Here is a 230,221-nt window from a genome sequence, read left to right as displayed (position 1 = left end):
TTTGCCGGCGCCGACGAAGACGACCTGCTCGTGCAGGCCGCGCTCGGCGAACATCGCGTACACCCGGGCGAAGCCGACCTGGAACGGCAGCGAGACCGTGTCGGTGAAGATCAGCGGCGCCGCGCCGGTGCCGCCCTCGCCGCCGTCGATCGTCACGAAGTCGACGCCGCGCCCGGTCGTGGCCATCAGCGAGGTCAGCTCGTCCCAGAAGTCGAGGTCGCCGACCGCGGACTTGATGCCGACCGGCAGGCCGGTCTCCGCGGCGAGCATCTCCACCCAGTCGAGCAGGCTGTCGGTGTCGGAGAACTCGGCGTGCCGAGACGGGCTCACGCAGTCGACGCCCTGCGGGATACCGCGGGTGGTGGCGATCTCCGCGGACACCTTCGCGCCCGGAAGCAGGCCCCCGAGGCTGGGCTTGGCGCCCTGGCTGAGTTTGATCTCCAGCGCCCGCACCGGGGCGCCGGCCACCAGGTCCTTGAGCCGCTGCAGGTCGAACCGGCCGCGCTCGTCACGGCAGCCGAAGTACGCGGTGCCGATCTGGAAGACCAGGTCGCCGCCCTGCCGGTGGTACGGCGACAGCCCGCCCTCCCCGGTGTTCTGCAGGCAGCCGGTCAGCGCCGCGCCACGGTTCAGCGCCTCGATCGCGTTGCCGGACAGGGAGCCGTAGCTCATGCCGGAGATGTTGACGACCGACTCCGGCCGGAACGCCCGCGCCCGGCCGCGCGCCGACCCAAGAACCTTCGCGCACGGTACGGAGGCCTCATACCCGGCAGCCGGCGTGGACCGGGGCACCGCCCGCCCGAACGTACGGTGCTTGATGATCGGATAGCCGGCCGTGTACTCGATGTCGTTGTCGGTGCCGAAGCCGAAGTAGTTGTTCTCCTTCTTCGCCGACGCGTACACCCAGCGCCGCTGGTCCCGGGTGAACGGCCGCTCCTCGTTGTTGCCGGCCACCACGTACTGCCGCAACTCGGGGCCGATCGCCTCGATGAGGTACCGGCCGTGGCCGATGACCGGGAAGTTCCGCAGCAGCGCGTGGTCACGCTGTAGGAGATCACGGACGGCGACCGCCACCAACGCCGACACTGCGGCTGCCGCGGCCGCGCCGATACCCCGCTTCATGCCAGATCATGTTGCCGCCGGGCCGGGCTGCTAAACAGCCGCAGGACTGGACTCTCACGCCGGAAATACGTCAGATGTCGGTCCTGGGTCGCGGGCATGCTCAGCGCGCCGAGCAGAAGGCGCTCAGGGCTGCCTCGTCAGCCGGGTCCATCCATTCGTACGTGCCACGCAACTGGTCGGCCCGCTGGTCGACGGTCGTGACCGTTGCCGCCATGTCGCCCCACGGCATGCTGATGTGCAGCAAGGTGCGCACGATGCCGGGCGGCAGGTGGACGCTGTCGGCGGGCGCGGCGCGCAGCAGCAGGCCGCTGGTCGACACGTCCTCGACCTGACCGGACACCGCCACCAGCCGGCGGCCCGGCTCGGAGTCGAGCTGGGCGGTGCCCGTCGCGGCGTACGTGCCGGGGCGCCGGGCGGCACCGCGCCGCTGGACCACGTCGGTGGGTGGGTCGCCGGTGAGGGCCAGGATGCCGTCGCGCAGTTCCGCCTCGACCCAGGTGACACCGGCGCTGCTGACCAGCTCGAGGATGCCGAAGCGGCGGGTGCCCGGGCCGTCCGGGCCGAGTACCGAGATCGGCGGCAGCTCGGCCACGAACGCCGCACTGACCTCGGCCAGCACGATCAGCGCGAGCGGCTGCTCACCCGGGCACCGCAGCAGGAGCGTGCTGCCCGCCGGGACCGTGACCATCGGATCTCCCCGCTCGTAGGGTCGGCTTCCCCGAACGGTCTCACGCCGGCTTCCGCCCGGTGGCCGATCGCTGCGGACCGTCACGCTTCCGGCGTACACGTCAGCGACCGTGACGCCGGCCGATCCTGCACCACGTGCACGGCGCACGAATCGACCGGTGCGCAGCCGTGCCGGCTAGGGAACTGGCCCAGAAAGCGGGCATCCGTGTCGAGATCCCCCCTTTGCTGCGGCGGTTCGAACACGGCGCCGGGTCGCCGCATGGGCCGGCGGTGGACGACAGGCCGGTCACGCCTGCGGTGTCCGTGGTGGCCGGGCGGGCTGCCGGCTTTCCCGGCCCGGTTGGCCAGCAGGGGCTTGCAGTGTGGTGGCCTCGACCAGGGCGTGGACCGCTGCGGTGTCGCCTGCGACGGCGACGGCTGCCCCGCTCGTGATCGGAGCCCCGCCGATGACGACGGCCTTCCAGGCGAGGGTCGTCGCCCGGACTCGCGCGTCGACGTCGTGGGGGATCGGCTGCTTCGCGACCGTGGTGCCGTTCGGACTGATGGTGGCGAGGTACTCGACCGGCTCGTGTCCGTCGGTGCGGGAGTCCGACAGTCCTAACCCGACGGTCCGGGTCGGCTCTCCTGCCGGTGCGGGGCGGGCATGTGCGCGCATGGCGAGAACGAGCGTGTCGGGGCTCATGTCCGCCTCGATCGGCAGCCGAGCGGAGCGCACGGCCCACCGGGACAGCGCCGCGTTGATGTCTTCCAGTTCGCGCCCCCATTCGGTGAGGTCGTAGACGGTGACGTCTGCGGGGCGGGGCAGGGTGCGCCGTACGACGATGCCGGACTCTTCGAGCTCCTGCAGCCGGCGCGAGAGCACCCCTGGGCCGATTCCCAGGACGTCGCGCTGGAGGTCGCCGAAGCGTTTGGGACCCAGTATCAGTTCGCGCACGACGACGAGGGCCCAACGCTCCCCGATGAGGTCCAGCGCGTGGGCGGAGGCGCAGCCGTCGTTGTACGAGCCGTACGTCCTTCGGGTTGCCACCGGATCAGCCTACTACTTGCGCGGTAGCGGCTACTACTGATTCAGTAGTGCTATGCCTGGACGACACGCCGCGACCTGGGCCGCGGTTCACCACGAGCGCGAGGCTCTTGTCCGTCAGCTCCACACTTTGGCGCCCGAGCAGTGGGGTGCCCCTACCGCCTGTGCCGGATGGGACGTCCACGACGTGGTGGCGCACGTGGTCGACTCCGCGAAGACGACGAGGGCCAGCTTCCTCCGAGACATGATCGCCGCGCGCTTCGACTTCGACCGTCAGAACGCGCTCGGAGTCGCGCGTGAACGGTGCGACGACCCGAGCGAGACCCTTGCCGCACTGCAGTGCGTCGTGAGGCGTACCAGCACTCCGCCGGCGGCGATCGCGACCCGCCTCGTCGAGGCCTATGTCCATGGGGAGGACATCCGACGGGCGGTCGGGCTCCGGGGGGACTATCCGACCGATCGCGTGGCGGAGGCGTTGGAGTACCAACTCCGTACGACGGTGAAGATGGGCGGCGGCAAGGAACGCGCGCGCGGCCTGCGACTCGCCGCCTCCGACGCGCAGGTCGACAGCGGCTCTGGGCCAGAGGTGCGCGGGCCGGCTCTCGCTCTCCTGCTCGCGGTATCCGGTCGCCCACTGAGGCCCGGCGAGCTCGCCGGGTCCGGAGCCGAAACCCTCGCCGAGCGGGCCACCTCCTGACGTCTGCCGGCGGTCCCCGAACAGTGCGCCGCGTCGCCCCCGAGGACCCATCCGAGGATCCGCCCAGCTCGACGGGGCGCTGGAACCACGTGCCGCCCACCCAGATCCACATCCCCGGTCCTCGACATGTCCATGGTCGACGACGTCGGAGGTGGGGAAGCTGAGCCGGGGGTGGCTGGGCCGCCTCCACCGTGACAACGGCCGGACGGGCGTCACCACACCGCCATCCAGCGAATGGCAGGGCCGCGACCAACCGGCCTGACAACATCGGCCGGCATGCTCGGCGAGGCCGGTGGGGACGTGGTCATCCAGCACCGGAACGGCCTTCGCTTCGTTGATCTCGACGGCCTTCGACCCGACGACCATGCACGTCACCCGGCGTATCCCCGTAAACCTCTGCCAGGGGTACGAGTACCACCGCCCGGCCGCGGCGACAGCCGGTCAGGCCAATGGCCACAGACGGCAATCCCGTCCAAGATCACCTATATGCTACTTCCTCCCTCGTTGCCCGGATTCCAGATACGGCTACGGCTCCCGGCGGGACGCGGCTCGAGGCGAGATCCGGGTACCATCCACCGTTTGGCCGAGGACGCATCGAGGACGTGGTCTTTACAGTTCTCTCGACGAAATCGACTTACACGAGCAATTCCATCGGATCGGTGTTTCAGCACGAGGAGCATGACGATGCGCAAGACCCGAGCCACCGCGGCGGTTGGGGCGCTGGCCTTGGCGCTGGCCGCGGCCGCGTGCGGCGGGGACGACAGCGGTCCCACCGACGAGAGAAAGAGCTTCGCGGCCGGCTCGACCATGCAGAAGCTCAACGAGGCGCAGAAGCTGCGCGTCGGCACGAAGTTCGACCAGCCGGGCTTCGGGCTCAAGAAGGCCGGCGGCGTGCCGAAGGGCTTCGATGTCGAGATCGCGAAGATCATCGCGACTCACCTCGACATCCCGGAGGACAAGATCGAGTACGTCGAGACGCCGTCGTCCATCCGCGAGCAGGTGCTCCAGCAGGACAAGGTCGACATCGTCGTGGCGACGTACACGATCACCGACAAGCGCAAGCAGGTCATCGACTTCGCCGGGCCGTACTACATCGCCGGCCAGACGCTGATGGTGACGGTCGACAACACCGACATCACCGGGCCGGACTCCTTCAAGGACGGCACGAAGAAGGTCTGCTCCGTGACCAATTCCACGCCGGCGGTCAACATCGAGAAATACCTGAAGGACAAGGCGAAGCAGCTCGTGCTCTTCGACAACTACCAGAAGTGCGTGAGCGCGCTGAAGGACGACAAGGTCGACGCCGTCACCACCGACAACGTCATCCTGATGGGCTTCATCGCGACCAATGAGAACGAGCTCGCGTTCGCCGGCACCGCCTTCACCGAGGAGCCGTACGGCATCGGCGTGAAGAAGGGCGACAAGGACTTCCGGAACTTCATCAACGACACCCTCGAGGCGTCGTTCAAGGATGGCTCGTACCGATGGGCGTGGAAGTACACGGCCGGCAAGTACGACCCGGGCATCCCGGAGATCCCCACGGTCGACCGATACTGACCCGGACGCCCACGTCATTGACCGGGACCGGGGGATGCGCCCTGGCGCTACAGTGCGATCGATGATCAAGCAGACCGCGGTGGATCAATCATCGTCGGTGGCAGCGCTCGTGCGTGGGCTGGCGAGGAACCCGTCGGCACCACCCGACGTCCTGCTGCGCCTGCTGCAGGTAGCGCCGGTGCCGGCCTGCCGGGGATGGCAAGACCGCCGTGACCTACCGGGCCCGGTGCAGGACGCGATGGCGCACCACAGGTCATTCGCGGTCCGGGGCACGCTGGCCCAGCATCCTCAGGTCAACCCCGAGATTCGCAGCCGGCTGCTGGCCGACCCCGACTGGCGGGTGACGGTACGCGCATTCGGCAGTCCCGGGCAGCGGCCACTCTCCGATGATCTGCTGAACTCGCTGCTGACAAGGATCGAAGAGGGTGCCCCGGAAGCAGCGTTCACCGGTGCGGAGCTGTTCAGTGAGCTATGGATGGCCATGCGCTACGACCAGCGCCTCTACCGCCTGGCCGCCGCGCACCCTGACCCACGGGTGCGCCGGCACGCCGCCGCAGCCCCGCAGATGCTCGAGGAATCCTCGCGCGAGGCACTGATGACCGACCCGGTCCCGGAGATCCGGGCGACCGTCACGGCTGCCCTCGCAGAGGACCTGCGGGTCATGCGCCCGGCCGACCTGCCCGATCATCACTGCCATGGATTCTGGGCCGTGCTCCAGCGACCGCTGTCCCGGGCACTGGTGGACCAGGTCGTCGCCGGCGGCGATGAGGCGGCGCTGTACCTCGTGGCTCCGAACCCGAGCACCCCACCGGACGTGGTGCAGGCGCTGCTGCGCCACCCCGCCACCGAGGTACGCCGCCGGCTCGCTGGTCGCACCGATCTGAGCCGCGAGCAACTGCGCGAGCTCGCCGCCGATCCTGCCGTCGAGGTTCGCACCGCGGTCTCGGTCCATCCGGGCCTCACCGAGCAGCAGCGGGCCGGCATCGACATCGACGTCAGCACCGTCCCCGGTAACGGCCACTACCACTCCCGGGAGCGACGACCCTCGCTCGCCGACGCGTTGCGGTGGGCTCGTTCGGTCAATCCGCTGCTACGCCGTCGCGCGGCCCGCCATCCCGAGTTGCCCGCGGAATGGGTGACCGTTCTGGCCGACGATCTCGACCTCGGCGTGCGGGTACTGCTCGCCCGACACCATCCGGACGCCCCACCGGCCCTGCTCTTGCGCTGCTACCTGGAGTACCACGGTCACGGCCGCGACCAGTTCACCGAACTCCCCCAGTTTCCGACCGCGGGCCTGGCCGCATTCGCCGACCACACCGACCCGGTCGTACGGCGGCTGGTCGCCCGAGACCCGCACGCCGCCCCGGAACTCGTCGAGCGGCTGTGCACCGATCCGGACATCACCGTGCGGCAGACGATGGCCGCCTGCCCGCGCCTACCGGAGACCCGGATCATCGCGCTGCTCGACGATCCGGACCTGGCTGAACACGCGGCGGCCAACCCCGCTCTTCCCCTCGACCGGGTCCATCACATCCTGCAGGACGCCTCCACATCTCCGACTTGATCGAGTGCTCACTGGAGTGCGGCCGCGCCGAAGGAGACGGCGAAGCGGGCGCACCAGATGGTGACGCTGCGGTAGTCCTTCGGGTCGACGTCGTCCGGCAGACGGTAGACCTGGTCGCCGCGGTTGCCTTTCAGGCGGCCCAGTTCGACGTGGCGGCCGTCGTCGAATACGCGCCAGGCGGCGACGCCGGTGCCGACCTTCTGGTCGGTCAGCCAGACGCGCAAGTCGGGGCCGTCCGAGGTGTCGAGGCCGGCGAGCTCGAGCTGGTGACCGCCGTCCTCCTTGCGGACGAGGCGCGCCGCGCCGGTCGTTTCGTGCTCGTGGGTGACGAAGGCGCCCTTCCGGATGATCACCGGACCGGTGGCGGGCGCGACGGGAGGGGGAGGCGCCGTGGCGGATGCCGCGGCGGGAGGGGGAGGCGCCGTGGGGGATGCCGCGGCGGAGAGCTGGTCCATGACCGTCGTGGTCGTCCACAGCCGCCAGGGCTGGAACCAGTACAGACCGGCCGCGCCACCGACGGCGATCAGGGCGATGGCCAGCCAGGTCACGGGCTTGGTGAGGAGTCGTCGGATCACGAGTCGAGTCAACCCGGCGGGTGGCGCCGGGGGAAGGGCCGGACTGCTTACCAACTTCTTACGGTTTGGCGCAAGGCCCTCAGGCCCAGGCCCAGCAGCCTCGGCCGGAGCGCTTGGCCTGGTACATCGCCGAGTCCGCGGCGCGCAGCAGCGTCGCCGGGCGCCAGCCCGTGGCCGGGTCGTCCGGCATGCCGCCGGCGATGCCGATGCTGACCCCGACCGAGTACGCCGCCCCGTCGTGCTCGACGGGCAGGGCGACGTCGCGCAGCAGGCGTTCGGCGACCGCGACGGCACCCGCGTCGCCGAGGCCGTGGAGCACCACCGCGAACTCGTCGCCGCCGAGCCGGGCCACGGAGTCGCAGTCGCGGACGGCGGCCCGCAGCCGGGCGGACACCGCGCACAGAATGGCGTCGCCGGCCGCGTGCCCGGCCCGGTCGTTGACCGCCTTGAACCCGTCGAGGTCCAGGAAGAGCAGCGTGCTGCCGGGCGGCGACGCCTCGAGGCGCTCGCCGAGCGCGGCCCGGTTGAGCAGGCCGGTCAGCGGATCGTGGGCGGCCTGGAAGCTGAGCTGGCGTTCGACGCGCTCGAGCGAGCGCAGGGCGGCGGTGAAGCGGACCAGGACGAACATCGTCGTCACGATCGTCGCCGCGAACAGCACGCTGCGCTCCACGGGCGCGTAGTTGGCGCGCAGGAACAGGATGGCGGGGGCGGTCAGCAGACCCACGCCGAGGAACCACGGGCGCGCCGGGTGGACCGTCGGCGCCCGGTACGCCGGCGCGGTCAGCTCGCCGCTGTTCGGGTGCAGCGCGGCGCTCACCAGGACGGCGTTGCTGAGCAGGATCACGCCGGTGGCCACCATGGTGGCGAGGCCCTCCGACGGGATGAAGGAGATGCCCAGGTCGGAGGCGATCCGCAGGACCGCCGAGACGACCAGCAGGCCGGTGGCGCCGCCGCGGGTGCCGGGGGAGAAGACGACGAGCAGGACGCCGCCGAGGATGACGATGTCGCCGAAGGGACCCATGACGGTCAGGTAGGCGTACAGCGGGTCCGCGGCCGCGTCCTGCAGGAACGGCGAGACCCAGACCACCCAGACGATGATCGACGCGGCCGTGACGAGGGTGAGCATGTCCAGCACCGCCGGGCGCAGCCAGCGCCCGGCCCGCCGCCGCGCCATGGTGGTCAGCGCCATGCCGTACGCGAGGTATCCCGCGGTCCACAGCACCGCCTCGGCGCTGCCGTCGCCCGGCCGCCCCACCAGCATGCCGACGGGGTAGACGGCGTCTCCGGCCAGCCAGAGGAACTGCCCGCCGGCGACCCACAGCCACGGCACGCGGTCGCGGGCCCGCTGCCGGCGCGCGGCCAGGACCACGGCCAGCACGCAGACCATCAGGTACGCGCCGAAGTACCACAGATCGCCCGTGGGCGTCGTCGCCGTGACCGCGGACACCGTGGCCGCGAGCACGGCGGCGATCAGGTAGAGCCACAGCGGCCGGCGCGTCATGTCCAAGCCATCGGCCGCGGGCGCGGTCTTCGCTGGGCCCGGGGGCGGCTGCCACCGGACGGCAACCGACAAACTTCCGTCCGCCAACCGACCGGGCCTCGCAATGGGCAGAACTAGGTATGTCCGCAAGCGACAGTGGGCGCAACACTGCGGTGGTCCCGTCACCCGCTCGAAGGAGTGCCCATGAGCTCCCGTTCACCGTCAGCCTGGGTGCGGCGCCTGGCCGGCGCCGTGACCGTGGTCGCCGTCGCCGCCGCGGCCGTGCTGACGCCCTCCGCCGCCCAGGCCGCCGGCCCGTACGGGGCCGCGTTCGTCTGGCTCGACACGCCGGACGCGGCGATGTGCATCGTGCCGGGTGAGCGCCAGTGGAACTCGTCGGCGCCCTTCCAGTTCAGGAATGAGGTCTGCGGCCTGGACGTCGGGCTCTACTCGGTCGACCTGCCGGGCCAGGCCGCCCGGGCGGGCACGGTCCAGGTGACCGCGTACGGCTCCGACACGGCCTACTGCAAGGTGCAGAGCTGGGCGCCCAGCGGGGACAACCAGCGGGTGCTGGTGCGGTGCCTGGACCGCCGCGGCACGCCCACCGACAGCCGGTTCGTCCTCACCTACAACAACCGGTCGGGTTCGGGCGGCAAGCCGCTGGCGTACGTCTTTGCCAACCAGCCCACCAACGCCTCGTACACGCCGCCGGCGAACTACCAGTACAACTCGTCGGGCGCCCTCAACACGATCACCCGGTCGCCGGGCGAGCCCGGGGTCTACACCGTCAACGCCCCCGGGATCGGCACGACGGGCGGGCACGTCCAGGTGACCGCGTACGGCACCGGCGGGGAGTGGTGCACGGCCTGGAACTGGACCGCCTCCGGGACCGCCGAGCGCATCCAGGTCCGGTGCTACAACGCCGCCGGAGCCCCGGCGGACTCCCGCTTCACCATGAGCTTCGTCAAGGACGGCAACATCTTCGGGTACGGCGTCTGTTGCAGCGCCGACGGGCACCCGACGTCGTATCTGTACGCCAACAAGCCGACCGTGGCCTCCTACGAGCCCGCCGCGGCATACCGATTCCTCTCCGGCACCAGCGGCATCACCCGTCTCGGTGCCGGCCGGTACGAGGTGAACTACGGCTGGGCCTCGGTCGGCGGCGCGGTGAACGTGACGTCGGTGGGCGGCAACGGGGCGCGCTGCAAGGTGGAGTCGTTCGAGTCCGACGAGGTCGCCGTCGTGGTGTGCCACAACACCGCCGGGACGCTGGCCGACGCGCCGTTCCTGCTGCACCACGTGGGCCCGTTCGTGATCGGCTGAGCCACGGAGATGATCGGCTGAGCGGCGGGTTCAGCCGCCGGCGTCCGGCAGCAGGCCGAGCGCCCGGGCCCGCAGCACGGTCGCCAGGCGGTCGCCGGTGCCGAGCTTGCGGTACAGCGCGGAGAGATGTTTGTGGACCGTGCCGGCGCTGATGCCGAGCCGCCGGCCGATGGCGGCGGCGGTCAGCGACTCGGCGAGCAGTGCCAGCACGTCCAGCTCTCGGGGGGTGAGCCGGCGGGTCCCCGGATCCGCCGGCTCCGCCGGGTCCCCGGCATCGAGGGGGATGCCGGTGATCCGGGCCAGCCAGTGCGGCCGGGCGCCGCACCGGGCGAACTCGGCCTGGGCGGCCGCGATCTCCCGGCCGGCGCGGGCCGGGCCGGCCGTGTCCCGGTGCGCCGCGCCGAGGTAGAGCCGGGCCCGGGCCACACCGAGCCGGTCTCCGGCCTGGGCGAACAGCTCCGCCGCGCGGGCCGCGTGGCCGGCCGCGGCGCGCGGTTCGGTGTGCAGGTCGGCGTGCATCCGGGCCATCGCGATCATCCCGGCGTGCCTGGGCAGGACGGGCCCGGCGGTCAGCTCGGCCGCCCCGGCGGCCAGCTCGGCCGCGAGGCGGCGGTTGCCGGTGGCGGCGGCCGCGGCGGTGAGCACCTCGAACCACCGAGGCCGCCATTGGGGCCGTACGGCGCGCAGATCCGCACCCTGCCCGGCGGTCAGCATGAGCTGCAGGCAGCCCTCGGCGTCGCCGGCGGCGTACCGGGCCCAGCCGAGCATCCCGTCCGCTGAGGCGGACTGCCAGTCGCGGTGGCCGCCGGCGAGGGTCTCCGCCTCGGTGCCTGCGGCCAGCGCCTGCGCGACGTCGCCGGTCCAGACCAGGACCCAGCACCGGTATCCCTGTACCCGGGCCCGCCCGTCCCGGGCGCCGGTCAGCGTCTCGGACTCCAGCGCGTCGTCGAGGAGCGGCAGACCCTCGCGCAGATCGCCGGTGCAGCAGAGCACGACGCCCTCGAGGGTCTGCAAGGAGCCGATCAGGTGGCTCTGGCCGGTGGCCCGGGCGACCCGCTGGGCCCGGCGCAGATGCCGTTGCGCCGAGCCGTAGCGTTCGAGATAGAGCTCGCCCCAGCCGAGGAACAGCGCGGCGTCGAGGCGCTCGGCCAGTTCGTGGTCGGGCATGGCGTCGACCATGGCGGTCGCCTCGTCCAGCCGGGCGGCGCTCTCCTGGCCGCTCCCGGAGGCCTGGCTGACCGCCACGCCGACCCCGAGCGAGGCGGCGAGCAGGGGCCGGCTGCCGGTGTGCCGGGCGGTCTCGATGGCCTCCGCGACCGCGGCGTCCCCGGCCGACCCGGTCATCAGGGTGGTCAGGGCCAGCGCGACCCGCAGCGTGCCGGCGGCCATGCCGCGGGGCTCCGGCAGGCCCTCCAGCTCGCGGAGCACGAGGGCGTGCGCCTCCTTGTGATCGCCGAGTAGGTGAAGCAACGAGCACAGGAAGCTGATCACCCGGGACCGCGGCTCGCTCCCGGGCGGCAGCATGCCGAGGAGCTCGTTCAGAAGGGCCCGGCCCTCGGTGAGGCGGCCGGTGATGCCGAGGGCCTCGGCGCGCAGGTGCAGAAGCTCGATGCGGGTGGCGACGGTCGCGTCCTGGCGGGGGAGCAGGGACAGCGCCGCGTGCAGCCAGTGGGCGGCGGCCGCCGGAGTGACCCGCAGGGCCTGCTCCGCCGCCGTGCGCAGCAGCCGCACCGCATCCAGGTCACCGACGGCGGCGGACGCGTGCACGTGCACCGCCTGATCCGCGACGGGCGCCTCCCGGCGGCGCAGCTCGGCCGCGGCGCGGGCGTGCGCCGCGACCCGCCAGCCCGGGCCGGCGTGGTGGTAGGCGGCGCTGCGCAGCAACGGGTGGCGGAAGCGTACGGCACCGCCGAAGCCGGCCGGGCGCACCAGGTCCCTAGCGGTGAGGTCGTCGAGCGCCGCGAGGACGGCGCCCAAGGGCAGCTCCGCCACGGCGGCCAGCAGGCCGGGATCGGCGTCGTCCCCGGTCACGGCGGCCGCGTGCAGCACTCGGCGGCGTTCGGCGTCGAGCGCCGCGAACTCGCCGGCCATGGCCGAGGCGACGTCGGGCGGCGGCGCGGTGCCGTCGAGGTCGGCGCCCCGGGCCAGCAGTTCGAGATGGAACGGGTTGCCGGCGCTCGCGTCGTACAACTGCCGGCGCCGGCGCGGGCCCGCCCCCGCCGGCAGCAGCGGCGCCGCCTCGGCGAACGACAACGGCCCGACGGTGACGACGGTGGCCAGCCCGCGCCGCACCGCCGCCGCCATCGCGTGACCGAGCCGGGCCGGAGCCTGCCGCGGCCGGTACGCGAGCGCGAGCAGCACGCCGCCGCGGGGTGGGTGGCGCAGCAGGTGGTCGAGCAGCTCCACCGAGCCCGCGTCGCTCCAGTGCAGATCGTCGAGAACGAGCACCAGCCCGCGCTCGGCCGCGATGCCCTCCAGCAGGGCGCGCACCGCCCGGTGCACGCGATACCGCTCGGTGGCCAGCAGCGCGGGCTCGGCGGCCTCCGGTTCGGCGGTCAGGGCCGGGAACACCGTGCGCAGAAGCCGCAGGTCGGCGGCGCCGGGAGCGGCCGACCGGGTGTCGACGTGGTCGGCCAGTGCGTTCCTGATCGTGCCGAAGGGCACTTCGCGTTCGAACTCGGCCGCGCGCCCGGCCAGGACCGGGCAGCCCCGGCGGCGGGCCTCGGCGGCGAGCTCGCCGAGCAGCCGCGTCTTGCCGATGCCGGGATCGCCGCAGATGCCGACCACCACCGCCTCGCCGGACCGCCGGTCCAGCGCGTCGCGCAGCACCGCCAGCTCCGAGGCCCGCCCGGCCAACGAGTCCCGCACCGTCCCCCCTCGCCGGGCCGACCGCCGCCCTCCGCGCCCGCGATCGTATCCATCGACGGACGCCGGTATGCCGGCGGTGGGGTGTGACCGGGCGCACCAGAATTCCGCCGGAGTCGAACGGCGCACGGCCGGTGGTCGGCGACCGGGTGACCGAGATCCGCAACTCCTGGAACAACGCCGGGGGAGCTGAGTGCCGGGGGCGGGTGCGGCGGGTCAGGGGCCCCGCCGCACCCGCCGTCACGGCTGACGGACGATGCTCTGTCCGGGGTCGACGACCACGGTCGCGACGGTCGCGCCGTCGCGGCGGAAGGTCACCGTCCGTCGCGCTGCCGTCGGGTTGACGGCGAGCAGGCGCGGCTGCTGGGCGGTGCCGAAGGCCAGTCCGTACGGGCCGTCGGCCACCACGGCGGGTTGCGGGGGACCGTACGTCGCCAGCATCTCCACCCAGTACCGCACCATGGCGCGGCTCGTGCTCTCCTCCCTCGGCAGCTTCGCCGTGAGCCGGCGTCGGGCCGCCGCCGGATCCGCGACCGCGAGGTCGGCCGCGAACAGGTCTCCCCACACGCGGGGATCGCCGCCCACGTCGCGGGAGAGCTCCCGCTGGCGGGCCGCGGCCGGTCCCGGGTCGCCGCGGTACAGCGAACCGAAGGTGAGCGGCAGAAGCTGGATGCCCAGCACCGACTCCGGCCGGGGATCGAACCAGGTGGCATAGTCGATCTTGGCGTCCCAGACGATGCCGGCGACGGTGTGCGCGTAGCCGGCCGGACGTTCCCCGACCTCGCCGAGCCAGTAGCGCCGGGCGGTCGCGGCCTCGAGCGCGTAATGCGTGACACCGTACGTGGTGAGCTGCTCGTCGCCGGACACGATGCCCCAGCGGGTGACCGCCTCCCAGGCGGCGACCGCCTCGCTGGACGACTCCTGGTTGTTGCCGTCGGCGAAGGGGGCGAATCCGGATGCGGCGGAGTGTCCGAGGTAGGCGTTGAAGGCGCGGAACGCCGGGAAGCCGTTGGCGCCGGTGCCGGACAGGGTGCCGCTGTAGTCGCGGGCGACGAGCGCTACGGCGCCGCCGTAGTCCCGCAGGAACGCCGGATCCGCCTCGGCCAGCACCGCCGCCGCGCGGACGAGGTAGCCGTACTGGAAGTGGTGGTCGTTGTAGTCGCCGCTGCCGAACTCCGCGGGCACGGCGATGAGCCCGCCCCACATCCGGTCGTAGGCGAAGTACCGCACGTCGCCGGGGCCGCGGTACGTGAGCCAGTCCACCAGCGAGGCCCGCAGCCGGCGCAGGGCCGCCTCCTGCGGGGCCCGGGCGCCGATGCCCTTGGCCACCTCCGCGATCACGGCCAGGCGGCCCAGCTCCTTCAGTCCGAAGTAGCTGCCGCCCTTCGCGGTGGCCGGATCGCGGGCGAGGTCCGCGGTCAGGTCGGCGAGCACGGCGGCGCGGGCCGGCCGCGTCAACGGGATTGCTGGTGCCTCGGTGACCAGGCCCGGCATGGGCACCCGGACGCGGACGGTGGTGGCCCGCGCCACCGACAGCGGTCCGCGCGCGTCGGGGTAGCCGCCCGCGATCGGTTCCAGGTCGCCGCCGGGCACCAGCCCGGCCTGGTGGTGCGGCAGCAGTGCCCACACACCCGGCCGGCCGGTCCGTCGTTCCGCGCGCAGCGACTGCGTGACGGTGCCGGCGGTGGCGTCGTACGCCATCGAGGCGGTCGTCCGGATCACCGGATCGCCGGCGGCGCCCGCCAGCGCCCGCGCCCACCGGTCGCCGTCCACCCGGTCGGGCACCCGGGCCACCGCGATGGCGGTCCGGCCGGGCCGGTCCACGGTGAGCCGCTGGCCGTCCTGGCGCCAGCCGGCGCCGTCCTCGGCCTGGACGTCCCAGCGCTGACCGGCGACGGTGAGCTGGGCCAGCGGTCCGGCACCGCCGACCCGGGACACCGGCCCGCTCGCCGTCAGCGACGGCGTCGCTCCCTCGAAATCGAGGTACAGCACGGGGCTGCCCTGCACCAGGGTGATCTGTATGGCGCCGCCGTCGCGGAGCTCGGCCCGCAGCACCACGTGGAAGGCGCCGTACCCGGTGACCGTCACCGCGGAGATGGCGCCGCCCGCGTGCAGGGCCGGCTGGAACGGTGTCACCACCGCGTTCGCGGACGCGGTCGGGGCGGCGGAGCTGATTCCCAGGCCGGTGTCGGTGCTGCCGATCGCCAGTGGACGACCCCAGAGCGGGCGCTCCAGGCGGCCGGTCAGGGCCGAGGTCCACCACTGGTTGGTGGGCAGCGCCTGCCCGGCCAGCGGTTGCCCGGCCCGTACCGGTCCGGTCTTCGGCGCCGCGCCGGTCACCGCGGCGTCGGCCAGCACGGCCTTGCCGCCCGGGTCCGGGCGTCCCAGCGGGGTCGTGGCGGCGCCCTCGGTGAGCGCCCCGTAAGCGGGCGGCGCAGGCTCGGGATGCACACGATCAGCGCCGTCCCGGGTCCAGCAACCCGCGGTGAGCGACACCGCCGTGGCGACACATGCGGCGGTCATGATCCGCCGGAGGCGGGCGCTCATCCGGCACCGTTGACCGCGGGCGTCCTGCCGACCGCGGTGTCGGTGTCGATGTCGGCCGTGAAGCGCAGCCCCGGTACGAGCGTGCCGACCCGGTCGACGGCGTCCGTGCGCGGGACCAGCACGACGGTGAGCTGGTCGTGCGCCTCTCGCTGCTCCTCGGAGAGCGGGGCGTCGGAGAGCGGGTCGGGACCCACCCGGGCCTCGACGTGATCGACGACGGCCGGCACCGGGTGGGCCAGGCCGGGGCCGCTGATCTGCGCCGTCATCCCCAGGCGCAGCTCGCGGAGCTGCTCCACGGTGGCCCTGGCGTGGAAGCTCAGCCGGGTGTGGTCGTACAGGGTGACCACGGGCTCCCCGGCGCCCACCACGCCGCCGGCGGCGACCTCGATGTCGGAGACGGTCCCGGGCGACGGCGCCCGCAGCACCTCGACCGGCGGGACGGTGGGCGACCGGTCCGCGGCGCGCCGCACGCGGGCGAGCTCCTGGCCCGCGGCAACCCGGGTCTGCTCGGTCACCAGGATCTCGGTCACCACGCCCGAGCCGGTGGCGCCGACCGGGAGCGCGTCCGCGGTCAGGGCGGCTTCGTCGAGGGTGACGACGGCGCCGGCGGCCAGGCGGTGGTTGGCCACATAGGTGCCGCCGACGGCCGCGCCGGCCAGCATCAGGACGGTGACGGCGAAGGTCCGGACGGCCGGCATCCGGGATGGGGAGGTGTCTCGGGCGCTGTCCGGCGCCTGTCCGGGCGGTCCGGTCCGGTCCGGTCCGGCCCCGCCAGAGGAGTCGGGGAGACGGTCGTGCTCGACCACAGTGGTCATGACGGTGATCCCTTTGAACGAGTGGAACAGGTCGATGGGCGGTGGTTCAGTGGGCCGACGCGACGTCCTTCACCGCCGCGGGCTCGGAGCCGGGGACGGCGTCCGGTCCGGCGGGGCGGGCGTCCGGTTCGTCGCCTCCGCGACCGGCGACCGACTCGATGACGATCCGCCCGAGGATCAGCACGATCATCGTGGCCCAGGCGATGGAGAGCCAGGTGGGCGCCGGGTCGGCCATGACGACGAGGCCGACGACGATGCCGGCGACGTTGAGCACCACGAGGGCGAGCTGCGGCATCACGACCCAGAGCGATCGGGCGCCGGCGCCGGCCTGGTTGGTGGCCTTCCAGGTGGCCCGCGTCCGCCGCAGCGTCGCCCAGAACGCCCGGGCGTGCACCGGCGCGGCCCCGATGCTGGTGACGATGGCGGAGCCCTTGAACCCGCCGGACTGCAGCCAGGTGACGACCAGGACCATCACCTGGAACGGCAGGTAGTGCGTGGCCCACGTGACCCCGTCGGCCCGGATCGGGCTCAGCGCGAACAGCAGGTACAGCGCCGGGAACAGCATGAAGGTGAGCATCGCCAGCGACAGCAGGTAGTGCGTGCCCACGAAGAGATACTGCAGCCGCTGGTCGACGGTCAGCCCGGCGCCGCGTCGCAGCAGCCCGCCGCGCAGGACGACCTCGAAGCCGCCGCAGGCCCAGCGCATCTGCTGTTTCAGGTACGACGTCACGTCCGCCGGCGCCAGCCCCCGGGCCAGCACCTGCGGGACGTAGATGGACTTCCAGCCGCGCCGGTGCAGTTCCAGCGACGTCCAGATGTCCTCGGAGTTGCTGCCGGTGGCGATGCCGCCGATCTCGTCCAGGGCGGCGCGCCGGAACATGACGTTGGTGCCGACGCAGAACGCGGCGTTGAAGTGGTTCTTTCCCGGGCACACCAGCTCGTAGAAGATCCGCTGAGCCTCCGCCGCTCCGGTCGAGACCAGATTCGTGCGGTTGGTGTACGACTGCGGCGACTGCACGAACGCCACGTCGGGATCCTCGAAGTGCGGCAGGATCTGGAGCAGGAAGGCCGGCTCCGGGACATGGTCGGCGTCGAGGATCACCACGTACTCCCCGGTGGTGCGCGCGAGCGCGGCGTTGACGTTGCCGGCCTTCGCGTGCAGGCCGCCGTCGCGGCGCAGATAACCGACCCCCTCCTCGGCGCAGATGTCGCGCAGGACGTCACTGTCGCCGTCGTCGAGCACCCACGTCGCGTGCGCGAGCGTCATGTCGCGGGCGGCCCGCAGGGTCGTGCGGACCAGCTCGGGCGCCTCCCCGTACGCGGTGATGAAGACGTCGATGCCGGGCACCTCGGCGCCGGCGCGCAGCCGGTTGCGGCGCACCGTGACGCCGGCGGGTTCGTCGCGGTTGTCGTGGGCCAGGATGGTCCACCACGTGCCGATGGCGTGCACGGCCGTCAGGCCCTCGGCCAGCAGCATCGCGGTCCACAGCCAGACGGGCCCGCGATACTGCGGGTCCAGCAGGAAGGTCTGGTAGAAGAGGGTCGCGAGCAGCGCCCCGAGGATGGCGACCCGGGTGGACCGCTGCAGCGGCCGCCAGGCTCGTCGGGTGGCGGCGCGCGATTGCGGTTCGGCGATCGGCATGGTGCTCCCTTGCAGGGATTTCCGACAGTTTTGTTTCGCTGTCATAACAATGGCGATCACGGGCGTCCGTCGTCGTTGTCGGACCGCTGCCGGTCCTGTCGCGCCAAGGGCGTCAGGGCGGCACCGGAAAAACGCTAGGGGTAGACGCCAGTCATTGGCAAACGGAACGTCCAGAATGCGGATACTGCCTTCGACCAGCCCTCGAAACGAGGCTGTATCCGCACGTAAACCCGTCGTTCATCGCATTCTTTACCCGGTGGGACGGCGCCCTCGCAGGTCAGGCGGAAGAAGCTCGGTTATCGGTGACCCGAGCCCGCGTGACGACCCTCACAAGCGTTTCTTATTGGCTGGCACTGGTCATGTGCGCCAACTGAAATTCCGCTCGGCTCATTGGCCGTCGGAGGTGTCTTCCTGATAGCGGGCACCGCTATCCGACTCGTGGCTCAGCGGACGGGCGCCGCCCTCCGGCGGGCCGGCGGCCGACTGCTTCCCGGCGGCGAGCTCGGGGTACTTGGCGTCGAACGCCGGGCGCTCCGAGCGGATCCGCGGCATGCGGTCGAAGTTGCGCAGCGGCGGCGGGCAGGACGTCGCCCACTCCAGGGAGTTTCCGTGACCCCAGGGATCGTCCACCGTGACGAGCTGGCCGGCCTTGTACGACTTCCAGACGTTGTAGAGGAACGGCAACGTCGAGGCGCCCAGCACGAACGAGCCCACCGTGGAGACCATGTTCAGCGTCGTGAAGCCGTCGCCGGTCTGGTAGTCGGCGTAGCGGCGGGGGAAGCCCTCGGCGCCGAGCCAGTGCTGCACCAGGAACGTGACGTGGAAGCCGACGAAGGTCAGCCAGAAGTGGATCCTGCCCAGGCGGTCGTCGAGCATTCGGCCGAACATCTTGGGGAACCAGAAGTACACGCCGGCGAACACCGCGAACACGATCGTGCCGAACAGGACGTAGTGGAAGTGCGCGACCACGAAGTAGCTGTCGGTGACGTGGAAGTCGACCGGCGGCGAGGCCAGCAGCACACCGGTGAGCCCGCCGAGCAGGAACGTGACCATGAAGCCGAGGGCGAAGAGCATCGGTGACTCGAAGCTGATCTGGCCGCGCCACATCGTGCCGATCCAGACGAAGAACTTCATGCCGGTCGGCACCGCGATCAGGAAGCTCAGGAAGCTGAAGAACGGCAGCAGCACCTGGCCGGTGGCGAACATGTGGTGCGCCCACACGCTGAACGACAGCATGGCGATCAGCAGCGTCGCGCCGACGAGTCCCTTGTAGCCGAACAGCGGCTTGCGGCTGAAGACCGGGATGACCTCGGTGATGATGCCGAAGAACGGCAGCGCCACCACGTAGACCTCGGGGTGGCCGAAGAACCAGAAGAGGTGCTGCCACAGCACCGGGCCGTTGGTCTCGGGCGCGAAGACCTGCGCGTCCAGGATGCGGTCGGCGGCGAGGGCGAACAGCGTCGCGGCCAGGAACGGGAAGATGGCGATCACCAGGACGCTGGTGACCAGGATGTTCCACGTCATGATCGGCATCCGGAACATGGTCATGCCGGGCGCCCGCAGGGTGAGGATCGTCGTGATCATGTTGACGCCGCCGAGAATGGTGCCGAGCCCGGACAGGGCCAGGCCGACGACCCACATGTTCCCGCCCAGCCCTGGTGAGTGGGTGTCGTCGCTCAGCGGCGTGTAGCCGGTCCAGCCGAAGTCGGCCGCCCCGGTCGGCGTGAGGAAGGCGGCGACGGCGATGATCCCGCCGAACAGGTACAGCCAGTAGGCGAACGCGTTGAGCCGCGGGAACGCCACGTCGGGCGCGCCGATCTGGATCGGCACGACGAAGTTCGCGAAGGCGAACACGATCGGCGTCGCGAAGAACAGCAGCATGATCGTGCCGTGCATCGTGAACATCTGGTTGTACTGCTCCGGCGACATCAGTTGCATGCCGGGGCGGGCCAGCTCCGCGCGCATGAGCAGGGCCATCAGGCCGCCGACCATGAAGAAGGCGAAGGACGTGACCATGTACATGATCCCGATCTGCTTCGCGTCCGTGGTCCGCAGCGTACGGGCCAGCGCGGAACCCCGGACCGGGCGGCGCACTGGCCAGGGCTGGACGACGACGGGTTTCGGCTCGACGGCGGTCATGGCGTCCTCCGGGGGCGGCGGAAAGCTCTGCGGCCGTCCCTGACGCTACGCCGATGCCTCCGGGGGCGCATCAGCCATCATCGACGGTCGTGATCACCGTCCGGTCCGGACCGGGGAGTCCGGCACGGGTGGTTCCACGATCGGCGATGATGAGCGGTGGGAGGTCCGGCCGGTGTGGCCGGCCGGATGCGGCGGGGTCATGCGACAGGCGGTGCTCGACGTCGGTTCCAACACGGTCAACCTGCTGGTGACCGAGGCAGACGGCGGGCTGCCGCTGCCGGCGCACACCTGGAAGCTGCGGACCCGCCTGGCCGAGCGGCTCGCCCCGGACGGCACCGTCGCGGGCTCCGGCTGCCGCCGTCTGGTCGACGCCGTGGCGCGGGCCGCCGAGGAGATGCGGCGGGCGCGGGTGGAGTGTTACTTCGCGTACGCGACAGCCTCCGTGCGGGACGCACCCAACCGCGAGCGGGTCCTGGACGAGGTGGAACGGCACACCGGGATCCGGCTGGGCACCCTCACCGGGCTGGAGGAGGCGCAGCTCACCTTCCTTGCGGCGCGCCGCTGGCTGGGATGGAGCGCCGGGCCGATGCTGCTGCTCGACATCGGCGGCGGCACCCTCGAGGTGGCCTTCGGGCGGGACCGGCTGCCGGACTCCGCGCTGTCGCTGCCGCTGGGTGCCGGCCGGCTGACCCGGGAGTTCCTGCGCGACGGCGACCCGCCGTCCGCGCGCTCGGTCCACCACCTGCGCCGGCACGTCCGCGAGCGGGTACGCGAGATCGCGGCCCGCGGCTCGTGGGAGTCGCCGCGCACCGCCGTCGCCGCCTCCAAGACGTTCCAGCAGTTGGCGCGCCTCACCGGGTCGCCGCCGCTGCGGCGCGGGCCGTTCGTCGCCCGGGAGCTGCGGCGCCAGGCGCTGCGGCCGTGGATCGACCGCCTCGCCGCCATCGCCGCCGCGGACCGGCAGCGGCTGCCCGGGGTGTCGGCGCACCGGGCCGGACAGATCCTCGCCGGTGCCGTCGTCGGGTACGAGGTGATGCGCGGGCTCGACGTCCCGGCGGTCCGCATCTGCCCCTGGGGGCTGCGCGAGGGCATCCTGCTGCGCCGCCTCGAGTCCAGCCCGCCGGAGCCGGCCGGAGTGACCTGGCGGAGGTGGCCGATGCCGCCTGCGGCGGAGGCCGGCGCAAGGCACTGACCGTGATCTGACACCACCGTACGGGGGTGTGCCGCATTCGCTGTCCGACTACTCGATCTTTATCCGGTGCATACTGGCGGCCGGTCGTCACGTCCATCCCCGAGGACGCGGCGAAGGGGCAAAGGGGACATATACGGTGACTGAGTACACAACCGTGCGGCAGCGTCAGGTGCCGGGCGGTGTCGTTGCCGACCCCGATCTGCGCGGGCTGCTGGCCGGGCTGACCGCCGTCCGCGACGGCGACTTCCGTACCCGGTTGCCGCAGGACGGCGACGGACTGCTCGCGGAGATCGCGACGGTGTTCAACGGCATGGTCGACCAGTTGTCCCTGTTCACCTCCGAGGTGACCCGCGTGGCCCGGGAGGTCGGCACCGAGGGGCAGCTCGGCGGCCAGGCGGAGGTTCCCGGCGTATCGGGCACCTGGAAGGACCTGACCGACTCCGTCAACGCCATGGCCGGCAACCTGACCGACCAGGTCCGCGACATCGCGCAGGTCGCCACGGCGGTGGCCACCGGCGACCTCTCGCAGAAGATCACCGTCGACGTGCGCGGCGAGATCCTCGAGCTGAAGAACACGATCAACACGATGGTGGATCAGTTGTCGTCGTTCGCCGACGAGGTGACCCGGGTGGCGCGCGAGGTGGGCAGCGAGGGCCGCCTCGGCGGGCAGGCGCAGGTCAGCGGGGTGGCGGGCACCTGGCGGGACCTGACCGACTCGGTGAACTTCATGGCCGGCAACCTCACCAACCAGGTGCGCAACATCGCCCAGGTGACGACGGCGGTGGCGCGCGGCGACCTGTCGCAGAAGATCACCGTCGACGCCCGCGGCGAGATCCTCGAGCTCAAGAGCACCATCAACACGATGGTGGACCAGTTGTCGTCGTTCGCCGACGAGGTGACCCGCGTGGCCCGCGAGGTCGGCACGGACGGGCGGCTCGGCGGGCAGGCGCAGGTCAGCGGGGTGGCGGGCACCTGGCGCGACCTGACCGACTCGGTCAACTCCATGGCCGGCAACCTGACCGGCCAGGTGCGCAGCATCGCGCAGGTCGCCACGGCGGTGGCGCGCGGCGACCTGTCGCAGAAGATCACCGTCGACGCCCGCGGCGAGATCCTCGAGCTGAAGAACACGATCAACACGATGGTGGACCAGTTGTCGTCGTTCGCCGACGAGGTGACCCGGGTGGCGCGCGAGGTCGGCACCGAGGGCCAGCTCGGCGGCCAGGCCCGGGTGCCCAACGTGGCCGGCACCTGGAAGGACCTGACGGACAACGTCAACTCCATGGCCAACAACCTCACCGGGCAGGTCCGCAACATCGCCCAGGTGACGACCGCGGTGGCGCAGGGCGACCTCACCCGCAAGATCGACGTCGACGCGCGCGGCGAGATCCTCGAGCTCAAGACGACCATCAACACGATGGTCGACCAGCTCTCCAGCTTCGCCGCTGAGGTCACCCGGGTGGCGCGCGAGGTGGGCAGCGAGGGCCGCCTCGGCGGCCAGGCCGAGGTCGAGGGCGTCTCCGGCACGTGGAAGCGGCTGACCGAGAACGTCAACGAGCTGGCCGGCAACCTCACCCGCCAGGTACGCGCCATCGCCGAGGTGACCAGCGCCGTGGCCACCGGCGACCTGACCCGTTCGATCACCGTGGACGCCTCGGGGGAGGTGGCCGAGCTCAAGGACAACATCAACTTCATGGTGCAGTCGCTGCGCGAGACCACCCGGGCCAACCAGGAGCAGGACTGGCTCAAGACGAACCTGGCCCGCATCTCCAGCCTGATGCAGGGCCACCGCGACCTCGAGGTCGTGGCCACCCTGGTGATGAACGAGCTCGCCCCGCTGGTCAATGCGCAGCTCGGCACCTTCCTGCTGGTGGACGAGAGCACCGGCGGCGCGGAGCTGCGGGTGATCGGCAGCTACGGGCACCAGAGCGCGGGCGGACGCTTCGCGCTCGGCGAGTCGCTGGTCGGGCAGGCCGCGGTCGCCAAGCGGCCCATCGTCGTCAACGACGTGCCCGCCGGGTACTTCACGGTCTCGTCCAGCCTCGGCTCGGCCGTACCGCTGCAACTGGTGGTCCTGCCCATCGTCGTCGAGGACCAGGTGCTCGGCGTCATCGAGCTGGCCTCCATGGCCGCCTTCACCGACGTGCACCGTGACTTCCTCGACCAGCTCATGGAGGCCATCGGCGTCAACGTCAACACGATCGTGGCGAACGCGCGTACCGATGTGCTGCTCACCGAGTCGCAGCGGCTCGCCGCCGAGCTGCGGGCCCGCTCGGAGGAGCTGCAGGCCCGCTCGGAGGAGCTGCAGCGCTCCAACGCCGAGCTGGAGGACAAGGCGACGCTGCTGGCCCGGCAGAACCACGACATCGAGACCAAGAACTCCGAGATCGAGCAGGCGCGCCAGGAGCTCGAGGCCCGGGCCCAGCAGCTCGCGCTCGCCTCGAAGTACAAGTCGGAGTTCCTGGCGAACATGAGCCACGAGCTGCGGACCCCGCTCAACTCCCTGCTGATCCTGGCCCAACTGCTGGCCCAGAACCCGACCCGCAACCTCACCGCCAAGCAGGTGGAGTACGCCGGCGTCATCCACTCCGCCGGCACCGACCTGCTCCAGCTCATCAACGACATCCTCGACCTGTCCAAGGTGGAGGCCGGCAAGATGGACATCACCCCGGAGGCGTTCAACCTGCAGGTCCTGGTGGACTACGTGGAGGCGACGTTCCGCCCGCTGACCACCGCGCGCGGTCTCGCCTTCGAGGTCTCCACCGGCGGCGACGTGCCCACCGGCCTGTTCACCGACGAGCAGCGGCTGCGCCAGATCCTGCGCAACCTGCTCTCCAACGCGGTGAAGTTCACCGAGCAGGGCAGCGTCCGGCTGAGCATCGACCTGGCCCCGGCCGACGAGCTGTCGCCGCAGCTCGCCGCGTACGGCTCGGTGCTCGCGTTCCGGGTCGTCGACACCGGCATCGGCATCGCCGAGCAGCAGCTCAGCGCCATCTTCGACGCGTTCCAGCAGGCCGACGGCACGACCAGCCGGCGCTACGGCGGCACCGGCCTCGGCCTGTCGATCAGCCGGGAGATCGCCCATCTGCTCGGCGGCGAGATCAGCGCCCACAGCGTCCTGGGCCAGGGCAGCACCTTCACGCTCTACCTCCCGGCGACCCACGTGGGCCCCGTGGTGGCCGCCACCGCCGACGAGACGCCGGCAGCCGACGTCTTCATCCGCCCGCGCCCGCACGGCGGGGAGCACACCCGCCGGCTGCTGGTCGTGGAGAGCCACGCGAACGGGCTGCTGACCCTGCTGGCGGAGGGCGCGGCGGCCGCCGTGGCGCGCACCCACGGCCCGGTCCAGGTGTCCACCGCGGTGGATCCGGAGAGCGCGATCGCCGACCTGCGGGCCGAACCCTGCCACGCCGTGGTGCTCGACCTCGCCATGCCGGCCGACACCGGCTCCGCGTTCCTGCGGGCACTGCACGAGGACTCCGCCCTGCGGCACGTCCCGGTGCTGGCGTACCAGGGGCACAGGCTGGCCTCCGGCCAGGAGACGCTGCTGCAGGCGCTGTCGCACACCCGGCCGCTGGAACTGCTGCCGAGCCTCGACGAGCTGCGCGAGCGCATCACCCTGCATCTGTCGGTGGACGTCGCCGGGCCCATCATGCCGCGCCCGGAGGCGGAGCCCGAGGTCGTCGTCGCGGAGGAGATCCCCGCCAAGCTGGACGGCCGCAAGGTGCTGGTGGTGGACGACGACGCCCGCAACGTCTTCGCCCTCACCAACATCCTCGAGCTGCACGGCATGGAGGTCCTCTACGCGGAGAACGGCCGCAAGGGCATCGAGATCCTGGCCCAGCAGAACGACGTCGACCTCATCCTGATGGACGTCATGATGCCGGAGATGGACGGGTACACCGCGACCGCCGCGATCCGGGCCATGCCCGAGTACGCCGACCTGCCCATCATCGCGGTCACCGCCAAGGCCATGCAGGGTGACCGGGAGAAGAGCCTCAGCTCCGGAGCCAGCGACTACGTGACCAAGCCGGTCGACGCCGAGGACCTGCTCGCCTGCATCGACCGGTGGCTCGCGGACCCGCAATGACGGGCTTCCCTGGGCCTGGCCGGTTCCTCAGCCCTGGTCGGAGGAGTGGCCGGGGAAGAGATGCGCCGATGGGTCGATGACCACCGCGGCGTTGTTGACCGCGGTGGCCGCCTCGCCGAAGCCGACCGCGATCAGCCGTACCTTGCCTGGGTATTCGCTGATGTCGCCGGCGGCGAAGACGCGCGGCAGGTTGGTCGCCATGGTGGAATCGACCACGACGTGCCGGTGGTCGAGCCGCAGCCCCCAGTGGGCGAGGGCGCCGAGGTCGGCGGTGAAGCCGAGCGCCGCGACCACGGTGTCCGCCGGCAGGGACCGCGTCTCGCCACCCGCCGCCACCTGGACGCCGGTGACCCGGCCGTCGCCCAGGATGTGCCGCACCTCGGCGTTGACGATGATCTCCGTGCCCTGCGCGCGGACCTGCGCGACGCTGCCCGCGTGCGCCCGGAACCGGTCGCGGCGGTGCACCAGCGTCACCGACCGGGCGATGGGGTGCAACGCCGCCGCCCAGTCGAACGCCGAGTCGCCGCCGCCGACGATGACCACGTCGTGCCCGGCGAGGTCGGCGAGGCGCGGCACGAAGTAGCGCACCCCGTCACCGGTGAAGTCCTGTGCCGCCGGTAGGGGGCGCGGGGAGAAGCTGCCCATGCCTGCGGTGATCAGCAGCGCGCCGCATTCCACCCGCTCGCCGTCGGAGAGGCTGACGATCGGCTGCCCGTTCTCGTACTCCAGTCCCAGGGCGCGCACGCCGAGGCGGTATTCCGGATGGAACTGGGCGGCCTGCGTGACCAGGCCCGCCACCAGATCCCGGCCGCGGATGGCCGGGAAGCCGGCGACATCGAAGATCATCTTCTCCGGGTAGAGGGCGGACACCTGCCCTCCCGCCTCGGGCAACGCATCGATGAGCGTGACCGACAGGCCGCGGAAACCCGCATAATACGCCCCGAACAACCCCGTCGGGCCGGCACCGACGATCGCCACGTCCACCCGCTGCATGCCCCGACCGTACGGCCGCGGCGCGGGACGGAAAAGGCCCCGGGCGGCTGCCCTCGCACTCAGCCGCAATATCGGCGCGCCGAAGGGGGAAGTGTGCGAAGGCGACTATTCGATATGTCTGTGGGCGCCCGTCTCGGTGGCGCCTTCCTCATCGTCTGTGCCCTGCTCGTCGCCGTGGCCGGAGCCGGAGCCTGGGGTGCCCACCGTCAGCGCCAGCTCCAGAAGGACCTGACGAGGCTGCGGGGGCTGGCCGAACAGGTCCACGAGCTGCGCTACTTCAACGCGGACATCAGCGGGTGGCAGGGCTACATATTCTCCGACGCTGTACTCAACGGTGGCGCCCAGGCGGTCAAACCGGACAACTACAACCGCGCCGGACTGCTGGAGTCCAAGAATGGCGTCTACGAGCTGCTGCCGAAGGTCGACCGGGACTCCATGACCGCCGCCGAACGGGCCGAGTTCGACCGGCAGAAGGGGCTCTGGGACACGTACTTCAAGCACGACGACGAGATGACCGCCTTCCTCACCGAGGACACCCCGGCGTCGCTGAAAAAGGCGGACCAGGTCCTCAACGAGCCGCTCGACACGGCGTGGAGCGACCTCGAGGATTCGACCGGCAAGCTGATCGGCTCGGTCGCCGTGCGCGTGAAGGCGCTGACCGCCGAGGTCGACCGGATCGGCCGCATGGTGATCATCGCCGTGATCATCGCGGGTGCGCTGGCCGTGGCCCTGGCGCTGGTCCTCAGCCGCCTGGTGACCCGCTCGGTGGTGCGGCCGCTGCGGCGCAGCATCCGCGTGCTGGGCAAGGTCGGCGCCGGGGACCTGACCGTCACGACCGGGCTCACGAGCCGGGACGAGACCGGCCAGCTCGGGCAGGCGGTGGACGCCATGATCGCGGATTTGCGCGGCACCGTGCGCACCATGGCCGAGAACGCGGTCACGATGGCCGAGGCGTCGGAGCAGCTCTCCGCCACCAGTGCCCGTCTCGCCACCGGTGCGGCGGACACGGCCGCGGAGGCCGCCCGGGCCTCCGGCGCGGTGGCTCAGGTCTCCGACCACGTCAGCGGCGTCGCCAGCGGTGCGGTGGAGATGGACGCGGCGATCGCCGAGATCGCCCGCAGCGCGTCGGCCGCGGCCGAGTTCGGGGTCGAGGCGGTCAAGGCGGTGGAGGCCAGCTCGGCCACCGTCGCGGAGCTCGGCGTCTCCTCCGCCGAGATCGGCGACGTGGTGAAGGTGATCACCGCGATCGCCGAGCAGACCAATCTGCTCGCCCTCAACGCCACCATCGAGGCGGCCCGGGCGGGCGAGCTCGGCAAGGGCTTCGCGGTCGTAGCCGGCGAGGTCAAGGACCTCGCCCAGGAGACCGCCCGCGCGACCCAGGACATCATCGCCCGCGTGCAGGCCATCCAGGGTACGAGCGGGGCGGCGGTCCAGGCGATCAGCCGGATCCGCGAGGTGGTGACCGAGATCGACTCGTACCAGCAGACGATCTCGGCGGCGGTGGAGGAGCAGAGCGCCACCAGCCGCGAGATGAGCCGCGGCGTGACCGAGACGGTCAGCGGCGCCACCGAGATCGCGGCGGCCGTCCGCGGGGTGGCGGACGCCGCGCAGATCACGGACGCCGGCGTCGACCAGGCCCGTGCCGCCGCGTCGGAGCTGGCCGCCATGTCCGGCGGACTGCGCGACCTGGTGGGGCGGTTCCGGTACTGACGCTTGACCTATCCATGAAGCTCGATTAAACCGTGGTGTGACGGTCAGCCGAGCCATGGAGGACAAAGTGGTCCAGGAAAGTCCGCGTCGCAGTGTTTCGCTGGGCCGAGTGCTCGCGACGATGGTCGTACTCGGCTCCGGCCTGGCCGGCGCAGCACCAGCCGCCGCAAGCGGCGCATCCGGTACTGCGCCGGTCATGGCCGCAAGTGCGGATCCGACGGATCCGACCGACGGGCCCTGTGCGTACACGCCGACGCCCGGGGAACCCGCCGCCCGGCCGGTGCCGTTGCCGCCCGATCCCCGGCGCACGCCGAGTCGCGGCACGGTCGAGGTGATGCTGCGGACCAACCTGGGGCCGATCCCGCTGGTGCTCGACCGCGTCGAGGCGCCGTGCACGGTGCAGAGCTTCCTGCATCTCGTCCGGCACCGGTTCTACCACCAGACCATCTGTCACCGGCTGACCGCGTACCCGACGCTCAAGGTGCTGCAGTGTGGCGACCCGAGCGGGACGGGTTCGGGTGGTCCCGGCTACCGCTACGCCGACGAGCTGCCGACCGACCTGCCGCCCGCGCCGACCGATCCGACCGGCGAGCGCCGCGTCTACGCCCGCGGCGTCCTGGCCATGGCCAACGCCGGCCCGGACACCAACGGCAGCCAGTTCTTCCTGGTCTACGCGGACTCCGCGCTGCGGCCGAACTACTCGATCTTCGGCACGGTGGCACAGTCCGGGCTGGAGACGCTCGACGAGGTGGCGGCCGGGGGAGTGGCTCCGACCCCTGAGGATCCCGCGCCGGTGGACGGTGCCCCGGCCCTGACCACGACGATCAAGACGACCCACATCCGCCGCTGACCGCGCCCGAGGGGTCCTCCGCGAACGTCGCGGAGGACCCCTCGCGCATGCCCGGAGCCCGTGTCGAGCCACGGAAACCGTCAACCGGCCCCATGTCGACTGCCGCATCATGCATTGTGATCCGACCGGGAACCGAAGAGCCGCGGTATCTCCGTCGTCTCCCTCGTGGCGTCTTGCTTCGTCAGGCCTCGTCTGGCTGCCGTGCCGTCGGGTGCCAAATGCGGCCGTCGCATCGCCGAACCGTCGAATTCGTTGGCCTCGCCACCAGATGGCTGAACAATCGTTAATGGTTTAACAGCTTCTTCTCCACTTGGTGCGAGCTTCCTTGCATCGGGTGCAGCAATCGCCCCGTAACGTCATTTCCCTCGCCCGGGAGAAACCCTCCCGCGGTCCATATAATCGCGCTGCGGGAGAACCCCGTGGTCATTTTCGTAAGGATGTCGAGAAATGCGAAGCGCCGTTCTGGTCGCGACCGCCGCCGCCCTGCTTGCACCCAGCGCCGCCCAGGCCGCGCCGTGCGAGACCACCGCTCTGCTGGGCACGTACAAGTTCGGTCGTGCCGATGTCATCGCCGCTGGTGGCCTGGCGGCGGGCGTGTGGAATGCCGCGCGGGTCCGCTCCGGCTTCGCCGGCGACGATCTGATCATCACCTTTGTCCCGCGGACCGAGCGCTATGCGAGCGAGAGGCAGGTCTACACCGCCATCTACAGCGAGGTTTCCGACCCGTTGGCCGAGTGCCAGCAGGTGGGGGCCGACGGGGTCGCCCGTCAGGTGTGGATGTCGTTCCGCTGCCGCACCGGCGTGGCGCCCAACTACACCCTTCTCGTGCGGTGACCATTCCGGGTTCGAACCATTTTCAGGAGAAGACGGTGCCGACTGTCGCCATCCGCGCTCTCGCTGTCTGCGTGGCCGCAGGAATCGCCTGGACCGCAGGCGTGACGCCCGCCGCGGCTGCCGATGGCACACCCGCGGCCGCCGGCGGCACGGCCGTCGCCCATGACACCGAGTTCCGGTTGAGCGTCGGACGGGCCGCCGCCACCGGCTTCTACGACCTCGCGATGAGCATTCCGGAGCGGCCGGTGCCGCCCGTGGTGGTGGGTGGCACGCTCGCGAACCACGCCCGCTCGGGATGTGGCGTCGTCCAGCTCGCCGCCAACGGGCCCGCGGACGAGATCGTCTGGCCCACGCTGGCCTACGTGTGCGGCCCGGGGCAGACCGCTTTCCAGGCCCGGTCGTCCTACCTGTTCGGCGGCGCGAAGCCGCCGCTGCGACTCTGCGTCGGTCCGACCGTGGCCCAGGCCGAGAGCGGCCGTCACTGCGACGTCTACACGCCGCCGCCCGACCTCTGACCTTGCTGGGGGACAGCCCGGTTCCCGCTGCCGATTTCCGGTGGCGGGAACCGGGTTTTTCGTCCCACGGCGACAGGCACACGCCGGCGGGCCGGGTGGCGGCCGCTGCCGGCGTACCGTCGCGGCGAAGTGGCCGTTATGGCTCTCCTGTGCGTTTCCTCCCACTTAAAGTGGGAGGATGGCGACGGTACTGGTTGCTGAGGACGACCAGGATCATCAGCGGCTGATCGCCGGGGTGGTCCGCCGGCTCGGCCACGACGTCACCGTCGCCGACGACGGCCGGGCCGCGCTGGTGGCGGCCGCACACCGGCGTCCCGATCTCGTGGTCGCGGACGTGGACATGCCCGAGATGGACGGTCTGCAGTTGTGCCGCGCGTTGCAGGGGGATCCCGTCTTCGCGGGCGTGCCGGTCGTCCTGGTGACCGCGCTGTCGATGATCGACGACCGGCGGTTGCGGGACAGCGGTGCGCGGGAGGTCATCCGCAAGCCCTTCACGCTGCAGGAGTTGTCGACGGCGCTGACCCGTCATCTGGTCGACGCCTCGGCCGGGCCGGACGGCGACCGACCCCCGCTGTTGCAGGATCGCGCGATGGATGCGGTGTTCGTGGAGGCGTTGCTGCAGAGCGCCGACACGGGAATGGTCGCCTGCGACAGCTCGGGCCGGATGATCATGATGAACTCCGTCGTACGCGGCTTCTTCGGTGGGGACAGCGCCGGTATTCCGCTGAAGGAGTGGGCTCAGCACTTCTCGTTGCGCCACCACGATGGTTCCCCGCTGGCCGCGGACGATCTGCCGATGAGCCGGGCGCTCGGCGGCGAGGTGGTCGAGCATGCCGGCCTGCTGGCCAACGACCGCCAGGGCCGCCCCCGTTGGCTGACCATCAACGCCCGGCCGGTGCGCGACGCCGGCGGTGCGGTGGTGGGTGCGGTCGCCGCGATCCACGACATCACCGTGGAGTACAAGTCACGCCTCTACCAGATGTGTACGACAGAGGTGCTCAAGGCCCTTGCGGAGAGCCGGAGCGCCGCGGAGGCCCACCAGGAGGTCGTGCGTACGGTCGGCGGCACCCTGGGCTGGCGATACGTACGGCTCTGGCTGGTCGACCCCGTGACCGGGCGGCTGCGGATCGAGGCCACGTACACCGGCCCCGGCGAACGGCCGTTGCCCGCACCCGCCAGCATCGCCCGCGGTCAGGGCCTGGCCGGACTGTGTTGGCAGCGCGGCGAGCTGGTGTGGGTGCCGGACATCCACGCCGAGGGCGCGCCGATCCTGCCGGAGGTCGTCGCGGGTACCCGGTTCCGGGCCGCGGGAGCGGTGCCCGTCCGCAGCGGCGAGCACGTCACCGGGGTCCTCTCCTTCTTCTCCTACGACCCGCAGGAGCCGGAACCCGCCCTGGCGGTGCTGCTGACCGGCATCGCCGGCAGCGTGGGCGCGCACCTGCAACAGCACCGGGCCGATGACCTGGAGCATCATCTGGCCGCGGCCACGGACGAGTACATCGCGCTGGTCGGCCACGAGCTGCGGACGCCGCTGACGTCGATCGGCGCCTACATCGAGCTGATCGCCGAGGCGCCGGAGCTCGGGCCGGACCTGCGCGGCCTGGCCGAGGTCGTCGACCGCAACAGCCGCCTGCTGCGGGAGCTCGTCGATCAGTTGCTGGACCTGGCCGCCCTCGACGGCGGTCACCTCTCCCTGCTGAGCGGCCGGGTCGACCTGACGGAGCTGGTCGGCGACGCCGCCGACGCGGCGCGCAAGCCGGCGGCCGAGCGCCGGATCACCATCGATACGAACCTCGCACCGGAGTCGGTCGTCATCGGGGACCTGCGCCGGCTGCGCCAGGTCGTGGACAACCTGCTCGACAATGCCGTCAAGTTCAGCCACGACGACTCCGTCGTCACCGTGCAGCTCACCGGGGACGACGAGGCGGTCGTCCTGAGGGTCACCGACACGGGCATCGGCCTGCCCAGCGAGGACCGCCCGACGCTGTTCCGCCGGCTCTACCGCGGCGACAACGTGCGGCACAGCGGCATCCCGGGCAACGGGCTCGGCCTCGCCCTGTGCCGGGCGGTGGTCGAACACCACCAGGGCACCATCACCCTCAGCCCCGAGTACCCGAGCGGCACGGCGGTCACCGTGCGGCTGCCGAGCACGCCCGGATGAACCGCGCCCGTCGGCCGGCGGCCCGGCGGGCCGCCGGCCGTGAGGCCGGGATCAGCGGCCGCCGGGGCCGTGGCCGCCGCCGAAACCACCCGGACCGCCAGGGCCGCCCCGGCCGCCACCCGGCAGGACGCCGCTCTCGGCCGCCTTGAGGATCGCGGCGGCCTCGTCGGCGGTGAGCTTGCCCTCGGAGACGGCGGCGTCGAGGCGGGTCTTGAGCTCGGCCGTGCGCTCGGCCTTCGCCTCCGCCTGCCGGGCCGTCTGCACCTTCTCCAGCGCGGCGGCGACCTTGGCCTTGTCGATGCCCAGCTCGGTGGCGAGCGCCGCGGCGAGCTCGTCCTGGCGCTGCGCCCGCTCGGCCTCACGGTCGGTGGCACCGCCGGGCGGCGCCGAGGCCGAGGCCGACGGGGAGGCCGACGGGCCGGTCTCCGCCAGCGCGGGCCCGGCGAGGGTGATGCCGAGGATGCCGGCGGTGCCGGCCACGGCCACGCCGGCCGCGACGGACGTCAGTTTGATGGATCGCTTCACGTCAACCTCCGAGTCACATTGGGTCGACACCTACCGTGAGCGGCTGACCTGTCAGGAGCCTGTGGCGATCCCCAGGAGGAGCTGGCAATCGCCTCAGCCGGCGCGTCGGCGCATCACCAGGAACACGACGGCGCCGGCCACGACCAGGACGGCGGCGACGATTCCGGCCACCGCTCCACCCGACATCGTCGACTCCGCCGCCGCCTTCTCGAGCGGAGAGCCGGTGGCCGGAGCGCTCGGGACGGGCGCGGCGCTGGAGGTGGCCACCGCGCTGGCGGAGGCCGCCGACGGCAGGGTGGCGGGCGACGACGGGGAGGAGGCGGAAGGATCCATGACGGTGAAGTCGTACGAACCCTGCACCGTGTGGCCGTCGAGGGAGACCACCCGGTACGCGACCGTGTACTTGCCGTTGACCAGCGGCTCCGGCAGCGTGACGGTCGCCGTGGCGCCGTCGACCTTCGGCTCGGACGCCGGTAGCCGCTTCTTGCCGGCGTCCGAGAGGTTGACGGTGGTGAAGTCGGGGTTGAGCTTCTGCAGGAACCGCAGCTTGACCGTCTCCGGCGCCTTCTTCAGCACCGCGTTCTTGGCGGGTACGGCCTCGGCCAGCGCGTTGTGCGCCCACGCCGGACCGCCGGGCAGCAGCACGGTCAGCGCGGCGGTGGTGACGGCCAGCAGCAGGGCGGTCAGCCGAGCAGCCGGTCGCCGATCCAGCCGTCCGCGGCGCAGCCGGGCGGTACAGCGAAGACTGCGGATCCGATCGGAGTGATCCATTGGTTCAACAGGTCCTTCTCGGCTAGGCGACGCTGGATGGGCAGGAACTGGCGGGTGATGTCGGCCTGGTACGAAGCGAAGATCAGGCCGCTGTCGGGATGCCCCGCCGCGTTCGGCGGATCATCGTAGTTGTACGGCCGGCGCAGGATCTTCAGCCGGGGATCGGTGACCCGGGCCCGGGTGACGTGCGCGAAGTCGGGCATGACCGGCAGCCCGGCCGGGTCCAGGGCGGCGAAGTCCGGCTCGTCGTGCTCCTGCTGCCCGGTCAGCGGTGCCCCGGTGGTCAGCCGCCGGCCCACCGCGGCCTCCTTGTCGACGGTGCTGAGAAGGTCCCACGTCTCGATCTCGGCGCGGATGCGGCGTACGACGAGGGTGGTGCCGCCCTCCGGCGTCCACACTGCGGTGTCCATCTCGGCGCCGCGGGGGTTGGCCGTACCGTCCAACTGGCCCAGCACGTTGCGCTGGGTGAAGGCGGCCGGCTGCACCCCGGGCGTGTTGCGGAAGCCGCGCTGCACCCAGCGGACGGTGGCGAACGGCCGGGCGTCCTTGATGAGCATCCGCTGGGTGTGGGTGACGGTCATCGGGTCGTCGGCGCAGATCTGCACCAGCAGGTCGCCGCCGCTCCAGCGCCGCTCCAGCCGGTCGATGCGGAAGACGGGCAGGTCGGCCACCGAGGGCGGGCGCCGGTCCTCGAGGCCGGCCGCGCGGTAGAGGCCGGGTCCGAAGCCGAACGTGACGGTGAGCCGTGCGGGCAGCGCCGCCAGCGTCGCGTCGGTGTCGCCCAGCGCGGGCTCGCCGCGGGTGAGCCGGGCCGCGTCGTCGGACAGCAGCCGCATCATCCGGCCCAGTGCCCGCCGGTCGGTGCCGGCGGCGAGGGTGAAGGCGACGAAGGCGGCGTGCGCGGGCGGCTCGGTGGTCACGCCGGCCTGGCGGGGGCCGTGGAAGGCGACGGTGTCCGTACCGAAGCCGGCCGCCGTCGGCGCCGCCACGACCTCGGGCGATCTCCCGGTCGCGGCGGCGCCGACGGCGGCGCCCGCCGCCGCGCTGAGACCGGCGACGGAGCCGCCGGTCAGCAGGTTGCGTCGGCTGATGGTCACGGGTGGGCGCCCGCCGAGGGCATCATCGTGCCGGGGTCGTAGCTCTCGCCCGCGCCGGCGAACGGCTTGGCGATCGCGGTGAACGTCAGCGGCTTGCCGGTGGAGAGATCGAGCGTCAACGACACCTCGTCGCCGGGCTTGATCGCCGCTGACGGCTTCATCAGCATCAGGTGGTCGCCGCCCGGGACGAGCTGGTGGCTGCTGCGGGCCTTGATGACGAAGCCGCCCTGCTTGGGCTGCATGACCATCTTGCCGTCCTTCATCGCCATGGTGTGCAGCTCGACCGGCGAGGCGGGCGAGGTGGCGCCCCGTACGGTGATGTCGGCGTCGCTGTCGTTGACCAGGATGCCGAACGCCGCGGTCATGCCCTTGTCGGCGGCCTTGACCCACGGGTCGCGCACGACCAGCCCGGTCACGGCCGTGGCGGAGCTCGCCGGGGCGGCCGCGACGGGTGCGGCGGTCGTGGCGGCGTCCTTGCCGCCACAGCCGGCGAGGCCGGCGAGGCCGGCGAGGGCGGTGGTGGTCAGGAGCGCGGAGAGGGCCATGCCGGCACCGGTACGGGCACGGCGGGTGAGCGTCGTCAGCATCGTCTTCCTCGGGGTTGGTGACACGGTCATTGGTCGCTGAGGACCGCGCCGTGGTTCCCGGCTCTTTTCAGGCCCCGTCGAGGTCCGCGGCCAGTTCCTGCGGGGCGCGCATCCGCCACGCGTCAGTCACCAACTCCTGCAGCCGCTCCACACCGACCCGCGGCAGGCGCAGCATCACCAGCGGCAGGCCGTCGTAGCCCGGCGTGGTGAAGAACAAGTCGGGCTCGCCGAGCAGCAGTGCCTGCTTCTCGGCCTCGTCGCCGACGAACAGCACCGCGATGTCGGTACGCAGGACCCGCGGCTTGCCCGGCCGGCGCTCGGGATACGACCACACGAACCCTTTGTTCCCCACCCGGAAGTCGAAGCCGTCACTGTCGATCTCGACCGTGTGCGGCAGCGCCAGCGCGAGGCGGCGCACGTCGTCGGCGTCGGCCATCGGAGCCCCCTTCAGGCGGACGGTGCGGGCCTGGTCAGGGTCTCCAGCATGCCGGTGAGCTCGAGCACCCGGCGTACCGGGGGCTGCGGGTGGGTGATGCGGAAGACGGTCCCGCGGCGCATGCCCTCCGCGTACGCCCGGTCCAGCGCCGCGACGCCCGAGGAGTCGCAGAACGTGACGGCGCTGAGGTCGGCGACGACCTCGGTGACCCCGGCGTGGGAGATCGCCTCGCGCAGCGCACGGGCGAGCCCGTCCACGGTGGCCATGTCGATCTCACCGGTGACGGTCAGGCACACGGTGGTCGCTTCCCCGCGTGTCTCGATCGTGACGTTCACCGCACCCGTTCCTCGTCCCCGCCGGTGCGCAGGGTTGAGAGCAGTCAACCACACGGGACGGGGCAGACAAGGAGGGGCCGGAGCTCATCAGAGCCCCGGCCCGTCCCCGCAGTGCGGTGGTCAGCTCCGCATGTCCAGTACGAACGCCCAGTAGATCAGCGTCGAGGCCTCCGAGGAGCTCAGCACGGCCTTCCTACCGGCCGACATGACGACGACCTTGGCCATGTAGAGCATGAAGTGACGCTTGGTCAGGGCCGCGTCCACGTTCCGCAGGTTCGCGGGGGTGGCGTTGTCGCCGAGGTACTGGCGGGTGAGGGCCATGAGCCAGGCGACGGTCGGCTCGACCATGTACCTGACGGTGACCGCCGGGGCCTCGTTGCCGGCCTTGTCGACGCCGCCCGCACAGACCACCGTGCGCATACCGATGTCGGAGCCGGTCTTGGTGATCTCTGCCTGGGTGGCGACTCCGGAGCCCTCGTCGGTCGTGCGGCACGACACCACCGGGACGGCGTCGGCGCCGTACACCTTGCCGTTGGCCACGCCGAGCACCGAGACCACCGGGGCGGTCTTGTCGACGTTGAGGCTCAGCGTGTTGGTGGTGGTGTTGCCCGCCTTGTCGGAGGCCGTACCGGGCACGCTGATCGCGGCGCCCTCGGTGGTGACCGTCGCGGGAGCGGGGCAGGACGCCACCGCCGAGCCCGTGTCGGCGCAGGTGTAGCGCACGGTCGGCGCGGTGCGGTACCAGCCGGCGTCGTTCTTGACGCCGTCCACCGTGGCGGCCACCTCGGGGGAGACGAGGTCGACGTTGACGGTCAGCTCGGCGCTGGTGGCGTTGCCGGCCTTGTCGGTCGCCGTGCCGCTGACCTTCTGGCCGGCGCCGTTGGTGGTCACCGTCACGTCGGCCGGGCACTCGCTCAGGCCGGAGCCCTCGTCGGTGCAGGTGAAGTGCACGGTCGGGGCGCTGTTGAACCAGCCGTCCGCGCTCGGCGCCTCGACCAGGGAAGCCGTGATGGCGGGGGCGCTGCGGTCGACGCTCACCGTGACCGAGGTGGTCGTGGTGTTGCCGGCCTGGTCGGTCGCCGTACCCATCACGATCTTGCCCAGGCCGTCGGCGTCCACCGCGATGTCCTCGGGGCAGACGGCGATGCCGGAGGCCTTGTCGGCGCAGGTGAAGTGGACGACCGGGGCCGTGCGGTACCAGCCGTCGGCGTTGGCCTCGCCGAGGACCTCGGCGGTGATCTCCGGGGCGGTCAGGTCGACGTTGACCGTGACCCTGGCGGTGGCGCTGTTGCCCGCGCGGTCCACCGCGGTGCCGATCACGGTCTGCTCGCCGCCGTCCGTGCTCATCACCTGGTCCTCGGGGCAGGCGGCGATGCCGGCGCCCGCGTCCGAGCAGGTGAAGTGGATGGTCGGGGCGGTGCGGAACCAGCCGTTGGCGTTGCGCTCGCCGAGCACCGTGGCGGTGATGGCGGGGGCGACGCGGTCCACGTTGAGCGAGACGACCGCGGTGGCGGTGTTGCCGGCCTTGTCGGTCGCGGTGCCGGTGACCTTCTGGTCGATGCCGTCCTCGCGCAACGTGACGTCGGCGGGGCACTCGGTGACACCGGCGCTGGCGTCGGTGCAGGTGAAGTGCACGGTCGGCATGGTGGTGTACCAGCCCGCCTCGTTGACCTCGCCGGCCACCGTGGCGGTGATCGTCGGGGCGGTGACGTCGACGTTGAGCTTCACCGTGGCGGTGGCGACGTTGCCGGCCTTGTCGACGACCTTGCCGGTGATCTCCTGGCCGACGCCGTCCTCGGTGACCTTGCGGTCCGCGGGGCAGTCGGCGACGCCGGAGAGCGCGTCGGAGCAGGTGTAGTGGATCGTCGGGGCGGTGGTGTACCAGCCGTCGGCGTTCACGTCACCCACGACGGAGGCGGTGATCGCCGGGGCGACCTGGTCGAGGCCGATGGTCACCGTGTCCGAGCTGGTGTTGCCGGCCTTGTCGATCGCCGTGCCGGTGACCTTCTGCTCGGCACCGTCGACGGTGATCGTGGTGTCCGTCGGGCAGATGTTCATGGTGTTGATGCCCGAGAGGGTGTCGGTGCAGGTGTAGAGGACCGACGGCGGAGCGTTGTACCACCCCGCGGCGTTCTTGGTGCCCTTGACGGTGGAGGTGACCACCGGCGGGGTCTTGTCGATGCGCAGTGTCAGCGTGATCGTGGCCGAGTTGCCCGCGGCGTCCACGGCGGTGCCGGAGACGCGCTGGGCGACGCCGTCGGCGCTCGCGGTCACGTCGGCCGGGCAGCTCGCGATCGCCCCCGCCGCGTCGGCACAGGCGAAGCGGACCGTCACCGGCGTGTTGAAGTAGCCGTTCTTCGGCGCCGTGGACAGCGTCGTGCTGATCGTCGGCGGGACCCGGTCCGAGCCGGAGTCCACCGTCGTCGTGGTCGTCGTGGACTCGACGTCCGAGGTGGTCACCGGGGCGCTCGGCGGCGCTGTGGCGCCGGTGGCCTCCGGTGCGGCGGTGCTCTCCGTGGCGACCGGCGCCGGCTCGCTGGACGCGGTGGGCGCCGGGACCGGCGCCGTGGCCAGCGGCTCGAAGACCGGCACGGAGCCGGTGACGGCACCACTGCCGCCGTTGGCGTTGTACGCCTTGACCTCCACCACCCAGGTCTTGGCGGTGTCCAGCGGCAGCGTGGCGGAGGTGGCGGGCACGTCGACCCGCAGGATCTTCGCGACCTTGGTCTCGCCGTAACCCACCTGGTAGTAGGTGGGCGCGGGGCCGGACGCCGGAGCCTTCCAGACCACCTTGACGGTGCCGGGCGCGTCGGCCAGGCGCTGGACGACGAGGTCGGTCGGGTCGGCCGGGCGGTACCGGTCGATCATCGACTTGGCCGTCGCGCAGGCGCCGAACTCGTTCTGCGGGGTCACCGTCAGGTTGTACGACCGCGCCGGGTCGGCTTCGGGGTAGCGGAACGACAGATCCATGCTGGTCTGGTCGTGCAGCACCACTCCGTCGGCGATGCGGGTCAGCACCACGCGGTAGCCGGTGATCGGGGTGTAGCCCGGGGACGACGGGGTGCGCCAGGACGCGGTGAGGACGGTGCCGTCCTCCTCCCGCCCGGTCGCCAGGCCGGCCACGTAGCCCGGTGCCAGGCTCTTCAGGGTCCAGTACGACGTGTTCGTCACCATGTCGGCGGCGTCGACCGTGCCCACCCGGACCTTGTACGGGCTGCACACGTCGGGAGCGTCCACCGTGTAGCTCACAGTCGCGCCCGGCACGCTGGCCACGGTCTGTACGTTGCCCGCGACGCTGTCGACGAGGTACTGGTGGGCGCCCGGGACGAGCTTCCACGAGACGTTGATCTTGCGTACATCGCTCGGTGAACGTTCCACCTTGAACCCGCTCGGCGCCGGCAGGGCGGCACTGGCGGCGGTCGGCACACCGACGACGGTCACCGCCGCTCCCACCAGTCCCGCGCTCACCGCGGTGAGCAGTCGTCTGACGTCCATCTGGCCTCTTCTCGGGTCGAGCTCTGCGGGTGTCAGATCGGCGGCCAACCTCAAGCCGATCTCAAGGGCACCTCTGGGGAACCTCAAGTTCGCGGCGGGAACCGCGGACGAGAGGCCGGGGGATCAGCGGACGGCGTCGGCCGCCACCGGCACCTGCTCGACGCCGGCCTCGGTGCCGGCCGCGGGCAGGGTGAACCAGATCCGCGCGCCGCCGCGGAACTGCGGGTCGGCGCCGATGGCGCCGCCGAGCCGCTGCACGATGCGGCGGCAGATGGTCAGGCCGAGACCCGTGCCCGGGTACGCGTCCGGGTGGGCCCGATGCAGCTCCCCGAAGATCGCCTCGTGCTGCCCGTCCGGGATGCCGACGCCCTGGTCGGTCACCTCGATGTAGACGAACCCGTCCGGGCCGGTACGCGCCGAGATGTGCACCTGCGCGGGCTCGCCGGGCCGCACGTACTTGAGCGCGTTGCCCAGCAGGTTCTCCAGCACCCGGCGCAGCATCCCGTGGTCGCCGCGGACCGCGGGCAGCCGCTCCCAGGTGATCTGCGGTTCCGGCCGCGGCGCCGCGCCGGGGCGGGGCAGCTCCACGGCCCGGTCCGCGACCACGTCGTCGATCAGGGCGTTCAGGTCGATCGTCGTCAGGTGCAGGCGCGCGCCGCGCGCGGTCGAGTACGCCAGCACGTCGTCGATCAGCCGGCGCATCCGGTCGGTGCCCCGGTTGATCTCCGCGACGAAGTCGTCGTAGTCCACCGGGCGGGGATAGCCGACGTCGAGGTGGGTGAGTAGCTGGGCGTACCCGCAGATGCCGGCCAGCGGCGCCTTGAGGTCGTGGCTGATCTCCCGGGAGAAGGCCTCGAGATCCTGCACCGAACGGCTCAGCTCGCGGACGCGGCGCTCCAGCTCCGCGTTGCGGCGGCGTTCGCGTTCCAGCTCGGCGTAGACCTCGCGCCGGCACGGGGTCGCGCTGACGACGTACCACCGGTCGGACCGGCCGATCCGGCGCCGGCGCAGCGACCAGCGCCGGGCTCGGGTGGACACGAGTCGCATGGGTGCACCATCCTGGGTCGCGTCGATCGGGGAGAGGTTCGGCAGCTCAGCGTTGTCCGGCACTGTCGGCCCTCTCGTCGGCGGCGAGGTAGCCGGACATCACTCGGACCGCGCCGGCGACCGCGCTCTCCACCTCGGCGACCAGCGCGGTCAGGTCCTTCTCGCTGGTGCCGGCGATGGCCCGGCGCTCGACCTCGGCGCAGGCCTCGGCGAGCGGATCGGCGCCGAGCAGCGCGCTGGACGACTTGAGCGTGTGCGCGGTCGCCCGCAGCGCGTCGTGGTCCTTCTTGCGCAGCGCCTCGGCCAGCGCCGAGCGGCGCCCGTCGAGCTGCGACAGGAACGTGTTGACGGTGGTCACCACCAGCGCCCGGTCCTCGAGCTGTTCCTCCAGGTCGCGCAGCTTGCTCAGGTCCGCCGCGTCCACCTCGACGGCGGGCTCGGCGGGCTTCTCCGGCTCCTCCGGCGTGGCGGACAGGTACGGCTCCAGCGCCGCGCGCAGCTCGGGCAGCGTGATCGGCTTGCTCAGGTGACCGTCCATCCCGGCCTCCAGGCAGCGTTCCTTGTCGCCGTGCAGGGCGGTCGCGGTCAGCGCCAGGATCGGCGTGGTGTTGCCCTCGGCGCGGACCCGCCGGGTCGCCTCGAGCCCGTCGACGCGGGGCATCTGCAGGTCCATGAGCACCACGTCGTAGGACGTCTCGCCGAGGAGCGCCTCGACCGCGGCGCCGCCGTCGGCCACCGCGTCGCACTCGACGCCCAGCAGCTCGATCATGCGGCGGAACACTGTGCGGTTGACGTCGTTGTCCTCGGCCAGCAGCACCCGGCCGCCGGCCAGCGGCGGCACCGTGACCGGCGCGCCGCGCACGCCCGTGCGCTCCAGGTTGAGCGCCGCGACCAGGCGGCCGAGCACCAGCGGCGCGGTCAGCACACCGGGCTTGCGCACGATGCCGGTCCGCGGGTCGGTGGTGCTGATCATCAGCGCCCGGCCCTTGGGCCCGAGCGCCTCGATGACGGCGTCGGCGCGGCGCACGGCCTCGGGGTCGTGCGAGTCGTCGCACCACAGCAGCGTGTCCACATCGGGGATCCGCTTGGTCAGGTCCTCGAAGCGGGTCGACACCGGCTCCGCGCCTGCGCTGGTCAGCAGCCAGGACAGGGCGAGCAGCGAGCGCGGTGACGGCGCGACGACCGCGACCCGGCGCCGGGTCAGCGGCAGCGGCAGGTGCATGGCCGGCTGGTCGGTAGCGGCCTTGAGCGGCAGCCGGATCAGGAAGTGCGAGCCCTCGCCCGGCTCGGACTGCACGTCGATCGTGCCGCCCATGCACTGCACGAGGCGGGCGGCCAGCGCGAGGCCCAGGCCGGCGCCCTCGTGGCGGCGCGCCGCCGAGGAGTCGGCCTGGACGAACGGGGCGAAGATCCGCTGCTTGTCCCGCTCACCGATGCCGGGACCGGTGTCGGAGACGGTGATCAGGTACGCGTCGTCGCCGTCGCGCTCCGCGGTCACGATGACCTCGCCGGTCTCGGTGAACTTCACCGCGTTCCCGACCACACAGGTCAGCACCTGGCGCAGCCGCTGGATGTCGCCGAGCACCGCCGCCGGCAGGTCCGGCGCGGGGGCGGCCAGCAGCAGGATGCCCTTGCGGCGGGCCTGCTGCTGTAGCGGCTCCACGATGCCCTCCAGCACCGGCCGCAGCGCGACCGGCTGCCGCTCCACCCGCAGGCTGCCGGTCTCCAGCCGGGCCAGGTCCAGCAGGTCGTCGGTCAGCGCCTTGAGAGAGTGCACCGAGCGGTGCACGCTGTCGACCACTTCGCGCACGCCCTGCTGCAACGGCTGGGCGCGCAGCAGGTCCACCGTGGCGACCACGGCGGTGACCGGCGTACGGATCTCGTGGCCCAGCAGGGCGAGGAACTGCGACTTGGCCTGCGCCACCGCGTCGATGTCCGCGTCCGCGTCACCGCCCAGCGGGGCGGCGATGCGCTCTACGGTGATCAGCCGCCGGTGCGCGCCGCAGTCGCTCTCCAGGTGCGTGACGCGGACGGTGTTCTCCACCTTGTCGCATCGGCACGGGAGCACGGCCGGCGCCGCCTGGGGCGTCATCCGCTGCACGACCGCCGGCAACTGGTGGTGGGCCGGGCAGCCGGTCTCCGGGGTCAGCGTCGCACCCTCCAGGGGGTACGCGCCGCCGCCGTCCGGCCGCGACCAGCGCCCGTTGGCGACCAGGACACGGCCGTCGGAATCCACGATCGCGGCCGGGCCGGGAACAGCCTCGACCAGCGTGCGCGCCGCAAATCCCATGCGCTGACCTTTCGCAGAGCGGGACCCGGGGAGTCGAGTCCGTTCACCCAGGCTGGACATGCCTGGGGGCTACGAGGTCTGCGTTCGGGAGCAGTCGGGTTTCAGCGTTGCGGGGCGGGGCCCGGGCAGGCTCAGGCGATGGCGGCGTGCCGCGAGCGGTATCCGGCCGGGGCGGACGTGCGGGCGGCCGGGCGGCGCTGCGACCGGCGGCGGTGCAGGCCGGCGAGCGCGAGGCCGGCGAGCGCGAGGCCGGCGACCGACCAGGGCAGGACGTCTGCCGGGCCGCGCACCGCCGCGCGCGGCGGCACCGCGGAGATCAGCACCCGCGCGGCGCCGGAGACCGACCGGCCCGCCACGATGATGCTCGCGCCGGGCTTCCCGGCGACGATCAGTTCCTCCGGCACGGTGAGCCGCACCCGGCCGTTCTCGTCGCTGCGGGCCTGCTGCAGCGGGCTGTCGCCGAGCCGCACGTCCACCACGGCCTTCGGCCGGTAGGCGATGCCCTCCACCTGGAGCTGCCGGCCGTCCTCGATCCACGTCAGCACGAGCTGGTCCATGCCGCTGGTGCCGGCGGCACTGGCCGCGGTGGCCGGTGCGAGCACGACGGTCCCGAGGCCGAGCACCGCCAGGACGACGACGAGGACGCTGCGAACAGACGTGGGAAGGTTCCGCATGTCCCCCAGCGTGCGGCACGCCAGGCCGGTAGGGGAACGGACCCGAGCCAACCTTGCCCTTCGCCTGAGCGAACCTTGAGCCGGCGCGCCGGCGAGGTGCCGGACTCAGCTCGGTGGGCCGCGCGCCGATGGGGTGGACAACGGACCCGGGTGCGGGCTGCGGCGCGGGAAAGACCTCAGGTCGGCGGGACCAGGACCGATGGCAGGGGCGCCGGAGCATGCTCCGGTCCCGTTCACGCGCCCGCCAGGAGGGATCGTCATGTCGCTCGATCTCGCCGAGAGGCCCGTCGCCGAGCGGCCCGCGTACGCCGCTGAGAAGCCCGCGTACGCCGTCGAGCGGCCTGCGTACGCCGTCGTGCCGCTGCGCGTGGACTCCGACCCGCCGTCGCGTCCTCCCGCCCGCCACCGGCAGCGCTGGTCTCTGCGGGACCTGCCCGGCCTCGCGGACCGGTTGTGGCGCCCCCCGCTGGGCGTAGCCGTCGCGATCTTCGCGTCGTGCGGCCCGACGCACTCGCTGGGGTACACCGACTACGTCTTCAACGCCGTACTCGTCGGCCTGGGGTTGAGCGGGCTCGCCCTCCCTCTCGGAGTCATCGGGCTGCGGTACAGCGTCCCGCACGAGCAGACCGAGACCGGCACCACCCCCTTCCCCCCGGCAGGAACCCGCGAATGACAGCCACCATCGGAGCCCGGCACCGGGCCGCCGCACCGGCCCGGACCGGCACCCACCGGGCGCTCAACGCGCTGCGCACCGTGGCGGCCGTGCTCGTGGTCGTCTACCACCTGCGCTCCCTGCTCTTCGTCGACGCCGCCGAGGCGGGCGACGACGCCCTGACCCGGGTCCTCTACGCGCTGACCGGGCTGGGCCCGGCGGCCGTGCTGGTGTTCTTCGTGCTCAGCGGCTACTGGGTGGGTGGCAGCGTGCTCGCCGCGTTCCGGCAGGACCGGTTCCGCTGGGCGGGGTACGCCACCGCGCGCCTGAGCCGGCTGTGGATCGTGCTCGTTCCGGCCGTGGCGCTCACGGCGGTCCTGGACCACCTCGGCCTCTCGCTGCTCGGGCACACCTCGATCTACCTCGGCGATCCGGCCTACCACCACATCGTGCCGGCCGAGGACCTGGCCGGGCGGCTGGACCCGCTGACCGCCCTGGGCAACATCGGCTTCGTGCAGACGATCGCGGTGCCGACGTACGGCACGAACGCCTCGCTGTGGTCCCTGGCCTACGAGGCGGCGTTCTACGCGATCTTCCCGCTGGCGCTGTACGCGTGGAAGGGCGGTGGCGGCGTGCGGGCGCGGATCCTCAACGCGGTCCTGCTGCTCGTCGTGTGCGCCGTGGTGGGCACGGCCGTCCTGATGTACCTGCCGGTGTGGCTGATGGGCGCCGGTGTCGCGTTATTCCGCCGGCCGATCGCCGAGCGGCTGGTCATGCTGCGCCCGCTCGCCCTGACGCTGGCCCGTGCGGCGGCATCGGTCGCGCTGGCGGCCGCGATGTGGGCCGCCCAGGCCAGCTACTCCAGCCGCAACGTGCTGCTGCTCGCGGGCGCCACCACGGTCCTGCTCGTCCTGCTCGTGGAGGACCTGCACTGGACCGGCCTGCCCGGCCGCGTCCTCGACGCCCTCTCCGGCTACGCCGAGTCGTCGTACTCGCTCTACGCGGTCCACCTTCCGATCGCCGCGATGATCGCGGCGCTGCTGACGCCGCAGGTCACGCACCGCTGGGCGCCCTCGCCCGCACACTGGCTGGCCCTGGCGGCGCTCAGCGCCGTGCTGGTCGGGGCCGGCTGGCTGTTCGCCTGGGTCACCGAGCGGCACACGCCCCACCTGCGGGCCCTGCTCGACGGCGCGATCCGGTCCGCCGCACGGCGCACCGGCGCCTGACCACCGTTGCGACGACCCCACGACCGATCTCGTGGGGTGCTCCCCGCTTCCCGCCTACCGCCGGCACACTCCCGGCGGCGGGCAACGAATGGAGAAGGAATTTGAGCAGGAACTCCCCCGGAAGGGCGGCGCTGCTCGGCGTCAGCCTGCTGACCACCGTGGCCGCCCAGCTGGCTTTCGTCTCGCCGGCACCGGCCGACGTGCCGGACGCGCCCGCGTACAGCCTGGCTCCGACCGTCGGCGACCCTGCGCTGACCGCGCAGGAGTGCGCGGCCGACCCCGGCTGTGCGGTCGCGGGCGCACCGCGCGGCGCCGGCCTGGACGACTGGGCGGCCCTCAACGGCGCGATCGCCGCGGCGGCCGCCCGGAGCTCGTCCGCCGCACCGGCGACCGTGTTCCTGCCGGCCGGCGTCTACACGGTGACCAAGCCGCTGAGCCTGCCGCCGAACGTCAACCTGCGCGGTAGCGGCATGACCGCCACCACACTGGTCATCGCGCCGGGCAGCCACGCGAGCTTCAACTACTCGTTCCTCGTGCGTCCCGACAACACCGCAGACCCCGTCGAGGGCAGCACCAACCTGGTCTCGGACCTCGCGGTCAACGGCAACTGCAAGGCCGGCGCCGGGCTGACGGACGAGGCCGTCCTGCCGGGCACGGCCTGCGACCACGGTGCCGGCAACAACGCCGGTGGCGGGATCTCGGCCGGCGACCGGTGGACCGTCCAGCACGTGCGGTTCACCAACATCGAGTACTTCAAGCTGTGGATCCGGGCCACGACCGGCGTGCGGGCCGTCGACAACCGCTTCGACAACCGTGGCGGCGCCGCCTCCGGCGACGAGGACAACATCGGCGGCGGCGGTAACGCCACCGACACGGTGGTGTCCGACAACCAGTTCGACGGCACCCAGCTCGGCAACGCCCTGGACGTGGTCAATGCCAAGGGCCTGGTGGTGCGCCGCAACACGGTCTTCACCGACCCGGCGATGCTGACCCGCTTCAAGCGGCCGACCAACGGCTCGCTCTACCTGGAGGCGGTCACCGACTCCGAGGTGAGCGACAACCTGTTCCACGGCGCGAACCTCGTCCTGAAGTCGAACGCCGGCTACACGCCGACCGGCACCAACAAAGACGTCACCAACCCGGCCCGCATCGTCGTGCGCGGCAACCGGTTCGTGGGTGCCTACGACGCCGGTATCACCGTGGCCTACAGCGACTACAAGGACTCGGACGGCACGTACGGCCGCGTCGACGCGCCGGTGGATCCGGGTGACACCGTCAACCACACCCTGTGGTCGGGCGGTGCCAACGTGATCACGGACAACGTGATCGAGAACTCGGCCGAGGGCGGCATCGTCGTGCTCGGCTGCCTCCAGGCCGCCAAGAGCATGCCGGACACGATCGCCGGAAACCACGTGACCAACCCGGGCGGGCGTGACTCCAGCTTCAGCACGGGATGCGCCACGTTCGACTCGGTCGGCATCGGCGTGGGCGTCGGGCGCGGTGACCGCATCTACGGCAACGTGGTCTCCGGCCCGGCGACCACCTGGTACGGCATCCAGATCGGCTCCCGCACCGCGCCGACCACGGTGACCGACACGGTGCTCACCGACCCCAGCGGCACCTACCCGGACAACTCCTTCGGCCCGCTCGTCGTCGGCCCCTACCGGTACGGCAGGAACACCCCGGAGTCGCCGGTGGCGCAGCCCGCCGTCAGTACCCCGGACGGGACCACGCTGACCTGGAAGGAGGTCTACGCGCTGCCCAACGTCTTCGTCGGCGGCTACCGGATCTACCGCGGCGGCGCCCTCGTGGCCGACCTGCCCGTGGGCGGGGAGATCCCCGGCAACCTGCTGCCGGCCGACGCGGCCACGCTGGAGAACGGGCTCGGCGGCTGGACCGCCGCCAGCCGTACGTCCGTCAGCCGGGTGACCGGTGCGGCCGCTCCGGGCGTGGGAGCCGCCTCGCTGGCGCTCACCACCACCGGCGCCGGCCTGATCGGCGCGACCGGCCCGCTGACCCCGGTCACGGCGGGTCAGACGTACACCGCGGTCGCGTCGTACCAGGCTCAGACCACGGGCCGCAAGGCGCGTACCGGCGTGCAATGGCTGGACGCCTCCGGCGTGGCCATCGGCACGAAGATGTACAGCAGCAACCAGTACACCGTCGACGGCACGGACCGCTGGATCACCAGCTCGTACACCGCCCAGGCTCCGGCCGGTGCGGCCTATGCCCGGGTGCTGTCGGCCATCGACAACGCCGTGGTGGGCGAGGTCCACCTGATGGACCGGATCGGGCTGGTCGTCGGCACCGCCACCGAGGCCTGGACCGACACCGAGGGCACGGGCCCGTACGACGTCGTCGCCTACCAGGCCGGCGGCGCGGCGGGCAGCGAGTTCTCGATCCCCACCAGGATCACCGCCCCGTAACGCCCCAGGCGGCGCCGCCCGACTCAGGGCGGCGCCGTCGCGGCCGATCAACCTGGGGAAGCGCGCGACCGCCGGTCGCCGCGACCGGGTCGGGAGGGGTCGCTGTGCCGGAAGGGGCTGGGGTGGTGAGGCGCGTGTTCAGCCATGCCGGCTGGCTCGCCGCCCGGCCGTACCTGATCGTCTTCGCCATCTCCTCGCTGATCGTCAGCCGCTGGTTCCGCACCGGCACCTTCATCGCCGGCGGCGACATGGGTGCCTTCATCCGGCAGGGCTGGGCGCCCGAGGCGTTGTGGGCCTGGAACCACCAGACCACGGGCGCCGGCTCCGCCGGTTACACCATGGCCCGCGGGTTCGAGTTCGTGGTGATCTGGGTCTGCAAGGCGGTCGGGCTCACCGAGTACTCCGCCCAGTGGCTCTTCTACACGCTCATCTACGGGCTGGTCGGGTTCGGGATCGCCTACCTGGCGGGCGCCTTCGTCCGCAGCGAGGCCGGCATCGTGGCGGCCGGCGCGTTCGGGGTGCTCAACGGCTTCTTCCTGACCCGGCTGCCGAACCCCCTCAACATCATCTCCGTCGGCTCGGTGGCGTTGATCACCGGAATCGCGATGCGGGTGGCCATGGGACGGCGGGTGCCCGCCCCGATCGCCGGCTTGGCGCTCATGCCGACGTCGTTCCTGTCGTTCAACCCGCCCATGCTGGTCGTCGCCTACGCGTGGGCGGTCGCCGGCACGCCGCTGCTGGCCCTGCTCGTGCTCGGCCGCCAGCCGGCCGTACGCCTGTTGAAGTGGTTCGTGGCCGCCACACCCTGGGCCATCGTGCTCAACGTGTACTGGCTGATACCGCTCGCCATGAGCTTCGTGGGCGGCGGTGGCGCGGCCGCGAACGCCACCTTCCAAGACCCCACCAACTGGTCCTGGTCGCAGGTCAACAACACCCCGCCGAACATCCTCACCATGGTGGCCAACTGGGCGTGGTTCCGGCCGCAGTACCTGCCGTACGCCGCGGACCTGGACCGGCCCGCGTGGATCTGGATCCGCTACATGCTGCCCGTGGTGGTGTTCGCCGCCCCGCTGCTCGCCCCGCGGCGGCTGCGCCGGCTGGCGTTCGGGCTGCTCCTGCTGATCCTGGTCTTCGTCTTCCTGGCCAAGGGCCTGCGCCCGCCCCTGAACCAGTTCAACATGTTCCTGTACCTGCACGCGCCCGGCTTCTGGCTGTTCCGCGAGCCGATGAGCAAGCTCGGGCAGCTGCTGGTCTCCTTCTTCGGCATCATGATGGCGATCGCCGTGGAAGGCATGCTCGCCCGGCTGCGCGCCTCGGGGCGCTTCCGGCCGGGCTGGCCGCGGCGGCTGATCACTGCGGCCGCGGCGACGCCGGTCCTGCTGGTGCTGGCCTACCCGTATCCGATCTACACCGGCGAGGTGATGCCGGACGAGCGGCCCACCCAGCCCTCCGCCCACGTGCGGGTGTTGCAGGACTGGTGGGACGTGGCCGACAAGATCAACGCCGACACCCGTCCCGGCAAGGTCCTGGTGCTGCCGCTCGACGACTACTACCAGATGCCCACGACCTGGGGATTCTTCGGCGCCGACAGTATCGCGAACCTCCTGATCAAGCATCCGATCGTGGCGCCCAAGCCGGGCGGCTACTTCGGCGAGACCCCCGGGTTCAACGCCAGCGTGCACGGCATCGAGAACGCGTTGCTGGCCGGCGACCTGGCCCCGGTGCCGAAGCTGCTGGAGGCCATCGGCGCCAGCAGGGTGATCATCCGGCACGACCTGGTGCGCGGGCTGCCGAACCGGTACTTCGCCGACGACCGGGTGCTGTCGGCGGCCATGGCGAAGGTGCCGGGAGCGGAGCTGGTCTCCGACGGGACGCTGCAGCTGTGGCAGTTCAAGGGCGGCACCAGCCCGACCGTGCGGACCTTCGACCGGGTGCTGGACGCGCCCGCCCGGGCGGACGCCGGCGCCGCGGTGCTGGGCACGGTGGACGGCCGGACGGGCATCGCGGCCCGCGTCGACACCACGTTGGTGAGCTTCAACCCGCAGGTGGACGACACGGCGGTGGTGACGCCGGACGTGGTGCACTGGCCGGTGCCGCCGGTCGACTCCGGCTCGCCCACCACGACCGTCGACGTCGCCGCGGGCACCTACACGCTGGCCCAGCGCGCGCGGGCCGCCGCGGTGCTCGTGCCCCGGATCGACGCGGCCCGCAACCGGCTCCTGCTGGAGGACCCGGCCGTGGTCAAGATCGACGGCAAGGCGGTGTCGCGGCGTCCCGTGCTGTCCCTCCCGCTGCCCCGGGGCCGGAAGGTAGTCGCGCTGAAGGTCGGCAACCGTACGGTGTCGCTCGACGGCCGCACCGCCTCGACCGTGCCGGTCGGCTCCGCCACCACGCTCACTCTGCTGGCCGCCGCGCCGAAGCCCGCGGACACCTCCGCGTACTCCCCGGTGTTCGACTGCAACAACTACGAGCCGCGCCCGTGGAGCGAGCTGAAGCTGTCCGCGACCGTCACCGGCGGCACCGTACGGCTGAGCGCCGCCGACCACGCCGCGTGCACCAAGGTGGTGGCCCGCAACACCGTCGCGGGCCAGCTCTACCGGGTCCGGCTGCAGTACCGGCACGTCACCGGAGCCCGGCCGCAGATCTGCCTGTGGCAGGCCGGCGTGTCCGGCTGCGAGCTGGCCGCCCGGCCGGTGCTGGACGACGACTGGACCTCGTACGAACGCGTCGTGACGATGGACAGCCTCTCCGACGAGCTGCAGGTCATCCTGCGCGCGGACGTGGGGGAGCGGCTCAAGCCCAAGACCGTCGCCGAATACCGGAGACTGCGGATCGACGCGCTCGAGGCGGTCGCGACGCACACCGTCTTCCCGCCCGCGATCCCGGAGGTCTCGGTCAAGCTCACCGCCGGCAAGCACGAGCTGCGGGTCGACGGTGGCCCCTCCGGCTCGATCCTCTCGCCGTTCGAACCGCTGGACGACTGCTTCCGCTACGACGACGAGACCGTGGAGGAGGCCGGGCTGGAGGCCGACACGCAGGTGGGCGCGGACGGCGAGACCACGTACACCCTCAAGGCCGTGCGGCACCTGGCCTGCATCGGCTCGCTCGCCGAGGACATGGGCGCGGCCTCGCTGTACGAGTACTCCATGGAGGCGCGCAGCGTCGCGCTGCGCAACCCGAAGTTCTGCCTGTACCTGCGCGGTCCCGACCTGTGCCGCACGATGCCCGGCGTGGCGGTCTGGAACGGCTGGACCTCGTACGAGACGTTGGTCCCGCCGGACCCGAACGCCGTCGAGGCCCGCATCTACCTGTACGGCCTGCGCGATCCCAAGGGCAAGGAGCAGTCGCAGGTGGAGTACCGCGGCGTGCGGATGCGCCCGGTCAACCCGTCGGAGATCGTGATGGTGCGCCAGGAGGCGCCGGCCGTGACCTCGTCGGTGGTCTACCGGAAGGAGAACCCCACGCTGTTCACCGGCACGGTCACGACGTCGGGCCCGACCGCGGTCGCGCTCGCCGAGAACGCCGCGCCCGGCTGGGTGCTCACCGGCGCCCCGGGTGCCCGCAAGGTGACCCTGCAGGGCTGGATGAACGGCTGGCTGCTGCCGCAGAGCGGTGCGGTGACGGTGCGCTACACGCCCGCGCGGATCGCCCGGATCGCGCTCTACCTGCTGCCCACCGGGGTCGTCGCCTCACTGATCTTCATGTACGCGGTCCGGCTCCCCGAGGGCCGGCCCGGCGTGTGGACGATGCGGCACCGCCGGCGGCGGCGCGTCGAGCTGCTCTGGGCGCGCCGGCCGCGCCTGCGCCATCTGCTCCGGAGGCGGCACACATGAGCGTTCACCTCGCCCGTACGGTGGCCGCGGTCGTCGGCACCTCCCGGCGCCGCCGCGTCCTGTCCGCCACGATCGCGATGCTCGTGGTACTGGCGCTCGTCCTCGTCTGGCTGCTCGGCCGCTGCTCGACCGCGCCGGACACGGTCCGCCTGGCCGCCGTGGGCGACATGGCCTGCGACCCGGACGACCCGGACTTCGTCACCGGCGCCGGCGACCACTGCAAGCACAAGGAGGCGTCCGACCTGGCGGTCGGGCTGAACCCGGCGGTCTTCCTCGGGCTCGGCGACTACCAGTACGAGCTGCCGGCCACCGAGGCGTTCCGCACGGTGTACGGGCCGACGTACGGCCGGCTGCTCAGCCGTACCGTGCCGGTCATCGGCAACCAGGAGTACAAGGTGCAGGACGCGAACACGTTCACCGCGTACTTCGGCGACCGGTTCAGGGACGCGAAGGGCTACTGGTCGCAGGACATCGGCCGCTGGCACCTCGTGGTGCTCAACTCCAACTGCTCCGCGGTGGCCGGCGGCTGCGGCAAGGGCTCGCCGCAGCAGGCGTGGCTCGAGAGCGACCTGGCCGCCAACGATCGCGCCTGCGTCATCGCCGCCTGGCACCACCCGCGCTGGTCGACCGGCATCGCCGGCCCCGACGCCCGCACGGCCGAGCTGTTCAGGACCCTCTACGATCACCAGGTGGAACTCGTGCTCTCCGGCCACGAGGCCGACTACGAGCGGTTCGGACCGCTCAACCCGGATGGCAAGTCCGACCCGCTGGGCGTGCGCCAGTACGTCGTCGGCACCGGTGGGCAGGCCCACTACCGGCCGGCGTCGGCGGACGGCGCGGGCGACGAGAAGGGCGAGCCGAAGCTCCGCGCCGGCATCCCGGGCAGCGAGTTCGCCGATTTCGACCACCACGGGGTGCTGGAGCTGGAGCTGAGGCCCGACTCGTGGCGCTGGGCGTTCCACCGGGTGGGTGCGCCGGTCACCGACCGGGGCGAGGCGTCCTGCCACTGAGCACGGAGGCGTACGCCTCGGCGGTGGTCTCCGCGACCCGCTCCCAGCCCATCCGCTGCGTGGCCGACTCGAGCCCCGCTTTCGCGTACCGCTGCCACGTCTGTTCGTCGCGCAGCAGGGTGACCAGCGCGTCCGCCAGGGCCGGGGCGTCGTCCGGGGGCACCGACAGGCCGTTCACGCCGTGGTCGAGGACCGCGCGGACGCAGGCGACGTCGGTGCCCACGACGGGCAGCCCCACGGCCATCGCCTCGACCAGGGCCATCGCCGGCGGCGAGGTGGTGTAGTCGAACTTGAACGGCCAGGTGCCCACCTGCGCGGCGGACAGCTCGGCCAGCAGGTCCGGCACCGGCTCGGTGACCACCTCGATGGCCTCGCCGGCGGCGCCGGCCCGGGCCAGGATCCGCGGCAGCTCCGGTCGCGGGATCAGCAGCAGCCGCAGCCGTACGCCGGGCACCTGCGCCCGGACCCGGCCGAACGCGGCCAGCAAGGTGTCCAGGCCGCGGACCGTCTCCGAGCGACCGGCGAAGACGATGGTGGGCCGCTCCCGGTCGAACCGAGCCCGGCGAGGATCGGCCGGCGCGCCCGAGGTGAACCGGATGACGTTCAGGCCGCGCCGGCGGCCGAGCCGGTCGGCGACCCGGGGGTCGGGGGTGAGCACGGTGGTCATCCCGGCCCGGCGCAGCGCGGCGGCGGCGAGCGGGACCGGCAGGACCGTGCTCACCAGGACCCGGACTCGCAGCACGTTGGAGGCGCGCATCTCGGCCACGGTGGCCCGCCGCCACGCGCCCGGGCTCGGCAGGGTCGGCCAGGCGTACGCGGTGAGCAGCTTGCGGTACGGGCGCAGCACGGGAAGCAAGGCCAGGAACGGCCCGAGCGCGCCGGCGTGGAGATGCACCAGGTCCGGCCGGATCTTCTCGAGCGCGTCCCGCAATGTGTCGGAGCGGCCGAGCGGGAACGTCTCCAGCGCGCCGCCGAGCTCGTGCACGCCGGCGAACGCGTCCTGACCGTCGAGCGCGTGGGTGGTGACGAGGTGGTGCTCGCCGGCGACCCGGTGCGCCATCTCGGTGACCGTACGTCCCATCGCCTCCTTGGCGGAGAACTCGGAGATCAGGTGCGCGACCCTGGTCATGCCGTACCTCCCCGGACACCGCGGCCGGGCGTTCGGGTGGCCATCCGTTTCCGCAGATGGCCGAGCGCGCCGAAGCCGAACTCGCCGATCTTCATCGTCCACAGGCCGCCGTAGAGCAGCGGGTGCGAGAAGGCGTACGGGAAGTTCCTCAGATAGAGGCCGAAGCGGTTGAAGATGTTGGTCTGCCACCGGAACGCCTCGGGGTGCTCGGTGGCGAAGAGGTCGGCGGTGGCGGAGTAGCCCAGCTTCTTGCGCATGGTCCGGTACAACCGCAGGTCGCCCTCGTTGTGGTAGAGGAAGCTGCGGGTCCGGCCGATCTTGTACCCGGCCTTGCGGACCCGCAGGTCGAAGTCCTTGTCCTCGGAGAAGACCATGCGCTCGTCATGGCCACCCAGCTTGTCGTAGATGTCGCGCGGCACGCAGCGCAGCGACTCGATCTGCTCCACGCCGTCGTAGATCTTCTTCTCCAGCCACTTGCACCGGGCCCAGAACGTGGTGCCGAACGACTCCTCCGGGATGACCAGGGCGTCGTACCCCTCGGAGATCAGGTCGGCGCACTCGCCGATGAGGGTCGGGGTGACCTTCATGTCGGAGTCGAGGTGCAGCAGGATCGACCCGCGCGCCTCGGCCGCACCGCGCTTGCGGCCCTGGGCCAGCGAGCGGTTCTCCCGCAGGTACGTGACGTCCAGGCCGTCGGCCCGGAACCGCTCGACCAGCGCCTCGGTGCCGTCCGTGGAGCGCAGGTCGTCGTTGATGATCACCTCGAAGTCGCGGTACCGCGAGGTCTGGCAGGAGGCCAGGAAGTCGCGCAGCAGCGGCTCGCTGTTGTAGGCGGGAACGATCACCGACACCACGGGGCGGCTAGTCATTTCCTCATATTATGAGCGGCTTCGTCGGCCTCGCCCGGAAATGCACCGAGCCGGACCCGTGAGGGGTCCGGCTCGGTGTGGGTGATCGAGCTTGTCAGCCCAGCAGGCGGGCCCAGTAGACCAGCTCGTCGATCTGCGCGGCGGTCAGGCCGGGCTTCTTGTCCTTCTGCTCCTTCTGCACCTTGCTGATGTAGAGGGCGTACTGTCCGTGCTGCAGCTTGTTGACCAGGTCCTTGCCGAGGCCCACGGTGGCGTTGTTGGCCGCGAGGTAGCGCTGCGTCAGGGCGATCAGGCCCGGCACGGTCGCCGTGACCGTGTAGGTGGCGGACGCGGGCGCCGCGACGTTGCCCGCCACGTCGGTGCCGTTGCCGCAGACGGCCGTGTACTGGGCCTTGCTGTCCCGGCTGACGCTGAGGCCGGCCTGCTTCGCCACGCCGGAGACGGCGTCGCTGGTGTCGCAGCCCAGGATCGGCATCGCACCCAGCGTGTAGGTGCTGCGGCTGAGGCCCTTGACCTGCACGGCGGGAGCGGTGGTGTCGACGTTCAGGCCGGTGACCGCGGCGGCCGTCGTGTTGCCGGCCTTGTCGGTCACGGTGCCGGTGGCACCCTGGCCGGCGCCGTCGGTGCCGACGAGGACAGAGGCGGGGCAGGTCTCGACGCCCGAGGCGGCGTCGGCGCAGGTGAAGTTCACCGTCGGCGCGGTCCGGAACCAACCGGCGGCGTTCTTCGTGCCCTCCACCGTGGCGGAGTAGGTCGGCGCCGTGCGGTCCATGCTGACCTTCACGCTGGTGGTGGTGACGTTGCCGGCGTTGTCGGTCGCGGTGCCGGTGACGACCTGGTCGCCACCGTCGGCGGTCAGGGTGACCGGCGAGGAGCAGCCGCCCACGCCGGACTGGGCGTCGGTGCAGGTGAAGATGACCGAGACCGGGCCGTTGTGCCAGCCGTTGCGGTCCGCCGCGCGGGTGAGCGCCGCGCTGATGGCCGGCGGGGTCTTCTCGGGCGCCGGCGGGGCCGGCGGGGTCACCACCGGGGGCGTGACGACGGGAGCGGTCGGGTCGGTCACCGCGAGCAGCGTGGAGCCGCTGCCGTTCGCGTTGTACGGTCGCACGTCGACGACCCAGTTCTTGCCCAGGGCGAGGTTGATGACGCCCGAGTTCGCGGGGGCCTTGACCTTCAGCGAGCCCTGGTTGGGCTTGTCGACGCCCCAGTTGACCAGGACGAAGTCCGGCTTGGGGCCGGTCGTCGGCGCGTCCCACGAGACGTCCACCAGCGTCGAGTTCGCGCGGCGGGTGGCGACCACGCCGGTCAGGTCGGCCGGCTTGTACTTGTCGATCAGCGACTTGCCCATCACGGCCGAGCAGCTGCCGAACTGGTTCTGCGGGGAGACCTGCACCATGTAGGTGCGGGTCGGGTCCAGGTTCGGGAACTCGTGGCTGGTCGCGGTGACGACCTGGTCGGACAGGACGGCGTTGTCGGAGTAGCGGATGAGCTGCATGCGGTAGCCGGTCAGCGGCGCCTCGCCCGTCCACTCCGGAACGCTCCAGCTGATGGTGCCGGTGCTGCCGGTCGCGCCGGTGCGGCCGGGCACCGCGCCCATGATGCCGCTGGGGGCCAGCGTCCGGGCGGTCACGAAGTCGGTGTACTCGCCGGCGCCGTCCGTGTTCTCGGAGGCCACCCGCACCTTGTACGACACGCAGGGGTTGCCGGTGGTGTTGATCGTGTAGGTGGTGGTGTCACCCGGCACGAACGTGACCGTCTCGGTGGTCCCCTGGATGAAGTCGATGCGGTAGAAGCTCGCTCCGGCGACCGGCTGCCACGACACCACGATCTTGGCGGCGTCCTCGGCGGCACGCGCCACGGTCAGTCCCTGCGGCGCGGGCAGTGCGGTGGTCATGTCCGACGCGAGCGCCGGGGTCCCCGTCAAGGCCAGCGACGCGGCCACGGCAGCGGCGCCGGTCCCAGCCAGCAGTCGTACGCCCATGTTTCCTCGTCTCCTCATCGGCTGCCCCGTCGGCGCCGCTGATATGTGGATCGGCCGCGTACCTCAAGCTGGCCGCAAGGCGGCGTCAAAGAAACCTGAAGTTCTCCGGGCCCCGTCAGGCGGCAGGGGGCAGCTCGGTCGCGGCGGGCGGCAGCGGCGTACGGGCCAGCGCGGTGCCGGGCACGCGGGCGTGCTCGCACACCGCCTCGAGCAGCGTGGTGGCGACGTGGTCCCAGGAGTGGGCGCCGCCGTACGGCAGCGGCGCGGCGGCGGCCGTCGTCAGGCCGGGAAGCAGCTCGACCAGCCGGCGGGCCAGCGCCTCGGGCTGCGGCGGCGTCACGACCCCGCCCGCCGCCCGGGTCGAGTCGCGCAGGCCGGGCACGTCGTACGCGATGGTCGAGGTCCCCAGGGCCGCGGCCTCGGTGACCACCAGGCCCCAGCCCTCGCGCACGCTGGTCGCCAGGTGGACGTGGGCGCGGGCCATCCGGTCGTGCTTGTCCTGCTCGGACACCCGGCCGAGGAACTCGACGCCCTCGGGCGCCGCGGCGCGCAGCTTGTCCAGCAGGGGACCGCCGCCGATCATCCACAGCCGCAGGTCCGGGATCTCGCGGCGGGCCAGGCCGACCGCGCGGATGACCTCCCAGGGCCGCTTGTAGCTGACCATCCGGCCGCAGAACACCGCCGTGGGCGTGTCCTCCTTGTCGACCTGGGGCAGGGTGGCGGGCGGCTCGTAGCCCTCGGGCACGACGGTGACGTCACGGGCGCCGAAGCGGATCAGCGCGTCGCGGGTCGAGTCGGAGACCGCGAGGATGGGCGAGCCCGACAGCCGGCGCAGCCAGCCCGGCTCCAGCAGATGCCGGCCGAGATGGGCGACCACCGGCGGGGCGTTGTGGTGCCAGATCTCCTCGCAGGTCTGGTGCACCAGGGCGATCGTGCGGGCGCCGTCGTCGACCCACTCGTGGGCGAAGAAGGGCACCGTGTTGGTCTCGTCGACCACCACGTCGAAGCGGCCCCGGCCGTAGCGGTTCCACCAGCGCCGCGCCTCGCGGTACACCGTGAACCGGTTGCCGGCGCGGACGACGCGGTACCCGTCCACGATCTCCGCGGCGGGGCGCCCGGCGACGGCCGCGGCGAACAGCGTCACCTCGTGGCCGGCGGCCACCCAGCGGCGCAGCACCTGCTCGGTGTAGACCTCCGCGCCGCCGGCGGCGGGGTGGGTCAGATCACGCCAGTTCAGCACCAGGATGCGCACGTCGGGTCCTCCGCAATTCAGGCCGCGGTAGCGGCGGTACGGGAAGGATCGGCATCGGCGGGTGCCACTTGAACGTTCGCGCGAGGGGCGCGCGCCCAGCGGCGGCCCTCCAGCACGACCATCGCCAGCAGCGTCGGTGCCAGGGCGGCGGCCGAGCACGCCGCGATCTGCGAGCCCGAGCCGTGCCACGTCTCGATGAGCGCGATCTCCAGCACCGCACCGATCCACGGGACGGCGATGAGGCGTGAGCGGCGGGCGAGCGCGGCGTTGGTCAGGACGGTGACGAACGAGGTCAGGGCGGCCACCCCGGCCAGGGCCTGGACGAGCCCGGTGGCGTCGGCGAACCCGTCGCCGTAGAGGATCGCCAGCACCAGCGACGGCAGGGCGACGACCGCGGCCGCGCCCAGCACGGCGGGGCCGGTCACCGCCGCGCCGCCGGTGATCAGGGCGCGGGTGCGCCCCGGCGTCGGCCACGCGGCGAGCAGCCGGGGGAACACCGCGGCCATGACGCCCGCGGGCAGCGCCAGCACCGTCTTGGCCACGGTCGCGGCGGCCACGTACGAGCCCGACTCGGCATCGCCCAGGTGGTGGCGTGCGAGCAGCAGGTCGGCGGTGGAGAACAGGAACAGGCCGGTCACCGCGATCCCGGCGTGCGCGACGGCGCCCAGTCGCAGGCCGGTCGCGCCGGTGCGCCCGGCCGGTCCGCGCAACCGCGGGACGGCGACCAGCAGGGCCGCCAGCTCCGAGACGACGGTGCCGGCCAGGGCGCCGGAGACGCCGAACGGCACGACCAGGGCGAGCCCGAGCCCGAGCCGGACCACGGTGGAGAAGACGTAGGTGGCGGCGACCGTGCCCACCTGCCGGTCACCGAGCAGCAGGCCGCGCGCGGCGGCCACCACGGCGGCGGCGATCAGGTACGGCGCCAACTGCACCGTTTCGGCCAGCGACGCCAGGTGGAAGTAGTCGCGCAGCAACGGCGCGCAGAGCAGCACGACCAGGGCGGGCGGCAGTGACCACAACGCCACCGCGCGCAGCGTACGCCGGGCCGTCTCCCGGGTGAGGCCGTGCTCGGCCACCAGCGCGGATGCGGCGGTCTGGAGTGCGCCCAGCGGGACAGCCAGCATCACCATGGCGCTGAGCACGGCGCCCAGGGCTCCGTACGCGCCCGGGTCCAGCATCCGTCCGACCACCGAGTGGAAGGCGAGGTTACCGGCGCTCTGCACGGCGACCGCCACGGCGATCGGCGCGGCGCCCCGGGCGGCGAGACTCGCGATACGGCGGGCAAGAGAGGTCACAGGGTCTCTATCGGCCGTCCGACGCGGGACCTGTCTGTTATTTGGCGGGGCTGCGTCACGCAAGTGGACACGCATGATGCGTCCGCCGGTCCATAATCGGGGTGAAATGACCAATTCCTGGCAAACAGGCGCGGAACAGCGACCGACGCGGGACGTCGCGGCGGGCGCCGACGACTCGCGCTCCGGGCCACCGAGCCGCGCCGACCTGCTCGAGGCGGTCGTGGCCGCCCTCGACGCCACGGGTCAGCGCTGGGCCTGGCAGGGCGACGCCGGCGCGAGCGAGCGCTGGGCGGCCGACACCGGCCCCAAGGACCTCGACATCTGGTACGCCGCGCCACCGGCGCCCGGCGACCCGATCGACGTGCTCGCCCGGACGTACGCCGGTGCCCGGGTGGCCGAGGCGCACGATCCCCGGCGGTTGCGCCACGTGAGCCTCTCCGTCGAGACGACCACCGGCCCGGCCGTGGTCGACGTCACCCACGGTGACCTGTGCGTCGGACCGGTGCTTCTGGTGCCGGCGGGACAGGCGACCATCGACACCGGCACTCACCGGCTCACCGGCGCGGCGGCGACGGCCGACCTGTTGGTACGCCCGGTGCTGCGCGGCCGCCTCCCCGAGCCGGAACGCCTCGCCGAGGCCCGCGCTGCCTGGGACGCCGCCGACCCCCGGCACCGCCAGGAGTTCGTCTGGCGGCTCACCAAGCAGCTCGGTGCCCGGGTCGCCGCGGATCTCGTCGCCGTCGCCGGCGGTGCGGAGCCCGACCCGCGGCTGCCGCTGCGGGCGCGGGTGCGCCTCGCCGCCCGCAGCCTCGCGCCGTCGGTCGTGGGCTCGACCTGGGCGCAACGCCGGAGCGTGCTGCCCGCCGCCGGCGCCGCCGGCCCGCTCGGACTGCGGGTGCGCGGCGTGGTGGTCGCGCTGGTCGGCACGGACGGCTCGGGTAAGTCGACGGTCGCCGACGGCCTGCACGAGCGGCTGCACCGCTACGGGCTGCCCACCAGCGCCGCGTACTTCGGCATGGCACGGGGCAACCTGCCCGGCGTTGCCCTTGCCCGCCGGCTGCTCGGCGTCGGCTCCACCGCCCCGGCAGCCCCGGCAGCCTCGGCGGCCGCGCCGGCTCCGACCGGCACGCCCGCGTCCCCGGGTGAGGGCGCCCCCGCCGACCACCGCGCCCTGCGCCGCGCCGCCGCCTGGTTCTACGCCGGGGAATACCTCTGGCGCTATCTGCGCAGCGTCGCGCCGGCCGTGGCCCGCCGCCGCGTCGTGATCGCCGACCGCTGGGTCTACGACCTGCGCGAGTCGCCATGGCCGGGCTCCCGCGCCGCGCGCGTAGCCGAGTTCGTGGTGCCCGCGCCCGACATCCTGGTGCTGCCGGACGCCCCGGACGAGCTCATCCACCGCCGCAAGCCGGAGCGGTCCCGGGCCGAGCAGGCCGGGCAGCAGCAGCGGTTCCGTGAGCTGCTCACCGAGCACCCCGCCCGGTGCGCCGAGATCGTCGTGGACACGTCCGGCGACACCGCGGACCCGCTGGCGCCGCTGGTGGCAGCGGTGGTGCAGGCCGCACACGGTCCACGGCGCCGCCGGCGGTGACCCTCGTCGCCCGTCGCCGGGGCGGTCGGCACCACCGTGCCGCACCGGCCGAGGCGCCGGCCTACGTGCCCCGGCACCGGCGGCTGCCGGGCGTCGACCCGCGCGCGGCCCGGCTGGCCGCCGAATCCGGGCTGCTGGGCCTGATCGCCGGGTTGGCCGTGGTCGCACCCTGGACCCGGGAGGGCTACCTGCTGCTGCTCGACTGGGTGTCGGGCCCGAACCAGGCCATCACACCGGGGCTCTACGGCCTCGACCCGGCGGCGCTGGACGCGCTGCCGTACCGGCTGCTGACCGACGCGGTGCGCTCGGTCGTCGGGCCGGGCGCGACTAGCTGGCTGGTCGTCCTCTGCTACTTCCCGATCGCCGCCTCCGGCGTCTCCGCACTCGCCGCCGGCGGGCGGTGGCGCCGCCACAGCGCCGCGCTCTTCGCCTGCTGCAACCCGTTCGTCGTCGAGCGCGTCCAGGCCGGGCACGTCGCCTTCCTGCTCTCCGTCGGCCTGCTGAGCTGGCTGCTCGCCTCGGCCGTGCGGGCACGCCGGCGCGGCACCTGGTTCGCCGCCCGGCCGGCCGGCTGGTACGCGATGGCCATGGCGGTCGGCCCGCACGCCGCCTGGCTCGGCGGCGCCGGCCTGCTGGCTGTCGCGCTGCTCCCGCGCCCGACGCGCAAGGACCTGGCCCGCACGGCGGTGGTGATCGCCTGCGCCGCGTGCATCTACGCGTACGCCGTCACCGTACTGCTCAGCGCGATCCTCACCGTCCGCGTCGGCGGCCAGGACCTCGAGGTGTACGCCCCGCACGCGGGCTCCGGCGGCATGCTGGCCACCCTGGTCTCGCTGCGCGGTTTCTGGCGCGGCGCCGCCGACAGCAGCCCGCAGATCGGCCTCGGCCTCGTTCCGGCGGCGGTGATGCTGGCGGCGGCGGCCGCGGGACTGGCCCGGCTCTGCCGCCGAGGCCCGCTCGCCGGGGCGCCGCTGGCCCTGCTCGCCGCCGTCGGGCTGCTGCTCGGCGCGGGCATCGAGGGCCCGCTCGCCCCGGTCTACCGATGGGCCTTCGACGCCGTGCCACTCTTCGCGGCCATGCGCGAGCAGCAGAAGTGGGTCGCGCTGACGATGCTGGCGTACGCCGTCGGCATCGGGGTCACCGTGGAGGCGCTGGTCGGCGCTTGCCGCAAGGCGCGGCCGTCCCTGGTCCGCGTGACCGCGACGGCCGCCCTGGTGATGATCGCGGGCGTCTACGCGGTCGTCGCCCCCTCGCTGGCGTGGGGCCTCGGCGGCAGCGTCCGCGTCACCCAGTACCCGCAGTCGTGGCACACCGCCGACCAGATCATGGGCGACGGCGACGAGGCCGTGCTGTTCCTGCCGTGGCATCTCTACCAGCCGTTCGCCTTCTCCGGATCACGGACCGTGGCGACACCCGCAGCGGCGTTCTTCCGCCGCCCGGTCCTCAGCAGCGACGCCGTCGAGCTGGGCCCGGTGCGGACGAACTCGGTCTCGCGCCGGATGGCGTACGTGCAGCGCCTGGTCGCCGCCGGCGGCGCGGGAGCCTTCGGCCGCCTCGTGGCCCCGCTCGGCGTGCGCTACGTGGTGCTGGCCCGCGACCGCGAGGCCGACCTCTACGTCTGGCTCGAAGAGCAGCCCGACCTGCGCCGCGTCCTGCGCACCCCGGAACTCGACGTCTACCGCGTCGAGGCCGACGGCACCGGCCGGGTGGCCGGCGCCCGGCCCGGCGGCTACGACGAGGCGGTCGCCCTGGCCGCCCGCAGGGCGCTGGGCACCGAGGCGATCCTGGAGACCGGCCCGGCGCGGGAACCCCTGCCCTCGGCCGCCTCGGGCGACCTGCGCCGGACCAGCTCGACGAGCTGGGACGTCGCGCCGGGAACTCCGGGCTGGGTGGTGATCCCCGAGGAATGGTCACCGGGCTGGTCGGCGGGCGGCCTCCCCAGCGCTCCGACGGCGGCCGGCACGGTCGCCGTCGAAGCCGGCGCGGAAGGGGTCACGGTCCACTACGAACCGTGGCGGTGGCTGCGCCTCGGCCTGATCGCCTCGGTGGTCTCGCTGCTGGTCCTGCTGGCGGTGGGCGTCCTGGAACACCGCCGAGACCTGGTCCGCTGGTGGGCGGTGCCGTACCCCGAAGGCCCGTCACCACCGCAGGCACCGCCCACCGGCCGGCCACCGCGGTCCGGACCGGTGCCCAGCCGGCACTCCGCCGCACGAGCCGGACCCCGGTAGCTGGAGCAAGGCAGCTTTCCGGATCGCACCGCTCAGGAGAAGGTCCAGTTGTGGTAGGTGCGCCGGCACCCTCACGGTCGGCGCCGGAATCTCCGCCGTCGAGTGACCGGCCCTCAGATGTCGAGGACCAGTGCGCGGTGGTCCGATACTTCCGGCTCGGCCAGGATCTCGAAGCGCTCGACGGCGGACACGTCCGAGACCAGCATGTAGCTGGCGTGCCGGATCGGCTTGGCGTATCGGGACGTCCGGGTGTCGGCCGTGCCGACCAGATCGGTGAGACCGAGCCCGGCCAGGACCTCGAACGTCTCGCTGCCGGGCAGCAGGTTGAAGTCGCCGCAGACCACGACCAGGTCGTGGGGGCCGCGGATGCGGCGGACCAGCTCGGCGAGCCGGTCGGCCTGGCGGCGCCGTGCCGGGGTGTCGGCCTTGCCGGCCGCGTCGCGCAGCCCGTGCATCTGCACGACCCACACCGATCGGCCCGCGGCGCGGTCGACGGTACGCACGGCAAGGGCGGCACGAGGGCGGTCGGTGGCCGGCCACCGCACATGGTCGGCGAACTCTCCGTGCACGAACGCGGAGTCGGCGCCGACGACCGGCAGGTGCTCACCGACGAAGGTGGCCACACCGAAATCCTGCCGATGGCGGGATCCCGTGTCGTCCTGGACGGGCCCGGAGTCGCTGGTCACGAAGATCGCCTGGTGGCGGGGCAGCGCGGCGCGGACGTCGTGAAGGAGATCGGCGCGCTGGGGGAGGCTGCGGTCGCCGTCCTCGAATCGCGTCCATCCGCTCAGGCCGGGGGTTCGGGTCACTTCCTGCAGGCAGACGATGTCGGCGCCGCTGGTCGGAAGCCACTGCAGCAGTTCCTCAGACATCGCCCCGCCCCAGGCGTTCACGCTTGCGATCCGCACGACGACGCACCTTAGTCGCCCGGGCGGGAGCCCTTCGGAGGGGGCTCAGGCGGCGTCGGCGAGCTGGCCGGTCGTCGTCCAGGCGGTGGGGGCCGGGCGGAGCACGATCGGGGCGGAGGCCGCGCGGCGGTACTGGCTGGTCAGGTGGAGGCGGGCCCAGATGACGAAGGTGTCGCGGATGGTGCGCAGGATCGCCGCGGAGCCCACCGTCGAGCCGGCGACCCGCTCCTCGAGCCGCACCGGTGCGCCGACGAAGCCGCGGATGCCGGCCGCCTTGGCGGCGACGAAGAACTCCAGGTCGAAGGCGAAGCGGCGCTCGAGCAGCCGGGGCAGGAGCTCGGCGAGCACGTCGCGGCGCAGGACCTTGCAGCCGGTCTGGGTGTCGCGCATGCCGAGCACGAAGAGCAGCGTCACCAGGGTCGAGTAGACCATCGACACCAGCTTGCGGAACGGCGAGGAGGCGCTGCCGGACGCGGTGTGCCGCTTGTCGGCGTAGACGCCGGCGTGGTCGCCCGCGCGGGCGATCCGCAGGTACTCGGCCAGGTGTCGCGGGTCGATGTCGCCGTCGGCGTCGACGAAGCCGATCCAGGCGCCCCGCGCGGCGGCGAAGCCGAGGTGCAGGGCGCCGCCCTTGCCCTGGTTGACCGGGCTGACGACGACCCGCACGCCCGGCAGGCCGGCGAGGGTGCGCTCGGAGCCGTCGGTCGAACCGTCCGAGACCGCGATGACCTCGTAGGAGACGCGCTCCTCGGCGAGGCAGGCGACCAGCTTCTCGACCGTGGGCCGCAGCGCCGCGCCGGGGTTGTAGAACGGCACCACGACGGTCAGCTCCACGGCCGGGTCGGCCGGGGCCCACAGGCGCGCCGCGTTGTAGAGCGGGGCGGCGGCGGTCGTCGGTGCGGTGGCGGCGGTGAGCAGCGTTGCGGTCATGCCCGTGTAGTTCGGAGCGCAAGCTCAATCCAGCCTCTAGCCGGCTTCAAGGCAATGGCAAGGTTGCGAAGCGGTTTGCGGGCTGGACATTCCGCACTTTTGCCGTGGCACTATTGATCCGTGACCGGTATTCGTTCTCGCAGCTCAGGCCCGCTCCTGCTGGCCTCGGCGATGCTCGGTGCCGTGCTCGCGCCCGGTGCCGCCCTCGCCGACGGGCCCGGGTACGGCGGCACCGCCGACGCCCTCACCGTGCAGTGGCAGGCGCAGTCCAGCGCCACCGCCGAATCACTGGCCGTCTACGCGGTCGGCTTCAAGGGCGGATCCCCGGTCAACCTGAGAGTGGGAGCCGACCCGGAGCGTTCCGTGGTCGCCGACGCCTCCGGCGCCCTGCGCGTGCTGGTGCTGAGCGCCGCCGTGACCCCCACGCCCGCCTCGACCCCGGACACCACGGTGCTTCCGGCCTCGGGCGGGCCGGCCGGGCGGCTCTCGCCCGGCACCAGCGTGCTCGCCGTGGGGGAGACCCCGGCCGGTGTGCTGCGGACGCTCGTCGGCTCGGTGCCGCCGCCGGAGGCGGGACGGGGCGTGCAGGACCTGGCGCCCTGGGCGGGTGCCGCGGCGCTGATCGGCGCCGCCGTGGTCTGGACCCGGCGTCGCGGCGCCGCCCCGGCCGGTGGGGCGCACCGCTTCCGGCGCCCGCCGGCGCGGCACCGCATGGCCTGACCGCCGCCCCGAGGGCGACGAACCGGGCGCCGGACGGCCTGTTCCGGCGCCCGCCGGCGCGGCACCGCACGGCCTGACCGCCCGCTCCGAGGGCGACGAACCGGGGAAACGACGAGACCCACGTGCCGGACGGCACGTGGGTCTCGGAGGAACGGATCTAGCGGGTGGCGCCCGGATCAGGCTCGAAGCGGTAGCCGACACCGCGCAGCGTGCGGATGTGACGCGGAGACGAGGCCGACTCGCCCAGCTTCTTGCGCAGGTTGCCGACGTGCACGTCGATGATGTGGTCGTCGCCGTACCAGTTGTCGCCCCAGACGTCCTCGAGCAACTGGCCGCGGGTGAACGTGCGGCGCGGCGCGGAGGAGAGCAGGTCCAGGATGCCGAACTCGATCTTGGTCAGCTCGAGCACCTGCCCGTCGAGGGTCACCTCGCGGACCTCGGGGTCGATACGCAGCTTGCCGTACTCGCGGATCGCCGTGCTCTGCCCGGCCGCGGAGTTGCGGGGGCGGCGGCGCATCGCCTGAATGCGGGCGGCGAGTTCCCGCGGCGAGAACGGCTTGGTGACGTAGTCGTCGGCGCCGACCGACAGGCCCACGACCTTGTCCAGCTCGTCCGTGCGGCCGGTGACCATGACGATGTAGGCGTCGGTGAACTGCCGGATCTGGCGGCACACCTCGATCCCGTCGACGTCCGGCAGGCCGAGGTCGAGGATGGCGATGTCGGGCCGCTCCTTCTGAGCCTGCTCGACCGCGCCCCGGCCGTCGGTGGCCACGACGACGTCGAAGCCCTCCTTCTCCAGCAGATGCTGGCAGAGGAGCATGAATTCGGGTGAGTCCTCGACGACGAGCGCGCGCGGCCTGGCCACGGGACCTCCACTTCTGCGGGACGGGCGGAACGACGGGGTGCTGTCGAGTCCTATCGGTCGCGCCGCGTCGAAACGAAGGTTTCGCCGGGCGCGAGCCGGTCAGGCGCCGCCGATCAGAATCCCGTCGGCGGTGATCTCGGCACGGGCGGGCAATGGCCCCGGACGGGCCATGAAGTAGCCCTGTCCCAGCTTGACACCCAGCGCCCGCAGTTTCTCGTGCTCGGCCACAGTCTCGATGCCCTCGGCGATCAGCATGGCGCCGATGTCCTCGGCGAAACCGACCAGCGAGCGCGCCAGCGCCATCCGTACCGGGTCCGTGTCGATGCCCCGGGTGAGGGTGATGTCGAGCTTGATGATGTCGGGGCGGAGCTGCAGGATGTGGCTGAGGCTGGCGAAGCCGGCCCCGGCGTCGTCCACGGCGAGCAGGATGCCCGCCGAGCGCAGTCGCTCGGTCACCTTGACCAGCGCCGGGTAGTCGTGCACCTGGGTGTGCTCGGTGAGCTCGACGGCGATGCCGCGCGCCGCGTGTGCCATGAGGGTCTCGCTGACGCGCGGGTCCAGCAGTGCCTCCACCGACAGGTTCGCGCTCAGCCACGCACCGGCGGGCATCTCGTCGAGGTAGGTGAAGGCCCGCTCCAGCGCGAGCAGCTCCAGGTCGACGCCCACGCCGGCCTCCATGGCCGCGGCGAACGCGTCCGCCGGACTCGGGAAGTGCGCCTTGTCGAATCGCGCCAGCGCTTCGTACGCCTTGACGACGCCGTCCTCGAGGCGCACGACAGGCTGGAAGGTGGGCTGGATCGCCTGGGAGTGGATAACTTCCCGGAGATTGCGCATGGCGGGCACAACAGGCGCGGTGAAGGTCATGCCGTCTAGTTCGGCGGCATCCCTCAAGGCAGTCTCAGACCGGTTTCAAGAGCTCGGCAAGCTCGCTCTGCACTCCTGGAAGAACACGGCAAGCCCGGGCCGGACACGACAAAACCCCGGCACGCCGTGCGGGCCGGGGTCCTGCGGATGAAGCGGGCGTCAGACGAGCACGTTCTCGCGCTCGCGGGCGCGGTGCAGGCACTCGATGAGCTCGTACGGGTCGACCTCGACGTCCGCGTCGACGTCGACGACACCGACCCAGGTCCCGCCGGCCGCGGCCAGACCGGTCTGCAGTGCCGCGCCCTTGTCCTGCAGCTCCCGGTCGGCGATGACCTGGATCCAGGGCAGGCCCTCGAGGCCGCGCTCGGAGCCGTCGGTCGAACCGCCGGTGACGGCGACCATGTCGAAGGAGATGTTCTGCGCGTACAGCGTCTCGGCGAGGCGCTCGACGGTGCGGCGCAGCGTCGCGCCGGGGTTGTGGAACGGGATGACCACGGTGAACTCGACGGCGGCCTGGCCCGACGAGGATCCCCGCTGAACGGATCCGGCGACGACGAAGGGAGGGACGGCGATGAGGTGAGCGACAGTCATGCCCGAAGCTTCGACCCGCAACCTCAATGCCGTCTCATCCGCTTCTCAAGCCGCACGCAAACCTGGCCGACCGGCGTCAACGCCGCGGCGACGGCACCCCGCAGGGATACCGCCGCCGTCGCCGGAGTGCCGTGCTCAGGCGGGCATCGCCTCCCGGCGCGCCAGCCGCCGGGGGAGCTGAGGCAGTTGGCGCACCAGCGCCGCCGTCCGCGGGTCGGAGCCGTACGCCAGCAGGGTCAGGAAGACCCCGTAGACCGGCAGGTGGCCGAGCAGCTCCGTGCCGCCGAACAACAGCAGGGTGGCGTTGAACGGGATGCCCGCCACCAGCACCGCGACCTGAGGCAGGGCGCCGGAGATCACCAGGAGCCCGAAGAGCAGCTCGGTGGCGCCGGCCACGACGACGAAGACGTCGGCCGGCACGTGGATGCCCACCAGGGCGAAGACGTCGAGCTGGGGAAACATCCGCAGGGTCTCCCGCGCCAGCGCCGGGTTCGCCAGCTTCTCCGCGAAGGCGAGCGTGATCAGCGCACCGCCGGCGCCGAGCCGCAACGCCAGCAGCGCCCGGCCCAGCATGACGGCGTCGGGCTCGACCCGGCCGAAGGTGGCGTCCGACGGCGGCACGAACGCCAGGAACACCGCGACGCCCAGCAGGTCCATCGCCGACAGCAGACCGACCGGGCCGGTCACCAGCAATGCCAGCGGGCCGGCCAGGGCCAGCAGGACGGCGGCCGGGCGCAGCCGGATCCCGGTGACGAACCAGACGCCGAGGGCGCCCTCGATCAGCAGCATGGCGTCGCCGACGGCCAGACCCTCGACCTGCAGGTCATGGGTGAGGAAGTGCCCCGAGACCCCGGCGGCGAGCAGCGACACACCCAGGTGGATGGCGAGCAGCCGGGGCACGTACGGCACCAGCCGGGCGAGGAAGGACAGCCCCGGCAGCTCCGGCGACGGCAGCCGCCGCACCGCCAGGTAGCGCCATCCGACCGTCACCAGGGCGACGCCGAGGATGGCAGCCAGCGTGAGGGGGCGCAGGACGAAGGACCAGTCGTCCGCGTAGCCCTCCGGGTTCGGCACGAACCACTTCTCGTGCGCCGACGCGGGACTCGGCACCGCCAGCACCGCGGCCGCCAGTCCGGTCGTGGCGCCGAGGCGCCCCACGCTGACCTTCATCGTTCTCACTCCGCTCGTCGCACGATCACCGTCACCATTCCTACGGCTCACGGCGGGCGATCATCGAGCGTTCCGGCGCAGGTCGGGACCAAAGTCCCGGCCCTTCGGGACCTCCTGCGTCCCGGCGGTCAGGCGTCGTCGGGGCCGGCGTCGGGCCGGGCCGGGCCGCCGGTGCTCTCGCGGCGGATCCGGTCCATGCGCTCGGCACCGCGCTGGACCGCGTCGCGGGAGCGGTGCAACAGCTCGTTGCTGCGGCTCGTCCTGGCCGAGGTGCGTTCGAGGGATCCGCGAAAGCGGGCGATCGGGTCGGTCGTGCGGTCGTCCTGCCGGTCGGCGTCGGCGTCGAGGAGGCGTTCCCGCTCGTTGGCGGCGGCCTCGCGGGCGTCGGCCTCGCGTTCGCGCTGGTCGGCGAGGTGATCGCGGGCGTCGGCCTCGCGTTCGCGCTGGTCGGCGAGGTGATCGCGGGCGTCGGCCTCGCGTTCGCGCTGGTCGGCGAGGCGCTCCCGGGCCTCGGCCTGTGCCTCTCGGAGGTCTGCGGCGCGCTCGCGCGCGATCAACCGCCGTTCCCGCTCGTCCAGCTCGCCCTCCGTGGCCTCGCGTTCGTGGCCGGGGACGGCGGACCCGCCCACACGCTCCAGAATACCGAACTCGGCCGTCGCAGTAGCATCGTGGCGTGCCGCGAGACCCTCGGATCCGGCCGGGTGCGGGACTCGTCGCCGCGCTGGCCGCGGGTGCCCTGCTGCTGGCCGTGCCGCCGGCCGCGCAGGGCCGCCGGACCGCGCCCTCGCCCGCCGCCCTGGCGTGGCCGGGCGCCGAGCGCGCCACCATCGCGGCCACGCTGGGCGACGGGACCGCGTACGAGCCGGGTGTCTTCCTCGACGCGCGCACCTCGGTCGGCACCGCACCCAGCCCCGACGGCAGATCGCTACGGCTGCTGGTGCGTTCCGGGGACGGCACGGTCCGCGAGATGCGGGCGCTGCCCTCGGCGCGCAACCCGTCGTTCCAGGGCCTCACCGTCGCCGGTGATCTGCTCGCCTGGTTCGAGCGCACCAAGGACGGGCTGGAGCTGTGGGCGGCGGGGCTGGGAGCGGACGGGGCGGCGCGCCGGGTGACCGCCGACACCGGCGACGCCCGGTTCTACCGGTCGGAGACCGACCTCGTCGTCGCCGACGGGCGGCTGCGCTGGGTCGCCGCCGGCCCCGCGGGCGTCACCGAGGTACGCGCGGTCGCGGCCGGCGGCGGCCCGGTCGAGGTACGCCCGGTGGCGGGCACCTGGCGGCTGCTGGCCTGGCCGTGGATGACCGACGGGGTCGCCGACTCGGCCGGCGCCCGTACGCTGCGGAATCTGGTCTCCGGCACGGACCTGGCGGTGGCCCGGCCGCGGGACGGCGCGATCGGCTGCAGCGCCGCATGGTGCCGGATCGTGTCGCTGGACGCCGACGGCTACACCCGCATCGAGCTGATGCGTCCCGGCGGCGGTGACCGGCACGAGGTCGCCGGCGGCACGGCGGCGACCGGGATCGTGGACGTGGCCCCGCTCGACCGCTTCGAGGTGTTCGTCCGGATCGGCCCGAACTCGGAGCTGACCGGCAACGCGCAGTTGCTGGTGCACGAGACGAAGACGCGCAGCACCGTGGAGATCAGCCCGGACGCAGGCGCGGTGGTGCTGCGCAACGGGGTGCTCTGCTGGTCGACGGGCAGTCAGGAAACCTTCGTCCGGCACACCCTCGACCTGCGTACGGTGTCCTAGAAAAGCGACAACTGCCCCGGGGTGGGGTCGCGGCGACCGGTCATGCCGCGGCGGATGACCCAGGGCCGCAACTGCGGGATCGGGTCCTCGTCGCGGGGCTCGCGCTGCGGCGGGATGCCGCCGGTCAGCGCCCACAGCGACGGCCCGAGGTTGATGCCGCGCCCGCGCAGCGCCCGCCGGAGGACGGGCAGGCTCAGCGGCAGGCGCACCTCGTCGAGTCCGGGCACGGCCAGGTCGGTGCGCATCCGCATGAGTCGGCGGTTGCGTTCCACCACCTCCCGGACGCCGGGTGCGGCGAACTGCTCGGCGGCCCGCTCACCGACGGCCTCGCGGACGAGGTGGGCCTCGCCCGCCTCGAGGGCCGCCCACGCCCCGTCGACCGTGCCGAAGGCCGCCAGAAGCCTGGCGGCGGTGGCCGCGCCGAAGCCACGGACGCCGGGCAGGTTGTCGGAGGGGTCGCCGCGCAGCGCCGCGAAGTCGCGGTACTGCCAGGGCTCGACGCCGCAGAGCTCGCTCAGGCCGGCGGCGTCGACCAGGACGGCCTCGCCGAAGCCGCCGTTGCGCACGCGCAGCACCGTGGTGGTCTCGTCGATGAGGGCGAAGGCGTCGCGGTCGCTGGTCATCAGCACCGAGCGCCAGCCGTGCCGGCGGGCGTGCGCCGCCGCGCTGGCGAGCACGTCGTCGGCTTCCCAGGCGGGCGGCACCAGGGTGCGCACCCCGGCGGCGGTGAGCAGCCCGGGCGCGCCGGCGATCTGTTCGACGAGATCGGGGGACTTCTCCGGCCGGTGCGCCTTGTAGCCGGCATGGTCGGCGCGGCGTGCGGATTCGTCGGGACAGTCGAAGCCGACGATCAGCGCGTCGGGCCGCAGGTACGCGGCCGCGCGCGCGATGTACCCCACGAGTCCGCGCAGCGCCCACACCGGCCGCCCGGCCGCGTCGAGCAGCCCGTCCACCGCACCGGCGTGGTACGCGCGGTGCACCAGGCTGTTCCCGTCGAGGACGAGCAGCAGCGGAGCCGGGGGCGACACCCGCCGAGTCTACGCACGGCGGGTGTCACCGGCGTCAGCCGGTCGTGAAGCCGCCACCGGCCGCGTTGATCGACGCCGCGGTCAGCGCGCCGCTGCTGAGACCCCACCGTTCGAGCAGCTCGGCGTAGGCGCCGGAGCGGATCAGCCGGTCCAGGGCGTCGCGCAGGGTGTCGCGCAGCGGGCCGTGGCCCTTGGGCACGGCGATGCCGTACAGGCCCGGCTCGTACTGGACCGTCGAGGCAAGCTGGTAGAAGCCGCGGGTGCGCTGGTCGGTGGTGAGGTACACGGCCGGCGGGAAGTCGTTGAGGACCGCCACGGAGCGGCCGGTGCGCAACTGCAGCAGCGCGTCGGCGTTGGTCTTGTACGTCTTCACGGTGATCGGCTTGTTGCCGCAGCCCTGCTGCGAGCGTTCCAGCAGGTCGACCTGGACCGTGCCCTTCTCGACCGCGACGACCTTGCCGCAGAGGTCCTTGAGGTCGGTGACACCGCTCGGGTTGCCGCGCTGCACCACGATCGAGGTCCCGGCGGCGAAGTAGTTGATGAAGTCGGCCTTCTTCTCCCGCTCGGCAGTGTCGGTCATGGAGGACAGCACCCCGTCGTACGTGCCCTTGACGGCCTCGTCGAGGAAGATGCCGAAGTCCTCGCCGCCGATCATCTCGACCTTGACACCGAGCACGGTACCGAGCGCGGCGGCGAGGTCGGGCTCGAAGCCGATGATGGTACGCCCGTCGGGGCCGTACGACTCCATCGGCGCGTAGGTGGGGTCGGTGACAAGACGGATGGTGCCGCGCTCGCGGATCCCCTGAGGCAGCGCGTCGTGCAGAGCTTGGTCCCGCTCGATGGTGCTGGAAGCGGCGCCGCCGTCCTCGGCCTCCTGGTTGCCGCCGCCACATCCGGCCAGGGCCAGCAGGACACCGGTCACAGCGAGGCCGGTCTTCGTCAGCTTTCTCATCGCCAGTGTGCTCCCGTCATGAGCCGGCCGGGGCGGGGATCTCCCGCCGGGTACGGCCGGCTGCGGTGGTCTCGATCAGGTCGTTCCAGGTCAGTGGGGTGCCGAGCAGCGTGCCCTGTGCGGCGTCGCAGCCGGCGTCGGAGAGCCAGCGCCGGACCTCCTCGTTCTCCACCCCCTCGGCGGTCACCCAGCAGCCCAGGCCGTGCGCCAGCTCGATCACCGAGCGCACGATCGCCTCGCTCTGCGGGTTGCGGGACAGGCCGTCGACGAAGAGGCGGTCGATCTTGATCTCGGAGACGGGGATGGCCCGCAACTGCGACAGGCTGGTGTAGCCGACGCCGAAGTCGTCGACGGCGACGCCGATGCCGCGCTCGACGATGTCCACGACCGCGCGGATGGCGGCGGGTGCGTCCCCGGCCAGCGCCGTCTCGGTGACCTCGAGCATCAGCATGTCCGCCGGGGTGCCGGTCCGGGTCACCAGGGCGGCGACGGAGGCGGCGAAGCCCGGCTGGTCGAGGTTGCGCGCGGAGACGTTGACCGACACCGGCCACGACCGGCCGGCGGTGAGCCAGTCCCGCTGGTCGGCCAGCGCGCGGCGCAGCACCCAGTCGGTGAGCGGCTCGATCAGCCCGGACTGCTCGGCGGCGGGCAGGAACTCGGCCGGTGCGAGCAGCCCGCGCGTCGGGTGCTGCCAGCGGACCAGCGCCTCCACGCCGCAGATCTCCCCGTCCGAGAGACGGATCTTGGGCTGGTAGTGCAGCACCAGCTCGTCGCGTTCGAAGGCGTGCCGCAGCTCGGCCTGCACCACGAGCCACTGGGTGGAGTGCGCGACCTCGCCGCCGGCGTAGACGACGATGCCGTTGGTGCCCCGTTTGCCCTGGTACATGGCCGCGTCGGCGCACTGCAGCAGCTCCTCGACCTCGGCGCCGTGCTCGGGGTAGAGCGCCACCCCGAAGCTGGCCTCGATGGTCAGCGGGATGCCGTCGAGCACGATCTCCTCGGTGAGACGGCTGCGAGCGCCGGAGAGCAGGGCCACCACCTCGGCGCGGTCGACGCCGGGCAGGATCAGGCCGAACTCGTCGCCGCCGAGGCGGGTGACGGTGTCCTCGGGGCGCAGCGCCTCCACGAGCCGCGCGGCGACCACCTTCAGCAGCTCGTCGCCGGCGTGGTGGCCGAGGGTGTCGTTGACCTCCTTGAAGTGGTTGAGGTCGACGAGCACGAACGCGCCGCGCCGCGGCGCGTTCTCCAGGGCGGCCCTGGCCCGCAGCCGGAAGGCCGCCCGGTTGGGCAGCCCGGTGAGGGCGTCGTGCAGGGCTTCGCGTTCCTGCTGGGCCGCGTACCGGCGCAGCGAACGGGTGGTGGACCAGGAGATCAGCGCCAGCACCAGGTAGAGCCCGACGAGGCCGGCGGCGAGACGCCAGTACGTCACCCGCATCTGCTGTTGCAGTTGCGCGGCGATGCTCTCGTACGGCAGGTACAGCTCCAGCACGCCGATGGCCCGCCCGGAGGTGCTGGCGACCACCGGTTCCAGCACCCGGATCACCTGGCCGGGGCTGCGCTCGAGGTCGGGCACGACGGCGACGTCGGTCTGCCCCACCGCGGCGGTCCGGAAGGCGGGGTCGGCGACCGGGATGCCTCCGGCGGTGGAGCCGTCGTCGGAGAAGACGACCTGCCCGCTGAAGCTGCGCAGCCGCAGGCGCACGACCGAGCCGTGGAAGATCGCGAAGTCGGTGGCGGCGTGCAGCCGGTCCCGCTGGGTCTCGGTGAGTCCCGCGGTCAGGTCGGCTTCCTCGAGCGCGGGGGCGACCGCCATCTCGGCGATGACCACGGCCTGGGCGCGGCCCTGTTCCTCGGCCTGCCGGGCGGCGTCCTCGCGGTAGCCGGTGACCAGCACCGCCCCGAGCACGCCGACGGGAACGAGGCTGGCGGCGGCGTACGCCACGAATAGCCGTGACCCGCCCTTCGCGCCGAATTTGCCTCGCAGCCCCACGCTGGAACTATCGGCTGTCCGGCGGGGGTGATGAAGGAAACCGCCGCTTATGGGAAAAGCCGGTCCAATTGGTCGTCGAGGGCCGCGAGAGCCTGTTCGGCGGTGTAGTGCCCGCCGAGCAGGTAGACGCCGAGGCCCTCCATCAGCGCCAGGAGCCCGGCCGCGGCCGGCTCGGGGTCGGCGACGCTGAGGAGCCCGGCGATGAACGCGGTCATCCCGGCGGTGTCCTCGCGCAGCGCGGAGGCCGCCGCCGGGCGTACGGCCGTGTAGGCGAGGAAGGCCAGCGCCACGCGCCCCACGTCGCGGGCCTCCTCGTCCAACGGAAGGATCGCGGTGATCACGGTGCGGAGCAGCAGCCGGGGCGCCGGCTCGGCGCCGAGCCGCGCGATCGCCTCGGTGACCCGGGCCTGGGTGCGGTCACGGACGACCGACATCGCGAAGCCCATCATCTCGTCCTTGGTGCGGAAGTAGTGTTGCACCATCCCCGCCGAGACGCCGGCCTCGGCGGCGACGTGGCGCAGGCTGACGGCCTCCAGCCCCTGCTCCGCCGCGACCCGCATCAGCGCGTCGGCGATCCGGGTGCGCCGCTGGTGGGTGTCGACCTTCCTGGGCATGGCCTCGATGGTTTCACAGCGTCGCCGCATCGACGGTGACGGTTCCCGCCGCCCCGTCCACGGTCACGATCTGGCCGGTGGAGATCTTCCGGGTCGCACCGGGGACGCTGATCACGGCGGGGATGCCGTACTCGCGTGCGACGGTGGGGCCGTGGGCCATGATCGCGCCGGTCTCGGTGACGAGCCCGCCGGCGGTGAGGAACAGCGGCGTCCAGCCCGGGTCGGTGGTGGCGGCGACGAGGATCTCGCCGGGCTCCACGTGGGCGGTCGCCGGATCGTGCACCACCCGGGCCGCCCCGGTGACCCGGCCCGCCGCGGCGCCGACGCCGGTGAGCGCGCCGCCGGTGGCCGGCGCCGGGGGCAGGACGGCCTCGATGTCCGTGCCGTCGGACAGCAGCCCGACCGGTACGGCCCGGCGCCGCGACTCCACCCGGTGCACCGCCTTGCGGGAGGCGGCCGTGTCGTGGCAGTCGGCGCCCTCGTGCACGGCGGCGCGCACCTCGTCGAGGGTCAGGAACATGATGTCGCCGGGCCGGTCGAGCAGGCCGGCGGCGGTGAGGTCGGCGCCGATGAGCAGCAACTGCCGCCGTACCGCCCGCAGCCGGTAGAGGCCGGCGAACTTGCCGGCCTCCCGCAGGCCCGCCAGCATCCGGGCCCGCCGCAGCAGGAAGACGGCGAGCCGGCCGCGCACCGGCCGCCGGCGGGCCCGGGCGGCGAGATCGTGCAGGGCCGCCTCGGCCGTGACGGCGGCGTGGGCGAAGCGGCGGTCGGGCGCCTGCTCCGGGTCGGTGACCCGGAGGTAGTTCGCGATCATGGCGAAGACCGGGGTGGGGTCCTCGTCCCAGCGGGGTACGCCCAGGTCGACCTCGGCGATGCCGCGGTGGCCGTACGCCTGCAGGAACGCGTCCAGCCCGACATCCGGCAGGGCCCCGCGGGCGTACCGCGCGGCCAGCTCGCCCGGTGCCGTGCCGAGCAGCAGCTCCCGGTGTTCGCCCGCCCCCTCGGCGAGCCGCCAGAGCGCAAGGTCCATCTCGATGGTGACGTTGTGGGGCATTCCGCCCAGCACGGTGTGGATCTCTCCGGGCGCCGCGACGCCGTCCAGCAGCTTGGCCGGGAGGGCGGCGGCGAGCATCCCGGCGACGATGGGCCAGACGATGTCGTCGGGGCTCTCCGTCGCGTCCTGGGCCTCGACGTAGCTCAGCCGCTCGGCGGTGGTCATCGGCGCGCCGGGGTCGGTGGAGGCCAGCCGGATGCGCTCGACGGCCTCGGACAGCCGCAGCCGCGCCGCCCCGGGGCGGGCCAGGGCGCGCAGGATGCCGGCGAGTGCGCGGAACGCCGTGCGCAGCGCCGCCGCGTCCGCGCCCGGGCGTGCGGAGCCGCCGGGCTGCGGGGCGAACCGGGGATCGGCGAGCACGTGCGCCATGACGGCCTGGGCGCGCGGACCGAAGTCGACCGCCATGAGCTTGACGAGCCGCTTGCGGGCGGTCCGGTGGCGGGCGAGGTCGCTGAGGTCGCCGTAGAGGCGCCCGCCGATGTCGACGATGTCCGCCTTGACGCCCAGGGCGGCGAGCATCCCGACGATCTGCGCCCGCAGGGTGGCCATCCCCATCGGTGTCACCGGCCGCAGCATGCCCTGCACGTTCCCGAACTCCACGTACACGCGCGGCAGCGGCTTGCTCGTCGGCGGCGGCAGCGGGAACAGGGTGGTGATCGGCCGCGACTGCAGGAGCCACAGGACGCCGTCGTGGTCGAAGGCCCATTCCACGTCCTGCGGGCCGCCGAGGTGCTCCTGGAGCCGAGCGCCCGCCGCCTGCAGCTCGTCCAGCCGCGCCGGGGTCAGGCAGCCCGCGGCGTCCCGCGTCGTGTCGTCGAGGACATAGTGGTCCACGGGCCCGGTGCCGTCGACCACGGCGGTGCCGAGCCCCGGCGCGGCGTCGACCAGCATCTCGGTGCGGCGGCCCGTCACCGGGTTGGCGGTGAAGAGCACGCCGGCGACCTCGGGCCGCACCATGCGCTGCACCAGCACCGCCATCGCCGGCGCGGCGCCGTCGATGTCGCGGGCCTCGCGGTAGGCGGCGGCGCGCGCGCCGTGCAGCGACTCCCAGCACTTCGCGACGGCGGCGATCAGCTCCTCGGGGCCCTCGACGTCGAGGAAGGTGTCCTGCTGGCCGGCGAAGCTCGCATCCGGCAGATCCTCGGCGGTCGCGCTCGAGCGCACCGCCACCGGGCCTGCGCCCAGCCGCTCGTACGCCTCGGCGATCTCGGCCTCGGGGATCACTCCGGTCCGGTAGGCCTCGGTGGTCACGCAGAAGCCCGGCGGCACCCGCTCTCCGTGCCGGATCAGCCGGCCGAGCCCCGCCGCCTTGCCACCGACCAGCTCACCGTGATCGGCGCACGCCTCGGACAACACCATCACGCCCATCGTGACCTCCGGTTCCAATACAACTGCATTGGATTAGACCGTACGCCGTTGGCAATACAACTGCAATGTGATGGTGTCGGCGGTCAGTCGATCGGTCGGATGCGGTAAAGGACGAGCGTGGCTTCGGAGCGGCGCCAGATGTCGGCGCGCTCGTAGCGCTCGCGCAGCAGACCCTGCAGCGCGGGCTGGCCGGTGGCGGGGTCGGCGGGATGGCCGCCGACGACCAGCCACACCCGGCTCGCGGACGCCACGTGCGCCGCGGCGTCGGGGTACTCCTCGGCCCGCAGCCGGCCCACCTCGGCGGCCGGGCGGCTTTCCAGCACGTCAGGCGGGCGGGACGGATAGCGGCGCAGGTAGTACTCCATCCCCGCCCGCATGGCCCGCGACTCCGCCTCGTACACGATGACGTCGCCGGGGTCCTGGTGGCGGACGACGAAAGCGGCGATGCCGCGGTAGTCGGGGCCCTTCTTCGCCGTGGTGGCGCGGACCCGGCCGTGCGCGGGATACGCGGTGACCGCCAGCAGCGCCACGATGCCCACCACCCGGAGGATCGCTCCTCGCCGGCCGTGCCGCAGAGCCTGCCCGGCCGTGCCCACCACCGCCACCGCGGCCAGGATCGCCGCCGGCGCCAGGACGACCAGCAGATAGCGCGCCACCCAGAGCGGAACCCACACCAGCGAGGCGACGGCGACCGCGAGCGGCGGGGCCAGCGCGAAGACGGCGACCTGGCGCACCCGCTCCACCGGCCGCCAGCGGGCCAGCACGGCCAGCCCGATCAGCAGCCATGCGGTGTTGGCCGCGCCGACGATCTCGCCGGGCGCCTGAAGGAAGGTGTCCGGTGCCAGCGGATCCACCCACGCCAGTTGCTCACCGCGCTGCCGCGTGCCCAGCCACGCCACCGGCAGCAGCACCACGACGCTGACGCCGAGCGTCACCACCCAGGCCCGCGGCGAGCGCCCCTGACGGCGGTGGGCCGCCACCACGGCGGCGTGGGCGGCCAGCGTGGCCAGCGCGATCAGGTGGCTCGCCCCCAGCAGGACCACGGCGACGCCGTAGCCGATCCACCGCCACCGGCGCGGGCGCTCCAGCGCCCGCAGGAGCAGCAGCAGGGCGAGCACGGAGAGCAGGCAGGTGAACGCGTACGGGCGGGCCTCGGCCGCATACCGCGAGCTGTTCGGGACGATGCAGAGCAGCAGACCCGACAGCAGGCCGATCAGCGGGGTGAACAGGCGGCGGCCGAGCTCGCCCGCGAGCCCCACCGCCGCGGCCATGGCGACGATCGAGGGCAGCCGCAGGTCGGTCTCCGACGCGCCGGCCAGCCGGGTCCAGGCGTGCACGAGGAAGTAGTAGGGACCGAAGACCGCGTCGACGTGGTGGAGCAGATCCCAGATCTGTTCCGGCGACCGTCGCGCGATGTCGGCGGTGCTGGCCTCGTCCCAGCTCAGCGTCGGCCGCCCGGCGCCGACCAGGCCGAGGCCGAGCATCAGCACCGCGGGCACCACCCCCGGAGCCAGGCGTGGCAGCCACGCCGGCAGAGGGCGGCGGGTGGACGCTGGCGCGGTCCGTAACCCCCCGTCCACGGCTTCCGCGTGATCGTCCGGCATGCCGGGAAGGTTAGCCACGGTCGGCGGTGTCCGGCCAATGGCGCCGCCGTCTCATCCCGGCGAACGCCGTGTCCTTGCCGAAGAGGGGGCACCGCGGAACAATCGCGGCGTGACGGACAACCGGACGTGGCAGGCGGTCGCCCGGGCGACCGCCTCCCACGGCACCACCCTGGGCGCCCTGTCGATCACCGGCGTGCCGGCGCTCAAGCAGCCGTACGAGCCCCTGATGCCGAGCACATCCGCGGCGACGGCTGTTTCTTCGGCATCGAACTCGTCAAGGACCAGACCGGCTCCGGCGGCGGCCCCGTCGACGAAGGCGACCCGGGCGACGTTCGAGGCCGCCGAGTCGGAGCGGCTGCTGCGCGGCTTCCTGTCCCGGGCCCTGTTCGACGCCGGGCCCTATCGCCGCGCCGACGACCCGCGGCGACCCGGTCGTGCAGCTCGCGCCCCCGCTGATCTGTGACGTGCCCCACTTCGCGGAGATGGAACACGTGTTGCGCACGGTCCTGACCACGGCCGCGGACCGCGTCTGAACTGCCCGGCCGCCCGCTAACCCTCACCTTGCCGACGCCGGCGCCGATGGGATGTCCGGACCGAGGAGGGGGCGCGAGCGGGTGATGCCTAGCGTGGTGGCTCCTCGTGGCGTACCCGAGGGGCGGTTGCGGCAGACGCGCGGCGGCGCGATCCGGTCGCTGCTGACCCTGACGCCGTTGCCTCCCTACCTCGCCGCCACCTGGCCTGCCGAGCACCGCCCCGTCATGGCCGCGATCGTCGGCTTTCTCGCGCTGTGCGCCGTCGGCATGTGGGTGGCCGCCCCCGTCGGCCGGTCCCGGTACTGGATGCAGCTTCACCTGGGCACCCTGGTGGTCAACACCGCCGGGTACGCCGCCCTCGGGGTGCTGGACGGCGGCGTGGCCAGCCCGCTCGGCCCGCTGCTGCCGTTCGCCGTCATGGTGTACGCCGTCACCATGCCGCCGCGGTCGTTCCTGCCCGCCGCGGCGCTGTCGGCGGTCGCCTACTGGATCGTCGCCATCGCGGGCGGCCCGGCACCGCCCGGCTACGCGGTCGTCTACACCGTCGCCTTCGGCGGTATCTCGCTCCTCTGCCTGCGCTACTCGGGAGCCATGGCGTCGCTGCGGCGGCGCCTCGACGCGTTGTCGCGCTCCGATCCGCTGACCGGTGGCCTCAACCGGCGCGGCTTCGACGAGCGCCTCGCCGCGGCGCTCGCCGAGGCGGACCGCACCGGCGAGCCGGTCGCGCTGCTCGTGCTGGACCTGGACCGGTTCAAGGAGGTCAACGACACCTATGGCCACCAGGCGGGCGACGAGCTGCTGACCTGGACCGCGCGCACCCTGGCCTCGCAGTTGCGCTCGCGCGATGCCGTCGGCCGCCTCGGCGGCGACGAGTTCGCGGCGGTCCTGAGCGGCGTCGGCGCCGAGGAGGCCGCCGACGTGGCCGAACGCCTGCGCGCCGCCCTGGACGGCGTCGTGACCGGCAGCATCGGTTTCGCCTGCTACCCCGCCGAGGCCGCCGATGTCGAGGAACTGCGCCGGCACGCCGACGAGCGGGCCTACCGCGACAAGACCTCCCGGGTACGGCAGCTCCCGCCGCCCGCGGCCGTCGCCCGGGCCCGCGCCGCCGCCGCGCCGGCCGAGGCGCCCCGGGTCTCCCGGCACGAGCGGCGCCGGCGGGCGATCGCCGACTCCGGCCGGCTCGGGCTGTTCGACCCCGGCGTCGGCCTGCTCTACGTGGTCCTCTTCGCCGCCGGCCATCCGCACCGGCTCGGGATGGGCCTGCTGCTGACGCTGGCGGGGCTGATCGGCCTCGGCACGCTCCGGCTGGCCGGGCCGCTGAGCCGGTACCGGCACAGCGGCCCGGTCATGTTCGCCGTCGGTGTCGCCCAGTTCGGCATCGCCGCCGCGGTGGTCTGCCTCGACGGCGGCGCCGCCGCCACCCTGGCGCTCGGGCTGTTCGCGCCGCTTCCGCTCATCGCGTTGACCACGCCCAACGTGGGCCGCCCGCTGATGGCCGTCATCGTCGCCGGATACCTGGCCATCGCGACGTTCGTCGGCGATCCGAACCCGTGGTGCGTCGTGATGCACATGACCGGCGCCCTCTCGGTGTCGGTGATCTGCGCGCACAAGGGCCGCATCGCCGCACGGCAGCGGCGGCAGCTCAGCAGGCTGTCGCGCCTCGACGCGCTGACCGGCTGCCTGAACCGCCGCGGCTTCACCGAGCGCTTCGAGGCCGAGCGGTCCCACGCCCGCGAACACCACCACCCGACGGCCTTGCTGATCTTCGACCTGGACGGCTTCAAGCAGGTGAACGACGTGCACGGCCACGCGGCCGGCGACGAGCTGCTGGTCTGGGTGGCCGCGACGCTGCGCGCACACGGGCGCCCTCGCGACCTCGTCGGCCGTCTCGGTGGGGACGAGTTCGTCATGCTGCTCGGCCTGGAGGGCGGTGAAACACCGGCGGTGCGCGCCGAGGCCCTGCGGGCGGCCCTCGCCGAACGCACCGCGTGCAGCGTCGGTGCCGCCCGCGTGGGCGACGACGGCGAGGACTTCGCCGCCCTCTACGCGCACGCCGACGCGGAGCTCTACGCCCGCAAGCTGGCCCACGGCGGCGGCCGCAGCCGCCGCCCCTCACCCCCGGCGGCGGCCCCGCTCGAGGAGTCGAAGACCTAGGCGACCGGGCGGTGGACGCCGCTGTGGCCCTGCCGGATTCAGCCACTACCGACGACGCGGCTACCCACTCGTCGACGGCCGTTGCAGCTCCTAGGTCTGGCGACCGACGGAGCCGGGCGGTGTCCGGCCCTGCCAGGGCTCGGCCTCCTCGAGCCGCGCGGCGACCCGGATCAGCAGATCCTCGCGGCCGTAGCCCGCCACGAGCTGGACCCCGACGGGCAGCCCCTCGGCGCTGTGCCCGAGCGGCAGGCTCACGGCCGGCTGACCGCTGACGTTGAATACGGACGTGAACGGCCCGTACGCGAGCAGCGAGTCGAGCCAGCTCGCGACCGTGTGCCCGGGGTCGTCGTAGCGCAGGGTGCCGTGCGGCGCGGGAAGCTGCGCCAGCGTGGGCGTCACCAGCAGGTCGTGGTCGGTGAAGAACGCGCCGACCGTCCTGCTCACCCTGTTCTGTGCGTCCAGCCGGGCCAGCAGGTCCAGCGCGCCGAGGCCCCGGGTCTCCGCGAGGGCCTGCCGCGAGACCGCCTCCAGCAGCTCGGGATCCGGCGGGCGTGGTCCCCTGAGGAACATCGCGGCGATGGCGGTCAGCTCCGCCCGCAGGGCCAGCACCCCGGCGTCCCAGTCCACCGCCGGGCTCGCCTCGATCACCTCGTGCCCCATCCGCTCCAGCAGCCGGGCGGTCCGTTCGGTCTCCGCCGCCACCCGGGGGTCCACCGGTACGCCCGACCAGGCCCGCGTGGTCACCGCGACCCGCAGCCGTCCCGGGTCGGCGCCCAGTTCGTCGGCGTAGGGCCGGCGCGGCGGCGGCGCGGTGTACTTGTCGCCGACGCCCGGGCCCTGTACCGCGTCGAGAAGGTGTGCGGTGTCGCGGACGCTGCGGGTGAGCGCGAACTCGTACGCCATCCCGAACATCGGCTCGCCGAGGTCGGGACCGCACGGGACCCGGCCGCGGCTCGGCTTGAGGCCGACCAGAGCGCAGCAGGAGGCGGGCACCCGGATGGAACCGGCGCCGTCGTTGGCGTGCGCCATGGGCACCGCCCCCGCCGCCACGAGGGCCGCCGCGCCGCCGCTGGAGCCGCCGGCGCCCCGGTCCGGCGCCCACGGGTTGCGGGTCGTTCCGTACCGGACCGACTCGGTGGCGAAGCTGATCAGCATCTCGGGGACCGTGGTCAGCCCGAGGGTGACCAGGCCGGCGGCCCGGAACCGGCGCATCAGGTCGCTGTCGTGGCGGGCCGCCGCGTGCCGGATGCTGCGGCTGCCCAGCGCGAACGGGATTCCGGCCGCCATCGGGCCGCTGTCCTTGAGCAGAAACGGCACGCCGGTGAACGGCCCGTCCGCGGCGTGGCCGAGCGCGGGCGAGAACAGCGGCAGCGCCAGGCCGTTCACCTCGGCGTTGGCGGCTTCCAGGGCCCGCCGGGCGGTGTCCTCGACCTCGGCCGGCTTCACCTCCCCGGTGGACATGAGACCGCGCAGACCGATCGCGTCGTACCGGGCGTACTCGTGAAATTCCATGCCTCGAAGTGTGGGGTGAGGCCCGCCGCGGAAAAATCCCGGGATCTGGGGATGGTCCGGGCGGCAGACTCGGCGCATGCACACCCTCGAGTCCGTCGCCCGAGCGATGTCGGCGCTGCCGCCGGCGACGCCCGCCGAGTTCGGCGCCGAGCTATCCCGCCAGGTCGCCCGCCTGATCCCGCACGACGGCTATCAGCTCCGCGGGCTGGATCCCGGCACCGGGGTCGGTTGCCTCGTCGTCAGCGAGGGCGGCTACCGCGCCGCCGCCGCCCGGCGGCTCGAGATCAACGAGTGCGGCGGCCGGGACCTGCACTCGCTGGCCGCCCTGACCGGCGGCGACCGTCGCGCCGGGATCCTGGGCACCGGCGCGATCGAGGAGCGCCACAGCGTTCGCCTGCACGACATCATGGCCGCGGAGGGCTTCGGCAGCGAGCTGCGTGTCGCCCTGATCCACGCCGGCGTCACCCGGGGCACCCTCACCCTGCTCCGGGGGCGGGGGAGCCGGCCGTTCTCCGCCGCCGAGGCCGGCCACGCCGAGCGGCTGTCCGCGCCGCTGGCGGTGGGATTGAAGCGGTTCGTCGCCGGTCGGCGACCGCGCCCGCCCGGCGGTGGCCTCGCCCCGGGTGTGGTCGTCGTGGAGGCCGACGACACCGTCCGGGCCTCGGCCGGCGGGCGTGCCTGGCTGAGCCGGTTGCTGCCGCCGCCGCCCGCGGAGGCCGGCGACGACGCTCTCTTCGCCAACCTGTGGAGCCTCGTCTACGCCGCGCGGCGTGCCGGCGGCGAGGCCCTGACCCGCATCCCCGCCGGCGGGGGATGGCTCGCCATGCAGGCCCAGCCCTTCGAGGCCGCGGGCCCCGGCGCCGTGGTGATCACGATCCAGCCCGCCTCCGCGGACCTGCTGCTGCCGGCCTTCGCGTCCTGGCACGACATCACCCCGGCCGAACGCGCGGTGCTCGACCAGGTCCGCCGGGGACTGCCCGCCAAGCAGATCGCCACCCGCCTGCTGCTGTCGCCGCACACGGTCAACGACCACCTGAAGTCGATCTACCGCAAGACCGGCGTCACCGGCCGGGACGAGCTGCTCGCCGCCTGGGCGTAGAAACCGTCTCTCGGATCATGGTTTGGTCCAGAACAGGATCCCGGCGAGAGTGGGTGCGGCCTGGTGGTGCACCGCCAGTTTGTCGGTGTGCCTGCTGGTCCGATGGCTGCGGGATCGTCGCGCGGACACCGCGGCGGCGCAGCTACTCGCGGATCGCCCGCGACGAGTACGCCTCGTCGGCCAGGACCCGCTGCGGACGTTGCCGTGGGCGGCCGGGCCCTCGACGAGGCACCGCTCAGGCGGCGAGATGCTTCTCGAGGTCGTCGAGGATCTTGCCGGCGGCGGTGACGCCGATGCCCGTCATCCAGGTCTCGTCCGGAACGACGTGTGCCTTGCCGGCCTTGACGGCGCCGAGGTTCTTCCAGAGCGGCCCGGCGGTCACGGCGGTCTGCTGTTCGGCGGCCTTGGGTCCGTAGGCCGCGACGAAGATGACGGTGCCGTCGACTTCGGAGACCCGTTCCGGGCTCACCTTGTCGAAGCGGCGGTCCTGCTTGCCGGTCAGCAGCTGTCGCTCGGGGCGGCCCAGCCCGGTGTCGCCAACGACGATGCCGGCGAACGACTCCGGGCCGTAGATGCGGATCTCGGTGGGCATGAACCGCACGATCGAGACCTTCGCCGTGCCCGGGTTGCCGATCTTCGCGCCGACGGCCTTGGCCCGCGCCTCGTACGCGGCCAGCTTCTCCTTGGCCAGCTCTTCCTTGCCCAGCGCCTTGCCGTCGAGCAGGAAGTTCTCCTTCCACGGCTTGCCCACGTTCTCGGTGAACACCGTCGGGGCGATTTTCGCCAGTTCGTCGTAGTACTTCTCCTGGCGGAACTTGGAGCCCAGGATGAGATCGGGTCGCAGTGCCTGGATGGCCTCCAGGTTGGGCTCCTGCAGCGTGCCGAGCTCCTTGATGTCCTTGGTGGCGTCGGCGCCGATGTAGGTGGGCCAGCCGGTCAGCTCGCCGGCGCGGGCCGCGCCGACCGGGGTGACGCCGAGCGTCAGCGCGGTGTCGATCTTGTCGGTGTCGAGCACGACCACCCGGGTGGGTGCCACGGGCACCTTGGTGGTGCCCATGGCGTGGACAATCTCGCGGGTCTGCCCGCCGGCTGCAGGGTCATCGCCGGAGGATGACGCGCCGCAGCCGGCCAGGCCGAGGCCGGCCAGAACGGTGGCGGTGAGCGCCAGTCCAAGTCGGTTACGCATTTCCATTCACCTTTTCTCGGTTGCGGGTTTGCCGGGAATGACCAGGGGGGCGCCGGTGACCGGGCAGGGCACGACCACGCAGTCGAGGCCGAAGACGTCGCGCACCAGCTCGGCGGTGATGACGTCGGCGGGTCGGCCGGCGGCGACGATCGCGCCGGCGCGCATGGCGATGACGTGGTCGGCGTACCGGGCGGCCTGGTTCAGGTCGTGCAGCACCGCCACCACGGTGCGCCCGTCGGCCCGGTTGAGCCGGCGCAGCAGGTCCAGCACCTCGACCTGGTGCGCCAGGTCCAGGAAGGTGGTGGGCTCGTCGAGCAGCAGCAGGTCGGTCTGCTGGGCCAGCGCCATCGCGATCCAGACCCGTTGGCGCTGCCCGCCGGACAGCGCCTCGACCGGTCGGTCGGCGAGTTCGGCGATGTCGGCGTCGCGAAGGGCGGCGGCCACCGCGTCGGCGTCCCCGGTCGACCACTGCCGCCACCACCGCTGGTGCGGTGAGCGGCCGCGCGCGACCAGATCGGCGACGGTGACGCCCTCGGGGACCAGCGGGCTCTGCGGCAGGACGCCCAACCGGCGGGCCAGCTCCCGCGGAGGCACGGTGTGCAGCGCGACGCCGTCGATGAGCACCGCGCCGGCGCGGGGTCGCAGCAACCGGGCCAGGGTACGCAGCAGGGTGGACTTGCCGCACGCGTTGGGTCCGATGATCACGGTGAAGTCGGCCGGCGGGATCTGCACCGACAGCCCGGCCAGGACGGTGCGCTCGGCGTACCCGACCGTGACGTTCTGAGCGGTCAGCGTGACGTGCGGTCTCATACGCTCCCCCGGCGGCGGCCTCGAACGAGCAGGAACACGAGGTACGGTCCGCCGATGGCGGCGGTCAGCACGCCGGCCGGCAGCTGTGTCGGAGCGAGCAGGCGGCGACCGACGAGGTCGGCGAGCACCACCAGCACGGCCCCGACGAGGGCGGCGCCGAGCAGCGGCGGGCGGTCGGTGCCGGCGAGCCGGCGGGCCACCTGCGGGGCGACGAGCGCGACGAAGTCGACCGCGCCGACCTGCGCGGTGGCGGCTGCAGCGAGGAGCACGCCGGTGACGCCGAGGCCGAGGCGCCGGGCGACCGGTCGGGCACCGAGCCCGCGGGCGGTGTCATCGTCGAGCGCGGTGGTGTGCAGCGCGCGGGCGGCCCACAGCAGGGCCGGGCCGGTCAGCAGCAGCGTGCCGGCGACGGCGGCGGCCTCGGTCCAGCCGCGCCCGTTGAGGGAACCGATCAGCCAGATCTGCGCCCGTTGCCCGTCGATCGGGTCGGCGGAGACGATGATGATCTCGATCAGAGCGCGCAGTGCGAAGGCGACCGCGACACCGGAGAGTACGAAGCGATGCGCGGCCAGGCCGTGCCTGGCCCCGATCGCGAACACCAGTGCGGCGGCGGCCAGCCCACCGGCCAGCGCGGCCGGGGCCACGGCGGCCGCCGCTACGCCGGTGGTGAGGGCGTAGGTGGCGGCCAGCCCGGCGCCCTGGGTGACTCCGATGACGTCCGGGCTGGCCAGCGGGTTGCGGCTGACGCTCTGGATGAGCGCGCCACCCAGCCCGAACGCTGCGCCGGCCGCCGCCGCCAGCGCGGTGCGCGGCAGGCGCAGCTCGTTGACCAGGAGATCCTCGGGTGTGCCGCCGAGGAACACCGCACGCAGCACCTGCACCGGGCCGACGGTCACCTCGCCGAGGCTGAGGCTGGCCACGACCGCGGCGGCGAGAACGGCGGCCAGCGCCACCGTCACCGCGACGCCGCGTCGGTGCACCAGGGCCGAGGCCTCGCCGATCCGCAGCGCCGGCCGCCCGGGCAGCCCGGCGCGCAGGTCCCGGCCGGCCTCCCGGCAAGCCGATCCGCCGGGCGCGGTCACGCGCTCACCGCCCGGGCGCGGTGAACCAGGACAACCAGCAGCGGCGCGCCGACCAGCGCGGTGACCACGCCGGTAGGCACCTCGCCGGGCGGTGTGATCACCCGGCCCACCACGTCGGCGGCGAGCACCAGCGCCGGGCCGAGCAGCACACTCACCGCGACCACCCAGCGGTGATCGGCGCCGACCAGGCCGCGGGCCAGGTGCGGCACGGCCAGGCCGACGAACGCGATCGGCCCGGCCACCGCGACCGCGGCGCCGGTCAGGAGCACCGCGGCGCCGGCGGCGGCCAGGCGCACCCGGCCGACCCGAAAGCCCAGGCCGCGGGCGACGTCATCGCCCAGGGCGAGGGCGTCCAGGCCCCGCGCGGCGACGACGGCCAGCAGCAGGCCGGCCATGACGAACGGCAGCACCTGGGCCGCCATGTCCGGGGTGCGGCCGGCGAGAGCCCCGACCGCCCAGAACCGGTACTCATCGAACGTGCGGGCGTCGACGGCGAGCAGGCCGTAGATCAGCGCACCGAGGGAGGCGTCGACGGCTGCGCCGGCCAGCGCCACGTTGACCGGGCTGACCCCCGCGCGGCCGGTGACCGCGTACACCAGGACGCCGGCCACGGCCGCACCGACGAGGCCGAACCAGACATACCCGGTCAAGGTGGTGATCCCGAAGACGGCGATCGCCGTCACCACGCCGGCCGCCGCGCCCGCGCTCACCCCCAGGATCCGCGGGTCGGCGAGCGGATTGCGGGTCAGCGCCTGCATGGCGACCCCGGCCAGAGCCAGCGCCGCCCCGACCTCCAGGCCGACGAGGGTACGCGGGACCCGCATGCCGCGGACGATCGTCGCGTGCTCGCCGCCGTCGCCGTCCCGCAGCGCGCTCAGCACGTCGCCCACCGGGATGGGCTTACTGCCCAGCGCGAGGCTGGCGAGCACGGCGAGAGCCAGCAGCGCCAGCGCGACGAGGATCACGCTCATCCGGCGTGCCCGGCTGCCCATGGTCCTCCCTGCTCCGATCCGACGATGACGGAGCCCGGAGCTTAGGTTAGCCGTGCCTTAGTCGTCGAATCGGCCGAACACCACCGTGCGGCGCCGCGTCCGCACGCGGTGACCATGCGCTGCTGGACTCGTGCCGATTCATCCCGGAAGGGGAAGAAGCGTACGGATGGACTCGCCGCCCACTGCCAGGCCGCGCTCACTCTCGCCGGGATCCCGCTCTGGACCAAACCATGATCCGAGAGACGGTCGCTAGCGCCGGCGGGGCCGGGCGCGGATGGCGGTGCTCACCGCGAGCAGGACACCGGTCAGGTAGAGCAGCGTGCCCATGACGTTCACCTGCGGCGGCAGGCCGGCCCGCGTGGCGCCCCAGATCCACAGGGGGAACGTGGTGGTGGTGCCCGCGGTGAAGCCGGCGACCACGAAGTCGTCGAGGCTCAGCGCGAAGGCCAGCAGCATGCCGGACGAGACCGCCGGCGCGAGGAGCGGGAGGGTGATTCGCCGGAAGGTCGTCCACCGGCCCGCGCCCAGGTCCGCGGCGGCCTCCTCGAGCGAGCGGTCCAGGGTCAGCACCCGCGCCCGGACGACCACCGCGACGAACGAGATCGCGAACATGACGTGCGCGCACGCGATCGTCACGGCGCCCAGGCCGGCGCCCAGCGAGACGAAGAGGGTGAGCAGCGAGGCGCCCATGACCAGATCGGGGCAGGCGACGGCGGCGAACATGACCAGGTCGAGCACGCCGGAGCCGCGGAACCGGTAGCGGCCCAGGGCGTAGCCGATCCCGGTGCCCAGGGCGCCCGCGACCAGCATCGTCGCGAGCGCGATGAGCAGCGAGGTGACCAGCGCCCGGGTCAGCTCGTCGCGCTCGAAGATCCGGCCGTACCAGGCGAGGGTGAAGCCGTTCCAGCTCTGGTTGTAGCGGCCCCGGGTGTCGTTGACGCTGAACAGCACCATGACCAGCACCGGCAGGGTGAGCCAGGCGATGACCAGCAAGCTGTACGCCCGCAGCACCCGTCCGCCCCCGCGCCCCGTCATCGCGCCGCCACCGTCAGCACGTCCGCGGTGCCCAGCGCCCGCGCGTACGCGAACAACCCGCCCAGCAGCACCGCCATCAGCGTGGCGGACAGCGCGGACGCGGCCGGATAGTTGGAGCTGGAAAGGTACTGGGCCTGGATGACCTGGCCGATCATCGTCGTGGACGGGCCGCCCAGCACCGCCGAGGTCACGTAGTCCGAGCTGGCCGGCACGAACGTCATGAGCACCCCCGCGAAGACGCCGGGCAGCGCCAGCGGGAGGACCACCCTGCGGAAGGCGGCGGCCGGGCCGGCGTACAGGTCGCGGGCCGCCTCGACGACGCGCGGGTCGATGCGCTCCAGCGCCACGTACACGGGCAGGACCATGAACGGCAGGAAGGTGTAGACCAGCCCGCCGATCACCGCGACCGGGGTGCCGAGGACGTGGAACTGGGCGCTGAGCAGCCCGGCGCTCTTCAGCGGGCCGAGCAGGACGCCCTCGTCGGTGAGAAGCTGCCGCCACGAGATCGTCCGCAGCACGAACGACACGAAGTAGGGCGACAGCAGCAGGAGCAGGTACGCGGGTTTGCGCCGCCCACCGTGCACGGCGATCCAGTACGCGACCGGGAACGCCACCCCGACCAGCACGAGCGTGGTGATCGCGCCGTAGGTCAGGGACCGGAGGAACTGGGTGCGGTAGGTGACGATCGCGTCGGCGTACGTCTGCCAGTGCCCGGTGAAGACGTAGCCGTTCACGACGTCGCCCTCCTGCAGCGACAGCGACAGCATCGTCGCGGCCGGCACGACGAAGAACAGCAGGAGCCAGAGCCCGCCGGGCAGGACCAGCAGGTACGGCGTCAGCGCGCGGCGCACGTCAGCCGAGTACGATCGGTTCGAAGATGCGCTGGTACTCCTGCTGTTCCGCGGCGGTGGCGAAGTCGCGGAAGTAGTGCAGCTTGGCATAGTCGCCCGCGGACGGGAACACCAGCGGGCTCTGCGCCACCGACCGCAGCTCCGCGCGCTTGTCGCCGCTCGCCGCCGCCGCGTCCTTCTCGATCCGCTCCCGCGCGGCCGGCACGGGGCACACGTAGGCGATGTACCGGGCCAGCGAGGCGGCGATGTCCACCCGGTAGAAGAAGTCCATCAGGGTGAGTGCGTCGACCGGGTTGCGCGCGGTGACCGGGATGGCGAGGTTGTCCGTCCAGAGCGTGCCGCCCTCCTTCGGGACCACGAACTTGAGATCCGTACCGTCGGAGAGGTTCTTCTGGAAGATGTCGCCGGACCACGCCTGGGTGATCCACACCTCGCCCTTGCCGAGCGCGTCGATGTAGCTCTGGTCGTAGTAGTTGCGCACGATGCCGGCGCTCTTCTGCTCCTGGAGCCGGGCGGCGGCGCGGCGCCAGTCGTCCGGCGTGGACCGTACCGGGTCGACGCCCAACGCGAGCATGCCGGCGTTGCCCAGTTCCTGGGGGTCGGCGAGCATCCCGACGCGGCCGCGGAACGCCGGGTCCCACAGGTCGGCGAGCGAGGTGATGGGGCGGGTGACCTTCTTCGGGTCGTACGCGATGCCGGTCATGCCGGAGGTCCACGGGATGGTGTAGACGTTGCCGCGGTCGAACGCCTCCTCCCGGTAGGCCGGTGCGGCGTTCGCGGCGAAGTTCGGCAGCCTGGCGTGGTCGAGCGGGGCCAGGAAGCCGGAGTCCACGAACTGCCGGAACTGGATGCCGTTGGAGATGACCATCAGGTCGAAGCCGATGTCCTGCCCGGCCGCGAGCTGCGGCTGCACCCGGGCGAACCAGGGTGCCATCTCCGCGATGACCTCCTGGTAGTCCACCCGGATGCCGGTCTCGGCCGTGAACGCCTTGAGCTCCGGGTGGGCCGGGTCCATGTAGAGCGGCCAGTTGGCGAAGCGCACCGTGCCCGTGCCGGTGCGTCCGGCCCAGAAGCCGGCCACCGCGCTGGGTGCAGGCGCGCCGCGCGTGCCCCGGCCCTTCACCCCGCAGGCGGACAGGGCCGTTCCCAGCGCCGCGAGGCCGGACATCGTCAGGGCGTCGCGGCGGCCGAACCGCCGCCGCGTCAGGCCGCGGAGGGCGGGGTCGCTGAGGTGCTGCGGGCTCATCGGACTCCGATCGGGTAGGAGTTCTGCGGGCTCCAGGTGAGGAAGACGCGGTCGCCGGGGCCGGCCAGCTCCTCGGCGGAGTGCGCGTTCTGGCGGAAGACCACCAGGTCGGTGCCGGCGGCCGTGGTCACGGTGTAGCTGGTCGAGGTGCCGCGGTAGACGACGTCGGTGACGAGGCCGCTCAGGACGCTGCCCGCGGCCGTGGTGGGTTCCTCGCGGCTGAGGTCGATCTTCTCGGGACGTACGGAGACCTCCAGCTTGTCGCCCTCCCGTACGCCGGCCGGCACCGGCACGAGGACCCGGTCGCCGGGGCCGTAGGTCAGCACCGCGGTCCCGTCGGCGACGCCGGCGGCGTGGCCGTCGAGCAGGTTGGTGGTCCCGATGAACCCGGCGACGAACCGGGTCGCCGGGCGTTCGTAGATCTCCCGGGGCGTGCCGAGCTGTTCCAGGCGCCCGGAGCGCATGACCGCGATGCGGTCGGACATGGTCAGGGCCTCGCCCTGGTCGTGGGTGACGTAGACGAAGGTGATGCCGACCTCGCGCTGGATGCGTTTGAGCTCGAGCTGCATCTGCTGGCGGAGCTGGAGGTCGAGGGCGCCCAGCGGCTCGTCGAGCAGCAGCGCCCGCGGCCGGTTGACCAGGGCCCGGGCCAGGGCGACCCGCTGCTGCTGGCCTCCGGAGAGCTCTCGCGGGGAGCGCTTCTCCAGGCCGGTCAGCGAGACGATCTCCAGCATCTCGCCGACCCGGCGGCGGATCTCGTCCCGGCCGGTCCTGCGCTGCTCCAGCCCGAAGGCCACGTTCCGGTACGTGTCCAGGTGCGGGAAGAGCGCGTACGACTGGAACACCATGTTGACGTCGCGCCGGTGCGGCGGCACCCCGGTGACGTCGTGGCCGTCGAGGTACACCGTGCCGCCGGTGGGCTGCTCGAACCCGGCGATCATCCGCATCGTGGTGGTCTTGCCGCAGCCCGAGGGTCCGAGCAGCGAGAAGAACTCGCCGCGGCCGACGGTGAGGTCGGTGGGGCGCACCGCCCGCACTGTCTCGCCGTGCGATGGGAAGTCCTTGTGTACGCCGGCGAGCTCGATCGCGGCCTTGTCGTCCATCGCCGTACCTTTTCCACCGAGATGTTTCCCCACGTGCCCGGACCTCCCGGTCGGTGCCCGCCGCACGTTACCGTCCGCCGATACCGGCATCACCCGGGGGGACCACACCTCACATGAGGGTCACGAACGCTTCGATTCCGGCTCCGGCGGCCGATCGGAGAGCCCGTGAGTGTGCGGACGCCCCCGGCCGTCGCGGAACCCACCGGTGCCGCGGCGAGACTGGCGTCCGAGCTGGATGATCTTGAGAATCACCAGGGTCACGACATCGACTCCATCCTCGTGCGCGCGGCCGAGGCCGCCTGGGCGGCGCAGGCGCTCGGCAACGACCTGCTGCTGCGCCGGGCCCAGCTCGTGCAGGCGGACATGCGCCAGCGCAGCGGCAGCCCCGGCGACGCCGCCCGGGTCTTCCTGACGATCCACGCCTGGGCGGAACGCTACGACTCCCGGCCGCTGCGCGCCCGCAGCCACTTCCACCTGGCCCTGACGCACCACTACCTCGGCGACCACTCCGCCAGCCTCGAGCACGCGCTCGCCTCGGTCGAGCTGCTGGAGGAGACGGCGCCGGCCGGGCTGCGGATCATCTATCTGGTCCGGCTGGCCAATTCGCTGGTCGAGTGCGGATCGCTGGACGCGGCCCGGGAGCGGTACGCCCAGGCGGAGCGTCTCGCGATCGACTCCGGCGACCTCACGCGCCAGCTCCTGGTGCTCAACAACCTCGCGTACACCGAGATCGAGGTCGGCAACGACGCCGTCGCCGGGAAGATCGTCGAACGCATGCACGCCGCCGTCCGCGCCCTCGGCCGCGACTACCTGGTCATGGAGTGCGACACCATCGCCAACGTCCAGATCAGCGCCGGGGACTACGCCGGCGCCGAGCGGACGCTGGCGGGCATCGCCGACGCGCCGCGCTGGTTCGAGGCGCACGACGTCGCCGACGCGCGGCTCACCCTGGCGACCGCGCAGCGCCGGCTGGGCGCGCTGGAGCGCGCCCAGGCCACCCTCGACCGCTGCAAGGCCGGGTGCACCACCGACGACCTGCGGGCCGTCCTGGTCCGCGCGATGGCCGAGCAGGCCGAGCTGTACGCGGCCGCCGGCCGGTACGCCGACGCCTTCGCCGAGTACAAGCGGTTCCACGCGGCCGCCGAGGACCTCCGCTCCCGGCAGCAGGAGGCGCGGGCGCGCACCCGCCAGGCGATGTTCGAGACCGCCGAGGCGCGGCGCGAGGCCGAGCGCTACCGCGAGCAGGCCCGCCGCGACCCGCTGACCGGCCTCTACAACCGGCGCTTCGTCGACGAGCGCCTGCCGCACATCGTCACGCACGCGATCCGCGCGGGCGCCCCGCTCACCGTCGCGCTGGTCGACCTCGACCACTTCAAGCGCATCAACGACACGCTCTCGCACGACGTGGGCGACCGCGTGCTGGTCACCATCGCCGACCTGCTCGCGGCCTCGATGGACGGGCAGGACAAGGACGCCTTCGTCGCCCGCATGGGCGGCGAGGAGTTCCTCGTCGTCGTGCCCGGCCTCGCCGAGGGCGCCGGCAGATCGTGGCTGAACAACCTGCGGCGCACCGTACGCGACCACCCGTGGGCGCCGATCACCGGCGAGCTCCCGGTGACGGTGAGCATCGGCGCGGTGGCCGGCCCGGCGGCGCCCGGCGACGACCAGGCCGCGCTGCTCGCCGAGGCCGACCGCAACCTCTACGTCGCCAAGCGCAGCGGCCGAGACCGCGTCGTCTGCTGACGCGTCGGTCAGCGGTGGTCGGTGGACGCCGCCGATGCGGGTGGTCTCCCGGCCGCCAGGTCGGCGACGAGGGCGGTGGGCTTGCCGACCACCGCGGTCGCCGCGAGCCGGTCGGTCAGCGGTAGCCGGGCGAGCGTGAGGGCGGCGCGGCGCAGCCGTAGCTCGGTGCGGGTCGCCGGCAGGAACCAGCGCACACCGCGGCGAGCCGCCTCCTGACGGTCGAGGACGATCGGGCGCAGGGCGCCCTCGTACGCCGCCAGCGCCGCTTCCACGGACGCGGACCGGGCCAGATGCTCGCCGAGCAGGTACGCGCCGGCGACCGCCAGCGAGGCGCCCTGCCCGGCCAGCAGGGAGACGGCGTACGCCGCGTCGCCCAGCAGCGCCACCCGGCCCCGGCTCCAGGCCGGTACGACGGCCTGGGCGACCTGGTCGTAGTACACCTCGGTGGACGGTGGGCAGGCGGCCAGCGCGCGGGGTGCAAGCCAGCCGAGCGTGCCGTACTCGCGGCGCAGTGCGGCCCCGGCGTCGTCCGGCAGGACCGGATCGCCGGTGCGGTGCACGGTGAACACCGCGACCCGGCCGTCGCGCAGCCCGTAGAAGCCCATGGCGCGCTGCGGCGTGTCCGTCATGCAGAACCTCCCGGCGACGGCGGCGTGCACGGCCGGGTCGTCGAACGAGAAGGCGGCGGTGTGCAGGCCCAGATACCGCAGGTACCGCTCTTCCGGGCCGAAGACCAGCGCCCGGACGACCGAATGGATGCCGTCACAGCCGACGAGCAGATCGGCGGCGAGGGTGGTGCCGTCGTGCAACGTCACCCGCACGCCGTCGGTGCGGTCGTCCACCTGCGTGACGGTGCTGGCGAAGCGGACGTCGACGCGGGCGCTGAGCTGCTCTCGCAGCGCCTGCTCCAGGTCTGGACGCATCACGCTGACCAGTCGCCCGCCCGCGGCCCGCGCGAACCGCCCGAGCCGCAGCCCGGCGCGGCGGTTCCCCGAGGTGTCGCAGTAGGCGACCTCGTCGATGCGGTAACCCCGCTCGAGGATGCGGGGCAGCACCCCGGTCGCCTCGGCGGCGTCGTACCCCGGGCCGAAGAAGTCGATCATGTAGCCACCCGTCCGTGGGGCGGGCGCCTTCTCCACGACGATGACCTCGGCGCCGGAGGCGTCCAGCCGCTGGGCGAGGGACAGCCCCGCGATGCCGGCGCCACAGATGATCACCTTCACGACGTGGCCTCCGATCCCGCCGTCAGCAGCCTGCGCAGCACGGTGGCCACGGTGGAGCCGTCCGGGCCCGGCAGCAGCGTCCGGTGCAGTATCACCCCGTCGACCGCGGCGGCCAGCACCGCCGCCGTGGCGGCCGGATCGGGCACCGCGTGGGCGGCGAGGCGGTCGGCGAGCTGCCGGCGGAACTCGGCGATCACCTCGCCGAGCGCGCTCTGCAGCGCTTCGTCCCGGGCCGCCGCCAGGTATGTCTCGACGAACAGCACCGACACCGCGTCGGTGCCGCCGGAACCGTCCAGCATGGCCAGCAGCACGGTGAGGGCCTCGTCGGCGCTGCGGGCGCCGGCCAGCACCGGGCCCGCCTGCGCGGTCAGGGACCGCGCCGCCTGCAGCGCCGCCTCGCTCAGCAGCGCCTGCACCGAAGTGAAGTGGTAGTGCACCACGCCGGGTGCCACTCCGGCCCGCTCCGCCAGCATCCGGGTGCTGATCGCCGACCACCCCCGTTCGGCGATCAGCTCCGTCGCCGCCTGGAGCAGGCGCTGCCGGGCCTGCCGGCCGCGTTCCGCCGTCGTCACCATGCCGGACCTCCTTGGTCGTTCGCCCAAGTCGACCGTACAGGGCGATCGCCCAATCCGCCAAGGACGGAGATGGCCGCGCCTTCCGGCGCGGCCATCTCCGTCGTCCGTGCTCGCCCGGTCGTCAGTTCTTCCAGGCTCCGTTGGTGCCGTGCTGCCAGGCCGCGCCGGACCAGGCCCGTCCCGACCAGGGCACCCCGTCCACCAGGTTGTTCGACCACGCCCGACCGTTCCAGGTCGCCCCGGCCCAGGCGAGGTCCGACCACGACCGGCCGGCCCAGTTCGTGCCCGACCAGGAGCGGCCGGCCCAGTTGGCCTGTCCGTACTGGGTGCCCTCCCAGTGGGTGCCGGTCATCGGCCGTCCCATCCAGGACCCGCCCCGCCACGCCCGTCCCGTCTTGCTCGCCACCGCCCAGGTGGACGACTTCAGCGGGCCGAAGATGTCACGCTCACCGGTCAGCGGCACTCCGTTCAGGCTGACGATCGACGTGCCCCGGGCGGCCTGAATGCTGCCCGTACCCGTCGAGCGCGGTCCCACCGCCCGGCACAGGGTCGGCAGGCTCGCCGTCGCCCGGTCCAGGTCGATCATCTTGCCGCCGCTCGTCCCCACGGACGGGCCGGACTGGCGCAGGGAGCACTTCAGCGAGTCCGGCGTCAGCGCCGGGTAACGGTCGAGCAGCACCGCGGCCGCCCCCGTCGCGACCGCCGCGGCCTGGGAGGTGCCGCTGCCGACGAAGTATCGCTCGCCGACGCGCGCCGAGGGGTTCGTGGCGTCGACCATGGAACCCGGCACCCGCAGCGACACCACGGACCGCCCGGGCACGAGCAGGTCCGGCACGCGCGGCGCCGTACCCATGCTGGTGAACGAGGCCACCTGGTCGTCCGCGGGGGACGTGGTGCCGAGGGGGTCGGTCGCGCCCACCGTGATCACGTACGGGTCGTAGGCCGGGTTGGTGATGGCGCCGCCGGTGTTCCCGGAGGCCACCACGACCGCGATGCCGGCCCGGTAGGCGTTCTGCACGGCGTGCGACAGCGGGTTCTTCTGCCAGCTCAGCACGCCGTCGGTGCCGTACGAGAGGTTCAGCACGCGGATCGGGTTGCGGGGATCGTCGTTGCGGTGCTCCACCACCCAGTCGATGGCGGCGATCACCTGGGTCACGTCCACCGCGCCGTTGGCCGCGCCGACCTTGAGGGAGAGCAGCTTCGCGTCGGGGGCCATGCCGGTGAAGCCGCCACGCGCGGAGTCGCGGCCGGCGATGATGCCCGCAAGATGGGTGCCGTGGCCGTACGAGTCGCGCCACCGCAGGTTCGCGACCTGGCTCTCGAACGACAGGTCCGGCCCGTTCGCCACGTTGCCGGAGGTCAGGCCCTCCACGGGCGCCACGCCGGTGTCGATGAGGGCGATGCCGATGCCCTGGCCGGTGTAGCCGCGCTGCGCGGCCACGTCCGTCCGGGTGATCCGGCGGACGTCGGTCAGGGTCGCCCCTGCGGCGTTGAAGCTGTAGTCGGCCACCGAAGCGGCCCGTGCGGGCGAGGCGGCCTGTGCGGGCGTCAGCCCGGTCAGGGCCGTCGCCACCGTCGCCGCAGCCGTCACCGCGACCGCAACCGCGTTCCGCCGCCCTCGTGCTCGTCTGACCGTCATGGCCGAGGAGATCGGCCCGCAGGGAGAGGACTTGAGGACTTCCCGATCGGGACTTGAGGATTTTCCTCGTTGCTTTCGCGGGGCGATCGGGGGTCAGATCAGCACCACGCGCGGCGGGGCGAACCCGTTGAACCGGGACGCGTACACGCTCGTGTACGCCCCCGCCGACCCGATCAGCAGTTCGTCGCCCTCGTGCAGGTCCGCCGAGAGCAGCACGTCGCGCGCGAACGTGTCCTGGCTGTCGCAGGTGGGCCCGGTCAGGTGGTAGCAGCGCCGCAGCCGCGTGCCGCGGGTGTCGTGGATCGGGTAGCGCAGCTCGCCGCCGGACTCGAGGACCTCCATGAGGCCGTGGAACACCCCCAGGTCGGTGTGCGCCCACCACCCGGACGGGCGCTCGGCGACGCCGATCACCCGGCAGCGGAACGTCCCGGCCTCGGCGACGAGGCAGCGGCCCGGCTCGGCGAAGACCTCCACCGGGTACGGCAGCGCGGCGATCTCGGCGGCGGCGGCGCGCCCGAAGTCGGCCAGCGGGGGGACGGGCTCGTCGTACGCCGCCGGGAAACCGCCGCCGATGTCGACCATCTCGAGCCGTACCCCGGCTCGTCGCAGCCGGTCCATCGCGTGGGCCACGTCCTGCAGCGGCCGCCGCAGTGCCGAGGGCGCCAGCGACTGCGACCCCATGTGGAAGGTGATCCCGTACGGCACCAGCCCCCGCTCGCGCGCCTCCAGCAGCAACCGGACCGCCCCGGTGACGTCGACGCCGAACTTGCCCTCGCTGGGGACGACGCTGTCCTGGCCGAAGGTGGCGAGGCGCGCGTACACCCGGGCGCCGGGGGCTTCCACGGACAGCCGGTGCAGCTCTTCCACGGAGTCCACGCTGAACCGGTCGACGCCGGCGGCCGCCGCGCGGGCCGTCTGTTCCCGCGCCCGGACCGGGTTGCTGAAGATCACCTCGGGTCCGGGGACGCCGATGCCGGCCAGGATCTCGACCTCCTGCGTGGAGGCGACCTCGAAGTCGCACCCGGCCTCGCGCAGCGTCCGCAGTACGCCGGCATGGGTGTTGCACTTGGTGGCGTAGTACGGCCGCACCCCGGGGAACGCGTCCCGGAACGTCTGCAGCGCGGCGACGATGCGCTCGGCCCGCATCTCGAGCACGGGCCCCGGGCGTGGCTGGGTGATCGGCGCGACCGTCATGAGGTGTGGCGATGACTGGCGCAACGGGAGTCCCCTTACGCTAGGTATTTGGTCCAATGCGGAGCGTGCGTTACTCAGTATGCATCGCCGCCGGGAAAACGTCGATGAGCTGCGCTCATGGAGATCAATGCAGGAGATGACCTCGTGGGTGCGGAGAACGCGGTTCGGGGCGCTTCCGAAGAAGCGCCCCGAACCCATGGTGGACGAGCCTGATCAGGACCCTTTCACCATCTTGAATTAGATCTTGAACCCTCGGGAAGTTGACTTTGAGTATCCACTTCCCATCCGTGAGTACAGATCGGTAATCTCTCAGCGGTTGATATCGAACTCGCCGTTCTGCACCGAGTTGACGAACTCGTTCCAGCGGGCCGGTTCGAAGACGAGAGCGGGACCGGAAGGGTTCTTGCTGTCGCGTACGGCGACGGCTGTGTCGAGGACTGCGACCTCGACACAGTTGTTGCCGCCGTTTCCGTTGCTGCGACTGCTCTTTTTCCAAACGGCAGCGTTGAGATGGTGCGCTGGCATGCCATGCACCCCCCTTCGATATGCGATTGTGCGTGCCCGCCTCCTACGCGCGCAGGAGGCTTTCGATCATTTTGAGGGTCAGGCGCGGATCAAGGGCCCGTGCACTCAACGCCTCGAACTCCGCACGGTAACGCGCGACCTCTGAATGTTGCTCTTCGTAGAGGTCTCCCGCAAGACCCTCTAGGTAAACTACATCCAAATGAGTGGTCTCGCGGAACTCCAAAAGCGCTGCTGAACCCCCGAGGAAGGGATGCTCGCCGGCGTCGAACGGCAAGATCTGCAGCGTCACGTTCGGTAATTTAGCGGCATCGATGAGATGGCGGAGCTGTCCGTCCATGACGTCGGGCCCGCCCACCGAGCGCCGCACCACCGACTCGTCGATGATCGCGAGCAGTTCGAGCGGGTTCGCGCCGGTCAGCCGCCCTTGCCGCTTGAGGCGCAACGAGACCCGACGATCGATGTGCTGCGGCGAGTCCGTGGCCCGGCCGGTGCGCATCAGGGCACGGATGTAGGCCTCGGTCTGCAGGAGGCCGGGCACGATGATCGGCCCCCAGTCGCGCAGGGACGACGCCTCGGCCTCGAGGCCGATGAAGTTGCCGGGCCGCATGATGTCGCGGTAGTCCGTCCACCAGGTCTTCTGGCGCGACGAGCGGGCCAGTTCGAGCAGGGCGTCGCGATACTGCTCGTCCTCGACGCCGTAGAGCAGCAGCAGGTCCCGGACGTCGCGGGGGGTGACGGCGACCCGCGCGGTCTCGATCCGGGTGACCTTGGCGGCGTGCCATTCAAAATGGCGCGAAACGTTTTCCTGGGTCAGTCCGGCCCGCTCGCGGCACCGTTTCAATTCGGTGCCCAGGCGACGTCGGCGCAGCGTAGGTCCCTCGTCCATGGACACCGTGACTCCCTCGATCTCGGGTCGTCGCCACCGTCGTCCCATCGTCTCATGATCCAATTTGGACGAGCGGGACTGCCGCGAGTCTAGTACTTCTTGCATTGACCTCGAAGCGAGGTACATGATGCTTCGGACAGCGAGATATTGCCTTCCCCACGGGTGTTTGCCCGCCGAGGTGTCTCAGGTTTTTTGTCTAAGGAGTGGCGGCGTGCTGGCTGACCAGTTCTTCCTGATCGCACACGAGGACCGGACCGGCCGGTCACGTCTGCACCCCCGGGCAACCGGCCTGGGGCTCGCCGCGGCAATGCTCGGCGAATTGATGCTCGAGGGACGCCTGCGGATCTTCGACGGCGATCTCTACATCGAGAGCCGCCAGCCGCCGCGGGACTCGCTGTCCCATTCCGTGCTGGAATTGCTCATCGCCCAGCCGCAGCACCGCGAAGTGCGCACCTGGCTGGCATATCTGTCACAGGACGCGGCCGACCGGGTGGGGGAGCGGCTGATGCGCGTCGGCGCGGTGGAATCCGTGACCCGACGCCGGATGCTGAGTACCCAGACCTTCTATATGCCCAACAACGAGGCGCAGCGCAACGCGGCGGCGTGGGCACCGATGCGGCTCGCCAACATCATGGTCCGCGGCCTGCAGATGTCGGTGAGCGACCGGCTGCTCGCCGGTCTGGTCGTCGCGACCGGCCTGACCCGCCACGTCCTGTGGGACTTCGAGGTGCACCGTCACGCCCTGACCCAGCTCCCCACCGCCATCGGCACCCTGCCGGAGGACTTCCGTCAGTTGATCGAGCAGACCGAGGCGTCCGTCGGCTCGGTGCTCGCCGTCGGGCGCAGGTGAGTGCCGTCGGCCGTCACCACCGCCGGCGGGACAACATCGATCAATGGGCTGGGAGGCTCTTGATGGCGCGCGACATGTCTGAGCCCGACATTGTCTCCACCGCCCTCGCACGAAACCGGCTCGGCGTTCCCTCGGTGGTCTTCTTCGGGGTGGCGGGCGCCGCCCCGCTCACCGTGGTCATCGGGGCCATCACGACGATCTACGCGGTCGTCGGCAACACCGCCGTGCCCGTGGTCTACCTGGTCGTCGCGGGGATCCTGTCGATCTTCACGGTCGGCTTCGTCGCGATGAGCCGGCACATCGTCAACAGCGGGGCGTTCTACTCGTATATCAGCCACGGGCTGGGCCGCATACCCGGCGTCGGCGCGGCGTTCGTGGCGCTGCCGGCCTACGCGCTGATGCAGATCGGCCTCTTCGGCCTCTTCGGCGTCGTCGCGTCCGGGGTGCTCGACGGGCTGGGCTTCCAGGTCGGCTGGTTCACCTGCGCCATCGTCGCCTGGGTGCTGGTCGCCGTGCTCGGCCTGCTCTGGGTCGACCTCAGCGGCAAGGTGCTCGCCGTCCTGCTGATCGCCGAGATCGTCATCGTGCTCGTCTACGACATCGTGATGGTGGCCAACCCGGCCGGCGGATCGGTGTCGTTCGCGACGCTGTCGCCGGCGCAGGTCTTCACCCCCGAGGTGGCGGCCATGATGGTGCTCGCCATCGGCGGTTTCGTCGGCTTCGAGGCGACGGTCGTGCTCTCGGAGGAGGCGAAGGACCCCCGCCGCACGATCGCCCGGGCGACCCACTGGGCCGTCATCCTCGCCGGGCTGCTCTGCGGACTGTCCGCCTGGGCCATGTCCGTGGGCGCGGGGCCGGGCAACATCGTGGCGGCGGCCCGGGCGGAGGAGACCGACCTGGTCTTCGCGCTGGTCGGCCCGCACCTGCCCGAGGCGCTGATCAACCTCGGCTACGTCCTCTTCATGACCAGCATCTTCGCCGCGCTGTTGGCCTTCCACGCCGCGGTGGCGCGCTACCAGTTCGCGCTCGGCCGCGAGGGCGTGCTGCCGCACACGTGGGGATACACCCATCCGCGCACCGGCGCGCCGATCGTCGGATCGCTGTCGCAGAGCCTGCTCGCGCTCGGCGTGCTCATCGTCTACCGGATCACCGGTGCCGACCCGCTGGTCTATCTCTTCGCATGGCTCACCGTCGTGGGCGGCCTGGGCGTACTCATCCTCATGTGGAGCGCCTCGGCCGCGGTGATCGCGTTCTTCCTGCGGCACCGCCACCAGGAGAACGTCTGGCGCGGCCAGGTGTCGCCGATCGTCGCCTTCCTGCTGTTGAGCGTCATCCTGTTCGCGACCGTCTACGGCCTCGGCGACCTGCTGCAGGTGGAAGCCGGCTCGATCTTCCACTGGCTCTTCCCGACCGGCTACGCCGTCTTCGCCGTCGTCGGCTTCATCTGGGCGGTCGTCATGCGCGCGGCCCGCCCCGAGGTGTACGCCGCGATCGGCCGGGGCGCGGACAGCGGGTTCATCGCCGACGCACCCCGCCTCAAGGGCTCGCACACCGAGCCGATCAGCGCCCGCGCGATGCTCGCCGCCGGTGCCCTGCCGCACGAGGCCCCGCCCGAGCCGCCGTGGGACGCCCCCACCGAGGTGTCCCCGCCGTGGTCGGTTCCGTCCCAGCCCTCGGCGCCGTGGGACGACGAGCCCTCCCCGACGCGGCAGGGCCCCGGGGAACCACCGACCTGGACGCCTTCGCCCGAGCAGCCCCCGCCATGGCGGACCCCGCCGGGCCCGTCGGCGTCCTGGCACACCCCTCCCGGGCAGGGACCCTGGGAGACCCCGCCCGAACAGCCGTGGGAGACCCCACCCGAGCCGTCCCGCTGGAAGTAGCCCACCCCACAGAACGCGCCGAACCGCCCGTCGATCCCGGACAGGAAGGAGGTCACCGTGCCGGCCGGACCGTCAGCCCCCCAAGAGCGCGATCCGGTGCGAAGCGGCGGGCGGTGACGGCGTGCTCAGGCCGCCTGCGGGAAGCGGTAGAGCCAGAACTGCTGCGCGTCCATCATCTCGGCCTCGCAGTTGCCGGAGAAGCGTTGCAGCATCAGCCGGATGACCCGGCTCATCTTGCGCTTCTCGTCGTTGTGCTGGCAGAAGTCGAGCCCGATGATGCCGTTCTGCGCGGCGGCGATCAGGTACATCGCCTCGACCAGGTCGGAGAACGAGGAGCTGGCTCGCCCGCCGGGCAGCACCGCGACGAAGCCGCAATACCAGATCTTGCGCTGGGCGTAGAGCTCCGGCCAGCGCCGCTCGAAATACTGCGGCGAGATCAACGGCATGGCGTCCAGGTCATTGGTGTACGTGGACAGCCCGCACAGCGTGCCCTCGTCGTCGAGGCTCAGGTACTTCTGCACCCGGCCGTCGCGCATCACGTCCTCGAACTCGTGACGGAACATGAGATGACGCTGGACCGCCAGGGCGTTCAGGCCGCGGAACGACTCCTCGTACATCTTCCACGCGGTCTCGATGAGCTCGTCGTCGTTGATCTGCTCGACAACCTTGATAACCATGCGACGCTCCCCGGAGTCATGGCGCTCAAGCCGATCGATGGCCTTTCCTGACCACAGCGTACGGAGCGTATTCGGCGGATTACAAGGCGTGATTCATGCCAAGGTCAACGTGTCCTGAAATGACAATTTCCGGTGCTCAGTCGCGCCAGTGCAGCGTTGTTACCGTTGGTCGAGGCGGGGCAAGCGATCGAGGGCTCACGCCGCATATCCGGCGCCGGCCCGCACGGAGGCGGGGTTCACGACTCCGAGTTCAGGACTCGTGACCGCTTCCGATCAGTCCCTTCCGGAGCCTGTCCGCGGCATATCGACATTGGACGATAAGGTGTGGCTCCGAGTCCGAGCCGGAGGCCAGTCGACGATGCGAACTTTCCGGGGTGGGGCGCGGCTGCTGGCCGCCGCCTGCGCCGTCATCACCGTTCTCTCCCCGGCGGCGGTCGCCACCGCCGCGCAGCCGTCCGCCGGGCCCCGCGGCACCGAGCCCGTCTACGACTACAGCCAGGCCATCCGCGAGCGGGTGTGGGTGCAGGTGCCGGTCGACAGCGACGCCGACGGCCGGCCCGACCGCGTCGCGGTGCGCATCATCCGGCCCCGCGAGACCGGCGACACCCGCAAGATCCCCGTGATCTTCCAGCCCAGCCCCTACTACGCCGGGCTCAACGACGTACCCAATCACGACGACATCGACCGCGACGGCGCCGCCGCCCGCCGCAGCGCGGCCGCCGGTAGGGACCGGGCGGCCGAGACCATCGTCTTCTCCGGCTACCTCGACAACTACTTCGTGCCCCGCGGCTACGCGGTCGCCTACGCCGACAGCCTCGGCACCGGCGGCTCGACCGGCTGCCCGACCTCCGGCGGACGCAACGAGACGCTCGGCATGAAGGCCGTGATCGACTGGCTCAACGGGCGCGCCCCGGGCTTCGACGAGTCCGGCGCCCCGGCCCTCGCCTCGTGGTCCACCGGCCGCACCGGGATGATCGGCGTGTCGTACAACGGCACCCTGCCCAACGCGGTGGCCGCGACCGGCGTGCGCGGGCTCGAGACGATCGTCCCGATCGCCGCCATCTCCCGCTGGTACGACTACTACCGCGCCAACGGCGGCGTCGTGGCGCCCGGCGGCTTCCAGGGCGAGGACACCGACGTCCTGGCCAAGGCGGTGCTCACCCGCGAGAACCCCGAGACCTGTGCGGGCGTGATGGCCGGCCTGGAGCGCGAGCAGGACCGCGAGACCGGCGACCACAGCCGCTTCTGGGCCGAGCGGGACTACCTTCGCGACGCCGCCAAGGTGCGCGCCAGCGTGCTGCTGGTGCACGGCCTGCACGACGACAACGTCCGCACGCAGCAGGCCGGCCAGTGGTGGGACGCCCTCGCCCGCCGCGGTGTGCCCCGCAAGATCTGGTGGCACCAGGCCGGCCACACCGACCCGTTCCACGTCCGGCGCGATGCGTGGCTCGCCACCCTGCACCGCTGGTTCGACCAGTGGCTCTACCGCATCGACACCGGCATCATGCGCGAGCCGATGGCGGACGTCGAGGTGGCACCCGGCCAGTGGCGCACGGCCACGACCTGGCCGGTGTCCGGCACGGCGTCGTCGGCCCTCGCCCTCGGCGGCCCCGCGGCGGACGGACGGGTGGGCACCCTGCAGCCGTGGCCGGCCCCGGCCGGTGCCAGGCAGACCTTCGTGGACGAGCCGTCGCGCACCGCCGAGGATCTGGTCGCGCAGGAGCTCGGCGCGGACCCGAACCGGCTGTCCTATCTCTCCGCGCCGCTGGAGAAGGAGGCCCGCCTCTCCGGCACTCCCGAGATCACGATCCGCGCCGACCTCGCCGGCAAGTCGCCGTACCTGACGGCGCTGCTGGTCGACTACGGCACGGCCGACCGCTTCGCGGGCATCCGGACGGTGCCCGGCCAACAGGACTGCATCGGCCCGGGCATCCCCGAGGACCCGGGCTGCTTCAACCGCCGTGAGTACGTGACCGAGCAGACCCCGTTCGAGATCGTCAGCCGCGGCTGGCTCGACGTCCGCAACCGGCTGTCACCGTCGCACAGCAGGCCGATCGAGGCGGGCAAGGCGTACACATTCCGCTGGAACCTGCAGACGCAGGACCACGTGTTCGCCTCCGGCCACCGCATCGGGCTCGTGCTGATCTCGACGGATCGCGACCACACCCTGCGCTACCCGGCCGGCACCGAGGTCGGCGTCCGCCTGGGCGTCTCCAAGGTGCTGCTGCCCCTGGCCGGCTGACCGGGCCCCGCTGCGCCACCCTCCGGGGTGTTGGAAAGGAATGTGTCACCAGACATCCGATGTCGTTACGGCGTCAAGCCGGCGCTTTTCGATGGAGATCCACCGCGCCGTCGGTCACGATGACGGGGTGAGTGCCGAGATGCTGCCCGTGGTTCTGATCGACGATCTCCGTTCGTTCGTTGACGGCCGGGCGGCGCATGTGGCGCGTAGCAGCGCGGCGGGGATTGACTTACTGCAGCGTTACCGCGCCCAGCGGTTGGCCGAGTTGTGGCTGGACCACGACCTGGGTGGGGACGACACGATCTGGCCGGTCGTCGAGCTGCTCGAGCAGGCAGCGTTCGAAGGGAGTCCCTTCGACATCGGAACCGTCTACATCCATTCGGCGAACCCACCGGGCGCCGCCAGGATCATGCAGGTCCTGCAGCGCTGGGGTTACGTGGTCCGCCTGTCGTCTGGTTCACCGCATGTGGGCTACCGAGTCGAGGCGCAGTAGCGGCTGGTGCGCCGCGATGTCAGCTGGATGCGGCCGGTAGTACGAAGGCGGAGGACTCCTGGTAGTTCGTTGCGCTGCGTGGGCAGTGGTGCAGGCAGCCGAGGAGCCGGTTGAACAGGTGGCGTAGCGCGGCGATGTGGGTGTCGCCGACGGCGCGGCGTCGGTCGTAGTGGGCGCGGACGCCGGGTGCGGCGCGTAAGGCGGCGAAGGCCCAGACGTAGCCGGCAGCGGCGAGGCGTTGGTTCTTCACGCGGCGGGCCATGACCCGGTGTGATCTTCCGCTGGCACGGGTGACGGGTGCGGCGCCGGCGTAGGCCTTGACGGCTCGGGCGTCGGAGAAGCGGGTGGGGTCGTCGCCGAGTTCGGCGAGCAGTCGGGCGCCGACCAGCGGTCCGAGGCCGGGGAAGCTGGTGATGACGTCGGAGCTGGGATGCTTGGCGAAGACCTCCTCGACGGCGGCGGCGAGGTCCTGTTCTGCCACGCCTGACAGCGGCCAGGATCTGTGTCCGGGTCAGCCTTGCTGCTCGGGCAGGAGTCGGCGCGATCGTCAGCAGCGCTGGGGGGTCGGGACGGCCGAGGCCCCCGTTCGGCAGATGGGCGAACGCGGTGAGAGCCGCGGGGTAGTAGTCGTGCAGCAGGGAGCGCACGCGCTGGACAAGTTGCAGGCGGTCCCAGACCGCGTCCTGCTGGGCGCGGGCCAGCACGGCGATCGCCTGGGCGAGATGGCTGTCGTCGGGGATGCGCCGGTGGGCGTCCATGTCGGTGCGCAGGATGTGCGCCAGGGTCATGGCATCACCGTGGTCGGACATCTTGCCGGACGCGCCGTGGCGCGCGATAACGCGACACCGCGAATGGGTTGATCGCGAACACCGGCCGGCCCGTGGCGCGTAGACACGAAACCAGTAGGCCTCGGGGCCGCTCGACGGCCACCGGGATCGGCGCCGCGGCGCTGTCTCCGGCAGCGGCGAGCAGGTCCAGGAGCTGACGTAATCCGTGGGCTGTTGGTGGGGGGGTTCGCTGTGGGCGTGTCTGCGGGCCGGCTGTCGGTGCCGGCGTTGACGCAGGCTGCGACGATGGCCGCGGCCAGGACGAGGATGCCGGCGGCCCGGTTCCGCCAGGGATCTTGAACAGGAAAGCCGAGTTATGTAGAGTTTCGCCGTGCCAAGAATCCCTCACACCTCACCTCAGACTCTGTGCCTGTTCGAGGCGCTGCTCGCCGACCCGGCCCAGTGGCGCTACGGCTACGACCTGAGCAAGCAGACGTCGCTGGCCTCGGGCACCTTGTATCCGATCCTGATGCGGCTGGCCGACCAAGGGCTCCTGGAAACCGGCTGGGAGCCGTCCGGTGAACCCGGCCGCCCGCCCCGGCACATGTACCGACTGAGCAGTGACGGGCTGGTGTTGGCGAGGCAGCGGCTCGCCGATCGCTCCAGCGCCGCCGCCGCTGCGGCCGTCGTCCGACGCCGCCCGGGCCCGATCGCGCAGGCGCGCACCGCGGGTGGTGCGGCATGAGCACATCCATCGTGACCCGCCGGCAACGGCAGGACGAGACATTCCTGCGGCGGCTGGCGTACGTCGTGCTGGCCGCGGCGGTACGGGGGCGCCGCGGCCGGCCCGGCGGGATCTGGGGCGAGGCGGTCCTCGCCGAATTCGGCGAGACGCGCGGCGGCTGGGAGGCTGTGCGCTGGGCCGCGGGTGGGCTGCGCGCGGTCTGGCAGGAACGCCGGGCCCGGGTCCGGCAGCTTCCCCGGTACACCCGGATCAGCCGCCGGATCGTCATGGTGGCGGTGATCGGCGCCGTCGCCGGATTCCTGACGAATCAGTACGCGCTGACAGTGCGCTTCGTGCCGAGCGGAGGCATGTCACCGACCATGCTGATCGGCGAACGGTTCCTGATCGACAAGCTCGGTCACCGGCTCGCCGGCATCGACCACGGCGACATCGTCCTGGTGTCGATGCCGGCCGAGGCCGGATCGCCGTCCTGGACCACCGTCAAGCGGGTCGTCGGGCTGCCCGGCGACACCATCGAGTGCCGCGACGGCAAGGTGTTCCGCAACGGCCGGCCGGTGGATGAGCCCTATCTGCCCGCGGATCCGCGGGCCGCGCGGACCGACTGCCGCACCACCACCGTGCCCGACGGCTTCCTCTACCTTCTCGGTGACCACCGGGAGGTGTCCCGCGATTCCCGCGACGACGTCGCCTACCGTCAGGACACCGTGGAAGGTCGGGTGCTCGTGCAGTTGTGGCCGTCCACCGAATGAGTCAGTGCGGCTTTTCCCAGACCGAGACGTGCCGAGCGCTGTCGCCGGTGAAGGGGGCACGGTCCCAGCCGGCCCAGCGGTGCCTCAGCCGCAGGCCCGCGAGGCGGGCCATGAGATCGAGCTCCGCGGGCCATACGTAGCGGAAGGGGATGCTGCGCTGTTCGGCCCGTCCGCCGGAGAGGAACAGATAGTTCGAGGTCAGTGCCTGGGTGGCGAGGTCGTAGTCGTCGTACGCCCACCGCGACGCGGTGGCGGGATACGGGCGGACCGTTGGTGACGTCGATCCGGTCGCCGCCAGGCTTGGCGCGCATCCGCGCCACCATGGCGCGGGACAAATCGATGCCGTGCACGGGCACTCCGCGCCGCGCCAGCGGGAGTGCCACGCGGCCCGTGCCGATGCCCAGCTCCAGCGCCGGACCGGTGCCCGCGAGCTGCGCCAGCACCTCCGCAGTGGTGTGAACGAGCTCCGGCTGGAACATCTCCGACGAGGGGTCGTCGTACCGCGCCGCCACCTGCTCACCGAAATACCCGTCCGGATTCTCCACGGCCAGGACGGTAACCGGCCATGCGTGCTGACGCTTCTCTATTTCCGGACGGGGGTGACCGCGGCGGCCGCGGCGGCGCAGGCGGGCGTCATCCGCCGGCCGGTGCGGGGGAGTCGAGGCGGAGCGTCAGGTATGTGCTGTTCGGGTCGCGCGTGTAGTCCGCGAAGGGCGGGCACGGGACGAATCCGTGCCGGCCGTAGAGCCGCCGGGCCGGTGCGAAGAAGTCCTGGGTACCCGTCTCCAGGCTGACGCTGTGGTAGCCCCTGGTGCGCGCCTCGTCGATCAGGAACGCGAGCAGGTGGGCGGCGACGCCGCGACCGCGCGCCTCCGGGCGGGTACGCATCGCCTTGATCTCACCCGCCGACGGGTCCAGCTCCTTCAACGCGCCGCAGCCGAGCAGCTCTGCGCCGTCCCACACGGTCCAGAACGACACCCCGTCCGCGCGGAGCCCCCCGTGGTCCAGCGCATGCACACTCTCGGCGGGCGAGGTCGCGTGCATGTCGGCGAGATGCTCGGCGATGAGCTGCCGAACCTGCTCGCGGGCAAGGTCGTCCCGCTCGATCCTGAGACCTGTCGATTCCCCCAGCGTGATCATGCCACGAGTATCGGGCAGCCCGTCCCCGGCCGCGGAACCGACCCTCCCTGCCCCTGTTGACGGCGGTCGTTGTGGTCGTCGCCGGACGGCCGGGCCTCTCCGGGGCCGGAACAGGGATTCCGGCCTTCACGGGCAATGCTCCGGCCTGTCCGCCGGAAGAGCGCCGAGAGGCGACCGAACAGAAGGTAACGATTCGACGCCTGGAGGCCCGAAGGAGCCTCTGCGGCGTACGCGCGGCCAGCGCAACGACTCCAGCACCTCGCCGTCGATCTCGGCCGACGGCCGATACGTCGCCTTCGAGTCGTACGCCTCGAACCTCGTGCCCGGCGACACCAACGGCGCCATCGACGTGTTCGTCCGCGACCTCGGCAACTGATCCCGGCGCCGGCGTCCGCGCCCGTCCGCAAGAGCGGCGCGGACGCCGGCGGTCCGGCCTACGAGCGCGCGTAGTAGTCGACCAGAGTGGCGTTCGGCCGCCTGGGGCGGCCCGTCAGGCCGAGCAGCTCCGCGTCCGCGCCGCGCAGCCTGCTCGCCGCGGTGTCGCGGGAGGACCGGTAGTCGCCTCTGGCGAACGGATGACCTGTCGACGTGACGCGCGATCGGTTGCTCCGGGCGGTCAGCCGTGACCGGAGCCGCCTCAGAACGTCCTGACCCGTGTGATTCATGTGCCCTCCCCCGAATGGCGTGTGGCCGTGCCGGACGTCCGTCCGGCGGCCACGAATACCGTCCGTCGCGCCGCGAGCAGCGCAACGGCGTCGATGTCCATCGTTGGAGTTTCACCGGCGCCGCGCTGACCTTTTCGCCACAGTGGAAGGTCGTTCTCGCGCTGTACAGCGGGGATGACCTGCAGCGTCACCGGCTTGTGTGACGCGGGAGACGTCACCGACAATCTCCCACGATGTGAGATCGCCGGTGACGCCCCTCTCAGTGCACTCCGGGCCTGCGGTGCTCGTGTCCGGCGGGTCGTTGCCGCTTGATGAGGGCCACCACCGCGGCCGCGGCGGCGAGGAGCAGGATGCTGCCGGCCGTCGTGGCGAGGGCGAGTCCGTCGGTGAAGGCGGTCCGGGCCGCGTCCAGGAGCGCCGTGGCCGGCTCCGGAGGCAGTGTGACGGCGGCCTGTACCGCCCCGGCCAGGGAGTCGCGGGCCGCGGCGAGCTCCGGCGGGAGGTCGGCCGGCAGATCGAGGCCGCGGTAGGCGCCGGTGACGACCGTGCCGAGGGTGGCGATGCCGAGGGCCATGCCGAGTTCGTAGGCGGTCTCGGAGACCGCGGACGCCGCACCGGCCTGCTCCGGGGGCACCACGGTCAGAATGACGTCGCTGGCCACGGTGAAGGCGAGTCCCATGCCCGCACCCATGAGGAACAGGGCCGTGCCGAGCAGCAGGTACGGAGTAGACGCGTCGATCGTGATCAGGGTGGCCATGGCGAGGCCGCTGAGCGCCGTCCCCCCGCCGAGGACCGCGCGGACGGAGGTGCGGCGGACTGCGGCGCCGGCCAGGACGCCGAGCACCATGGAGCCGATCGCGGCGGGCAGCTCGGCCAGGCCGGCCTCGAGGGGGCTGAAACCCTCGACGAGCTGGAAGTACTGCGACAGGAAGTAGACCAGTCCGGAGAGCCCGAGGACCGAGAGCATGCCGGCCGCGATCACGCCGGTGAACGTGCGGTTGCGGAACAGTCGGACGTCGATGAGCGGGTACGGCAGCCTGAGCTGACGCCGGGCGAAGGCGATGAGCGCGGCCGCGCCGGCGACGGCGGCGCTCACGTTTCCGGCGGCCGGCCCGTGCGCGGCGATCTCCTTGATGGCGAAGACCGCTCCGAACAAGCCGACCATGGAGAGCGCGACGCTGGGCAGGTCCCACGGCCCCGGCTCGGCGTTCTTCGACTCGGGCAGGAGTTTGACGCCGGCCACCAGCAGCACCGCCATGACGGGCACGTTGATGAGGAAGGCGGCGCCCCACCAGAAGTGCTCCAGGAGGAATCCGCCGAGGACGGGGCCGAGCGCCGCGCCCGCGGACATGGCGGCGCCCCAGATGCCGATCGCCGTGCTGCGTTCCCTGCTGTCGGGGAAGAGCGTGCGGATGAGTGCGAGCGTGGCAGGCATCAGCGTCGCGCCGGCGACGCCCAGCAGGACGCGGCCCGCGATCAGCCACTGCGCGCTGGGGGCGTAGGCGATCATCGCGGAGACGAGCCCGAAGCCGGCGGCCCCGTACAGCAGCAGTCTGCGGCGGCCGATCCGGTCGCCCAGGGTGCCCATGGTGACCAGCAGGCCGGCGAGGACGAACGAGTAGACGTCGCCGATCCACAGCATCTGCGTGCCGGTCGCGGCGAGGTCCCGGCTGATGGACGGCATGGCCAGGGCCAGGACGGTGCCGTCGACCGAGACGAGCAGTACCGCGAGGATCAGGGCGCCGAAGCCCAGCCAGCGGGTCGGCGCGCCCGGTGCGGTGCCCGAGCCGGAGGCGGGGCCGGAGCCGGTGGTGATGGCGGCCATGGCGTCACTCCCTACTCGGGTCGCTCGCCGCGGCGCATCGCGCCGTGCAGCAGGAGCGTGGTGATCATGTGGGAGAAGTCCCGGGCGGCGGCCCGGCCGGTCTGCACGGACCACGCCGCGCCCGCCGCCAGGCTGTAGAAGGCGTCGGCCAGCCAGGCCGGGCCGAGGTCGAGCCGGAACTCGCCGGCCTCCTGCCCGCGCCGGAAGAGCGCGGCGATCTGCTCGTCGATCTCGGCCCAGGCCTCGTGCGGGTGCTCGGGGTCGTATTCCTGGCTCTGGCTGTACATCAGCGCCAGGTAGGCGGACGCGGCCTGACTGGCGGCCACGAGGCGGCCCAGGGCGTCGGCGGCCGGGCCCTCCGCGAGCCGGGCCGTGTGCAGCGCCTGCCGCATCTGCTCCACGGCGAGCTGCTCGAGGGCCGCGAACAGCGCGGCCCGCCCGGCGAAGTGCCGGTGCAGGGTCGCCCGGCTCACCCCGGCGGCCTTGGCGATCTCGTCCTGGGTCGCGTTCGGGCGGCGGCCCAGGAACTCGGCCGCCGCCCGCAGGATGTCGTCTCGTTCCTTCATGAGACGAATGTAGCTCAGATGAGACAGAACCGTCTCACTTGAGTGCTTACTGTCACGTGACCTTGCCCTGGCGTGCGCCTGCCCAGAGGTCCACCGAGGAGAGGTCGGCGTCGAGGATCTTGTCGATCAGGGCCAGCTCGTCGTCGGTGAAGGCGAGGTTGCCGAGCGCCGCCACGTTCTGCTCGAGCTGCCGCACGCTGCTGGCGCCGATCACCAGCGAGGTGACGCGCGGATCGCGCAGCGCCCAGGCCAGCGCGAGTTGGGCCAGGTTCTGCCCGCGGGCCTGGGCGACCTCGTCGAGCGCGCGCAGCCGCGAGAGCAGCGCCTCGTCGATCGAACCCGGGTCCAGCGACTTGCCCTGGGTGGCGCGCGAACCCTCCGGGATGCCGTGCAGATATCTGCCGGTGAGGAGTCCCTGGGCCAGCGCGGTGAAGCCGATGACCCCGGCGCCCACCTCGGCGGCCGCGTCGAGCAGGCCCTCGGTCTCGATCCAGCGGTTCAACATCGAGTACGACGGCTGGTGGATCAGCAGCGGCGTGCCGAGCTCGCGCAGCAATGCCGCCATCCGGCGGGTGTGCTCGGCGTCGTAGGAGGAGATGCCCACGTAGAGGGCCTTGCCCGCGCGGACGGCGGCGTCCAGCGCCGAGGCGGTCTCCTCCAGCGGGGTCGTGGGGTCGTAGCGGTGCGAGTAGAAGATGTCGACGTAGTCGAGGCCCATCCGGCTCAGCGACTGGTCGAGGCTGGCGAGCACGTACTTGCGCCCGCCGCCGCCCCGGCCGTACGGGCCCGGCCACATGTCCCAGCCGGCCTTCGTCGAGACCACGATCTCGTCCCGGTACGGCCGCAGGTCCTCGCGCATCAACTGGCCGAAGCTCACCTCGGCGGCGCCGTACGGCGGCCCGTAGTTGTTGGCGAGGTCGAAGTGCGTGACGCCGAGGTCGAAGGCGCGCCGGGTGATGGCCCGCTTCTGCTCGAACGGCTTGTCGTCGCCGAAGTTGTGCCAGAAACCGAGCGAGAGCACGGGCAGGTCGAGCCCGGAGCTCCCGGTGCGGCGGTACTGCATTCCACTGGTGTATCGGTCCGATGCGGCGGCGTAGATCATGACGCCACTATCGCCGCCGCGATCATGGGCGTCCAACGGACACTCGCGGTGTCCGCCGTCGGTGTGCCCCCGGGTGGCGCAGGCTCAGCCCCGGCGGCCGTCCCGTACGGCCGCCGCGACGGTGTCCACGTCACGCTTGGTGCTGGCCACGGCGGCGGTCGGCGCGGGCGGCACCGCCTGCTCGACCTGCTTCTTGCCGACCAGGGCGGCGACGGCCGCCCCCGTGAACACCACGGCCATGACCGTGAGGGCGGCCAGCCAGGCCGGCCAGGCCAGCGCCAGCAGGGCGCCGATGGTCAGCAGCAGGGTGGAGACACCGTACAGAGCGAGGACGCCGGCCCCGCCGAGCAGTCCGGCGCCGGTCCCGGCCCGTTTGCCCTTCTCCACCGTCTCCGTACGCGCGAGCGCCAGCTCCTCGCGCACGAGGGCGGACACCTGCTCGGTCATCTGCTGGACGAGGGTCCCGGTGGACGCCTCGGCGGGCCCGTCCAGCCGCATCCGTGTGTCGCTCATGGCCACCCTTTACCCCAGCTCAGTGAGGATATGCGGCCGGAAGTCTCAGGTCGGGTGCCCGGCTGCCGATGGCTGCGATCACGGCAGGGTTGATCAAGGTGGGGATCCCGGCCCGGGCAACTGGCGTCGCCCGGGCCGGTGCCACCGGGTCATCCCGGCCAGGTCACTCGTAGGTGTACCAGGCGGTGTGGGTCAGCATGTCGGCCGGCCGCACGGTGCCCCAGGGGGTCATGGTGTCGTTCAGGTCCACGACGTTGGTGGTGTTTCCGGTCGGCAGGTAACCGGAGGTCGGGTGCGCCCTCTGCCAGTCCGACCACAGCTTGTCGATGTGGCAGTGGTGCAGCCAGAACACCGGGTCGTTGGGGGACGTGCCGGTCTGCATGTCGCCGCCCACCCAGACGTGCACGCTGTTGTGCATGCCCGGTCCGCGCCAGCCCTCGAGCTGGTTGCGGAAGCCGGTGGCGGAGGTGCTGTTCCACGGCGCGACGTCGTACACCGTCTGGGCGAGCACCGTCTGAAGCTGGGTGGCGGTCGGCAGGGAGCGCCCGCCGGCGCCCAGCGCCCGGCGCAGGTAGTTGCGGCTGTCACTGCGGACGTTGATCGTCCAGTTGCCGGTGTTGAACGCGAACGGGCCGGTGGTGACCTGGCCGTCCGAGCTGCGGCCGTTGCCGCCCATGAAGTCCGCGGCCCAGATCGACGAGGTGGCGGTGCGGTCGACGGTCCAGTTCCAGTACGGCAGGTTCACGGCCGGATCGATGGCCTGCAGCGCCCGCTCGAAGTCGAGCAGGAACTGCCGGTGCCACGGAAGGAACGACGGCGAACGGTGCCCGACGCGGTTGCCGTTGTCGGAGTCGCTGACGATGAACTGGTTGTGGGTACGGACGAAGGCGTCGTACCGGCCGCTGCGCTTGAGCTGCAGCACGGCGTCGACGAACGCCTTCTTCTCCGTGGCGGACAGGTTGCGCTGGTCCTTGCGTACGCCCATGTGGGGTGCAGTCGCCTTTCGAGTAGGAGGGGTCAGCCGTGCTGCAGCGGCAGCAGGCGGGCACCGTCGAGCTCGTCGACGGCGGCGCGGGCGACCTCGCGCAGGGACTTGAAGCTCTCGTAGTGGTTCGACACGCTGGTGTAGGTGCCGTCGGCGTTCTGCATCACGTGCAGCGGGACGCCGTCGATGCGGATCCCGAGGTCGGCCGCGCCACCGGTGGCGGTCAGGTGGTGGGCCTGGGCCTGCTTCTGCGCCGGCGACGCGGGACCGATCTCGATCCGGCGGCCGCGGTAGGTCTCGGTGATCTGATTCGGACGCTCGGCGGCGGCCGGCGCATCGACGGCGGCCTGCGAGCCTCCGGCGGTGGTGACCTGCACGATGAGTGCTCCAGTGCCGGCGGCCACGGTGGCGGCGCCGGCGAACTTGAGCAGGTCGCGACGTTTGGTGTTCGACATTTCCTCCCCCTTCTCCGGACGCCGGGCAGCAAAAATTCACGCACGAATGCGAAGTGAGTGAAAAAATTGCTGCGCTGCTCGGAATTTCCTGAGTTTTTCCGGCGCCGGAAGCGGGGCGAAGGTAACAGCGGCTCTCGGCGGGAAGCAAACCGCTCGATGCGGGCAGTCGCCGTGCAGATTCGCTGAGAGTGACTCTGCACTGCCGGTGCAGACGTGGTCGTACGGAGATCGGGCTCGATAGGATCAATAAGTGATCGTCAACGGTCGATGACGGGGGTGCGCGCTGCGTCATCACCGGTCGGGCGGGGTGAGCTGGTTCATAGCCGAACGGCCAGGTCAGGTGTCTATTCTCCCGGGGTCGAAGCCGGACCTGTTCCGGCGCGGAACGACCGGGAAAAGGCTCGAGTGCACCTGCCACGACGGAGCCTGCCGCGGCTCGGGCAGCGCGATGACCCGCTCCAGGGCGCGGAGCATGTCCTGCAGCACCGTCTGCATGCGAGGGTCGGTGACCACACCGCCGTCGACGGCCCGCGGGCCGAGCGGGAGCCGGATGCACGCCGGCTTCAGCAACCGGGCCCGGGCGTGCGCCAGCACCGTCTCCAGCGTCGCCAGGGCCGCCTGGTCCTGCGTCGGTGGGCACAGCGAGAGCCAGGCCGCCGGCTTGCCCTGAAGCTCACCGCTGTCGACGAGCCAGTCGAACAGGTTCTTGAGGCTGCCCGGCAGCGAACCGGCGTATTCCGGGGTGCTGACCAGCACGGCGTCCGCCGCTCCGGCACGGTGGCGCAGCAGGGCCACGGCGGCCGGCGGGACCGGCTCCCCGGGGACGAACGCAGGCAGGGTGCGCAGGCCGTCGTAGAGGCTGACGGCGATGCTCGCGGGCGCGTACCGCACGGCGGTCCGCAGCGCGGCGGTGTGCAGGGAGCCCTCCCGTGTGTCACCCGAGATCAACAGGATGCGCGTCATGACAAGACGATAGGGCCGGGCAGTCTGAGATCATCGCGGGCATGCGCCTGCTGCGAGCCCTGCACGACCCCGCGGACGATGAGCGGGCCGTCGCTACACCCGGAACGACACTGTCCCGACACGACCTGCTCGGCCGGGCCGCCGCCCTCGCCGCCGAGCTGCGGGGTGTGCCCATGGCCGCGGTGCACGCGGTCCCCGGGGCGCCGACCGTGGTGGCCGTGACCGCCGGGCTGCTGGCCGGGGTGCCGATCGTTCCCGTGCCGCCGGACGCCGGCGACGTCGAACGGGCGCACATCCTGCGGGACTCCGGCGCGGCCGTGATGCTCTCCGACGATCCGGAGGCCGCCGGGCAGAGCGGCCTGCCCGTCGTGCCCGTCTCCGGGCCCGGCCGCGGGACCGTCCCCGCCGAGCCGGACGCCGGCGCACCGGCCCTCGTGCTCTACACCAGCGGGACGACCGGAGCGCCGAAGGGCGTCGTGCTGTCGCGCCGGGCGATCGCCGCCGGGCTGGACGCCCTGGCCGAGGCCTGGCAGTGGACGGCCGGCGACACCCTCGTCCACGGGCTGCCGCTCTACCACGTCCACGGGCTGGTGCTCGGTGTGCTCGGCGCGCTGCGGACCGGATCGCGGCTCGTGCACACCGGACGGCCCACCCCGCAGGCGTACGCCCAGGCCGGGGGCAGCCTCTACTTCGGAGTGCCGACCGTCTGGTCGCGGGTGTGCGCCGCATCCCAGGAGGCGCGCGCGTTGCGGGGAGCGCGGTTGCTGGTGTCGGGCAGCGCGCCGTTGCCGGTGCCGGTCTTCGACGACCTGGCCGCCCTGACCGGGCACGCGCCGGTGGAGCGGTACGGCATGACCGAGACCCTCATCACGGTCAGCGCCCGCGCGGACGGCGAGCGGCGTGCGGGCCACGTCGGCCTGCCCGTCGCCGGCGTCGAGACCCGCCTGGCCGGCGACTCGGGCGAGCCGCTGACGGCCGACGGCGCCACCATCGGCCAGCTCGAGGTCCGCGGTGCGACGCTCTTCGACGGGTATCTGCGGCCGGACGGCACCGCCGCCGCCCCGCTCACCGCCGACGGCTGGTTCCGCACCGGCGACGTCGCCACCATCGGGGCCGACGGCTGGCACCGGATCGTCGGCCGGGCCTCCACCGATCTCATCAAGACCGGCGGATACCGGGTCGGCGCCGGCGAGGTGGAGGACGCGTTGCTGGCGCATCCCGCCGTGCGCGAAGCCGCGGTGATCGGGACCCCGCACCCGGACCTGGGCGAACAGGTGACCGCCTTCGTGGTCGCCGACGGCCGCCCCGATCCGGGCGAGCTCGCGGCGTTCGTCGCCGCCCGGCTGGCCGCGCACAAGCGGCCCCGGGTGGTGCGCCTCGTCGCGGAGCTGCCCCGCAACGCCATGGGTAAGGTCCAGAAGGCGCGGCTGAAGGCGTGACCCGCACGAAGATCCGGGCCTGGACGCGCCACGGGAGTCGCCGCCGTGCCCGGTGGGCGCACGGGTCCCACAGGTCGAGATCGGCGTGGTAGTCTCCGGCGGCGCCATCGATGTGGCCCGATTAGATAATCTGCTTCCTCGCTGACCGGAGCGCTACTAGTGTCGGGTAGCCGCCGGGAAGCTGGTCAATCGCCGCGATCTTCAGCACTGTGGACGACCGACAGGGAAGCTTCGGGGGCTGGGGGGCCACCATGACCACGACTGTCGCTTTCGACCGCGGTGACGTGCAGAGCAGCGCCAAGCTGTTGCGTGAGGAACGCCTGCGGATCGCACCGGACGAACCGGGCCTGGTGCCCGGCGGTCGCGGCTGGGCGCCCGCCGCCGAGCAGATGGCCGAGCTGTGCGCCGACTGCCCGGACACCATCGGCGACGTGCTGCGGATGCTGACCCGGGCGCAGCAGATCATGAATGAGCTGCCGCCGCCCGCGGCCAACCGGGTCGCCGCCTTCAACTCTCTCTACTTCACGATCACCGACCGGGTCGAGACGGCGCTGCGGGGCTCGACGGTGCGCGACGCCGACTTCCTGGAGCTGCTCGACGTCGAGTTCGCCAAGCGCTACTTCGAGGCGCTACGCCTCTGGGGCGAGGAGGACCTGACCACGCCGGATGCCTGGGAGATCCTCTTCCGCCGTGCCCAGGACCACCGGCTCAGCAAGCTCGCCGCCGCGATGCTGGGCGTGAACGCCCACATCAACCACGACCTGGCGCTGGCCCTGACCGCCACGTGGGAACGCCTCGGCCCGCCGCGCGACGAGCTGGTCCATCCGGACTATCTGCTGGTCAACGACATCTTCTACGCGGAGATCCCGGGGCTGCGCCGGCGCTACTCGACCCGCTGGCAGCTCCGCATCGACGGCCTGGTCGGCGACCTCGACGACTGGAGCCAGCGGGTCCTCGTGGCCGCGACCCGCGCCCGCGCCTGGGAGCAGGCCGAGCGGCTCTGGGCGCTGCGCGACGACGAGGAGGATCTGGCGCGCGCCATGCTGGTGATGGACCGCGCCTCGGCGTACGTGGGAGAGCTGTTGATCACCGGGGACGGTGTGGTGAACCGGGTCGGCGCGGCACTTCGCGTGGGCCGCGATTCCGTGCGGACCGGTGTCGGGCGGCTGCTGGGCCGCCGGGGCGCCGCGGTCCGGTGAGCCGAAGGGGGCTCCGGGGCCCCGCGGTCCGGCGAGCCGAAGGGGGGCGCCGCGGTCCGGTGAGCCCGAAGGGGGCTCGCCGGGCGCGGAAGTGGAGGATTCCACGCCCGGCGAGGCCACCCGTGCATGCCCCGGAGGGGCGCACCGCCCGGCTCCGGGGACGCCGGGTCACGACGAAACGGCCGGCCTCTCCTGGGCGCTGCCCTCGACCACCGGGCCACCCTCGCTCTGGAGCGCCGGTGCGGCGGTCGGGGTGGCGATGTCGATGCGGCGCGGCTTGGCGGCCTGCGCGATCGGGATGGTCAGCGTCAGCACGCCGTCCTGCCAGGTCGCCGCGATGCGGTCGAGGTCGAGACCGTCGCCGAGGGTCAGGCGGCGCTCGAAGGTGCCGGTGACCCGTTCGCGGCGCAGCCACTGGACGTCGGAGTCGGTGCGCGGCGAGCGCTCGGCGCGGATGGTCAGGATGCGGTTGTCGACGTCGACCTGGACCGAGCCGGGATCGACACCGGCCAGGTCGCAGTGCAGGACGAAGTGGTCACCGGAGCGGTAGAGATCCATCGGCATCGCGGCGGTCGCGGCCCCGCCGGACCCCGGAGCGGCGCCGAGAACCTGGCCCGCCAGGCGGTCGAGCTCGCGGAAAGGATCAAAGGTCAGCACCACAATCCACCTCCTCGTGCGGCCCGCCGGCCGGTCCGGCGGGCGCGTGGCGCTCGGCGATCTGATCTTCTCTGCCGAGGTCGCTCAGCCGGTTCCGAGGTGGTCATCACCGCGGTTGAGCTGCAGCGACAGTTAATTTTTTAGCACTGTCCCCTGGCGAGTGCCAAGAGGTCCGGCAAGATTTTTTCTGCGAGGATGGCGGCATGTTTCTCGTCGACCGCTCCGGCCGCCGCTACCCCCTGGACGAGCCGCGGTGGCGCGGCGACGACGGTTCGCCGCTCATGGTGGCGCCGCTGCCCGGCATCACCCGCGCCGACGTCGACACCTCCGTACGCTCGGCCTGGCGCTATGCCGCCGCCCTGCCGGTGCCGATCGCGCACCCGGTGACGCTCGGCGAGGGGTGGACGCCGATGCTGCCCCTCGACCTCGACGGCGTCGTGCTGCGGGTCAAGCCGGAGTGGCTGAACCCGACGGGCAGCTTCAAGGACCGCGGCACCACCGTCATGGTCTCCGCCCTGCGCCGGCAGGGCGTCACCGAGATGCTGGAGGACAGCAGCGGCAACGGAGGCTCCTCGGTCGCCGCGTACGCGGCCGCCGCCGGGATCCGCGCCACGGTCCTCGCCCCCGAGGCGACCTCCGCCGCCAAGATCCAGCAGAGCCGGGTGCACGGCGCCACGGTGGAGCTGGTGCCGGGCAGCCGCCAGGACACCGCCGACGCGGCCGTGCGGCGGTCCGCCTCGGTGTTCTACGCCAGCCACAACTGGCATCCGTTCTTCCTGCAGGGTACGAAGCTGCTGGCGTACGAAATCTGGGAGGACCTGGGCTTCGCCGCGCCGGACGCGGTGGTCCTGCCCTGCGGTGCCGGCAGCCTGGTGCTGGGTCTGCACCTCGGCTTCGGCGAACTGCTGTCCTCCGGCGCGATCACCCGCCGCCCACGCCTGCTGGTCGCCCAGCCGGGCCACTGCGCCCCGCTCGTGGCCGCGTTCGCCGGCGGCGCCGGCGAGACGGCGCCGGGGGAGTGGGCACCGACGGTCGCCGAGGGTACGGCCATCGCCCGGCCCGTCCGCGACCGTGAGGTGCTCGAGGCGATCCGGGTCTCCGGCGGCGACATGGCGGCGGTGGCCGAGCACGACATCGGCCCGGCGACCTTCGAGCTGGCCGGGCGGGGCCTCTACGCCGAGCCGACCAGCGCGATCGTCGTCCCGGCCGTGCGGGAGTTCCTGCGCCGGGGATCGCTGCGCCGCGACGAGGCCACGGTGATGATCCTGACCGGCTCCGCGTGCAAAGCCGCGGACGCGGTCGGCCGCCTGCTCGCGGCCCGGAATCCGTCCTGAGACCTGTCCCGCGCGGCGCGCGGCTCCGGCTATTCGACGGGCGGGAGGGTCGGCAGGATCGTGCGGCTGCGGCCCGGCCGCGGATAGGCCTGCGCCGCGGCGGCGAGCCGGGCCGCGTGGCCGCGCTGCTTCTGCCAGTGCCCATAGAGAGCGCCGCGCCGGGAGAGCCGGTCCACCTCGCTGATCGTTGCGGGGTCGACGTCGCCCGGCGGAGCGTCACGCCAGGGCGTGCCCGGCAGCGGCATGAAGGTGTGGGCGTGGATGCGGGCGCCGAGATCGGCCAGCTCGCCGGCGAGCGCCAGCGACTCCGCGACCTCCGTCGCGCCCTCCCCGGGCATGCCGAAGATCATGTCGACGTTGATCCGGAAACCCTCCTCCACCCCGAGGCACACCGCCCGCTTGACGTCGTCGACGCCGTGCCCCCGCTTGGCGGCGTCGAGAACGCGGTCGGACCCGGACTGCGCCCCGACGATGATGTTGTTGTTGGCGCAGTACCTCTTCACCAGGCGCAGCGCCTCGCGGCTGACATGCTCGGGCCGGATCTCGCTGGGAAAGGACCCGAAGAAGACCCGGCCCTCCGGCCCGATGCCCTCCTTGCAGGTGGCGAGCAGCTCCTCGACCGCCGCGAGGTTCGGCTCGTCCGTCTGACTGCCGTAGGACAGCGCCGTCGGCGTGATGAACCGGACGTCGCGCAGCCCCCGCTCCCGCATCCGGTCGACGTGCCACCGCACATTGCCGGCGCTACGATGCCGGAACCGCGCGGAGAACATGAACGGCGTCTGGCAGAACCGGCACGAGAAGACGCAGCCGCGGGTGATCTCCAGCGCGTTGAACCGGTCCCATCGCAGGCTGAAGCCGCGGAAGTCGTCGAGGGGCCGGCGTTGCGGGCGGCCCGTCCGGACCAGCGCGCCCTGCGCGTCGCGATAGACCAGGCCGGTGACACCGGCCGGATCCCCGGCGGCGTCGACGAGCCGCAGCAGCGTCGTCTCTCCCTCGCCGACGGCGGCGACGTCCCAGCCCGCGTCCAGCGTCTGCACCGGCTCGGCGGTGGCGTGCACACCACCCGCCACGTGCCGGACCCGGGGATCGTCGACCACGCTCCGGATCTGTGCGAGCTCGGCGGCGAGCGAGGCCGCGTCGGGCGAGTAGAACGACCAGAGGACCAGCACCCGGGCACCCGCGGCGAGGGCACTGTGGATGTGCTCGGCGGTGGCCTCCGGCGTGTCACCGAACCGGACCTCGTAGCGGGTGGCGGTCTCGTGCTGCTCCAGGGCGCCCAGCAGCACGTGGAAGCCGTACGTCACGGCCTTGCGATAGCGCAGCACCAAGACCAGTTCTGGACCGTTCACGCCGCGATTGTGCCAGGAGCGCCGCCGCTCGGTGAGGACCGAGTGACCGCCGGCGGTTCAGGTCCAGCTTCGTCCGGTCCAGGAGCGTCCGCACCAGCTCCCGGCGGTCCAGGAGCGTCCGGTCCAGGCGCCCGCGGTCCACGACCGGCCCACGACTGCCCGGACCACGCGCTTCGACCCGGCATTGCCATGTGCGCTTCTCGATGAGCGGCTCCGCAGTGGGGTCTCACTCCGGCGGCCCCGCTCGCGCCATCGGACCGCACCCGGCATCGCGCACCGAACAGAGGGGTTCTTGAGGTGATCAAAAGACTCCGTTGACATCCGGGAAACATGCGGGATCTCGGCCCGTAACGCCCGGTGGCGAGCATCTGTCGGGTGAGAGCCGAGCAGAACGACGGTGCGGGCCCGCTCGCCGGGTTCACCGTGGCCGTCACCGCCGAGCGGCGGCGTGACGAGCTCGCCGCCCTGCTGGAGCGGCGTGGGGCGCGCGTCGTCGTCGCACCCGTGATCACCATCGTGCCGTTGCGCGACGACCGGGCCTTGCAGGCCGCGACCGAGGTGTGCGTCGGGCTCGCCCCGGACATCGTCGTCGCCACCACCGGCATCGGCTTCCGGGGCTGGCTGGAGGCGGCCGAGGGCTGGGGGATGGGCGACACCCTGCGGGCCGCGCTGGGCCGGGCCCGGATGATCGCCCGGGGCGCCAAGCCGTGCGGGGCGATCCGGGCCGCCGGCCTCACCGAGGACTGGTCCGCCGCGACCGAGTCGTCGGAGGAGATCCTGCAGTGGCTGCTGGCGCAGGGCGTCTCCGGCCGGCGGATCGCCGTGCAGCTTCACGGCGGCCCGCAGGCCGAGTTCACCGGCGCTCTGCGCTCGGCCGGGGCCACCGTCGTGGAAATCCCGGTCTACCGATGGACGCTGCCGCCGGACGTGGCGCCGGTGCACCGCCTCGTAGCCCGGCTCACCGCGGGGCAGCTCGACGCCGTGACGTTCACCAGTGCCCCGGCCGTGCAGGCCCTGCTGGAGACCGCCGGCGACGCCGCCGCCGAGGTCCTGGACCGGTTCCGCGGCGCCACGATGGCGGCCTGCGTCGGTCCCGTCACCGCCGCCTCGCTCGTCGATCAAGGCGTGCCGGTGGTCACCCCGCACCGGTCGCGGCTCGGCGCGCTGGTCAAGGTCGTCACCGACGAGCTGCCGCGCCGGGCGCCGCGGCTGCGGGTGGCCGGGGACGAGCTGGAGATCCGTGGGCACGCGGTGCTCGTCGGCGGACAGTTGCGGACCCTGGCTCCGGCCGCGATGGCCATTCTCGGCGCACTCGCGACCCGCCCCGGCGTCGTCGTCGCCCGGGAACGGCTGGCCGAGGCCCTGCCCCGGGGCACCGACGCGCACGCGGTGGACGTCGCGATCGCGCGGTTGCGTACCGCCCTCGGCGGGGGCGGGCACATCGAGACCGTGGTCAAGCGCGGCTACCGGCTGCGGGTCGACGACGTGCCCGCCTGACAAACGGATCTCACATCGACCGCGCAACAGTTGTAAGGAATTGCGAACCTCGAGGCAATCGGCACGCGCGGTGAATCGAAACGACGGCCCGCCACCATCGATCATGTGACGGCCACCGAGACGCATTGCCCGTACTGCGCGTTGCAGTGCGGCATCCGGCTGACGCCCGTGATCCCACGGGTGCAGCTGGAACCCGCCGATTTCCCGGTGAACCGCGGCGGCCTCTGCGCCAAGGGCTGGACCGCCGCGGAGCTGCTCGACCACCGGGACCGCCTGCTGACCCCGCTGGTGCGCGAGGATCCCGCGGACCGCCGCAGCCCGCTGCGCCCGGCGACCTGGGACGAGGCCCTGGACCGGATCGTCACCGCGATCCGCGACAGCCAGCGCCGGTACGGCCCGGACAGCGTCGGCGCGTTCGGCGGCGGCGGGCTCACCAACGAGAAGGCGTACGCGCTCGGCAAGTTCGTCCGGGTGGCCCTGCGCTCGGCCTCCATCGACTACAACGGCCGCTTCTGCATGTCGTCGGCCGCCACCGCCGCCAACCGGGCGTTCGGCATCGACCGCGGGCTGCCCTTCCCGCTCGAGGACGTCGCCCGGGCGCGCACGGTGCTGCTGGTCGGCGCCAACCCGGCCGACGCGATGCCGCCCTCGATGCAATACCTCGACGCGGGGCGGGCCGAGGGCGCCCGGCACATCGTCGTGGACCCGCGGCTGACGGCGACGGCGAAGGGCGCGTACCGGCATCTGCAGCCCCTGCCCGGCACGGACCTGGCGCTGGCCAACGGCCTGCTGCACCTCGCGATCCGCGAGGGTCTGATCGACGAGGACTACATCCGGGACCGGACGAGCGGCTTCGAGGCGGTCCGCGCCGCGGTCAACGCCTACTGGCCGGCCCGGGTCGAGCGGATGACCGGCGTGCCGGAGGCGCACCTGCGCGAGACGGTCCGGCTCCTCGCCACCGAGGGCCCGGCGATGATCCTCACCGCCCGGGGTGCGGAACAGCACAGCAACGGTACGGACACCGCGCAGGCCTACCTCAACCTCGCCCTCGCCCTGGGCCTGGTCGGGCGCCCGTACTCGGGCTACGGCACGATCACCGGCCAGGGCAACGGGCAGGGCGGGCGCGAACACGGGCAGAAGGCCGATCAGCTTCCCGGCTACCGGCGCCTCGACGACCCCGCCGCCCGCGAACACGTGGCGAAGGTGTGGGGGATCGACCCCGCCGAGCTGCCGATGCCAGGCAAGTCCGCGTACGAGATGCTCGACCGGCTCGGCACCGACGGCGGCGTCCGGGTGCTGCTCGTGCTGGCCAGCAACATCGCCGTCTCGGCGCCGCACGCCACCCACGTCATCGACCGGCTGCGCGCGCTCGACCTGCTCGTGGTCTCCGACATCTTCCTCTCCGAGACCGCCGCGCTCGCCGACGTGGTCCTGCCGACGGCGCAGTGGGCCGAGGAGGAGGGCACGATGACCAATCTGGAGGGTCGGGTCATCCGGCGGCGCCGGGCGCTGCCCCCGCCGCCGGAGGTCCGCACCGACCTGCGCTTCATGGCCGACCTCGCCGGGCTGCTCGGCCGCGGCGAGTTCTTCAGCGCCGAGCCGCGTGAGGTGTTCGAGGAGCTGCGCCGGGCCAGCGCCGGCGGGATCGCCGACTACGCCGGCATCACCTACGAGCGGCTCGACGCCGAGCAGGGCGTGTTCTGGCCGTGCCCGTCCGAGGACCATCCGGGCACGCCGCGGCTGTTCGCCGAGGACTTCCCGACGCCCGGCGGCCGGGCACGGTTCGTGCGGGTCGAGCACCGCGACCCGCACGAGCTTCCGGACCGGCAGTTCCCGTACGTCCTGACGACCGGCCGCACGATGCAGCAGTACCAGAGCGGCAACCAGACCCGACGCGTCGCCGCGCTCACCATGGCGACGCCCGAGCCCCGCGTCGAGCTGCACCCCGACCTGGCCCGGCGGCACGGCATCGCCGACAGCGACCTGGTCGAGCTGCGCAGCCGCCGCGGCCGCGCGTTCTTCCGGGCACGCCTCGACCCCGGCATCCGCCCGGACACCGTCTTCGCGCCGTTCCACTGGGGCGGCGACAACGCCGTCAACGCCCTCACCGATCCCGCGCTCGACCGGCATTCCCGGATGCCGGCCTTCAAGGTGTGCGCGGTCGCGATCTCGCGAACCGAGGAAGAAGGGAACCGCTGAAGTGCAGCAACCGCGTCTGGTGGTCATCGGCAACGGCATGGCCGGCGCCCGCACGCTCGAGGAGATCCTCGCCCGTGACGGCGACTTCGCCGTCACGGTCTTCGGCGACGAGCCGTACGGCAACTACAACCGCATCATGCTCTCGAACGTCCTCGCGGGGGTGGAGGACGAGGCGGGCATCTTCCTCAACGACCTGTCCTGGTACGCCGACAACGGCATCACCCTGCACACCGGCACCCGCATCGCGCGCATCGACCCGCGCGCTCGGCAGGTGTACGCCGAGGACGGCACCGCGACGCCGTACGACAAGCTGATCATCGCCACCGGCAGCACCCCGTGGGTGCCGCCGATCAAGGGAATCCACAGCCCCGGTCGCGGATACCACCAGGGCGTCTTCGCCTTCCGGACGCTCGACGACACCCGGGCGATGATCCGCTACGCCCGCGACCACGAGCGCGCGGTCGTCATCGGCGGCGGCCTGCTCGGCCTGGAGGCGGCCCGCGGCCTGCAGAACCACGTGAGCCACGTGACGCTCCTGCACGCCATGGGGCACCTCATGAACACCCAGCTCGATGCGCAGGGCGGGGCGACCCTGCAGCGCAGCGTGGAGCAGCTCGGCATCGAGGTGATCACCGACGCGATGACCACGGAGATCCTCGGCAAGCACGCGGTCACCGGGGTGAAGCTGGCAGACGGCCGCACGATTGCCTGCGACGTCGTGGTGATCGCGGCCGGCATCCGCCCCAACGCCGCCGTGGCGCAGGCGAGCGGCATCGAGGTCGACCGCGGCATCGTCGTCGACGACCAGATGCGCGTGCGCGGCGAGCCCGACATCTACGCCGTCGGCGAGTGCGTCCAGCACCGCGGCGAGGTCTACGGACTGGTGGCGCCGCTCTGGGAGCAGGCGAAGGTGCTCGCCGACCACCTCACCGGGCGCGACCCGGAGGCGGCGTACCACGGCTCCCGGGTCGCCACCAAGCTGAAGGTCGCCGGGGTGGACGTCGCCGCGATGGGCATCCAGGAGGCCGAGCGCGAGGACGACGAGACCGTGGTCTTCAGCGAGCCGCGCAAGGGCGTCTACAAGAGCCTCGTCATCCGCGACGGGCGCCTGATCGGCGCCACCCTGGTCGGCGACGTCCGCAAGGTCGCCTTCCTCATGCAGGCGTTCGACCGCGGACTGGCCCTGCCGGAGGACCGCGCCGAGCTGATGTTCGACCTCGGCGGCCCGCCCGCCGAGGTCAGCGCCGCGGACATGCCCGACGACACCCAGGTCTGCAACTGCAACGGCGTCAGCAAGGCCGCGCTGGTGAAGACGGTGCAGGGCGGCTGCAAGACCGTCACCGGCGTCATGGACGCCACCCGGGCCGGCAAGGGCTGCGGCACCTGCAAGAGCGTCGTCCAGCGGATCGTCGAGTGGGCCGCCGGGGGAGAGGTCGAGGAGGATCCCCGCGCTTCCTGGTACGTCCCCGGCGTGCCGATGCCGAAGCCGGAGCTGATGCGGGCGATCCGCACCCACGGGTTGAAGTCGGTGTCCTCGGTCTTCGCCACCCTGGTGCCGGGCGGCGAGGAGGACGCCAAGAGCAAGATGGGCCTGGCCTCACTGCTGAAGATGATGTGGGGTGATGAGTACGAGGACGAGCGCGACGCCCGCTTCATCAACGACCGGGTGCACGCCAACATCCAGCGCGACGGCACCTTCTCCGTGGTGCCGCAGATGAAGGGTGGCGTCACCACGCCGGCCCAGCTCATGCGGATCGCCGAGGTGGCCGAGCGGCACAGCGTGCCGATGGTGAAGCTGACCGGCGGGCAGCGCATCGACCTGCTCGGCGTGCCGAAGGAGAAGCTGCCGCAGATCTGGTCCGAGCTCGACATGCCCTCCGGGTACGCCTACGCCAAGAGCTTCCGCACCGTGAAGACCTGCGTCGGTCAGGACTTCTGCCGCTTCGGCGTCGGCGACTCCACCGCGCTCGGCATCGCACTCGAGGAGCGCTACCAGGGCATCGAGGGGCCGGGCAAGATGAAGCTCGCCGTCACCGGCTGCCCGCGCAACTGTGCCGAGGCGTACGTGAAGGACCTGGGCGTCGTCGCCGTCGACGGCGGCCGCTGGGAGATCTACGTGGGCGGGGCGGCCGGGGCACACGTGCGCAAGGGCGACCTGCTCACGACGGTGTCCACCGCCGACGAGGTCGTCACGCTGACCGGGCGGTTCCTGCAGTATTACCGGGAGAACGCCAACTGGCTCGAGCGCACGTACGCGTTCGTGCCCCGGATCGGGATCGAGCGCATCCGCGAGATCGTCGTCGACGACGCCGACGGGATCGCCGCGGACCTGGACGCCGCGATGGCCGCATCCGTGGCCGCCTATGCCGATCCCTGGAAGGAACGGGACGCACCGGTCACACCCGGGCAGTTCCGGACCTCGCTGCCGCTGGTGGTCCTGCCCCAGGTGCCGGTCCGATGAGCACGCGGCTCGGCCCGGCAGCCGAGATCCCGCCCGGCGAGGGTCGTACGTACACTGTGGACGGCGCCATGGTGGCCGTCTTCCGGTTGCGCGACGGTTCCCTGCGTGCCACGACCGCCGTCTGCCCGCACCGCGGCGGCCCGCTCGCCGACGGGCAGATCGACGGTTCGGTCGTGCTCTGCCCGCTGCACCTCAACGCCTTCGACCTGTCCACCGGCTGCTCGCTGACCGGGTTGCCCTCCCTGACCGTCTACCCCGTCGGCGTCGACGACGACGGCCACATCGTCATCCACACGGAGGTTCCCGCGGCATGAGCATGACCATTTTGGACCGTCCGGCCCAGAGCCGCAGGGGACGCTGGATCGACGACTGGCGGCCCGAGGACCCGGCCTTCTGGGCGAACGGGGGCGCCGTGGTCGCCCGCCGCAACCTGATCGTCTCGATCTTCTCCGAGCACATCGGCTTCTCCGTGTGGACGATGTGGTCGGTCCTCGTGCTCTTCCTCGGGCCCGCGTACGGGATCGACCCGGCCGGCAAGTTCCTGCTCACCGCGGTGCCGGCCCTGGTCGGGTCGGTGCTGCGGATCCCGTACACCTTCGCGGTGGCCCGATTCGGCGGCCGCAACTGGACCGTGGTGAGCGCATCTCTGCTGCTGATCCCCTCGGTGCTCGCCGCGTTCCTCATCGAGCCCGGCGTCTCGTACACCACCCTGCTGGTGCTCGCCGCCGTGGCGGGCGTGGGCGGCGGCAACTTCGCGTCCTCGATGGCCAACATCAATGCCTTCTACCCCGACCGGCTCAAGGGCTGGGCACTGGGCATCAACGCCGGCGGCGGCAACCTCGGCGTGGCGGCGGTGCAACTCGTCGGCCTCGGCGTCCTGGCCGTCTTCGGCGCGGGCCACCCCGGCCTCGTGGCCGGCATCTACATCCCGCTGATCGTCGTGGCCGCCGCCGCGTCCGCCTTCACCATGGACAACCTCACCCAGGCGCGCAACGAGAAGCGGGGAATGCGCGACGCCGTCCGGGAGCCGCACACCTGGATCATGTCGCTGCTCTACATCGGCACGTTCGGCTCGTTCATCGGCTTCGGCTTCGCCTTCGGCCAGGTGCTGCAGGTGCAGTTCCGCGACGTGTTCTCCACCCCGGCCGAGGCCGCGTACCTGACCTTCCTCGGCCCGCTGCTGGGCTCGCTGGTCCGCCCGATCGGCGGGGCGCTGGCGGACCGGCTGGGCGGCGCCCGGGTCACGGCGTGGACCTTCGTCGCCATGGCATTGGGCGCCGGCGTCGTCCTGGTGGCCGCACAGCAGCACTCCCTGCCGCTCTACGTCGCCGGCTTCGTCGCGCTCTTCGTGGTCAGCGGGATCGGCAACGGCTCGACCTACAAGATGATCCCGCGGATCTTCGCGTTGAAGCACCCGGGCGACGTCCACGAGGCCCGCCGCCTGTCCGGTGCGGTGATCGGCATCGCCGGGGCGATCGGCGCCTTCGGCGGCGTCCTCGTCAACCTCGCCTTCCGGCAGTCGTTCCTGTCGTACGGCTCGGCGGACGCGGCCTATCTCGCGTTCATCGCCTTCTATGTGGTGGGCGTCCTGGTGACCTGGGCGGTCTACCTGCGCCGCCCGCCGGAGCTCGTTCCCTAGCGCCGATCCCGCGGCGGGAATGCGCCGGACGGCCGTTTCCCGCCTGTGAGGCCGATCCACCGCGTAGCGTACAAGGCGATGAAGAGGTCGACGGCTGCGACGCGCGCGGTGGAGGTCACGGTCCGCCGTAACCCCGTCGTCGGGTGGCTGGCCGACCGCAGTGTGAACGTCAAGGGCCTGCTCGCGGCGGGGATCACCGCGCTCGTGGCGCTCGGCGTCGGCGCACTGTCGGTCGGCCGGATGTCGGACCTGAGTGACGACCTCGCGATCACGAAGACCGTGCACGTCGAGAGCCTGAAGCATCTGGGCGACCTGCGGGGCGGCCTGTCGGACATGTACGCCGGCCTGCTGCTGCACAGCCACGGCGATCGTGACCCGGCGCTGCGGACCCAGGGCCGCAAGGACGTCGCGACCGCCGACGCCGCGGTCGACGCGGCGCTGGCCAAGTACCAGGAGCTCGTGGCGACCGGCCCGCAGGGCGGTCACGCACACACCGGCGGCGTCGCAGAGCGCCGGGCGGCGATGGAGGCGTGTGCCAAGGCCATCGCCGACTACCGTCTGTTGCGCGACACGGTGGACTTCGGCGAGGAACCGCCGGCCGGCTTCACCCCGCCGCCCGTCGAGGGAATCTCCGCGGCATTCGCCGAGGTCATGCCGCGGCTGTTCGGCTCGCTCGCCGAGCTGCGCAGCGCCGAGGACGCGGCCGCGACCGCGATGGCCGACGCGGCGGCCGAGAAGTACCGGGAGGCACGGGCGGTCACGATCGCCGCACTGCTGCTCGGCCTGACCATTGCGGCCGCGGTCGGGTTCGCGGTGTCCCGGATGATGGCGCGGCAGCTGCGTGGCACCTCCGCCGCCCTGGACGCGGTCGCCACCGGCGATCTGACCCATCCGGCCGAGGTCCGGTCCTCCGACGAGCTGGGCCGGATGGCCGCGGCGGTCAACGAGGCCAGAGACGGCATCCGGCGCACCGTCGAGACGCTTGCCGCCGGTTCCCGCACCCTGGGTGACAGCTCCCAGCGGCTCACCGGTGTCACCGGGCGGATCGCCACCAGTGCCCAGGGAGCTGCGGATCAGGCCAACGTGGTCGCGACGGCGGCGGGCGACGTGTCGAACAACGTGCAGAGCGTCGCCGCCGGGTCCGAGCAGATGCGGTCGTCCATCCGCGAGATCGCGCAGAACGCACAGGACGCCGCCCGGGTCGCCGCGGACGCGGTGGGCGCCGCCGAGGTCACCAACAAGACCGTCGCCAAGCTCGGCGAGTCGTCGGCCGAGATCGACAACGTGGTCAAGGCCATCACGTCGATCGCCGAGCAGACCAACCTGCTGGCGCTCAACGCGACCATCGAGGCGGCCCGCGCCGGGGAGTCGGGCAAGGGCTTCGCGGTGGTGGCCAGCGAGGTCAAGGATCTCGCCCAGGAGACCGCCCGGGCCACCGAGGACATCTCGCGGCGGGTGGAGGCGATCCAGTCCGACACCGTCAAGGCGGTCGACACCATCGGTGAGATCGGCCGGATCATCGCCCGGATCAACGACTATCAGCTCACCATCGCGGCGGCGGTCGAGGAGCAGACGACGACGGCCGGCGAGATGTCCCGCAGCGTCACCGAGGCGGCCGGCGGCGCGTCCGACATCGCCGCGAACATCCGCGGCGTCGCGGCGTCCGCCGAGACGACCACGACGGAGCTGACCGAGGCGGAGCGCACCGCCGCCGAACTGGCGCGGCTGGCCACCGACCTGCAGAGTGCCGTGGGACGCTTCCGCGTCTGATTCCCGGGTGTTCGACCCGGAGACAGCGGGGAGGGGATGACGTTTTCCGGCGCTTGGGTTGCGGGTAGCCAGTGTCGTGGCGGAGGCTGGCCTGAGCGGGCATAAGTGACGATTGGTCGATACGTCGGGTGTGATGTCGGTGGAGCGTCAGTCCGAGGTGGTGGCCGGCTGCGAGGTGGTGTGGTCGGCCGGTGAGCTCGCCGTGTCCGGTGAGATCGATGTCGCCAACGCGGCGGTGATCGGCCAGCGGATCTATGCGCTGGTGGGCGCGCCGGTCATGACAGTGGACTGCACCGCGGTGACGTTCTTGGATGTCGCCGGGTTGCGGATGCTCCTGCGGCTGGGTGCGGCGGCGGCCGCCAAGGGCACGATCCTGCTCCTGCACTGCTCACCTGCGGTGTGGGATACGTTCGGCCTCTGCCAGGTGTGGGACGCTCCCGGCCTGGTGATCGAACCCGGCACGGTGCTGGACCGGCCCGACCCCGACCGGCCGGGGAGCCCGGAGTGACCGGCATGGTGAATCATCGCGGCCTGGAGCGGTTCCTTCACGGCGTGCTCGTCGTCGACGCCGAGGACACGATCGAGCGGCGGCTCGTGCCTCTGCTACGCCGGGAGATCACCGCTGGGCAGGCGGTGCTGATGGTGGTCGGCTCCCCGACCGCGCAGATCGTCCGGGACCGGCTCGGCCGTGACGCCGATGCCCTGCGGTGGGCGGCCATGGACGGCTTCTACCAGCGGCTCGGGTTCACCTACAGCGGCTTCGACCGCTACCTGCGCGAGCAGCACGCGAGGCGGGAGGCGGTCCACGTCGTCGCCGAACCCGACGTGGTCAGCGACCCGGTGGCGCCGGTCGACCGCACCGCCGCATACCTGAAGTACGAGGCGATGACCAACGAGGCGTACGCCGGATACGGCTGCCCGATCACCTGCATCTGGCACCGCCGGCACCACTCCGCATCGATCATCGACGACGTCCGCCGGGTTCACCCCCGGGAACTGACGGGTCGAGGCGACCGCGACAACCCCGCCTACGTACCACCGGCCGCCTACCTGAAGGCCCGCACGCAGGCGCCGATGACACCCGCCCCGCCGGTCACCGACGTCGACCTCACCGTGTGGGACTTCGCCGAGGTGGGCGCCTGCCGCGCCGCCGTCGCCCGGTTCGCGGCCCAGCGGCACTTCGCCCCCGCCGCCGTCCGGCACGTCGTCGCCGCGACCAGTGAAGTGGTCGCCAACGGCCTGCGCCATGGCCGGCCGCCGGTGCAGGTGTTCGCCTGGACCCAGGACGACACCCTGATCGTGCACGTCCAGGACCACGGCGGGAAGGCCGTCCCCAGCGACGCGGGCTATCGGCAACCGGCGATACTCACCGGGCCTGCGGGCCTGTGGATAGCCCGGCAGGTCGCGGACGTCCTGCTCACCCGTACCGCGGGCGGGCGCACCACCGTACGCATGTACTTCCCCTATGCGGTGACCCACCGCAGCCTTCCGATCTAGGCGAGGTGGCGGTCCACCGCGGTCGCCAGCATCGGCCACAGCGGAACGCGCGGGCCGAGCGTCGCCTGGAAAGCGTGGTACAGGTCCGCCTTGCCCGGCCACACCGTCGCGGTCGGCGCGTTCTCCGGGTCGAGCTGGTGGAACCACGACCCGTGTTCGTGGTCGATCAGAAACTCGTCGATGTAGTCCCACCAGGTCCGGTACCACTGTGCGTACGCCGCCTCTCCGGTGTGGGCGTGCAGCGCCGCCGCGGCGTGGACGGCCTCGGCCGCCACCCAGTGCATGCGGTCGCGCACGACCGGGCGGCCCGTCCAGTCCGTCGTGTAGACGAAGCCCGGCCGGCCGTCGACCGCCCAGCCGTCGGTCACCGCCCGGGCGAACAGCTCCCGGGCCGCGGTGGTCAGCCACGCCGGCGCGCCGGCCGTCGGAGCGGATGCGGCGTGCAGCAGCAGGCGCGCCCACTCGAGGCCATGGCCGATGGTGGCGCCGTACGGCTTGAAGGGGTGCTCCGGCTCCTCGCGGTGATACTCCGGCAGCGGCTGCCACGCGGCGTCGTAGTGCTCGGGGATGCGCCACCGGTGTGCCTCGGCGACGGTCACGACGAACCGGCAGATGCGCAGCGCGCGGGCGACCCAGGCGTGGTCGCCGGTCACGCTCGCCGCCGACAGCATCGCCTCGACCGCGTGCATGTTGGCGTTGATGCCGCGGTAGTCGTCGAGCGCCGTGAATCCGGTGTCCCAGGTGTCGGCGCACAGGCCGATCTCCTCGTCCCAGAAGCGGCTCAGCAGCACCTCGGCGGCCTCGCTCAGCAGCCGGTCGGCGCCGTCCAGTCCGGCCTGGACCGCCGTGGAGGCCGCGAGCAGCACGAAGGCGTGGTCGTAGCAGGACTTGCCGGGCTCGGGCGTGCCGTCGGCGGCCACGGCCGGGAACCAGCCGCCGCGGGGGTCGCGCAGCCGCCCGGTGAGCCCGGCCATCGCCCGCGCCGCGATCCGGCCCGCGCCGGGGACGCCGAGCAGGGCCCCGATGCCGTAGACGTGGGTCATCCGGCTGCTGATCAGCACCGACACCGGCCGCCCGGGCATCGGCTCGCCGCGCTCGCCCAGCCAGCGGGCGCCGCCGCCCGGGTCGGCGGTGCGGCGGCCGAAGGCCAGCAGCTCGCGGCTGTGCTGGTCGAGCCAGCGGTGGTGGGCGGAACTGCTCGGCCAGACGGACATGTGGATCACTCTAGGCGGGCGTGCCGCGGTTGCGGTCCCCGAGCCGATCCGCGACTTCCTCGACGGCCTCCGCCGCTGGATCCGGACGCTGACGAGGCCGCAGCCACCGGCGTTCCCGGCCACGACCTCGAGCTGGTCGTGATGGCCGCCGACCCGCTGCCGCCCGGCGCCGGGCGGGGTGGACCCTAGGCGCGGATGTCCGAGCGGGCCGTCAGGAACAGCTCGGCGAGGTCGGCGAACTCGTCGGGGCGTTCGATCTGGGGCATGTGCCCGGTGTCGGGGAACATGTGCGAGCGGGCGTCCGGGAACGCCACCCGGGCCGCTGCGAGGTGCGTGCACGGCAGGATCAGGTCGCGGTCGCCCCACACCAGCAGCGTGGGCCGGGGGTGCCTGGCCACCTCCGCCAGCAGCGTCTGCCGCCAGAGTGCCTTGATGCCGCGCAGCCCACCGAGCGCCTGGGCGGTCTCCAGGAACACCATCGCGTACTCCGGACGGGCGGCCACCTGCAGCGCGAAGTCGACGCGTTCCTGGGTGGCGTGGATCCGGTCGTGGAAGATGGCGCGCTCGATCCGCCGGGCCATCCGCGCGTCGATGCGGCGCATGAGCGGCCTGCCGAGGCCGGGAATGGCGAGGGCGCGCAGGAAGAACGCCACCTCCTTGCCGAAGCCGGCGCTGTTGACCAGCGTCAGCGTGGACACCCGGTCGGGCGCCGCGGTCAGGAGCTGCATCGCCACCGCGCCGCCCAGCGAGTTGCCCATGACATGCAGCGGGCGCCGCTCGCCCAGCGTGTCCACCGTGGCGAGCACCCCCTCGGCGAGCCAGGCGAGGCTGATCGGCCCCGGCATCCGGTCGGACAGGCCGAAGCCGGGCAGGTCCACGCTGATCACCCGCCACCGGCCGGAGAGCCGGTCGTGCTGCGGCAGCCAGTCCTCCAGGCTGCGGCCGATGCCGTGCAGCAGCAGGATCGGCGGCTGGTCCGGGTCGCCGGTGTCGTGCACGCGGATGGTGGCGCCGCCTACGGTCAACTTCTGGATCATTTGTTGACCTCGACCTTGGCCGCACCCCGCCGGGCGATCGTCTCGGTGAGCTTGGCGAGGAGCCGCATGTGCGATTCCGGCAGCAGCCGGGCGAGCAGGTCGGGGAGCTTCGCGGTGGGGGCGATGAGGAGCCGGCCGCGGCGGTGCCGCACGCCGTCGAGGATGTCGGCGGCCGCCCTCTCCGGTGGATACGTCAGCAGCGCGGCGAACATCCGCTGGTGCTCCTCGACCTCGTCGGCCGGAATGCCACCGGCGATGCGCGCGCTCTCGGCGATCCGGGTACGCACGCCGCCCGGATGCACCGTGGTCACCCCGACGCCGTTCTCGAGCAACTCGCCGCGCAGCACCTCGCTCAGGCCGCGGATGGCGAACTTGCTGGCGCTGTAGGCGGACTGCCCGGGCGGGGCGATGAGCCCGTACAGGCTGGAGATGTTGACGAGATGGGAACCCGGCTCGGCGGTCAGGCTGGGCAAGAGATGGTGCATGAGCAGCATCGGCGCGGTGAAGTTCACCGCCATCACCCATTCGAACTCCTCGACCGTCACCTGGTCGAAGCGGCCGCCCAGGGCGACGCCCGCGTTGTTGATCAGCAGGCCCAGCCGCGGGTGCCGCCCGCGGACGCCCTGCGCGAAGGCGATCACCGCGTCGCGGTCGGCGAGGTCGACGACCGCGGCCTCGATCGCCCGGCCGGGATAGGCGGCCCGCAGCGACTCGGCCACCTCGTCGAGGCGCAGCGCGTCGCGGTCGGCGAGCACCAGATCGCTGCCGCGCGCGGCGAGGCCGTGGGCGAGCTGCTCGCCGATGCCGCCCGCGGCGCCGGTGACGACGGCGGTACGCCCGGCGAAACGGTACGGGGTCAGTCCGGTCATCGGATCTCCTCGAGCACGGGGGCGGGCTGACGACCGAACGTCATGTCCCGGCGGACGTCGGCGCGGGGGGTGAAGAGGACGTCGCGCAGATAGTTCTGCCGTACGGTCCACGGGTCGCGGTCGCCCTGGCTCGGGAAGCGGTCCAGCGACCGCTGCACGTAGCCGGACGTCAGGTCGAGCAGCGGCCGGCGCGGGCCCGGCCGTTCCTGCGGTGTCGCGGTCGTGTAGCCGTTGCGGGCCATGTAGGACAGCAGCCGCAGGACATAGCGGTGCGACAGGTCGGCGCGCAGGGTCCACGAGGCGTTGGTGTAGCCGATGCAGTACGCGAAGTTCGGCACGCCGCTGAGCATCACGCCGCGGTAGGCGACGGTCCTGCCGGGCTCCACGGCCTCGCCGTCGACGGTGAGCTCCACGCCGCCGAGCGGGAGCAGCGACAGCCCGGTGGCCGAGACGACGACGTCCGCCTCCAGCACCCGGCCGTCGGTGAGCCGGATGCCCTCGGGCACGAACCGGTCGATGTGGGCGGTCACCACCGAGGCCGTGCCCGCCTTGATGGCGGTGAACAGGTCGCCGTCGGGCACCACGCACAGGCGCTGGTCCCAGGGCTGGTAGGTCGGGGTGAAGTGCTCGTCCAGCATCGCCCGGTCGCCGAGCTGGGCCAGGGTGAAGCGGCGCAGCAGGGCCTTGACCCGCTCGGGCCGGCGCCGGGAGAGCTGATAGAAGCCCTGCGTCAGCAGGACGTTCTTGGCGCGCACGAGGGTGTGCGCGACCCGGGGTGGCAGCCCCCGGCGCAGCAGGTCGGCGATCACGTCGCGCTCCGGCAGCACCGTCATGTACGTGGGGGAGCGCTGCAGCATCGTCACGTGCGCGGCGGTCCCGGCCATCGCCGGCACCACGGTCACGGCCGTGGCGCCGCTGCCGATGACGACCACCCGCTTGCCCGAGTAGTCGAGATCCTCGGGCCAGAACTGCGGGTGCACGAGGGTGCCGCGGAAGTCGTCCAGGCCCGCGAAGTCCGGCTGATAGCCCTGCGCGTAGTCGTAGTAGCCCGCGCACGCGTACAGAAAGGTGCAGGTGAAGGTGCCCTGGTCGGTGGTGACGGTCCAGCGGGAGTCCGCCCAGCTCGCGGAGAGCACCTTGGTGCCGAAGCGGATGTGCGGCATGATCCCGCCGTCCTCGGCGGTCGCGCGGATGTACGCCCGGATCGACTCCCCGGACGCGATCGCCTGGGCGCCGCGCCACGGCCGGAACGGGTAGCTCAGGGTGAACATGTCGGAGTCCGAGCGGACGCCGGGATAACGGAACAGGTCCCAGGTGCCGCCGATCGCGGTGCGGGCCTCGAGGATCGCGTACGTCGTGCCGGGCCGTTCCCGGCGCAGCCGCCATGCCGCGCCGATCCCGGATAGACCGGCGCCGATGATGAGGACGTCGAAGTGTTCGGCCATGAACCCAGTCTTTCGCTCGTACCGGTCGTGAAACTTGCCTTTGCGCGACAGGGATTTATCCTTGCCCGCCATGGAACCGATGGTGCGCGCCGCCAGCCTGCGGGGGCTGCCCGCGCTCGTGGACAGCCTCGGCGGCGACGGCGCCGCGCTGCTCGCGCGCTTCGGCGTGACCTGCGCGGCGGTGGAGTCCGACGACGCGGTGATCCCGGCGCTGGCCGCCGGGGAGCTGCTGGAGACGGCCGCCGCCGAGCTCTGCTGCCCGGACCTGGGGCTGCGCCTGGCCGGAACGCAGAACGCGTCGGTGCTCGGCCCGCTCGCCCTGGCCATCGAGAACTCCCCGACCTTCGGCGAGGCCCTCACCACCACGCGGCGGTTCCTGTTCGTGCACAGCCCCGCCCTGACCGTCTCGCAGATCCCCGACCCGTCGGGCCGCCCGGGCGTGGTCGGCCTGCTGTACCGCAGTACGGAGGTCGAGCCGTTGCCGCCGCAGGCCGCCGGGCTGGGCCTGGGCCTGTTCCACCGGATCATCATGCTGCTGCGCGGCGGCCCGTACGGGCTGCGCTCCGTGCACCTGCCGCACCCGGCGCTGGCGCCGGTCGAGGCGTACACCCGGTTCTTCGGGGCGGAGGTGCGTTTCGACCGGCCCGACGCGGTGCTGCGGGTGCCCGGCGGCCTCGCCAGCACCGCGGTCCCGGGCGGCAACCAGGTGCTGCACGATCTCGCCGTCGACTACATCGCCAGCCATTTCCCGGCGCCCGGGCAGCGCATTGCGGAGCGGGTGCGCCTGCTGCTGACCCAGGCGCTGGGATCCTCGCCCGTCGAGATCACCGCGGTCGCCAAGGTGCTGCGGACCCACCCGCGGACGTTGCAGCGCCGGCTGGCGGACGAGGGCACCACGTTCGAGACCATTCTGGACGAGGTCCGCTCGCTCGCCGCGCACCGGCTCATCACCCAGACGGACCTGCCGTTGACCCAGGTCACCGCCATGGTCGGCCTGGCCGAGCAGTCCGCGCTGAGCCGCGCGGTGCGGCGCTGGTACGGCCTCACGCCCCGGCAACTGCGCTCCACGGCGCCCGGCCCACTCCGCTAAGGCGCACGCCGCCCCACGGGTCCGGCTCGCCCAGCCGGGCCGCCGCCTCGCGCTCGCCGATGCGGACGGTCACGTCCCGCGTCCCGGACCGCAACTGGGCGCTGAGGGTGGCGTCCGGAGCCGCCCGACCGGCCCAGCGGTAGCGGCCCTCGACCGGTTCGAACTGCACCGACAGTCGTACGGTGACGGTCACCGCCGTCTCCCCGGCCCGGATCTCGGCCTCGCCCCGGTACTCCTCGTCCGCATCGCTCACAGTTTCGCCGCCAATCCTCCTGGTGTGTCCGCGGCGGATCGGACCCCTTCCATCCCGCCCCAGAGCAACGTGGTCAGGTACTCCGCGAGGGCCTCGCGGCTGATCGGCTGCTGATGGCGCAGCCACCAGTCGCCGACGGTCTGGACGTAGCCGACGATCCCGTACGCCCACGGCAGCGCGCCTCCCGAATCGAGCCCGAGGGCCCGCAGCCGGTCGCCGAGGATGCGGGCCAGCACGCTGGCGACGGTGTCGATCGCGTCGGCGACGACGTCGCGCTCCCGGGCGATGCCGCGCTGGTGCACCACGAACCGGTAGAGGTGGGGATCGTTCTCGATGAAGGCCAGGTAGGCGTCGACCGCCGCGGTGACTACCTCGCGGTCCTCGCCGACGGCGGCGACCGCGGGCGCCACCGCCTCGACCACCGCGGCCGCCGCCCGCCGGGCGACGGCCTCCCACACGCCGGACTTGTCGGTGAAGTAGCGGTAGAGCACCGGCTTGCTGACGCCGGCGTGCGCGGCCACCGCGTCGATGCCGGGCTCGGGACCGAGCTCGCGGATCGCCGCGATGACGGCGTCGATGAGCTCTTCGCGGCGCCGCTCGCGGTGGTGCGCCCACCGCTTGCTGCGCCCATCGGCACTGTTGACTGTCTCGTCGTCGGCGCTCATAGTACGAGAAGTAGCTGTTACTTCCGGTAACGTCAACCCCCGTGGAGGTCAGACGTGGTTCTCTCCGACCGTTCCCAGACAGCGACCCGGCTGCTGCGCTCCTCGGCGGCACACTCCTACGACCCGGGAGTCGAGATCGACTGGGAGGCACCCCTGCTCCGGGACGCCTGGTTCGTGCCGGAGCACCGGTCGTCGCTCTACGGCACCGACCTGTGGCGCCGGCTCACCCCCGAGCAGCGGATCACCCTCACCCGGCACGAGGTCGCCAGCATCGCCGGCCTCGGCGTGTGGTTCGAGACCATCCTCATGCAGTTGCTGCTGCGCGAGTACTACAAACAGGACCCCACCGACCCCCACGCCCAGTACGCCCTCACCGAGGTGGCGGACGAGTGCCGCCACTCGGTGATGTTCGGCCGCATGATCGAGAAGCTGGAGTGCCCGGTCTACCGCGTCGGCGCCTTCGACTCCGGCCTGGGCAAACTGATCGCGCTGACGGCGACCGGCCCCCGCATGTACGCGGCCATCCTCATCAGCGAGGAGATCCTCGACTCCCTCCAGCGTGAGGCCGCGGCCGACGAGACCGTGCAGCCGCTGGTCCGCATGGTGTCGCGCATCCACGTCATCGAGGAGGCCCGCCACGTCCGCTTCGCCCGCGAGGAACTCGCCCGCCAGGTTCGAGCGGCGGGCAGGGCGAGGCTGGCGCACGACCGGCTGATCATCGCGCGCGCCGCGTATCTGAGTGGCCGGCGCCTCGTCGCGCCCGAGGCCTACCGGTCGGTGGGCATCGACCCGCGGGTCGGCGTCCGCGCGGCGTGGGCCAATCCCCACCACCGCGAGACGATGCGGTGGGCGGCCGAGAAGGTGGTCGCCTACCTGCGGGAACTGGACCTGATCGGCGGCCCGGGCATGGCACTGTGGCGCCGTTCGGGCCTGCTCTGACACCGGTCTTCCCGCTTCGCCCCGCCTCTCCTCTCTTGTGTTCGCGTCCGTGATGGACGACCGTTGCCGGGCACGGCCGCGATGCGGGACCGTGGGCTGGGCGGACGGGAAGGAACGATCATGGCAAGGGCGGCCTTGGCCCTCGCCGCGGCCGGCGTGCTGGCCGCCGGCGTCGCGGCGTGCGACGGTGACGGTGGCGACGACGATCGCACGGTGGGCAGGGTCGGCGTCATCCTGCCCGACACGAAGAGTTCGGCGCGGTGGGCGACCGCCGATCCCCGCTTTCTGCGGGAGGCGTTCGCCCGGGCCGGTGTGACCGCTGACATCCAGAACGCGCAGGGCGACAAGAGCCAGTTCCAGACGATCGCCGACGGGATGATCTCCAGCGGGGTCCGGGTGCTGATGATCGTGAACCTGGACTCCGGCACCGGCAAGGCGGTCCTGGACAAGGCGAAGAGGGCCGGGATCGCGACGATCGACTACGACCGGCTTACGCTCAGTGGCGGCGCCGACTACTACGTCAGTTTCGACAATGTGGCGGTCGGCAGGTTGCAGGGGGAGGGTCTGGTGAAGTGCCTGACCGACAGGAAGCGCATCAGGCCGGTGGTGGCCGAGCTCAACGGCTCGCCCACGGACAACAATTCCACGCTGTTCAAGCAGGGGTACGACTCGGTGTTGCAGCCGAAGTTCGACTCGGGTGAGTACGTGAAGGGTCCGGACCAGTCGGTGTCGGACTGGGACAACGCGCAGGCCGGCACGATGTTCGAGCAGATGCTGACGCAGCGTAGGGACATCAAGGGCGTCCTCGCGGCCAACGACGGCATCGCCAACGCGGCCATCGGGGTGCTGCGCAAGTACCGGCTGCACGGTGACGTCCTGGTCACCGGCCAGGACGCCACCGTGCAGGGCCTGCGCAACATCCTCGCCGGCGACCAGTGCATGACCGTCTACAAGGACATCCAGAAGGAGGCCGCCGAGGCGACCGCGGTGGCGGTCGCCCTGGCCCGCGGCCAGCGCCCCACCACGGCCACCGACGTGGTCACCGATCCGGAGACGGGCAGGAACGTCCCGTCCATCCTGCTCACCCCGAAGGCCGTCACCCGGGACACCATCCCCGCCGTCATCGCCGAGGGCTTCGTGACCCGGCAGGAGCTCTGCACTGCCGAGTACGCGGCCGCGTGTGCGGCCGCGGGCATCGGCTGAGGCGCTCAGGCGGTGAACTTGATGTACATCCAGGAGCCGGTCGCGGCGGCGTTCATCGCGTCACCCGCGAAGCCGGCGCGGATGCGGAACATCAGACCCTTGCGGCGCGGGCCGCCGATGTAGCCGCCGGCGGCGCTGTCCTCGTTCAGCGTCTGGCACTTGACCGTCTGCAAGGCCCGCCACTTGCCGGAGGCGTAGACCTGGAGCTGGATGCTGAGGCACCCGCCCGGGCGAGCCGGCGTCACCCGGGCGGCGAACCCCGGGTTCACGGAGGTGCGGTAGAGCTTGTACTTGCCCGAGGTCCCGTGGTGGCCGACCAGCACCTGCTGCATCCGGGCGCGGGCGGTCACCGACTTCGTGGCCGTGGCCGGCAGGTACCACTGGTCGCCCGTGAAGACGGCGCTGAAGGTGGTGCGGCGGGTGGTCCGGTACGTGGCGGTGACCGTACCCGTGCCGCACTTGACCTTGGTCTTGGTGCCGCCGCGCGGGGTGGCGTAGACGCAGAGCGCGCGCGAGTCGTGGGTCGTCCCCAGCTTCGCGGTGACGGTGGCGACGCCGTTGTAACCGTACGTGGTCGCGTTGGTGCTGATGGTCACGTTGGTGGCGCGGCGCGAGACCGTGACGCTCGCCTGGGCGCTCGCGGCGGCGGCGACGTCGTTGCCGGCCCAGCTCACCGTGTAGGTGTTGGTCCCGCCCACGGCGGGCTTGTCCAGCACGGTGAACGCGCCGGACGCGTCCGCGATCACGTCGGGCAGGGCGTGGGTGCCGGAGAGGTCCTTACGGCTGACGGTGAGCGTGCCGGCCCCGGCGCCGAGGGATCCGCTCAGGGTCAGCGAGCCGAGGCGGGCGACCGTCGGCGGTGCCGCGAGGGTCAGCGTGGTGGGCTCGGCCGTGGCGGACACCGGCGCCGCACCGCCGTCCGCCAGCGCCGCTACCGGTACGGCCAGCGCCGTGGCACCGCCGGCGACCACCGCCGCGACCCAGGCCCATCCTCTGTTCGACACTCGTGACCTCCACCTCCGCGCGGGGACGATCCCGCGGCGATCCGAGCCGATTCGTCGGCCGGCCGAGGCTGTTTGTGAGGGTTATCCGTTTCATGTATCCGATCCCACTCGATTCGCCGGGGTCCGCTAGCGTCGTCGCGTCGGGAAGCGAACCCAGCGCACGAGGAGGGGCTGTGGCGAAGGCGGGGGGAGTGTTCTGCGTCGAGGGCCAGTGGGAGGACGACCTCACCGAGCGAGGATCCGTGCTCCCCACCCTCGAGCTGCTCGAACGCCTCGGCAGCATCCGCTTCATCCACCGCGACACGGCGACCACCGAGGAGCTGCACTACTACCTCGACACCTGGCTCTCCCGCAAATACCAGGACTACAAGGTCGGCTTCTTCGCCCTGCACGGGCAGCCGTCGCAACTGTGCCTCACCGCCAAGACCACGGTCGAGCTCGACGAGATCGGCGCCTGGATGTCGGGCCGCTGCGCCGGGCGCAGCCTGTACTTCGGTAGCTGCTCGGTGCTGCGCGCCTCGGACCGCGTCCTCAAGGAGTTTCTGCACGAGACGAAGGCCGCCATGCTCTGCGGCTTCACCAAGGCGATCGACTGGGTCGAATCGGCGGCCTTCGAGACGGTCGTCCTCAACGCCATGGTCAACGGCGGCCGCATCGACAGCGTGGAACGCCTCATGCGCTCCAGCCGCTGGGGGGCGCTCGCCGACCACCTCGGCTTCCGCGTCGTCTACGCCAACGGCCGCACCGGCTGACAGCCGGTCCCGGCGGCGGGCCGCGAGGTGCGAATTGGCCCGCGCTGCGAGCGAGGGCGTCCGATTACCGTACGGCCATGGCAGACGGCGAGATCGTGGGATTTCTCGGGCTCGGGGTCATGGGCGAGCCGATGGCCCGGCGCCTGGCCCGGGCCGGTACCCCGCTGGTGGTCTGGAGCCGGCGGCCCGAGCGCTGCGACGCCGTCCGCGCGCTCGGCGCAACCGTCGCGGCGAGCCCGGCCGGCGTGCTCGAGCGCGCGGACGTCGTGCTGATGATGCTGGCGAACGGCACGGCGATCGACGCGGTCCTCGGACGGGGAACGCCCGCCTTCCGTGCCGTCGGTGGGCGGCTGGTGGTGCACATGGGCACCACGTCTCCGGAGTACTCGCGGGCGCTGGCGGACGAGGTGGCCGCTGCCGGTGGGCGCTATGCCGAGGCGCCGGTGTCGGGGTCGCGGCGGCCCGCCGAGGAGGGGCAGCTCGTGGCGATGCTCGCCGGAGATCCGGCGGACGTGGCCGTGGTGCGCAAGCTCATCGCGCCGATGGTCCGCGACGCGACGGTGTGCGGTGCCGTGCCCCAGGCGCTGCTGATGAAGCTCGCCGTCAATCTGTACCTCATCAGCATGGTCACCGGGCTGGCCGAGGCGTACCACTTCGCGGCCCGGTCCGGGGTGGACCTCGCGCGGTTCGCCGCGGTGCTGGACGCCGGGCCGATGGCCAGCGACGTGTCCCGGATCAAGAGCGCCAAGCTGCTCGCGCGGAACTTCGCGGTGCAGGCCTCGCTGCGGGACGTGCTCATGAACAACGAGCTGGTCGCCGCGGCCGCCCGCCGCGCCGGGATCGCCTCGCCGGTGCTCGACGCCTGTCACGCCCTGTACGCGGAAGCGGTCGCGCTCGGGCACGGCGACGAGGACATGGCCGCCGTGGTACGGGCGCTGGAAACCCGATGACGGTCGATGCCGTGCCCCCTAGGATCGTCGGGGTGACGACCTTCGACGCCCCCGACGGCACCCGCCTCGCCTGTCACCACGTCGGTGCGCAGGGCGAGCCGCTGGTCGTGCTGCCCGGCGGCCCGATGCACGCCGCCGCGTACCTCGGCGACCTCGGCGGCCTGTCCGCGTACCATCCGCTCGCCCTGCCGGATCCGCGCGGCACCGGCGACTCGGCCGTGCCGGCGGATCCGGCGACCTACCGGTGCGACCGTCAGGTAGGCGACGTCGAGGCGCTGCGGATCCACCTCGGGCTCGAGCGGATGAACCTGGCCGCGCACTCGGCCGGCGCGACGCTCGCGCTGCTCTACGCGGCCCGGCATCCCGAACGCGTCGGCCGTCTCGTGCTGATCGCGCCCAGCCCGCGGCCGGTCGGCCTGGAGATCACCGACGCGGACCGGAGGGAGGTCGCCGAGCTGCGCCGCGACGAGCCGTGGTTCCCGGAGGCCTTCGCCGCCTTCGAGCGGATCTGGGCCGGTGGGGCGACGCCGGAGGACTGGGCGGCGATCGCGCCGTTCACCTACGGCCGGGACGCCGCGGCCCGGGCACGGCGGGCCCGGGAGGTGAACCGCCACCACCCGCAAGCGGCGGCGGGCTACTACGCCGACGGCGCGTTCGCGCCGGAGGCGGTGCGCTCGGCGCTCGGCCGGCTGCGGGTACCGGTGCTGCTCATCGCCGGCGAGTTCGACGTCGGCCTGCCTCCGGCGCGCGCCGGAGGCTACGCGGAGCTGTTCCCGCAAGCCGAGTTCGCCGTGCAGCGGGGCGGCGGGCATTTCCCCTGGCTCGATGATCCCGCCTGGCTTTCGCAGCGGATCGCCGCGTTCCTCCGCTGATTTCTGTGCCGCTCGGGCAACCTCCGGGCCGCCGGCGGCCACTGACAGGCATGACCCCCTTCCTCGAGATCTCGGCCGGGGCTCCGGAGCTGAGCGCCGACCTGCTGGACGACGCGTACGCCCTGCTCCGCAGCTTCGACGCGGTGGTCGGCCCGACCAGCGACGGCGGCTGGTACGCCTTCGGCCTGCGCGAGCCGTCCCGCGCGCCGGACCTGCGCACGCTGACCGCCTCGCCCGCCCTGACCCTCGCAGCGCTCCGGCTGGGCCTGCGCGTCGCCATGCTTCCCACGCTCCCCGCGAAGAATCTCGGACCGGCGAGCAACCTTTCCGGCGCAGGGAGGCACTGAAGGGGTGTCCGACCGCGGGGAGGCCGTTCCCGGACCTCACGGCCTCCCCGCGGGCGACGGACCGTACCCCCGGCGTGCAGGCCGGCACGGAGGTCCTCACCGAAAGAGGGCGGCTCGACACCGCCGCCTACCCGGTGCGGATCGGCTAGGACCCCGGCTGCCCCGGTCCCCACGGCCGGGGCGGCCGGCCTCACTCCCGACCGTCGACCGCCAGCATCGACACCGCCGGTACCGCGACGTCCGGATCGAGGTCGTCGAGGATCGCATCCGGCTCGTGCGCGGACAGCTCCTCCCGGGTGGCTCGATGCGCGACGACGACCGCCCGGAATCCGGCGTGCCGTGCGCAGGCGATGTCATTGGGAGCATCCCCCACGATGACGGTCCGGTGCGGCACGAGCCGGTGTCCGTACGCCTTCTCGTAGCGCCGGGCGATGACCTCGGGCAGCCGGAACCGGTCGCGTTCGTCCGAGCCGAATGCGCCGATCTCCCGATCGATCTCGTCGCGCAGACCGAGCGTCGCCAGCTTGATCTCGGCCGCTGCCCGCAGATTTCCGGTGAGCACCGTCTGCACGAATCCGCGCTCGTGCAGGCGCGTGATGGTTTCCCTCGCGCCTGGATACGGCGGCTGCACCCGGGCGAGTTCCTCCCGGCCCGCGCTCATGACCTCGGCGAGCACATCGTGGAACCGGGCGATTCCCGCCTCGGCCTCGCCGGCAGGGATGCCGGACGCTATCGCGGTGTCGACGACGATGGACTCGTCCGTGTATCCGTGCACCTTCGTGGCCGGAAAGGTGATCGACGCCTCCGCGATCTCGAAGGTCCGCGCGATCGAGCGGCGTAGCCAGCGGAGATCGGCGGGTATCAGCGTGCCGTCCACGTCCCAGACCACGACGCCACGGTTTCGGGCCTCCACCGGGCCATCGTCTCATGGGCGCCGGCCGCGCCCCTGACCTCTGCCGGTCTATCGCGCAGGTGGCGCGGTGCTGGCCCGGACCACGAGGTCGGGAGGGACGACGAGGTGCGCCGGTGGGGCGGAGTCTTCCTCGTCGGTCATGTGCTCCAGCAGGAGAGCGAGGCTGCGGCGGCCGATCTCGGCGAAGTCCTGGTGAACGGTGGTCAGCGGGGGCAGGAAGTAGCCCGAATCCGGCATGTCGTCGAAGCCGACCACGCTCACCTCCTCCGGGACCTTGCGGCCGGCCTCGTGCAGGGCGCGCAGCACGCCCAGCGCGATGCGGTCGTTGGCGCAGAAGACCGCCGTCACCTGCGGATCGCGGGCCAGCTCCCGGCCGCGGCGGTGGCCCCATGCGGCGTTCCAGGAGTCGAATTCCACCGCCGGGACCGGCGCGCCCGCCTCGTTCAGCGTGTCGCGCCAGCCGGTGGCGCGTTCCTGGGCCTCGGGCCAGTCGTGCGGGCCGCCGACGTGGTGCACCGTCCGGTGGCCGAGGTCGAGCAGGTGCCGGGTGGCGAGCCGGGCGCCGGCGGCATTGTCGACGCGGACGGTCGGGACCGCGTCCGTGTCGCCCGCCCCGCCCACCGCGACGCAGTAGAGGCCCGGCGGCGCCTGGAGCAGGCCGGTGGTGACCGAGGGCTTGGGCGCGATCGCGATGATGCCGTCGACCGCGTGCTGGGAGAGCCGGTCCACCGCCTCCAGCACCTCGCGGCGTTCGAGGGTGCGGATGGTGGCGATGCTGACCAGGTATCCGGCCGTGCGCGCCGCGTCCTCGATGCCGTACAGCAGGGAGGCCGGGCCGAACAGCGTGGTCTCGAAGCCGATCAGGCCGAGCGTGTGCGAGCGCCGGGTGACCAGCGTGCGGGCCGCCAGGTTGCGGCGGTAGTTCAGCGACTCCATCGCCTCCAGGACCCGCGTACGCGTCTCCTCCCTGACGTTGGGGTGGTCGTTGAGCACCCGGGACACGGTCTGGTGGGAGACGCCGGCGAGCTTGGCGACGTCGCGCATGACCGTGACCCGCTTCTTCGATGGCACGCGGCCCCCTGTCGATCCGACGCTGTGATGTGAACGGTAACACGCCGTGCTCAGGCGGTGGTGCCGCCGGCGATCAGGCGGATCGTCCACCCTTCGTCGTCGCGCGCGGAGGCCACGTGATCGCACGTCTGGTGGGCGATCCACAGCCCCCTGCCACCGGTCGCGGTGTCGGTGGCGGGCAGCAGGCCCGCGAACGGGTCCTTCGGCCCCGGCCCGGCGTCCGTCACGGTCACCACGATGCGATCGGCGCCGCCCCAGACCCGCAGGCGCACCGGCGCCCGGCCGTACCGCAGCGCATTGGTGACCGTCTCGCTCACCGCGACCACCAGGTCGTCCACGTCCGCGGCGGGCACGCCGCCGCGGTCCGCGGCGCGCACGGCCGCGCGCGCCTGGCCCGGCGTCGGCGCCGCCAGCGTCACCGTCGGCGGGCCTTCCTGCAACGGATCCGGTACGGGCGGCCGATGCTCGCTCAGATACGCCCGGGGATCGATGTACGTGCCGCTGTCCTCGTGCCGCCCGCCCGCGACCGCGAACCGAGGATGGGTGCGCCCCACGTCCGCCAGCACCGCCGTCGGCGTGACCCGGACGTCGTACGCGCACATGCTCCACAGCGGGAAGTCGTCGTACGCGTGGTTGATCGCCGACTCGTAGCGCGCCCACCAGTCCCAGGTGTTGCCGAACGCGGCGGCCGGAATCTCTCCGATGATCCGGATCTGGGCCGCGCCGGCCTCGACGTGCCGGGCCAGCAGGGCGCGGTAGCTGCGGATGGCGGCGGCCGGGCGGGCGTACATGGCGCCGCCGGACAGGAACTCCACCGGCGCGCCGGCGGGCAGCGCGGCCCGGACCAGCTCCGCGGTGCGCTCGCCGAACGTCACGATCGTCGGTTCGCCGGCCGCCAGCCCGCCGAGCAGGAACGGCATGGTGACCGCGAGCAACTCCTCGTCCGACGCGTACTGCACCGCCGCGTGGAAGTACCCGAGGTGTTCCGCGGCGGCGCCTGTTCTCATCCGGCGCTCTCCACCCGCAGGGCGGTGAGGTCCATCAGGGTGGCCAGGAGGGCGGGGGCGACCGACCGGGTGCGCAGCACGGCCGTCAGACCCTGGGCGCGGGCATACGCGTCGAGGTGGAGCAGGCAGCCGTGGTGGATGAAGGTGAGCCGGTCCGCGTCGATCACCCATTCCCCGGAGGCGGGGCGCGGGTCGGCACGCGCGAGGGCCCGGGCGAACAGGTCGTGGGTCTCCCAGTCGAGCTCGCCGGCGAGACCGGCGTCCGCCGGCCCGGGGGCGAGGGCGAACAGCCGGAACGGCGCCGCCGACACCGGATGCAGGCACGCCAGCTCGTCGACGGCCTCGTCGCCGAGGGTCACCCGGTCGTACCCGCAGAGGGCCGAGAACGGGGCGCCGCGCATGTAGCGGTCCACGAGGTGCTCGTAGCGGGCGAAGGCATCGAGCTGATCCGGGGTGCGTACCAGCGGTGTCGCCTCGGCGGCGACCCGCAGCCCGAGGTAACCGTCGGCGAGCGCCCGTTCGGTCGCGGCCGCGTAGGCGGCCACCCCCGCGGCCGGGTCGATCACACCCGCCTCGGGATAGTGGTCACCGAGCCGGACCAACTCCGGCCGGAAACTCCAGTCCCGCGGCGGCGCCGGAGCGAGATACCACACCCGCTCGCCGGCGGCGACGCCCTCGGCGAGAAAGTCGCGGGCGGCGGCCTCGAAGGCGGCAGGCTCGTCGTAGCTCAGGCACACATGACCGCCCGCCCTCGGTGGACCGGTCATCGTCGCCATCCTCCGATGATAGAAGCCCCGGCGACGTGGAGAAACGCCGGAATTTGCGGAGGTACGCCGGATTCGCGCCGTCCCCTCGGCCCGGCGGGGAGTCGTCTCGCTCGGCGGTGCCGGCGCAGGCGCGCCATCCGTCCGAGCAGGACGGCCGCCGCCCGGCGGCCTCCGCCAGGATCCGCCACCGTCCGGCGTGGACCGGGCCGGCGAAATCGGCCGGCGAAAGAAAAAAATAAGAAATAAATGCCGCGAAAATTGAACCGGGGGAATTCGCGCGAACCCTGAACCGAGCCGTGCCCGGAACCCGTACCGACTCCCGAACGCAGACAGCGAGGTCCGACGACAGGAGTGGTGATGAGACTGCGTCAGCGACGGGGTGCCGGGGTCAACCGTAAGGCGATCGGCGCCGCAGTCTTTGCCGGCGTGCTGGTGGCCGGCGGAGTGACCGGACTGCAGTTCGCGAACGCCGGCGAGCAGGCGGCGGCCGCGGAGATCGTGGTGGTCGAGGGCCAGAACTTCAACATCGCCGGTTGCGAGAAGCTGGAGGTCAACGCCGGCGCGGTGCTCTGCGACGGCGAGCCGCTGGAGCCGGAGGAGCAGGCCGGTGCCGCCGACGCGGCCGCGGCGTCCGCCCAGTTGGTCGAGACGGCCTGCGCCCAGTTCGCGGTCGACCAGGCCGCGGCCGAGGCCGAGGCCGGCCAGGAGGAAGCCGGTCAGGAAGAGGCGGGTCAGGAGGAAGCCGGCGAGGAGCAGGCGGGCGCCGTACCGAAGTCCAAGAAGGCCAAGAAGGCCATCGCGAAGCGCTGGGCCCCGAAGATGGCCAAGGAGCAGGCTCAGGGCAAGGGCCAGGCCCAAGGCCAGGGCCAGGGCCAGGGCGAGGACGCTGCCGAGCAGGGCAACGCCGAGGAGCTCGACGCCGCGGTCACCGCTGCCCGGGAGGCGCTGCTGGCCGCGTGCCTGACGCTGGAGGACGCGAAGGCGGCCGCCGGTCAGGACGACGCCGGTGCGGGCGAGGCCGAGCAGGGCCAGGACGAGAAGGGCGAGGCCGAGCAGGACGAGAAGGGCGAGGCCGAGCAGGGCGAGAAGGGCGAGAAGGAGCAGGGCGAGGACGAGCAGGGCGAGGCCGGTGCCGCCGGCGAGAAGGCGGGCTCCGGGGCGAAGAGCTAGTCCTCCGGGTAGGTCGGGTGGCGCGGTCCTGGGTGAGGGCCGCGCCACCGCCGCGTGCGCGTCAGGAGCCGGGACGCCCCGGCGCGGCCTCGCCCAGAATCTTGTTCAGCAGCACCGGCGCGCCGGCGCGCTTGCTCCACTCCCGCGGGTAGCCCAGCGACACCTCGTGGAACGGCACCCCGTCCTGCCAGGTCACCCGGGGGATGTGCAGGTGGCCGTAGACCGCGGCCGCCGCGCGGAAGCGGACGTGCCAGTCGGCGGTCAGCTCGGTGCCGCACCACTGCGCGAACTCGGGATACCACAGCACCTCGGTCGGGTGGCGGTGCAGCGGCCAGTGGCTGACAAGCACGGTCGGCAGCGCCGGGTCCAGCGCGGTCAGGCGGCGCTCGGTCGCCGCCACGCGGGCACGGCACCAGGACTCGCGATCCGGGTACGGGTCCGGGTGCAGCAGCTCCTCGTCCGTGCAGACCACGCCGGTGCGGTAGGCGTACGCCAGCGACTCCTCCTTCGTGGACGTTCCCGGCGCGCGGAACGTGTAGTCGTAGAGCAGGAACAGCGGTGCCACGATCGCCGGGCCACCGTCGCCGTGCCAGACCGCGTACTCGTCCTCCGGCGTGCGGACCCCGAGGTCGCGGCACATCGCGACGAGCCGCTCGTAGCGGGCCGCGCCGCGCAGGCCGACCGGGTCCTTCGCGTGCGTCCACAGCTCGTGGTTCCCCGGCGCCCAGATGACCTCGGCGAAGCGGGAGCGCAGCAGCCGCAGCGTCGCCTCGACGTTGCCGAACACCTCCGCGACGTCCCCGGCCACGATGAGCCAGTCGTCCGCCGAGCGCGGGCGCAGGCCGTCGACCAGCCGGCGGTTCTCCGCGTACGCGACGTGCAGGTCGCTGACGGCGTACAGGGTCCCCGCCACGGGCACCTCCTCCTTCGATGTTCCTCGATCACGATCTTGCCAGCCGGGCGGGTGCCCGCGCGCGGCCGTGTCCCCACCGTGGTGAAATCACGTCGGAAAGACGACAACCGATACGGGGACATCGGAAAGAATCTCGGCTGCCGCTGTCACGCCGGCCCCCTTCCGCGTACCTACTTAGGGGGAGTGCGAAGACCCTTGTGAACGGAGGCGATCGGTGGTCGAGGCGAACGACGTGGACAGTGACCAGCCCGCCCCACCCCGGCCGCTGATCCCCGACCCGCCGCCCGCGGCCGAGATCGAGGAGTTCTTCCGGCGCTACTGGGCCGGACTGGTGCGTCATCTGCTGCGCGAGGGCGCCGACCGCTGGGAGGCGCAGGATGCGGTCGCCGAGGCCATCCGCGAGGCCCTGCGGCGCTGGTCCGACCTGACCCACCCGGTCGCCTGGGTGCGCACCGCCGCCCGTTCGCACTGGCTCAAACAGCGCCGTGCCACTGGCCGGGGCGACCTCGAGGTGCTGGTCGCCGACGTCACCGAGCTGAGCGAGGGGCGCGCCGACGATCCCGAGCTGGTCGCGTACGAGCTGGAGGAGTGGTTCACCGGCGTCCTCGCCCAGCTCCCGCCCGCCCGCCGCGAGGCGCTGGAGCTCTCCGCGCAGGGCCTGACGCCCTCGGAGATCGCCGCCCGGGTCGGCAAGACGCCCGAAGCGGTCCGGACCGCGCTCAAACTGGGCCGCAAGCAGGCCGTCGCGCTCTGGCAGGCCGTGCCGGGCCAGCGCACCGGCCGGCGGGCAGGCCACGCGGAGGGAGGCGAGAACTGATGGCGCACGCCGGACCGCACGACGAACCCTTCGAGCACGACGAGATGCTCACCCACGCGATGATGATCTCCGCGCTCAACGAGGCCCTCGCCGACTGCGGCTACCCACCGGTCGCCGAGGAGGCCGAGCCGGTGGGGCTGCCGGCCGGCGCCGCCGCCGACCGGCTCATCGAGGACGCCCGGCACCGGGCCGACGAGATCGTCGCCGCGGCCCTGGAGACCGCGGTGGAGTACACCGACGCGGCCCTGCACCGGGCCGCCCGTACGGTACTCACCGCCCGGCGGGCGATCGAGGGCACCGCCGTGCCCGCGCCGGTCGACGCCGCCGCCCCCGCACGGGTCGACCCGGCCCCGATGCTCACCGCCGCGGACGAGGGACGCGCCGTCGGCGAGCGGTGGCTCGCGGCCGTCCTCGCGGCCGGCGTCTACCTGCCGGTGGACGAGGCCTGCGCGGCACAGACCCTCGACGCGTTTTCGGCCCGGCTGCGCGACGCGGCGCACGCGGTGCCGGCCGACCTCGACGCGGCGTACCGGATCGGCACCGAGGTCGTCGCGCTCGGCGTCGGCCGGCCCGAGGCGCTGCCCGCCACGATGAGCATCGTCCTCGACCACCTCGCCGACGGTGACGTGGTCGACCGCCGGGCCCGCCGGGTCGCGGGCGGCTTCGCCGCGGGGTTCGCCGCCGCGCTGCAGGCCGGCACCCTCGCCCAGCAGGAGTCGCTGCACCGCGCCACCCAGCGGGCCGCGCGGGAGTTCCAGGTCGCGCTGCAGACCAGCGAGGCCCGCTACCGCCGGCTCGCCGACTACGACCCGGTCACCGGCCTGGCCAGCAAGGGCCGGCTGGTGCAGCGCCTGCGGCAGGCCGCGCACGGCGACGACCCGGAGCGGCACGCCGGGCTCTGCCTCGTCGAGCTCGGCGGCCACGCCGCGGTGGGGGAGCAGTTCGGCATCCACGCCGGCGACCAGGTGCTCGCCGAGGTGGCCCGCCGGCTCCAGCAGGTCGTGCACCACTCCGACTATCTGACGGCCCGCCACGGCCCGCACACCTTCGCGATCCTGGTGCAGGACAGCGGCGGCCTCGCCCACCTCGCCGACCTGGCGGAGCGGGTCGTCGACGCGCTCGGCGCGCCCGTGCCGCTGCCCGGCACAGGCCTGACCGTTCCCCTGCGGGCCTGCGTCGGCGTCGTCGACGTGCCCACCGGCGACCTCGACGTCGGCCGGGTCCTCGTCGACGCGGAGATCGCCCTGCGCCGGGCCCGGGCCGGGACGACCGGCTGGGCGGTGCACGACGACCGCCCCGCCGCCGGTGCCCGCGCCGGCGGGACCAGCGTGACCGGGCTGGTCACCGGGCCGCCGGCATACCAGCCGATCGTCACGCTCGGCTCCGGCCGGGTCGCCGGGCTGCACACCCGGGCGACCTGGCGGCACCCGCACCTCGGCACGCTCGACCTCGCCCGGATCGGCCAGCTCACCGGCGACCGGGACACCACCACCCGGCTGGCCGGCAGCCTGTTGCGCCAGGCCTGCCGGCAGGCGATGCAGTGGGACGGCGGCGAGAAGGGTCCGTTCATCGGCGTCGACCTGCCGATACACCAGATCGGGTATCCGGAGGTCGCCGAGCTGGTCCAGGAGGCGCTCACCGTCAGCGGGCTGCCTTCGTGCCGCCTGCACCTGCATCTGTCCGGTCTCGACACCGTGCCGGCCGGGGCGCACAGCCACGCGGTGCTCAGCGCGCTCGCCGCGCTGGGCGTGCGGCTCGTCCTCGACGACTTCGGTACGGGCCACAGCAGCCTGGCCTACCTGCGCGACCTGCCGGTGCACGGGCTGCGGACGCCGGCCGGCCTGCTGCACACCACGACGGGCGGCGCGGAGGCCGATCGTGCCCTGCTGAGCGGCATGGCCCGGGTCGCGCACGCGCTCGGACTCACCCTGACGGTGCACGGCGTCGACGACGACCTCCGCGCGGCCATCCTCGCCGGCACCGGCTGCGACGCCGCGCAAGGCCTGCGGTACGGCGCACCCACGACCCCGCACCAGGTGCCGGCCCTGCTGCGCCGCGGCGGCAAGCTCGTGCCGGTCCCCGGTCGCGACAACGGATTGGTGGCCTCATGACAGACCACAGTGGAGTAGGCTTCCTCGGCATGGCGAACGCCGACACCGACCCCGCGCACCGGCCGAGCAGCGCCCGCATCTACGACGCCCTGCTCGGCGGCAACCACAACTTCGCCGCCGACCGGGAGGCCGCCCAGCATCTTCTCGCCGCGATACCCGGCGCCGGCGAAATGGCCCGGGCCAACCGGGCGTTCCTGCACCGGGCGGTGCGGTTCCTGCTCGACCGCGGCATCCGCCAGTTCCTCGACATCGGCAGCGGCATCCCGACCGTCGGCAACGTCCACGAGGTCGCCCAGCGCCGCGCCCCGGACGCCCGCGTCGTGTACGTGGACATCGACCCCGTCGCGGTGGCCCACAGCAACGACATCCTCAAGGACAACCCGTCGGCGGTGGCGGTCCAGGCCGACATGCGCTTCCCCGAGGCGGTCCTCGAGCATCCCAGCGTGCGGGCGCTGCTCGACCTCGACCAGCCGGTCGGGTTGCTGCTCGTCGCCGTGCTGCACTTCGTGCCGGACGACGACGCCTACGCCGCGGTCGCCCGGCTGCGTGCCGCCCTGCCCGCCGGCTCCTACATCGTCATCTCCCACGGCGTGTTGGAGATCGTGGAGGACGCGGCCACCGAGCAGGTGACCGCCCTGTACCGTCGCACCGACGTCTCCGCCGCCCACGGCCGCACCCGCGCCCAGATCCTGCGCTTCTTCGGCGACGCGGCTCTCGTGCCGCCCGGCCTGGTCTGGGTGCACGAGTGGCCGGACGGCGGCGACGGCGAGCCGCACGGCATGGCGGTCGTGGCCGCGGTGGGCCAGGTGTAGGACCGCGGGGTCCACTTCGGAAAATCGGTTTCGGCGCCTGGCAGAGTGATGGGGTGAATCTCCATGAGGGCGCCGGCCTGCTGCACCGGCTCACGTCGTACGTGCCGGAGCGCGAGTGGGACGTCCCCGTAGACGACCCCCGGGTGCGCCATGACCTCGTCCCGAACGACCCCGACACGCTGCCGCCGCCGATGAAGACGTACCCGGACGGGCTCGAGGTGCTGGCCCTGCCGCGTGAGCTGCCCGACCCGGGGGTGAGCGCCACCGCGGTCCTGGCCGGTGTCGCGTCCCCCGCCCTGCCGCTGGACGCCGCGCAGTTGGGCCGGGTGCTCTTCCTCGGCGCCGGCGTCGTCCGCACCGGCGAGCGCAACGGCCGCCGCACCCTGTACCGGGCCGCCGGATCGGCCGGCGCCCGATTCCCGCTCGAGGTCTACGTCAGCGCCCGCGGCGTGACCGGCGTCCCCGACGCGGTGTACTGGTACGACGCGGCGCGGCACGCCCTCGTGCGGATCGCACCCGCCGCCGCAGGCACGGTGTCCACCCTGATCGTGACGGGGGTGCCCTGGCGAACCGGCTGGCGCTACGCCGAACGCGGCTGGCGGCACCTGTACTGGGACGCCGGGACGCTGCTGGCTCAGCTCTCCGCCGCGGCCGAGAGCGCCGGTCTCGCGCCGCGGCTGCGCTCGCTGTTCCCGGACGCGGTGGTGCGGACCCTGGTCGGTGCGGACGGTGTCCACGAATACCCGCTGGCGCTGCTCTCGCTCGGCGCCGGCGAGCCGGCGATCGAACCCCGCGGCGCGGCGGTTCCGGGCGAGCTGCCCGAGGTCGAGCTGCCGCTGTGCACCGCGGCGCAGCGCAGCGGCGAACGGGACACCGTGGGCGACCCCTGGCCGGACGCCCCGGCGCTGTCGGAGGTGCCGCCGTCCCCCTCGCTCGACGAGGCCATCCGCCGGCGCGGCTCACAGCGGCGGATGGACCGATCCCGGACGCTCCCGCCCGAACTGCTGAGCTGGCCACTGGAGGCGGCCCTGCGCGGGGTGCAGGTGCCGCACTGGGTGGCCGTGCACGGCGTCGACGGCGTGACGCCCGGGCTGTACCGGTGGCCGGACCTGGCGCAGCCGAAGCGGGCCGCGGAGCTGCGCGACGAGCTGCTGTACGTCTGCCTGGACCAGGGACTGGCCGCCGAGGCCGCGTACGTCGTGATCGCGGCCACGCCGCTCGCGGGCCTCGACGACCGGGGCTACCGCGACGCCCAGTTGGCGGCCGGGCTGGTCGAGGGACGGCTGCATCTGGCCGCGTACGCCCTGGGCGCCGGCGCCACCGGGATGACCTTCCTCGACTCGGCGGTGCCGGACCTGCTCGGCGAGCCGGACGACCTGGCGGCGCTGCTGTTCACCTGCGTGGGCGTCCCGGAATACCGCTCCCGGCCCGGCGGGAGACCGGGCGCGCCCGTGGAGATCCGCCCGGTCACTCCCCGCCTGGGCGACTCCTGACGCCGCCACCGGTTCACGAACACCTCGGTCGCCTTTAAGGCTCCCTTATGAAAGGCGAGGCTACGGTCCTGCCTGTCACTGCTCCCGACGAGCCGATCGAGGTCCTCATGTTGACAGTCATGGTCGCCGACAGAGACGCCGAACGACGTCCGCGGCAGGCACGGTCGATCAACCCGCTGGTCGGACGGAAGCTGGAGTACGTACGGCTCGGCCACGCCATCGTCCTGAGCTTCACCGGCGGCGCTCAGGTGTGGATCGAAACCGTCGCCCACCTCCACGGGCCGGACGGCGGGGTGGAGGTCGATCCGGGCGAGAGTTCGTCGGATGTTGTCGCGACGCTGCTCGGCCACGTCGTCCGGGCGGCACGGACGCACGACGACGGAGGGCTGCTGCTCACCTTCGCCGGCGGGTCGCAGCTCTCGGTCGGCGCCGACCCCGACGTCGAGTCCTGGGCGATCACCGGCCCCGACGGCGTCCTCATGGTGTGCCTGGCCCGGGGCGAACTGGCCGTGTGGGGCGACGTGACGCCATCCCGGCGGCAGTGAACGGCCTCCCACGTCCAGACCGGTGAGATCATGTCGGCACGCCGGTGTCAGACTGCCGGCATGGAGTTCCTGTGCTACCACCGCGACCGGCCTGGCTCCGTGGCGCTGCGTCACGAGCTCCTGGAAGACCATTGGGCCTACATGGACCGGTACGAGGCGGAGATGATCGCCCGCGGTCCGACGTTCGCCGCCGGCGGCGACACGCCCACCGGCAGCCTGCACATCGTCGACCTGCCCGATCCCGCCGCCGCCCGCGCGTTCGCCTTCGATGAGCCCAACTACCGGGCCGGCGTGTACCGGGACGTGCTGCTGCGCCGGTGGCGCAACCTGCTGGGCCGGACCATGTGGGACTTCCCCGGAGGCCGGACGGGTGGCAACCGGTATCTGGTGCTCGGCTTCGGCGCGGGCCGGGCGGCCGACCTCGCCCTGCCGCCCGACCGGGATGAGCTGATCGCGTACGGGCCGCTGTTGTCCGACGACGGTGCGGTGTGGGTAGGCACGGCGCTGCTGGTTCGAGCGCCGCACCCGGACAAGGCACGCGCTGTCCTGGCTCAGGACCGATACGCCGACGTAGAGGTGCATGAGTGGGCATTCGGCGGGCGGGGATAGGCCCTCGCACGTGCCTTCTCTCCGCCTGGACGGATGGAACGCACTCGATTACCGGGTGTGCCCGCTGGTGCGGACCATGCGGATCTCGCGTACCCCGTCCTCGATCTGGGCCGTTCCATCGGCGACGAAGCCGTGCTTGCGGTAGAAGGCCTGTGCGCGGGGGTTCGGGTCGGCCACCCACAATGCCGCCGGCTCGCCGGGGTCGACGACCGCCTCCAGCAGCGCCTGCCCGGCACCCGTGCCGTGGTCGGCCGCATACACATAGAGCACGTACAACTGCCTCGCCCACGCCGCCGCGGCGTCCAGGGGCGGGCCTGACATGGCGACACCGACCAGCTCGCCGTCGCGCTCGGCGACAGCCGCGCGGTTCTCGTGATAGCGCTCGTCGGTCAGCGCGGCAGTCCAGAATCGCTCCCGTGCCGCCGGCAGGCCCGGATCGTCGAGGAGTGCATCCGGCATGAGCCCGCGGTAGGTCTCCTGCCAGCACCGGACGTGCACGCGCGCCATCTCTGCGGCGTCCTCGGCCCGGGCACGGCGCACCGCCAGCGAGGAACCCACCGCCGCATGGTAGTGCGGTGGATCGCCGCCGCGCCGGGCATTCCGGAATCGTCGCGGACGACGGGCGAGCCGGCCGTCGTGTGACCTGGCGCCTCAGCACCGCCGCATCCGGCGGTGCTGAGGCGACGGCCTTACCGCAGGGGCAGGTCCAGCCAGGAGGGTCCGGCGAGCGTCAGCGGCGCGCCGCGGGTGTTGGCGTCGAAGTAAAGCGGATCCTTGGTGTCCACCACGAGGGCTACTTGATGCCCGGCCGGTATGTCGTACGCCGTCATCGGCAGCGACAGATCCACGGAGAACGGTCGCGTGGCACCGTGCCAACTGGTGGGCGCATGGGTGATCAGCCGGCCCACGCCCAGCGGGTCGAGGTCGTAGAGGTACGCGATGACGGTGCCGTCCGGCCGTTGCGGGTCGATGCCCAGGTGCATGCGGGCGATGCCGCGAATCGATGCCGCGGTGGCCTGCCGGTCGGACACCCACACGCCGGCGTGACTGCGGTTGACGCTCGGCAGCCACACCAGCGGCGGAATTCCGGTCAACTGCTCCAGTCCGTTGCTGACCAGGGCGATGCCGCCGTTCGCGGTGGTGTCGATGCCGGACGCCATGCGGTGGGACCACTCGGAACCGGTCGCCGGGCCGAGGGTTCCGGTCTTGTCCCATCCCTGGGGCCTGCCGAGTTCCTGCCGCTTCACCTCGCCGGCGATCGTGCCGATGCCGGCGTAGGACTCCACGGCGCCGGAACCGTGCGGGCGCAGCACCACCGACGGTTCACCGTCAACGCCGTTGTCCAGGTCCCGCAGGTGGTGGTCCAGCCACCTGTGCAGGCTGGTCCAGACGTGGTTGGGCACGCCGAGCAGGCCGGAGATCTCGACCGTGGCATGGTCGCCGGGGGCCAGTTCCAGGCGCCGGGGTGTCCTGAGGTTGTCGAACAGGTCCACCATCTGGTTGACCGGGAAGATGCTGTCGCCGTAGGCGTGCACGATCATGACGGCCGGGTTGTTGGCGTTCAGTTCGTCGATGCTGTAGCGGACGGATCGGCCCCGGGCCCACTGCTCCCGGTAGTCGTCGTTGCGGCCGGCCCAGTAGTCGTCGAGGATCTGGTTCATCTCGTCCGACGGGCGCCCCACGAGGTTCGCGACGGACTGCAGGAAGAAGGCCGCTTGCGGCCGGCGTGTCTCCTCGCCGGACATCGACTCGGCCATGTCGGCCCAGCCGCTCATCGAGGCGACTGCCCGCAGGCGCTTGTCGTGGGCCGCGGCCAGCAAACTGATGCCGCCGCCGTAGGAGAGCCCGGCGATGCCGATCCGCTCCGGGTCGACGGCGGTGTGGGAGATCAGCCAGTCGACGGCGGTCGACGCGTCGGCGATGTCCGGCGGTCCGGCGACCTCGATCTCTCCGCCGGAGAACCAGAACCCCCGTGCGGTGTAGGAGAGGACGACATATCCGCTTTCGGCCAACTTCTCGGCCTGTGCCAGATATTGGAAGTCGTTGAGTCCCCAGCTTGCGACGAAGATGACTCCCGGGTGGCGGCCGGGTGCCGCCGGGGCGATGACGTTGGACTTCAGCGTGATGCCGTCGGCGGCGGTGATGTCGTTCCAGTGGAAGCCGGTGGTGGCTGCGGCGGCCTCTGCACGGGTGAAGGGGGCCGCGGTGAGTGCAATGAGGAGCACGGCCATGGCGGCGACGATCCGACGCATAGACGAACCTCGATTCGTAGGGGATTACCGAAAGGTAACTTAGGTTCGCCATTCGGACAAGTGCGCCCCTCCCACGAGCCCGGTTGCGCAGCGTGTGATCGACGGAGGTCCGTGCTTCGACATTCATGATCATCGGACTTACCTCGTCCTTACGCATCGACGGGCATTCTCACGGCGAACCGCTGACGAGGGGGAGGAATCCGACAGTGGGGCGTTATCGAAAATGGGCCTGGGGACTGGGCGTCGCGACCGTGACCGCCGTGTCCGCCTTCGGCGTGGCCTCGTGGCAGGCGAACGCCGCGCCACCGCCCACGCCGCCGACCGTGGCAGGGGAGCAGCCGGGGGTGACCGACCCGAACCCGGGACCGGTGCCCGCGACGGGAATCGGCAGTGACGCGCTGACCGCCGGGGAGGTGGACAAGGCCCGCAAGGTGGCGGTGACGCCGCAGTTGGCCTCGGCTGCCGAGGACGTGACCGGTGCCAAGGGTCCCGAATACCTGTCGGCGACCATCGTCGCCGAGGGCGCCACTCGCCGGGCCGAGCTGTACTACTACGACTACAAGGCCGAGAAGGTGATCAAGCAGGTCGTCGACCTGCCCAGCGGCACGCTGGCCGGCTCCTACTCGGCCGCCGGCGTGCAGCCGCCGGCCTCGAAGCGCGAGGCCGCCACCGGCCTCGAGCTGCTGCTGGCGAACCCGCTCGCGGCCGACCTGAAGAGCGCCTACCAGAAGGCCACCGGCAGGCAGTTCGCGGGCAAGGACGACGTCACCGTCACCGCGCACGTCTACAAGGCGAAGCCCGCCGACTCCCGCAACAAGCAGTGCGGCCAGAGCCGCTGCCTGCAGCTCGTCGTGGAGACCAAGGACGGGCTCTTCATCGACGTGAACCACCTCATCATCGATCTCTCCGGGCGCACGGTCGCCCGCCTGGCGTAGACGGAGAACCGGTCAGCATGATGTTCCGAACAACAGCCGGCGCCGCCGCGCTGGTGACCATCGCCTCGTTGGGCCTCGCGGCGACGCCCGCGGCCGCGAAGGCGCCGCCTCCTCCCGCGCAGTGCGCGGCGTCCTCGACGGTCAAGGAGACCCTGCCGAACGGCACCACCTGGCAGCTCTGCTGGCGGATCGAGGCGCAGTCCGGGCTGGTCCTGGAGAAGGTCTTCGTCTCCTCCAAGCGTTACCCGCAGCCGATGCAGGTGCTGGACTCGATCCGGCTCGCGCAGCTCAACGTGCCCTACGACTCGGGCGAGACCGAGTACAACGACATCACCGAGTACGGGTTCGGCGGCGGATACCTGCGAACCCTCGCCGGCGACGACTGCAAGGGCGGCTCGGCCCGCGAGGGCTTCGACGGTGGCGCCGAACCGCAGCGGCGCAAGGTGCTCTGCGTCAGCGCGGAGGCCGGCGGGCTGGCCTACCGGCTGAACGACTACGAGGGCGGGCAGGAGAAGACGTACTCGAAGGAGGGCCACGACCTGGTGCTGCGGACGGTCGCCAAGGTCGGCTGGTACGAGTACATGACCGAGTACCGCCTGCACGACGACGGTCAGATCTCGGCCCGCCTGGGTGCCACCGGCGACCTGTCGCCCGGCGACTATGTCAACGCCGACCAGGGCTGGCCGATCGGCAAGGGCGCCCGCGACTTCTCGGCGATGCACTACCACAGCGCCTTCTGGCGGGTGGACATGAACATCGACGGCAAGGGCGGCGAGAAGGTCGAGCAGTTCGACACCAAGCTCGACGGCCGGGGCTCGATCGCCGCGAAGCTGAAGACCACCAAGACGGCGATCGCCAAGGAGGGCAGCTTCAGCAAGGTGAACCGCCGCTGGTGGCGGCTGGCGAGCCCGACCAGCAAGAACAAGGACCAGCATCTGCGCTCGTACGAGCTGGTCACCGGCGCCGACGACCGGTACGAGGCGCACCCGGAGACCACGCCGGATGTCACGTTCACCGAGAACAACCCCTGCGAGAAGTACGCCACCGGCAACAACGACCCGCAGTGCGCCTCCAAGAAGACCATTCTGGACTTCGCCAAGGACAAGCAGAACCTCAAGGACCCCGTGATGTGGGTGCGGGTGGGCTTCCACCACGTCCCGCGTGACGAGGACCAGAGCCCGATGCCCCTGCACTGGCAGGGCTTCGACCTGGTGCCGCGGGACTTCACCGAGATGAACCCGCTCACCCCGGACGCGCGCGGCAACGTCAACGGGCAGCCCGGCGGCGAGCAGCCCGGCGGTGGGCAGCCCAGCAGTGGGCCCCCCAGCGGCGGACCCCCCAGCGGCGGACCCCCCAGCGGCGGGCCATCCGGCAACTGATCACCCGGCAACTGATCACCTGGTCCGGCCCGGTCACCACGACCGGGCCGGGCCGCACCCCGCAGGAGGAAACCCGCGTGGCTCCACGCCGCCTCGCCGCCGCTCTCGTGCTGGCGGCCACCGCCCTCGTCGTGCTGGCTTTCACTGTCTTCGGCGGCGCGAAGGAAGACGCGGCACCCGCGGCGGCCCGCCCGGTCGCCGCCGTCTCGGTCGCCCCGCCGACGGGCGCCGACCTGAACTACGCGCTCATGATGGTCGTCCACCACGAGCAGGCGGTCCGGATGAGCCGCGCGCTGGTCGCCAAGCCCGGCGTGCCGGAGCGGGTACGGCTGATCGCCGACTTCATCGCCCACGACCAGCAGCGCGAGATCGACGAGACGAACGCCTGGCTGACCGCGTGGGGCCACGAGCCGGCCAAGGCGCACAAGCACGGTGCCGCCCCGGGAACCCACGGCATGCTCACGGAGGCTCAGTTGCGCGGGCTGGACGCCGCGACCACCGAGCAGGCCACGCCGATGTTCCTGCGCCTCATGATCGAGCACCACACCGGGGCCATCACGGCGTCCCGGTCGCTGCTCGACGGCGGCGGCCGCAACGTCTACATCCACGGCCTGGCCAAGCACGTCATCAACGAGCAGTCCGCCGAGAACGACGCCATGCGCGCCCTGCTGCCCACCGGCGGCGCAGCGGCCGAGGCCGGCTGAGCCCTCAGCGCGGCAGCGGCCGGGTGAGGTGCCGGCGCAGCAGCCGGGCGGCCGGGCGTTCGGCGTACCGATGGAGGAGCCAGGCGGCGACCGTCACGACGGCGACCACCGTCGCCAGGACCGCATAACGCGGCAGGAACGGGTGCAGGGCCGCGATGAGCGTCCATCCGATGTACTCGTGCAGCAGGTACAGCGGATACGTCAGCGCGCCCGCCACGGTGAGCCAGCGTCCCCGGACACGGGAGAGCCGTCCCGTCGCCGCGATCGCCATCACCGCGAAGATGGCGGCGACCACGATCAGCGCCGGCAGGACCGGCAGGGGGCGGCCGAGCACGTCACGGGCCACGTGCCGGAGCTGCTCGGTCACCTGGTGCTGGGCCATGAGGAAGGCGGCACCGGCGAGCGCCCACAGCGCCGCGTGCCCACCGCAGCGGTGGACGAGGTACAGCGCGATCCCGGCGACGAAGTACGGCGCGTGCTCCGGCATGATCAGCACGTTCAGCGCCGGTACGCCCATCTGTCCGGCCAGGGCGGCCGCGACCAGCCAGCCGTAGCCGAAGAGCGTCGCGGTGCGCACGCTCAGTCCGCGCCAGACCAGAAGCGCGAACAGCAGGTAGAAGCGGGCCTCCACCCACAGTGTCCAGTACACGGCGTCCACCGACCGGGCGCCCATCGGCACCTGCAGCATCGTCAGGTTGACCAGCAGGGCACGGGCGCCGACCGGCTCGCGGACGAGCGGCCACAGGCTCAGCACCGCGAAGGTGAGCAGCGCCGCCACCCAGTACGCCGGGTACAGCCGGATCACCCGGGACCGCAGGAACTCGCCCGGCGTCCGGTCCCAGGCGCTGAGGCAGATCACGAAGCCGCTGATCACGAAGAACAACTGGACGCCCAGCCAGCCGTACGACGCCGGGAGGTACAGCCACGGGAACACCCGGTCCGCGGCGGAGCCCCACGGCGGCACGGCGCCCCGGTCGTACGCGATGAAGTGGTAGCCGACGACCATGAGCGCGGCGACGAGCCGCAGCCCATCGAGCGCCTCGATCCGGTGGCGGGGCCGCGGTGCGGTGGCGGCGGTCCGGCGTTGCAGAGGGGTCACGAGAACGGCCATGAAGGGCACAACCGGCGGCCGGCGCCGGCGGCAACGGCCGCGACGGGGTTCAGACAGCGGCGAGGACCGTGCTCCGGCGCAGCATCGCGTCGAAGTCCGGGGCGGGCAGCGGCCTGCTGAACAGGTAGCCCTGGATCGCCGGGCAGTCGGCGGCCCGCAGCGCCTGCCAGTCCGCCTCCGCGTCGACTCCCTCGGCCACGGCCGTCATGCCCAGCGAGCGGGCCAGCCACAGCACCGCCGAGATGATCGAGGACTTGCGGACGTCGTCGGCCAGGCCGGCGACGAACGAGCGGTCCAGCTTCACCACGTCCGCCGGTACGGACTGCAGCCAGGTCAGCGAGCTGTAGCCGGTGCCGAAGTCGTCCAGGGCGATCCGTACGCCCAGGGCCTTGATCGCGCCCAGCCGCTCCTGCAGGTCGACCGAGGTGGCCAGCAGCGCGGTCTCGGTGATCTCCAGGACCAGCCGGTGCGGCGCCAGCGTCGGCACGCGGGCCAGCAGGCCGGCGAGCATCGGTACGAAGCCGGGCTCGGAGAGCTGCCGGGGGCTCACGTTGACCGACACGTACCCGAGCTCGTCCTGCCACAGCAGAAGATGCCGCAGCGCCGAGGTCAGGACGTGCTCGCCGAGCGGCACGACCAGGCCGGTCTCCTCGGCGGCGGTGATGAAGTGCCCGGGCGCGAGGATCTCGCCCTCTGGCGTACGCATCCGCACCAGCGCCTCGGCGCCCAGGATCCGTCCGTCGGCGGCGGCGACGATGGGCTGGAACCACACCGGCAGGGTGGCGTCGCGGTCGCCGTCGAGCGCCTGCCGGAGCCGGGCCTCGGCGAGGAGGCGCTCGCGGACGCTGACGCGCATCCGGTCGTTGAAGACCTCGAGGCGGTTGCCGCCGGCGCGCTTGGCCGCGTACATGGCGGTGTCGGCGGCCAGGACGCCCTGCCCGGCCCGCCCGGCGCCCTGGACCACGGCCAGGCCGATGCTGGCGGCGAGCTGCAGGCGGCCGTCGGCGACGGTGAGCGGCTCGGCGACGGCGGCCAGGACGGCCTCGCCGATCCGGACGCCGGCCTCGAGCGGCGCGGGCACGGCGACCACGAACTCGTCGCCGCCGAGCCGGGCCACCAGGGCGTTCTCGGGTACGCACCGCTCGATCCGGACGCCGAGGGCACGCAGCACCTCGTCGCCGCAGGAGTGCCCGGCACCGTCGTTGATCGACTTGAACCGGTCGACGTCGAGGTAGAGCACGCAGACCGGTTCCGGGTGATCGGCGAGCAGTGCCGCCACGTCGTCCTCGAACGCCGAGCGCGAGAGCAGACCGGTCAGGGAGTCGTGGCGTACCTGGTGGCGCAGCTCCGCCTCGTGCTCGCGGGCGCGGGTCACGTCGATGCAGTGCACGAACAGCAGCCGTAGCCGGCCCTGCGGGTCGCGCAGGGCGGTACTGTGGATCTCCACCCAGATGAGCGCGCCGTCGGTGGCGTGCTGGAACTGCCGGGTCACGGTGACCGGCTCGATCGCCTCGGTCAACTGCTCGAACAGCGTGAGGTTGTCGCTGTCGACGGCCCGTAGCGGCAGGTCGGGCACCGCAAGCCCGGCCGGCAGGTCGTCGGGCAGGCCCAGCCAGTTCCGGTACGCCGCGTTGGTGCGCAGCAGCCGCCCGTCCGGCGCCAGCATCGCCATGGGCGTCGGCGTCTCGTCGAACGCGAGGCTGAGCTGCGCCTGGCTGTCGTCCAGGCTCTCCTGGGCGCGGCGTTCCTCGGCCTCGGTGAGCCGCCACGCGATGACCTGGAACGCGGCGGCGCACAGCACCGCCACGCCGTGCAGGACCGCCCAGAGCAACGGGTGCGCGTACGCGCTGTCGTGGTCGTACGTGCGGTGGCTGACGACCGCGCCGAACACCGCGTGGTGCAGCGTGGTGAAGGTCAGGAAGACGCCGAACGGTGCCCAGTCGCGGTACAGGGCCAGCGCGGCGACGGCGATGAAGAACGTGAAGTGCGACTCGGTGAGCCCCTGCGACATCGCCACGAACCCGCCGCAGGCGATGGTGAACCCGAGCGCCACGAAGATCGAGGGCAGCCGCCGCGGCGGCAGGACGACCGCCAGGACGACGCAAGGCAGGACCAGCAGGACGCTGACCAGCCAGGACTGGTCCAGGCCGGTGCCCAGCGCCCCGAAGCCGGTGAGCGCCACCACGCAGGCGGCGAGCAGCGACGTGAGCAGCCGGTGCCGGCGTGCCCAGTCCTCGTCCCGCAGACCGCCTCCGGTGGGGATCCAACTGCTCATCACCCTCGGAAGATCGGGTACGGGGACGACGGTCTGAGCCTTTGCCGGTGCCGGGCGGCTGTGACCCGGCCGACCGAGAAATGAACAGCGTTCACTGCTATTGCCGATGGCTTAGAGTGCAGGTGTTCTTACCCTTGGCGATCAATCGGGAGGGCACGGTGCAGCATTCCCGGTACGTTCTCGTCCTGGCCCTGCTCGGCGTGTTCGCGCTGGCCTGCGAGGCGGGGGCGGACGCCGGTCCCGCACCCACCGGCAAGCCGCGGCCCGCCCGGCCGTCGTCGATGGCGGCGCTGGGCGACTCCATCACGGCGGGTACGGCGAGCTGTGCCGTCTACGTCGGCTGCAGCCGCAACTCCTGGTCCACCGGGTCGGCGGAGGCGGTGGACAGCCACTACCGGAGGCTGCTGGAAACGGACCCCGCGCTCAAGGGCCGGGCCCGGAATTTCGCCGTGCCCGGCGCCCAGGCGGCGGACCTGCCCGCGCAGGCCGCCTCCGCGGTGGACGCCGGATCGGCGTACGTGACGATCCTGATCGGTGCCAACGACGTCTGCGCCGGCGGTGTGGACGACATGACCTCGGTGCGCACCTTCCGGTCGCACGTCGACAAGGCCTTCGGGCGGCTGAAGCGCGGTCTGCCGGAGTCGCGGATCCTCGTGGCCAGCATTCCGGACGTGTACCGGCTGTGGGAACTGGGCCACGACGACGCGAAGGCGGTCCAGGCCTGGCGGCGCGGCGTGTGCCCGGCCATGCTCGCGAACGCCACCTCGACGGCGGATGCGGACGACGACCGCCGGCGCCGGGTGGACGAGCGTATCGACGCCTACAACGATCAGCTCGCCCAGGCCTGCGAGGCCTATGGCCGGCGCTGTCGCTGGGACGGCGGTGCCGCGCACGGGGTGCGATTCTCGCTGGACCTGGTCAGCAAGGCGGACTACTTCCATCCGAACGTGGCCGGACAGAACCGCCTCGCCGACGTCACCTACCCGGGACGGATCACCTGGTGACGTGCCGCTACTTGATGCCGTTCTGCTCGCACAGCTTGGCGAAGCGGCCGGCGCAGAGCGTCTTCTTGGCGACGAAGCCGTCCTTGATGACGTCGCCCACGTTGTCCTTGAAGATGGCCTCCGGCTTACTCAGCACCGCCGGGACCGAGGCGCCCGACTCGGGGTCCTTGACCTGCTCGGTCACTTCCGCGGGCTGCCCCTTGAAGAGGTCGATCGCGAGCTTCGCCGCCTCGTCCGCCTCCTTCTTGATCGGCTTGTAGACCGTCATGCACTGGTCGCCGGCGAGGATGTTCTGCAGGCCCTCCACGGTGGCGTCCTGCCCGGTCACCGGCACCGTGCCGTTCATTCCGCGCTTGCGCAGCTCCTTGATCGCCGCGTTGCCGAGGCCGTCGTTGGCCGCCAGGACCCCGTCGATCTTGTTGTCGAACTGGTTGAGCATCTCGATGAAGATCGTGCGGCCGACCGCGTTGTCCCACCTGTCGACGGACTGGTCCGGGCCCTTGAGGTAGACGCCGTCGTCGTACTTCGGCTGCAGGACCGAGTCGTAGCCGTTCTTGAACAGGGTGGCGTTGTTGTCCTCCGGCGCGCCGTTGAGGTACGCGATGCGGGGCGGCGTCTTCCGCTTGCCGCCGGCCTTCAGGCACCGGACCAGGCCCTCGCCCTGCATCCGGCCGACGAGCTCGTTGTCGAAGCTCACGTAGTAGCTGGCGCCGCCGTTGACGGTGAGCCGGTCGTAGTCGATCGTCTTCACGCCGGCCGCGCGTGCCTTCTCGATTACGTACCTGCCGCTCTCCGGAGTGAGGTTCGCGATGATCAGCACGGTGGCGCCCTCGGCGATCATGCGGTCGCCGATGCGCTGGAAGTTCGCCGCGTCGCCCCGGGCGTTCTCGATCTCCACCGGCACGCTCGCGGCGTCGAAGGCGGCCTTGAGCAGCTTCGGGTCGTCGGTGCCCCAGCGCTGCGAGGTCGTCGTGTCGGGCAGGATCACGCCCACCTTGCCCGTGCCGTCGCCACCGCGCAGCTTGACCCCGACCTTCTTCTCGCCGTCGTCGGTGCAGGCGGTGAGACCACCCATGGTCACAAGCGCGGCCGTCACAAGGGCCACCAGGTTCCGGCGCACGTCTTCTCCTCGATGAGTGAAAAACGCGGCAAGATTACCAGTGCGGCAGACATGAAGCTTCATTCACGGATTGCCTTCGAGCCGGAAGTACCGCTCACCGCTGCACCTTTCGGCGCTCGCGTCGACCGCCTCAGCCGAGGACGGCCCCGGCGGCGGCGCGGGCCGGGACCCGGTCCTGGCCGTCCCTGGGCCGGCCGACCCGGACGAACCCCGGACGGGCCGGTCCGCTGACCGGGCGGGCCGAGCGCGCCACGGCCGACGCCGGGCGTACGGCCCGGGCCGCCGCCGGGCGCACGACCGTCGCCGGAGCGGTCCGGGGAAGCGCCGCGGTGACAGCCGCACCGCCGGCGGGACGCACGACCCGAGCCGTAGCCCGAGCCGCCCGGACGACCGGCGCCACGCCTCGGGCCGGGGCGGCGACCGGCGCCACGCTCCGGGCCGGGGCGGCGACCGGCGCCACGCCTCGGGCCGGGGCGGCGACCGGCGCCACGCCTCGGGCCGGGGCGGCGACCGGCGCCACGCCCACGGCGGCCGGGACCGGGCGGTTGGCGGGTAGCAGCACCCAGCAGACGATCAGCGCGCCGGCCAGGCCCGCCGTCGCCGACAGCCAGACGGCCGGCTGGGCGGTGGCGAGACCGTAGGTCATCCAGCAGGCGCAGGTGAACGCGGCCAGTCCCCAGCGCAGCGGGGAGAGTCCGCTGACGTCCTGCGTACGGTCGCGCAGCAGTGACAACGGCTGCGGGACGGCCGACAGGACGGCGGCCACGGCCAGCACCGCGCCGAGTACCACCGCGAGCTGGGCTGCCGTGACGTCGGTGAGGAGCGCGACCGCGGCGCTGCCCAGCGCGGCGGCCAGCACCGCCGCCGCGCCGGCGGCGCTCAGCACCAGCCGGCGCCCGCGACGCAGGTCGTCGTGACGCACCAGCAAGACGACGAGGACGGCGAGCCCGGCCGTGCCGGTCACCGTGTTGGTCACCACCTGCACGGCCTCGCCGGTCAGCAGCCCGTAGGAGACCCAGCCGGCCGGCATCGCCGCACCCATCCAACAGCTCGTCGCGTTCAGGCCGCCGGTGCGGCGCTGGACGCAGGAGCGCCAGACCTGGGGCCAGGGGAGGGTCATGGACAGTGCGGCGCCGAGCCAGCCGAGCATTGCGGTGGTGAACATGATCCGTTTCCGGTCGCGGTGGTCAGGAGCGGCCGCCGATCCGTCGCGGCCTTGCAGACCCATCGGCCCGCCGGCCCGCCGGCCTGACAAGATCGACTGGTGAGGGGAGACACGGACGGAAACCACCGTTTCGCACCCGACGACCGAGGAGGACGGGCGATGCTGCCCCTGATCGACCTGCACCGGCACCTGGAGGGGTCGATCCGCTCCAGCACGTTTCTCGACATCGCGCGGCGTGACGGGCACCCGTTCGCGAAGCTGGGCCGGCCCCGCGACGAGCTCGTGGCGCACGGGGCGATGGGCGGGCTGCTGCCGTACCTCGCGAAGGTGGACGACCGGATCGGGGTGATCGCCGGGCCCGACGACTGGCGGCGGGTGGCGCGGGAGGCCGTCGAGGACGCGTTCAACGACGGCCTCGACTACGTGGAGTTCCGGTTCAGCCCGTACTTCATCCGGCAGCAGACCGGCCTGGCACCCGAGGCGGTCGCCGACGCGGTCGCCGAGGGCGTCGCGGCCGGCTCGGAGGTCACCGGGCTGAAGGTCGGACTCATCGCCACGATCCTGCGCGACCTGGGCCCCGAGGCGGCCGTCGCGCAGGTGTCGACGTTCCTCACCCGCCGGGAGATGTTCTGCGGGGTGGATCTGGCCGGCAACGAGGCCGGGTACGCCGCGGACCTGTTCCGCCCCGCGTTCCGGGCGGTGCGCGACGCCGGGCTGCACATCACGGTGCACGCCGGGGAGGCCGCAGGCCCGGAGAGCGTCCGTGCCGCGGTGCGCGACCTGGGTGCCGAGCGCATCGGGCATGGCGTGCGCTCGGCGGAGGACCCCGCGCTGATGGCCGAGCTGGCCGCCGCCGGAGTCACCCTCGAGGTCGCCCTCACCAGCAACATCCAGACCGGTGCCGCACCCGGGTATCGCGAGCACCAGATCCACGCGCTGCTCGCGGCGGGCGTACCTGTCACCCTCAACACGGACAACCCCCGGGTCAGTGACGTCACTCTGTCCCAGGAGTACGCCCTCGCCCGCCATGCCACGGGACTGACCGACGAAAAGGTACGGACGGTCGCAGAGCAAGCCGTACGGGCCGCTTTCACCGACTTGAGAAATCCGGCGGCGCGAACCTGACTGCAACCGTGGTGCGACCGTTGTGCACTCGTCGGGGCGCCGTGGGGCCCGAAGAGGATGGCATGACGGACACGCAGATCGTTGAGCTGGGACTGCAGGCCATGACCATCGCGGCGAAGATGAGCGCGCCGACGCTGCTGACGGCGTTGCTGATCGGTTTCGCGATCTCGTTGTTCCAGTCGGTGACGCAGATCCAGGAGGCGACGCTGTCGTTCGTGCCGAAGGCGATCGCGGTGGGTGCGGCGATGCTGTTCTCGGGCAACTGGATGCTGCACGAGATGATGACGTACACGACGCAGCTCTTCGAGAAGCTTCCGACGCTGCTGATGTCCTGATCTGAGAACGTACGAGAAGGCCGCCCCGCTGCGTGCGAGGCGGCCTTTTTCGTGCTCTGCTCCTACGCCGCCGCGCCGGCCGCCCGCACCAGGGCGACCGTCTGGTCGACGGTAGCGGCGCGGTCCGCGGCGAACGCGTCGTCGATGACGACCAGGGGGTCGGACGGGTAGACCAGGGCGGAGATGTGCAGGTGGCCGCCGGGCACGCCGGTCGCACCCAGCTCCCGCCGCAGCCGGTTGGCGCGGTACATGCTCTCGTTCGACAGGTAGTTGCCGCCGCCGCCGGCCTGGGCCTGACCGCCCGGCGAGGGGCCGTTGCCGTGGCACTGCACCGGGCCGGACGGGCGGGTGCCCGCGGGCCACTCGCAGATGCGTGGGTTGAGGGTGGTCGGCCACGGGCCCGTCCCCGCGCCGGTCATCGCCTGGTGTGGCAGCGTCGTCTCGATGAACTCCGGGGTGGGCGACGGCTGCGGCCACCGCGGCGCCGGCGGGATGAGCTCCGCCTCGCCCTCGTTGTTGTTGTCCGGGAAGCCGCCTCGCCACGCGCCGGCCCACTGCTCGACGACCATGACCCCGCGGTTGCCCTGGCTGATCGTCATGATCAGATCGGCGGGCTCCCGGGCACCGGGGCTGAGATGCGGCCCGAACGCGTCCTCCACGATGCCGGCGTCGAAGCCGCTCCAGGTCACGGGCAGCACGACGGACCGCACCCGGACCGTCTCGTCACCGTCGCGGTAGGTCAGGCCGTCGAGTTGCAGCGCCGACGCGCCCGACGGGTTCGAGCGACGGATCTCCCCGTTGAGCTGGTACGGGTCGAAGCCGCTGACCAGCACGCGCCGCACCCCGTCGGAGAAGCTCGTGTGCGCCACCCCGCGGGCCGCGTACTCGTAGGTCCGCAGCAGGGCGGTGCGGTCCGCCTCGCCGAGCGGGAACCGCGGCCGCCACTGGCGGATGTCGCGGGTACCCATCAGGCGTGACCAGTAGAGCGGGCGGTCGTCGTACCGGTCGATGGTGCCCATCCTGATCCGGCCCTGCGCGCGGGCGACGGCGGTCTGCCACAGCCGCGTGCCGTGCTGCTCCAGCAGCCTGCGTGCGGACTCCGCGGACGACACGCGGCAGAGGTCGCGCTGCAGCGCCGCCACGTACGGGCCGAAGCCGCCCACGTCGACCAGGTGGTACGGCACCCGGGTCCCGCCCGGCGGCGCGGGCGTCTCGATGCGACTCTCCTCGTAGGTGACGGCGGCTCCGCGGTCGAGACAGGCCGGGGGAGCGGCGGCCGAGGCGGCCTGGGGCACGCTCAGCAACGTGGCGCAGACGGCGAGCACCGGCAACAGGCGCAACGGGAACCTGCCTTCCCGAACAGGGGCATCGACGTCCGTGACTATATCCGGTTCGCGAGAAAGTCGAGCAGCAGTTCGTTGACGACTTCAGGGCGTTCCAGGCTGGGAAGGTGCCCCGCCCAGTCCAGCTCCACGTGCCGCGACCCGGGCAGCCCGGCGGCCAGCCGCGTGGCGATCTCGCGGAAGTCGATCACGTCGTGGTCGCCCGAGACGATCAGGCTCGGCGCCGTGATCGCCGACAGGTCCACCGGGGTGCGGACCGCCGGGAACTCCTCCGTCGCCGCGAGCTGCACCTCGAAGGCGTGCCGCTGCATCAGCCGGACCCGGTCGCGGGTGGCGTCGTCGGCGTGCGGTCCCAGCCACGTCGCCACGTTCAGCTCGGTGGCGCCCGCGACGTCGCCCGCCTCGAGCAGCTCGTCCTCGCGGTCGCCGAACGCCCGCAGCTCCGCGCTCGGTTCGTGGTCCGCGACGGCGGTGCACAGCAGGGCCAGGGCGTGGACGCGGTCCGGCCGGCGGGCGGCCAGTTCCAGACACACGCGTCCGCCGCCCGACGCGCCGACCAGGGCCGCCGAATCGGCGCCGACCAGGTCCAGCAGGTCCAGGACGTCGCCGGCGTTGTCGTACGGCCGGTCGGGGACCGGGCTGTCGCCGTAGCCGCGCAGGTCGCACCGCACCACGCGGTATCCGGCCGCGGTGAGGGCGGGCACCTGCGGGTCCCACATGCGGCGGTCGACGACGGTGGAGTGTACGAACAGGACGGTGGACCCGGTGCCGGACACGTCATGAGAGATCGTCATGGGGTTGATCTTGCTACCCGAGGGCAAAGTGTGACATCGATTTCCTCGCGATCGCGGACATGCGGGCATCGGGGCCACCGGCTCGGCGACCGATGGACTACCGTCAGTCGATCAGGACGCCGCGGAGGGAGGCGCGATGGCCGCTGCCGACGCCCAGTTGCAGGCGCTGCGGACCTTGCACGCGGTCACCAAGCGGGTGCACGCCAGCCTGGACCTGACCCGTACGCTCGAGGCCGTGGCCTGCGGCGTCGTCGAGGCCGCCGGGTTCGGCCTGGCCGCGGTCAACCTCGCCGAGCCGAACGGCGACTACACCACCGTCGCCGTGGCCGGCAGCGACGACCTGCGCCGCGACCTCCTCGGCGTCCGGGGCTCGGCGGAGAACTGGCAGGAGCTGTTCCGGCGTTCCGAGCGCTGGGGCGCGCTGTACTTCGTGGACCACCGCACCGGCGTGCCGGAGAGCCTCTACAGCTGGACCCCGCCGATCGAGGAGACCGACGACCCGGACGGGTGGCACCCGAAGGACTGCCTGTTCGCCCCGCTGATGGCGCCCTCGGGGGAATGGGTCGGGGTACTCAGCGTCGATCTGCCCGAGGGGCTGCGCAAGCCCGGTCCCGAGCAGCAGGAGATCCTGGCCCTGTTCGCCGAGCACGCGGCGATCGCGATCCAACACGCCCGGCTGCATTCGGCGCTGGAGCAGAGCCGGGCCGAGGCCCAGCACGCCGCCACCCACGACAGCCTGACCGGTCTGGCCAACCGCAGTCTGCTGAAGACCCGCGCGGACGCGATCGGCCGGTGGCCCGGCACCCAGGTCGGGGTGCTCGTGGTCGACCTGGACGGCTTCAAGCGGGTCAACGACGCCGACGGGCACGAGGCCGGCGACGAGGTGCTCCGGGTGGTCGCCGGCCGGCTGCGGCGGCACCTGCGCGGCGACGAGGTGATCGCGCGTACCGGCGGGGACGAGTTCGTGGCCGTGCTCACCGGCACCGACCTGGCCGCCACCATCGCCGGGACGGCCGAGCGCCTGCGGGCGGCGATCGCCGAGCCCATCCCCGCGGGCGCCGGGGTGCACCGCGTCGGTGCCAGCGTGGGCTGGGCGCTCGGCGCGGCCGGCGACGACGTCCAGACCCTGATCGCCCGGGCCGACGCGGCCATGTACCGGCGCAAGCGGCGCTCCGGCGCGGCGGTGCCATGATCCGCGGCTCCGGGGGTCGTTCCGGACGGGGCCGTCGCCGCTCGGGCCTTCAACTCTTCGACGGCGACGTGCCCACCGTCGCGGTGCTGCACGGCGTCACGTCGGCGGCCACTTCGACCGGGCGTGCCGGTCGACCGGCACGATCCGCCGGCTCGGCTGCCCGGCAGGCTACGCGTCCCGGGTCAAGCTGGCGGCCCTCGACGGACGCAGGCGGCTGACCGCCTGGAACCCGCGCGCGAACGGCACGGTGGAGTGCACGTGCTGACCGCCGACGCGGCCCGGTACCGGCTCGCCGTCGGCGGCGCCTTCACCACTGTGGGCGGCCATTCCCGGACCCGCTTCGCCCTCTTCACCCGCTGACCGGCGGTCGCCGGCCACCCGCCCGATCAGGCCGGAGCCGAGCCGGCCCGCCCGATCGGGTCGGGAGCTGAGCCGGCTCGCCAGATCGGTTCGGGAGCCGAGCCATCCGCCTCATCGGGCCCGGGCGGTGGCTGCGCGCCTGACCGCCCGGCCGTGGCCGGGCGGTCAGGCGCCGACGTAGTCCGCGAGGTGCTCGCCGGTGAGGGTGGAACGCGCGGCGACGAGGTCGGTGGGCGTGCCCTCGAAGACGATTCTTCCGCCGTCGTGGCCGGCGCCCGGTCCGAGGTCGATGATCCAGTCGGCGTGGGCCATGACCGCCTGGTGGTGCTCGATGACGATCACCGACTTGCCGGAGTCGACGAGCCGGTCCAGCAGGCCCAGCAACTGCTCGACGTCGGCGAGGTGCAGGCCGGTGGTCGGCTCGTCGAGGACGTAGACGCCGCCCTTGCCCGCCATCTGGGTGGCCAGCTTGATCCGCTGCCGCTCGCCGCCGGACAGGGTCGTGAGCGGCTGGCCGAGGCTGAGGTAGCCCAGTCCCACGTCGGCGAGCCGGTCGAGGATGGCGTGCGCGGCCGGGGTGCGCGCCTCGCCCGCGCCGAAGAACTCCTCGGCCTCGGTCACCGACATCGCGAGCACCTCGCTGATGTTGCGGCCGCCGAGGTGGTGCTCCAGCACCGCCGCCTGGAACCGCTTGCCTCCGCAGTCCTCGCAGGTGGTGGCGACGCCGGCCATCATGCCCAGGTCGGTGTAGATGACGCCCGCGCCGTTGCAAGACGGGCAGGCGCCCTCCGAGTTGGCGCTGAACAGGGCCGGCTTCACGCCGTTGGCCTTCGCGAACGCCTTGCGGATCGGGTCGAGCAGGCCGGTGTAGGTGGCCGGGTTGCTGCGCCGGGAACCCTTGATCGCGGACTGGTCGACGGACACCACGCCGTCGCCGCCCACGACCGAGCCGTTGATCAGGGAGCTCTTGCCGGATCCGGCCACACCGGTGACCACGACCAGCACGCCCAAGGGGATGTCGACGCTGACGTTGCGCAGATTGTGTGCCTTGGCGCCGCGGATCTTGAGCTTGCCGGACGGGGTGCGCACCGATGGCTTCAGGGTGGCGCGGTCGTCCAGGTGCCGTCCGGTCAGGGTGCCCGCGTGGCGCAGCCCCTCGACCGTGCCCTCGAAGACCACCTCGCCGCCGGCGGTGCCGGCGCCGGGGCCGAGGTCGACGACGTGGTCGGCGATCTCGATGGCCTCCGGCTTGTGCTCGACGACCAGCACGGTGTTGCCCTTGTCCCGCAACTGCAGCAGCAGGTCGTTCATCCGCCGGATGTCGTGGGGGTGCAGCCCGATCGTCGGTTCGTCGAAGACGTACGTGACGTCGGTGAGCGACGATCCGAGGTGCCGGATCATCTTGGTGCGCTGCGCCTCCCCTCCGCTCAGGGTGCCCGACGGCCGGTCGAGCGAGAGGTAACCGAGTCCGATCTCGACGAACGAGTCGAGGAGATGCTGGAGCCCGGTGAGCAGCGGGGCCACCGACGGCTCGCGGAGTTTGCGGACGAACTCGGCGAGGTCGCTGATCTGCATCGCGCAGAGGTCGGCGATGTTCTTGCCCTTGATCTTCGACGACAGGGCGGCCTCGCTGAGCCGGGTTCCGCCGCAGTCGGGGCAGGTGGTGAACGTCACCGCCCGCTCCACGAAGGCGCGGGCGTGCGGCTGCATCGCCTCGACGTCCTTGGACAGGAACGACTTCTGGATCGCCGGGATCAGTCCCGAGTAGGTCAGGTTGATCCCGTCGATCTTGATCTTGGTCGGCTCCCGGTACAGCAGGTCGTGCCGCTCCTTCTTGGTGTACTTGCCGATCGGCTTGTCCGGGTCGAAGTAGCCGCAGCCGCGGAAGATCCGGCCGTACCAGCCGTCCATGCTGTAGCCGGGGATGGTGAGCGCGCCCTCGTTGAGCGACTTGCTGTCGTCGAACAGCGCGGATTCGTCGATGTCGTTGATGGAGCCCATACCCTCGCAGCGCGGGCACATTCCGCCGAGGCGCGTGAAGGTGACCTTCTCGGCCTTCGTGCCGGGGCCGCGTTCCACGGTGATGGCGCCGCTGGCCTTCACCGAGGGAATGTTGAACGAGTACGCGTTGGGCGGACCGATGTGCGGGCGTCCCAGCCGGCTGAACAGGATGCGCAGCATCGCGTTGGCGTCGGTGGCGGTGCCGACGGTGGAACGGGGGTTGGCGCCCATCCGCTCCTGGTCCACGATGATCGCGGTCGTCAGCCCCTCCAGCAGGTCGACCTCGGGCCGGGCCAGCGTCGGCATGAACCCCTGCACGAAGGCGCTGTAGGTCTCGTTGATCAGGCGCTGCGACTCCGCCGCGATGGTGCCGAACACCAGCGAGCTCTTGCCCGAGCCGGAGACGCCGGTGAACACGGTGAGTCGGCGCTTCGGGATCTCGACGTTGACGTCCTTGAGATTGTTCTCGCGCGCGCCCTGCACGCGGATCAGATCGTGGCTGTCGGCGGCGTGCGGCGTGAGCCGCCTGGGGTTGCGGTCCATGGCGGCCACCCTACGTGGGCCTCGGGGGACGTGCTTCTCGATTCCTGATCGGGTTCACCCGCGCACGCGGTCCGCCGTCCGGCACGCCGCGCCGCGGCAGGTGGTCAGCTTCTTCAGTGCCGTATGCAGGGCCGCCCGCCGGGACGGGGAGAGCCGCGGGAAGAGGTTGCGCAGCTGGTGCGGGTCCGTACGCCGGTTGTAGAACTCCCGTGCGCCGTCGACGTACTCGACGTAGGTGTAGGTCGCGGTGCGCAGGGCCGCGTACGAGGGCGGGTTGCCGCTGCCGGGGCGGGGCCGGTCGGGGTCGGCGGGGTCGAAGTCGGGCCCGTGGTGCTCGATGAGCGCCGCCGTACGCCATGCGGGCTCGCCGCCCGACAGCAGCGGTCGCAGGTCCCGGCCGTGGAGGTCGGCGGGCACGGCGGCACCGGCGAGACCGGCGAAGGTGGGCCGCAGGTCGATGTTCTGCACCGGTGCGGCGACGCGCAGCCCCGCGCGGACCCCGGGACCGGCGACGACCAGCGGCGCTCGTACATCGGTGTCGAAGGCCGTCTGCTTGCCGGGCAGCAGCCGGTACTCGCCCAGGTGAAAGCCGTTGTCGGAGCTGAAGACCACGACGGTGTCCTCGGCGACGCCGGCCCGCTCGAGGGTGGCCTGCAGGGACGCGAGCAGCCGATCGACCGAGCGTACGGACTGCGCCCGCTTGCGGAACACGTGGTCGATCTCGGCCTTCTGCTCGGCGGTGAGCGGCGCCCGGTCCGCCAGCCACGGCGGGGCGTGCGCGGGCAGGGCATCGAAGGCCGGCCCGCGCGGCGCCCGCAAACCGGGAAAGGCCTCGGCGTCGCGGGGCGCCGGCGTGTACGGCGAGTGCGGCGCGAAGGTCGCCACCTCGACGAGGAACGGGGTACGGGCGGCCGCCGACGCCTCGATGAACGCGGACGCCTTGGCGCCGATCACGTCGGTCAGATAGTCCTCCGGCGCGCTGCCGTACCGGTGGACTGTGCCGTTCTCGTTGAGGACGTAGTCGTACTGCGCGTAGGCGTTACCGGCGCCGTACCAGTCGGTCCAGCCGGGCGGCACGTACGCCCGCGTGCCGCCGAGAGTGTTTTCCGGCTGGTACCGGTTGAGGTACTTGCCCAGGAAGGCCGTGCGATACCCGGCCTTGCGCAGATCGGTGGCGAACGTCGACCGCTCGTGGCCGCGCCGGTGGAAGAGCGCGAAGCCGCCGTCGACGCCGCCGTTGGTGAACACCCCGGTGCCGTGCGGGAACTTGCCGGTGAGCAGGGACGCCCGCGACGGGCAGCACAGCGAGTTCGAGACGGTGTACTCGGTGAACGTCGTGCCCCGGCGCTGCAACTCGCGCACGTGGGGCATGAACTGCACGAGGTTCATCGACAGGTCGTCGGTCAGCACGAACACGATGTTCGGCCGGGTCTCGGCGGGGGCGGCGGACGGGGCTGTGGCGGCCGAGGCCGCCGGTTCGGCGGGCCGCGGGGAGGTGCAGGAGGTCAGGAGACTGACGGCGGCGAGCATTCCGGCCACGCGGAGTCGAAAACCCATGTATCGGACATTACGGCCGAATCCGGAAATCGCCCGGTTGGCTCGCGCCGCGCGTCGGGCTCAGCTTTGCTCCGGAAGGCGGACCTCGACCCTCAGGCCACCGTGCTCGCCCGGCACGGCGGTGATCGTGCCGTGGTGGGCGTGCACGATCGAGCGGGCGATGGCCAGCCCGAGCCCGGCGCCGCCGCTGTGGTCGATGCGGTCGGAGCCCAGGCGTTTGAACGGCTCGAACAGGCCGGCCACCGCGTCCGCCGGCACCGGCGGCCCGGTGTTGAGCACGGTCAGGGTGGGCGCCGTGCCGACCCGGACGTGGACGGTGCCGCCCGGGCGGTTGTACTTGATCGCGTTCTGGACCAGGTTGGTGATCAGGCGCTCCAGCAGCACCTCTTCGCCGGAAACGGTGTGGACCGCCAGGTCGGTGGTGATGGTGACGCCCGCACTCGCCGCCTGCTCCGCGTGCGCCTCCACGACGCCGGCGGCGATCTTGTGGAGCTGCTGGGGGATGCTGCCGGCCAGGCCCTGCTCCACCTCGGTCAGCACCAGCAGGCCCTCGATGAGCCGTTCGTTGCGCTCGTTGGTCTCGAGGAGCTGCGCGGTCACCAGGGCCAACTGGTCGGCGTTCACGACCCGCGCCATGCCGACCTCGATCAGAGTTCGCTGCACGGCCAGCGGCGTGCGAAGCTCATGCGACGCGTTGGCCGCGAAGCGGCGCTGGCCCTCGTAGCCGGCGGCGATCCGGTCCATCATCGCGTTGAGCTCCGTGGAGAGGGCGGCCAGCTCGTCGCGGCGCCGGCCGCCGGTCTCGATGCGGAACCCGAGGTTCTGCGGCCCGACCTGGGCGATGACCGGCACCATGTCGCGCACCGGCCGCAGGCACCAGGCCGTCAGGGCCCGCCCCGCCAGCAGCAGCAGTACCACCATCAGCGCGTAGATGGCGAGGTCGGTCTTCCAGCTGGCGACCTGGATCTTCCCGCAGGGCCGGAGCTGGTACGGCAGCGAGGTCAGTTCGCAGCCCCAGCCCTGGTCGACCCAGAACAGCAGGTCGTAGCGGTATTGCAGCATGAAGTAACAGCCGGTGATGAGGACCGTCCAGATGATCATGAGCCGCAGGCGCAGGCTCCGGCGCAGGACGGAGGTCATCTGGAGATGATGACCGACAACGGCGACCTACCGCCAGGTGTCCTGCCAGGTGGCGCCGCAGGGCTCGGCGCCGGCGGTGGTCCGGACGCGGTTGGCCCCGCTCTCCCAGACGACCGCGGAGCCCTCCTTCTTGACGTACTTGTACTGCACCGTCGTGCCGCCCGGCAGCGGCACCGTAGCGCTCCACACCGGGTACGCCGCCGCGGAGAGCGGGACGGCCGCCGCCGTGTTCCAGCCGCCGAGGGCGGGGGCGTCGCCGGTGACGAAGACGTTCTGTCCCCACGTCGTGGAGACGGTCGCCGCGAAGGTGACCGGCGCGCTCGTGCAGGCGGGCGGCGGCGTGGCGGGGCCGCCGCGGGCACCGACGTGCAACGCCAGCGCCGAGTCGGCCCCCACGGTGGCGGTGACCCGGCCGGAGGCGTCCACCGTGTACGCGGGGCCGGTGCACGTCCCGGCCGAGGACTCTCCGGCCATCACGTCGCAGTAGGTGCCGGCGGGCAGCGACGTCTGGAACGTACGGGTCAGCGCCGCACCGGAGCGGTTGAAGGAGACGTAGGCCTTGTCGCCGCGCCCGAAGGCGATCTGGTTCGTCCCGTTGGTCCACCAGTGGGTGACGGGGGCGCCCGCGGCCGTGGTGCGCAGCGCCACCATGTGGGCGGTGGTCCGCCACCGGTGCTCGCACTGCCAGCCGTCGCCGCAGCTCACGGCGGTGGTGGTGCCGTCGCTCGCGGCGGGCGGCCCGGACTCGGGATGGCCGAAGGTGAAGCTCGACATGACCTGCGGGACACCGTACGGCCAGGCGATCATGAATGCCTCCGCGAGCGCGTACGGGGCCCCGTCCCGATACGTCAGCGCCGCCCGGCCGTTGCGCTGGGTGTCGTGGTTGTCCACGAACGCCACCGCGTCCCCGGACCCCACCCGCATCCGGGTGGCGAGGTCCCGCAGGCCGGACAGGTCGCCGTCCCGGAAGGCGCCGCCGACCACGTCGCCGTAGCGGAACTCGGTGACGGCGCCGACGCCGGTGTACTCCTGCGGACCCGGCTCGCCGGCGCCGCCCTCGATGACCTCGGAATAGACGTACGGGTCGCCGCCGGCCGCGTCGAGGACGGCGGCGAGGTCGGTCGCGGGCAGATGCTTCGCGGCGTCCACCCGGAAGCCGTCCACGCCGAGCGACACCAGGTCGTCCAGGTAGGCGGCGAGCTTGCCGCGGACGTACGGCGACTCCGTACGCAGGTCGGAGAGGTCGACCAGCTCACAGTTCTGGATCTCCCAGCGGTCGCCCCAGTTCTCGATGTCGTCGGTGCCGTTGCGGCCGCAGTGGTGGAAGTCGCCGTGGCCGTACGGCACCGCCGGATATGCGTACTGGGAGTACGCGGAGCCACCGCTGCCGGCGCCGGTGGAGGCGCCGCCGGCCATGTGGTTGACCACCACGTCGGCGTAGATCTTCACCCCGGCGGCGTGGCAGGCGCGCACCATGCTCGCGAACGCGGCCCGGTCGCCGCGCCGCGAGACGAGCCGGTAGCTGACCGGCTGGTAGTCCTGCCACCACGGGTAGCCCTTGCCCGGCAGGACGACGTGCTCCTGCGGCGGCGAGACCTGGACCGCGCCGTAACCCTGGGGGCCCAGCACCCGGGTGCACTCGTCCGCCACCGACGCCCACGGCCAGGCGAAGAGGTGCACGATGACGTCCCGGGCGCCGGGCGGGACCACGGACGCCTCGGCCGGCTCGCGGCCGGAGCAGGCCGCCGGAAGGGTCGCGGCGAGCAGGACGGTCACCACGGCGGCGAGAACCGGGCGGATTCGCATGGGTGCCTCCGGACGCGGGAGCCGATGAAACTCCTTGCGCAACTGGAGGAAAGTTATCAGCGTGTTTCCAGAAGGTAAAGCGACGACGCTCTATGCGGCGGAAAAGGTCACACTCTCCGGCCCGTGCCCGCTCTTGTTCATGGCGGTCGATCCGCGCACCACCAGCTCCGGTGGGAAGACGTATTCCGAGCGTGGCGCGCCGTGCCCGTTGATCTCGTCCACGAGCTGGCGGATGGCGGCGTTGCCCATGGCCGCCACCGGCTGGCGCACGGTGGTCAGCGGCGGATCCGTGAAGGCGATCAGCGGCGAGTCGTCATAGCCCACCACCGACACGTCGAGCGGCACGCTGAGCCCGCGCCGGCGGGCCGCGCGGATGGCGCCCAGGGCCATGAGGTCCGAGCCGCAGACGATGCCGGTGACCCCTCGGTCCAGCAGTTGCCCGGCGGCCACCTCGCCGCCCTCGACCCCGAAGAGCGTCAGGGCGATCAGGTCGTCCAGCTCGTGGTCCGGCAGGTCGAGCTCGCGGCGCATCGCCGTACGGTAGCCGTCGAGCTTGCGCTGCACGTTGAGGAACCGGTGCGGGCCGGAGACGAATCCGATGCGCCGGTGCCCGAGCGCGACGAGGTGGTTGACCGCCATCTGGCCGGCGAGCCGGTCGTCGCAGGAGATGAACGGGGCGTTGAGGCCCTCGGCGTAGCCGTTGATCAGCACGATCGGCAGCGGCCGGCCCACCAGGCGCCGGTAGCGCTCGTGGTCGGCGGTGGTGTCGGCGTGCAGGCCGGAGACGAAGACGATGCCGGAAACCTGCCGGTCGAGCAGCATCTCGACGTATTCGTCCTCGGTGACGCCGCCGGGGGTCTGCGTGCACAGCACGGGCGTGAAGCCGGACTGCGCCAGCGCCGACTCGATCGTCTGCGCGAACGCGGGGAAGATCGGATTCTCCAGCTCGGGCACGATGAGGCCGACGAGGCCGGCGCTGCGCTTGCGCAGCCTTTCGGGACGCTCGTAGCCGAGCACGTCGAGAGCGGTCAGTACGGCCTGCCGGGTGTCGGCGGACACGCCGGGCCGGTCGTTGAGCACCCGCGACACCGTCGCCTCGCTGACCTCTGCCTGGCGCGCGATGTCGGAGAGTCGTGCGCGCATGGGCGTCACTGTAGACCCTGGAATCTATTGCAAGAATTGCGCAACGAAATCCGGTCCCAGGTCGGCTCCTTGGGTGGCCACCGGGGCGGACGCCGCGCCGCGCCGGGCCCTATCATCTGCCGAATCGATGATCACCGAATATCTGGCCCGGACCGGAGGACACACAGATGAGCGCGGAACCGCCGCCGTCACCTTCAGTACCGCAGGAGCCGGCCGCCTCGCGGAGGAAGAACTTCCAGCGGGTCGGCATGGTGGCCGGGCCGGTCCTGGTGAGCGCGCTGTTCCTCTGGGCCGTGCTGGAGCCGACGTTCCACAAAGACGCCGCATCCTCCGGCCGGACCGGCTGCCAGCCTCGGCCGGCGACCGTGGAGGCGATCCACAGGGAGCCGGTGCTCAGCGAGAGTCCGAACTCGACCCGGCTCGGCATGGCGGTCGAGTCGGTCTCGTGCGACACGTCGCAGCCCGGTGGACCCATGAGCGTCGTATCGAACGGCGCGGTGAGCCGGCGGCTGACGACCTCGATGACGACGGCGGGTGTGCGGGCCTACTACGCCGATCTCGCGGAACGCTCGGGGTGGGAGCCCGACCGGTCCGCCGTCGGTCTGTACTCGGCGACCAAGAAGGCCGGCGCCGGCTGCCCCTGGTGGTTCGTGGTGACCGCCGAGAAGGACGGCTACGGCATCCGGGTCTACTACCAGCCGCTCGGCGTGCCCGCCGACGACTGTGAGTGGGCACTCGGCAAGCCGATCCTGCTCCCGATCACCGGCTGAGCCGCGTCGGGCTGGTCGTCGGTCGCCAGCAGGCGGGTGAGGATGTGCGCGCACTGCTGGGCGCAGGTCGCGGCGTCGGCGGCGAGTCGCAGGCGCTCGCCCGGTTCCATGGACCGTTTGGCGACCAGATCCCGGCGGAGGGTCGTCATCCGCTCGAGATGGGCGTCCAGTGCGTGGAGGACCTCACTGTGCATGGGCGTTCGTTGCCTCGATCGACGGGCGGGGCGTCGCTGACGCGATTTGCCGCCGCGGAGTTGACGGGACGGCGCGGGGCGGGGCCCGCCTCCCACCAGGAACACTCCCCGGTGGCGAGGCGGGGTTCTGCGGCTACTTCTTCTTGCCCTTGCTCTTCTTGTCCTTCTTGTCCTTCTTGCTCTTCTTCGCCATGGCCGCCACCCCTTTCGGTCGGGTCGTCGCCGGTTTGACTGTCTGTAACCTTGTGTTCCCTCTCGGTTACGCAGTCGGCAGCTTACGCAGCGATTGATACACCCGAATGTCTGGCTTGTTGCCGTAAGGGCCGTAACTCAAGATCCCGTATGAGGGCTCAGTTCGACCCACGCGCGCCCGATGGACGGCGCCGTGGAGTTCGAGGAGCGCCGTTCATGCTGAGGCGGTTATCGGCCGCGCGCGGCCTCCGGTTCTGCCTCGGTCTGCTCATCCTGCTGCTGGCCGGCGCCGCCGGTGCCGGTTGGTGGAATGCGCGCACCCAGGACCGGGTGCAAGGCAGGATCGCCGAGCTGGCCGAGATCCAGGAGGCCGTGGAGAACATCCGGTACAGCTTCAGCGATGTGAGCGGCTATCAGGGCCCCCCGTTGGACGCCGACGCCGTGGAGGCCATCAAGCGTGCGCAGAGGGCCTCGGTGTACGAGTCGCTCGACAGCCTGCGGATCGCGGCGCTGACCGCGGACGAACGCGCCACCGCGCAGCCGCTGAGGCAGGCCGTCGACGTCTTCTTCGCCGCCGACGACAAGCTCGACGACTTGGCGCGCCGGGACACCGACGAGGCCCGGACGGCCGCCATGGAGATCATCAACTCGGACGAGGTCTGGGAGGCCACCAACCAGGTGGACGAGATCACCGACCTGCTGCTGGAAGCCATCGAGGCCCGAAGTGCCGCACTGCACGAGGGCATGAAGGCCGCCGGTGCCGCCGGCAACGCGACCCTCGCGGCCGCGCTGCTGCTTGCCCTGCCGGCCGGTGTCGCGATGATCCGCGCGGCGCGGCGCTCCGCCGGCGGGTGATCTCGACCGCTGGTGGTGCGGGCGGGTGCCGCACCACCATGCGCGTCGTTGGTGCTAGCCGCCGATCAGGGTCCGGAGACGGTCCGCTCCCACGGCGAGCAGCAGCGTGGGCAGGCGCGGCCCGGTCTCCTTGCCGATCAGGAGCCGGTACACCAGCACGAAGAACGACCGCTGCGCGACCTTCAGCTCCGCGGTCGGCTTGGTGTCCGGCGGCAGGCCGGCCATGACCTTCGGTACGCCGTACACGAGCGTCGTCAGCCCCTCCAGCGACCAGTTCTCGTCCAGGCCGGCGGCGAGCAGCCGCAGGGACTCGCGCTGGTCGTCGTCGAGGGACGCCAGGAGCTCCTTGTCCGGTTCGGTGCGGACCTGGGTGCGCGCCTCGGCGGGGAGCTGGGTCATCACCCAGGTCTGCGCCCGGTCGAGGCGGGGCCGCACCTCGGACAGGTCGGTGACCGGGCGGCGCGGGTCGAGGTCGCGCAGGATGCGCAGGGTCTGCTCGTCGTGGCCGGTGGTGATGTCGACGATCGACGCCAGGGTCCGGTAGGCGATCGGGGTGGGCGTCCGGGGCAGCGTGACCGTGGCGGTCCGGACGGCGCGGTCGTGCGCCGACTCGTCGCCGGATGCGGCGGCGCCGGTGGCGATCTTCGCCTCGAGGGCGTCCCACTCGTCGTAGAGACGCTGGATCTCGGCGTCGAACGCCACCTTGAACGACTGGTTGGGGCGGCGTCGGGCGTACATCCAGCGCAGCAGCGGCGCCTCCATGATGGCCAGGGCGTCCGCGGGGGTCGGCACCGCGCCGCGGGAGCTGGACATCTTCGCCATGCCGGTGATGCCGACGAAGGCGTACATGGGGCCGATCGGCTGCTCGGCGCCGAAGATCTCGGTGACGATCTGGCCGCCGACCACGAACGACGAACCGGGCGAGGAGTGGTCGACGCCCGAGGGCTCGAAGTGCACGCCCTCGTACGCCCACCGCATCGGCCAGTCGACCTTCCAGACCAGCTTGCCGCGGTCGAACTCGCTGAGCAGCACGGTCTCGGTGAACCCGCAGGCGCACAGGTACGTCAGCGCGGTGCTCTCGTCGTCGTACGCGGTGACGGTCGTGGTGTCCTTGCCGCACTCACCGCAGTACGGCTTGTACGGGTAGTAACCGGTGCTCGCCGTGCCGTCGTCCTCGTCGGCCGCGCCGGAACCCTCGGCCGCCTCGGCGGCCGCCGCGGCGTCGGCCGCGTCGAGCTTGGCGTTCGCCTTCGGCGCGGCGCTGCGGCCCTTGGTGCGGTAGCGGTCCAGGATCGCGTCGATCCGAGCGCGCTCGCGCATCGCCAGCAGGATCTGCTCCCGGTACGCCCCCGAGGTGTACATCTCCGTCTGCGAGATGCCCCGGTAGTCGACGCCCAGCTCGGCCAGCGAGTCGATCATCGCGGCCTTGAAGTGCTCGGCCCAGTTGGGGAAGCGGCTGCCGGGCGGCGCGGGCACGGCGGTCAGCGGCTTGCCGATGTGCTCGGCCCACGACGGGTCCACGCCCGCCGGCACCTTGCGGAACCGGTCGAAATCGTCCCACGAGATGAGGTGCACGACCTCGTGCCCGCGCCGGCGGATCTCGTCCGCGACCAGGTGCGGCGTCATCACCTCGCGCAGGTTGCCCAGGTGGATCGGCCCGGACGGGCTCAGCCCGGACGCGCACACCACCGGCTTGCCCGGCGAGCGGCGCTGTGCCTCGGCGATCACCTCGTCGGCGAACCGGCTCACCCAGTCGACGGCTCCTGCTGCTTCAGCCACGATCTCCAACTTCCCGTTCTCGTCTGGTCCCGGCCATTTTCCCGGATCGCCTCCGGCGGGCCGCGCGCCGGGTCGGCGGTGAGGCGGGCGAATCCTCAAGTCGCGTCCGCCCGCGGTCGATGGTCGGGCGTGACAGACAGGCGCGTCCCCGCCGAGCGTGCGGCCTCGGTGGCCGCCTCCGGGGCCGCCGTGCTGCTGACCGGCCTCGTCGTCTGCTACGCCGCGGGATGGGCGGGCGAGACCGTCCGACCGTACGTGATCGTCGCGATGTTCGTCCCCCTGGCCGTGCTCAGCGCGGCGCTGGGCTTCCGGGCCGGGCGCCGCGGCACCGGTCCGTCCCGGAGGCGGGAGGAGAGCGACCCGCTGACGGGGCTGGCCGACCGGGCCGTGATCGCCGGACGCCTGGCCGAGCTCGGCGCCCAGCCGCTGGACGGCGACCGCCACGCCGCCGTCCTGGTCATCGACGTGGACCACCTCGGCGACGTCAACGACCGGTACGGCGCCCCCGCCGGCGACGCGGTGCTCACGGCCGTGGCCGCCGCCGTGCGCTCGGTCCTGCGCGCCGGGGACACCGCCGGGCGCATCGGCGGCGACGAGTTCGCCGTCATCCTGCGCGACCTGCCCGGGCCCACCGCCGCGGCGCGCGTCGCGGAGCGGCTCGTCGACACGCTGCGTACCCCGGTGATCGCCGGCGAGCACGTGGTCGAGGCCGGGGCCAGCGTCGGCGTCGCGGTCCGCGACGAGGCCACCCCGGGAGGCGAGCGGCTGCTGCGGCACGCCGGCGCCGCCCTGGACGCGGCCAAGCGCGCCGGTCGGGGCCGCCACGAGATCTACCGCGCCGGCCGCGACGTCCGGGCCCGCGACGCCGAACTGCGCCGGGCGATCGACGACGGCGGCCTCGTCGTGCTCTTCCAGCCGGTCGTCGGCCTGGCCACCGGCGGCGTCGTGGCCGTCGAGGCGCTGGTCCGCTGGCTGCATCCGCGGCTCGGCCTGCTGGTCCCCGACGAGTTCCTCGACCTCGCCGAGGAGACCGGCGCGATCGTGCCGCTGGGGGAGTGGGTGCTGCAGGAGGCGTGCCGCGAGGCCGCCCGCTGGCGGGCCACCGTACCGGGCGTGGAACACGTGCGGCTGAGCGTGAACCTCTCGCCGGAGCAGGTTGTGGCGCCGGGCATGGTCGAGACGGTCCGCGCCGTCCTGGAGGAGACCGGTCTCCCCGCGGACCGGCTGGTTCTCGAACTCGCCGAGGGAACGCTCCGCGACCCCGGCCCGGACCTGGAGGCCCGGCTCGCGAGCCTGCGCGAGCTCGGCGCCGGCATCGCCGTCGACGACGTCGGGCTCTCCTCGCTGGGCCCGTTGCGCCGGCTCCCGGTCGACCACCTCAAGATCGACGGATCGCTCGTCGCCGGTGTCGCCGGCGACCCGGTGGCCCGTACGGTCGTCGAGGAGGTCGTCCGGCTGGGCGCGGCGCTCGGCGCGACCGTGGTCGCCGAGGGCGTCGAGACGGCGGAGCAGGCCCGCGTCCTCGCCGCGCTGGGGTGCGGCTCCGGTCAGGGCTTCCACTTCTGCGAGCCGCTGCACGGGCGCACCGTGGCGCAGGTGCTGCGCCGGACCCACCAGGGCACCCGCATCGACGAGTGAGCCGCCCGGGCCGTCAGCCGCCGATGCGGTAGCCCGACCGGTGCACCGTGTGCACCACGGCGGGGTCGCCCAGCTTCTTGCGCAGGTTCATGACGGTGACCCGCACGACGTGGGTGAACGGGTCGGCGTTCTCGTCCCACGCCCGTTCGAGCAGTTCCTCGGCGCTCACCACCGCGCCGCGCGCCGCCAGCAGCACATGCAGGACGGCGAACTCCTTGTTGGTCAGGTTGAGCACCCGCCCGTCGCGGCTGGCGACGTGCCGGGCGACGTCGAGGACGACGCCCTCCTGTTCGAGGATCGGCGGCACCGCGGGCGTCGAGCGCCGGCCGAGCGCCTGCACCCGGGCCGCCAGCTCGGCGAAGGCGAAGGGCTTGGTCAGGTAGTCGTCGGCGCCCAGGCCCAGGCCCTCGACCCGGTCGCGCAGCCCGGCGGCGGCGGTCAGCAGCAGCACCCGGGTGTCCACGTCCCCGGTGTCGGCGACCCAGCGGCACACCTGGTCGCCGGTGCGTCCCGGCATGTCCCGGTCCAGGACCGCCACGTCGTAGCGGTGGACGCTGATCCGCTCGAAGGCGGTGTCGCCGTCGTAGCAGACGTCCACCGCCATGGAGAGACGCCGCAGCCCCTCGGCCACCGTGTCCGCCAGAAGTCGCTCGTCGTCCGCCACCAGCACTCGCACCGCACGAGTGTGCCAGGCGGGAGTTAACGCCCGCGTCAAGATCGCCTTTACCGGTACGGGACGGGACGCCGCCGAGGATCGGCCTCCACAGATCGCCACACGGCCGCACGGGCGGCGAGGAGGTCAGGGACGTGCCGCAGGCATCACCGCGCCGGCTGGTCGCGCTCGACGGGCTGCGCCTGGTCGCCGCCGTCGCGGTCGCCGTCTACCACTACACGACCTTCTGGCACCTCGACGGCGAGCACGTCCCGGTGTACTTCCTGCCGCAGGCCGCCAAGGTCACCGTGTACGGGTTCCTGGGCGTGGAGCTGTTCTTCATGATCAGCGGCTTCGCCATCTGCATGAGCAGTTGGGGACGCGGCCTCGGCGACTTCGTCGCCTCCCGGGCCTCCCGCCTCTACCCGGCGTACTGGGTCTGCATCGTGCTGACCGTGACGGTGACGGCGATCTTTCCGATCCGTGGATACCTGCCGTTGTACACCGACCACACCCTGGCGGACATCGCCGTCAACTTCACCATGCTCCAGGAGCCCATGGGCGTGCCGGGGGTCGAGAGCGTCTACTGGACGCTCTGGAGCGAGTTGCGGTTCTATCTGCTGTTCGCGGTCTTCGTCGTGGTGCCGGGGATCACCTACCGGCGTACGGTCATCTTCTGCGCGGCCTGGATGGTCGCCGCGGCGCTGGCCCCGGCGATCGACAACGAGGTCTTCACGATGCTGACGGTCCGGCACTACGCGCCGTACTTCGTCGCCGGAATCACCATGTACCTGATGCGCCGCTTCGGGACCACGCCGCTGCTCTGGGCCATGCTCGGCCTCACCTGGCCGGTCAGCCTGTACAGCCTGGGGGAGCGGGTCCGGCTCGACCCCGGCTGGAAGGTCGCGCTCTGGCCGGCGGTCCTGATCGTGACCGTGTGCTACGGCGTCCTGCTGCTGATCGCGCTGGGCCGCACGGACCGGCTGAGCTGGCGGTGGCTGACCGTCGCCGGGGCGCTGACCTTCCCCTTCTACCTGCTGCACCAGCGCATCGGATACATCGTCATCCGGTACGGCCACGAGCACACCGGCCTGAGCGTCGGCGTCCTCATCGCCGGCACCGTCGCGGTCATGCTGGTCCCCGCCTGGCTGGTGTACCGGTTCGTCGAGCGTCCCTGCGGCCCCCGGATGCGCGACGCGCTGCGGCGCGGCGCCGAGGCCGTCCGGGCCGCCGCGCCACGCCCCGCGGCGCAGGCCCCCGCGCCCGGAGTCGTGCCCCGTCGGCGCGACCTCGCCCTGGCCGAGCTGCGGGCGTGGGCCGAGCTGCGGGAGCCCGTCGCGCCGAAGCGCTAGCCGCGCCGCGCGGCGGGCCTTGGTCTATGGTGAAGCGGGGTACATCCAGGGCCGCCGATGGGCGGACGGCGTGCGCCCGCGGGCTCCGAGCACCCCATCGGAGGCGAGGATGAACGACGGTGGGCCGCTCGAGGACATGACGCTGGTGGTGGGCCGGGCGGCGGCCGGCGATCCCGAGGCGTGGAACGAGATCGTCCGGCGCTACAGCGGCCGGGTCTGGGCGGTGTGCCGGGTGCACCGGCTCGGCCCCGCCGACGCGGCCGACGTCTTCCAGCAGACCTGGCTGCGGGCGCTCGAGAACCTCGACTCCCTGCGCGATCCGGCGAAGTTCGGCGCCTGGATCGGCACGACCTGCCGCAACGAGTCGCTGGCGGTGCTCCGCCGGGCCCGTCGCGCGCAGCCGGTCGACGACTCCTGGCTGGACGACCGGCCCGGCGACGCCGCCGACGACCCGGTGTCGTCGTTCCTGGCCGCCGATCGCGACGCCGAGCTGTGGCAGGCCTTCCGGCGGCTGAGCCGCCGGTGCCGCGACGTGCTGCGGGTGCTGGTGGTCGAGGCCGACGGCGGGCGGCCCTCGTACGAGCTGGCCGCCGCCGCGCTGGGCATGCCGATCGGCAGCCTCGGCCCCACCCGCGGACGGTGCCTGGCCCAACTGCGCCGATTCCTGACAGAAGGTATCCGGGAGACCGGCGACGACTCCTGACAGTGATGGCTTCGCCACGCAACCCGTTTTCCCACCGGCCCGAGGAGTCACCGTGCACGACGCGTACGAACCCGTGGACGACGAGCGCCTCCTCACCCGGCTCGGCGACCTGTTCGCCCAGGCCGACCCGCCGCCGGAGCTCCTGAGGGAGCTGGCCCGGCAGAGCTTCGGGCTGCGTGCCCTCGACGCCGAGCTGGCCGCCCTGGTCGAGGACTCCGAGGCCGCCGGCGACGGCGCGGTGCACCGGCGCGCGGTCGCCGTCCGCGATCCGGGCACCGCGCCGCAGCCGCGCCAGCTCACCTTCCAGGTCGTCGGCCCGCACGGCCGCGACGAGGTGGTCATCGCGGTGCAGGTGGAGTTCCTCGGCCCGCGCCGCCGACTGACCGGCCACCTCGCCCCCCAGGGGCCGGCCCGCATCGAGGTACGCCAGCCCGCGGCACCGCAAGCCCGCCAGGTCGACGCCGACCGGCGAGGGCTGTTCGTCGTCGAGGACGTGCTTCCGGGGCCGCTGAGCCTGACCTGCCGCCGATCCGGGGCGCCCGCCGTGACCACCGAGTGGACCCTCGTGTGACGCACGGCGGGTGACCTCAGCAGGAGATCGGGGTGCCCGGCAGCAGGTGGACGACCTTGCCCAAGCCGGCCAGCGCCGGACGCGGCCCGATCAACTGCTCGAACGCCGTCCGCGGGGTCAGCGCCGCGTCCTCCCCGCACAACGCGGCGACGGCCCCACTGATCTGCGGTGCGCTGAACGACGTGCCGCTCCAGGTCGCCCAGGAGTCGCTGCCGAACGGGATGTCGGCGCCGACGCCCTCCTCGGGCGGCAGCAGGCCCTGGACGAACGTGGAGACGACGCCCACGCCCACCGTCGAGCAGTGCACCCAGGAACCCCGGTTCGAGAAGACCGCCGGGGACAGGTCGGCGTTCAGCGCGCCCACCGCCTTCACGCCGGGGTACGCCGCCGGATACAGCGGCAGGTCCGCGCCGTCGTTGCCGGCGCTGGCGACGATCAGCACCTTCGGGTACGTGGCGTGGATGTACTCCACCGCCTCCCGCATCGCCAGCGGCGGGACCCCGTCCACGGCGGGCGCGCCGAACGAGGCGTTGATGACCAGCCGCTGGCCCGCGGCGTCGTCGGCGGCCTGGATGAGCATGTCGGCCGCGGCCTCGTCGCTACCGAGACCGTCCGGGCCGGTGAAGCGGTAGACGACCACCTCGCAGTCCGGCGCGATCTGCCGGACGATCCCCGCCGCGAAGGTGCCGTGCCCGGCGAACCAGTCGATGCGGTCCTTGGGCGCCACCACGTCCAGCTCGTCGGTGCCGTTGCGGACCAGGCCCGTGTCCCAGGCGTCGGAGCGGCCCTGGTCGGTCAGCCCGGTGTCGACGACGGCCACCCGCACCGGCGCGTGGGCACCGTTCGGCGAGTACGGGCCGGGAGCGACGGTGACGCCCGGATACGACTTGCCCTTGATCACGTAGCCGAGCGGGACGAGCAGGTTCACGGCGGCCGTGATGCCGTGCCCGCGCAGCCGCTCGGCGTCGGCGCGCAGTTCCCGCGCCGTGCGGTTGGTCCGGCAGCGCAACACCCGGGTCCGCCGCCGGTCGCTGCGGCCCGGGCGGTCGTCCGGGTCCCAGTTGGGCAACAGCGTGCCCAGCCGTCCCTGCTGCTCCGCGTCCGCCTCCACCACCAACTGGTTCTCGGCGGTGAGCGCCGTGCGGTGGTCGTCGGTGGTCACGACCACGAACGGGTCGCCCGACGAGCGCCGGCGCACCCGGATCCGCTCCACGATGTCCTGTTGCGCGCTCGCGAGGACGGCGACCTGGCGGCCGACGTCCTCCCGGTCGTGCGCGAGCTGTTCGGCCGTACGAGTGTCCGATACCGGCCAACGCGCGTCGATGGTCATGGATTTCTCCCTCTGTCCGTCGGTACGCTGACGTCGACTTCCACGCCTCACCCTCGGGCGGTGCCAGGTGGACACAGAGGTGAGCCTACGGGCGGAGGCCGACGCCGCTTACCGGAGAGTTCTGCGCGATCCGGCCAGATACGCGCACGCGGCAGAAGTGACCCTCCGGCGGACCCGGACCGGTACGAACGTCGATGCGCATCTCGTCGCGTTGCGGGCCGTGGCCTGGGCGCGGCATGCCAGGCTCGACAACGAGGGCGCCCGCGAGCTGCTGGACGGCGGCGTCCGTACGGCCCGGCGGCACGGCCTGGCCCGCCGCCTCGGCGAGCTGCTCGTCACCCGCGCCGTCGCCCTGCACGAGCTGGGCCGCCACGACGCCGCGGCCCGGGATCTGCGTCGCGCCGAGCCCTTGATCGAGCCCGCCGACCGGCCCGACCTGCGGCTGCAGCTCGCGGTCCTCGACCACAACCGCGGCCGCGTCGTCGCCGCCGCACAGGCGTACCGGGAGCTGCTCGCCGATCCGGAGTGCCCGCCGATCGTCCTGGTCAAGGCCGCCAACAACCTCGCCAACGCGCAGACCCTGCTCGGGTGCCCGCAGGAGGCGCTCGAACACCTCGACCGGGCCGCGGTCCTCGCTCGCGACCTGGGCCCCCAGTTGCCCGCCGTGATCGCCGACAGCCGGGCCTGGGCCACGTTCCACGCCGGACGGCTGGCCGAGAGCGTGCGCCACTTCGAGGAGGCCGGCCGGCTGCACGCCGCCGCCGGGCTGCCGCTCGGCGAGCACCGGCTCGAGTACGCCGACGTCCTGCGCGACCTGCGGCTGCTCGACGAGGCCATGGCGGCGGCCCGTTCGGCGGCGGCCGACTTCGACCGCCACGGCGCCCGGCTCATGGCGGCCGAGGCCCGGCTGCGCGTGGCCGGCCTCGCCCTCGAGCTCGGCGACCCGGCGACGGCGCTGGCCGAGGCCCAGGCCGCCGGACGGGACTTCCGCCGCCAGCGCCGTCCGGCGTGGACGGCCCGTGCGACGGTCACCGAGGCGGAGGCCCTGGCGGCCCGCGACGGCTACACGAGCGAGGTGCTGCGCCGGTTGTGCACGGCGGCTGCCACCCTGCGCGATCAGGGGCTGCGCGCCGAGGCGGCGTACGGGCACCTCGCGGCCGGAAGGGCCGCCCTGGCGCTCGGCAGGCTCGCGCCGGCCCGGGCCGAGCTGACCGCGGTGAGCGAGATCGCCGAGGGACAGTCGCTGCTCGTGCGCCTGCGCGGCCGGGTCGCCCGGGTCCTGCTGGCCGAGGCCGAGGGCTCCGGCGACGTCCTGCGCGAATGCGCCCGCGGCCTGCGCGACCTGGCCCGGCACCGGGCCGCCCTGCCCTCGCTCGAACTGCGGGTGCTCGCCTCCGGCCACGGCACCGAGCTCGGCGAGGCCGGCCTGCGCCATCTTCTCCCGGCCGGCTCCCCGTCGCGCATCCTCGAATGGCTGGAACGCACCCGGGCCGCGGCCCTGCTGCGCGTGCACCCACCGGCCACCGGGGTGGACTCCGACGTCATCGCCCTGCGCGGCATCGCCCAGGAGCTCCGCGTCGCCCGGCTGGAGCGCGGCGAGGAGCCGGCGGCGCTGCTGGCCCGGCAGAGCGCGCTCGAAGCCCGGATCCGGCGCCGGTCCTGGACCCGGGAGGAGACCGGCACCGTGGCGGCGAACCCGGCCCGGGGCGCGGAGCTGCGCCGCGCCCTCGACGGCGAATGGCTTGTGGAGTACGCCGTGACCGGCGATCGCCTGCTGGCCGTCGTGGTGGAGCCGCGCCGGCTGCGCCTCGTCGAGCTCGGCGCCGCCGAACCGATCCGGCAGGAGGCCGCGGCGCTGATGTTCGGCCTGCGCAGGCTGCTGCACGGCACCCGGTTCGCCGCCCTCGCCCTCGGTGCGGCGACCGAGGCCGTCGACGCGCTGGCCGGGTTGCTGGTCGCGCCGGTGGGCGTGCCCGCGGACGTGCCCCTGGTCGTGGTGCCGTCGGCCCGCATCCCCGGCGTACCGTGGTCGGCCCTGCACCCGGCGCCGGTGACCGTGACGCCGTCCGCGGCGCTGTGGGCCCGGGCCCGGCGTACCCCCCCGAAGGGGCCGCCGGACGCCGACGGCCGCGCCCGGGTCGCCGTCGTCGCGGGCCCGGATCTGCCGTGCGCCCTCGACGAGGCGCAGGCGGTCGCCGCGGTACACCCGGAGGCGCGCACGCTGTTGCCGCCGGAGAGCACGGTGGACGCGACCGTCGAGCTGATCAGGGACGCCGACCTGGCGCACCTCGCGTGCCACGGACTGTTCCGGTCGGACAGCCCGCTCTTCTCCGCGCTCGAGCTCAGCGACGGCCGGCTCACCCTCTACGAGATGCTCGCCCGCGGGGTCGCACCGCACCGCGTCGTGCTGGCCTCCTGCGACTCGGGCGCCCAGCGGGCGTACGGCGGCGACGAGGTCGTCGGCCTCGTCGGCGCCATGATGGCGCAGGGCAGCGCGGGAATCGCGGCCACCGACCTGCCGATCCCGGACGGGGCCAGCGCGGCGTGCATGGCGGTGCTGCACGAGCGGATCGCCCGGGGAGACTCGCTGGCCACGGCGGTATGGCACGCCCGGCAGGCCCTGTCCGGGGGCGGCCCGGAGGAGTACGTCGCGTGGTGCGGCCTGACCGCCTTCGGCCCGGGTTAAGAAAGATTTATATATCTAAAAGTGATCTTCCTCAGGTGAACTGCTGACAAGCAACTCACCGAGGGAAGTTCATCAATGACGAAACGACGCATCGTCGGCGCGTCCGCCCTGGCGGCGCTGACTCTGCTGAGCACCACTGTGTCGGGCTCGGCCCAGGCCGCGCCGACCGCTCCCACCGAGTACACCGTCGTCGCCGAGGAGGGAGTGCCGGTCTCCGCGGCGACCGCGGCCATCACCGCGGCCGGCGGCACCGTCGTCGCCCGCAACGACGCGATCGGCCTGTTCCGGGTGACGTCGCATCGCGCGGACTTCCCCGCGAAGGTCGCCGGCAGCGGCACCCTGATCGGCGCGAACCTGCGCGCGCCCATCGGCCGCAGCCCTCGTGCTCCCCGGCAGGAGGCCGGCGTGCAGTCGGTGACCGCCGGGTCCGGCTTCACCGCCTCCGCCGCGATGTCCCCCGCGGCCGCCGCGCTCCCCGCCCGGGCCGGCAGCACGGCGGGCCTCGACCCGCTCGACACCCGGCTCTGGGGCCTCAAAATGATCAAGGCGGACCGGGCGCGGAGCGTGGAGGCCGGCGAGCGGGGCATCACCGTCGGCATGCTCGACACCGGCCTGGACGCCAGCAACCCGGACCTCGCGGCCAACTTCAGCGCGAGCCTGTCGCGTAACTTCGCACCGGACATCCCCGAGGACGGCCCGTGTGAGGTGGCGAGCTGCCTCGACCCGGTCGGCACCGACGACGGCGGCCACGGCACGCACGTCGCGGGCACCATCGCCGCCGCCGCCGACGGTTTCGGCATCTCGGGCGTCGCGCCCGGCGTGACCCTCGTCGAGCTCAAGGGCGGCCAGGACTCCGGTTCCTTCTTCCTGGAGCCGATCGTCAACGCGCTCACCTACGCGGGCGACGCCGGCCTCGACGTGGTCAACATGTCGTTCTACGTCGACCCGTGGCTCTACAACTGCACCGCCAACGCGGCGGACAGCCCCGCGGAGCAGGCCGGGCAGCAGGCGATCATCGCCGGCATGCGGCGCGCGCTGGAGTACGCGCACAGCAAGGGCGTCACGCTGGTGGGAGCGCTCGGCAACAACCACGAGGACCTGGGCAGCCCGCGTACCGACACGTCGAGCCCCAACTTCGGGGGCACCCCGCGCCCGCGCCGTATCGACAACGCCACCTGCTGGGACCTGCCCGTCGAGGGCCCGCACGTCATCGGCGTCTCGTCGGTCGGCCCGTCCACCTCGAAGGCGGACTACTCGAACTACGGCGTGGAGCAGATCTCCGTGGCCGCCCCCGGCGGCTTCCGCGGCGACGGCTACGGCACCAGCTCGTTCAACTCGGTGTCCAACCAGATCCTCTCCACCTACCCGCTGAAGGTCCTCCGCGAGGAGAACAAGGTGGACTCCGCCGGTAACGTGCGCTCCTCGTACGCGAGCTCGGTCTTCAAGCGATGCACCACCGGCGGCGCCTGCGGCTACTACACCTACCTGCAGGGCACCTCGATGGCCGCACCGCACGCCAGTGGCGTCGCGGCGCTGATCGCCAGCAGGTACGGCACGCGGGACGCGACCCGCGGCGGGATGAGCATGGACCCGGCCGCCCTCGAGCGGCGCCTGTACGAGACCGCCACCAAGCGCTCCTGCCCCAGCCCGCGGCTGCGCACGTACACGCGGGAAGGCCGGTCGGCCGAGTACAACGCCTACTGCTCCGGCGACTCGAGCTTCAACGGCTTCTACGGCTACGGCATCGTCGACGCGTACGCGTCCGTCACGCGGTAACCCGGCACCACTCGTGAGCGGGTGTCCTCTCCGGAGGGCACCCGCTCATTCGTGCGCTCAGCGGCGTTCACCGGCGTAGGCGATGCTCAGAATGGCGTTCGCGACCCAGATCGCCTGGGTCCGGTTGTCATAGGGCCCGACCCGCAGCTCCACCGCCTTGTCGCCGAACAGCGCCCGCACCGTCCAGCTGTCCGGATGGCGATCGTCCTCGCGGCTGTGGTTGACGATGACCTGGGTGGCGGCGCGGACGTTGACCGCGGACCACTTCTCGTCACCGCTGGGCCAGGCTCGGAACCATCCGGGCGCGATGGCCACGACCTCCTTGTTCGCCTCGTCCAGCGCCCATTCCAGCTCCTCCGGCACCGGCAACTCCGGCTGTGCGTGCGTCATGGCCCCCGCCCTCACCTCTGCCCGAAACGACAGGATAAATGCATTTCGTTCCGGGGGTGGCCAGGTCGGCCGCACGACAACCGGCCGCGGGCTGTCGTGCGGCCTCCGGCAGAGCCGGAGGGTGGGGCCGCTCAGCCGGCGAGGGCCGGCGCCGTCTGATCCGCGGCGATGCGGAGCGCCTCGACGAGCTGGCGGTACAGGGCGTCGGAGCGGTACAGCTCCGCGTGCGTGCCCTGAGCGCGGATCCGGCCGTCCTCCATGACGATGATCCGGTCGGCGTCGAGCACAGTGGAGAGCCGGTGGGCGATGGTGACGACGGCGCCCGCGGCGGCGCGTTCCCGGATGCACTCCTGCACGGCCGCCTCGGTCAGGCCGTCGAGCTGCGCGGTGGCCTCGTCGAGGAGCAGCACGTCCGGCGTGCGCAGCAGCGCCCGGGCCAGCGCGATCCGCTGCCGCTGGCCGCCCGAGACGTCGGTGGAGGTCAGGGACGTGTCGAGGCCGTCCGGCAGGTCGCCGATCTTCTCGTCGAGGCGTACCGCCCGCAGGACCGCGTGCAGCTCCTCGTCGTCGGCGTCGGGATGGGTGAAGCGCAGGTTGTCGCGGATGCTGCCGGGCACGACCGGCGTCTCCTGCTCGACGTAGGAGAGACGGGCGCGGACCTCGTCGTGACTCCAGGCCGGATAGGGCCGGCCGTCGAGCAGGATCTCGCCGCCGTCGGGTTCGAGGAAACGCAGCAGGAGCGAGAACAGGGTGGTCTTGCCGGCTCCGGACGGTCCCACCACGGCGGTGTGGCCGCGGCGCGGGATCTCGAGATCGATGCCGCGGACGGCGGGCGGTGTGCCGGGGCCGTACCGGGCGGTGACGTCCCGCAGTACCAGGACCGGGCCGTCCTCGCGGCGGGCCGGGACGGTGTCCGTCGCCGCCGTGCCGCGGACCGCCGACTCGGCGGCGATGGTGTCCAGCTCGTTGATGCGGCCCGCGGCGGCGATCCCGGCCTGGAGCGCCGTGACGTTCTGGGTCAGTTCGCTGATCGGCCCCATGAGCTGGAAGACGTAGAGCAGGAAGGCGATGAGGCTCGACACCTCGAGCAGGCCGCGCTGGGCCCGCCACGCGCCGATGGCCAGGATGAGGAGCACCGACAGGTGGATGCCGGACCAGGCGAGGGTCCAGACGGACGCACTCACCTTGGCGGCGCGGATGCTGTGCGCGGCGGCGTCGCGGGCGTTGCCGATGATCCGTTCGCTCTGGCGGCCCTCGGCCCGGCTCGCCTTCACGGTCCGGATCGCCCGCAGGGACCCCTCGAGGGTGCCGCCGAGTTGTCCGACGGACTCCTGCGCCGCGGTCTGCGCCGCGCTGATGCGCGGCATGAGGAGGGCGATGAGGGCGCCGACGACGACGACCGCGGCGAGCGTGCAGCCGAGCAGCGTCAGATCCAGCACGCCCATCAGCACGAGGGTGCCGGCCAGCCCGATGCCCGCGTTGATGAGACCGACCAGGCTGCCGGAGGCCTCGTGCAGCAGGCCGGTGTCGGAGGTGACCCGGGTGACGAGCTCCCCGGTCGGGCGGCGTTGCAGGTCGCCGATCCGAGCCCGGAAGTATCTGCCGATGATGGACGTGCGGGCGTCCAGCACGATGCGCTCGGCGAGAGTGCCGAGCAGGATCCATTGCCCGAGGGTGATGGCGGCGCCGACGACCACCAGCACGAGCAGGACGACGATCGGTGCGGTCAGGTCGACGCCTTCCCGGAAGGTGTCGAGCACCCATTTGGTCACCATCGGCGTGGCGAGTCCGGCGGCGTTCGCCACCAGACCGAGCAGCAGGCCCGCCACCAGGGTGCGGCGGTGCGGGCGGAGGAAGGCGAGGAGGGTCGGGAGTCTCCTGGAATCCGGCATGACCGTAGTGGAACACCGATGTTCCATAAGAGGCAACTGGTATTCTGCTTCGGTGGACATCGAGACGGGCAGCCGTGCCCGCACCCGGCAGGCCATCATCGATGCCGCCATCGAGGTTTTCGCGCGCAACCCCGCCTCGACGCTCGGTGACGTGGCCACCGCCGCCGGGGTCGGACGTACCACGCTGCACCGGTACTTCGCCGAGCGCGGCGACCTGGTCGTCGCGCTCCGCCGGGAGGCGGCCGACCGCCTCCACCGGGCACACGAGCGCGCCAGGCTCGCCGAGGGGACCGGCGCGGAGGCCGTCCGTCGGCTCTGCCAGGAGTATTTCGACCTGGGCGACGTGCTGTCGCTGCTGTTCAGCGAGCAGGTACTCGCCGACGGTGACACCTGGCACGAGGTCGGCGACTGCGCCGAGGACTTCGAGGCGATGGTCCGCCGCGGCCACGACGACGGCACCGTCGACCGCGGGCTGCCTGCCGACTGGATCTCCAGCCTCGTCTGGTCTCAGCTCTATGCGGGCTGGAGCTACATCGGGGAGCACCAGGTGTCCCGACACGAGGCGCTACGCCTCATCCTGCGCAGCATCGAGGGCGCCCTGGCGCCACGCTGATGCCCGTGCCGCCCGTCGATGTTGCGGGCCCACGCTACCGTCGCGCTCCGTGAGTTTCACGCGGGTCCGAGCCCTCATCCTCGTCGGTTTCCTCGCCGTAGCGGCGATCGTCGTTGTCGTTCTCGCGGTGGCCCGCGACTCGCAGGGCGGCGTCGTCGCCGGGCCCGGCTGCCCGGCCGGGGCGCCCGTCGCCAGCCTCCGGCTCCCGGACGGGCCGCCGCAGGTGACGGTGAAGGTCTTCAACGGCACCGCGACCCAGGGCCTGGGCGCCGGCGTGTCCGGCGCGTTCGCCGATCGCCGGTTCCGCGTGGAGAAGCCGGCGGTGAGCAAGAAGCGCTTCGGCGACGTGGCCGAGCTCCGCTACGGCCCGGAAGCCGTCGGCGCGGCCCAACTCGTGCAGGCCTACTTCCTCGGCAAGGCGACCCGCGCGTACGACCCGGGGCGCAAGGGCGCCGTGGTCGACGTGGTGGTCGGGGCCGCATACCAGCGGCTCGGCACGTTCACCGAGGTGAATCAGTCGCTGGGGTTCCTCGGCGAGGCGAAGCTGCCACCAGGGGCCTGCGCCGCCACCGCGTGACGCGCTGCTACGGGCGTACGGGATGGAAGCCGTAGGGAAGCTCCAGCCGGTGGGCGCGCAGCAGCTCCTCGTCCGCGAGAATGTCGGCGGTCGGCCCGTCGGCCGCGATGCGGCCGCCGTCGAGGATGACCGAGCGGGGACAGAGCTGCATCGCGTACGGAAGATCGTGCGTGACCATCAACACCGTCACCGGCAGGCTCTGGAGGATCTCGGCCAGTTCGCGCCGGCTGGCCGGGTCCAGGTTGGACGACGGCTCGTCCAGGACCAGCAGCTCCGGCCGCATCGCCAGCACCGTGGCCACGGCGACCCGCCGCCGTTGCCCGAACGACAGGTGGTGCGGCACCTGGTCGCGATGCGCGGACATGCCCACTGCGGCGAGGGCCTCGGCGACCCGCTCGTCCAGCTCGGGGCCGCGCAGGCCCAGGTTGGCCGGGCCGAACGCGACGTCCTCGGCGACCGTCGGCATGAAAAGCTGGTCGTCCGGGTCCTGGAAGACGATGCCGACCCGGCGGCGAATCTCGGAGAGCCGGCCCCGGTCGCGGGCGTCCACCCGCAGATCGCCGATCTCGACCGTGCCCGCGCCGCCGTGCAGAACCCCGTTGAGGTGCAGCACGAGCGTCGTCTTGCCGGCGCCGTTCGGGCCGAGCAGGGCGACGCGCTCACCCTCGGCGACGGTCAGGTCGACCCCGCGAAGGGCGACGCTGCCGTCCGGGTACGCGTACGTCAATCCGGTGACCCGCAGGCTCATCGCAGCACCGCCACTACGGCGATGGCGGCGGCCGCGACGGGCAGGGCCGCCGATTGTGCCCACTGCGCCGCGCTCGCACCGCCCGAGTCGGGGCGGGGCATCCGTCCGTCGTAGCCGCGCGACACCATCGCCAGATAGACCCTCTCACCCCGTTCGTACGCCCGCAGGAACAAGGATCCCACGCTCACCGCGAACGCCTTCACCTGCCACAGGAACCGGGGATCGTAGCCGCGCGACAGCCGCGCGATCCGCATCCGCCGCGCGTCGTCGACGAGGATGTCCAGGTAGCGCAGCATGAACGTGGCGATCTGGGTGAACACGGCCGGGCAGCGCAGCCGGTCGAGCCCGAGGATCAGGTCACGCATCGTGGTGGACGCCGCGAGCAGCAGCGAGGCCACGACCCCCAGCGTGCCCTTGGCGAAGATGTTCCACGCGCCGTACAGGCCGTCGACGGAGAGCGACAGGCCCAGCCAGTCCACCCGTTCACCGTGTCCGGCGAAGGGCAGGGCGACCGCCAGCACCACGAACGGCAGCTCGATGGTGGCACGCTTGGCCAGCCACGACGCCGGCACCCGCGCGGCCGCGGCGACCGCGGCGAGCAGCAGCGCGTACCCGCCGAACGCCGCGAACTCCTCCCGGGGCGTCGCCACGACCACCACCGTGAACAGCAGCATGGCGAGGATCTTCACCTCCGGCGCGAGCCGGTGCACCGGGCTCGGCCGGTCGAGGTGCAGGGGATGGGCGTGACCGGCGCCCACTAGGCTCCGGCTTCCGTCCGGGTGCGTCGCCGGGCCAGCCAGAACACTCCGCCGCCGAGCCCGAAGGTGACGAGCACGCCGAGCACGCCGGAGAGCCCCGTCGACAGCGGGCCCTCGCCGAGGCCGCGGATGCCGTAGTCGGCGAGCGGGCTCCCGGCGAGCTGGTGCTCCTGCTCCTTCTGGAGCATGCACGTGCCGCCGGTGATCTCGTCGTCGGCGTTGAACGTGCAACCCTGCCGCGCGGTGGCGTCGAGCCCGTCGGGGTGGCCTGCGGCGAAGCCGCTGACGACCCCGGCCAGCAGCAGGGCCACGAGAAGCCCGGAGGCGAGGAACCACCCGAGTCGCCTGGTCACAGGACACCTCCGGCAACGGGAACCGGCTCGACGGCGGGCGCCGTGCGGAACCGGCGCAGGGCATAGACCAGATCCGGGCGGACGCGCGCCACGGTCGCGACCGTGGTGGCGGCGATCAGACCCTCGCCGATCCCGATCAGGGTGTGCATCCCGGCCATCGTCCCGGCGATCGCGGGCATGGAGAGCTCGGTCGTGCCGCCCATCCAGTACTGCAGGACGAAGCCCTGCGAGGCGACCACGACACCGACGACGGAGGCGATGAAGGCGGCCGTGCCGACCCCGGCGGGAGTCTTCGGCAACATCCGCATCAGCCCCGCGACGAGCAGGTAACCGACCGCGGTGCCGAGAATCGCCATGTTCGTGATGTTGAGCCCGAGCGCGGTGAGCCCGCCGTCGGCGAAGAGCAGGCACTGCACGATCAGCACGGTCGAGACGCAGAGGGCCCCGACCCACGGTCCGACCAGGACCACCGCGAGGGTGCCGCCGAGCAGATGACCGGAGACACCGGGCAGCACCTGGAAGTTGAGCATCTGTACGGCGAAGATGAAGGCGGCCACGAGGCCGGCCATGGGAGCCAGGCGATCGTCGAGATCGGCGCGGGCCCGCCAGACGCAGACCGTCAGCGCCCCCGCGGCGAAGGCGGTGAACAGGGCCGACACCGGTCCGTCCACGATCCCGTTGGCGATGTGCATCGCCACAATATCCATCGTGCCTCCCGGGGCTGGAACTGCGGGCCAGCATATTGGGCATCCGATGCTGTTGCATAGTCTTGGCAACTAGGTCACAGCGGCGGGCACCCGGACGGGGTCGGCTTTCATGATCATGTAACGGTCGTGCCCGCCCGGTTCGCCGGGCGGGCACGAGGGTTTGCCGTATACGAGCAGTTGTCGATCAAGCGCGCGGAGTGACTGCACGACCCTGGTGAGGGCCTGCGGCGGCTCTGACGGCGCAGACGCCGGTGGGGCGATCGGTCGTCAGCGGGTCGTCAGGGCGCGGGCGCGCTCGGGCCAGGCGCCGAGGCTGGGAGCGGGGCGCATCCCGGCCGCCGTGATCGCGGCCCGGATCGAGACCTCGTCGGCCTTGGCGAGCTGCTCGTAGGTGGTGATACCACCGGCCGCCAGGGCCATCGCCATCTTGGGCCCGATCCCGGCGATCTTCGTCAGGTCGTCCGGCTCGTGAGCGGGCGCGACGTCCGCCGGACCACTCTGCACCGGGATCGTCGCGACCGGCTCGGCCACGGGCTCGGCGATCACGGTCGGCGCCGCCGTGACCCGCTCGGCCGCGGCGACGGGCTCGGGAATGGTCACGGGCTCGGGCGTGGCGACGGGCTCGGGCGTGGTCACGGGCTCGGCTGCGGCGACGGGCTCGGGCTCGACGAAGGGCTCGGGCTCGACGAAGGGCTCGGGCTCGACGAAGGGCTCGGGCTCCACGAAGGGCTCGGGCTCGACGACGGCCGTCGGCTCGGTCACGGTGGCCGGTTCCAGGTCGGCGGTGGGCTCCCGCTCGGCCGTCGGCGTGGGCTCCTCGGCGACCGGCTCGGGTGTGGCGGCACGCTCCTCGCTCGCGGACGCGGGTTCGGCGGCGTGCTCCTCGCTCACGGCCGTGGGCGCGACGGCGTGCTCAACGGTGACCGGCTCGGGTGCGACGGTTTCTGCGGTGACCGGCTCGGGTGCGACGTGTTCCGCGGTGACCGGCTCGGATGTGGTGGTGCGCTCGTCGGTCGCGGTCGCGGCGTGCTCTTCGGCGACCGGTGCGGGCGCCGAAGTGTGTTCGACGGCGGGTTCGGGTTCGGGTGCGGCGGGCGTGGCGGTGCTCGTCGCGCTGTGCTGGGCTGCGGTTACCAGACGTCCTCGCAGCAGCCAGCCGGCGAGCACACCGACCACCAACCCGGCAACGAGGTAGAGGAACGATGCCACGACTTGCCTCCGGACGGCTTCAGATGCGGATGTAGCGCGCATCATAGGGGAGCGCTTGGCCGGGGCTGCACGCGAACCGCCGTCGATCCCGTCACACCCGGGTCGGTTCCCCCGGGAGGGAACCGTCGGAGCGGGAGCAACCAGGTCACTTCGACCGCGCGGAGCCCCGGCCCGGCGCCGGCCGGCGCCGCGCCGGCACTGCCGATGGTCCCGCCGGCGACACCATAGTGTTGCCGGCTCCATGGGTGGCGCCAGAGCTTGGCCGGGTCAGTCCGGCGTACCGAGAGCCTGGACCGGGCTGACCCGGGTGGCGCGGCGGGCCGGCAACAGCCCGGCCAGGGCGGTGGCGGCGGCCAGTGCCGCGACGACAGCCGTGAGCCGCCCGGCCGGAAAGACCAGTGGTGCGCCGAGGTTGAGCGCCCGCACGGTCAGCCACGCGTACGGCACGCCGAGGAGAAGGCCGAGGATGCCGCCGAGCACGCCGTACAGGCCCGCCTCCATGCCGATCATGAGGCGGAGCCTCGCCCGGCCCAGTCCCAACGCGCGCAGGAGCCCGAACTCGTGGGTGCGCTCCTGCACGCTGAGACCGGTGGTGGTGCCCACGCCGACGACGGCGATGAGGACGGTGAGGCCGAGCAGGCTGAGCGCGATGGTCGAGATCAGCTCCAGCGTCTCGCCGTCGCCGTCCCGCTGGTCGGCCAGCACCTGGAGGTCGGCGCCGGCCAGGCCGCCGGCGGCCCGCTCGACCGCGGCTCGGGCCGCGGTGCGGCCGGTCGCACTGTCGTCGGCGCTGTCGGCCAGCACCGCGAGAGATGCCGCGGCGACGCCGAGCCGGTCCAGATCCGCCGGTACGGCGATGATGTCGGCGTTCAGCGGGGCGTCACCGGACAGGGTCGCCGCGACGGTCAGCCGCACGGACCTCCTGCCGCCGCCGACGTCGAGCGCGTCCCCGGCCCGCACCTCCAGTGTCGAGGCCAGTTCGTCATTCACGACGACCCGTCCAGGACCGAGGTCTGCCAGGTCTCCCGTCGCCGCGTACAGGTCCTTCAGTCGAGGTAGGGCGGCAAGGTCCAGGTCGATCGCGCTCGCGGCGAAGCGACCCATCGTGACGTCGGCCCGCCGGTACGTCGTCACGTCGCGCAGGTGCGGCAGCGCCCGGAGGTGACGTACCACCTCGGGCGGGACGCCGGAGTCGCCACCGCGGAGATGCAGGTCGGCCGGGGCGCGCACGGCCATGCCGCGGGCGGCCCAGCCCTGCAGGCCGGCGATGGCCACCATCGTGCCGGCCACCAGGGTGACGCCGAGCGCGACGACGGCCGAGACGGCGGCGGCCCGGCGGGGAGTGCCGCCGACACCGCCGACCGCGAGCCTGCCGAGGGGACCGAACCTCCGCAGTGCCCGGCCCGCGACCGCGAGCGCGGGGCGGACCAGCAGCGGCCCGAGGGCGATGAGCGCCAGGAAGGCCAGCGCACCGGACACGACGATCAGCATCAGGGCGGGAAAGCTGTCGTACTGCTGGTCTCCGGGCGCGGGGATCTGGTCGACAACCATCCCGACGATCGCGGCGGCGCCGGCGGCGAACAGCATGCCGGCGAGGAGGCGCAGCACCCCGATCCGGCGCTCGGCCGCCATGGTTCCGGCGGTGCGGAGCGCCTGCAGCGGGGCGACGCCGGCGGCGGACAGCGCCGGGGCGAGCACCGCACCCATCGTCACGACGACGGCGCCGGCCACGACCGCCAGGGCCGCGACCACCGGCGGTACGGGTGCCGGCAACTGAGCGCCGAAGACGCCGGCGACGGCCGGTGCGGCATATCCGGCGCCGAGGGCGAGCAGGACGCCGGCCGTGCCCGCGCCGAGACCGGTGAGGGCACCTTCGGCGGCCAGCGCCCGCACGAGCTGGCTTCGCTGTGCCCCGATCGTGCGGAGCAACGCAAGCTGACGCAGCCGTTGCGTGAAGACGATGCGGAAGGCACTGGTGGCGACGAGTGCCGCGGCGACCACGGCGACGGCGAGGAACATGGCGACCGCTCGGAAGAGTTCGTCCAGGTCGCGTACCCGCTCGCGGGCTTCCCGGTCGCGTACCAGATCTCCTGGAACGACCGAGACGCCGCCGGTGCGCGGCAGTGCGGCGGAAAGCCGCGCGGACAGCGCGGCGTCCGCGGCGCCGGGTGCGGCTTGCACGTCGAGCCGCTGGTAGCCCCGCACGCCGACGATGCCGGCGACGAGGTGGGCGGGCGCGTAGCCGGTCGCCGCCTCGCCCGTCGGTCCCTGCACGATCGCGGTGACGGTGACCGCGACGCTCCTGCGGTGTCCACCCCGGTCCTCGGGAAGCCGCAGGTTGACGATGCCACCCGGCGCCACGTTGAGCTGCGCCGCGGCAAGCCGGTCGACCGCCACCTCGCGGAGACCGTCCGGGTAGCTTCCGGACACCACGCGCACCCGCGACAGGGCACCCGTGCCCGGGTCCCCGTCGAGGCGCAGGAAATGCTCGGTGAGACCGCCTCCGGCCACCGGCAAGCCGTTGTTCAGGCGGGGTGCGACCGCGCCGACGCCGGGCACTCGCCGTACGGCGTCCGCCTCGGCCTGCGTGATGAGCGGTTCCTCCTCGGCCGTCACCACGAAATCGGCCGCCGGCGAGGTCCCGCTGAACCGCTCGAGCGTGGTCCTGACCGCGATCTGCTGCGCCAACACCGCGGCGAACACGACGAACGCGGCGATGAGAACCGACAGGCCGGTCATGACGAGCCGGCCCGGGCGGCTCAGCATCCCGGCCAATTGGGTACGCAGCACGGCCCGCTGCGGTTCTCGGCTCACCGGGACCCCGCCACGGTGCGCAGGGCGGAGACGATCGGCGGGAAGGTCAGGGTGCGTCCCGCCTCTTCGCAGTGGCCGTTGGCCTCGTCGCGCAGGTCGGTCACCTCGCGCGGAGCGGGCGGTCGACCCTCACCGGTGGCCGAGGCGACGGCCCATCCCTCGTACTGGGCGACGAGCGCACCCAGGTAGCCGTCCTTCATCCCCGTGATGCGCATCTGCCGGGTCTCCGCGGCCCACTTCTCGGCGGCGGCCTTGTCGCGGGGGACCTGCCGCGCCCGGTCGATGATCGACTGGGCGAGGGCGCAGTCGGCCGCCGACGCCTGGCTCGGTGCCTGGTATCGGCGCCACAGGTACGCGCCGGCCACCACCGCCCCCACCATCAGTACGACGGCGATGAGGCCGGCCACCAGCAGCGGACGCTTCTTGTTCGGGGTCGACGACGGAACGGCCATGAGGCACCTCGGAGAGCTTGACGGGCGACACGGTTTTCCGTGTTCCGCAAAGTCTCGGCGGGGCGTGGCCCGGGCACATCGGAGCAGGATCTGATCTCGGAACCGCGCGGTGCGCCACCGGTCGTACGACCGTGGTCGTACCCGGGGCCGGACGTCGGTCGCCGGGCTGGACGTGCGTCGCCGGGCTGGACGTGCTTCTCGGGGCTGGACGTGCTTCTCCGGGCTGGACGTGCTTCTCCGGGCTGGACGTCGGGCCCCTCGCCGGGCGTCAGCCGCCCGGCCGGACCAGGCCGAGCCGGTAGGCGAGCACGACGGCCTGCACCCGGTCCCGCAGTTCGAGCTTCATGAGGATCCGTCCGAAGTGCGTCTTCACCGTGGCCTCGGCGACATGCAGGCGGGCCGCGATCTCGGCGTTCGACAAGCCCTCGGCCACCAGCTCGAGAACCTCCCGTTCCCGCTCGGTGAGGATGGCGAGGCGGTCGTTCTGCGGCTCCGGCGGGGGAGCGAGCCGCCCGGCGAGCCGGTCCAGCAGCCGCCGGGTCACGCGCGGCGCCACGACCGCGTCACCGGCGGCCACCACGCGGATGGCGCTCAGAAGCTCTTCCGGAGGAGCGTTCTTCAGCAGGAAACCGCTCGCGCCGGCCTGCAACGCCGCGAACGCGTCCTCGTCGGTGTCGAAGGTGGTCAGCACCAGGACGCGGGGCGGCGCGGCGCGCTCCGTCAGCCGGCGGGTGGCCTCGACGCCGTCCATGACCGGCATCCGGATGTCCATCACGACGACGTCGGCGACGACCCGGTCGAGCAGGGACAGTGCCTGCGCCCCGTCCTCGGCCTCGCCCACCACCTCGATGTCGGGCTGAGAGGACAACACCATCGCGAACCCGGCCCGGATCAGCGGCTGATCGTCGACGACCACCACCCGGATGCCCGCCGAGTCGCCGCTCACGCGGTCCTCACCGGGAACTCCGCGCGTACCTGCCAGCCCGGCCCCACCCGCGGCCCGGCGGTGAACCGGCCTCCGACGGCGGCGACGCGCTCACGCATACCGACCAATCCGTTGCCTCCCGATCCGGGTACCCACGGCGCATCACCGGCCAGCCGGCCGCCGCCGTCGTCAACAACCTCCACCATTGCGGCACCCTCGCCGAACCGCAGCGTGACGGCCGCACTGGCCTCCGGCCCGGCGTGCCGCAGCGTGTTGGTCAAGCCCTCCTGCGCCAGCCGGTACAGGGTCGTCTCGTCCGCGGCCGACAGGCCCCGCGGCTCACCCTCCAGGCGCAGCTCCACCCGCAGCCCCGCCGCCCGAACGCCGGCCACCAGGGCATCGAGCTGCGCGATGCCGACCGGACGACGGTCCTGCTCCGCATCGCCCGCATTCGTCCCCCGCAACACATCGACGATACGGTGCATGTCCTCCAACGCATCACGGCCCGTCGCGGCGATGGCCCGCAGCGCCTCCGTCGCACGGTCGAGGTCCGCCTGGACGAGATACCGGGCCCCGTCGGCCTGCAAGATCATGACAGCGAGGCTGTGCGCCACCACATCGTGCAGCTCCCGGGCGATCTCCGCCCGCTGCTCGACCGCGGCCAGCCGGGCCAGGTGCGCGCGCTCACGCTCCGCCGCGGCGGAACGCTCCTCGAGGCTGAGCACGTACAGCCGGCGCGTGCGCAACACGAAGGCGGTCAGCCACACACCCGCGACCAGCCCGGTGACCGCCAGCAGCTCGGTGACGTCAACGGACCAGGAGTTGCTCAACGGCACCGGGATGGCGAACGCCACCACCACCCCGAGCACTCCTACGACGCCGGCGGCGTAGACCTGCCACACCCGCTCGGCATGGGTCACCACCGACACCATGGCCACCAGGACAGCCACGTCGTAGCCGGTCGGTGCGCCCGCCAGAGGCTCGGACGCCGGCACCGCCGCCAGCAGCCATTGCACCAGCGCGAGCACGGCGACGACCGCCATCACCACGAGGGGAGCACGCCGCCGGAAAACGACCGCCAGCGCCATGGCGCACCCGATCGCCGTGTCGTAGCCCTCGTCGTAGAACGACGTCGCATAGGCCACGACCAGCGCGATCGTCACGTCGTACGCGGTGCGCGCCCGCGGATCGGCCAACATCCGGCGCACCATACCGACACCCTACGACCAGCCGTCACCCAATGTGGCGACCCCGCCTTCCCGCCCCGACGTCAGACTTCGGCTCGATTCCGGTAGCGGCCGCAGGGAGGGCGGCTTTGTCGCTTTGGTCAGGTGGGCGGGTGCCGCTAGAGGGTGGCTGGCCTGGTCGCTTTGGTCGGGTGGGCGGGGCCGCCGGAGGGTGGCTGGCCTGGTCGCTTTCGTCGGGTGGGCGGGTGCCGCCGGAGGGCCGGTGGCTCGGTCACTTCGGTCGGGTAGGAAGGGCTCCGGCTAGGAAGCCGGCCTTCAGCAGGGTGCGGCTCAGCGGCCGGACCAGCTCCGCCAGTCGGACGCAGCCGTCGGTGCCGAGGCTCTCGTATGCCGGTGTGGCCAGGCGGTCGGTGTCCGCTTCGAGGCGGGCGCGCAAGGCGCGGCCCTCGTCGGTGATGTCGTCGCCGGTCATCAGGCCGCGGGAGCGCAGGGTCTCCGCGGCGGCGGCCCATTCGTCTCGACTCCAGCCGCGGCTGGAGCGCAGGAATCCCTCGCTCGCCTCGCCCGAGGCGGTGTGTAGGACCATCGACTCGAGCCCGGACAGCCCGGCGAGTAGCAGCGCCGCCACGTGGCCGTCGCCGCGGAACTCACGGAGCAGGGTCTGGGCGTGCCACAGGACCAGGTGGGGTTCCTTCGGCCATTCGAGGTCGGCGTGGGCCGCGTAGAGGGGGCGGCCGGCCATGTGAGCGGTCGCCGAGTCGGCGGCGCGCCGGGCCAGGGTGGCCGCCTCCGCGACCTCGTCGCTGCGCAGGGTGTCGCCGCCGAGGCCGCGCTCCAGGGCCGCGTCGGCCGCGGCGAGGCGTGCCTCGATCGCGGCGGCCGGGCTGACCTTGGTCCAGATCTCCGGGAGGAAGCGCGCCACGAGGCCGGGATGGAAGTTGTAGAAGCTCGCGATCACCGGACCCGGGCCGACGGGGCCGAAAGCGCCGCCGCGAGCCGCGAAGTAGCCGGCACGGGAGGACAACCCCAGGGCCTCGAAGCGTTCGGCGGACTCGGGCACGAAGTAGACCATCGCGTGCAGGGGCTCGGCGAACCGCCATGCCTCGCGGGCAACCGCCGGATCGAGCGTCGTCATGCGGGCCATCCTTTCATTACCGACGAGTATGTGCGACGTGCTGTGGCTTACGAAGCTCTTACCGTTCCGCGCAAAGGCTGGCCGGGGGAAGGGCGGCCACGGAACCATGGCGAGGAGAGGGCATCGAGGGGAATGACTGCGACGGAAGGAATGCGAGGGGAGGGCAGCAAGGAGGGGCGGCAGGAGAGGGCAGAGAAGAGAGAGGGCAACGACGGGATGAGGGCGAGGGAGGAGAGCCAGCGGAGGAGGACGGTGAGGGAGGACGGTGAGGGAGGACGGTGAGGGAGGACGGTGAGGGAGGACGGTGAGGATGAACGGCAGGGAGGGTGGCGGAAGAACTCCGGAGGAGGAGGGCGACGGAAGTTCGGCGACGGGGTCGATAGGCTGCGGGGGTGGACGACCTGGCGGACCGGATCGCGGCGCTGACGTTCAGTGGGCTCACCCAGGAGCAGGTGACGGCGCTCGTGATCGACACCGTCGCGGGATGGGGTGAGGCGCAGGGGTGGCGTGTCTACCGACGGGCGCCCAGCGTGATGCGGCTGCCGCCGCCGATGGAGCGGCAGCATTCCGTGCTCGACGTCGCCCTGGCGAGGCCGGCCGCGCCGCCGATCGTGGTCGAGGTCGATCACACCGATCGACGGCGTACGGTCGAGAAGCTGCTCGCCGAGGCGGAGGAGGGCCGCATCCCCATCTGGGTGCGCTGGGGTCCGGGCCGCATCGCCGAGGCGCCGCCGCCGATTCACGTCATCGCGTTGCACGTGACCCGCCACCAGGGCCGATACTCCCGCAACGATCTGCCTGCGCCCGAGCACTCCGCGCGGTCCGGCCTGCCGTCGGAGGCCGCCGAGCTGCCCCTGCCCGCCTCCGAGCACTCTGCGCGGCGGGGCCAGTAGTTGGCGGGCGTCGCGTCGCCGTGCCCGCTCCCGAGCGCTCTGCGCGGCGTGGTCGGCGGTCGGGAGGTGCCGAGCCGCCTCTGGCCGCGGCGGAGAGCGACGCCGGCGGTTCTTAGCGGGTGCGGCCCTTGAGGTGCCGGCCCATGGCGCGGGCGATTTCCCGGTTCGCGTCTCGCTCGGCGATCGCCTGGCGCTTGTCGTACTCCCTCTTGCCCTTGGCCAGGGCGAGTTCCACCTTTGCCCAGCCGTCCTGGAAGTACAGCGACAGCGGCACCAGAGCGATGCCCGGCTCGCGGAGCTTGTCGAGGATGCGGGCGATCTCCACGCGGTGCAGCAGCAGTTTGCGGGTACGCCGCGGCGCATGGTTCGTCCATGAGCCGAACCCGTACTCGGCGATGTGCAGGTTGTAGAGCATGATCTCGCCCTCGTGCTCCTGGGCGAAGGCGTCGACGATGGACGCGTACCCGGCACGCAGCGACTTCACCTCCGTGCCGGCCAGCACGAGGCCTGCCTCGTAGGTCTTGAGGACCGCGTAGTCGTGCCGTGCCTTCCGGTTCGACGCGATGACTTTGCGGCCGGTCTCCCTGGGCGTGGCCGACCTCCTCACTCGCTGCGGCTGATCGTGCGAGCTTACGACAGGCGGCCGATGTCTTACTGCGAGCCGAGGACGACCCAGCCCGGGGCGTGTCGTCGCGGAGCCCATGCGGGCGGTCCGGGTGAAGGCGGGCGGTCCGGGACGGGGCTGGGGTCAGGGGCGAGGGGCGGATGGTCAGGGGCGAGGGGCGGATGGTCAGGGGCGAGGGGCGGGCGGTCCGGGACGAGGGGCGGGCGGTCCGGGACGAGGGAGGGCGGTCCGGGACGAGGGCGCGGCAGGCTGCGCGCCGACCGGGATGTCGCGGAGCGGCACCTTCGCGACCTCCCGGCCGGCCAGCTCTCACCCCGCGCGCTGCGGCGGAACCTGCGCCTCGGCCTGCCGGCCGCCGGCTTCCTCCTGCAGGGTCAGATTCCTCCCGGTACGCGGATCGAACAGCAGGATCCGCGACGGGTCCAGCCACAGCGAGGCCTTCTCCCCGTCGCGCACCCGGCTCGTCGGGTCCAGTGAGACCACCATCTGCGTGCGCATCTGTTCGCTGTCGAGCTCCCGCTGCAGGCCGGCGAGCTGTTCGGCGATGTCGGCGGGCGCCTCGTACGGGATGAAGGCGTATTGCTCGTTGCCCAGCCACTCCGTGACGTCGACCTCGACCTCGAAGATCACACCGCGGTCGCGCTTGCGTTCCTCGACCAGGGTGGCGTCCTCGAAGTACTCGGGGCGGACGCCGGCGATCAGCACCTGGGCGTCGCCGACCCGGTCGGCGATCTCGCTGCGCAGGGGGCAGGTGAGGAACGGCAGCCGCAGCTCGTCGCCGCGTACGGCGGCCGGCAGGAAGTTCATCGGCGGCGAGCCGATGAATCCGGCGACGAACAGGTTGGCGGGCTTCTCGTAGAGCTCGCGCGGGCTGGCGACCTGCTGGAGCTCGCCCTTGCGCAGCACGGCGACCCGGTCGCCGAGGGTCATGGCCTCGGTCTGGTCGTGGGTGACGTACACCGTCGTGGTGCCGAGCCGGCGCTGCATGCGCAGGATCTCGGTGCGCATCTGGCCGCGCAGCTTGGCGTCCAGGTTCGACAGGGGCTCGTCGAACAGGAACGCGTCGGCCTGCCGGACGATGGCGCGGCCCATGGCGACGCGCTGGCGCTGCCCGCCGGAGAGCTGGCTGGGCTTGCGGTCGAGGTGCTCGTGCAGTTCGAGGGTGTCCGCGGCGGCCTTGACCCGTTCGTGCACCTCGGCGTCCGGGGTGTGCTTGAGCCGCAGCGGGAATGCGATGTTCTCGAAGACCGACAGGTGGGGGTAGAGCGCGTAGTTCTGGAACACCATGGACAGGTTGCGGTCGCGGGGCGCCTTCTGGTTCATCCGCTCGCCGCCGATGAGCAGGTCGCCGGAGGTGATGTCCTCGAGTCCGACGATCATCCGCAGCAGGGTGGACTTGCCGCAGCCGGACGGCCCGACGAGGATCATGAACTCGCCGTCGGCGATGTCCAGGCTGACGTCCTTCACGGCGTGGTAGCCGTCGGGGTACGTCTTGTCGACGTTCTTGATGGTGATGGCTGCCATCTCGGGCGTTCCTCTCTCGCTTCGCCGGGCTCAGCCCTTGACGGCGCCGGAGGTGAGTCCGGCCACGATGCGCCGCTGGAAGATCAGCGTCACGATGACGATGGGGACGGTGACGACCACGGACGCCGCCGCGATCGCCGCCGTGGGCTGCTGGAACTGCGACGCGCCGGTGAAGAACGCCAGCGCGGCGGGGACCGGGCGGGCGGCGTCGGTCGAGGTCAACGAGACGCCGAAGACGAAGTCGTTCCAGCCGGCGAAGAACGCGATGATCGCCGTGGTGAAGACGCCGGGCGCGGCGAGTGGGACGATCACCCGCCGGAACGCCTGCCATGGCGTCGCCCCGTCGACCTGGGCCGCCTGCTCCATCTCCCAGGGGATCTCGCGGAAGAACGCCGACAGGGTCCAGATCGACAACGGCAGCGTGAAGGAGATGTACGGGATGATCAGCCCGAGCCAGGTGTCGAACAGCCCGACCGCGCGCCACATGTCGAACAGCGGCCCGATCAGCGAGATCACCGGGAACATGGCGATCGCCAGGGCCACGGACAGGATGACCTTCTTGCCGGGGAAGTCCAGGCGGGCGATCGCGTACGCCACGAACATCGCGATGATGACACTGAACGCGGTGGAGATGAACGAGATGCCGATCGAGTTGCGTAGCGCGCTGGTGAACAGGTCGGTCTGGAACACCGTCCGGTAGTTCTCGAGGCTCCAGTCGGTCGGCAGGAACTGCTTGTTGTAGATGTCGTCGCCGGGCTTGAGCGACAGCGAGATCATCCAGGCGATCGGGGTCAGCGTGTAGAGCAGGATCAGGATCGCGCCGATGATCCAGGCCACCTGGGAGCGTCGGGTCGTGGTCATCGGCGGTCCCCCCGTACCTGTCCGAGGTCGGTCTTGAATCCCTTGATGAAGATGAACGCGATCAGCAGGACCGAGAGGAAGAGCAGCACCGAGACCGCCGAGCCGACGCCCAGCGCCACCCGGGTGATGTTCTGCCGGTAGGCGAGGAACGACAGCGTCTCGGTGCCGCTGGCGCCGGCCGTCATGACGAAGACGTTGTCGAAGACGCGCCAGGCGTCGAGGGTGCGGAACAGCAGCGCCACCATGATGGCGGCCTTCATGTTCGGGATGATCACCTTGAAGAGCCGTTGCCGGAACGTCGCGCCGTCCACGTGGGCGGCCTCGATCAGCGAGCCGGGCACCTGGGCGAGGCCGGCGAGCAGCAGCAGGGCGATGAACGGCGTGGTCTTCCAGATTTCGGAAGCGCAGATGGCGACCAGTGCCGACCAGCGCTGGCCGAACCAGTCGAAGTCGCCCAGGCCCAGCCAGTTGTTGACGAACCCGGAGTCCAGGGCGAACGCGTAGCGCCAGGCGAAGGCGGAGACGACCGTGATGATCCCGTACGGGACGAGGATCGAGGTCCGGACGGTCCGGCGGCCAAAGATGATCTTGTGCATGACCATGGCGAGCGTGAAGCCGATGACGAGCTCGAGCGAGACGGTGACCAGGGTGATCAATGCCGTGGTCCCCACGTCCTCCCACCACAGCGGATCGGTGAGCACCACGAGGTAGTTGTTGAGCCCCACGAACTCCTTGCCGGCCGGGTCGGTCAGCCGGTAGCTGAATGTGGAGAGATAGACGGCATTGGCCATCGGATACGCCGTCACCGCCAGCATCAGGATGAACGCGGGAGCGGACAGCAGCCAGCCGAGCCGGCGCTCGTGCAGCGCGCGGTCGGTGAGCTCGAGCGGGGGTGCCTTGCGGCGCGCCGACGCCCTGGCCGGTGGTTCTCGGGTGACCGTCACCGGGACCTCCTCTCCGGTTCGCGGGGCCGTCACAGCAGCCGCCGGTCGTGCAGGACGTCGTCGATCAGCTTCGCGGCGGTCGCCGGGGTCGTCTCCGGGTTCACGCCGGCCGGCGTGTGCCAGGTGCGCTGGACCGCCGCGGAGACGTCGCCGTAGTACGGGGTGATCGGGCGGGGGCCCGCGTCGTTGATGGACTCGCGCATGAGGTCGGCCATCGGGTACTTCGCCCGGACGTCCGGGTCGTCGTACACCGAGCCGGTCGCGACCGGATCGCCCAGGCCGAGGAAGCGGATCTTCTGCATCGGCGGCGAGATCAGGCACTTGACGGCCTCGACCGCGAGCTCCTTCTTCGTGCTGAACTTGCTGATGCCGATGTTGGCGCCGCCGATCGGCGGCTTGCTCGGCACGTCGGCCTTGACCCGGGGATAGCGCGCCCAGGCCACGTCCTCGAGCACGGAGGGATCCGTCGTGCCGTCGGCGACGTTGCCCTGCAGGGAGGCGTACGCGTACGGCCAGTTCAGCATGAACCCGCCGCGCTCGCCCTGGAACGTGATCCGGCCGACCTCCTCGTCCGCGGTGGACAGCGCCGGATCCGCGGCGGGCGAGTTCGCCAGCTTGGCGATGATCCGGGCGGCCTCCCTGCCCTCGGGCGAGTCGATGGAGACGGTGGCGTCGCGGCCACGCTCGTTGTCGCGGATGATCGAGCCGCCCGCGGACTCGATGAGCCCGTTGACCCACACCATGTAGCCCTCGTAGCGCTTGCCCTGCTCCGAGATGATCGTGTTGGTCCTGACCGCCGCGTCGATCATCTGATCCCAGGTGAAGGTCGGCGAGGTGGGATCGACGCCGGCCTTCTGTGCCACCGACTTGCGGTACCAGAGCAGTTGGGTGTTGGCCGAGTACGGCACCCCGACCAGCTTGCCCTTCCACTCGGCGGTCTTGATCGGCGACTCGAGGATGTCGGTCAGCAGCTCCGAGCGCTGGGCGTCGGTGAACTCGTACAGCCATCCGGCGCTGGCCAGCTCCGGGTTGTACGGCGGGTCGATGGTCATGAAGTCGATCGACGGGTCCCCGGCGGCGAGCCGGCGGACGATCTGTTCGCGCTGGCCGTCCGCGGTCGCCGGCAGTACCGAGGTGGCGATGGTGTAGCGCCCGCCCGAGTTGCGGCTGCACTGGGCCGCCGCCTCCTGGGTGGCGCCGGTGTTGTCGGGATTGATGTACCAGTTCAGCGTCCGGGCGCCGCCCGCGTCGCCGCCGCATCCGACCAGGGCGGAACAGGCGAGGGCGGCCGCGGCGGCCGCCGCCACCGATCTGCGGTGGCCGGCCGTTCTCCTACCGATCACGGGCGTGCTCCTTATCGGCTCCGGGTCAGCGCGGGCGATCACCCGCCAGCAGACCGACGGCGGGCAGGGCCAGGCCCGCCTCGGTCAGGTCGTGCAGCAGCCGGCGCAGCGTGGCCGGGGGCATGCCGGCGTGCGCGGGAGGTACGGAGGCCGGCACGTTCAGCGCGCGCGCCGCCCCGACGGCCAGGTCGGTGATGGCCGCCTCGAGGGCGCGCAGCCGCACCCCGCGCGGGCCCGGCCGGGTGTCGGTGCGGAGTTCGTCGTGCTGGAGCAGCAGCCGGCGCAGGTCTGTGGCGAGCTGCTCGATGGGTGGGCTGTACCTGTACGTACGCAACGGGTAGTCCCGCCGCCGGGCGAGGTGCCACAGGGCCCGGGCGACGCGTGGAGCGTAGAGCGCCACGCCCACGGCCAGCGTGGGCGAGAGCATGATGACAGCGATCTGTCCGGCTCTGGCGAGGTCCACGGCGGATCCTCAGCGGTTGTTCACCGATCGAATGCAACAAATGACTGCTCGTAGCTAACGCGCATTGATCGTGGGTGTCAACACTGGTTCGATTTAGCGCGTTCTCATCATCTGAAGGGCAAGATGGACCGAGCGGCCCGCCGCCCGTGATCGCAGGAGAGAGAAGCGAAGATGATCTTTATTACGGCGAAGTTCCTCGTCAAGCCGGAGTCCGCGCAGCGATGGCCGGAGATCACCGCCGCGTTCACCCGGGCGACCCGGGCGGAGCCGGGCTGCCTCTGGTTCGACTGGTCCCGCGGCCTCGACGACCCGCACGAGTACGTCCTGGTCGAGGCGTTCCGGGACGACGCGGCGGGCGCGGCGCACGTGAACTCCGCGCACTTCCAGCAGGCCCAGCGGGAGCTGCCCCCGCATCTGCAGTCGACGCCGAGGATCATCAGCCAGACGGTGGACCGGGACGACTGGTCCGAGCTGGGCGAGCTGGCGGTCGGCTGACCGCGGCGAGCAGGGCCGGATACCACCGTACGGCGATCTTGCGGTCGCCCGCGCGGTTCGGGTGGACGCCGTCCGGGGTGTCGGTGGCGGTGTCGAAGCCGGACCACTGGTCCACGACCGTGATGGGCGAGCCCGCGGTGGCCAGGGACGCGGCCCAGCCGGGCACGGCCGCGTTCAGCGCGGCCACCCGCCGCCCGCACGCGCCGCAGCCGGCCGGGTCCATCGGCAGGATCTGCGCGACGAGGATCCTCATCCGCGGGTTGGACGCGCGCATCTGAGCGACGAGCGTGGTGAAGGCCGTCAGGATCGCCGCGACGGGCCGGTTGCGCCAGACGTCGTTGGTGCCCAGGTGCATCATCACCACGTCCGGGTGGGTGGCCGAGAGCCAGTCCGGCAGCAGCTCACGCGCGGCCACGTCGGTGGCCAGGAAGCCGCTGTGTCCCTCGTTGCGGCCGTCGTGGGCGAACCCGCACCGCCGGGCGGAGCGCGTGCCGACGAAGTCCACGCCCGGCAGTCTCCGCCACAGCAGCGCCCGCCAGCAGCCGGGCGAGCCGGTGATCGAGTCGCCGAGCGCCATGACCCGGACCGGCACGCGGGGCGGCGTGGCCGGCGGGGGAGTCCCGGCCCGGGCGGCCGGCGGGGACGGCAGGCCCGGGGCGGGCTCCCGCCCGAGGGTGACCATGAGGGCCGGCGGCAGCAGCAACGCCGCCGCGCCAAGTGCCAGCCTGCGTCGCTGCACGGATGTCCTCCCGGGAATCGGGTTCGCCACGCGAATCCCATTTGCTCACACATCCGCCGGACCCGGCGCGGCGATTCGTGAACCCGGCTCGAATACTTAGCGTGTCTCGCGGCGCGGGAACAGCGTGTAGCTGAACGAGATGACGAAGTCGATCACTACCGCCAGGCCCCAGGGCCTCATCACCGACCACAGCGGCAGGGTCCGGTCCACATCGCCGACCAGCAGGGTGAAGAGGCTCAGGATGGCAGCGGTGGCGGCGTACGCGAGCAGGTGCTCCAGCCAGGTCCGGCGCTCGTGGGCGGCGCGGGCGGCTCCGGTCCGCGGCGCTCGCACCGGCGGGGGGCCACCCCCGAAGCGGTGATGTGCCCGCTGGTCGGCCCACCGGATCATCCGGTGCCCGAGGACGATCGACACGCCCAGGTAGACCGCGGCCAGCCCGTGGGCGAGGTGCGCCTCGCCGCCGCCGCGCAGATCCACGACGGCGATGGCGAGCAGCGCCACGTCCACCAGGGGCACCGACCACAGCAGGACGGTGCTCAGCCTCCGGCGCCTCAGCAGGTAGCGGGCGGCCAGGCCGGCCACCAGCAGCACCCAGAAACCGACCTCGCAGGCGATGATCGCGGCGATCAATGTGTCCTCCCGTTCTCGCACGATCGTGCTACTACCTTGATAACACAGTCGTGCGATAATCGGGAGATGCCGAAGGTCGTCGATCATGCCGCCCGCCGCCGAGAGCTGGCCGCCGCGGTCTGGCGGGTCATCGCCCGCGACGGGGTGGCCGAGGTCTCCATCCGGACGGTGGCCGTCGAGTCGGGATGGTCATCCGGCGCCCTGCGGCACTACTTCGCCACGCGCGCCGAGTTGCTCGCCTTCGCCTGCGAGGAGGTGATCGCCACGGTCACCCGCCGTCTCGAGAATCTGCGGCCGGAGGGCACCGCGCGCGAGGCCGTCGAGGTGCTGCTGTGCGAGACCATGCCGCTGGACGAGCGGCGCCACCTGGAGTCGTCGATCGCCTTCGCGTTCCTCGCGCTCGGCCTCGGTGACCCGGAACTCGCGCGGGTCCAGCGCCTGCACTTCACCGGCATGGCCGGGTTCTGCCTCCAGTTGGTTCCCCATCTGCTCCCCGCCGGTGCCGACCACCAGCGGGCGGCCCGGCGGCTGCACGCGGTCGTCGACGGCCTGACCGTGCACATCCTCGCCGGCCATCTCACCCCGGACGAGGCCGTCGCGGAGCTGGCCGCCTATCTGGACGACCTCGGAGGCTGAGCCCCCAGCGCGGCGGGATCGAGGCCGCGCAGCGACGCGTCCAGCACCTGGGCGGTGTGCGCCGTCGCGACCTCCCCGCCGAGGCGCCGGACCGCGGCGGCGACTTGCATGAGACAACCCGGATTCGCCGTGACCAGCAGCCGCGCGCCGGTGGCCAGCACGTTGCGGGCCTTGCGCTCGCCCAGCTCCGCCGCCGGCTCGGGGTGCAGGACGTTCCACACGCCCGCCGAGCCGCAGCAGATCTCCGGGTCGGCGATCTCCCGTACCGTCAGCTCCGGTATGCCGGCCAGCAGCTCCCGCGGCTGGGCGCGGATGCCCTGGGCGTGAGCAAGATGGCACGCGTCGTGGTACGCGACCGTTACCGGCAGGGGGTACCGGGTCGCGACCGGGCCGAGCTCGACCAGCAGCTGCGACAGGTCCCGCACCCGAGCGGCGAAGGCGGCGGCGGGCGCGGCGTACGCGGGATCGTCGCGCAGCAGGTCGGCGTACTCCTTCATCGCCGAGCCGCAGCCCGCCGCATTGACCACGACATGGTCGACGCCCGCGCGGGCGAACGTGTCCACGATCCGCCGGGCGAAGCGCTGCGCCTCCGCGCGGCGCCCGTTGTGGACGCTGAGCGCGCCGCAGCAGCCCTGCGCCGGCGGGACGACGACCTCGCAGCCCTCGGCCGCGAGGATCCGGATCGTCGCGGAGTTCACCTCCGGAAAGAAGGCGCTCTGGACGCAGCCGGTCAGCACCCCGACGACGGCCCGCCGCGCGCCCACGGCCGGCACCAGCCGCGGCGGGCGAGGAACCGTTCGCAGGCGCGGGGCGAGGGACTCCAGCGTGGCGAGGGTGGGCCCGAGCCGTTCCATCAGGCCGGTGCGAGCGGCCAGGCGCCGCAGGCCGCTGGCCTGGTACGCCCGCAGCGGCCCGCGCAGCAACCGCAGCCGCCGCGGGTACGGGAAGAGCGCGAAGATCGCCGCCCGCAGGGCCCGCTGCCGGGGCGTACGGTCGAAGCGCCGTTCGACCTGCGCCCGGGTGTCCTCGATCAGCCGGTCGTAGCGGACCCCCGACGGGCAGGCGGTGACGCATGCCATGCAGCCCAGGCACCGGTCGACGTGCCGGACCATCGAGGCGCTCATCGGCTCGCCGTCCAGCCCCGCCTGGATCAGATAGATCCGGCCCCGCGGCGAGTCCGCTTCCTCGCCCCAGAGCGCGTACGTCGGGCAGGTGGTCAGGCAGAAGCCGCAGTGCACGCAGTCGCCGGCGACGGCGGCGCTGGGCGGGCGGTCGTCGTCGAAGGCGGGGGTGCCCGCGATCGGGCCGAGGACGTCGGGCGGATCGTCGTGCGTACCCCGGGTGGCGTCGACCATCAGATGCCTCCTACGAAGCGGCCGGGGGCGAAGCGGTGCCCGGGATCGAAGCGGTCCTTGACGCGGCGCATGAGGTCCAGGGCCGGCACCGGGCCCCACATGTCGACGCGCTGCCGCACCGGCTCCGGCGCGGTCAGCACCACCGCATGCCCGCCAGCCCGGGTCGTGGCCGTCCGCAGCCTCGCGATCGTCGCCGGAATGTCCGAGCTGACATGCGCGTAGAGCACACCCGCTCCCGCGGAACCCCGGATCGTGACCTCGGGGGCGGCCGCCAGCAGCGAGGGTAGCTTGGACAGCGCGGCGGTGAGCTTGACGCCGACGCCGTCCGGCGGCCACGGCAGGGTGCCCCACCACGGCGGGAGATCGCCGGTCGCGCCGGACAGGCACTTCTCGAGCCGGGCCGCCCGGTCCCGGACGCCCGCGGCGGTGCCCTCCACGAGCACCGCGACGGTGACGGGTCCGGAGCCGGTCCGGTCGACCTCCACGGCGCTGGGTACGACCTGCTCCGCGCGGACGGCCGCGAGCAGCGCGCCCACCTCGGCGACCGGGGCCTCGCCGAGCACCACCGCGCGCTCCGGTGGCACGGGGTGCAGGCGGAAGGCGCATTCGGTGATCAGCCCGAGGGTGCCGTACGAGCCGGCGAACAGCTTGCCCAGGTCGTACCCGGCGACATTCTTGACGACCTTGCCGCCCGAGCGGGCGACCGTGCCGTCGGGCCGGACCACCGTCATGCCGATGATCAGGTCGCGGGCCGCGCCGTAGTGCAGGCGCCGCGGCCCGCTGGTGCCGGCCGCGACCGCGCCGCCGACGGTGGCGCCGGGCAGCGGCGAGTCGAGGGCGAGCTGCTGGGTGCCGAAGTCCAGGTCGCCCAGCGGGGTGCCGGCGCGGACCACGGTGATCAGGTCGCCGGCCGCATGCTCCACGACGCCGCTCAGCCGGTGGGTGTCGACGATGAGGTCGAGCCGGCGCGGGGGCATGCCCCACTCCAGCTTGGTGCCGCCGCCGCGGATCACCACGGCGAGGTCCTGCTCCGCGGCCGCGCGCAGGATCCGCGACGCCTCCTCGGTGGTGGCCGGGGCGGCCACGAACCGCGCGGGCCGGCCCGCGACCACATCGCCGTCGACGGCGGGTTGCCAGCGCATCAGAAGATCTCCGCCGCGGCGCCCGGATCGGTCGCGCGGTGCCGGCGCGGCACCTCGCCGCAGAGGCGCGGGGTGGGGAACACCTTGCCGGGGTTGGACAGTCCGGCCGGGTCGAAGGCGCACCGCAGCAGGTGCATGGTCTCCAGGTCGTCGGCGGTGAACATCCGCGGCATGTACTTCGCCTTGTCCGCGCCGACGCCGTGCTCGCCGGTGATCGAGCCGCCGTACTCGATGCAGAGGTCGATGATCGCGCCGGACACCTCCTCGGCCCGCTCGGCCTCGCCCTCGACCGCGTCGTCGAAGAGCACCAGCGGATGCAGGTTGCCGTCGCCGGCGTGGAAGACGTTCGCCACCCGCACCCCGCGCGCGTGCGCGACGTCGGTGATGCGGCGCAGCACCTCGGGCAGCGCGGTCCGCGGGATCACCCCGTCCTGCACGATGTAGTCGGGGCTGATCCGGCCGACCGCGGCGAACGCCGACTTGCGGCCCTTCCAGATCAGGGTCCGCTCGTCCGTGTCCGCCGCGATCCGCAGCTCGGTCGCGCCGGCGGCCTCGCACAGGGCGGTGACCTGCGCGAACTGTGCCTCGACCTCGGCCGCCGGACCGTCCAGCTCGACGATGAGCACCGCCCCGGCGCCCGGGGGATAGCCACAGGCCACGGCCGCTTCCGCGGCCTCGATCGCGAGGGCGTCCATCATCTCGATCGCCGCCGGGACCACACCGGCGGCGATGATCGCGGAGGTGGCGGCGCCGGCCTCGTCGGTGGTCGCGAAGGCCGCGAGCAGCGTACGCACGGACTCCGGCAGCCGGGTCAGGCGTACGGTGACCCGCGTCGCCACCCCCAGCGTGCCCTCGGACCCGACGAAGGCGCCGAGCAGGTCGTAGCCGGGCGTGTCCGGCGCCCGCCCGCCCAGCTCGACGAGCGTCCCGTCGGGCGTGACGATCTGCGCGCCGAGCACGTGGTGGGTGGTGAAGCCGTACTTCAGGCAGTGCGCGCCACCGGAGTTCTCCGCGACGTTGCCGCCGATCGAGCAGATCTGCTGGCTCGACGGGTCGGGCGCGTAGTAGTAGCCGTGCGCGGCGGCGGCCTTGCTGACGTCCAGGTTGATCACGCCGGGCGCGACGACGGCCCGTTCGTCCTCCGGTGCGATCTCGACGATCTCGCGCATCTTCGAGGTCACCACCAGCACGCCGTCGGCGTGCGGCAGCGCACCGCCGGACAGGCCGGTGCCGGAGCCCCGGGCCACGAACGGCACGCCGGCCGCGGCGCAGGCGCGGACGGTCACGGCGCACTCCGTCGCATCGCGGGGTAGCACGACGAGCCCCGGCGTGACCTTGTAATGGGCGAGGCCGTCGCACTCGTACGTCCGCAGCTCCTGGCGATCGGACAGCACCCGGTCGGGGCCCAGCGCGACCCGCAGCGTGGCGGCCAGTTCCTCGAGCGACGTCATCGGCGACCTCCCTGCACGACAATTTAGCAAGCGCGCGAGGGAATCGATCGACGTCATTGTCACAACGGAAACGTTATCTATGAACGTCTATGTTCCCGTAAGGTTTCGGTTCGTCTGGAGAGATCCCCCAGGCCGATCCCAGGAGGCTTGCGTGCGCATACGCAGACGGTCCGCCGTCGCCGGAATCCTCGCCGCTACCACGATCCTCGCGTCCGCGCCCCTCGGCGCGAGCGCGGCGCCCTCCCACCCGATGCCCGCCATGGCCACGCCGCTGACCGGCGACCACCTCGACGAGGCGTACGCCTTCGTCGACAACCGCGGCGGCACCGCCGCGCCCACCTCGGCCCAGCGCGCCCAGATCCGCGCTGACAACGTCGTCACCCGCTGGAACAGGCTCGGCACGCCCGCCTCGGTCACCCCGGTCAAGGGCCGGCTCGCCACCGGGCCGGCGGGCGCCGCCGACACCGTCGCCCGGCGCTACCTCAAGAACAGCCGCGGCCTCTTCGCGCTGCGCCAGGCGGCGGTCGACGACCTCGAGACCATCGCGACCACGAAGGTCGGCGCCGGCACCGTCGTGCTCCTGCGCCAGCGGTACGGCGACCTGCCCGCCGCCCACGACGGCCTGGTCGCCGTCGCGGTCAAGGGCGGCGACGTCCTGCGGGTCACCTCGTCGCTGAGCCCGCGCACGGCCGAGCCCGCCGCCGCCCGGCTGCAGCCCGCGGACGCCCTCGCCGCCGCCCTCACCGACGCCAGGATCGAGCGGGAGAAGCTCGCCGACTCGCGGGTGCGGCTGGTCGCCGTGCCGATGCCCGGCGCCGATCCGCGCGCCGCGTACGAGGTGGTCGTCATGTCCAACGACGCCGACCATCCGCTGGGGTACACCACCTATGTGGACGCGATCGACGGCCGCATCCTGGTGCGGGAGAACCTCGTGAACTTCGCCGAGGACGACCCGCACTGGAAGGTCTTCCCGGCCACCCCGCCCGCCAACGGCGCGGACGCCCGGCAGATCTGGTGCGTCGCCACCGCCACCGGCTGCAGCCGGCAGGTGCTCGACCCGGCCACCGGCAAGCCCTGGGACGTCGACGCCACCACCGGCACGCCGAGCTTCACCACCAGCGGCAACTCGGCCGACACGGTGCGGCTGTGGGGCAACGGCAACCCGGCGGTGCCCGCCGCCGCGCGGCCCGACCGCGAGTACCTCTACCCGTTCACCAACCAGTGGAACACCAGCAAGTGCGACCCGAACTCGCTGGCCTCCCCCGAGCAGGCCGACGGCGACGCGGCCACCGCCAACCTGTTCGCCATGCACAACCGGATGCACGACTGGTCGTACCGGCTCGGCTTCACCGAGGCGACCTGGAACCTGCAGAAGGTCAACACCGGCCCGTACGGCAAGGCCGGCGACCCCGAGCGCGGCAACGCCCAGCAGGGCGCGGCCACCGCGACCACCCGCAACAACGCCAACCAGGCGACCCCGCCGGACGGCATGCAGCCGACCACCAACATGTACATGTGGCAGCCGTTCGCCGGGGCCGTGTACCCGCCGTGCGTCGACGGTGACTTCGACATGACGGTCATCGGCCACGAGTACACCCACGCCATCAGCAACCGCATGATCGCCGGCCCGGACAGCGGCATCAGCTCCTCGCAGGGCGGGGCGATGGGGGAGAGCTGGTCCGACCTCCTGGCGATGGAGTACCTGTTCGAGAGCGGCTACACCCCGCGGGGCAACACGCCGTACATCACCGGCGGCTACGTGACCGGCGACGTCGTCGCCGGCATCCGCAACTACGACATGAGCAACAGCACCCTCAACTACTCCAACTACGGGTACGACCGTGGCGCGGCCGTCCACTCCGACGGCGAGATCTGGAGCGCGACGAACTTCGACGTCCGCCGCGCCTTCATCGCCCGCTACGGCGCGGGCACCCGTGCCCAGCAGGAGAGCTGCGCGGCGGGCACCACCCCGGTGACCGAATGCCCGGGCAACCGGCGCTGGGTGCAGCTCGTCTTCGACTCGTTCCTGCTGGCCGCGACCGGCACGATCAGCATGCTCGACATGCGCGACAACATGATCACCGCCGACGCGCTGCGCTTCGGCGGGGCGAACGCCGACCTGCTGTGGAACACGTTCGCCACCCGCGGCATGGGCGCCGGCGCCGCCAGCGGCCCGTCGGACGGCGACCCGGTGCCCAGCTTCGCCTCGCCGTACGTGGAGAACTCCGAGGTGACGTTCAAGGCGCTCGGCGAGGCCGCCGGCAAGCCGGTCCGCCTCTACGTCGGTGACTACGACTTCGGCTCGGTGCCGGTCGCCGACACCGACCCGGCCACCGCGCTGCCGGCCACGCTCACGCTGGCCCCGGGCACGTACCGCTTCCTGGCGATCGGCGCGGGCTTCGGCCACAAGCGCTTCACCCAGACCGTCTACCCCGGAGTCACCGCCGACATCGGCGTGGTCATGCCGACCAACCTCGCCTCGGCGGCATCCGGCGCCACCATCACCGGCGACGGTGCCGCCCCCGCCCGGCTCACCGACGACGCCGAGGGCACGGCCTGGACGGCCACCGGCGGCGCCGCCGGCCGCCAGGTCACCGTCGACCTGCCCGCGGACGCCCCCAGACTGGTCTCCCGCGTCCAGCTCAGCGCCTTCCCGGGCGCGGGCGCCCCGACCTCCACGATGTACAGCACGGTTCGCCAGTTCGAGATCCTCACCTGCAACGCGGCGGCGGGCGCGGACTGCGCGAGCGACGCCGGCTACAAGGTGGCCTACACCAGCCCGGCGAACGCGTTCGACACCGGTTCGTACCGGCCCAAGGTGCCGAACCTGGTGCTGAAGTCCTTCCCGGTGCGCCCCACCCCGGCCACGCACGTCAAGCTCCGCATCCTCGGTAACCAGTGCACGGCCAACCCCCTGTACGCGGGCGAGCAGGAGAACGACCCCCGCTCCGCCACCGACTGCGCCTCGGTGTCCCCGGCCGCCGGCACCGCGGTCGCCGCGGAGTTCCAGGTCTTCAGCAGCTGACAGGTAAGGGCCGTGGGGTGCGCGGTGGCGGCCGCACACCCCACGGCCCGCCGTGGGACCTCTTCGGTCAGACGGTGAACGTCTCGGTCAGGCCGCGGATGGAGGCGGCCAGGTCGCCGAGGTTGGTCGCCGAAGCGTTGACCTGCTGAGCGTTGGTCGCCGCGCCGGTGGCACCCGAGGAGACGGTCCTGATGGCCTCGTTCATCGTGCTGACCTGGCTGGTGGTGGTCACGGCGCTGTCGGAGAGCAGGGTGGTCGTGGCGGCCTGCTGCTCGACCGCGGCGGCGATGGTGGTCTGGTAGTCGTTGATCTGCTCGATCACGCCGGTGATGCGCTCGATGGCCTGGACGGCCGCGCCGGTGTCGTCCTGGATCGCGGTGATCCGGTCGACCACCTGCGCGGTGGCCTTCGCGGTCTCGTTGGCCAGGTCCTTGACCTCGGTGGCGACCACGGCGAATCCCTTGCCCTGCTCGCCGGCGCGGGCGGCCTCGATCGTGGCGTTGAGCGCCAGCAGGTTGGTCTGCTTGGCGATGGAGTCGATGAGGGCGATGACGTTGCCGATCTCGGCGCTGGAGGTGCCGAGACGGCTGATGCTGTGGGTGGCGTCGGTGGCGACGGCCACGGCCTCGTTGGCGATGACCGCCGCGTCCGCGGCGTTGCGCGCGATCTCGGCGATCGAGGCGTGCATCTGCTCCGCGCCGCTCGCCATGGTGGTGACCTGGTGGGTCATCGCGTCGGCGGCCGCGTTCATCGACTGCGCCTGGCCGGCGGTGCCGGCGGTGACCTCGGTGATCTCGGCGCTGGCGGCCTCGAGCTGGGTGCTGTTCGCGGACAACGTCTCCGCGGCGGCGTGAAGCTGCTGGATGACCTCACGGTTGTTGGCGACGGCCGTGTCCACGGCCCGCGCCATGCGGGCCAGGTCGTCGTTGCCGGCCAGTTGCACGCGGGCGGTCAGGTCGCCGGCGGCGACCCGCTCCAGGGTGCGCCGCACGGCGCCGAGCGCGGTGCCGATCCGCCGCACGCTGCGCCACGCCACGAGCATCAGCAGCACCAGGCCGATGCCGCCCGCCAGGGCCTGTCCGCGCGCCGCCACCCATGCCGCGCTG

The 230,221-nt window shown here is 72.5% G+C and carries 194 protein-coding genes and 2 pseudogenes (2 of these 196 running past the window's edge); 76 read left to right on the top strand and 120 right to left on the bottom strand.

Annotation, left to right across the window (positions count from 1 at the left end):
* The 3 genes from EDD30_RS03225 to EDD30_RS03215 all read right to left on the bottom strand — a co-directional run.
* On the bottom strand, window positions 1-1,122 hold the 5' portion of the coding sequence (locus EDD30_RS03225; RefSeq protein WP_071806550.1) for an FMN-binding glutamate synthase family protein. The gene continues 456 nt to the left of window position 1, outside the view; 1,122 of the gene's 1,578 nt are visible here — the first part of the coding sequence; the start codon lies at window positions 1,120-1,122; its stop codon lies beyond the left edge, outside the window.
* 100 nt (window positions 1,123-1,222) lie between these two features.
* The gene (locus EDD30_RS03220) at window positions 1,223-1,810 is read right to left on the bottom strand and encodes a hypothetical protein (RefSeq protein WP_071806551.1); all 588 of its coding nucleotides are present in this window, start codon (window positions 1,808-1,810) and stop codon (window positions 1,223-1,225) included.
* Between the two features lie 285 nt (window positions 1,811-2,095).
* Window positions 2,096-2,836, bottom strand: a complete 741-nt coding sequence (locus tag EDD30_RS03215) for a winged helix-turn-helix transcriptional regulator (RefSeq protein WP_071806552.1) — start codon at window positions 2,834-2,836, stop codon at window positions 2,096-2,098.
* Between the two features lie 52 nt (window positions 2,837-2,888).
* On the opposite strand from EDD30_RS03215, the gene EDD30_RS03210 reads away from it, so the two are divergent.
* The 3 genes from EDD30_RS03210 to EDD30_RS03200 all read left to right on the top strand — a co-directional run bounded on the left by EDD30_RS03210 (window position 2,889) and on the right by EDD30_RS03200 (window position 6,651).
* Window positions 2,889-3,530, top strand: a complete 642-nt coding sequence (locus tag EDD30_RS03210) for a maleylpyruvate isomerase family mycothiol-dependent enzyme (protein ID WP_071806553.1) — start codon at window positions 2,889-2,891, stop codon at window positions 3,528-3,530.
* Between the two features lie 678 nt (window positions 3,531-4,208).
* Window positions 4,209-5,087, top strand: coding sequence for a glutamate ABC transporter substrate-binding protein (locus EDD30_RS03205; RefSeq protein ID WP_071806554.1), 879 nt, complete (start codon window positions 4,209-4,211; stop codon window positions 5,085-5,087).
* 61 nt (window positions 5,088-5,148) lie between these two features.
* Window positions 5,149-6,651, top strand: a complete 1,503-nt coding sequence (locus tag EDD30_RS03200) for a hypothetical protein (RefSeq protein ID WP_244945093.1) — start codon at window positions 5,149-5,151, stop codon at window positions 6,649-6,651.
* A gap of 8 nt (window positions 6,652-6,659) precedes the next feature.
* On the opposite strand, the gene EDD30_RS03195 is transcribed toward EDD30_RS03200, so the two are convergent.
* Together EDD30_RS03195 and EDD30_RS03190 are read right to left on the bottom strand one after the other, a co-directional pair.
* Entirely contained in the window at window positions 6,660-7,226 is a 567-nt protein-coding gene (locus EDD30_RS03195; RefSeq protein ID WP_071806555.1) for a DM13 domain-containing protein, read from the bottom strand.
* Window positions 7,227-7,305: 79 nt separating this feature from the next.
* Window positions 7,306-8,727 (bottom strand): GGDEF domain-containing protein, encoded by a 1,422-nt coding sequence (locus tag EDD30_RS03190; protein ID WP_071806556.1) that lies wholly within the window; start codon window positions 8,725-8,727, stop codon window positions 7,306-7,308.
* Between the two features lie 183 nt (window positions 8,728-8,910).
* On the opposite strand from EDD30_RS03190, the gene EDD30_RS03185 reads away from it, so the two are divergent.
* Window positions 8,911-10,029, top strand: coding sequence for a hypothetical protein (locus tag EDD30_RS03185; RefSeq protein WP_143162761.1), 1,119 nt, complete (start codon window positions 8,911-8,913; stop codon window positions 10,027-10,029).
* A gap of 30 nt (window positions 10,030-10,059) precedes the next feature.
* Here the strand turns inward: EDD30_RS03185 and EDD30_RS03180 are convergent, their stop codons facing one another.
* From EDD30_RS03180 to ctaD, 5 genes are all read right to left on the bottom strand, one after another.
* Complete coding sequence (locus EDD30_RS03180) at window positions 10,060-12,897, bottom strand: helix-turn-helix transcriptional regulator (RefSeq protein ID WP_071806558.1); 2,838 nt, start codon at window positions 12,895-12,897, stop codon at window positions 10,060-10,062.
* A 237-nt stretch (window positions 12,898-13,134) separates the two neighbouring features.
* Window positions 13,135-15,441, bottom strand: coding sequence for a glycosyl hydrolase (locus EDD30_RS03175; RefSeq protein WP_170208244.1), 2,307 nt, complete (start codon window positions 15,439-15,441; stop codon window positions 13,135-13,137).
* Window positions 15,438-16,256 carry an HlyD family secretion protein gene (locus EDD30_RS03170; RefSeq protein ID WP_084556380.1) on the bottom strand — a complete coding sequence of 273 codons (819 nt, stop codon included), beginning with the start codon at window positions 16,254-16,256 and terminating at the stop codon, window positions 15,438-15,440. The genes EDD30_RS03175 and EDD30_RS03170 overlap by 4 nt, the downstream gene beginning before the upstream one ends.
* 46 nt (window positions 16,257-16,302) lie before the next feature.
* Window positions 16,303-17,898, bottom strand: coding sequence for a glycosyltransferase family 2 protein (locus EDD30_RS03165; RefSeq protein WP_084556381.1), 1,596 nt, complete (start codon window positions 17,896-17,898; stop codon window positions 16,303-16,305).
* 387 nt (window positions 17,899-18,285) lie between these two features.
* Window positions 18,286-20,037 (bottom strand): aa3-type cytochrome oxidase subunit I, encoded by a 1,752-nt coding sequence (gene ctaD / locus EDD30_RS03160; RefSeq protein ID WP_071805275.1) that lies wholly within the window; start codon window positions 20,035-20,037, stop codon window positions 18,286-18,288.
* 199 nt (window positions 20,038-20,236) lie between these two features.
* Here ctaD and EDD30_RS03155 point away from each other — a divergent pair, with 199 nt between their 5' ends.
* Complete coding sequence (locus EDD30_RS03155) at window positions 20,237-21,229, top strand: Ppx/GppA family phosphatase (RefSeq protein WP_071805289.1); 993 nt, start codon at window positions 20,237-20,239, stop codon at window positions 21,227-21,229.
* A gap of 136 nt (window positions 21,230-21,365) precedes the next feature.
* Window positions 21,366-25,316, top strand: coding sequence for a HAMP domain-containing protein (locus EDD30_RS03150; RefSeq protein ID WP_084556382.1), 3,951 nt, complete (start codon window positions 21,366-21,368; stop codon window positions 25,314-25,316).
* Between the two features lie 27 nt (window positions 25,317-25,343).
* On the opposite strand, the gene EDD30_RS03145 is transcribed toward EDD30_RS03150, so the two are convergent.
* Window positions 25,344-26,309 carry an NAD(P)/FAD-dependent oxidoreductase gene (locus EDD30_RS03145; protein WP_071805280.1) on the bottom strand — a complete coding sequence of 322 codons (966 nt, stop codon included), beginning with the start codon at window positions 26,307-26,309 and terminating at the stop codon, window positions 25,344-25,346.
* Window positions 26,310-26,429: 120 nt separating this feature from the next.
* Between EDD30_RS03145 and EDD30_RS03140 the strand changes: the two genes are divergently transcribed.
* From EDD30_RS03140 to EDD30_RS03120, 5 genes are all read left to right on the top strand, one after another.
* On the top strand, window positions 26,430-28,019 hold the full coding sequence (locus tag EDD30_RS03140; protein ID WP_170047256.1) for a methyl-accepting chemotaxis protein: 1,590 nt from the start codon (window positions 26,430-26,432) through the stop codon (window positions 28,017-28,019).
* Between the two features lie 196 nt (window positions 28,020-28,215).
* Window positions 28,216-28,869 (top strand): peptidylprolyl isomerase, encoded by a 654-nt coding sequence (locus EDD30_RS03135; protein ID WP_394328243.1) that lies wholly within the window; start codon window positions 28,216-28,218, stop codon window positions 28,867-28,869.
* Window positions 28,870-29,316: 447 nt separating this feature from the next.
* Window positions 29,317-29,703, top strand: coding sequence for a hypothetical protein (locus EDD30_RS03130; protein ID WP_071805284.1), 387 nt, complete (start codon window positions 29,317-29,319; stop codon window positions 29,701-29,703).
* A gap of 35 nt (window positions 29,704-29,738) precedes the next feature.
* Window positions 29,739-30,218, top strand: coding sequence for a hypothetical protein (locus tag EDD30_RS03125; protein WP_143162672.1), 480 nt, complete (start codon window positions 29,739-29,741; stop codon window positions 30,216-30,218).
* A gap of 178 nt (window positions 30,219-30,396) precedes the next feature.
* A complete protein-coding gene (locus EDD30_RS03120) occupies window positions 30,397-32,379 on the top strand; it encodes an ATP-binding protein (RefSeq protein ID WP_071805287.1) in 1,983 nt (660 codons plus the stop codon).
* Window positions 32,380-32,430: 51 nt separating this feature from the next.
* On the opposite strand, the gene EDD30_RS03115 is transcribed toward EDD30_RS03120, so the two are convergent.
* The 10 genes from EDD30_RS03115 to EDD30_RS03070 all read right to left on the bottom strand — a co-directional run bounded on the left by EDD30_RS03115 (window position 32,431) and on the right by EDD30_RS03070 (window position 43,636).
* Window positions 32,431-32,904 carry a hypothetical protein gene (locus EDD30_RS03115; protein WP_123678040.1) on the bottom strand — a complete coding sequence of 158 codons (474 nt, stop codon included), beginning with the start codon at window positions 32,902-32,904 and terminating at the stop codon, window positions 32,431-32,433.
* A gap of 93 nt (window positions 32,905-32,997) precedes the next feature.
* A complete protein-coding gene (locus EDD30_RS03110; protein WP_084556848.1) occupies window positions 32,998-33,675 on the bottom strand; it encodes a copper resistance CopC family protein in 678 nt (225 codons plus the stop codon).
* A complete protein-coding gene (locus EDD30_RS03105) occupies window positions 33,588-34,766 on the bottom strand; it encodes a Dyp-type peroxidase (protein ID WP_425321273.1) in 1,179 nt (392 codons plus the stop codon). The genes EDD30_RS03110 and EDD30_RS03105 overlap by 88 nt, the downstream gene beginning before the upstream one ends.
* Before the next feature lie 2 nt (window positions 34,767-34,768).
* Window positions 34,769-35,359, bottom strand: coding sequence for a copper chaperone PCu(A)C (locus EDD30_RS03100; RefSeq protein WP_071808884.1), 591 nt, complete (start codon window positions 35,357-35,359; stop codon window positions 34,769-34,771).
* Window positions 35,360-35,426: 67 nt separating this feature from the next.
* Window positions 35,427-35,795: an MmcQ/YjbR family DNA-binding protein gene (locus EDD30_RS03095; RefSeq protein WP_071808883.1), complete on the bottom strand. Its 369-nt coding sequence runs from the start codon at window positions 35,793-35,795 to the stop codon at window positions 35,427-35,429.
* An 11-nt stretch (window positions 35,796-35,806) separates the two neighbouring features.
* Entirely contained in the window at window positions 35,807-36,130 is a 324-nt protein-coding gene (locus EDD30_RS03090; RefSeq protein ID WP_071808882.1) for an STAS domain-containing protein, read from the bottom strand.
* A 120-nt stretch (window positions 36,131-36,250) separates the two neighbouring features.
* Window positions 36,251-39,625 carry a Neogenin gene (locus EDD30_RS03085; protein ID WP_071808881.1) on the bottom strand — a complete coding sequence of 1,125 codons (3,375 nt, stop codon included), beginning with the start codon at window positions 39,623-39,625 and terminating at the stop codon, window positions 36,251-36,253.
* A 123-nt stretch (window positions 39,626-39,748) separates the two neighbouring features.
* Window positions 39,749-40,672, bottom strand: a complete 924-nt coding sequence (locus EDD30_RS03080) for a sensor histidine kinase (protein ID WP_084557448.1) — start codon at window positions 40,670-40,672, stop codon at window positions 39,749-39,751.
* A gap of 46 nt (window positions 40,673-40,718) precedes the next feature.
* Window positions 40,719-42,962, bottom strand: a complete 2,244-nt coding sequence (locus tag EDD30_RS03075; protein ID WP_071808880.1) for an ATP-binding protein — start codon at window positions 42,960-42,962, stop codon at window positions 40,719-40,721.
* Between the two features lie 131 nt (window positions 42,963-43,093).
* Window positions 43,094-43,636 (bottom strand): hypothetical protein, encoded by a 543-nt coding sequence (locus EDD30_RS03070; protein ID WP_071808879.1) that lies wholly within the window; start codon window positions 43,634-43,636, stop codon window positions 43,094-43,096.
* Window positions 43,637-43,895: 259 nt separating this feature from the next.
* Between EDD30_RS03070 and EDD30_RS39720 the strand changes: the two genes are divergently transcribed.
* The 5 genes from EDD30_RS39720 (at window position 43,896) to EDD30_RS03045 (ending at window position 52,783) form a co-directional block, all read left to right on the top strand.
* A complete protein-coding gene (locus EDD30_RS39720; RefSeq protein ID WP_211278003.1) occupies window positions 43,896-44,309 on the top strand; it encodes a hypothetical protein in 414 nt (137 codons plus the stop codon).
* On the top strand, window positions 44,306-45,514 hold the full coding sequence (locus EDD30_RS03060; protein ID WP_071808878.1) for an acyltransferase family protein: 1,209 nt from the start codon (window positions 44,306-44,308) through the stop codon (window positions 45,512-45,514). Before EDD30_RS39720 ends, EDD30_RS03060 begins: the two co-directional genes overlap by 4 nt.
* A 101-nt stretch (window positions 45,515-45,615) precedes the next feature.
* Entirely contained in the window at window positions 45,616-47,940 is a 2,325-nt protein-coding gene (locus EDD30_RS03055; protein WP_071808877.1) for a glycosyl hydrolase family 28-related protein, read from the top strand.
* A 134-nt stretch (window positions 47,941-48,074) separates the two neighbouring features.
* Window positions 48,075-51,773, top strand: coding sequence for a hypothetical protein (locus tag EDD30_RS03050; protein ID WP_244945091.1), 3,699 nt, complete (start codon window positions 48,075-48,077; stop codon window positions 51,771-51,773).
* Window positions 51,770-52,783: a metallophosphoesterase family protein gene (locus EDD30_RS03045; protein WP_071810303.1), complete on the top strand. Its 1,014-nt coding sequence runs from the start codon at window positions 51,770-51,772 to the stop codon at window positions 52,781-52,783. The genes EDD30_RS03050 and EDD30_RS03045 overlap by 4 nt, the downstream gene beginning before the upstream one ends.
* Here EDD30_RS03045 and EDD30_RS03040 read toward each other — a convergent pair.
* The 5 genes from EDD30_RS03040 to EDD30_RS03020 form a co-directional block, all read right to left on the bottom strand.
* Window positions 52,752-53,912: a glycosyltransferase family 4 protein gene (locus tag EDD30_RS03040; RefSeq protein ID WP_071810304.1), complete on the bottom strand. Its 1,161-nt coding sequence runs from the start codon at window positions 53,910-53,912 to the stop codon at window positions 52,752-52,754. The genes EDD30_RS03045 and EDD30_RS03040 overlap by 32 nt on opposite strands.
* Complete coding sequence (locus EDD30_RS03035) at window positions 53,909-54,781, bottom strand: glycosyltransferase family 2 protein (RefSeq protein ID WP_084558060.1); 873 nt, start codon at window positions 54,779-54,781, stop codon at window positions 53,909-53,911. Before EDD30_RS03035 ends, EDD30_RS03040 begins: the two co-directional genes overlap by 4 nt.
* Before the next feature lie 94 nt (window positions 54,782-54,875).
* Complete coding sequence (locus EDD30_RS03030) at window positions 54,876-56,762, bottom strand: fibronectin type III domain-containing protein (RefSeq protein WP_071810306.1); 1,887 nt, start codon at window positions 56,760-56,762, stop codon at window positions 54,876-54,878.
* Between the two features lie 115 nt (window positions 56,763-56,877).
* A complete protein-coding gene (locus tag EDD30_RS03025; protein ID WP_084558064.1) occupies window positions 56,878-58,014 on the bottom strand; it encodes a glycosyltransferase family 4 protein in 1,137 nt (378 codons plus the stop codon).
* 17 nt (window positions 58,015-58,031) lie between these two features.
* The gene (locus EDD30_RS03020) at window positions 58,032-59,309 is read right to left on the bottom strand and encodes a lipopolysaccharide biosynthesis protein (RefSeq protein WP_211353737.1); all 1,278 of its coding nucleotides are present in this window, start codon (window positions 59,307-59,309) and stop codon (window positions 58,032-58,034) included.
* Window positions 59,310-59,415: 106 nt separating this feature from the next.
* Here EDD30_RS03020 and EDD30_RS03015 point away from each other — a divergent pair, with 106 nt between their 5' ends.
* Both EDD30_RS03015 and EDD30_RS03010 read left to right on the top strand, forming a co-directional pair.
* Complete coding sequence (locus tag EDD30_RS03015; RefSeq protein ID WP_244945090.1) at window positions 59,416-60,897, top strand: thymidylate kinase; 1,482 nt, start codon at window positions 59,416-59,418, stop codon at window positions 60,895-60,897.
* A complete protein-coding gene (locus EDD30_RS03010; RefSeq protein ID WP_244945089.1) occupies window positions 60,894-63,125 on the top strand; it encodes a hypothetical protein in 2,232 nt (743 codons plus the stop codon). The genes EDD30_RS03015 and EDD30_RS03010 overlap by 4 nt, the downstream gene beginning before the upstream one ends.
* Before the next feature lie 113 nt (window positions 63,126-63,238).
* Here EDD30_RS03010 and EDD30_RS03005 read toward each other — a convergent pair whose 3' ends face one another.
* A complete protein-coding gene (locus EDD30_RS03005; protein ID WP_071808059.1) occupies window positions 63,239-64,033 on the bottom strand; it encodes an endonuclease/exonuclease/phosphatase family protein in 795 nt (264 codons plus the stop codon).
* Between the two features lie 45 nt (window positions 64,034-64,078).
* Window positions 64,079-64,963, bottom strand: a complete 885-nt coding sequence (locus EDD30_RS03000) for a glycosyltransferase family 2 protein (RefSeq protein ID WP_071808058.1) — start codon at window positions 64,961-64,963, stop codon at window positions 64,079-64,081.
* Window positions 64,964-65,083: 120 nt separating this feature from the next.
* Between EDD30_RS03000 and EDD30_RS02995 the strand changes: the two genes are divergently transcribed.
* Window positions 65,084-65,683, top strand: coding sequence for a hypothetical protein (locus tag EDD30_RS02995; protein WP_123678038.1), 600 nt, complete (start codon window positions 65,084-65,086; stop codon window positions 65,681-65,683).
* 157 nt (window positions 65,684-65,840) lie between these two features.
* Here the strand turns inward: EDD30_RS02995 and EDD30_RS02990 are convergent, their stop codons facing one another.
* The 5 genes from EDD30_RS02990 to EDD30_RS02970 all read right to left on the bottom strand — a co-directional run bounded on the left by EDD30_RS02990 (window position 65,841) and on the right by EDD30_RS02970 (window position 69,802).
* Window positions 65,841-66,548, bottom strand: a complete 708-nt coding sequence (locus EDD30_RS02990) for a response regulator transcription factor (protein ID WP_084556984.1) — start codon at window positions 66,546-66,548, stop codon at window positions 65,841-65,843.
* Window positions 66,549-66,647: 99 nt separating this feature from the next.
* Window positions 66,648-67,382 carry an EAL domain-containing protein gene (locus EDD30_RS02985; protein WP_244945088.1) on the bottom strand — a complete coding sequence of 245 codons (735 nt, stop codon included), beginning with the start codon at window positions 67,380-67,382 and terminating at the stop codon, window positions 66,648-66,650.
* A gap of 189 nt (window positions 67,383-67,571) precedes the next feature.
* A complete protein-coding gene (locus EDD30_RS02980; protein ID WP_071808054.1) occupies window positions 67,572-68,003 on the bottom strand; it encodes a glycosyltransferase family 2 protein in 432 nt (143 codons plus the stop codon).
* 135 nt (window positions 68,004-68,138) lie between these two features.
* Window positions 68,139-69,173, bottom strand: a complete 1,035-nt coding sequence (locus tag EDD30_RS02975) for a hypothetical protein (protein ID WP_071808053.1) — start codon at window positions 69,171-69,173, stop codon at window positions 68,139-68,141.
* 128 nt (window positions 69,174-69,301) lie between these two features.
* Entirely contained in the window at window positions 69,302-69,802 is a 501-nt protein-coding gene (locus tag EDD30_RS02970; protein ID WP_071808052.1) for a hypothetical protein, read from the bottom strand.
* 44 nt (window positions 69,803-69,846) lie between these two features.
* Here EDD30_RS02970 and EDD30_RS02965 point away from each other — a divergent pair, with 44 nt between their 5' ends.
* Window positions 69,847-70,923, top strand: coding sequence for a hypothetical protein (locus EDD30_RS02965; RefSeq protein WP_244945087.1), 1,077 nt, complete (start codon window positions 69,847-69,849; stop codon window positions 70,921-70,923).
* Here EDD30_RS02965 and EDD30_RS02960 read toward each other — a convergent pair.
* The 6 genes from EDD30_RS02960 to EDD30_RS41360 all read right to left on the bottom strand — a co-directional run bounded on the left by EDD30_RS02960 (window position 70,920) and on the right by EDD30_RS41360 (window position 79,533).
* Complete coding sequence (locus EDD30_RS02960; protein WP_071808051.1) at window positions 70,920-71,951, bottom strand: 5'-3' exonuclease; 1,032 nt, start codon at window positions 71,949-71,951, stop codon at window positions 70,920-70,922. The two genes, EDD30_RS02965 and EDD30_RS02960, sit on opposite strands and share 4 nt — an antisense overlap.
* A gap of 34 nt (window positions 71,952-71,985) precedes the next feature.
* Window positions 71,986-72,903, bottom strand: coding sequence for an ABC transporter substrate-binding protein (locus EDD30_RS02955; RefSeq protein ID WP_071808050.1), 918 nt, complete (start codon window positions 72,901-72,903; stop codon window positions 71,986-71,988).
* Window positions 72,904-72,919: 16 nt separating this feature from the next.
* Complete coding sequence (locus EDD30_RS02950) at window positions 72,920-74,893, bottom strand: putative bifunctional diguanylate cyclase/phosphodiesterase (RefSeq protein WP_084556982.1); 1,974 nt, start codon at window positions 74,891-74,893, stop codon at window positions 72,920-72,922.
* A gap of 47 nt (window positions 74,894-74,940) precedes the next feature.
* Entirely contained in the window at window positions 74,941-75,507 is a 567-nt protein-coding gene (locus EDD30_RS02945) for a TetR/AcrR family transcriptional regulator (RefSeq protein ID WP_071808060.1), read from the bottom strand.
* Between the two features lie 13 nt (window positions 75,508-75,520).
* Entirely contained in the window at window positions 75,521-77,920 is a 2,400-nt protein-coding gene (locus EDD30_RS02940) for a PEP/pyruvate-binding domain-containing protein (RefSeq protein WP_244945086.1), read from the bottom strand.
* A gap of 92 nt (window positions 77,921-78,012) precedes the next feature.
* On the bottom strand, window positions 78,013-79,533 hold the full coding sequence (locus EDD30_RS41360) for a glycosyltransferase family 39 protein (RefSeq protein ID WP_123678037.1): 1,521 nt from the start codon (window positions 79,531-79,533) through the stop codon (window positions 78,013-78,015).
* Between the two features lie 192 nt (window positions 79,534-79,725).
* Here EDD30_RS41360 and EDD30_RS41720 point away from each other — a divergent pair.
* Together EDD30_RS41720 and EDD30_RS02925 are read left to right on the top strand one after the other, a co-directional pair.
* A pseudogene (locus EDD30_RS41720) lies at window positions 79,726-80,066 on the top strand (aspartate aminotransferase family protein); the annotation flags it as partial.
* Window positions 80,067-80,159: 93 nt separating this feature from the next.
* Window positions 80,160-82,220: a GGDEF domain-containing protein gene (locus EDD30_RS02925; protein ID WP_143162905.1), complete on the top strand. Its 2,061-nt coding sequence runs from the start codon at window positions 80,160-80,162 to the stop codon at window positions 82,218-82,220.
* Window positions 82,221-82,310: 90 nt separating this feature from the next.
* Here EDD30_RS02925 and EDD30_RS02920 read toward each other — a convergent pair whose 3' ends face one another.
* Complete coding sequence (locus EDD30_RS02920; RefSeq protein ID WP_071808179.1) at window positions 82,311-83,732, bottom strand: amidase; 1,422 nt, start codon at window positions 83,730-83,732, stop codon at window positions 82,311-82,313.
* Window positions 83,733-83,808: 76 nt separating this feature from the next.
* On the opposite strand from EDD30_RS02920, the gene EDD30_RS02915 reads away from it, so the two are divergent.
* A complete protein-coding gene (locus EDD30_RS02915; RefSeq protein ID WP_071808180.1) occupies window positions 83,809-84,831 on the top strand; it encodes a helix-turn-helix transcriptional regulator in 1,023 nt (340 codons plus the stop codon).
* A gap of 235 nt (window positions 84,832-85,066) precedes the next feature.
* On the opposite strand, the gene EDD30_RS02905 is transcribed toward EDD30_RS02915, so the two are convergent.
* The 8 genes from EDD30_RS02905 to EDD30_RS02870 all read right to left on the bottom strand — a co-directional run bounded on the left by EDD30_RS02905 (window position 85,067) and on the right by EDD30_RS02870 (window position 93,136).
* Complete coding sequence (locus EDD30_RS02905) at window positions 85,067-86,017, bottom strand: ABC transporter substrate-binding protein (protein WP_071808183.1); 951 nt, start codon at window positions 86,015-86,017, stop codon at window positions 85,067-85,069.
* 6 nt (window positions 86,018-86,023) lie between these two features.
* Window positions 86,024-86,827: an ABC transporter ATP-binding protein gene (locus EDD30_RS02900; protein WP_071808181.1), complete on the bottom strand. Its 804-nt coding sequence runs from the start codon at window positions 86,825-86,827 to the stop codon at window positions 86,024-86,026.
* The gene (locus EDD30_RS02895) at window positions 86,824-87,909 is read right to left on the bottom strand and encodes a FecCD family ABC transporter permease (RefSeq protein ID WP_244945085.1); all 1,086 of its coding nucleotides are present in this window, start codon (window positions 87,907-87,909) and stop codon (window positions 86,824-86,826) included. The genes EDD30_RS02900 and EDD30_RS02895 overlap by 4 nt, the downstream gene beginning before the upstream one ends.
* A complete protein-coding gene (locus tag EDD30_RS02890; RefSeq protein ID WP_071802981.1) occupies window positions 87,906-88,901 on the bottom strand; it encodes a FecCD family ABC transporter permease in 996 nt (331 codons plus the stop codon). The genes EDD30_RS02895 and EDD30_RS02890 overlap by 4 nt, the downstream gene beginning before the upstream one ends.
* Window positions 88,902-89,150: 249 nt before the next feature.
* Window positions 89,151-89,936 (bottom strand): ABC transporter permease, encoded by a 786-nt coding sequence (locus tag EDD30_RS02885; protein WP_071802980.1) that lies wholly within the window; start codon window positions 89,934-89,936, stop codon window positions 89,151-89,153.
* Window positions 89,933-90,787 carry an ABC transporter permease gene (locus EDD30_RS02880; RefSeq protein WP_071802979.1) on the bottom strand — a complete coding sequence of 285 codons (855 nt, stop codon included), beginning with the start codon at window positions 90,785-90,787 and terminating at the stop codon, window positions 89,933-89,935. The genes EDD30_RS02885 and EDD30_RS02880 overlap by 4 nt, the downstream gene beginning before the upstream one ends.
* 1 nt (window position 90,788) lies before the next feature.
* The gene (locus EDD30_RS02875) at window positions 90,789-92,033 is read right to left on the bottom strand and encodes a polyamine ABC transporter substrate-binding protein (protein WP_071802978.1); all 1,245 of its coding nucleotides are present in this window, start codon (window positions 92,031-92,033) and stop codon (window positions 90,789-90,791) included.
* Entirely contained in the window at window positions 92,030-93,136 is a 1,107-nt protein-coding gene (locus EDD30_RS02870; protein ID WP_071802977.1) for an ABC transporter ATP-binding protein, read from the bottom strand. Before EDD30_RS02870 ends, EDD30_RS02875 begins: the two co-directional genes overlap by 4 nt.
* A 165-nt stretch (window positions 93,137-93,301) precedes the next feature.
* On the opposite strand from EDD30_RS02870, the gene EDD30_RS02865 reads away from it, so the two are divergent.
* The gene (locus EDD30_RS02865) at window positions 93,302-94,879 is read left to right on the top strand and encodes a tetratricopeptide repeat-containing diguanylate cyclase (RefSeq protein ID WP_143162535.1); all 1,578 of its coding nucleotides are present in this window, start codon (window positions 93,302-93,304) and stop codon (window positions 94,877-94,879) included.
* Between the two features lie 8 nt (window positions 94,880-94,887).
* Here EDD30_RS02865 and EDD30_RS02860 read toward each other — a convergent pair whose 3' ends face one another.
* The 6 genes from EDD30_RS02860 to EDD30_RS02835 form a co-directional block, all read right to left on the bottom strand.
* The gene (locus EDD30_RS02860; protein ID WP_071802975.1) at window positions 94,888-96,102 is read right to left on the bottom strand and encodes an FAD-dependent monooxygenase; all 1,215 of its coding nucleotides are present in this window, start codon (window positions 96,100-96,102) and stop codon (window positions 94,888-94,890) included.
* Window positions 96,099-96,677, bottom strand: coding sequence for a TetR/AcrR family transcriptional regulator (locus EDD30_RS02855; protein ID WP_071802974.1), 579 nt, complete (start codon window positions 96,675-96,677; stop codon window positions 96,099-96,101). The genes EDD30_RS02860 and EDD30_RS02855 overlap by 4 nt, the downstream gene beginning before the upstream one ends.
* A 121-nt stretch (window positions 96,678-96,798) precedes the next feature.
* Window positions 96,799-98,268 carry a S8 family serine peptidase gene (locus EDD30_RS02850; protein WP_244945084.1) on the bottom strand — a complete coding sequence of 490 codons (1,470 nt, stop codon included), beginning with the start codon at window positions 98,266-98,268 and terminating at the stop codon, window positions 96,799-96,801.
* Window positions 98,269-98,409: 141 nt separating this feature from the next.
* Window positions 98,410-99,510: a type III PLP-dependent enzyme gene (locus EDD30_RS02845; protein WP_071802972.1), complete on the bottom strand. Its 1,101-nt coding sequence runs from the start codon at window positions 99,508-99,510 to the stop codon at window positions 98,410-98,412.
* A 309-nt stretch (window positions 99,511-99,819) separates the two neighbouring features.
* Window positions 99,820-100,035, bottom strand: coding sequence for a DUF397 domain-containing protein (locus EDD30_RS02840; RefSeq protein WP_071802997.1), 216 nt, complete (start codon window positions 100,033-100,035; stop codon window positions 99,820-99,822).
* 43 nt (window positions 100,036-100,078) lie between these two features.
* A complete protein-coding gene (locus tag EDD30_RS02835) occupies window positions 100,079-100,921 on the bottom strand; it encodes a helix-turn-helix domain-containing protein (RefSeq protein ID WP_244945552.1) in 843 nt (280 codons plus the stop codon).
* Window positions 100,922-101,132: 211 nt separating this feature from the next.
* Here EDD30_RS02835 and EDD30_RS02830 point away from each other — a divergent pair, with 211 nt between their 5' ends.
* Both EDD30_RS02830 and EDD30_RS02825 read left to right on the top strand, forming a co-directional pair.
* Window positions 101,133-101,771, top strand: coding sequence for a GOLPH3/VPS74 family protein (locus EDD30_RS02830; protein WP_071802970.1), 639 nt, complete (start codon window positions 101,133-101,135; stop codon window positions 101,769-101,771).
* A 74-nt stretch (window positions 101,772-101,845) separates the two neighbouring features.
* Complete coding sequence (locus EDD30_RS02825; protein ID WP_342353725.1) at window positions 101,846-103,651, top strand: APC family permease; 1,806 nt, start codon at window positions 101,846-101,848, stop codon at window positions 103,649-103,651.
* 125 nt (window positions 103,652-103,776) lie between these two features.
* On the opposite strand, the gene EDD30_RS02820 is transcribed toward EDD30_RS02825, so the two are convergent.
* Window positions 103,777-104,328 (bottom strand): hypothetical protein, encoded by a 552-nt coding sequence (locus tag EDD30_RS02820; protein ID WP_071802968.1) that lies wholly within the window; start codon window positions 104,326-104,328, stop codon window positions 103,777-103,779.
* Window positions 104,329-104,686: 358 nt separating this feature from the next.
* On the opposite strand from EDD30_RS02820, the gene EDD30_RS02815 reads away from it, so the two are divergent.
* Together EDD30_RS02815 and EDD30_RS02810 are read left to right on the top strand one after the other, a co-directional pair.
* Window positions 104,687-106,570: a Xaa-Pro dipeptidyl-peptidase gene (locus EDD30_RS02815; RefSeq protein WP_071802967.1), complete on the top strand. Its 1,884-nt coding sequence runs from the start codon at window positions 104,687-104,689 to the stop codon at window positions 106,568-106,570.
* 139 nt (window positions 106,571-106,709) lie between these two features.
* Window positions 106,710-107,063 (top strand): cyclic-phosphate processing receiver domain-containing protein, encoded by a 354-nt coding sequence (locus EDD30_RS02810; RefSeq protein WP_071802996.1) that lies wholly within the window; start codon window positions 106,710-106,712, stop codon window positions 107,061-107,063.
* Window positions 107,064-107,082: 19 nt separating this feature from the next.
* Here EDD30_RS02810 and EDD30_RS02805 read toward each other — a convergent pair.
* Window positions 107,083-108,056 (bottom strand): annotated as a pseudogene (locus tag EDD30_RS02805) (IS110 family transposase); the annotation flags it as partial.
* A gap of 165 nt (window positions 108,057-108,221) precedes the next feature.
* On the opposite strand from EDD30_RS02805, the gene EDD30_RS02800 reads away from it, so the two are divergent.
* Both EDD30_RS02800 and lepB read left to right on the top strand, forming a co-directional pair.
* Window positions 108,222-108,575: a PadR family transcriptional regulator gene (locus EDD30_RS02800; protein WP_071802966.1), complete on the top strand. Its 354-nt coding sequence runs from the start codon at window positions 108,222-108,224 to the stop codon at window positions 108,573-108,575.
* Complete coding sequence (lepB, locus tag EDD30_RS02795; RefSeq protein WP_071802965.1) at window positions 108,572-109,324, top strand: signal peptidase I; 753 nt, start codon at window positions 108,572-108,574, stop codon at window positions 109,322-109,324. Before EDD30_RS02800 ends, lepB begins: the two co-directional genes overlap by 4 nt.
* Here the strand turns inward: lepB and EDD30_RS02790 are convergent.
* The 10 genes from EDD30_RS02790 to EDD30_RS02740 form a co-directional block, all read right to left on the bottom strand.
* Window positions 109,270-109,803 (bottom strand): methyltransferase domain-containing protein, encoded by a 534-nt coding sequence (locus tag EDD30_RS02790; RefSeq protein ID WP_244945551.1) that lies wholly within the window; start codon window positions 109,801-109,803, stop codon window positions 109,270-109,272. The two genes, lepB and EDD30_RS02790, sit on opposite strands and share 55 nt — an antisense overlap.
* Window positions 109,804-109,957: 154 nt before the next feature.
* Window positions 109,958-110,464, bottom strand: a complete 507-nt coding sequence (locus EDD30_RS02785; RefSeq protein ID WP_071802964.1) for a GNAT family N-acetyltransferase — start codon at window positions 110,462-110,464, stop codon at window positions 109,958-109,960.
* A gap of 434 nt (window positions 110,465-110,898) precedes the next feature.
* Window positions 110,899-111,129 (bottom strand): hypothetical protein, encoded by a 231-nt coding sequence (locus EDD30_RS02775; RefSeq protein ID WP_071802962.1) that lies wholly within the window; start codon window positions 111,127-111,129, stop codon window positions 110,899-110,901.
* 259 nt (window positions 111,130-111,388) lie between these two features.
* Window positions 111,389-112,954: an MFS transporter gene (locus EDD30_RS02770; RefSeq protein ID WP_071802961.1), complete on the bottom strand. Its 1,566-nt coding sequence runs from the start codon at window positions 112,952-112,954 to the stop codon at window positions 111,389-111,391.
* An 11-nt stretch (window positions 112,955-112,965) separates the two neighbouring features.
* Window positions 112,966-113,520, bottom strand: coding sequence for a TetR/AcrR family transcriptional regulator (locus tag EDD30_RS02765; RefSeq protein WP_084556068.1), 555 nt, complete (start codon window positions 113,518-113,520; stop codon window positions 112,966-112,968).
* Window positions 113,521-113,572: 52 nt separating this feature from the next.
* Window positions 113,573-114,622 (bottom strand): L-glyceraldehyde 3-phosphate reductase, encoded by a 1,050-nt coding sequence (gene mgrA / locus EDD30_RS02760; RefSeq protein WP_071802959.1) that lies wholly within the window; start codon window positions 114,620-114,622, stop codon window positions 113,573-113,575.
* An 84-nt stretch (window positions 114,623-114,706) separates the two neighbouring features.
* Window positions 114,707-115,135, bottom strand: coding sequence for a phage holin family protein (locus EDD30_RS02755; protein ID WP_071802958.1), 429 nt, complete (start codon window positions 115,133-115,135; stop codon window positions 114,707-114,709).
* 163 nt (window positions 115,136-115,298) lie between these two features.
* The gene (melC2, locus tag EDD30_RS02750; protein WP_071802957.1) at window positions 115,299-116,120 is read right to left on the bottom strand and encodes a tyrosinase MelC2; all 822 of its coding nucleotides are present in this window, start codon (window positions 116,118-116,120) and stop codon (window positions 115,299-115,301) included.
* A 32-nt stretch (window positions 116,121-116,152) separates the two neighbouring features.
* On the bottom strand, window positions 116,153-116,575 hold the full coding sequence (locus tag EDD30_RS02745) for a tyrosinase family oxidase copper chaperone (RefSeq protein WP_071802956.1): 423 nt from the start codon (window positions 116,573-116,575) through the stop codon (window positions 116,153-116,155).
* Window positions 116,576-116,911: 336 nt separating this feature from the next.
* Window positions 116,912-117,538 (bottom strand): NADPH-dependent FMN reductase, encoded by a 627-nt coding sequence (locus tag EDD30_RS02740; protein WP_071802955.1) that lies wholly within the window; start codon window positions 117,536-117,538, stop codon window positions 116,912-116,914.
* 41 nt (window positions 117,539-117,579) lie between these two features.
* Here EDD30_RS02740 and EDD30_RS02735 point away from each other — a divergent pair, with 41 nt between their 5' ends.
* A complete protein-coding gene (locus tag EDD30_RS02735) occupies window positions 117,580-118,977 on the top strand; it encodes an acyl-CoA synthetase (RefSeq protein ID WP_071802954.1) in 1,398 nt (465 codons plus the stop codon).
* Between the two features lie 251 nt (window positions 118,978-119,228).
* Window positions 119,229-120,176 carry a DUF5995 family protein gene (locus tag EDD30_RS02730; protein ID WP_071802953.1) on the top strand — a complete coding sequence of 316 codons (948 nt, stop codon included), beginning with the start codon at window positions 119,229-119,231 and terminating at the stop codon, window positions 120,174-120,176.
* A gap of 168 nt (window positions 120,177-120,344) precedes the next feature.
* Here the strand turns inward: EDD30_RS02730 and EDD30_RS02725 are convergent, their stop codons facing one another.
* Complete coding sequence (locus tag EDD30_RS02725) at window positions 120,345-120,836, bottom strand: Hsp20/alpha crystallin family protein (RefSeq protein ID WP_071802952.1); 492 nt, start codon at window positions 120,834-120,836, stop codon at window positions 120,345-120,347.
* A gap of 200 nt (window positions 120,837-121,036) precedes the next feature.
* On the opposite strand from EDD30_RS02725, the gene EDD30_RS02720 reads away from it, so the two are divergent.
* Window positions 121,037-122,167, top strand: coding sequence for a pyridoxal-phosphate dependent enzyme (locus EDD30_RS02720; protein ID WP_071802951.1), 1,131 nt, complete (start codon window positions 121,037-121,039; stop codon window positions 122,165-122,167).
* 29 nt (window positions 122,168-122,196) lie between these two features.
* Here EDD30_RS02720 and EDD30_RS02715 read toward each other — a convergent pair whose 3' ends face one another.
* Window positions 122,197-123,516, bottom strand: a complete 1,320-nt coding sequence (locus EDD30_RS02715) for a TIGR04013 family B12-binding domain/radical SAM domain-containing protein (RefSeq protein ID WP_071802950.1) — start codon at window positions 123,514-123,516, stop codon at window positions 122,197-122,199.
* A gap of 375 nt (window positions 123,517-123,891) precedes the next feature.
* Between EDD30_RS02715 and EDD30_RS02710 the strand changes: the two genes are divergently transcribed.
* The 8 genes from EDD30_RS02710 to EDD30_RS02675 all read left to right on the top strand — a co-directional run bounded on the left by EDD30_RS02710 (window position 123,892) and on the right by EDD30_RS02675 (window position 134,579).
* Entirely contained in the window at window positions 123,892-125,013 is a 1,122-nt protein-coding gene (locus EDD30_RS02710; RefSeq protein WP_071802949.1) for a uroporphyrinogen-III synthase, read from the top strand.
* Window positions 125,014-125,118: 105 nt separating this feature from the next.
* Window positions 125,119-127,212, top strand: coding sequence for a molybdopterin oxidoreductase family protein (locus EDD30_RS02705; protein WP_071802948.1), 2,094 nt, complete (start codon window positions 125,119-125,121; stop codon window positions 127,210-127,212).
* Window position 127,213: 1 nt separating this feature from the next.
* A complete protein-coding gene (gene nirB / locus EDD30_RS02700; protein WP_244945083.1) occupies window positions 127,214-129,673 on the top strand; it encodes a nitrite reductase large subunit NirB in 2,460 nt (819 codons plus the stop codon).
* Window positions 129,670-129,987 (top strand): Rieske (2Fe-2S) protein, encoded by a 318-nt coding sequence (locus EDD30_RS02695; RefSeq protein WP_071802947.1) that lies wholly within the window; start codon window positions 129,670-129,672, stop codon window positions 129,985-129,987. Before nirB ends, EDD30_RS02695 begins: the two co-directional genes overlap by 4 nt.
* 2 nt (window positions 129,988-129,989) lie before the next feature.
* Entirely contained in the window at window positions 129,990-131,312 is a 1,323-nt protein-coding gene (locus tag EDD30_RS02690; protein WP_123678034.1) for a nitrate/nitrite transporter, read from the top strand.
* Window positions 131,313-131,390: 78 nt separating this feature from the next.
* Window positions 131,391-133,082, top strand: a complete 1,692-nt coding sequence (locus EDD30_RS02685; protein ID WP_071802994.1) for a methyl-accepting chemotaxis protein — start codon at window positions 131,391-131,393, stop codon at window positions 133,080-133,082.
* Between the two features lie 133 nt (window positions 133,083-133,215).
* Window positions 133,216-133,590 (top strand): STAS domain-containing protein, encoded by a 375-nt coding sequence (locus tag EDD30_RS02680; protein ID WP_071802945.1) that lies wholly within the window; start codon window positions 133,216-133,218, stop codon window positions 133,588-133,590.
* 5 nt (window positions 133,591-133,595) lie between these two features.
* Window positions 133,596-134,579 carry an MEDS domain-containing protein gene (locus EDD30_RS02675; RefSeq protein ID WP_143162534.1) on the top strand — a complete coding sequence of 328 codons (984 nt, stop codon included), beginning with the start codon at window positions 133,596-133,598 and terminating at the stop codon, window positions 134,577-134,579.
* Here EDD30_RS02675 and EDD30_RS02670 read toward each other — a convergent pair.
* The 4 genes from EDD30_RS02670 to EDD30_RS02655 all read right to left on the bottom strand — a co-directional run bounded on the left by EDD30_RS02670 (window position 134,576) and on the right by EDD30_RS02655 (window position 139,144).
* Window positions 134,576-135,793 carry an AGE family epimerase/isomerase gene (locus EDD30_RS02670; protein WP_071802943.1) on the bottom strand — a complete coding sequence of 406 codons (1,218 nt, stop codon included), beginning with the start codon at window positions 135,791-135,793 and terminating at the stop codon, window positions 134,576-134,578. The genes EDD30_RS02675 and EDD30_RS02670 overlap by 4 nt on opposite strands.
* 185 nt (window positions 135,794-135,978) lie before the next feature.
* Window positions 135,979-136,830 (bottom strand): alpha/beta fold hydrolase, encoded by an 852-nt coding sequence (locus EDD30_RS02665; protein ID WP_071802942.1) that lies wholly within the window; start codon window positions 136,828-136,830, stop codon window positions 135,979-135,981.
* On the bottom strand, window positions 136,827-137,699 hold the full coding sequence (locus EDD30_RS02660; RefSeq protein ID WP_071802941.1) for an SDR family NAD(P)-dependent oxidoreductase: 873 nt from the start codon (window positions 137,697-137,699) through the stop codon (window positions 136,827-136,829). Before EDD30_RS02660 ends, EDD30_RS02665 begins: the two co-directional genes overlap by 4 nt.
* A complete protein-coding gene (locus EDD30_RS02655; RefSeq protein ID WP_071802940.1) occupies window positions 137,696-139,144 on the bottom strand; it encodes a flavin-containing monooxygenase in 1,449 nt (482 codons plus the stop codon). The genes EDD30_RS02660 and EDD30_RS02655 overlap by 4 nt, the downstream gene beginning before the upstream one ends.
* Before the next feature lie 70 nt (window positions 139,145-139,214).
* Here EDD30_RS02655 and EDD30_RS02650 point away from each other — a divergent pair, with 70 nt between their 5' ends.
* Window positions 139,215-140,234 (top strand): AraC family transcriptional regulator, encoded by a 1,020-nt coding sequence (locus EDD30_RS02650; protein ID WP_071802939.1) that lies wholly within the window; start codon window positions 139,215-139,217, stop codon window positions 140,232-140,234.
* Here the strand turns inward: EDD30_RS02650 and EDD30_RS02645 are convergent.
* Window positions 140,188-140,487 carry a DUF4873 domain-containing protein gene (locus EDD30_RS02645; RefSeq protein ID WP_071802938.1) on the bottom strand — a complete coding sequence of 100 codons (300 nt, stop codon included), beginning with the start codon at window positions 140,485-140,487 and terminating at the stop codon, window positions 140,188-140,190. The genes EDD30_RS02650 and EDD30_RS02645 overlap by 47 nt on opposite strands.
* Window positions 140,484-141,152: a TetR family transcriptional regulator gene (locus EDD30_RS02640; protein WP_071802937.1), complete on the bottom strand. Its 669-nt coding sequence runs from the start codon at window positions 141,150-141,152 to the stop codon at window positions 140,484-140,486. The genes EDD30_RS02645 and EDD30_RS02640 overlap by 4 nt, the downstream gene beginning before the upstream one ends.
* A gap of 54 nt (window positions 141,153-141,206) precedes the next feature.
* Between EDD30_RS02640 and EDD30_RS02635 the strand changes: the two genes are divergently transcribed.
* Window positions 141,207-142,091 (top strand): AurF N-oxygenase family protein, encoded by an 885-nt coding sequence (locus tag EDD30_RS02635; protein WP_071802936.1) that lies wholly within the window; start codon window positions 141,207-141,209, stop codon window positions 142,089-142,091.
* Window positions 142,092-142,211: 120 nt separating this feature from the next.
* Window positions 142,212-143,294: a sugar ABC transporter substrate-binding protein gene (locus EDD30_RS02630; RefSeq protein ID WP_071802935.1), complete on the top strand. Its 1,083-nt coding sequence runs from the start codon at window positions 142,212-142,214 to the stop codon at window positions 143,292-143,294.
* A 5-nt stretch (window positions 143,295-143,299) separates the two neighbouring features.
* On the opposite strand, the gene EDD30_RS02625 is transcribed toward EDD30_RS02630, so the two are convergent.
* On the bottom strand, window positions 143,300-144,298 hold the full coding sequence (locus EDD30_RS02625; RefSeq protein ID WP_143162533.1) for a hypothetical protein: 999 nt from the start codon (window positions 144,296-144,298) through the stop codon (window positions 143,300-143,302).
* Between the two features lie 173 nt (window positions 144,299-144,471).
* Between EDD30_RS02625 and EDD30_RS02620 the strand changes: the two genes are divergently transcribed.
* The 4 genes from EDD30_RS02620 to EDD30_RS02605 are packed head-to-tail and all read left to right on the top strand — an operon-like array spanning window position 144,472 to window position 147,219.
* Window positions 144,472-145,050 (top strand): DUF6642 family protein, encoded by a 579-nt coding sequence (locus EDD30_RS02620; RefSeq protein ID WP_071802933.1) that lies wholly within the window; start codon window positions 144,472-144,474, stop codon window positions 145,048-145,050.
* Complete coding sequence (locus EDD30_RS02615) at window positions 144,987-146,000, top strand: NAD(P)-dependent oxidoreductase (RefSeq protein ID WP_342353754.1); 1,014 nt, start codon at window positions 144,987-144,989, stop codon at window positions 145,998-146,000. The genes EDD30_RS02620 and EDD30_RS02615 overlap by 64 nt, the downstream gene beginning before the upstream one ends.
* A 32-nt stretch (window positions 146,001-146,032) precedes the next feature.
* Window positions 146,033-146,872 (top strand): alpha/beta fold hydrolase, encoded by an 840-nt coding sequence (locus EDD30_RS02610; protein ID WP_123678032.1) that lies wholly within the window; start codon window positions 146,033-146,035, stop codon window positions 146,870-146,872.
* A gap of 50 nt (window positions 146,873-146,922) precedes the next feature.
* Entirely contained in the window at window positions 146,923-147,219 is a 297-nt protein-coding gene (locus EDD30_RS02605; RefSeq protein WP_071802930.1) for a DUF2064 domain-containing protein, read from the top strand.
* 190 nt (window positions 147,220-147,409) lie between these two features.
* Here EDD30_RS02605 and EDD30_RS02600 read toward each other — a convergent pair whose 3' ends face one another.
* From EDD30_RS02600 to EDD30_RS02585, 4 genes are all read right to left on the bottom strand, one after another.
* Window positions 147,410-148,132, bottom strand: a complete 723-nt coding sequence (locus EDD30_RS02600; RefSeq protein ID WP_071802929.1) for an HAD family hydrolase — start codon at window positions 148,130-148,132, stop codon at window positions 147,410-147,412.
* A 48-nt stretch (window positions 148,133-148,180) separates the two neighbouring features.
* Window positions 148,181-149,176, bottom strand: a complete 996-nt coding sequence (locus EDD30_RS02595) for a LacI family DNA-binding transcriptional regulator (RefSeq protein ID WP_071802993.1) — start codon at window positions 149,174-149,176, stop codon at window positions 148,181-148,183.
* Between the two features lie 77 nt (window positions 149,177-149,253).
* On the bottom strand, window positions 149,254-150,210 hold the full coding sequence (locus tag EDD30_RS02590; protein ID WP_071802928.1) for an anti-sigma factor RsbA family regulatory protein: 957 nt from the start codon (window positions 150,208-150,210) through the stop codon (window positions 149,254-149,256).
* A complete protein-coding gene (locus EDD30_RS02585; protein ID WP_084556067.1) occupies window positions 150,207-150,986 on the bottom strand; it encodes an MEDS domain-containing protein in 780 nt (259 codons plus the stop codon). Before EDD30_RS02585 ends, EDD30_RS02590 begins: the two co-directional genes overlap by 4 nt.
* A gap of 348 nt (window positions 150,987-151,334) precedes the next feature.
* On the opposite strand from EDD30_RS02585, the gene EDD30_RS02580 reads away from it, so the two are divergent.
* Window positions 151,335-152,147 (top strand): hypothetical protein, encoded by an 813-nt coding sequence (locus tag EDD30_RS02580; protein ID WP_244945082.1) that lies wholly within the window; start codon window positions 151,335-151,337, stop codon window positions 152,145-152,147.
* Between the two features lie 61 nt (window positions 152,148-152,208).
* Here EDD30_RS02580 and EDD30_RS02575 read toward each other — a convergent pair whose 3' ends face one another.
* The gene (locus tag EDD30_RS02575; RefSeq protein WP_071802925.1) at window positions 152,209-153,060 is read right to left on the bottom strand and encodes a metallophosphoesterase family protein; all 852 of its coding nucleotides are present in this window, start codon (window positions 153,058-153,060) and stop codon (window positions 152,209-152,211) included.
* A 214-nt stretch (window positions 153,061-153,274) separates the two neighbouring features.
* On the opposite strand from EDD30_RS02575, the gene EDD30_RS02570 reads away from it, so the two are divergent.
* From EDD30_RS02570 to EDD30_RS02545, 6 genes are all read left to right on the top strand, one after another.
* Window positions 153,275-153,877, top strand: a complete 603-nt coding sequence (locus tag EDD30_RS02570) for an RNA polymerase sigma factor (protein ID WP_071802924.1) — start codon at window positions 153,275-153,277, stop codon at window positions 153,875-153,877.
* On the top strand, window positions 153,877-155,988 hold the full coding sequence (locus tag EDD30_RS02565) for a bifunctional diguanylate cyclase/phosphodiesterase (protein ID WP_071802923.1): 2,112 nt from the start codon (window positions 153,877-153,879) through the stop codon (window positions 155,986-155,988). Before EDD30_RS02570 ends, EDD30_RS02565 begins: the two co-directional genes overlap by 1 nt.
* A gap of 29 nt (window positions 155,989-156,017) precedes the next feature.
* Window positions 156,018-156,800: an SAM-dependent methyltransferase gene (locus tag EDD30_RS02560; protein ID WP_071802922.1), complete on the top strand. Its 783-nt coding sequence runs from the start codon at window positions 156,018-156,020 to the stop codon at window positions 156,798-156,800.
* A gap of 53 nt (window positions 156,801-156,853) precedes the next feature.
* Window positions 156,854-158,293 (top strand): nitroreductase family protein, encoded by a 1,440-nt coding sequence (locus EDD30_RS02555; RefSeq protein WP_084556066.1) that lies wholly within the window; start codon window positions 156,854-156,856, stop codon window positions 158,291-158,293.
* Window positions 158,294-158,412: 119 nt separating this feature from the next.
* Window positions 158,413-158,838 carry a DUF6188 family protein gene (locus tag EDD30_RS02550; RefSeq protein WP_143162532.1) on the top strand — a complete coding sequence of 142 codons (426 nt, stop codon included), beginning with the start codon at window positions 158,413-158,415 and terminating at the stop codon, window positions 158,836-158,838.
* Window positions 158,839-158,898: 60 nt separating this feature from the next.
* On the top strand, window positions 158,899-159,447 hold the full coding sequence (locus EDD30_RS02545) for a YciI family protein (protein ID WP_071802920.1): 549 nt from the start codon (window positions 158,899-158,901) through the stop codon (window positions 159,445-159,447).
* Window positions 159,448-159,495: 48 nt separating this feature from the next.
* On the opposite strand, the gene EDD30_RS02540 is transcribed toward EDD30_RS02545, so the two are convergent.
* The gene (locus tag EDD30_RS02540) at window positions 159,496-160,005 is read right to left on the bottom strand and encodes a GNAT family N-acetyltransferase (RefSeq protein ID WP_071802919.1); all 510 of its coding nucleotides are present in this window, start codon (window positions 160,003-160,005) and stop codon (window positions 159,496-159,498) included.
* A 131-nt stretch (window positions 160,006-160,136) separates the two neighbouring features.
* Window positions 160,137-161,699, bottom strand: coding sequence for an alpha/beta fold hydrolase (locus tag EDD30_RS02535; protein ID WP_071802918.1), 1,563 nt, complete (start codon window positions 161,697-161,699; stop codon window positions 160,137-160,139).
* 206 nt (window positions 161,700-161,905) lie between these two features.
* Between EDD30_RS02535 and EDD30_RS02530 the strand changes: the two genes are divergently transcribed.
* The 3 genes from EDD30_RS02530 (at window position 161,906) to EDD30_RS02520 (ending at window position 164,717) form a co-directional block, all read left to right on the top strand.
* Complete coding sequence (locus tag EDD30_RS02530; protein ID WP_071802917.1) at window positions 161,906-162,634, top strand: hypothetical protein; 729 nt, start codon at window positions 161,906-161,908, stop codon at window positions 162,632-162,634.
* A 17-nt stretch (window positions 162,635-162,651) separates the two neighbouring features.
* Entirely contained in the window at window positions 162,652-164,013 is a 1,362-nt protein-coding gene (locus tag EDD30_RS02525; RefSeq protein WP_084556065.1) for a copper amine oxidase, read from the top strand.
* A gap of 77 nt (window positions 164,014-164,090) precedes the next feature.
* Window positions 164,091-164,717, top strand: coding sequence for a DUF305 domain-containing protein (locus tag EDD30_RS02520; protein ID WP_071802916.1), 627 nt, complete (start codon window positions 164,091-164,093; stop codon window positions 164,715-164,717).
* Between the two features lie 4 nt (window positions 164,718-164,721).
* Here EDD30_RS02520 and EDD30_RS02515 read toward each other — a convergent pair whose 3' ends face one another.
* Together EDD30_RS02515 and EDD30_RS02510 are read right to left on the bottom strand one after the other, a co-directional pair.
* Window positions 164,722-165,828 (bottom strand): acyltransferase family protein, encoded by a 1,107-nt coding sequence (locus EDD30_RS02515; protein WP_071802915.1) that lies wholly within the window; start codon window positions 165,826-165,828, stop codon window positions 164,722-164,724.
* Window positions 165,829-165,877: 49 nt separating this feature from the next.
* The gene (locus tag EDD30_RS02510; protein ID WP_071802914.1) at window positions 165,878-168,103 is read right to left on the bottom strand and encodes a putative bifunctional diguanylate cyclase/phosphodiesterase; all 2,226 of its coding nucleotides are present in this window, start codon (window positions 168,101-168,103) and stop codon (window positions 165,878-165,880) included.
* Between the two features lie 134 nt (window positions 168,104-168,237).
* On the opposite strand from EDD30_RS02510, the gene EDD30_RS02505 reads away from it, so the two are divergent.
* A complete protein-coding gene (locus tag EDD30_RS02505) occupies window positions 168,238-169,107 on the top strand; it encodes an SGNH/GDSL hydrolase family protein (protein ID WP_244945080.1) in 870 nt (289 codons plus the stop codon).
* A gap of 7 nt (window positions 169,108-169,114) precedes the next feature.
* Here the strand turns inward: EDD30_RS02505 and EDD30_RS02500 are convergent, their stop codons facing one another.
* Together EDD30_RS02500 and EDD30_RS38690 are read right to left on the bottom strand one after the other, a co-directional pair.
* Window positions 169,115-170,227 (bottom strand): sugar ABC transporter substrate-binding protein, encoded by a 1,113-nt coding sequence (locus EDD30_RS02500; protein WP_071802913.1) that lies wholly within the window; start codon window positions 170,225-170,227, stop codon window positions 169,115-169,117.
* A 130-nt stretch (window positions 170,228-170,357) separates the two neighbouring features.
* The gene (locus EDD30_RS38690; RefSeq protein WP_170208243.1) at window positions 170,358-171,392 is read right to left on the bottom strand and encodes a SemiSWEET transporter; all 1,035 of its coding nucleotides are present in this window, start codon (window positions 171,390-171,392) and stop codon (window positions 170,358-170,360) included.
* A 159-nt stretch (window positions 171,393-171,551) separates the two neighbouring features.
* On the opposite strand from EDD30_RS38690, the gene add reads away from it, so the two are divergent.
* Window positions 171,552-172,517: an adenosine deaminase gene (gene add / locus EDD30_RS02485; RefSeq protein WP_071807982.1), complete on the top strand. Its 966-nt coding sequence runs from the start codon at window positions 171,552-171,554 to the stop codon at window positions 172,515-172,517.
* Between the two features lie 62 nt (window positions 172,518-172,579).
* Entirely contained in the window at window positions 172,580-172,852 is a 273-nt protein-coding gene (gene fliQ / locus EDD30_RS02480) for a flagellar biosynthesis protein FliQ (RefSeq protein WP_071809420.1), read from the top strand.
* A gap of 62 nt (window positions 172,853-172,914) precedes the next feature.
* On the opposite strand, the gene EDD30_RS02475 is transcribed toward fliQ, so the two are convergent.
* Window positions 172,915-174,192, bottom strand: coding sequence for a hypothetical protein (locus EDD30_RS02475; protein WP_071806181.1), 1,278 nt, complete (start codon window positions 174,190-174,192; stop codon window positions 172,915-172,917).
* Between the two features lie 41 nt (window positions 174,193-174,233).
* Window positions 174,234-174,989: an alpha/beta fold hydrolase gene (locus EDD30_RS02470; protein WP_071806182.1), complete on the bottom strand. Its 756-nt coding sequence runs from the start codon at window positions 174,987-174,989 to the stop codon at window positions 174,234-174,236.
* A 136-nt stretch (window positions 174,990-175,125) separates the two neighbouring features.
* Between EDD30_RS02470 and EDD30_RS02465 the strand changes: the two genes are divergently transcribed.
* Complete coding sequence (locus EDD30_RS02465) at window positions 175,126-176,181, top strand: diguanylate cyclase domain-containing protein (RefSeq protein WP_071806183.1); 1,056 nt, start codon at window positions 175,126-175,128, stop codon at window positions 176,179-176,181.
* Window positions 176,182-176,706: 525 nt separating this feature from the next.
* Here EDD30_RS02465 and EDD30_RS02460 read toward each other — a convergent pair.
* From EDD30_RS02460 to EDD30_RS02440, 5 genes are all read right to left on the bottom strand, one after another.
* Entirely contained in the window at window positions 176,707-179,085 is a 2,379-nt protein-coding gene (locus EDD30_RS02460) for an ATP-binding cassette domain-containing protein (RefSeq protein WP_071807574.1), read from the bottom strand.
* Window positions 179,086-179,139: 54 nt separating this feature from the next.
* On the bottom strand, window positions 179,140-180,642 hold the full coding sequence (locus tag EDD30_RS02455) for a sulfatase family protein (RefSeq protein WP_071807569.1): 1,503 nt from the start codon (window positions 180,640-180,642) through the stop codon (window positions 179,140-179,142).
* A 60-nt stretch (window positions 180,643-180,702) separates the two neighbouring features.
* On the bottom strand, window positions 180,703-181,782 hold the full coding sequence (locus EDD30_RS02450) for a sensor histidine kinase (RefSeq protein WP_071807570.1): 1,080 nt from the start codon (window positions 181,780-181,782) through the stop codon (window positions 180,703-180,705).
* 27 nt (window positions 181,783-181,809) lie between these two features.
* Window positions 181,810-183,588, bottom strand: a complete 1,779-nt coding sequence (locus EDD30_RS02445) for a carbohydrate-binding module family 20 domain-containing protein (RefSeq protein WP_071807571.1) — start codon at window positions 183,586-183,588, stop codon at window positions 181,810-181,812.
* A 90-nt stretch (window positions 183,589-183,678) separates the two neighbouring features.
* Window positions 183,679-184,731, bottom strand: coding sequence for a LacI family DNA-binding transcriptional regulator (locus EDD30_RS02440; protein WP_071807572.1), 1,053 nt, complete (start codon window positions 184,729-184,731; stop codon window positions 183,679-183,681).
* 167 nt (window positions 184,732-184,898) lie between these two features.
* Between EDD30_RS02440 and EDD30_RS02435 the strand changes: the two genes are divergently transcribed.
* Window positions 184,899-185,501, top strand: a complete 603-nt coding sequence (locus tag EDD30_RS02435; protein ID WP_143162849.1) for a hypothetical protein — start codon at window positions 184,899-184,901, stop codon at window positions 185,499-185,501.
* 602 nt (window positions 185,502-186,103) lie between these two features.
* Window positions 186,104-186,742, top strand: a complete 639-nt coding sequence (locus tag EDD30_RS02430; RefSeq protein WP_123678031.1) for a hypothetical protein — start codon at window positions 186,104-186,106, stop codon at window positions 186,740-186,742.
* Between the two features lie 54 nt (window positions 186,743-186,796).
* Here EDD30_RS02430 and lysS read toward each other — a convergent pair whose 3' ends face one another.
* The gene (gene lysS / locus EDD30_RS02425) at window positions 186,797-188,521 is read right to left on the bottom strand and encodes a lysine--tRNA ligase (protein ID WP_244945079.1); all 1,725 of its coding nucleotides are present in this window, start codon (window positions 188,519-188,521) and stop codon (window positions 186,797-186,799) included.
* A 129-nt stretch (window positions 188,522-188,650) separates the two neighbouring features.
* On the opposite strand from lysS, the gene EDD30_RS02420 reads away from it, so the two are divergent.
* Window positions 188,651-190,159, top strand: a complete 1,509-nt coding sequence (locus tag EDD30_RS02420) for a putative bifunctional diguanylate cyclase/phosphodiesterase (RefSeq protein WP_148088110.1) — start codon at window positions 188,651-188,653, stop codon at window positions 190,157-190,159.
* Window positions 190,160-190,172: 13 nt separating this feature from the next.
* On the opposite strand, the gene EDD30_RS02415 is transcribed toward EDD30_RS02420, so the two are convergent.
* On the bottom strand, window positions 190,173-190,835 hold the full coding sequence (locus EDD30_RS02415; RefSeq protein WP_071810214.1) for a response regulator transcription factor: 663 nt from the start codon (window positions 190,833-190,835) through the stop codon (window positions 190,173-190,175).
* Between the two features lie 131 nt (window positions 190,836-190,966).
* Between EDD30_RS02415 and EDD30_RS02410 the strand changes: the two genes are divergently transcribed.
* From EDD30_RS02410 to EDD30_RS02400, 3 genes are all read left to right on the top strand, one after another.
* Window positions 190,967-192,163: an acyltransferase family protein gene (locus EDD30_RS02410; RefSeq protein WP_071810215.1), complete on the top strand. Its 1,197-nt coding sequence runs from the start codon at window positions 190,967-190,969 to the stop codon at window positions 192,161-192,163.
* A 109-nt stretch (window positions 192,164-192,272) separates the two neighbouring features.
* The gene (locus EDD30_RS02405; RefSeq protein ID WP_071810216.1) at window positions 192,273-192,866 is read left to right on the top strand and encodes an RNA polymerase sigma factor; all 594 of its coding nucleotides are present in this window, start codon (window positions 192,273-192,275) and stop codon (window positions 192,864-192,866) included.
* Between the two features lie 52 nt (window positions 192,867-192,918).
* Window positions 192,919-193,437 carry a hypothetical protein gene (locus EDD30_RS02400; RefSeq protein WP_071810217.1) on the top strand — a complete coding sequence of 173 codons (519 nt, stop codon included), beginning with the start codon at window positions 192,919-192,921 and terminating at the stop codon, window positions 193,435-193,437.
* 16 nt (window positions 193,438-193,453) lie between these two features.
* On the opposite strand, the gene EDD30_RS02395 is transcribed toward EDD30_RS02400, so the two are convergent.
* Window positions 193,454-194,767: a S8/S53 family peptidase gene (locus tag EDD30_RS02395; RefSeq protein WP_071810218.1), complete on the bottom strand. Its 1,314-nt coding sequence runs from the start codon at window positions 194,765-194,767 to the stop codon at window positions 193,454-193,456.
* Window positions 194,768-194,924: 157 nt separating this feature from the next.
* Between EDD30_RS02395 and EDD30_RS02390 the strand changes: the two genes are divergently transcribed.
* Together EDD30_RS02390 and EDD30_RS02385 are read left to right on the top strand one after the other, a co-directional pair.
* On the top strand, window positions 194,925-197,453 hold the full coding sequence (locus EDD30_RS02390) for a CHAT domain-containing protein (protein WP_244945078.1): 2,529 nt from the start codon (window positions 194,925-194,927) through the stop codon (window positions 197,451-197,453).
* Window positions 197,454-197,528: 75 nt separating this feature from the next.
* The gene (locus EDD30_RS02385) at window positions 197,529-199,229 is read left to right on the top strand and encodes a S8 family serine peptidase (protein ID WP_071806235.1); all 1,701 of its coding nucleotides are present in this window, start codon (window positions 197,529-197,531) and stop codon (window positions 199,227-199,229) included.
* A gap of 57 nt (window positions 199,230-199,286) precedes the next feature.
* On the opposite strand, the gene EDD30_RS02380 is transcribed toward EDD30_RS02385, so the two are convergent.
* Together EDD30_RS02380 and EDD30_RS02375 are read right to left on the bottom strand one after the other, a co-directional pair.
* Entirely contained in the window at window positions 199,287-199,619 is a 333-nt protein-coding gene (locus EDD30_RS02380) for a hypothetical protein (protein ID WP_071806234.1), read from the bottom strand.
* Between the two features lie 131 nt (window positions 199,620-199,750).
* Window positions 199,751-201,511 carry an ABC transporter ATP-binding protein gene (locus tag EDD30_RS02375; RefSeq protein WP_071806233.1) on the bottom strand — a complete coding sequence of 587 codons (1,761 nt, stop codon included), beginning with the start codon at window positions 201,509-201,511 and terminating at the stop codon, window positions 199,751-199,753.
* 52 nt (window positions 201,512-201,563) lie between these two features.
* Between EDD30_RS02375 and EDD30_RS02370 the strand changes: the two genes are divergently transcribed.
* Both EDD30_RS02370 and EDD30_RS02365 read left to right on the top strand, forming a co-directional pair.
* On the top strand, window positions 201,564-202,124 hold the full coding sequence (locus tag EDD30_RS02370; protein ID WP_071806232.1) for a TetR/AcrR family transcriptional regulator: 561 nt from the start codon (window positions 201,564-201,566) through the stop codon (window positions 202,122-202,124).
* Window positions 202,125-202,173: 49 nt separating this feature from the next.
* A complete protein-coding gene (locus EDD30_RS02365; RefSeq protein ID WP_071806231.1) occupies window positions 202,174-202,701 on the top strand; it encodes a LytR C-terminal domain-containing protein in 528 nt (175 codons plus the stop codon).
* A 7-nt stretch (window positions 202,702-202,708) separates the two neighbouring features.
* On the opposite strand, the gene EDD30_RS02360 is transcribed toward EDD30_RS02365, so the two are convergent.
* From EDD30_RS02360 to EDD30_RS02315, 10 genes are all read right to left on the bottom strand, one after another.
* Window positions 202,709-203,449, bottom strand: a complete 741-nt coding sequence (locus tag EDD30_RS02360) for an energy-coupling factor ABC transporter ATP-binding protein (protein WP_071806230.1) — start codon at window positions 203,447-203,449, stop codon at window positions 202,709-202,711.
* Window positions 203,446-204,207, bottom strand: coding sequence for a cobalt ECF transporter T component CbiQ (gene cbiQ / locus EDD30_RS02355; RefSeq protein WP_071806229.1), 762 nt, complete (start codon window positions 204,205-204,207; stop codon window positions 203,446-203,448). Before cbiQ ends, EDD30_RS02360 begins: the two co-directional genes overlap by 4 nt.
* Complete coding sequence (locus tag EDD30_RS02350) at window positions 204,207-204,560, bottom strand: PDGLE domain-containing protein (protein WP_071806228.1); 354 nt, start codon at window positions 204,558-204,560, stop codon at window positions 204,207-204,209. The genes cbiQ and EDD30_RS02350 overlap by 1 nt, the downstream gene beginning before the upstream one ends.
* Entirely contained in the window at window positions 204,557-205,267 is a 711-nt protein-coding gene (locus EDD30_RS02345; protein ID WP_071806227.1) for an energy-coupling factor ABC transporter permease, read from the bottom strand. The genes EDD30_RS02350 and EDD30_RS02345 overlap by 4 nt, the downstream gene beginning before the upstream one ends.
* Window positions 205,268-205,534: 267 nt before the next feature.
* The gene (locus EDD30_RS02340) at window positions 205,535-206,476 is read right to left on the bottom strand and encodes a helix-hairpin-helix domain-containing protein (RefSeq protein WP_071806226.1); all 942 of its coding nucleotides are present in this window, start codon (window positions 206,474-206,476) and stop codon (window positions 205,535-205,537) included.
* A 267-nt stretch (window positions 206,477-206,743) separates the two neighbouring features.
* Window positions 206,744-209,290: an FtsX-like permease family protein gene (locus tag EDD30_RS02335; RefSeq protein WP_244945077.1), complete on the bottom strand. Its 2,547-nt coding sequence runs from the start codon at window positions 209,288-209,290 to the stop codon at window positions 206,744-206,746.
* On the bottom strand, window positions 209,287-209,742 hold the full coding sequence (locus EDD30_RS02330) for a flagellar basal body-associated FliL family protein (RefSeq protein ID WP_071806225.1): 456 nt from the start codon (window positions 209,740-209,742) through the stop codon (window positions 209,287-209,289). Before EDD30_RS02330 ends, EDD30_RS02335 begins: the two co-directional genes overlap by 4 nt.
* Window positions 209,743-210,010: 268 nt before the next feature.
* Complete coding sequence (locus EDD30_RS02325) at window positions 210,011-210,688, bottom strand: response regulator (RefSeq protein WP_071806224.1); 678 nt, start codon at window positions 210,686-210,688, stop codon at window positions 210,011-210,013.
* The gene (locus tag EDD30_RS02320; protein ID WP_244945076.1) at window positions 210,685-211,866 is read right to left on the bottom strand and encodes a sensor histidine kinase; all 1,182 of its coding nucleotides are present in this window, start codon (window positions 211,864-211,866) and stop codon (window positions 210,685-210,687) included. The genes EDD30_RS02325 and EDD30_RS02320 overlap by 4 nt, the downstream gene beginning before the upstream one ends.
* A 259-nt stretch (window positions 211,867-212,125) precedes the next feature.
* Window positions 212,126-212,989, bottom strand: coding sequence for an SCO6745 family protein (locus EDD30_RS02315; RefSeq protein ID WP_084556489.1), 864 nt, complete (start codon window positions 212,987-212,989; stop codon window positions 212,126-212,128).
* A gap of 392 nt (window positions 212,990-213,381) precedes the next feature.
* Here EDD30_RS02315 and EDD30_RS02310 point away from each other — a divergent pair, with 392 nt between their 5' ends.
* Window positions 213,382-213,882: a hypothetical protein gene (locus EDD30_RS02310; protein ID WP_071806221.1), complete on the top strand. Its 501-nt coding sequence runs from the start codon at window positions 213,382-213,384 to the stop codon at window positions 213,880-213,882.
* A 112-nt stretch (window positions 213,883-213,994) separates the two neighbouring features.
* Here EDD30_RS02310 and smpB read toward each other — a convergent pair whose 3' ends face one another.
* The 6 genes from smpB to EDD30_RS02280 all read right to left on the bottom strand — a co-directional run bounded on the left by smpB (window position 213,995) and on the right by EDD30_RS02280 (window position 219,642).
* A complete protein-coding gene (smpB, locus tag EDD30_RS02305) occupies window positions 213,995-214,489 on the bottom strand; it encodes an SsrA-binding protein SmpB (protein WP_071806220.1) in 495 nt (164 codons plus the stop codon).
* A 327-nt stretch (window positions 214,490-214,816) separates the two neighbouring features.
* The gene (locus EDD30_RS02300) at window positions 214,817-216,031 is read right to left on the bottom strand and encodes an ABC transporter ATP-binding protein (RefSeq protein ID WP_071806219.1); all 1,215 of its coding nucleotides are present in this window, start codon (window positions 216,029-216,031) and stop codon (window positions 214,817-214,819) included.
* 30 nt (window positions 216,032-216,061) lie between these two features.
* Complete coding sequence (locus EDD30_RS02295; RefSeq protein ID WP_071806218.1) at window positions 216,062-216,892, bottom strand: carbohydrate ABC transporter permease; 831 nt, start codon at window positions 216,890-216,892, stop codon at window positions 216,062-216,064.
* Window positions 216,889-217,836, bottom strand: coding sequence for a carbohydrate ABC transporter permease (locus EDD30_RS02290; protein WP_071806217.1), 948 nt, complete (start codon window positions 217,834-217,836; stop codon window positions 216,889-216,891). Before EDD30_RS02290 ends, EDD30_RS02295 begins: the two co-directional genes overlap by 4 nt.
* 29 nt (window positions 217,837-217,865) lie before the next feature.
* Window positions 217,866-219,179, bottom strand: a complete 1,314-nt coding sequence (locus EDD30_RS02285; RefSeq protein WP_211277824.1) for an extracellular solute-binding protein — start codon at window positions 219,177-219,179, stop codon at window positions 217,866-217,868.
* A gap of 25 nt (window positions 219,180-219,204) precedes the next feature.
* Complete coding sequence (locus tag EDD30_RS02280; RefSeq protein ID WP_071806216.1) at window positions 219,205-219,642, bottom strand: hypothetical protein; 438 nt, start codon at window positions 219,640-219,642, stop codon at window positions 219,205-219,207.
* A gap of 171 nt (window positions 219,643-219,813) precedes the next feature.
* Here EDD30_RS02280 and EDD30_RS02275 point away from each other — a divergent pair, with 171 nt between their 5' ends.
* Window positions 219,814-220,137 carry a putative quinol monooxygenase gene (locus EDD30_RS02275; RefSeq protein WP_071806215.1) on the top strand — a complete coding sequence of 108 codons (324 nt, stop codon included), beginning with the start codon at window positions 219,814-219,816 and terminating at the stop codon, window positions 220,135-220,137.
* On the opposite strand, the gene EDD30_RS02270 is transcribed toward EDD30_RS02275, so the two are convergent.
* Both EDD30_RS02270 and EDD30_RS02265 read right to left on the bottom strand, forming a co-directional pair.
* A complete protein-coding gene (locus EDD30_RS02270) occupies window positions 220,079-220,876 on the bottom strand; it encodes an SGNH/GDSL hydrolase family protein (protein ID WP_244945075.1) in 798 nt (265 codons plus the stop codon). The genes EDD30_RS02275 and EDD30_RS02270 overlap by 59 nt on opposite strands.
* 96 nt (window positions 220,877-220,972) lie before the next feature.
* Window positions 220,973-221,527 carry a hypothetical protein gene (locus EDD30_RS02265; protein WP_244945074.1) on the bottom strand — a complete coding sequence of 185 codons (555 nt, stop codon included), beginning with the start codon at window positions 221,525-221,527 and terminating at the stop codon, window positions 220,973-220,975.
* A gap of 45 nt (window positions 221,528-221,572) precedes the next feature.
* Here EDD30_RS02265 and EDD30_RS02260 point away from each other — a divergent pair, with 45 nt between their 5' ends.
* On the top strand, window positions 221,573-222,142 hold the full coding sequence (locus tag EDD30_RS02260; RefSeq protein WP_071806213.1) for a TetR/AcrR family transcriptional regulator: 570 nt from the start codon (window positions 221,573-221,575) through the stop codon (window positions 222,140-222,142).
* Here the strand turns inward: EDD30_RS02260 and EDD30_RS02255 are convergent.
* The 3 genes from EDD30_RS02255 to EDD30_RS02245 are packed head-to-tail and all read right to left on the bottom strand — an operon-like array spanning window position 222,118 to window position 226,090.
* Window positions 222,118-223,497, bottom strand: a complete 1,380-nt coding sequence (locus EDD30_RS02255) for a (Fe-S)-binding protein (protein ID WP_084556487.1) — start codon at window positions 223,495-223,497, stop codon at window positions 222,118-222,120. The two genes, EDD30_RS02260 and EDD30_RS02255, sit on opposite strands and share 25 nt — an antisense overlap.
* Window positions 223,497-224,639: an FAD-binding oxidoreductase gene (locus EDD30_RS02250; RefSeq protein WP_071806212.1), complete on the bottom strand. Its 1,143-nt coding sequence runs from the start codon at window positions 224,637-224,639 to the stop codon at window positions 223,497-223,499. Before EDD30_RS02250 ends, EDD30_RS02255 begins: the two co-directional genes overlap by 1 nt.
* Window positions 224,639-226,090, bottom strand: coding sequence for an FAD-linked oxidase C-terminal domain-containing protein (locus EDD30_RS02245; protein WP_071806211.1), 1,452 nt, complete (start codon window positions 226,088-226,090; stop codon window positions 224,639-224,641). Before EDD30_RS02245 ends, EDD30_RS02250 begins: the two co-directional genes overlap by 1 nt.
* Before the next feature lie 151 nt (window positions 226,091-226,241).
* Between EDD30_RS02245 and EDD30_RS02240 the strand changes: the two genes are divergently transcribed.
* Complete coding sequence (locus EDD30_RS02240) at window positions 226,242-229,115, top strand: M36 family metallopeptidase (protein WP_071806210.1); 2,874 nt, start codon at window positions 226,242-226,244, stop codon at window positions 229,113-229,115.
* Window positions 229,116-229,182: 67 nt separating this feature from the next.
* Here EDD30_RS02240 and EDD30_RS02235 read toward each other — a convergent pair whose 3' ends face one another.
* Window positions 229,183-230,221 carry the 3' portion of a methyl-accepting chemotaxis protein gene (locus EDD30_RS02235; protein WP_071806209.1) on the bottom strand. The gene runs 569 nt beyond the window's last position, so 1,039 of the gene's 1,608 nt are visible here — the last part of the coding sequence; the start codon falls outside the window, past its right edge; its stop codon occupies window positions 229,183-229,185.

Source organism: Couchioplanes caeruleus (genome assembly GCF_003751945.1).
Lineage (GTDB): Bacteria > Actinomycetota > Actinomycetes > Mycobacteriales > Micromonosporaceae > Actinoplanes > Actinoplanes caeruleus.
The sequence above is the reverse complement of the archived record's forward strand: the minus strand, read 5'-3'. Positions and strand labels throughout refer to the sequence as shown.

What these genes read in the sequence shown, in the direction of transcription:
- EDD30_RS03220 (WP_071806551.1), bottom strand. Translation starts at nt 1,810, where the DNA reads ATGGTCACGGTCCCGGCGGGCAGCACGCTCCTGCTGCGGTGCCCGGGT.
- EDD30_RS03210 (WP_071806553.1), top strand. Translation starts at nt 2,889, where the DNA reads ATGCCTGGACGACACGCCGCGACCTGGGCCGCGGTTCACCACGAGCGC.
- EDD30_RS03205 (WP_071806554.1), top strand. Translation starts at nt 4,209, where the DNA reads ATGACGATGCGCAAGACCCGAGCCACCGCGGCGGTTGGGGCGCTGGCC.
- EDD30_RS03200 (WP_244945093.1), top strand. Translation starts at nt 5,149, where the DNA reads ATGATCAAGCAGACCGCGGTGGATCAATCATCGTCGGTGGCAGCGCTC.
- EDD30_RS03190 (WP_071806556.1), bottom strand. Translation starts at nt 8,727, where the DNA reads ATGACGCGCCGGCCGCTGTGGCTCTACCTGATCGCCGCCGTGCTCGCG.
- EDD30_RS03185 (WP_143162761.1), top strand. Translation starts at nt 8,911, where the DNA reads ATGAGCTCCCGTTCACCGTCAGCCTGGGTGCGGCGCCTGGCCGGCGCC.
- EDD30_RS03175 (WP_170208244.1), bottom strand. Translation starts at nt 15,441, where the DNA reads ATGAGCGCCCGCCTCCGGCGGATCATGACCGCCGCATGTGTCGCCACG.
- EDD30_RS03170 (WP_084556380.1), bottom strand. Translation starts at nt 16,256, where the DNA reads ATGACCACTGTGGTCGAGCACGACCGTCTCCCCGACTCCTCTGGCGGG.
- EDD30_RS03165 (WP_084556381.1), bottom strand. Translation starts at nt 17,898, where the DNA reads ATGCCGATCGCCGAACCGCAATCGCGCGCCGCCACCCGACGAGCCTGG.
- ctaD (WP_071805275.1), bottom strand. Translation starts at nt 20,037, where the DNA reads ATGACCGCCGTCGAGCCGAAACCCGTCGTCGTCCAGCCCTGGCCAGTG.
- EDD30_RS03155 (WP_071805289.1), top strand. Translation starts at nt 20,237, where the DNA reads ATGCGACAGGCGGTGCTCGACGTCGGTTCCAACACGGTCAACCTGCTG.
- EDD30_RS03145 (WP_071805280.1), bottom strand. Translation starts at nt 26,309, where the DNA reads ATGCAGCGGGTGGACGTGGCGATCGTCGGTGCCGGCCCGACGGGGTTG.
- EDD30_RS03135 (WP_394328243.1), top strand. Translation starts at nt 28,216, where the DNA reads ATGGCCGCAAGTGCGGATCCGACGGATCCGACCGACGGGCCCTGTGCG.
- EDD30_RS03130 (WP_071805284.1), top strand. Translation starts at nt 29,317, where the DNA reads ATGCGAAGCGCCGTTCTGGTCGCGACCGCCGCCGCCCTGCTTGCACCC.
- EDD30_RS03120 (WP_071805287.1), top strand. Translation starts at nt 30,397, where the DNA reads ATGGCGACGGTACTGGTTGCTGAGGACGACCAGGATCATCAGCGGCTG.
- EDD30_RS03110 (WP_084556848.1), bottom strand. Translation starts at nt 33,675, where the DNA reads ATGGATCACTCCGATCGGATCCGCAGTCTTCGCTGTACCGCCCGGCTG.
- EDD30_RS03100 (WP_071808884.1), bottom strand. Translation starts at nt 35,359, where the DNA reads ATGCTGACGACGCTCACCCGCCGTGCCCGTACCGGTGCCGGCATGGCC.
- EDD30_RS03095 (WP_071808883.1), bottom strand. Translation starts at nt 35,795, where the DNA reads ATGGCCGACGCCGACGACGTGCGCCGCCTCGCGCTGGCGCTGCCGCAC.
- EDD30_RS03085 (WP_071808881.1), bottom strand. Translation starts at nt 39,625, where the DNA reads ATGGACGTCAGACGACTGCTCACCGCGGTGAGCGCGGGACTGGTGGGA.
- EDD30_RS03080 (WP_084557448.1), bottom strand. Translation starts at nt 40,672, where the DNA reads ATGCGACTCGTGTCCACCCGAGCCCGGCGCTGGTCGCTGCGCCGGCGC.
- EDD30_RS03075 (WP_071808880.1), bottom strand. Translation starts at nt 42,962, where the DNA reads ATGGGATTTGCGGCGCGCACGCTGGTCGAGGCTGTTCCCGGCCCGGCC.
- EDD30_RS03070 (WP_071808879.1), bottom strand. Translation starts at nt 43,636, where the DNA reads ATGCGGAACCTTCCCACGTCTGTTCGCAGCGTCCTCGTCGTCGTCCTG.
- EDD30_RS39720 (WP_211278003.1), top strand. Translation starts at nt 43,896, where the DNA reads ATGTCGCTCGATCTCGCCGAGAGGCCCGTCGCCGAGCGGCCCGCGTAC.
- EDD30_RS03060 (WP_071808878.1), top strand. Translation starts at nt 44,306, where the DNA reads ATGACAGCCACCATCGGAGCCCGGCACCGGGCCGCCGCACCGGCCCGG.
- EDD30_RS03045 (WP_071810303.1), top strand. Translation starts at nt 51,770, where the DNA reads ATGAGCGTTCACCTCGCCCGTACGGTGGCCGCGGTCGTCGGCACCTCC.
- EDD30_RS03040 (WP_071810304.1), bottom strand. Translation starts at nt 53,912, where the DNA reads ATGACCAGGGTCGCGCACCTGATCTCCGAGTTCTCCGCCAAGGAGGCG.
- EDD30_RS03035 (WP_084558060.1), bottom strand. Translation starts at nt 54,781, where the DNA reads ATGACTAGCCGCCCCGTGGTGTCGGTGATCGTTCCCGCCTACAACAGC.
- EDD30_RS03030 (WP_071810306.1), bottom strand. Translation starts at nt 56,762, where the DNA reads ATGGGCGTACGACTGCTGGCTGGGACCGGCGCCGCTGCCGTGGCCGCG.
- EDD30_RS03015 (WP_244945090.1), top strand. Translation starts at nt 59,416, where the DNA reads ATGACCAATTCCTGGCAAACAGGCGCGGAACAGCGACCGACGCGGGAC.
- EDD30_RS03000 (WP_071808058.1), bottom strand. Translation starts at nt 64,963, where the DNA reads ATGACCGCAACGCTGCTCACCGCCGCCACCGCACCGACGACCGCCGCC.
- EDD30_RS02985 (WP_244945088.1), bottom strand. Translation starts at nt 67,382, where the DNA reads ATGCGCAATCTCCGGGAAGTTATCCACTCCCAGGCGATCCAGCCCACC.
- EDD30_RS02980 (WP_071808054.1), bottom strand. Translation starts at nt 68,003, where the DNA reads ATGACTGTCGCTCACCTCATCGCCGTCCCTCCCTTCGTCGTCGCCGGA.
- EDD30_RS02975 (WP_071808053.1), bottom strand. Translation starts at nt 69,173, where the DNA reads ATGAAGGTCAGCGTGGGGCGCCTCGGCGCCACGACCGGACTGGCGGCC.
- EDD30_RS02955 (WP_071808050.1), bottom strand. Translation starts at nt 72,903, where the DNA reads ATGAGAAAGCTGACGAAGACCGGCCTCGCTGTGACCGGTGTCCTGCTG.
- EDD30_RS02945 (WP_071808060.1), bottom strand. Translation starts at nt 75,507, where the DNA reads ATGCCCAGGAAGGTCGACACCCACCAGCGGCGCACCCGGATCGCCGAC.
- EDD30_RS02940 (WP_244945086.1), bottom strand. Translation starts at nt 77,920, where the DNA reads ATGGTGTTGTCCGAGGCGTGCGCCGATCACGGTGAGCTGGTCGGTGGC.
- EDD30_RS41360 (WP_123678037.1), bottom strand. Translation starts at nt 79,533, where the DNA reads ATGCCGGACGATCACGCGGAAGCCGTGGACGGGGGGTTACGGACCGCG.
- EDD30_RS02920 (WP_071808179.1), bottom strand. Translation starts at nt 83,732, where the DNA reads ATGGAATTTCACGAGTACGCCCGGTACGACGCGATCGGTCTGCGCGGT.
- EDD30_RS02915 (WP_071808180.1), top strand. Translation starts at nt 83,809, where the DNA reads ATGCACACCCTCGAGTCCGTCGCCCGAGCGATGTCGGCGCTGCCGCCG.
- EDD30_RS02905 (WP_071808183.1), bottom strand. Translation starts at nt 86,017, where the DNA reads ATGCGTAACCGACTTGGACTGGCGCTCACCGCCACCGTTCTGGCCGGC.
- EDD30_RS02900 (WP_071808181.1), bottom strand. Translation starts at nt 86,827, where the DNA reads ATGAGACCGCACGTCACGCTGACCGCTCAGAACGTCACGGTCGGGTAC.
- EDD30_RS02890 (WP_071802981.1), bottom strand. Translation starts at nt 88,901, where the DNA reads ATGGGCAGCCGGGCACGCCGGATGAGCGTGATCCTCGTCGCGCTGGCG.
- EDD30_RS02885 (WP_071802980.1), bottom strand. Translation starts at nt 89,936, where the DNA reads ATGACGGGGCGCGGGGGCGGACGGGTGCTGCGGGCGTACAGCTTGCTG.
- EDD30_RS02875 (WP_071802978.1), bottom strand. Translation starts at nt 92,033, where the DNA reads ATGAGCCCGCAGCACCTCAGCGACCCCGCCCTCCGCGGCCTGACGCGG.
- EDD30_RS02870 (WP_071802977.1), bottom strand. Translation starts at nt 93,136, where the DNA reads ATGGACGACAAGGCCGCGATCGAGCTCGCCGGCGTACACAAGGACTTC.
- EDD30_RS02855 (WP_071802974.1), bottom strand. Translation starts at nt 96,677, where the DNA reads ATGGTGACGACGGCGGAACGCGGCCGGCAGGCCCGGCAGCGCCTGCTC.
- EDD30_RS02845 (WP_071802972.1), bottom strand. Translation starts at nt 99,510, where the DNA reads ATGACGGTCGCGCCGATCACCCAGCCACGCCCGGGGCCCGTGCTCGAG.
- EDD30_RS02840 (WP_071802997.1), bottom strand. Translation starts at nt 100,035, where the DNA reads ATGCCAGCGCACCATCTCAACGCTGCCGTTTGGAAAAAGAGCAGTCGC.
- EDD30_RS02835 (WP_244945552.1), bottom strand. Translation starts at nt 100,921, where the DNA reads ATGGACGAGGGACCTACGCTGCGCCGACGTCGCCTGGGCACCGAATTG.
- EDD30_RS02825 (WP_342353725.1), top strand. Translation starts at nt 101,846, where the DNA reads ATGTCTGAGCCCGACATTGTCTCCACCGCCCTCGCACGAAACCGGCTC.
- EDD30_RS02820 (WP_071802968.1), bottom strand. Translation starts at nt 104,328, where the DNA reads ATGGTTATCAAGGTTGTCGAGCAGATCAACGACGACGAGCTCATCGAG.
- EDD30_RS02815 (WP_071802967.1), top strand. Translation starts at nt 104,687, where the DNA reads ATGCGAACTTTCCGGGGTGGGGCGCGGCTGCTGGCCGCCGCCTGCGCC.
- EDD30_RS02810 (WP_071802996.1), top strand. Translation starts at nt 106,710, where the DNA reads ATGCTGCCCGTGGTTCTGATCGACGATCTCCGTTCGTTCGTTGACGGC.
- lepB (WP_071802965.1), top strand. Translation starts at nt 108,572, where the DNA reads ATGAGCACATCCATCGTGACCCGCCGGCAACGGCAGGACGAGACATTC.
- EDD30_RS02790 (WP_244945551.1), bottom strand. Translation starts at nt 109,803, where the DNA reads ATGTTCCAGCCGGAGCTCGTTCACACCACTGCGGAGGTGCTGGCGCAG.
- EDD30_RS02785 (WP_071802964.1), bottom strand. Translation starts at nt 110,464, where the DNA reads ATGATCACGCTGGGGGAATCGACAGGTCTCAGGATCGAGCGGGACGAC.
- EDD30_RS02775 (WP_071802962.1), bottom strand. Translation starts at nt 111,129, where the DNA reads ATGAATCACACGGGTCAGGACGTTCTGAGGCGGCTCCGGTCACGGCTG.
- EDD30_RS02770 (WP_071802961.1), bottom strand. Translation starts at nt 112,954, where the DNA reads ATGGCCGCCATCACCACCGGCTCCGGCCCCGCCTCCGGCTCGGGCACC.
- EDD30_RS02765 (WP_084556068.1), bottom strand. Translation starts at nt 113,520, where the DNA reads ATGAAGGAACGAGACGACATCCTGCGGGCGGCGGCCGAGTTCCTGGGC.
- mgrA (WP_071802959.1), bottom strand. Translation starts at nt 114,622, where the DNA reads ATGATCTACGCCGCCGCATCGGACCGATACACCAGTGGAATGCAGTAC.
- EDD30_RS02755 (WP_071802958.1), bottom strand. Translation starts at nt 115,135, where the DNA reads ATGAGCGACACACGGATGCGGCTGGACGGGCCCGCCGAGGCGTCCACC.
- melC2 (WP_071802957.1), bottom strand. Translation starts at nt 116,120, where the DNA reads ATGGGCGTACGCAAGGACCAGCGCAACCTGTCCGCCACGGAGAAGAAG.
- EDD30_RS02745 (WP_071802956.1), bottom strand. Translation starts at nt 116,575, where the DNA reads ATGTCGAACACCAAACGTCGCGACCTGCTCAAGTTCGCCGGCGCCGCC.
- EDD30_RS02740 (WP_071802955.1), bottom strand. Translation starts at nt 117,538, where the DNA reads ATGACGCGCATCCTGTTGATCTCGGGTGACACACGGGAGGGCTCCCTG.
- EDD30_RS02735 (WP_071802954.1), top strand. Translation starts at nt 117,580, where the DNA reads ATGCGCCTGCTGCGAGCCCTGCACGACCCCGCGGACGATGAGCGGGCC.
- EDD30_RS02730 (WP_071802953.1), top strand. Translation starts at nt 119,229, where the DNA reads ATGACCACGACTGTCGCTTTCGACCGCGGTGACGTGCAGAGCAGCGCC.
- EDD30_RS02720 (WP_071802951.1), top strand. Translation starts at nt 121,037, where the DNA reads ATGTTTCTCGTCGACCGCTCCGGCCGCCGCTACCCCCTGGACGAGCCG.
- EDD30_RS02695 (WP_071802947.1), top strand. Translation starts at nt 129,670, where the DNA reads ATGAGCACGCGGCTCGGCCCGGCAGCCGAGATCCCGCCCGGCGAGGGT.
- EDD30_RS02690 (WP_123678034.1), top strand. Translation starts at nt 129,990, where the DNA reads ATGACCATTTTGGACCGTCCGGCCCAGAGCCGCAGGGGACGCTGGATC.
- EDD30_RS02685 (WP_071802994.1), top strand. Translation starts at nt 131,391, where the DNA reads ATGAAGAGGTCGACGGCTGCGACGCGCGCGGTGGAGGTCACGGTCCGC.
- EDD30_RS02680 (WP_071802945.1), top strand. Translation starts at nt 133,216, where the DNA reads ATGTCGGTGGAGCGTCAGTCCGAGGTGGTGGCCGGCTGCGAGGTGGTG.
- EDD30_RS02675 (WP_143162534.1), top strand. Translation starts at nt 133,596, where the DNA reads ATGGTGAATCATCGCGGCCTGGAGCGGTTCCTTCACGGCGTGCTCGTC.
- EDD30_RS02670 (WP_071802943.1), bottom strand. Translation starts at nt 135,793, where the DNA reads ATGTCCGTCTGGCCGAGCAGTTCCGCCCACCACCGCTGGCTCGACCAG.
- EDD30_RS02665 (WP_071802942.1), bottom strand. Translation starts at nt 136,830, where the DNA reads ATGATCCAGAAGTTGACCGTAGGCGGCGCCACCATCCGCGTGCACGAC.
- EDD30_RS02660 (WP_071802941.1), bottom strand. Translation starts at nt 137,699, where the DNA reads ATGACCGGACTGACCCCGTACCGTTTCGCCGGGCGTACCGCCGTCGTC.
- EDD30_RS02655 (WP_071802940.1), bottom strand. Translation starts at nt 139,144, where the DNA reads ATGGCCGAACACTTCGACGTCCTCATCATCGGCGCCGGTCTATCCGGG.
- EDD30_RS02650 (WP_071802939.1), top strand. Translation starts at nt 139,215, where the DNA reads ATGGAACCGATGGTGCGCGCCGCCAGCCTGCGGGGGCTGCCCGCGCTC.
- EDD30_RS02640 (WP_071802937.1), bottom strand. Translation starts at nt 141,152, where the DNA reads ATGAGCGCCGACGACGAGACAGTCAACAGTGCCGATGGGCGCAGCAAG.
- EDD30_RS02630 (WP_071802935.1), top strand. Translation starts at nt 142,212, where the DNA reads ATGGCAAGGGCGGCCTTGGCCCTCGCCGCGGCCGGCGTGCTGGCCGCC.
- EDD30_RS02605 (WP_071802930.1), top strand. Translation starts at nt 146,923, where the DNA reads ATGACCCCCTTCCTCGAGATCTCGGCCGGGGCTCCGGAGCTGAGCGCC.
- EDD30_RS02595 (WP_071802993.1), bottom strand. Translation starts at nt 149,176, where the DNA reads ATGCGCGACGTCGCCAAGCTCGCCGGCGTCTCCCACCAGACCGTGTCC.
- EDD30_RS02590 (WP_071802928.1), bottom strand. Translation starts at nt 150,210, where the DNA reads ATGAGAACAGGCGCCGCCGCGGAACACCTCGGGTACTTCCACGCGGCG.
- EDD30_RS02585 (WP_084556067.1), bottom strand. Translation starts at nt 150,986, where the DNA reads ATGGCGACGATGACCGGTCCACCGAGGGCGGGCGGTCATGTGTGCCTG.
- EDD30_RS02580 (WP_244945082.1), top strand. Translation starts at nt 151,335, where the DNA reads ATGAGACTGCGTCAGCGACGGGGTGCCGGGGTCAACCGTAAGGCGATC.
- EDD30_RS02565 (WP_071802923.1), top strand. Translation starts at nt 153,877, where the DNA reads ATGGCGCACGCCGGACCGCACGACGAACCCTTCGAGCACGACGAGATG.
- EDD30_RS02560 (WP_071802922.1), top strand. Translation starts at nt 156,018, where the DNA reads ATGGCGAACGCCGACACCGACCCCGCGCACCGGCCGAGCAGCGCCCGC.
- EDD30_RS02550 (WP_143162532.1), top strand. Translation starts at nt 158,413, where the DNA reads ATGGTCGCCGACAGAGACGCCGAACGACGTCCGCGGCAGGCACGGTCG.
- EDD30_RS02545 (WP_071802920.1), top strand. Translation starts at nt 158,899, where the DNA reads ATGGAGTTCCTGTGCTACCACCGCGACCGGCCTGGCTCCGTGGCGCTG.
- EDD30_RS02535 (WP_071802918.1), bottom strand. Translation starts at nt 161,699, where the DNA reads ATGCGTCGGATCGTCGCCGCCATGGCCGTGCTCCTCATTGCACTCACC.
- EDD30_RS02525 (WP_084556065.1), top strand. Translation starts at nt 162,652, where the DNA reads ATGATGTTCCGAACAACAGCCGGCGCCGCCGCGCTGGTGACCATCGCC.
- EDD30_RS02515 (WP_071802915.1), bottom strand. Translation starts at nt 165,828, where the DNA reads ATGGCCGTTCTCGTGACCCCTCTGCAACGCCGGACCGCCGCCACCGCA.
- EDD30_RS02510 (WP_071802914.1), bottom strand. Translation starts at nt 168,103, where the DNA reads ATGAGCAGTTGGATCCCCACCGGAGGCGGTCTGCGGGACGAGGACTGG.
- EDD30_RS38690 (WP_170208243.1), bottom strand. Translation starts at nt 171,392, where the DNA reads ATGTTCACCACCGCAATGCTCGGCTGGCTCGGCGCCGCACTGTCCATG.
- add (WP_071807982.1), top strand. Translation starts at nt 171,552, where the DNA reads ATGCTGCCCCTGATCGACCTGCACCGGCACCTGGAGGGGTCGATCCGC.
- fliQ (WP_071809420.1), top strand. Translation starts at nt 172,580, where the DNA reads ATGACGGACACGCAGATCGTTGAGCTGGGACTGCAGGCCATGACCATC.
- EDD30_RS02470 (WP_071806182.1), bottom strand. Translation starts at nt 174,989, where the DNA reads ATGACGATCTCTCATGACGTGTCCGGCACCGGGTCCACCGTCCTGTTC.
- EDD30_RS02465 (WP_071806183.1), top strand. Translation starts at nt 175,126, where the DNA reads ATGGCCGCTGCCGACGCCCAGTTGCAGGCGCTGCGGACCTTGCACGCG.
- EDD30_RS02460 (WP_071807574.1), bottom strand. Translation starts at nt 179,085, where the DNA reads ATGGACCGCAACCCCAGGCGGCTCACGCCGCACGCCGCCGACAGCCAC.
- EDD30_RS02455 (WP_071807569.1), bottom strand. Translation starts at nt 180,642, where the DNA reads ATGGGTTTTCGACTCCGCGTGGCCGGAATGCTCGCCGCCGTCAGTCTC.
- EDD30_RS02450 (WP_071807570.1), bottom strand. Translation starts at nt 181,782, where the DNA reads ATGACCTCCGTCCTGCGCCGGAGCCTGCGCCTGCGGCTCATGATCATC.
- EDD30_RS02445 (WP_071807571.1), bottom strand. Translation starts at nt 183,588, where the DNA reads ATGCGAATCCGCCCGGTTCTCGCCGCCGTGGTGACCGTCCTGCTCGCC.
- EDD30_RS02440 (WP_071807572.1), bottom strand. Translation starts at nt 184,731, where the DNA reads ATGCGCGCACGACTCTCCGACATCGCGCGCCAGGCAGAGGTCAGCGAG.
- EDD30_RS02435 (WP_143162849.1), top strand. Translation starts at nt 184,899, where the DNA reads ATGAGCGCGGAACCGCCGCCGTCACCTTCAGTACCGCAGGAGCCGGCC.
- EDD30_RS02430 (WP_123678031.1), top strand. Translation starts at nt 186,104, where the DNA reads ATGCTGAGGCGGTTATCGGCCGCGCGCGGCCTCCGGTTCTGCCTCGGT.
- EDD30_RS02405 (WP_071810216.1), top strand. Translation starts at nt 192,273, where the DNA reads ATGAACGACGGTGGGCCGCTCGAGGACATGACGCTGGTGGTGGGCCGG.
- EDD30_RS02395 (WP_071810218.1), bottom strand. Translation starts at nt 194,767, where the DNA reads ATGACCATCGACGCGCGTTGGCCGGTATCGGACACTCGTACGGCCGAA.
- EDD30_RS02385 (WP_071806235.1), top strand. Translation starts at nt 197,529, where the DNA reads ATGACGAAACGACGCATCGTCGGCGCGTCCGCCCTGGCGGCGCTGACT.
- EDD30_RS02380 (WP_071806234.1), bottom strand. Translation starts at nt 199,619, where the DNA reads ATGACGCACGCACAGCCGGAGTTGCCGGTGCCGGAGGAGCTGGAATGG.
- EDD30_RS02375 (WP_071806233.1), bottom strand. Translation starts at nt 201,511, where the DNA reads ATGCCGGATTCCAGGAGACTCCCGACCCTCCTCGCCTTCCTCCGCCCG.
- EDD30_RS02360 (WP_071806230.1), bottom strand. Translation starts at nt 203,449, where the DNA reads ATGAGCCTGCGGGTCACCGGATTGACGTACGCGTACCCGGACGGCAGC.
- EDD30_RS02345 (WP_071806227.1), bottom strand. Translation starts at nt 205,267, where the DNA reads ATGGATATTGTGGCGATGCACATCGCCAACGGGATCGTGGACGGACCG.
- EDD30_RS02330 (WP_071806225.1), bottom strand. Translation starts at nt 209,742, where the DNA reads ATGGCCGTTCCGTCGTCGACCCCGAACAAGAAGCGTCCGCTGCTGGTG.
- EDD30_RS02320 (WP_244945076.1), bottom strand. Translation starts at nt 211,866, where the DNA reads ATGTTGGCCGATCCGCGGGCGCGCACCGCGTACGACGTGACGATCGCG.
- EDD30_RS02315 (WP_084556489.1), bottom strand. Translation starts at nt 212,989, where the DNA reads ATGACGACGCTCGATCCGGCGGTTGCCCGCGAGGCATGGCGGTTCGCC.
- EDD30_RS02300 (WP_071806219.1), bottom strand. Translation starts at nt 216,031, where the DNA reads ATGGCAGCCATCACCATCAAGAACGTCGACAAGACGTACCCCGACGGC.
- EDD30_RS02295 (WP_071806218.1), bottom strand. Translation starts at nt 216,892, where the DNA reads ATGACCACGACCCGACGCTCCCAGGTGGCCTGGATCATCGGCGCGATC.
- EDD30_RS02275 (WP_071806215.1), top strand. Translation starts at nt 219,814, where the DNA reads ATGATCTTTATTACGGCGAAGTTCCTCGTCAAGCCGGAGTCCGCGCAG.
- EDD30_RS02260 (WP_071806213.1), top strand. Translation starts at nt 221,573, where the DNA reads ATGCCGAAGGTCGTCGATCATGCCGCCCGCCGCCGAGAGCTGGCCGCC.
- EDD30_RS02255 (WP_084556487.1), bottom strand. Translation starts at nt 223,497, where the DNA reads ATGGTCGACGCCACCCGGGGTACGCACGACGATCCGCCCGACGTCCTC.
- EDD30_RS02250 (WP_071806212.1), bottom strand. Translation starts at nt 224,639, where the DNA reads ATGCGCTGGCAACCCGCCGTCGACGGCGATGTGGTCGCGGGCCGGCCC.
- EDD30_RS02245 (WP_071806211.1), bottom strand. Translation starts at nt 226,090, where the DNA reads ATGACGTCGCTCGAGGAACTGGCCGCCACGCTGCGGGTCGCGCTGGGC.